Consider the following 230,686-nt stretch of genomic DNA (forward strand, 5'->3'; position numbering starts at 1 on the left):
CTGCTGCTGGTGCCGAAGGCACCGGCCTTGTCGGGCACACCGGCCGAGGTGCTCGCGGAGTCCGGCCCCGTCGCCGCGACCGCACGGGTCTGCGCCGCCGTGACCTGCGCCGTCGGCGCGCTGGCCCGGACCGGCGCAGGGCGCCGCGCCTACGTACTGACCCGCGGAGTGCTGCGTGTCGACCCGTCCGACCGGACCGCCCTGACCGGCCACGGGCCGCTGCACGGCCTCGCCCCGGTCCTCGGTCTGGAACTGGGCGCCGTGTGGGGAGGCACGGTCGACCTGCCGACCGACCCGGGCCCGCGGGATCTGCGCGCGGTCCTGAGCTTCACCGCGGCGCGGTCCCGGGCGGGCGCCGTCGCCGGGGCGGTCGTCGAGGACACGGCGGCGGTGCGTGCGGGCACGGTGCACGTGGCGCGGCTGCGCGCCGCACCCGGCCACCGTCCCCGGCTGCCGGTGCGCGGCGACGCCACCTACCTCGTCACGGGCGGGCTCGGCTCGGTCGGGCGGGAGTTGACGGCCGAGCTGGTCGCTCGCGGGGCACGGCACCTGGTGCTCGTCGGCAGGCGGGCCGAGGCGGACCTCCCGGCGGAGGCGACGGCGCTGCTGGCCGCACTGCGCGGTGCCGGGGTGGAGGTCGTCCACCGGGACGGCGGCTGTGACACGCCCGAGGCGGTCACGGCGCTCGACGCGGTGCTCGCCCCCCTGCCACCGGTGGCCGGGGTCGTCCACGCCGCCGGCACCCTGCGCAAGGGCCCGGCCGAGGACCTGACGGCCGAGGACTTCGCCGACGCGCTGCGGGCGAAGGCCGGAACCGCGTGGTGGCTGCACCTCGCGTTCGCGCAACGGGCGCTGGACTTCTTCGTCCTGGTCTCCTCGGTGTCAGCGGTGTGGGGCACCGAGCACTGCGCGGCCTACTCCGCGGCCAACGGTGCTCTCGACGCGCTCGCGGCCCACCGCGCCGGCCTCGGCCTGCCCGCGGTGAGCCTGGCCTACGGCCCCTGGGCGCTCGCCGGAGCGGGTATGGCCGACGACGCCTCGCTGGAGCGGTTCGCGCGCCTGGGGGTGGGCGCCCTCACTCCCGAGGCCGGCCGTTCCGCACTGACCGCGACGGCGTCGTCGCCCGCGGCGCACGTGGTGGCCTGCCCGCTCGACCTGCCCCGGCTGGCCGGTGTGCTGTCGGGGCTGCGGCCCCGCGGCCTGTTCGCCGAGAGCACCGACGCGGGCGGTGGCACCGACGCGGGCGCTCCGGGGAACGAGCCGTCCGTCGTGGCCGAGCTGGCGGAACTGGCCCCGAAGGCCCTGCCGGACGCCGTCCGCTCCCACGTGCTGCGGCTTCTCGCCGCGCAGCTGGGTCACGCCGATCCCGCCGCGATCCGCGCCGACGTCGGGTTCCTCGACCTCGGGCTGGACTCGATCATGGCCGTGGACCTCGGCGTCCGACTGTCGCTCGCCTTCGGTACGGAAGTGCAGGCGGCGGACGTCTTCGACCATCCGACGGCGGCCGAACTCGCTGCGTTCCTGTTGCGGCGGTTGCGGCCGGAAGGGACCGGCGCCCCCGCACCCTCCCCCGTGGCGCCGCCGCCGGACCCCGCCCCCGGACCCGTACGCGGCCCCGACGGGACACCCGCCGCCGTGACGCCGGTACCGACGCCGGCTCCCGCTCCCGTCCCCGCAGTCGGCGAGCCCGTCGCCGTCGTCGGCATGGCGGGCCGTTTCCCGCAGGCCGACTCCGTGGAGGAGCTGTGGGAGCTGCTGTGCGAGGGCCGCGACGGGGTGGGGCCGGTTCCGGAGGACCGCCGGGTCCACCACCGCGGTGACCCGACGGGCCGGGCGGACGGGGACGGTCCGCCGATCACCACCGACCAGGGCGGGTTCCTGCGCGACGTCGACCGGTTCGACGCCTCCTTCTTCGGCATCCCGGCCCGCGAGGCCGAGCACCTCGACCCGCAGCAACGGCTGCTGCTGGAGTCGGCCTGGCACGCCCTGGAGGACGCCCGCATCGATCCCCGCAGCCTCAAGGGCTCACGCACGGGTGTCTTCATCGGCGTCAGTTACGCGGACTACGCCCGGCTGCTGGCGCGGGGCGGTGCCGAACGGGTGGACGCGTACTACGGCACGGGCACCGCCCTCAACGCGACCGCGGGACGCCTCGCCTTCACGCTGGGACTGCGCGGCCCGGCGATGGCGGTGGACACCGCCTGCTCGTCGTCGCTGGTGACGCTGCACCTGGCGGTCCGGTCGCTGCGCGCCGGTGAGACCGACGCCGTGCTGGCCGGCGGCGTCAACCTCCTGCTCGATCCGGCCTCGTCGGTGGCGGTCAGCCGCGCCCACATGCTCTCGCCGGACGGGCGCTGCCGTACCTTCTCCGCCGGCGCCAACGGGTTCGTCCGCTCGGAGGCGTGCGGGGTCGTGGTGCTGAAGCGGCTGGCCGACGCCCGCCGTGACGGCGACCGCGTCCTGGCGCTGATCCGCGGCAGTGCCGTCAACCAGGACGGGGCGTCCTCGGGACTGACCGCGCCCAACGGCCGGGCCCAGGAGGAGATGCTGACCGCGGCCCTTGCCGACGCGGGCGTCGAGGGCGCCCAGGTGTCCTACCTGGAGGCCCACGGCACCGGGACGGCGCTGGGCGACCCGATCGAACTGCGCGCCGCCTGGAGGGCGCTGGGGCCGGGCCGCCGCCCCGGAGAGCCGCTGCACGTCGGCTCGGTCAAGTCCAACGTCGGTCACTGCGAGTCGGCCGCGGGCGTCGTCGGCGTCATCAAGACGGTGCTGGCGCTGCGGCACGGAACGATCCCGGCCAACCTGCACTTCGACACGCCGAATCCGCAGGTCCCGTGGGCCGACATGAACATCCGGGTGGCGGACGCCCCACTGGCCTGGCGTGCCGGCTCCGGCGCCGGACCGAGGATCGCCGGGGTTTCCGGCTTCGGTTTCACCGGCACCAATGCCCACGTGCTGCTCAGCGAAGCCCCGGACGACGCTCCGTCCGGCCTTCGGGAGCCCGCGGACCCGCGTCCCGAGCCGCTGCTGCTGCCGCTCTCGGCCCCGGACCCCGAGGGACTGCAACGCCTCGGCGGGGCCTGGGAGCGGTGGCTGGCCGGGGCGCCGCACGAGGCGCCGGCCCCGGCGGCGGCCACCGCGGCCACGGGGCGCGCCCACTTCCCGTACCGGCGGGCGCTGTTCGGACGCGACCGGGAGCAGCTGCTGACCGCGCTGCGCGGTGAACCGTCCCCGACCCGGCCGGTGCGCCCGCCCCGGGTCGCCTTCCTCTTCTCCGGCCAGGGCAGCCAGTACCACGGCATGGGCCGCGAACTGTACGAGACGGAACCGGTGTTCCGGGAGGTCTTCGACGCCTGCGACCGCGCGGTGGCCCCGGTGCTCGGCGCGTCGCTGACGGAGCTGGCGCTGTACGGCCCGGACCGCACGGCGGTCGACGAGACCCGGGTGACCCAGCCCGCCCTGGTCGCCCTCGAACTCGCCCTCGCCGCACTGTGGGAGTCGTGGGGCGTGACGCCGGCGCTGGTCATGGGGCACAGCGTCGGTGAGATAGCGGCGGCGGTGTGCGCCGGGGTGATGGACCGGACGGCCGGGCTCGAACTGATCGTCCACCGCGCCGGGCTGATGCAGGGCACCGAACGCGGGGCCATGCTCGCCGTGGCCGCACCCGAGGAGCGGGTGCGGGAGTGGGCCGACGCCCGGGGCCTGGACCTCGCCGCGGTCAACGGTCCCGAGGCGGCCGTGGTGTCCGGGCCCCCGGAACCGGTCTCGGCGCTCGCGGCCGACCTCAAGGAGCGGGGGGTCCGGGTGCGTGAGCTGACGGTGTCGCACGCTTTCCACTCCCGGCTGCTCGAACCGGCGCTGCCCGCGCTGGCGGAACGGGCGCGGACCCTCGAGTTCGGCCCGGCGCAGCTGCCGATCGTGTCGAACGTGACGGGCCGGCTCGCCGGGGCGGAAACGTACGACGCGGAGTACTGGTCGCGGCACGCCCGCAGCCCGGTGCGCTTCCACGACGGTGTGCGGGAGCTGGCCGGTCTCGGGGTGGACCTGTGCGTGGAGATCGGCCCGGACCGCACCCTGGTCAACCTCGTCCGGGCCGGCGGGCTGCTGCCCGGCGGGGGACTCGCGGCCTCGCTGCGGCGTGGCGCGGCCGACCGCGCCTCCCTGCTGACCGCCGCCAAGTCTCTGTACGAACACGGTCAGGACCTGGTGTGGGACCGGGTGTACCCGCCCGGTCGCCGACCGCGGGGCGAGGCACCGCGCTACCCCTTCGCCGCCACCCGTCACTGGACGCCGCCGGTCCCGTCCGCGCCCTCGCCCGCAGCGGTGGCCGCACCGGTGCCCGGCGTTCCCGCCTGGGGTACCGAACTGCGCTCCCCCGCGCTGCGGGGCCGGGTCTTCAGCACCGAGCGCAGCACGGTGTACCCGCCCCACCTGACCGACCACCGGCTGTTCGGCACGGTTTCGGTGCCCGGCGCGTCCCAGACCGCCACCGTCCTGTCCGCTCTGGGGGCCGGGGGCGTGCCGGTCACCCTGGAGGACCTGCACTTCCCGCGCGCGCTCGTGCTGCACGACGGGGAGCGCTACCCGCTCCAGGTCATCGAGACGCGAGAGCCGAAGGGCCCGCGCACGGTGAGCGTGCAGAGTCTGCTCGACCCCGTACAGGATCGCTGGCAGGAGCATCTGACGGCGCGGATCGTACCCGGCCGTCCGGACGCGGGCCGGCCGGTACCCGACCACGCCGCGTTCACCGCGGCCGCGGAGCGCCGGCTGAGCGGCTCGGGCTTCTACTCCCATCTGCGCTCCCTGGGCTACCACCTCGGCCCGTCCTTCCGGTGGATCGCGGAAGCCTGGATCCGGGGTGACGAGGCACTGGTGCGGTTCGCCGAGCCGCGGGAGATGAACGAGGACCCCACGGGCTACGAGATCCACCCGGGGCTGCTGGACTCGTGCCTGCAGAGCGCGGTGGTCTTCGCGGTCGACGGCGCCACCGCGGCGCAGGCCGAACAGCTGTCCATCCCGTTCGCCGCCGCGCGGCTGGCCTTCCCCGGCCGGCCCGGGCGGAGCGGGCCGCTGTGGGGCCACGTGCGGGCGGTACGCCGGGGCACCGGCACCGGATTCCAGCAGGTGGAGGCCGTGGACCTGCACCTGTACGACGGGGCCGGTTCGACCGTGCTGGCGGTGGAGGACTTCCGGTTCCGACCGGCGCCCCGCGCCCTCCTGGAACGTTCCCTGCGCCAAGGGGTGCGGCACGCCTACGCGCTCACCTGGGTCCCGGACGAGCGTGTCCCGGAGGGCGCCGCCCGCGCACTGACGGTGAGCGTGCTCGGGGCCGAGGGCGACACCGGGCGCCTGCTGTGCGACGCGTTCACCGCGCAGGGACACCGCGTGCTGGCGGCGGCCGGGAACGAACCCGCAGGGCCGGACACCGAACTCGTGGTCGACGCCCGCTTCTGCGCCCCGCCGGCCACGGACGACGGCGCCGGGTCGCTCGCGGACGCCGCCCTGACGGCGGTCGAGCGACTGGCGGCCTCGCTGCGTGCCGTACCGGCCGGCGTCCCCTACGCGGTGCTCGGCACGCAGACCCCTGCGTCAGACCGCGTCGCCGGCGGACCGGTGACCGCGCAGGACCGGGCGGTGGACGGCGCGCCGGTCCGCGACGCCCTGTTCGGGCTGGTCGCCTCGCTGGCGGCCGAGCAGCCCGGACGCCCGCTGGTGCGGGCGGTCCTCGCCGACGGCTGGACCGCCCCGGAGCTGGTCGGCGTGCTCGCCGGCCAGGTGGGTACGCCGGCGGCCGGGGCCCTGGTGCGGGTCGGTGGCGGTACGGTGCACCGCGCCCGGCTGACACCCTGTCCCGCCGACGCGGGACCCGTCGGGTCCGGCGGCGCGCCAAACGGCGCGGCGCTGATCACCGGTGGGCTGGGTGCGCTGGGTCTGAGCAGCGCCGTGTTCCTGGCCCGCCGGGGCGTTCGCGCCATCACCCTGATGGGCCGGTCGGCCCCGGACTCCGCCGCGCGGGCCGTCATCGACGAGCTGACCGCCCGGGGCACGCGGGTGGAGGTGGTCCGCGGCGACGTCACCGACCCCGGCGCCTGCCGGGCGGCGGTGACGGCCGCGACGCGGCACCTCCCGCTGCGTACGGTGCTGCATCTGGCGGGAACCAGCGAGGACCGCGCCTTCGAACGGCAGACCTCCGCCTCCTTCGAGGCGGTGTTCGCCGCGAAGGCGCGGGGCGCCGTGGAGCTGGCCCGGGCGCTGCGCGGCCACCGGCCGGACGCCTTCGTGCTCTTCTCGTCGGCCTCGGCGGTGCTGGGGTCGGCCGGCCAGACCAACTACGCGGCCGCCAACGGCTTCCTCGCCGGCCTGGCGGAGTGGCTCCGCGCCCGCGGGGTCCCCGCGACCAGCGTCGACTGGGGACCGTGGGCGCCGCGCGGCAAGGGTGGTCTGGCCGCGACCGAGGCCACCCGACGGGCCATCGGCCGGCTCGGCATCAGCCCGTTGTCCGACGAGGAGGCCGAGGAACTGCTGGGCCTCGCCCTGGGGGCGCGGCACGCACGGTTCGTCGCGGTGGCATGGGACGCGCAGGCCGGCGGCAGCGCTCCGGCCGGCCATCCGATGGCGGCGCTCCTCGCACCGCCGCCACGGCGACCCGCGGCCGACGGGGCCGTGCCCGAGCCGGGATGGCTCGGGTCGGCGCTCGACGCCCTGGACGGCGCCGGCCGCGAGGAGCTCCTGGTATGGACCCTCAGGTCGATGATCGGGGAGGTGCTCGGCGACGACGCGCCCGTCGACGACGAGCTGGGCCTCGGCGACATGGGCGTCGACTCCATCATGGCCATCGACCTGAGGGACCGGCTGGCCCGGGCGCTGGACCGCGCACTGCCCGCGACCGTCGCCTTCGACCACCCCAGCGTCTCCAAGCTCGCCGGGTACGCCTTGGGCCTGCTGTACCCGGGTGACCCGGACGCCCCGCCGTCGCACTCGCGGGCACGGCCCGCACCCGCCGGGCCCGGCGACACGCTGGAGGACCTGTCCTTCGACGAACTCCTGGACGCCGTCCGGGCGGACGTCGTGGCCGCGAAAGAGGACGACACCGGCGTCCGGACGGACCTGCCGGCGGACGCAGGAACGAAGAAATGAGGCCGGACACCGTGGATCCCGCACAGATACGCGCCCTGATGGAGGAACAGCTCCGTCTGTCCCGAAGGCTTCGCGCCCGGGTCGACGAGCTGGAGGAGGAACGGCACGCCCCCGTCGCCGTGGTCGGCATGGGGCTGCGGCTGCCCTCCGGGCGGGGCGACGGCGACCTCGACTCCCCCGAGGCCTACTGGGACTTCCTGCGCGCCGGCGGCACGGCGCTGTCCGGGCTGCCGGCGGAGCGGCCGGGGCTGCGCGCCGTGCACGACCCGACGCCGGGCAGGCCGGGCCGGTCGTACGTCGGCCGGGCCGGGTTCCTGTCGGACGTCGCCGGTTTCGACGCCGAGTTCTTCGGCATCTCCACCCGTGAGGCCCGCCTGCTGGACCCGCAGCAGCGGCTGCTGCTGGAGACGGCCTGGGAGGCGCTGGAACGCGCCGGCATCGCCGTACGGCGCGCCGACCGGTTGAACGTCGGCGTCTACCTCGGGATCATGGCGTCCGAGTACACCGAACGCCTGGAGGACCGGGCGGACGCCACACGCATCGACCCCTACTACACGACGGGCGGCGGTCTGTGCTTCGGGGCCGGCCGGATCGCGTACGCGATGGGCTTCTCGGGTCCGGTGGTCAGTGTGGACACCGCCTGCTCGTCCGCCCTGTCCGCACTCCACCTGGCGGTGCGCGCGCTGCGCGCCGGCGAGTGCCGCTACGCCCTGGCCTGCGGCGCCAACCTGCTGCTGTCGGCCAACTTGATGGTCTCCCTGTGCCAGACCCGGGCCCTGTCCCCCGAGGGCCGCTCCAAGTCCTTCCTGGCCTCCGCCGACGGCTACGGACGCGGTGAGGGCGTCGGCGCGCTGGCCCTGATGCGGCTGGACGAGGCGCTCCACGAGCGACGGCCGGTGCTGGCGGTGATCCGCGGCACCGCGGTCAACCACGACGGCGCGTCCTCCGGGCTGACCGCGCCCAACGGTGCCGCGCAGCAGGAGGTCGTCCGGGCCGCGCTGGACGACGCCCGGGTGGACCCGCGGGACCTGGGCTGGATCGAGGCGCACGGCACCGGGACCGTCCTGGGCGACCCGATCGAGATCGGGGCCCTGGCCGGCGTCCTCGGTGAGGCCGTGCGCGACCGGGCAGTCCCGCTGTCGCTGGGCAGCGTCAAGTCCCGTCTGGGGCATCTGGAGGCCGCCTCCGGGATCGCCGCGGTCGCCAAGACCGTGCTCATGCTGCTGCACGGGGAGATCCCGGCCGCGCGCGACGAGGCCGACGGCGAGCTGAACCCCCACATCCCGTGGCAGGACCTGCCGTTCCGGGTGCCGTCGCGCGGCGCGCCCTGGCCGGAGGAACTGCCCCGCAGGATCGCGGGGGTCAACTCGTTCGGCATGAGCGGCACCAACGTGCACGTGGTGCTGGAGGCGGAGCCCCGGGGGGCGGCCCGGGCGGCCGTCGACGTCCCGCCGGGCGCCGGGGCCGAGCTGCTGACGATGTCGGCCCGGGACGAGCACGCGCTGGCCACGCTGTCCGCGCGGGTGAGGGAACGCCTGCTGCGCCTGCCTGCGGCGGACCTGCCGTCGCTGTGCCACACCCTGCGCAGCGGACGTGCCCCCTTCGCCCGGCGCCTAGCGGTGGTCGGGGCGAGCGCCGACGAGCTGGCGGGGGCGCTGCTGCGGGCGGAGGGCGCGCCCCGGGCGGCGGGGCCGGCCGAGGTGATCCGGTCGGTCACCGTCCGGGTCGCGGCCGACGCCGACCACCTGGTCCCGGCGCTCGCCGGGCTGACCACCGCGTTCCCCGGGCTTGCCGACGAGGCGGGGGCCGCCGTCGCGGACCCCGCTGAGGAGCTCTGCCGGATGCTCGCCCGGCTGGGGCTGCGCGGCTCCCCGGAGGCCGGTCCGCCCACGGCCGGGGCCGGGGCCTCGGTGCACTGGGGCGCCGCGGACGAGGAGTCCCACCCGCTGCCGGCGGCCGACGGCGACGCACCCGCCCAATTCCTGCGGTTGCTGGCCGCCCTCTTCACGGCCGGCGCCGACCTCCGCTTCGACGCGCTGCGCGGTCCGTCGGCACGTGTCCTCGGCGATCTGCCGACCTACCCCTTCGCGCACCGGCGGTACTGGGTGGACGAACCGGTGACGGGTGTACGGGGCGAAGCGTCCGAGGAGGACACCGGGCCGCGGACCGCGCTGCCCGAGCCGCACGACCGGGCGGCCGTCCGCTCGTACCTGCGGGACCTGCTCACCGATGTGCTGCAGGCCCCGGATCCGCTGGACCCCGCGCAGTCGTTCCTGGACTCCGGCGGGGACTCGTTCACGGCCACGGTGTTCATCACCCGGGTCGAGGAGAACTACCCGGTGGGTCTGTCGCCCGCCGACCTGCCGCTCGATCTGCCGCTCGCCGAGCTGTGGGAACGCCTGGCCGACGACATCGCCGTGTCCACGGGCGAGTCGGCGCAGGTGGTCGGCGCATGACCGCGATCCTGCGGCCCCGCCGGCTGGACACCGCCGCCATGCGGCTGGCGGTGTGCCATCACGCCGGCGGATCGGCGACCGCGTACGTCCCGCTCGTCGGCGGGCTTCCGGCTGACTGGGACGCCCTGCTGGTCGATCTGCCCGAACGGGCCGCGGGGCGGGCCGATCCCCTGCCCTGGGACCTCGAAGGGGCCGTCAAGACGCTGACGCAGGAGTTGTCGACGTGGACGGACGGCACACCGCTCGCGCTGTTCGGGCACAGCCTGGGCGCGTTGGTGGCGTTCGAGACGGCCCGCGCCCTGGAGGAGTGCGGCGTCCCGGTCGCCTGGGTCGGCGTTTCGGGGCGACGCCCACCGGACGACGCCGTACCGGTGCCCCCGCTCGATCCGAGCGTTCCGGACGAGGAACTGGCCGCCGCCCTGACCCGGTTGGGCGGCCTGCCCGAGCGGCTGGACGCCTATCCCGAGATCCGCCACCGCTTCCTGAAACGGATCCGCAACGACCTGAGGGCACTCGAGGGCTACCGCCCGCAGGAGGGGGGACGGTCGCTGGCCGCACCGCTGACCGCCTTCGGCGCGGCCGACGACCCGCTCGCCCCGGCGGCGGCGCTGGCCGGCTGGGCACGGCACACCACGGGCAGCTTCGCGACGCGCGTGCTCGCCGGCGGCCACTTCGGTCTGTTCGCCGACGGGTTCGCGGATTTCGTCCCCGTCCTGATCGACGAGGTGTGCCGGCCGGCGCCGTGGGCCACGGCCTCCGCATCCGCATCCGTCGGCGCATACGAGAGGACATGACATGACGACCGAACCGGCCGGCCTCACCGCCCCCACCGGCCAGCCCGCCGACCTGCGCACGCTCATGGCGGCCTTCCCCACCGGGGTCTCCGTCGTGACCGCGGTGTCCCGCGACGGCGCGAACTGGGGCATGACCTGCACGTCGCTGTGCAGTGTCTCCCTCCACCCGCCGGTGCTGCTGGTCTGCCTCCGGTGCGGCAGTCCCACGCTGGAGGCCGTGGCCGGAAGCGGTCTGTTCGCCGTCAACCTGTTGCACGAACAGGCCCGGCCGACGGCCGAACTGTTCGCCTCCGGCGTCCCGGACCGCTTCGAGCGGGTCGTGTGGGAGGCAAAGGACGGGGCAGCCGGCCCCCATCTCACGTTCTCGTCCCACACGATCGCCGACTGCTCCGTGGTCAGTACGCAGGTGGTCGGGGACCACACCATGGTGCTCGGCAAGGTCGACGTGGTCACGCCGGTACGCGTTCAGCGCCCGCTGCTGTACGGGCTGCGCGGCTACAGCGCCTGGCCGGGGCCCCGTCCCGGCGCCGTCGAGAAATCCGCCAGAGCCTCCGGCGAAGCTGGACGCGGCCCCGACACCGAGGAAGCACCGTGATCACCGATCGGACGGTGGCCGACCGTACGTCCGACGTGACGGTCCGGCCGCGACCAGCCACCCTCCCGCCCAGGACCGCCCTGACCCTGGACGGCGTCTTCGCGACGGCGGCCCTGCGCCGCCCCGGTGCGATCGCCGTGCAGGACGACCAGGGACCCCTCACCTACGCGCGGGCCGAGGCGCAGTCCGCCCGGCTCGGCTCCCTGCTGGTGCGCGGCGGCGTACAGCTCGGGGATCCGGTCATCGTGCACTGCGACGACCACCGGCGTTCCCTGGTGGCGCAGTTGGCGGTGCTCAAGGCGGGAGGGGTGTGCGTGCCCGTACCGCCCGGCGCGCCCGAGGGCCGGCTCACGGCGGTGGCCGCGCTCACCGGTGCGCGGGTCGTCCTGTGCGGTGTCTCCACCGGCGACCGGTGGCCCCGCCGACGGGTACTGGTCCTCGACGACCCCCTGACCCTGAGGCTGTCGGCGGCCCATCACCGGGAGCACACCCTGCCCCGTTCCGCGCCGCACGAGGCCGCCCATCTCCTGGCGTCCGGCGCGGGCGGTCCGCTCACCGGCCAACTGGCCGACCACGCCGCCTGGCGCCTGGCGCTCACCGGCGCCACCCGCGCGGCCGGCCTGCCGGTGCGTCATGTGGTCGTGTGCGGCCCCCCGGGCACCCCGCACGCGCTGGCCGCCCTGTGGTGGGCGGTCTCGTTCGCCGGCACCCTGCACTGCCTGCCCCGTCCAGGCGCTCCGGCGCCGGCGGCCGCGCGGGCCGCCGTGGTGGTGTCGAGTCCCGAGGAGTACGCCGAGCGGCTGCCGGAACTGCGGACGCGCCCCCGACTGGTGCGGCTGCTCGGCGGCCCGGTCCCGCCGGAGCTGGCCGCCCGGCACTTCGCGGCGCTGCCGACGACGCCGCTGCGGGCGGAGTTCGCTCCCGGCGGCGGCGCGTTCCCCTGGGCCGTACGGGATCTCACCGCGGAGGACGGCACGCTGGACGAGAGAGTGATCGGCCTGCCGGCCCCCGGCGTCCGGGTTCGCGTGCTGGACCGGGACCAGCGCGCGGTGCCCGTCTGGTGCACGGGCGAACTGTGCGCGGAGGGACCGGCCCTCCCCTTCGACACGATCCACGGTCCCGGGCGGACCGCGCCTCCCGCCGCGCATCCCGCGCTGCTGCGGTCGGCGGTGGCGGCCCGGCGGCGGGCGGACGGCCTGCTGGAGCTGGCCGGTCCGGTCGCGGGGTCGCCCCCCGGACGGCACCGCCGACCTCCGGCTCCCTGACCCGGGGCCGCGTCCGAGCTCACCGCGAGCCACCACGCAGAGAGAGGAGACCGGCATGCCGACACGGCCCCGCCGGGGTTCACACACAGTCGGTCGGCACGGCCTCGTCCTCGGCGGCGGATTCGCCGGCATGCTGGCGGCGCACGTCCTGACCCCGTACGTGGATCGCGTCACCGTCGTGGAACGCGACGTCCCGCCCGACGGGCCCGGCCCCCGCAGGGGTGTGCCCCAGGCCCGCCATTCCCACCTGCTGATGGGAGCCGGCGCCCGGACCGTCGAGGAGCTGCTCCCCGGCACCCTGGCGGCCTGGTCCGAGGCCGGTGCCCACCTGCTGAGCGCCCCCGGTGAAGTGGCCTTCCTGACCAAGTGCGGCTGGCTGCCGCGCGTGCGGCACAAGGAGTACGTGGTGTCGTGCGGACGCGACCCGCTCGACTGGGTGGTACGCCGCCGCGTGCTGCGCGATCCTCGGGTCCGCCTGCTGGCGCACACCGAGGTGGAGGCGCTGCTCGGCGACTCCGCGCGGGTGTCCGGGGCCCGGGTGGTCGACCGCGGAACCGGCCGGACCACCGAGATCGAGGCGGACTTCGTGGTGACCGCCACGGGCCGCTCCTCGCGGCTGGAGTCGTGGTGGGAGGACCTGGGTCTGCCGGCCGTCCCCCACGAACTGGTCGATGCGGGCACGGCCTACGCCACCCGGCTGTTCCGGCCGGACCCGGCGACGCACCGCGCCACTCCGGGCATCGTCATGATCGCCAACGTCACCGGGCAAGCCACGGGCGGCGTGCTGCTGCCGATCCAGGACGGCCTGTGGACGGCGACGGTGATCGGGATGCGCGGCAGCGAACCGCCGACCGGCGAGGACGAGTTTTTCGACTTCGCCAAGCGCCTGCCCCATCCGGCGCTGGCGGAGCTGATCGCCGAAGCGGTCCCGCAGGGGCCGGTCCGCGGGTTCCGCCGCCTGGCCAACCGGCGGCTGCGGTTCGACCGCGTGCCCCGGCACCCGGAGGGGCTGGTGGTTCTCGGTGACGCCGCCTGCGTCCTGAACCCGTCGCACGCGCACGGCATGACGGTCGCCGCGTTCGGCGTGGCCGCGTTGCGCGACGGCCTGCGCCGGTACGGCAACGCCCCCGGTGTCGCCGGGCGGGTGCAGCGTGCGACCTCCCGCGCCGCCCGCACGGCCTGGGAGCTCTCGGTCAGCGACGACCTGCGCCATCCCACGGTGATCGGCCCCCGCCCCTCGGTGGCGACCCGGCTGCAGAACGCCTACGCCGACCGCGTGCTGCGCACCGCCGTCACCGACCCGGCCGTGGCGCGGTCGCTGGTGGACGTCATCGCACTGGCCCGTCCCACGACGTCCCTGGGCGCGCCCCGGGTCCTGGCGCCGGCGCTGCTCGGACGGGCCCGCCGTCCCGCTCCCGGGGGCACCGGCGACCCGCTGGTCCCGCGGGCCGACTGACACCGCATTCCTTCGAGAGGAGCACCGCATGCCACAGCACCGGACCGTCGAGGTCAACGGACTCCGACTGCACCTGGTGGAGGAGGGAGAAGGACCGCTCGTCCTGCTGCTGCACGGCTTCCCGGAGTTCTGGTACGCCTGGCGCCACCAGCTGCGGCCCCTGGCGGAGGCCGGATTCCGGGTGGTAGCGCCCGACCAGCGCGGCTACGGCGACAGTGACCGCCCGGCGGCACCGGAGGCGTACTCCGTGCTGCACCTGGCCGGGGACGTGGTCGGGCTGATCCGGGCGTTGGGTGAGGAACGGGCGGTCGTGGCCGGTCACGACTGGGGCGCCTTGGTCGCCTGGCAGAGCGCGCTGCTGCGGCCGGACGTGGTGCGCGCGGTGGCGGGACTGAGCATCCTGCCGATGTCCCGCGGCCCGGTACCCCCACTGCGCGCCATGCGCGAGCGAACCGGCGGCCGGTTCTACTGGAACTACTTCGAGGAACCCGGCGTCGCGGAGGCCGAGTTCGGCAAGGACCTGGACCGCACGTTCCGCCGTCTGCTCTACGGCGCCTCCGGTGACCGGCAGCAGCCGCCGGCCCCGCCGCTGGTGCCGCCGGGCGGTGGATTCCTCGACCTCGCGGCCGACCCGGAGACCCTGCCCGGCTGGCTGACCGAGGAGGACATCACCGCGTACGTGACCGCCTTCGAGCGCTCCGGCTTCACCGGAGGACTCAACTGGTACCGCAACCTCGACCGCAACTGGGAGCTCACCGCCGCCTGGCAGGACGCCCGCATCGAGGTGCCGGCGCTGTTCGTCGTGGGCGACCGCGACCGGGCCTTCCCCGGCGACGACAAGATCGTCCCCGCCCTGTCCGGCCCGGCCCCGCACCACCACGAGCCCGTGATCGTCCGGGGCGCCGGGCACTGGGTCCAGCAGGAACGCCCCGAGGCCGTCAACGCCGCCCTGGTCGGTTTCCTCCGCTCCCTCGGCTGACCTCCTGGCCCTCCGTACTTCCGTATCCCTGCACTGAGGAGACACCTTGGCCAGTGACAAGCCCCTCGATCTCGCCGCGCTGGGCGACGACTTCGCCAGGGATCCCTACCCGGTCTACGAACGGCTGCGGACGCAGGGCCCGGTACACCGGGTCTGGATGCCCGAGGGTGCCGAGGTCTGGCTCGTCGTGGGCCACGCCGAGTCCCGCGCCGCGCTCACCGACCCCCGGCTCTCCAAGCAGTGGAAGCACGCCGCGGAGTCCTTCCCCATCAAGAGTCCGTCGGGCAGTCACATGATGAACTCCGACCCGCCGCAGCACACCAGGCTGCGCAAGCTGGTGGCGCGGGAGTTCACCCCGCGGCGGATCGAGGCGCTGCGCCCCCGGGTCCAGGAGATCACCGACGAGCTGCTGGACAAGATGCTCGCCGAGCCCGGCGGCCGGGCGGACCTCGTGGACTCCTTCTCCTTCCCGCTGCCCATGTCGGTGATCTGCGAACTGCTGGGCGTGCCCTTCCTGGACCAGGCGGAGGTGCGCCGCTGGGCGGACGCGGCCGTCTCCGCCCAGGACCCCGCGGAGCGCCGGGCCGCCGCCGCCGACGCCGCGCGCTTCATCGCCGCGCTGGTGGACGAGAAGCGCCGCCGTCCCGGAGCCGACCTGCTGAGCGCGCTCACCGTCGACGAGGAGGGCGACCGGCTGACGACGGACGAGCTGATGGGCACCGTGTTCCTGCTGATCGTCGCCGGTCACGAGACCACCACCAACCTCATCGGCAACGGTGTCTGCGCGCTGCTGCGCCACCCCGACCAGCTCGCCGAGCTGCGCGCCGACTTCTCGTTGCTGGAAGGCGCCGTGGAGGAGATGCTGCGCTACGACGGAGCGGTCGAGAGCGCGACGTTCCGCTTCGCCACCGAACCGCTGGACATGGGCGGGCACCGCATCGCGCCCGGCGAGGCGGTGATGGTGGATCTCAACGCCGCCAACCGCGACGGGACACGCTTCGACGACCCGGACCGCTTCGACATCCGCCGGCCCACCGCGGGCCACGTCGCCTTCGGTCACGGCATCCACCACTGTCTGGGCGCGCCGCTGGCCCGGATGGAGGCCCGGATCGCGATCCGCAGCCTGCTGGAGCGCTGCCCCCGGCTGGAGCTGGACACGGATCCGCACCTGGTGCCGTGGCGGCACGGGATTCTCGTCCGGGGTCCGCACCGGCTGCCGGTCCGCTTCGCCTGACGCCGGGGACCGCGACCGCGCCGGCAGGCCCGACCTGCCGGCGCGGGACGGCCCGGGCCTCCGGGCCGCGGAGATGCGGAGTGCCAAGCCGCCCACTCCCCGGACACCGCGGCCACGCCGGGGCGCGTGCGCGCGGCCGCGGGAGCCCTCCCCCGCGGCCGGGACGACACGCGATCACAGGGGCACGGCACCCGCGCACGCCGCGTCGCGGCCGGCGACCGGAACCGCCCGCCGGCCCGGTAGCCGCTGCTCGGCCTGGAGCAGACGGGTCAGGGCCGCCTGCCGCAGCGGCAGCGGCTCCCGCTCGGCGCACTCGGCGGCGAAGATCCGGATCAGGTCGTGAAAGCGGAAGGTCTGCCGGCCCGCGTCGTCCAGTAAGTGGCTCTCGACCAGCAGGTCGAGCAAGGGGCGGGCGGTGTCCCAGCCGACGCCGGAGAGCGCCGCCGCGCTCCCCACCGTGATCACGTCCCCTCGGTGCAGGCCGAGGTAGCGGAACATCCGTGCCGCCTCGGCGGGCAGCGCGAGGTAGGACGACTCGAACACGGTACGCACGCTGGTGGCGGCGTCGTCCTCCACGGCGAGACGGTCGAGCCTGCCGCGCTCGGCGGAGTACTGCTCGGCCAGCGCGGCGGCTGACACGTTCGGTCTCGCCGCCAGTTGCTCGGCGGCGATGCGCAGCGCCAGCGGCAGCCCGCCGCACAGACGCACCAGCCGCAGGGCGACCGGGTCCTGCGCGTGCAGCCGTCCGCCCCCGAGGTCGGACAGCAGCCGTACCGACTCCGCCTCGTCCAGCGGTCCGAGCCGGACCAGTTGCGCGCCGTCGCGCACCGCCAGCCCGGTCAGCCGCTGCCTGCTGGTGGCCAGTACGCAGGACGGCCCACGGGGGATGAGCGGCCGCAGCTGGTCGGCGTTGACGGCGTCGTCCAGGACCACCAGCATGCGCCTGCCGTGCAGCAGGCTGCGGTACAGGGAGGCACGCCCGGCCAGGTCGGCCGGAATCCGGCTGTCCTCGGTGCCGAGACCGCGCAGCAGCTGTGCGAGGGCCTCGGCGGCGCTCAACGGCCTGGCGCACAGGCTCGTGCCGCACAGGTCGACATAGAGCTGACCGTCGGGAAAGCGGTCCAGCAGCCGGTGGGCCAGCCGCAGGACGAAAGCCGTCTTGCCCACACCGGCCGCCCCGTCCGCGACGACGACCGTCGTCGTGGCGCTCGGCTGGGCGCAGGATTCGTCCAGCAGCTTCTCCATGCGGGCCAGCTCGGTGGTCCGGCCGACGAAACCCCTCGCCAGCGCGGGGAGTTGCGCGGGCCGGACGCGTAGCGCGGCGGGCGTCCCGGTCCTCTCGGCCAGGTTCCCGGCGGCCGGCCGCCCCACCGGGGGCACGCTCCGTCCGGTGAGGATCTGCTGGTGCAGGCTCTGCAGCTCGGCGCCGGGTTCGATGCCCAGTTCCCGGCTGAGCAGCTGTCTGGTCTGCGCGTACACCGACAGGGCGTGCGCCTGGCGGTCGCTGCGGTACAGGGCGAGCATCAGCAGCCAGCGCAGCTTCTCCCGGAGGGGTTCCTCACTGACGGCCGCGGACAGCTCCGGCACGGCCTCCGCGTGCCGTCCGTCGGCCAGCATGACCTGGGCCCACTCCTCGATCGCGGTGAACCGGAGGTCCTGCAGGCGGGTGCGCTCCATGGCGGCGAAGGGCCCGGGAACACCGGAGTAGGCGGAGCCCCGCCACAGCGACAGCGCGTCCCCGTACAGGGTCAGGGCACGCGCCGTGTCCCCTTCGGCCGCGGCCCGGCGGGCGGTGGCGTGGCGGCGGGCGAAGAGCAGGGCGTCCACCTCGTCCGCCGTCACGCTCAGGCAGTAGCCACCGGCGGCCGAGGCGAGCACCGAACTGGTGCCCCTCCTGCCCCGGTCGGGGTCGAGCACGCGGCGCAGTCCCGCCACGTAGGTGTGTACGCCGCCCGCGGCGCTCTGCGGGGTGTCCGTGCCCCAGACGCCGTCGATGATGTGCTCCACGCAGACGACCTCGCCCCCGCGGCCGGCCAGCAGGCCGAGGACGGCGCGTTGTTTGGGCGGGCCGGTGCGCACTTCCTCGTCGTACTGCCAGGCCCTTACCGGTCCCAGCAGCTGGATCCGCAGGGTCTCCCCCGTAGTCGACACGATCAGTCGCCTCCCGAAGTTGCGCCGTGCCTGTCAGTGCTACCCAGATCGTTCAGCGGTGCGTCCTCGCGTCCGCGGCGCCCGCCGGACGGGCCGACCACGCTTGTCGGGCGGGCTCCTCACCGCGCGCGACGAGCGTCCGCGCCACGCATCGCAGCTTCTCCCTGGTCTCCTCCAGTTCTCGCTCCGGGCTCGACTGCTCGACGATCCCGGCCCCGGCCCGCAGCCAGGTACGGCCGTCCCGCTCGTAGACGCTGCGCAGGACCAGGGCCGCGTCCATGCCGCCGTCCCGCGTCACCCGCATCACGGTGCCCGCGTAGGGACCGCGCGGTTCGGTCTCGCAGCGCCGTATGACCTCGTAGGCGGGGCGCTTGGGAACTCCGGAGGCGGTCACGGCGGGGAAGACCGCGGCGAACGCGTCCCAGGGGTCGGCTCCCTCGTGCATGCGCCCCACCACCCGGGACCCCAGGTGCTGGACCGAGCCGCGTTCCTTCACCGTCATGTACTCCTCGACGACCACGGTGTCCGGTTTGCAGGGGCCGGTGAGTTCGTCCACCGCCACCTTCACGGAGATGGCGTGTTCGTGCAGTTCCTTGGGATCGGTGAGCAGGTCCTCGCGCAGGCGGCGGTCGGTGTCGGCGTCCCCCGTGAGCGCGCGGGTGCCCGCCAGCGGCTGGCTGGCGACGCGCCCCGTGGCGTCCACCTCCACCACCGTCTCCGGACTGAAGCCGAGGCACTGCAGACCGCCCATGCGCAGCAGGAAGGACCGGGCCGGGGTGTTGGCCCGCCGGCCGGCCGCGTAAGTCGCCGGGAAGTCGAGCTCGCCCTCGACCGGGACGATCCGGGAGACCACCGCCTTCTGCAGGGCGCCACCGCGGATGTCGGCCACGACGGAGGCCACGGCGTCGCGGTAGGCGTCGGCCGACGCGTCCAGGTCGACCGGGACGGCTCGCGCGACGGGGCCCGCCGGGGCGTCGGTGCGGGTGACGACGGACTCCACCGCGGACAGGGTGCCGTCGTGGGTACTGCGCACCACGGCGCGCTCGCCGTCCAGGACGACCTCGGTCTCGGGCACGACCAGGTGCAGCAGGACGCCGCCGTCCAGCGGCATCGCCGCCACGGCGTGGGCGAGTTCGAAGGCGGTCCAGCCGTACGCGGCCCAGTCGGCGAGGGGCAGGCCGGCCAGGAAGCGCCGCACCGGGGCGATCGGGTCGCCGTACCAGGGCTCCTCCGTGGTGCTCCCCTGCCAGGTACATCGAACGCTGTCGGCGGTGACGACGACCTCCGCCGCTGTCCCGCCGGCCACGCACCATCCGCGCGGGTCTTCGTAGACGACGTACGTTCCGAACAGTCCGGAACCGGCAAGGGCCACCGCGATGTCGAGTGGCTCCCGGTCGGTCTCCAGCACAACGGTCCGGTAATGGATCATGCTTCTCATCCCTCTGGGTCAGAGGCGACCGCGGGTGACGGAACCCACTGTTTTCGGCCGCCGCGCTTGTCAATGGGGCGCATGCCGGCCGAAGTGGAACGCCGTCGATGAACGCGCGGGGGCAGCACCGACCCGCGACCGGCAGGCGTGGAACCATGTGAGCTCGCTACAGGGAATGCGCGCATCGCATAAGGAGCAGACGATGCGCCACCCGATAAGCGACGCATGACGCAAAAAAGCCGCAGGAAACAACGCCCTGTTGGAACAGGCGGCAGCTAAAAACGCCGTCCTGGAATTGCCCGGAACGCATTATTCCGGTGCAGCATCCCTCGTGGTGCACTCTCTGGCAACATTGCAGACCTCGGAGTCAGTGGTGCACGGGCCGGCCTGGATTTCCAGAACCGGTCGACCGAGGTTCAATCTACTTAACGAAAGCTACACGAGCAACGATTAATAGTAAAACCTTCTCGGAGGAAGCCCTCACTGGCGACTCCCACTGCGATTTCTCGCCACTCACATTGCCTGACCGTAAATGTCACACAACCTTGTTGTGCAATTACCCGGAGACGTCCTGGCCGTCTCCGTCGCGACTGCCCCGTCAACGCTCAGCCATAAATCTCCCGGTGAATTCTTGGCCTGTTCCTGTCGTTCTGATCCGGTGTGACACACGGCGGCGGAGACCGACGGGGGATTCGAGCCTCCGCCACCGCGCCCACCGGTCCCGCGCCGCCGTCCGGCACCACGGAACCGAGTCCGGTCACGGCTTCCGGGTCACCTCCTGGCTCGGGGCGACGTCCGCAGCCGCTCCCGACGTCCCGTCGGCCTCGTCGCCGGCGCCCCGTACCGCCGAGGCTCCTTGCACGGCGGCCGGCCGGGGACGGCCCGGGAGCACGACGACCGCGACGAGGACGGCCAGCAGCAGGAACCCGCCCGCCAGGAAGAACCCCAGCGAATACCCGTCCACTGCGGCAGCATCGGGGGAAACGCCCGCGGCCAGGCGGTCGTCGGTACGCGTGGTCGCCGCGGTCACCAGCACCGCGAGCCCGAGCGCGCTGCCGACCTGTCGCGAGGCGTTCAGCAGCCCCGAGGCGGTGCCGGCTTCCTGCGGCGGAAGCCCGACGGTGGCCGCCGCCGTCAGCGGGACGAAGGCGATACCCACCCCGAGCCCGGCCAGCAGGGAGGGCAGCAGCACGTCGCCCAGGTAGCTGCCCGAGGGATCGGCCGTGCCGCACCAGGCGAACCCGACAGCGGCGATCAGACCGGCGGGCACCAGCAGGGTCTTGATGCCCGCCAGCTGCCGGCGCAGGATGCGGGTGGTGACCTGGATGGCGATCATCGCGGTCAGGCACAGCGGCAGGAAGGCGGCGCCCGCCTCGGCCGGACCCAGCTTCAGGATCCGCTGCAGATAGAGCGAGAGGAAGTAGAACACCGCGAGCTGTCCGGCCGCCAGCAGTGCCATGTAGAGGTTGGCGCCGGCGACGTTGCGCCGGGCCAGCAGGCCGAGCCGGATGAGCGGGTCCTCCATCGGGCCGTACTTCTCCCAGAGCACGAAGGCGACCAGCAGGGCGACGGCGGCGGACAGCGTGAGGATCGTGGTGGCCGACGTCCAGGACAGTTCCTCGGTACGCACCATGCCGAGGATCAGCAGACCCACACCGCCCGTGGCGAGAAGGGCGCCGAGCGTGTCGAGGCGTCCCCGGCGGCTGCCGAAGGTGCCGGCGGGGACACCGCGCAGGGTCAGCACGACGACCGCGAACGCCATCGGCAGATTCACCAGCATCACCCAGCGCCAGCCGGCGTACTCGGTGAGCAGGCCGCCGAGCAGTACACCGGCGCCGCCGCCGACCGCTGCCACGGCGGCGTAGACACCGAGGGCCCGGGTGCGCTCCTCGCCCTCGCGCTGCGTCAGGGTGAGGACCGCGAGCGCGGCCGGCGCCATCACGGCGGCCCCCACCCCCTGGACCGCCCGCGCGACGATCATGTGCCACGGCTCCTGGGCCAGGCCGCCGGCGAGCGAGGCGACGGCGAACGCCCAGGTGCCCCACAGCAGGATCCGCCGCTGTCCGTACAGGTCGGCCGCCCGGCCGCCGAGCAGCAGGAAGCCGCCGAAGAACAGGGCGTAGATGTTGACCACCCAAGGCAGCTGCGCGGTGTCGAAGCCCAGACCGGCTCCCATGTCCGGGAGCGCCACGTTCACCACCGTCATGTCGAGGGTCACCATGAACTGGGCGAGGGCGACCGCGATCAGCGCCTGCCCTCTGCTCAAGGCTGTGTCGGACATCCGCCCCTCCAGAATTTTCTTACCCGTATTACGTACGCGTACGATAACTCTAGCCGGGACGCGTTCGGTTGTCACTCGGTGCCCGTCGGAAGCCGCCGGACCGGCCTCCGAAACCCAGGTGGAAGGTGAGGACTCATGCGGCCGAACGAACCGGGAGCCACCGGTCGAAGGCGGATCGGACGGCCTTCCCGGCTGTCCCAGGAGGTGATCGTCGAGGCCGCCCAGCGGATCGTCGACACCGAGGGCGACGGCAGCCTGTCGATGAGGCGCCTCGCCCGGGAGCTGTCCATCACCCCGATGGCCCTCTACCACCACGTGCGCGACCGCGACCAGCTCCTGCGGCTGCTGCTGGAGACCAAGGCCCGCAGCCAGCCCCGCCCCGTGCTGCCCGAGGACCCCCGCGAGCGACTGACGGCCGCGGCGCTGCTGCTGCACGACGTGCTGGCCGGCTGCCCGTTCCTCAGCGAGATCCTCACCTCCGACGACCTGATGGACGCCTCCGCCCTGTGGGTCGTCGAGGCGGTCCTGGAGGCGGCGCTCGCCTGCGGGTTCACCGTGGAGGAGGCGAGCGGCCTCTACCAGGCCGTCGCCCACTACACCGTCGGCGAACTGCTGATCCGCCTGACCCGCGAACGCCACCTCGCCCGCCTCGACCGCCCGCCCTACCGCGCGGAAGCCCTGGGCACACTCCTGTCGCAGGACCACCCCCGGCTGTTCGCGCTGGCCGACCGCTGGTCCGAGCTCACCGCGCGGGACACGCACCGGGCGGGCCTGCAGGCCGTCCTGGGCGGTTTCCTGCGCACCCTCGACCAGGGCGGGTCGCAGGAGCCCGCGCCCGCCTGACGAAACCCGGCCGCCCCGGCAGGCATCCAGAAAAGGCCCAGATGGCCACCGGACAATGAACGGGGCCGGACGGGACGACCGCACGGCCGCCGCGCCGGCGCCGTGGCGGCCCTGGTACGAGGCGCACCCCCGGCCACCCGGACCGGGCCGTGACGGAAGATGGACGCATGCAGCACCGAACCCCACGCCCCGGCAGAACCGGCCGCCCGCCCCGATTGGCGCGTGAGGCGATCCTGTCGGCCGCCCAGCGCATCCTGGACGAGGAGGGCGCGGAGAGTCTCTCCATGCGCCGACTCGCCAAAGAGATGTCCAGCACGCCCATGGCCCTGTACCACTACGTGCGGGACAAGGACGAGTTGCTGGTGCTCCTCCTGGAGGAGCACGCCGCGGCCTTTCCCCGGCCCGAGCTGCCGTCCGAGCCGCGGGCCCGGCTGCTCGCCTCGGCGCAGGTGCTCCACGACATCCTCGTGGACTGCCCGTGGATCGTCGAGGTCCTCGCCTCCGACGACCTCTTCGCCGTCTCGGCGATGTGGATCGTGGAGAACATCCTGGACGCCTGCGTCGAGTGCGGGATGACCCCCGAGGAAGCCGTCTACGCCTACCGCGTCATCTGGTACTACACCGCCGGTGAGCTCACCGTCCGCTTCAACCGGGAGCGCCGCCTCGCGCGTCTGGACCGGCCGCCGCACCGCGATCAGATCGGTGCTCTCGCCGCCGAGGAGTTCCCGCTGCTCACCTCGCTCGGTCCCCGCTGGGTGGAGCTGACCACGGAGGTCGGCCACCGCCGGGGCCTGCAGGCGGTCGTGGACGGACTGTTGGCCCAGACGACCTGACCGAGCCGCCCGGCCGCCACTGGTGCCGGGCGTCCTGTCAGCCCTCCAGAATTTTCCGCAACTCCTTCTTGTCGATCTTGCCGACCCCGGTGAGGGGAAGCTTCGGGAGGACGACGAGACGGTCCGGAAGCTTGTACGCGGCCACCCCGGACTCCCGCATGAGCGCCTGTGTCTCACGCAGGGTGGGTTCGGGTTCCGTCTCACGGACCACCACGCAGGCGCAGGTCTGCTCACCCATCAGCGGATGCGGCAGTGCCAGTACCGCCGCCGCGACCACGCGCGGGTCGGCCAGGAGATGCTCCTCGACCTCCTGGCAGGGCACCTTCTCCCCGCCGCGGTTGACCACGTCGTTGTTCCGGCCCACCACCTCCAGGTCGCCGGAGGCCGAGCGGCGCACCAGGTCGCCGCTGCGGTAGAAGCCGTCCTCGGTGAACCGGGTCCGGTTGCGCTCGGGGGCCCGGTAGTAGCCGCGCAGCGTGTACGGGCCGCGCGTGTACAGCTCGCCCACCTCGCCCGGCCCGGCGTCCGTGCCGTCCTCGCGGACGACCCGGACCTCGTCGGCCGGGGACAGCGGACGCCCCTGGTAGTGCAGCACCACCTCCTGCGGGTCGTCGGGCCGGGTGAAGTTCAGCAGGCCCTCGGCCATGCCGTACACCTGCTGGAGCGTGCAGCCGAGCCGGCCCGGCACCTGGCCGGCGGTGGCCGGGTCGAGCCGGGAGCCGCCCACCTGAAGCAGCCGCAGCGAGGACAGGTCGTTGTCGGTCCACTCGGCGGCGTCCAGCCACAGCGGCACGAGGGGCGGCACCAGCGAGGTGACGGTCACCCCGGCCCGCTCGACGAGCGGGAAGCACTCCTCCGGGGTGGGGGCGGGCGCCGGCACCACCGTGCCGCCGGCCCGCAGGGTGCCGAGTACGCCGGGGCAGGCCAGCGCGAAGTTGTGTCCCATGGGCAGCGCGCACAGGTAGCGGCTGTCGGGCCCGACCCCGCACAGCGACGCGCTGGCGCGGAGCTGGTAGACGTAGTCGGCGTGGGTGCGCGGGATCAGCTTCGGCGGGCCCGAGGTGCCCCCGGACAGCAAGAACAGCGCCACGTCCGCCGGGTCGGGTGGCGCGAGCGGCACCGGGTCCGCATCGATGGCGGCGAGGGCGGTGTACGGGCCGGGGGCCCCGGCGACCAGCACGTGCCGGAGCGAGCCGGTGCGGGCCAGAACCTGCCGGGCCAGGTCCCGGTGGTCGCAGTCCAGCACGCGGTCCGCGCACACGTAGGCCACGGCCTCGGAGGTCTGCACGAGGTGGGTGATCTCCGCGGCGCGGTGGGCGGGCAGCGCGAACACCGGCAGGGCACCGAGCCTGAAGAGCGCCAGGCACACCACGATCATGTCCGTACCGTTGGGCAGTTGGACGACGACCCGGTCCCGGGACGCGATGCCCAGTGCCCTCAGCCCCGCCGCCGTCCGGTCGGCGGCCAGGTCGAGCTGACCGCGGGTCAGGAGGGTGTCCGGGGTGACGACCGCGGTTCGGTCGGCGTCGCCGTCCGTGACGCGGCCCAGCACTTCGTCGGTCCAGTACCCTTCGGCCCGGTACCGGGCCGCGTCGGGATCGGGCCAGGGCGTGCAACCGTCGAGCATGTGAGAACCCCGTTTCCGTGTCGATGAGGCGGGCCGTCCGCGGCACCGCTCAGGGCAGTGACGGCCATGCCGTGCCGGCGGCGGGCAGTACCGCGCGCACCCGGGCCACGACCCTGGCGAATACGGCCTCCCGCTGCTCCTCCAGGTAGAAGTGACCGCCGCGGAAGACCTCGGTGTCGCAGGGCCCGGCGGTGGTCTCGCGCCAGTCGTGCGCCTCGTCGGCGTCGACCTCGGGATCGTCGTGGGCGTACAGCACGGTCACGGGTGCGTCGAGGCGGCGGCCGGGCAGTGGCCGGTAGGTCTCGATGAGCCGGTAGTCGGCGCGGATGGCCGGCAGGAGCGCTCGCAGCAGCGCGTCGTGGTCCAGCACGCCGGACGCCGTGCCGCCCAGCCGGCGCACCTCCTCCAGCAGCCGGTCGTCGTCCGCGAGATGCAGGGCCGTCGCGCGGGTGCGGTGCGGGGCGGGCTGACCGGAGACCACGAGGGCGGCCGGCGGGCATCCGGCCGCGCTGAGCCGGCGGGCCGTCTCGTAGGCCACGGCCGCCCCCATGCTGTGTCCGAACAGGACGGTGGCCCGCTCGGGACGGGCAGGCGCCGCACGGACCAGTTCGGCCGCGATGCCGTCCACCAGCTCGCTCATGGAGGTCGCCGGCGGCTCCGCGAAACGGTCTTCCCGCCCCGGGTACTGGACAGCGGCGACCTCGACGTCCCAGGGTGCGTCGACGCCCCACAGCCGGTAGGCGCGGGCTCCGCCGCCGGCGTGCGGGAAGCACACCAGCCGTGCCCGGGACTGGGCCCGCACCGCCAGGGTCCGCAGGCCGGACCGCGGCACGGGACCGAGCGCGGTACTCACAGCGCCCCCTCCTCGTACGCGTCGTAGTCGTCGCGCTTGTCGCCGTCGTCGCGCTTGTCGTTCTCGTCGCGCTTGTCGTGCCCGTCGTGCGGCTCGTGCGCGACGGGGGCCGGAGCGCCGGTGCTGCCGGGTCCGGACACGCCGGGACTCGATCGCTCGATCAGGGCGGCCATGGCGGCCACCGTCGGGGCCCGCAGCACTTGCCGCATGGGCAGTTCCACGCCCAGGCGGCGTCGGATGCCGGTGACCAGGCGGGTGGCCAGGACGCTGTCCCCGCCCTGGGCGAAGAAGTCGGTGTCACGGCCGACGGCCGACCCGCCCAGCACGTCGGTCCACAGCTCGGCCACGATCTCCTCCACGGCACCGCGCGGCGGTTCGAAGCCGGCGCCGGGGCGCTCCGCGCCACCCTGGAGCAACTCCCCCACCCGGCGCCGGTCCACCTTGCCGTTGGCGCTCAACGGCAGTTGGGGCAGGGCCACCATGCGGGCCGGGATCATGTGGGCGGGGAGCCGGCCGGCGAGATGTTCCCGCAGCGCGCCCGGGTCCAGCCGGCAGGTGCGTGGGCCCGGCACCGTGGTGAGCAGCACGGCGCCGTCGGGTTCGCGGTGCGCGAGACGGATGTCGGTGAGGCCTTCACGGGCCAGCGCTTGTGCCCACTGCCCGGCGTCGAGGCGGGCGCCGGTGCGGCCGGCCGGCAGACCGAGCGGTGAGAGCGCGGCGCGGGCGACCAGGAAGAGGCGCCCGGCCGGTGCGAGCAGCAGCGGCAGCACGGCCGCGACGGCCGAGGGCTCGGACACCGCGTGCAGCGCGTCGTTGACGACCACCGCGTCGAAGCGGCCGAGGAGTTCCTCGGGCAGGTCGGGGGTGGCGCGCAGCACCGTACGGGCGGCGTGGCCCGTGGCGGACAACCGGGTCTCGGCGGCGGTGCGCCGTGGCTCCGTGTCCGTCAGCAGCAGGCAGTCGACGGTGCCGGGCTTGAGGTCGTCGAGCAGCCGCACGGCACCGCGTCCGCTGCCGGCGCCCCATTCGGCCAGGGCGAGCGGCTCGGGCGAGCCCTCGGCCCGTTCCCGCAGCGTCTGCGCGATCCGACCCAGGCAGGCCCGGGCTCCGGGCAGGCCGTCGGTCAGTGCCTCGGGGGACAGCTCCGGGTCGTCGAGCAGCACGGCCGGCGGCGCCTGGCCGCGCAACACCGACGTCAGTACCGGCATCGCCCGGCTCCAGGCGTCGGCCACGTGCGCGAGCCGGCCGCCCGCGACCCGAGCGCGCAGCGCGGCCGCGCGCCGCCCGTCCCGGATCTCGGCCCAGCGCGGACCGGGCGCGTACCTGCCGCCCGCACGTGTCAGGGCGTCGCGCTCGGTCATCTGGTCCAGGAACGCCTCCAGCACCCGCCGGTTGGCCTCGGGCAGGCCCGGCGTGTCCATGAGAGCGGGAAGCCGGACTTCCCCTGGGGCTCCGCCGGGTTCGCCCGGGTCCGGTGCGTCGAGGAGCGCGCCGAGCAGCGTCTCGGTGAGGGAACGTTCCAGCTCGACTTCGGCGGGCACCTCGGAGCGACTGCCGAGGGCTAGGGCGTCCGGCCCCTCGGTGGCCTCGGCGGCCGGCCGCGCCGGCACCACGGCCACGGCGAGTTCCCGGCGGGGCCCGCCCACCGCCGCGGCGACCGCGTGCGCCACGGCGGGGTGCCCGCGCAACGCCGCCTCGACCTCGCCCGGTTCCACCCGGAAACCATTGATCTTCACCTGGTGGTCGAGGCGCCCGAGGAACTCCAGGACCCCGTCCGGCCAGTAACGGCCCAGGTCGCCGGTGCGGTACCAGCGCTCGCCGGCCAGCACCGGAAAGCGCTCGGCGGTCAGCCCGGGATCGCCGCGGTAGCCGCGTGCCACCCCCGTCCCGCCGATCCACAGTTCGCCGGGGACCCAATCCGGGCAGTCACGGCCCCGGGCGTCGACGACCCGGAACTTCTGGTTGCCCAGCGGGGTGCCGTAGGGAATGGACCGCCAGTGCGGCGGTATCTCGCCGACCTCGTGGTAGTTCGACCAGACCGCGGCCTCGGTGGCGCCGCCGAGGCCGACGAGCCGGCACCGGCCGCCACCGGCCCGGGCCAGCCGGCCGGGCAGGTCGAGGCCGATCCAGTCGCCCGAAAGGAGGGCGAGGCGCAGGGAACCGGGGAGCGGCCCGCGGTCCGCGGCGGTCAGGAGCATGTCGAGCAGGGCGGGTACGGAGTTCCACACCGTCACCCCGTGACGTGCGCACAGGGCGAGCCAGCGGTGGGCGTCGCGCCGGTCCTCCTCCGCGACCAGGACGAGTGCGCCGCCCGCGCCGAGCATTCCGAAGATGTCCCAGACCGAGAGGTCGAAGTCCAGCGCGGACACCGCAAGGACACGGTCGGCGGGGCCGATGCCGAAGCGTTCACGGACGTCCTCGACGGTGTTGACCGCGGCCCGGTGGCTGATTTCCACGCCCTTGGGGGCGCCGGTGGAGCCCGAGGTGAAGATGACGTACGCGGGGTCGTCCGGCCCCACGTCCACCGGCGACGCCAGCGGGAGCGCCCGGACCGCCTCGGCCAGCGGCAGCACCCGGGCCGGGGAGCCGTCCGGGGCGGGCGAGCCGGTGCCGTCCAGGACGATCCGGGCCCCGCTCAGCTCGAGGATCCGCGCGCGCCGCTCCGCGGGCTGGTCGACTCCGACCGGGACGTAGGTGCCGCCTGCCGCCAGCACGCCGAGGACGCCGACGATCTGCTCCGGTCCCTTGGGTACCGTCACGACCACCGGGGTTCCGGCCCGTACTCCGTGACCGGCGAGGGCGGCGGCGACCCGCAGAGCCCGTCGGGCCAGTTCACCGTGGTCGAGGGCACCGTCCGTGCCCCACAGCAGAGCCGGCGCGTGCGCCCGTTCGGCGGCGCGGGCGAAGAACTCCTCGTGCAGGAGCCGCCCGCTCTCCTCGCGGTGGACGGTGTTCACCTCCCGGCGCCGCCTCAGTTGCGCCACCGGCAGGGCGAGATCGGGCGCGGCAGTCCAGTCGGCCGTGCCGAGGGCGTGCAGCAGGGTGACGCAGGCCGAGGTCAGGGCGTTCAGCAGGCCGTCGGGGAAGAGGTCCTCCACCGCGTCCCAGGCGAGCAGCAGGCCACCGTCGCGCGTCCGGTAGACCTGGTGGTCGAGCCAGACCTGCGGCGTCTGGGAGACCATCCAGGACAGTTCGCCGAAGCGTTCGGCGAACTGGCCGGGGATCAGCGGGGCGTCGATGTTGCAGGCGAAGACCACCGGCGCGGTGCGCGGGTTCTCCGCATCCGCGCGCGCGAAGTCCCGCAGGACGTCCACGCCGGTGTAGGCGGCGTGGCCGACGTCCTCGTGCAGGCGCTGCTGCACGGCTCTGGCGCGGCCGGCGAAGCCGGTGCCCCGGCGAAGATCGATCTCCAGCAGGACGAGACTGGTGAAGTCCGCGACGACGCGGCCGAGTTCGGGATGGGCGTCGGGATCGCGGTCGAAGAGGGGGACGTTGAGCAGGAAGTGCTGCTCACCGCTGTACCGGGCGAGCACCTCGGCGAAGACGGTGGCGAGCAGCACCGACGGGGTGACACCGTGCTCGCCGGCGCGGGCGCACAGCCGCTCCCAGGTGCTCGGGTCCAGTCTGCTGGTGCGGCGCACGAAGCGCGGCCGGCCGATGTCCTCGGGTTCGACGGCCAGGGGGAGCCGCGGCCCGCCCGGCAGATCCGGCAGGCGTCGCGTCCAGTACTCCCGAGCCCGCTCCCGCTCCGCCGCCCGGGCCGTCGCCCGGTCGGCGAGGTGGCTCGGGAAGTCGTACGCCGGTCCCCCCGCCGCGTCCGGGTCGTCGTAGAGCAGGGCGAGGTCGGCGAGGAGCAGCCGGATGCTGTGCACGTCGGCGACCAGCAGGTCGACGCCGACGTGGATGCGGTCGACGGAGCCCGGGCCGGCGGCGGCGGGCAGGCGGCTGAGCCGGACGTCGAAGACCTCGCCCTCGGCCACTCGCAGCCGTCGGTGGGACAGCCACTCGCGCAGCTCGGCGAGGTCCGCGTCCGCCTCGGCCCGGGGGCGGGCGGTGTGGTCGTGGACGGTGAGACCGGGCCAGGGCGAGACGTCGGCGATCGTCTGGGTGCCGTCGTCGCCGAAGCGGGCGCGCAGCATCGGATGCCGGCGCGTCAGGGCCCGTACCGCCCTCTCCAGCCGGTCGGCGTCGACCCCGGCCGTGTCGATCTCCAGGTAGGCGTGGCAGCCGACGCCGCCCAGCGGCCGGTCGTCACCCCGTCCGATCCAGTACGCCTGCTGGACCGGGGTGAGCGGGAACGGGCCACGTCCCGGCGCGCCGGCCGGTGCAGTGGCCGCGGGCGCAGCCTGGCCGGTGTCCGGGACGGCCGCCTCGGCCCGTCCGCTCAGCAGCCGGTGCCAGGAGGAGATCCGCGGGTCCCTGGCCAGCTCGGTGAAGCCGGTCCGCCCGCCCGCGCGGTTGAGGCGGTTGGTGAACTGCATCAGCTGGATCGACTGCAGCCCCAGGAGGAACAGGTCGGTGTCGTCGTCCTCGGCGGTCAGTTCGACGCCCATGAGCTCGGCGACCCCGGTGCGCAGAGCGTCCGGCGTCCACGCCGGAGCCGGCGCGTCCGTACAGCCGGAGGTGCCTGTCGACGTGCCTTTGCGTGCCATCCTTACCTCGGTTCCTCTCAGGCCGGCTGGTGCGTGGCGGTCTTCCAGAATTCGGCGTACTTCCCGACGTGTTCGAGGAGCTGTTCGTGGGTGCCGGACTCGACGACGCGGCCGTCCTCCAGGAAGGCGATCGTGTCGGCGTCCCGGACGGTGTGCAGCCGGTGCGCGACCATGACGACGGTGCGGCCCCGCATCAGCCGGTCGAGCCCTTCCCGGACGGCCTGTTCGTTCTCCGGGTCGAGCGCGGAGGTGGCTTCGTCCAGCAGCAGCACGGGGGCGTCCTTCAGCAGCGCGCGGGCGATGGAAACCCGCTGGCGCTCACCGCCGGACAGCGCCGCGCCGCCCTCGCCGACCTGGGTCTCCCAGCCCTGCGGCAGCCTCGCCACCACCTCGTCCAGCCGGGCAGCGGCGGCCGCCCGGCGGACGTCGGCGGGCGTGGCGCCGGGACGGCCGATGCGAACGTTGTCCTCGATGGTGCCCTCGAACAGGTAGACGTCCTGGAAGACGATGGACAGCCGGGACATCAGCTCGTCGCCGTCGATGTCGCGGACGTCGACCCCGCCGAGCCGTACCGCGCCGGCGTCCACGTCGTGGAAACGCGCGGCCAGCTGAAGCAGTGTCGTCTTGCCGGCCCCCGAGGAACCGACGATCGCCAGCCGGCCGCCGTCCGCGACCCTCACGCTCAGGCCGTCCAGCACCGCGCGGTCGCCGCGGCGGAAGGTGACGTCCTGCAGTTCGAGGCGGTTGTCCGCGGGGATCCGGGGCCGCTCGGGCTCCGGCAGCGGCGTCTGGCGGAGCACCTGGTCGATGCGCTCCAGTTCGCCGTACGAGGCTCGCATCTGGCCGCCGAGGTCCGCCAGGGACAGCAGCGGATCGACGCAGCGGGCGCACAGCACCAGCAGGGCGAGGACGGAGGCGGTGCCCAGGGAACCGTCGAGCGCGAGGTAGGTCCCCAGGGCGAGGACGAGGGTGAAGACCGTCTGCACACCGAGGCTCAGCCCCAGGAGGCCGGGCAGCCCCTTGAGGGCGGCCCGCCGTTCGCCGCGCCACTGCGCGTGCAGGGCCGCGTCCAGCAGCCGGAACCGCTCACCGGTGCGGCCGCCGGCCCGCAGCACCGGCTGGGCCCGGACGTACTCCACCACCCGGGCGGAAGCGTCGTCGCTGCGCCGTGCGCGTTCGGCGTCCTCGTGCGCGGCGGAGCGGGCGGTGGCGCGCCGCACCGCGGCGATCAGGGGTGCGGCGACCAGCGCCGCGGCAGCGAGCCGCCAGTCGAAGACGAACATCACCCCGACGGTCGTCAGGGGTACGAAGGTGGCGTCAACCAGGGGTCCGAGCCGGTGTGCGGGCACCGACATCACCTGCATCACGCTCCGGCTGGTCAGCCCGGAGACCTCCCCGATGCGGGAGGGTGTGAACCATCCCAGGGGCAGGCGGGCGAGCTGGTCGCCGAGACGGTGGTGCAGGGCGCGGGAGAGTTCCCCGCCGGTGCGGAAACCCGCGGCGACGCTGCGGTGGCCGAGCAGCGCGCACAGCACGAACGCGGCGGCGAAGCCGCCCAGCCACGGCCAGGCGTCGTCGGGGCGAGGCCCCAGCAGGGCGCGCAGCAGCGGGACGAGCAGCACGTACGACAGTCCCTCCGCGACGGCGCGCAGCGCCATCAGGGTGAGGGTGCGGCGTACGGAGCGGGCGGAGGATTCTTCCAGGACCCGCAGGAGCAGTCGGATCATCGCAGGGGACCTCCCTGAGGTGCGTTCCCGTCGCCCTGCCGGGCCTGCCACGTCTGCGCGAACCAGCCACCGGCGGCCAGGAGTTCCTGGTACGTCCCGCTCTCCGTGATGCGGCCGTCCGTCATGACGACGACCCGGTCGGCGCGGGTGACGGTCTCCAGCCGGTGTGCGACGACCAGCCGGGTCCGGCCCGCGCAGAGCACGTCGAGCGCGTGGCGGATCTCGGTCTCGGTCTTGACGTCGGCGAAGGACATGGCCTCGTCGAGGACGAGCACGGGGGCGTCGATGAGCAGCGCGCGGGCGATGCCCAGCCGTTGCGCCTCACCGCCGGACAGGCCGGTGTCTTCGCCGATCACGGAGTCGTAGCCCTTCGCGAGGGCCTGGACGCGCTCGTGCAGACCCGCCGCTCGGGCGGCGGCCTCGATGGCGGAGCGGTCGGCGTCGGGCACGGCCAGGGCGATGTTCTCGGCGATCGTGGCGCGCAGCAGGCGGACGTCCTGGAAGATGAACGCCACGCGCTGGTAGAGCTGTTCGTCGGGGATGTCGCGGATGTCGACGCCGCCGAGCAGCACCGCGCCGCGCGTCGGGTCGAAGAAGCGGGGCAGCAGCTGCGCCAGGGTGGATTTGCCGGCGCCGGAGGGGCCGACGAGGGCGGTGTGGGTACCGGGCTCCAGGACGAGGTCGACGCCGTGCAGGACCGGGTGGCCGGCGTCGTAGGCGAAGTCGACGCCGCGGTACTCGACGCGGTTGCCGCGTGGGGCGGCCGGACGTGCGGACCGGGGCAGCGGGCGGACACTGAGCATCCGCTGGATGCGTTCGGCGGCGTCCTCGGCGGCGTGGATGTTGTCCATGCCGTGGCCCAGCGCCGCGACCGGTGCCGTCAGCGCGACGGACAGCAGCAGGAAGGGCGGCAGGTCCGCGGCCGGCATGGCGTCCTGGGTGATGAGCGCCGTCCCTCCGGTCAGGACGAGCAGCAGTACGAACGGCGGTGACAGGACCAGGGCGGACAGCGCGGCGAGGCCGGCGCTGTCCGCGACGTACCCGAGGAAGAAGTCGGCGAAGTCGTCGGCGGCCCGGCGGTAGCGCTGGTGGACCCGGCCCGCTCCGCCGAAGGTCTTGACCACCGAGATGCCTTGGACGAACTCCACGGAGGAGGCCCCGATACGGCCCATGGCCCGGCCCACGGCCATGCCCTGGCGGCGCCGTTCCTCGGTGGACAGCAGACGGTGCACGGCCAGACCGAGCAGGACGGGGACCAGGGCGACGAGTGTCAGACGCCAGTCCACCCAGGCCAGGTACGCGAGTGAGGCGACGGGGACGACCACGGCAGTGGCGAACTCGCCGGGCGTGTGGGCGATCAGGTGGTGCAGGGTGTCGACGTCGCCCTGCACCACGCCGTTCACCTCCCCCGAGCTGCGGTGCGTGTACCAGCCCAGGGGCACCCGGCCCAGTCGCTCGGCCAGTGTCCTGCGCAGCGACAGGTGCAGTTCCGCGTCGACGAGGTGCCCGACGCCGCCGGCGGCGGCGGTGAACAGCACCCGTGCGAGCAGACCGGCCGCGCCGATCACGACCGCGGTCCACACGGCGCCGTGGTCGGCCGGTCCGGGGGCGAGGAGCTCCCGGCCGAGTTCGACGACGGCGAGCAGCGGCGCGAGGCCCGCGAGGGCGCCCACCGCCTGCAGCACCAGGACGCCGGCGAGCCGTCCGCGGTAGGGACGCAGCAGCCCCATGAGCAAGGCGCGTGGGGTCTGCCGTCCACTGTCTGCCTGTTCACCGCCGGTCGGTCCGCCCGCCGCGGTGGGGTCGTCGGCCGAGCGGCCGCCGGTCCTGTCGGTGGCTGCGCTCACCGGTTCTGTCGTGGCCATAGATAACTCCCGCCCTCCAAGGCCGGGTAGGCGGCCCGCGCGGCACACGCCCGCGTCGGCGTCCGCTCACAAGTCGGCTTCACCCCAAAACTATACGCGTACAAGAAGTGGGGTGGCAACCTGCCGCGACGGTCGCCGAGGAGGTCGCGGGGCCGGAGGGACGCCGGTCGTCACAGCGGGTCGAGGCAGAGTTCGCGCTCCTCGGGGGCCGGTGCGATGCCGTGCGAGCGCAGCCGTTCCAGCTGGGTCCGCATGGCGTGCGCCCCCTCCTCGGGGTCCGTGAAGTCGCGGGGCGCCATGGCGAGCAGCTCCAGGCTCTTCTCGACGGCCAGGTTGGTCCTGCGGTCGTGCTGGGGCAGCAGCCAGTGCTGGTAGTTGTGCTGCCAGAACTTCAGCACCGCCCGGTCGTTGGCCCGCCGGACCTTGTCCAGGGTCTCGGTGAGCAGCTCACCCGCCCGGTCGCTGTCCATGCCGATGTGCGACCACGGCGAACCCGGGTCGTTCGGGTCCTCGGCCTCGATCCGGAACTTCTCCCGGTCCTGCCACATGGGCATGTTCTCGTCGGTGATGGTGAAGCGGGCCATCGAGAAGTGACCGACGTGCTCCCGCATCAGGAAGTCCTGCGTGTCCTGGAACATCTCCGGTGTCTCACCCGGATATCCGACGATGAACAGGCCGTAGGTGTTGATCTCGCTGCGGCTGAGCAACTCGTGGGCCGTGCGGTTCTGTTTGACCGTCACCCGCTTGCTCATGTTCCTCAGGGTCTGGTCGTTCATGGACTCGAAGCCCACGTGTATCTGGAAGCAGTGCGCGGCCTCCAGACCGGCCACCACCGCCTCGGTGTTCAGCGTGTTGGCCCGGCTGAACCCCTCCCACACCGGGATTCCGGAGCCCGGCAGTATCTTCAGCAGTTCACGGAACCGGGTCGGTGGAATGGTGAACGTCGAGTCCATCGCGTACATCATCTCGGCGCCGTTGTCCTCGGCGTAGCCGACCCAGTCGTCCCGGACCTTCTGCGCCGTCTTGTACCGCCATTTCGGCGAGGCCGCGGGGAAGGAACAGAACTTGCAGTCGAACGGGCAGCCCCGCATCGACTCGTACGGCACCACCGTCGCCCGTCCGGAGACCCGCGGCGAGGGGAAGGCGTCCAGGTCCACGTACTCCACCGGGTTGATCCTGATCCGGTCCCCGTCCCGCCAGACGACGTTGGGGACCGCTTCCAGGTTCTTGCCGGCCGCCAGGGCGTCCAGCGTCATGGGCAGCGACAGCTCGCCGTCCCCGCGCACGACCGCGACGATCTCCGGGTGGTTGCGCAGCACCATCATGAACTTGAGGTTGGTGAACTGCCCGCCGGCCACGATGCCCACGCCGGGCAGGTTCTCCCGTACCCAGTCGACCGCGCGCCGCAGGATCGGCTCGTTCCATATGTACGTCGTGGACAGCAGCACCATGTCGAAGTCCCCGGCCGGAAGCCGGGTCCGCCCGGTCCACACGTCCGCCAGGTCGACCCGGGCGAAGTCGTAGGCACCGGTCTCCAGGATCGAGTGGAGCGTGACCGTGGTCAGATGCGGTCCCGCCGCCGCCCTGGGGCGCAGCAGACCGCGGGAACGGCCCGCCCATTCGAAGCCCAGCCGGTCGAGCCTCAGTCCCTCGTGTCCGGCGCGGCGGAGCATTTCCCGGCCGAGCTCGCTCGGGTTGTCCCCGAACAGCGTTCCGGCCATGTACGGGGAGTTGAAATGCGTCGGGCCGAGTTCTCCGGGACCGAGCCCGCTCAGAAGCAAGAAACGCATGAAGAGCCCATTCCTGTCAGGACATCGGATACGGAAACGGATACCGGCGTCGCCGGGATCCGCCCGCCGTGGACGAGCGTGTCAGACCGTTCTGCAGGAATTCTGGCCGTCGCGCCGTTCACCGGCCCGGGCGCTGTTCCACCACGGTTCCCTCGGCCCGCAGCACCACCACCATCTCGGTGGGCTCCTCCAGCTCCACCCGGTGCCAGGCGTCCGAGGGGACGACGAAGGCACCACCCGGCCCGATCCTCCCGCGCAACTCGCCGTCGGCGTCCTGCTCCCCGCCGGTGCGGTAGTAGATGCGCAGGGCGCCGGACAGCACGCACATCACCTCGTCACCGTCGGGGTGCCGCATCCAGTTCGCCGCGGACTTCAGGTCCGCGGTCTTCTCGGCGCGCATGGCCACGGCGGTCCAGCCGTCGAGATCGGGGCGCATGGAGAACTCCTCGGTGCCGACGGTGCCGTCGTGGCGGAGCCGGAACATGGAGGAGAACAGGTCGACGGACATGACGGATCCTCTCGCGGCGATGCGCAACGGCCCGGGCCGCCCGGGCTCGGCCGATCATGGCAGGCACGACTGGACGGAATCTGGACCCGCGCGGGCCCGCCCCGTCACAGGACGCCCTCCTCCTCCGCCCGGCCCGGGTGCCGCGCGCCGGATGCCGCGGGCTCCTCCCGTTCCGTGACAGTGAGGCCGGGGGCGATCGACCGCAGCCGTTCCACGATCCGCCGGGGCGAGAGGACCCCGGCCGCCCGGTGCGTCCCCACGGGCACCCGCCCGTCGCACATCTCGGTGACCGCGAACGCTCCCACCTCGCCGGTAAGCGCGGACCCGTCGGCGCCGCGGACCAGCACGCCGCGCCGCACCGGAACCCCGTCGTCCCCGATGCCGTCCAGGCTGCCCCAGAGCGCGTGGTACGGCGTGCGTCCGGCCGCGTCCAGCGTGCTCGCCCGCACCAGTTCGGTGACCTGGACGTCCAGGTCCCGGTCGTCGCCGAGGCGCACGCGGTTGAGCGCCTCGTAGAGGAAGTCGCCGTCGAAGGCGTTGTACCAGCGCGCCTCCTCCAGCCCGAGCGCGCGGGCCCGTTCGGTCACTTCGGAGGTGAGGAAGGGGACCGCCCGCACCGGCCGGGGCAGGCCCGGGACGCGGAGGCCGTCGTCGGTGCGCAGCGCCCCGGTCACCACCCGGCCGCGCCAGATCCCCATCGGCACACCGAAACCGCGCTCCAGACTCAGCAGGTAGTCGGCGGCGCCCGTACGGGTGAGGGTGCCGAGACCGGCGTAGCCGCCGGTGAACCGCAGCGGGCGGGACACGCGCTCGGCGAGCAGTCCGGGCAGCAGCCCGGACAGGCCGGGCACCAGTCCCGCGGACAGCACGGCGGTACGGTCCCCGGCGGGTGCGGTGACCGCGCCGTCGTCCATCACGTCCACGTAGTCCGCCCCGGCCGCGAACGCCGCCTGCCGGACCCGGTCCAGCAGGTGGTAGGCGGGGCCGGCGCAGTTGAGCACCGCGCGGCAGTCGGCGGTGAACGCGGCCAGGCTCCGCCGGTCCCGGGCGTCCACCGCATGTGCCCGCGCGGCCGGCCCGAGCCGATCGGCGAGCCGCTGGGCTCGCTCCGCGTCACGGCCGCCCAGACGCAACCGGAACCGTCCCGCGGCGGCCAGCCGTCGGGCGGCGGCCGTGCCCACCGCGCCGTAGGCGCCGAGGATGCCGATCAGCGGCGCGGCCATCAGTGTCCGCTCCCTGCGGCCCGCGGCTGTCCGGCCAGCAGGGCGGCCACGGCATGGGCGTGCGGCGGGCGCACGCAGCTGAAGTGGTCTCCCGGTACGTCGACGACGCCGAGCTCGCCGGTGCACACCTGCCGCCAGTACAGGCCCATGTCGCGGTGCATCCCGGGGAAGATCTCGGCCTCGCCGACCTGCCTGACCAGTGTCGCCCGCCCCGGGTACGGGGTCGCCTCGTGCAGGGCCACCGTCACCAGGCTGTGCCGGACGACGCGGTACAGGCGGGCGAGCCGTTCCGGCGAGCCGAGTTCCGCCTCCTCCCGGGGCATGTGGGCCCCGATGGCCGCCAGCCGTTCCTCCTGCGTCCGTTCGGCCAGTGTCCGCAGCGCGCGCAAGGCCGCCGCCGCGTCGGGGCCGAGCCCCTCGGGCGCGTGACCCGCGAGGCTGCCGCGCGGCACGCGGCCACCGTGCTCGGCGCAGACCGCCTCGACGAGCGCGCGGGTGGTGGCCTCGTCCTCGGGGTAGCCGAGCCGCACGGTGTCGGCGCGCATCATGCGGGCGAAGACGTACTCGGCGAGCAGGTCGTCCTCCACCAGGTAGGGCACCCGGTAACTGCTGATGACGGTGACGTCCGTCACCTCGGCGCCCGCCCGGCGCAGCCGGTCCGCCAGTTCGGTGACCAGCAGGCCGCCCATGCAGTAGCCGACGAGGTGGACCCTGGTGTGCCCCTCGGTGAGGAGCACCCGCGCGTACCGGTCGGCCAGGTCGGTGACCAGCGTTCCGGGGTCGGCGTCGAGGTAGGCGTCGAGATCGTCCACGACGAGGCCCAGCACCGGCAGCCGCCCGGACAGCTCCTGGATCAGCGCCCGGTAGGGGACCACGGTGCCTGTGCCGTCGTGCACCAGGACGAGGGCGGGCGCGTCGACCGCGTCGCGAGGACGCGGGGCCAGTTCGACCAAGGGGGAGGGCTGGGCGTCCCCCGGTCCCCGCTCTGTCCGCAGCCGCTCGGCGAGCGCCGCGACCGTAGGCCGGTTCAGCACCACCCGCAGCAGGTCGTCCCAGGCCATGGAGGCGAGCCGCGGCAGCTGTGTGCGCATCCGGCCGACGAGCTGGGCGACCAGCAGGGAGTCGCCGCCGAGGGAGAAGAAGTCGGTGTCGCGTCCCACGGAGGGGACGTTGAGCACCTCCGCCCACAGTCCGGCCAGCGTCCCTTCCAGCTCGTCCCGGGGTGCCGTGCCGCCGCCGGCGGTGGCCGTGCCGGGCACCGCCGGGCGGGCCAGGGCGGTGAGCCGTCCTCGGTCCACCTTGCCGTTGTCCGTCAGCGGGATGTCGTCGATCACCTGGATCTCGGCCGGGATCATGTACACGGGCAGGCGCTCGACGAGGTGGGCGTGGAGCTCCGCCGGGGTCACCCCTGCGCGGTCGGCCTTGAAGCGGGCCGCGAAGACCCGCTGTCCGATCTCGGCGAGCGCGCTGTCGTCGGCGGGCAGGCTCAGCACGTCGGTGGCGCCGGCGGACTCCAGCAGCTCCAGCCACTCCCGGTGGGTGAAGAACGTGGCCCCGGTGCGGGCGCGTTCGTCCGTGAAGCCGGTCAGCCCGTCGTTGAACTCCATCGACGTCATGCCGCGGTAGGTGTCGCGGGTGGCGTCGATGAAGACCAGCCAGCCGCCGGGCGCGACCAGCTCGCGCAGGTTCTCGAGCATCTCCCCGGCGTGGACGGCGTTGTGCAGCACGTTCGCGGCGACCACGACGTCCGCGCAGTTGGGCCGGAAACCCTGGGCGGCGGGGTCCGTGTTGAGGTCGAAGATCCCGTACCGCACCCAGGGACGGTCGCCGAACGCCTCCTGCGCCGCGTTGAGGAAGAAGTGCGACACGTCCGTGAAGTGGTAGTCGACCGGGAGGTCGGACAGGGCCGGGATCAGCTCGGCGCTGGTGCCGCCGACGCCGGCTCCGATCTCCAGCAGGCGCACCGGCCCCGGCCCGGGGTGGCCGGCCGCGATCGCGCGGACCGCGGCGACGACGGCCGCGTTGTTGTACCGGCTGATCAGGTTGTCCCGGTAGGCGGCCATCGCCGTGTCCAGGCGTCCTTGGGGGAAGAGCAGGTCGCGCAGCGGGAGCGCGCCGCTGAGCAGTTCACCCAACCGCCGTTCGCAGTCGCGGTGGAAGCCGACGAGGGCGGCGCCCCAGCCGACCTTCGGCTCCAGCTCGTCGATGCGCCGGTGCACGCCCCGGACGCTCTCCTCGTCGGCCGGCCCCAGGTCGTGCCACCTGTCCGTGGCCGCCTCGTGCGCGAGGCGGCCCTCGGCCGCCAGCGCGTCGAGCCAGCGTCGGACGAGGTAGGCGTGGTCCGCGGCGGCGCCGGTGGCCGTGACGATCTCGTCGGTGGTGTGGGCATCGCCGGGTGCGGTGAACAGTCCGCGGGAGCGCAGCAGCCGTGCCACGCTCAGCAGCGCGGACTCGTCGAGGGCCGCGCACATCGCGCGTACGTCGGCGTGCCGGGCGGCCCGCGCCCCGTTCGCGGCGAGCGCGGCCCGCTCGGCCCGCTCGGTCACCGAGGCCGGCCAGCCGGCGGGTGGCGGGCCGGGCTCGCGGCGGACGGTCTCCGCGAACGCGGTGAGCCTGCGGCTGCCGCCCTCGTCGGTGACGACGGCCGCGGCCCGGTGGATCGCCGGGTGCCCGTGGAGGGCCGCCTCCACCTCGGCCAGTTCGACGCGGTGCCCGTTCAGTTTGACCTGGCCGTCGACGCGGCCCAGGAACTCGATCTCGCCGTCGGCGAGGCGGCGGCCCATGTCGCCGGTGCGGTAGAGCCGTTCCCCGCTGTGCGGATGCTTGACGAACCGCTCGGCGGTGCGCCGCTCGTCGCCGAGGTAGCCCAGCGCCAGACCGGCGCCCCCGATGTACAGCTCGCCGGTGACGTGTTCGGGACAGTCCCGCATCAGCGGGTCCAGCACCCGGAAGCTCTGGTTGGCCAGCGGCCTGCCGTACGGGATGCTGCCCAGGTGGGGGGCGACGGCGCCGACCGGGTGGTGGATCGACCAGATCGCGGCCTCGGTGGCGCCGCCCAGGCTGACCACGCTCAGGCCCGGTACCCGCTTCCGCACGGCGTCGGGCAGGGTGACCGGGATCCAGTCCCCGGACAGCATGGCCAGCCGCAGTCGGCCGGTGCCGGCCCGGGGCTCGGCGCGCAGGTACTCGTGGAGCATCTGCATCTGTGCGGGGACGGAGTTCCACACACTGACGCCGTACTCCTGCACGAGTGCGGCCCAGTGTGCGGGGTCACCGCGGCGGGCCGCGTCGGGCAGGACGAGGGCGCCGCCGACCGCCAGTGGCCCGAAGATGTCGTACACCGACAGGTCGAAGCCGAGCTGGGCCAGTCCCAGCACCCGGTCGTCGAGGTCCACCCCGAAGCGGGAGTTGATGTCGTCCACGGTGTTGCGGGCGGCGCCGTGGCTGATCATGACGCCCTTCGGCACGCCCGTCGAGCCGGAGGTGTAGATGACGTAGGCGAGGTCGTCCGGGTCCGCTTCCGCCGCTCCGTCCGCCGGCGCCCCGGCCGGGGCCGGCGCCACGGTGTCCACCGCGAGAGCCGTGGTCCCCGGCGGCAGGCCGAGGGCCGGCTCCAGCCAGGACTGGGTGAGCACCCGGCGCACTCCGGCGTCCCGCAGGACCGTGTCGCGGCGCAGGGCCGGCTGGGTGGTGTCGACGGGCACATAGGCGCCCCGGGCGAGGAGCACCCCGAGGACCGCGACGACCTGCTCCCAGCCCTTGTCCATGACGACGGCCACCCGTTCCCCGCGGACACCGCCGGAGGCGGTCAGCGCGGCCGCGACGGCCCGCGCGCGGGCGGCGAGTTCGCCGTAGTCCAGGGTGCGGCGGGGCGTGATGACGGCGGGGCGGCCGGGGGTGCGCCGGGCCTGGGCCATGACCTCGGTCTGCAGGGACCCGGCGCGGCGGGGTGCCTCGGTGGCGTTGACCCGGGTCAGCCGCTCGCGTTGCGCGGCGGGCAGTTCCACCGCCTCGGAGCGCTGCCAGGTGCCGTCCCCTTCGGCCAGGGCCGCCACCAGGGCGGCGAACGCGGCGAACATGTCCTCGGCCACGCCGCCCGGGAAGAGTCCCTCGCGCACGTCCCAGTGCAGCAGCAGGCCGCCCGCGTCCTCCATGACCTGGCAGTCGATCCACACCTGGGGCGTCTGGGTGATGCCGTGAACCAGTTCGGCGCCGGGCAGCAGCGCCACCTGTTCCCGCTCCTCGGGGCCCCCGGCCCTCCGGGACCCGCTGACCGTGCTGGTGAAGGTGACCGGCATGAGGGCCTCGGTCCGGCCCCGGCGCCGCGCGACTTCACGCAGCACCTCCACCCCCGAGCACAGCCGGTGGTCCAGGTCGTCCCACAACCGGTCCTGGGTGGTGCGCATCCGGTCCAGCAGGGTGTCGCCGGACGTGAGGTCCACGGCGAGCAGGCTGGTGGAGCTGAAGTCGCCGATCAGCCGCTCGATCCCGGCGTGCAGCGGCAGCCGGTTCTGCAGGGTGAGGCTGAGGGTGAAGCGCGGCTTGCGGCTCCAGCGTCCCAGGGTCTCCGCGAACGCCTGCACCAGCGCGCCGGAGGCGGTCACCCCGGCCTCGGCGGCGCGCCGCTCCAGCGTCCGCCACTGCCGCGTCGTCAGCGTGACGCCGTGACGCCGGAACCTCGGCGGCGCGTTCGGGGCGTCGGTGCGCAGGGGCAGTTCCGGCGCCGGCGGCAAGTCGTCGAGGCGGCTGAACCAGTAGTCCCGGTCGCGCCGGTAGCGGCTGCCCTCGCGGGCGGCGCGGGCGGCCAGCACGTAGTCGCGGAACGTCGGTGCCACTTCCTCCCGCCCGTCGGCGCCCGCGGCGTCCGGGCCGCCGCCGTCGGCGCCCGGTCCGGGGCCGGTCCACAGCTCGTGCAGTTCGCCGAGGAGCATCCGGATACTGCCGTAGTCGCAGATGAGCAGGTCGACCGCGACGTGCAGCAGCAGTCCGCGGGCGGTGCGGGTGGTGCGCAGTTCGAACAACGGCCACTGGTCCGTCGGCCGCACCTGGTGGGACATCTCCGCACGGGTCTCCTCGACGATCCGCCGCGCCCCGTCCTCGTCGATGTGGCGGGTGTCGGCCCGCCGTACGGCGTAGTGCGGCACCTGGGGCAGCACCCGCTGGTGACCGTCGGCCGACACCACCGCCCGCAGCATGTCGTGCCGCCGGACCAGGGCGTTCCAGGCGTCCTCCAGGCGCTGTTCGTCCCCGTCGGGCAGCGCGAGTTCGAGGTAGCCGTGACAGGCCACGCCTCCGTACGCGAAGGCCGCGCTGCGCCCGAGCAGGTACGCCGACTGGACGTCGGTGAGCGGGAACGGCTCGTGGCGGGCCGCCGGGTCCACGACGAGCCCCGGTCCGAACTCGCGGGCCCGCAGGTGTGCCAGTACGGCGTCCTTGCGGTCCCGCAGTTCCCTCAGCCGCTCCTCGGTGAGGACTCCTCGCGGGGCCCGGTACCGCAGGCGGCCGTCCTCCTCGTAGAGCGTCACCCCCAGTGCGGTGAGCTCGTCCACGTACGCACCGGCGTCCATACCGTTGCCCCCTCGTGCGCCCTGGGTTACGGAACTGATGTACGGTCACCGCCAGCCTCACACCCGGCACCTGGCGAGATTCTGGATGCGGTCGATCCGTGGCCGTGGAGGGTGGAGCAGCGGCGTGCGGGGGCGGCGGGGCCGCGCCGCGGAGGCGGTCCGTCGGGCCGGCCCGGTCAGTCCGTCGCAGGGCGGCGCGAGAGGCGCAGAGTGGCGCACGGGCATGCCGTCGCTGAAGCCGGCGGGCACGGTGCGGCGACTTGGGGTGCACCCCCTTGCCGCAGCCCTGTGGGAGCGCATCGGCGATCGTCGCCGGTCTGCCGCGGGAGCGGGCGACGTCGAGGACGCGGTTCGGGAGGCCGATCGGTGAGGTGCCGTGGCTGCCGCCACCCAGCAGGTGGCCGCGGCGGCACGGCAGCCCCCGGGCGGGCCGCGGCCGGTCGGGCGGCGCGGTCCCGTCCGTCCGGTGCGACGGTCGGGGCCCGACAGGACGCTGCCGACATGCCCGCCGGCCGTGCCGCGTCTAGCGTGGGCCGCGCAGCCGCCGCCGCGGAGAGGAACCTTCCATGCCGGTCGCCCGAAGGCCGCTGAACGGTCGTGTCGCCGTCGTCACCGGGGCCGCACGCGGTCTCGGTGCTGCCCTGGCCCGGGAGCTGGCCGACCGGGGCGCCCGGGTGGCGCTGCTGGGCCGGGTGGAGCGAACGCTGGCCGTGGTCAGGGACTCGCTGCCTACGGGGTCTGCCGCGTGCTGGGAGGCCGACGTCACCGACGATCACGGCATGGGCCGGGTCGGTGCCGAGATCCGTGCCCGGCTCGGACCTCCTTCGGTGGTGATCGCGAACGCCGGGGTGGCGGAGGGCGGGCCGTTCGCCGAGTCGGATCCCGAGGTCTGGCGCCGGGTCGTCGAGGTGAATCTCGTCGGCAGCGCGATCACCGCGCGCTCGTTCCTGCCCGACCTGTTCGACACGCACGGCTACTTCCTTCAGGTGGCGTCACTCGCGTCCATCGGGGCGGCACCGATGATGAGCGCCTACTGCGCGTCGAAAGCGGGTGTGGAGTCCTTCGCCCACGCGCTGCGCGCCGAGGTCGCTCACCGGGGTGTGGGGGTGGGGCTCGCCTACATCAACTGGACGGACACCGACATGGTGCGTGACGCCGACGAGCACGCGGTACTGCGGGAGCTACGCGGACACATGCCGCCTCCGGCACGCCGGGTGTTCCCGGTCCCGTACGTGGCGGGCCGGCTGGTCACCGCCGTGGAGCGCCGTCGTCCGTCCGTGTACGTGCCTCGCTGGCTGCGCTCCGCCCAGCTCGTGCGCGCCGCGATGCCTCCCGTGGTCACCTGGCTCTCGAGGCGCGAACTGCCGCGGCTGGCGGCAGCGGAGCCCTTCTCGGCGACGGGACTGCTCGGCGTCGGCGGCCGGGCCGGCCAGGAATCCGACCCCGACCGTCCGCCCCGACGAGCCGGTCCCGACGGACCCCCCCGTTGAGCCACCGGTGCCGGGGCGACCGGGCAGCCGTCGTGGGCATGTGGGCACCGGAGCCGATTCCCGGTCTCGGCGGCGGCCGCCGCGTCGTTACGGGCGCATGGGCGTCGTGGGGCCCATGATCGGTCGACAGACGCGGCAGCCGACGGCCGGCCGCCCGACCGAGACCCGGTCCGCCGGCCGGCGGACGGGCGCCGGGCACCTCCCGGAGCTCTTCGGGCACCTCGGCCGCCCGCATCCGCTCATCCGACTCACCCACGGGCTCGTGCGCTCCCCGCACGCCCGCGGCCGCGCCTGAGGAGGCACCCGTCGTGCACTGGCTCTTCGGCGACCAGCTCGGCCCCCACTTCCTCACCCCGGGCGAAGAGGGACCCGGGCACGACACCCCCGTGCTCATGATCGAGGCGCGCTCCGTCTTCCGGCGGCGCCGCTTCCACCGCGCCAAGGCGCATCTCGTGCTGTCCGCGATGCGCCACCGCGCGGCCGAACTCGGCGACCGCGTCACGTACGTACGGGCGGACACCTACCGGGAGGGACTGGAGCGAGCGACGCGGGGGCGTCCGGTCGGCGTCCACCATCCGACCTCGCGCCCGGCGCTGCGCCTGGTGCGTTCCCTCGAGCAGGTCACCGTGGGCCCGGCGCGCGGGTTCCTGGTGCCCATGGACGACTTCGCCGCGTGGGCCGACGGGCACGGCGGCAAGCGCCTGCGGCAGGAGGACTTCTACCGCTGGGTCCGCCGCGGCCACGACCTGCTCATGGACGGCGGGCAGCCCGCCTCGGGCCGGTGGAACCTCGACCACGACAACCGGGAGCCGCCCCCTCGCGGCGCCGACGCCCTGCGGATCGGCCGTCCTTACCGGCCCCGTGAGGACGGCATCGACGACGAGGTCCGTCACGACCTCGACCGGTGGGAGCGCGACGGGGACGTCTCCTTCGTCGGGCGGGACGGGCCGCGCCTGTTCCCCGCCACCCGGGACGAGGCACGAAGGGCACTGCGGCGCTTCGTGGAGCACCGGCTGGTCACCTTCGGACCGTACGAGGACGCCATGCTCGCCGCCGACCCCGTGATGAGCCACAGCCTGCTCTCCTCGTCCCTGAACCTCGGTCTGCTCGACCCCGCCGAGTGCGTCGAGCGGGCCGAGCGGGCGTGGCGGGAGGGCCGGGCGCCGCTGAACAGCGTGGAGGGCTTCGTGCGCCAGGTCGCGGGCTGGCGCGAGTACGTCTGGCAGCTGTACTGGTACTTCGGCGAGGACTACCGGCGCTCCAACGGGCTCCGGCACACCGCGCCGCTGCCCGGCTGGTGGAACGACCTGGACGCGGACGCCGTCCGGGCGAACTGCCTGCGTACCGTCCTCGCGCAGGTGCGCGACACGGGCTGGACGCACCACATCCCCCGGCTGATGGTCCTCGGCAGTCACGCGCTCCAACGCGGCTGGGACCCCGCCGCCGTCACGGACTGGTTCCACCGCTGCTTCGTGGACGGCTACGACTGGGTGATGCTCCCCAACGTGGTCGGCATGTCCCAGTACGCCGACGGCGGCCGGATGACCACCAAGCCGTACACGTCGGGCGGCGCCTACGTGAACCGCATGAGCGACTTCTGCGGCCCGTGCGTCCACCGGCCCGGCGACCGCACCGGCGAGCACGCGTGCCCCTACACCGCCGGGTACTGGGCCTTCCTCGACCGTCACCGGGACCGGCTCGCCGGCAACCACCGCGTCGCCAGGGCGGTACGGCAGCTGGACCGGCTCACCGATCTCGCGGACGTACGCGCACAGGAGCGCGCCCGGGGTGACGCCCCGCCATGAGCCCGGTGGCGTCCGGCCGCCGAGGCGGCCGTGGCCCCAACGGTGCGGGTCCGGACGGGGATCTCGCATCCGATCCGGACGGGAACCTTGCATCCGTGGCGGGGCGCCCGGCGGAAGCACTGCCGTGCGGACGACCAAGAGTGAGAAGGGGTTGTGCATGCCTGGACTGCCGCCGATGGTGGCCCCACCGGCCGATCTCGTCGACGACCCTGTCACCGCGACCGGCGCGGCGAGCGCCGTGGACGTCGTCCTCGCGCGGGTTCTCGACGAACGACTGCGTGACGCCCGTGCCGTGGACCCGGTCTTCGCCCGGGAACTGGCCGGCCGCCTCGCCGCGCTCGCCGAGCGGGGAGGCAAACGCCTGCGCACCGCGTTCGCCCTCTGCGGCTGGCGCGCCGCGGGTGGCTCGGGAGACGCGACAGCCGTCCTGCGCACGGGAGCCGCCCTCGAACTGCTCCAGGCCTGCGCCCTCGTGCACGACGACGTGATGGACGGCTCGGTGCAGCGCCGCGGCGCACCGGCGCTGCACGTCGAACTCGCCCGGGGACACTGGGCCGCGGCCATGCACGGCTGTGCGGAGTCCTTCGGCACGTCGGCCGCGGTCCTCGCCGGTGACTTGGCTCTGGCCTGGGCGGACGACCTGCTGACCGAGACGGCGCTGGGTACGCCGCACGGCCGGCGCCTGCACGAGGAGTGGCGGGCGACGCGCACCGAGATGGTCGCCGGGCAGTACCGCGATCTGCACGCGCAGGCCACCCGGTCCTCGGGCGTCGACGAGGCCTTGAGCATCGCCACCCTGAAGAGCGCGCTGTACACCGTCGCCCGGCCCCTCGCGCTGGGAGCGTCGCTCGCCGGAGCCGACGAGCGGGTCCTGGAGGCGCTGCGGGAGGCCGGCCGGTGCGCCGGGCTGGCCTTCCAACTGCGCGACGACCTCCTGGGTGCCTTCGGCGACCCCGCTCGGACCGGCAAGCCGGCCGACGACGACCTGCGCTCACGCAAGCTCACCTACCTCCTCGCCGTCGCCGTCCGGCTCGCCGACACCGCCGGTGACCGCCACGCCGCCGCGGTGCTCGCCCCGGACGCGGACTCGGCGTCCGAGAAGGCGGTGCGGCGGATGCGGGCCGCGCTGCGGCGCACCGGCGCCCGGGACCTGGTGGAGTCGAAGATCGGGGAGCTGACGGACCTGAGCCGTACGCACTTCGAGCGCGCCGGTGCACCCCTCGCCGTGCGGCACGAGTTCGCGGCGCTGGTCGGCCGCGCGACAGGTGTGGCCCGGCACGGCGGGGAGGGGGCCGCGTGAAGAGGGTGCCGGGACGGACCGATCATGTCGTCGTGGTGGGTGCCGGGCTGTCCGGGCTGGCCTGTGCCCTGCACCTGCTGGGCGCGGGCCGCCGCGTCACCGTCGTCGAACGGGACGCCGGTCCCGGCGGCCGGGCAGGCCGGGTGCGGCTGGGCGGCTACGAGCTGGACACCGGGCCCACCGTGCTGACCATGCCGCACCTGGCCGACGAGGCTTTCGCCGCGGTCGGGGACAGCCTCCACCGCCGTGTCGAGCTGACGGCCCTGGACCCGGCCTACCGGGCCTGCTTCGCGGACGGTTCCTCGCTCGACGTGCACACCGACGGTGACGCGATGGAGGCGGAGGTGCGCCGCTTCGCCGGACCGGTGCAGGCGGCCGGCTACCGGGACCTGCGGCTGTGGCTGGAGCGTCTGTACCGGGTGCAGATGCGCCGTTTCATCGACACGAACTTCGACTCGCCCCTCCAGCTGCTGCATCCGGACCTGGCCCGGCTGGCGGCGCTGGGCGGTTTCGGGCGGCTGGACGGCCGTATCGGCCGCTTCCTGTCCGACGAACGCCTGCGCCGCGTCTTCTCCTTCCAGGCGCTGTACGCCGGGGTGGCCCCGGCCCGCGCGCTCGCGGCGTACGCGGTGATCGCGTACATGGACACCGTGGCCGGCGTCTGGTTCCCGAAGGGCGGCATGCACGCCCTGCCCCGCGCCATGGCCGACGCGGCGGCGGACGCCGGTGCCGAACTGCGCTGGGACGCCGAGGTGAGCACGCTGGAACGTTCGGCGGGCCGGGTGCGGGCGGTGCGGCTGTCCTCCGGCGAGCGCATCCCCTGCGACGCGGTGGTGCTCACGTGCGAGCTGCCCGCCGCCTACGGACTGCTGGGCCGGTCCCCCCGGCGGCCGGCCCGGCTGCGTCACTCGCCGTCCGCCGTGATCCTGCACGCGGGCACCGACCGTACCTGGCCGCACCTCGCCCACCACACCGTCTCCTTCGGTGCCGCGTGGGAGCGGACCTTCGACGAGCTGACCCGCACCGGCGAGCTGATGAGCGACCCCTCCCTCCTGATCACCCGTCCCACCACGCACGATCCCGCCCTGGCACCCCCGGGACGCCACCTCCACTACGTCCTCGCCCCGTGCCCCAACACCGCCGTCGGGCCCGGTGCCACCACGTGGCGGGAGCTGGGCCCGCGCTACCGCGACCGCCTGGTCGGCGAGCTGGAGCGGCGGGGCCTGGACGGCTTCGCCGACAGTGTCCGGGAGGAGCTGCTGGTGACGCCGCTCGACTGGGCGAGGCAGGGGCACGCGGCCGGCAGCCCCTTCTCGGTCTCCCACACCTTCGCCCAGACCGGACCGTTCCGCCCGCGCAACCTCGTGCGAGGGCTGGACAACGTGGTGCTCGCCGGGTGCGGGACCACTCCGGGTGTCGGTGTCCCGACCGTCCTCATCAGCGGCAAGCTGGCCGCCGCGCGCGTCACCGGCGCCGTCGGCCCCGGGCTCGGACGGCGTCACTTCACGGCGGTGCCCGGCACCTCTTCCCTCCCGGCCCCGGCGGGTGCCGATGACCCGTCGTGAACTGGACGCGGCCGGGATCACCGACCCCGCGCTGCGCGCCGCCTACGCCCGGTGCCGACAGCTCAACGCGCGCCACGGCAAGACCTACTTCCTGGCCACTCGCCTGCTGCCCCTGGAACGGCGCTCCGCCGTGCACGCCCTGTACGGCTTCGCCCGCTGGGCGGACGACATCGTGGACGACCACGACCGCCACCGCGAACCGGAGGAGCGCGAGAGGCTGCTGCGCCGTCTGGAGGGCGACCTGGCCGACGGGCTGCGCACCGGAGCGGGCGCCGAACCGGTGGTCCGGGCCGTCGCGGACACCGCCGCCCGTCACCGTATCGATCACGCCCTCTTCGGCGACTTCCTGTCCTCCATGCGTGCCGACCTGACCGTCACCCAGTACCCCACGTACGCCGATCTCCAGAGGTACGTGCACGGTTCGGCGGCGGTGATCGGCCTGCAGATGCTGCCCGTTCTCGGCACGGTCACGCCCCGCGAGGAGGCGGCCCCGCACGCCGCCGCTCTCGGCGTGGCGTTCCAGCTCACCAACTTCCTGCGCGACGTGGGCGAGGATCTCGACCGCGGCCGCGTCTACCTGCCCGGTGATCTGCTGGCCGCGCACGGTGTGGACCGGCCCCTGCTGGAGTGGAGCCGTCGCACCGGGCGGCGCGATCCCCGGATCCGCGCCGCTCTCGTCGCCGCGGAGGCCATGACACGGGACGTGTACCGGACGGCGGAGCCGGGCATCGCCATGCTCGATCCGCGGGTGCGGCCGTGCATCCGTGCCGCGTTCGTCCTGTACGGCGGGATTCTCGACGCGATCGCCGAGCAGGACTACACCGTGCTGCACCGACGCGCCGTGGTCCCGCGGCGTCGCCGGGCGGCGACGGCCGCGGCCGGTGTGCTGCGGGTGGCCGGTGCCCGGTGGCGTGCGCGCGCCCCGCTGCGAGGGGTACCGGCGGATGACCGGGGAGTCGAGTGGAAGGGATCGGTGCGGTGAGCGGTCGAAGGGGCGGCGAGCGGTGGTCGCCGCCGTTGCGGCGGCGGAGGCCCGGCCCGGACTGGGCGGCACAGACACCGACGTGGCGCCAGGCGCGCCCGGCGCTCATCGCCGACGCGCTGAAGCGGGCGTCCGCCCGTCCGTCCGGCAACTGGTTCGTCGTCGGTGCCTCCCGGGACGTGCGCGCGGGTGGCCGCCCGTTCGGCCGGACGGTCGGTGGCGTGGAGGTGGTGCTGTGGCGCTCGGCGGACGGAGGGCTCCGAGCCGGCCCGGGTATCTGTCCGCACCTGGGCGCCCCGCTGCGCGACAGCCGGGTGGTGTGCGGCACTCTGGTCTGCCACTGGCACGGCCTGGCCCTGGACGGTTCACCGTCCGCCGGCTGGCGGCCGTTCCCCGTGCACGACGACGGCGTACTGGTCTGGGTGCGGCTGGACGAGGTGGGGGGTGAGGAGCCGGGCGAGCGGCCTGCGGTGCCCGCCCGGCCTGCGACGGGCCGTGGCGTGGACGCGGTGTTCACGACGGTGGGGCGGTGCGAACCTCAGGACGTGGTGGCCAACCGGCTCGATCCGTGGCACGGCTCCTGGTTCCACCCGTACTCGTTCGTCGACCTGACGGTGGTGCGGGAGCCGACGGGCGGCGAGGACGACGCCTTCGTCGTCGACGTCTCGTTCCGGGTGGCGGGACGGCTCGTGGTTCCGGTGCGGGCCGAGTTCACGGCGCCGGGGCCGCGCACGGTCGTCATGCGCATCACCGACGGCGAGGGCGCCACGTCCGTCGTGGAGACGCACGCGACGCCGCTGACCGGGCGGGATCACGCGCGTCCGCGCACCGCCGTGGTCGAGGCGGTCGTCGCCTTCTCGGACCGCCCCGGCTTCGCACTGGCCCGGGCCGCCGCCCCCGTGCTGCGCCCGCTCATGCGCCGTACGGCCGGGCGCCTGTGGCACGACGACCTGGCCTACGCCGAACGGCGCTGGACGCTGCGCAGCACGGGCCGCTTCCCCGGCTGACGGGGCGCCTGCCGGCCCGCCCCCGGGTCCGTCCAGCACCGTCCGGGCCTGCCCCGGGTCCGTCCGGCGCCGTCCGGGCAGGCGCGTGGCGGCGGCAGAGGGGAGCGCGAACGCAGACCCTAGTGGCGCCGCGCGAAGGCTCCGAGCGCCCGGAGTACTGGTGAGCGGCCCGTCCTGGGGACCGTCCACAGAATCTGGCCGCGCACTCCCCGGTCGGCGAGCAGGGCGTTCGCGGCGAGGAAGCCGGTGGTGGCGGCCCGTTCCATGAGGGCGACGGGCAGGTCGCAGCGGATACCGTCGCCGGCCAGCGTCAGCCACGGGTGGGGAGTGCGCACGCCCGGGCGCCGGCGGTGGGAGCCGACCTCGAACAGGGGGCAGTCCGAGCGCCACTCGTGCCGGGCGTCGACGACGCTCGCCCCGCACGTCTCCGGGTACACCTGGTGCAGCCGGTCGACGAGTCCGTCCTGCACGGCCTTCGGTTCGGCCGCCGGGTCCACGGCGTAGGCGTGCAGTTCCACGACCGAGCCCCCGGTCCGCGCGGCCCAGCGGGCGGCCTCCCCCTCGTACCGCTCCAGGACGCTGACGTTGTCGAGCCCGCCGTAGCCGCTGGTGCCGAGGAAGCCGGGCCGGTCGGCGCGGACCGGGCGGTCCAGCCAGAGCCGGGAGACCAGGAACGGCGGCGCGGTGCGCAGGGCGGCGACGTCGTCGCGCCACGCGGACGTGCCCAGGCCCGGTGACGCGGCGACGGCCTGTCGCAGCGCCGCGGCGTCGAGGGCGAGCACCACCGCCTCGTGGCGGTCGGTACCGGTGTCGGTGTGCACGTCCGCTCCCCCGTCCACGTCCGCTCCCCCGCCCTCGCGGGGACGGACCGCGTGCACGGGCGTGCCGGTGCGCACGTCGGCTCCGAGGCGCTGGAGGTAGTCGTGCAGCGGGTCCCACAGCGCCTGGGGGAAGGGTTCGCCCGGTACGTCGAAGAGCAGGCCCTCGGCCGATCCGAGGAAGTAGATGTGGAACATCAGCAGGAGTTCCGCGGCGGACAGGCGGCGCGGGTCGGCGAAGAAGCTGCGGGAGAACACCTCGAAGGCCAGGTGGTGTGCGGCCTGGGGAAAGCGCACGCCCTCCAGGAACCCGGTGGCGGTGACGGTGTCGAAGCGTTCGTAGACCTCGGGCACGCGCACGTCGAGGAGCGGGAGTGCGGCCCGCGCGTCCATGGCGGCGAGGTCCCGCCATCCGAAGGTGGGGCTGAGGGCGACGAAGCCGAGCGCGCTGAAGGGCGGGGTCCTCGGGACGCGGGCGAAGCTGTCGGTCAGGCCGCCGCTGTGCCGCAGGGGGTAGTCGGGCAGCGGAGTGAGGCGTTCCAGGCCGGGATCCGTGCGGCGGAGCAGGCCTCGCAGGTTGTAGTACTGACGGAAGAAGGCGTGGAATCCGCGGGTCATGGTCACGGGGGTGCCGTCCAGCAGCGTGGTGCGCCGGCCGGAGAGCCTGCCGCCGAGGGAGTCGTCCTTCTCGTAGAGCGTGACGCGGGCACCGCGTTCGGCCAGCAGGGTGGCCGCGGCCAGACCGGCGATGCCACCGCCGATCACCGCGACGGACGGCTCGTCCCCGGCTCGGAATCGCGCCGCGCCGGGTGCGGGGAGGAGGATCTCGGCCTTGCGGTCGCGGCCCCGGCGGGCTGCGGTGGTGCGGCGGGCGGTCACTGGGCGCGCTCCCTTGTCGTGGTCGGTCCGCCGCTGCGGGCGGGGAAGGCGTGCACGACGCCCGTACGCCGTCCGGCGACGGCGACGGGGACGACACGCACCGGGGCCGGGCCCTCTCGCGCAAGGCGGGTGGCGAATGCCGGGCCGGTGCCGGAGGAGACGACGCGGGGCCGGAGACGACGGTGGACCCGAGCGCGGCGGTTCGGCGGTCCGGCGGTGACCGGACCTCCGGGTGCTCCGATGGGGCCGGCCGCCGGGATACGTGCGCCGGCCGCCGGGACACGCGGCCCCGTCAGTTCCACGCCTCTCCCCCGATCACGGTCGCGTCGTCCGCCGTTCGTCGTGTGTCCGGGACGACTCGTCGTGTGTTCGCGACGACTGCCGTCCCTGGATGCGGTCGGCACCGTCTCCGTCGCGGCGTCATCCTTCCGGTCCCAGGTCGGCCATGACCTCGCGCGCGGCGCGCGTCCCGGACGCCAGGGCGCCCTGGACGGAGCCGGTCGCGCGGTGGTCCCCGCAGACGTGTCTGCCGGGGCCGAGGCGTGTGGTGCGGCTCAGCGGCCAGGGCGGCGGCATCGCCGGCAGCGCGCCCTCGACCGTGCGGGCGGCGACCTGTCGCCAGTCGCTCGTGTCGGTGCCGTACAGCTCGGCCAGGCGCCGGAGCACCGCCTGTGCCCGGCCGGGCGGGTCCGTGCCCAGTACGGAGGTGGAGACCAGGGCGGTGCCGGGCGGTGCGTAGGAGGGGGCGACCTCGCTGATGACGCAGGTGTTGAGGACGGCCCCGGTGCTGTCCACCATCAGGGTCGGTTCGGCCATCGGTGACCGGTCGGTGGCGTGGTGGTAGGTGGTGACGGTGCGGGTGTCCGGCACGGTCAGGTCCGGCAGCAGCCGGGCGGCGGCCGCCGGGTCCGTCGCCACCACGACGGCCCGGGCCGGCACCTCGGTCCCGTCCCCGAGCAGCACCCCGGTGTCGGTGATCTCCGCGACGGGTGTGCCGAGGCGCAGGACGCCGTCCGGCAGGCCGTCGGCGAGCTGGGCGGGCACGGCGCCGATGCCTTCCGCGGGCAGGCACAGGGTCCCGCGGACCATGCTCCGCCAGACCAGGTGGAAGAACCGGGCGGAGGTCTCCAGCCGGTCCTCCAGGAACACACCGGACAGGAACGGCCGCAGGATGTCGGAGATCGCGGCGTCCGAGAGTCCCGCCCGGGACAGGGCTGCCGAGGTGGAGCCGTCGGGGCGGCGTCTGACCGCCGCCGCGGGCAGCAGGCCGTCCCGGGCGGTGAGCACCGCCAGGGCGGCCAGATCGCGGGCCGACAGCGCCCGGCCGGGCACCAGCGTCCCTGCCGCGCGGGGCTCCCTGGTCGGATCGGCGAGGCGGACGAGCCCGGCCGGGGTGTGCGAGAGCACCCCGGCGGTGAACGGACGCAGGCGCAGGCTCCTCAGCGCCAGACGCCTCTTCACCTGTGGATACGAGGTGTTGAACACCTGGAAGCCGCGGTCCAGGAGGAATCCGTCCCGCCGGTCCGTGCGCATCCGGCCGCCCACGCCGTCGGATGCCTCCAGCAGAGCCACCCGCCGTCCGGCGCGGCACAGGTCCAGGGCGCACGCCAGGCCGGCGAGTCCGGCACCGACGACGACGGCGTCCGGTGTCCGGTGGTGTTCGTCGCTCATGCTTCTCCTCGGTCGACGCCGTGTCCGTGGCGCCCGGTCCAGAGGCCGTCCGCTCGGCCTCTCCGCCCCGGCCGGTACCCGCGACCGGCCGGCGCGGACCGGTGCCGGGACCCGGTGCGGGCGCGGCGCCAGCCCGCCGGGGGCGACGCGGCCGCGGCCACCGGTTCAGCGGACCACGTCCCGCGGCCGATGCCCGCGCGCCACGACCAAGCGCTCTCGGACGACCACACGTCACGGCGACATCGCGGACTCCAGGGCGGTGAGCGCTTCGGCCAGTCCCGACGGACGCGCCAGGCCTGCCACCGCCTGCCCGGCCCAGCCGGGGCCCAGGGTCAGCACGGCCGGCCTGCGCCGAGCACCGCGCACCCCCCACTCCATCGCGGCCACGTGGCGGGCCAGCGGCCGGCTGGCGGTGGTGCGGGACTGCGCCCACAGGCCGACCGCGGCCGGCCCGGTCCTGCGCACCGCCGCGACGAGCGACTCGACGGGCAGGGCACCGCCGAACATCCGCACCGGGACCCCTCGTTCCGTCAGGGCCGCGGACAGGACCTCCAGCGGAAGGGTGTGGTTCTCCCCGGGCACACAGGCGAGCACCGTGGTCGCGCCGGGACGGTCCGCGACCGTGCGGGGGGTGGCGCGCCGGAGCGCCCCGGAGACGTGCCAGGACAGGAAGTGCTCGACCTCGACGTACTTCTCGCCCGACGTCTCCCATTTGCGGCCGACGGCCTGGAGCGTCGGTACGATCACCTCGGTCCAGGCGGTGACCAGTCCGTGTTCGGCGATCGCGGCGAGCAGCAGTTCGTCCAGGACGGCGGCGTCCAGCCGCAGTGCGGCTCTGGCGATTCCCCGGCACTCCTGACGTACGTCGCCGAGTCGCAGGCCGCTCCCCGCCCGGCTCCGGTGCGGGGTCGCCGGACGTGGTGGCCGGGCGGCGCCACGGGAGGGAACCGGCGCCGGCGACTGTTCGCTGCGCGCGAGCCGTGCCGCCTCGGCCGGTGGCAGCCCGGTCGCGGTCAGGGCGCACATCCGCTCGAGCCGCGCCACGTCCGTGGCCGTCCAGCGCCGGTGCCTGCCGCCCGTGTGCGCGGCCGGCCCGAGCCCGTACCGGCGGTCCCAGGTGCGGACCGTGGTGGGCGCCACCCCCAGCCGCCGCGCGACCTCGCCGGTGGTCAGCCCGCCTCCGCGCGGCCCGTTCTCGCCGGCCGGGTCCGCACCGTCTTCCGTCTGTGCGCTCACATCCCCACTGTACGACGCACAAACGACGCATGTTGCTTGCGTCGCTTAGGGCCTCCAACACTGGGACCGAGCGCACGGCAGCCGTTCGGGGCAGACCGGCGGACCTGCCGTTCGGCGGACGGCCCCTTCCGTCCCCGTACGGCGCACGGCAGGAGGAACGGCCATGAACACGTCCATCCGTCCGACCACCACCGCCGTCCCGCCCGTGGAGGAGACGCGGTACGAGGAGGAACTGGCCCGTGGCCTCGCCGGCGCCGACGAGGAGGCGTTCGCGGCCATCTACCGGCGCTGGGGCTCCCTCGTGCACACCATGGCGACCCGGTCGCTGGGCGACGCCCATGAGGCCGAGGACGTGACCCAGCAGGTCTTCGTCGGCGCCTGGCGCGGCAGGCACGGCTTCCGGCCCGAACGGGGCGCGCTCGGCGCCTGGCTCGTCGGCATCACGCGCCGTAAGATCGTGGACGCGCTGGCGGCCCGGACACGCCGGCTGTCGCTGATCGAGTCGGCCGCGCAGGACGCCGCACCCGCACGGCTCGTCCAGCAGGCACCGGACGAGATACTCGACCGCGTACTGCTCGTCGACGCGATGTCGCGGCTGCCGCGCGCTCAGCGAGAGGTGCTGTGCATGGCCTTCTACGAGGACCTGACACAGGTTCAGATCGCCGAGCGCACCGGTGTTCCGCTGGGCACGGTCAAGAGCCACGCCCGCCGTGGCCTGCATCGGCTGCGCACGGCCGTCGATCGGGGCGACCCGGGCGTTCCGAGCGACACGGGCGCCACGGGCATCTGACCGGGCCGAAGAAGTGGTGCCGAGAGCGCATCCACGGCACGGCCCACCCGCGAAACCCCGTTGAGACTCCGCAGCAGACAGCGAGAATCCCCCATGGAGGGGTGATCCACATGACCTCCAGGACCATCATCGCCACCGCCGCTTCGGCTGGGGCCTGCGCCCTGGCCCTCGGCGTGGCCGCACCCGCCGCCACGGCCGCTCCCGGACAGGCACAGGGGACGGGCACGGTCTCCGTCTTCCACGGCATCCCCGGCATGACCGTCGACGTGTACGCCAACGGCGACAAGCTGCTCAGCGACTTCAAGCCCGGCACGGTGACCGATGCCCGGTCCCTCGACGCGGGGACGTACGACATCGAGATCTTCCAAGCCGGTCAGGGACCCGACGGGACACCGGCGCTGGAGAAGCAGGTGAAGGTGACCGACGGCGGCAACGCCACCGTCGCCGCCCATCTCTCCGCCACCGGCAGGCCCGAGCTGACGGCGTTCACCAACGACGTCTCGAAGGTGGACGCCGGCAAGGCACGCCTGACGGTCCGCCATGTCGCGGCCGCGCCCGCCGTGGACGTACGGGCCGGCGGGCAGCCCCTCTTCAACGGCCTGACCAACCCCCACCAGGACGCCGCGTCCGTCGACGCCGGCACCGTGAACGCGGACGTCGTCCTCGCCGGTACGGACAAGGTGGCCATCGGGCCGGCCGACCTCGACCTCCAGGAGGGCACGAGCAACGTCGTCTACGCCTGGGGCAGCGCGGCCGACAAGAACCTGGCCCTGGCCACCCAGACCCTGAGCGGAACGGGGACGACGCCTCAGGCGGTGCACGCGGGCGCCGTCGGCGCCGCACCGAACTCCGCCGAGCAGTGGCTGGCCTGGGCCGCCGCGGCCGGAGCGGTCACGGTGACCGGCGCCCTGCTGGTCCACCGGGCCTCCGCCCGGCGTGGCTGACCCCGGCCGGCGGGTGACCGGAGCGGCGACGACGGCCGCCGCTCCGGCGCACGTCCGCGCAGTTCCGGGACCGGTCCCGCCGCGTTTTCGAGCACCGGACGACCGAGTCCGAGACACAGGAGGGCGCAGTGGGCCACGTGGACCCGTCGCACCTGATGGAGCTGGCACTCGGTCACACGGGCGGAGAGGACGACGACGGCGCCCTGCGGCACGTCGCGTCGTGTTCGCGCTGCCGCGGTGAACTGCTGCGCATGACCCGGGTGGTGACCGCCGCGCGCGGCGCGCAGGTGCCGGATCTGCCGGTGTCCCCGCCCGAGCGCGTATGGCAGCGCATCGCCCGGGAAGCGTTCCGGACCGACGACGGGCTGCCGCGCCCGCGCAAGCACTCCCCTCACTCGTACGTCGGCCGGCCGGCCGGCAGCGTCCGGCGCCGGCGGGCGACCGGCACCGGGAGGCGCGCGGGGCTCCTCGCCCTCGCTGCGGCCGTAGCCGTTCTGCTGCGCCGGTGGCTGCGGACAAGCACCGGCCGCGACCTCGCCTGACCGACGCCCCGACCGGCGACGCCGGCCTTCACGATGACGCCACGTGCCCCGAAAGCCTGCTCATCCCTTCTTCAGCAGCCTGGTCGGGAGCGGTGGCCGCCGCCGTACCGGCCGCAGGCGGCTCGGGGACCCTGATCCCACACCGACGGGGCGTCGGCGAAGATGGGGGCGTCCACCGTCCACGCCAGCGAGGAGTCTTCGCGCAGATGGCCACTTCCGCCCCTGGTCCGAGGCCGCCGACGATCGCCGACGTCGCGCGCGTCGCCGGTGTCTCGCGCACGACCGTGTCGCACGCCCTGAACGGACTGGGCAAGGTCGATCCGCGGACCCGGGAGCGTGTCCGGCAGGCCGCGGCGGAGCTGGGATACCGGCCCAACCTGCGGGCGCAGCGGCTGCGGCGAGGGGAGGCGAAGGCCATCGCGCTCGCCTCCTCGATGCCGTTCGCGGTGGCGGGCGGGCCCTCGCGGCTCGGCTTCTACATGGAGGTCGCGGCGGCCGCCGCGGAGAGCGCCCTGCTGCACGACTACGCCCTCGTACTGGTGCCGCCCGTGCAGTCGGGTTCGGCGCTGTACTCCGTGGACATCGACGGGGCCATCGTGGTCGAGCCGGAGGTGGACGACGCGGCCGCCGCCCAGTTGCGCGAGCGGGGACTGCCGTACGTGGCGCTGGGCCGGCCCGTGTCGCCCGACGAGGACGCCCCCTACGTCGATCTGCGCGGCGGCCCGGTGGCGGAGCTGCTGCTCGGTCACCTGCGTGAGCAGGGGGCGCGGCGCCCCGCGCTGATCGTCGGCGCCGGTTCCCGCCACTCGTCCGTCGACGCGCTCGCGGCCTACGAACGGGCCGCCGACCGGTACGGCTGGGAGCCGGTCGTGGCGCGCGTCGCGGAGTCGGGCGGTGAGCGGGCCGGGTACGACGCGTGTGCCGCCCTGCTCGCCGAGCACCCTCGGACCGACGCGGTCTGCGCGCTCGTCGATGCCTTCGCGGTCGGTGCGGTGCGCGCGGTCCGGGACAGCGGGCGGACCGTACCGGACGACGTCATGGTCGTCACCCGCTACGACGGGCTGCGCGCCCGCACCTGCGAGCCGCCGCTGACCGCGGTCGACCTGCACCTGGACCGTGCCGCGTCCGACGCGGTGGAGCTGCTCCTGGCCCGGCTCCGCGGGGACACGGCCACCGCGTCCGTGACGGCGCCCCCGCCGCGGGTGATCGTCCGCGCGTCGTCGGCACGGGTGACCGGCGCCTGAGGAGCGGCGGGGGCCGGACCACCCCTTCCGGGCAGGCTCCCGGAAGCGGGGACCTGCCCGGGGCGAGGCGCCGGGCCGCGGGGCCTCAGAGCCCCAGCATCAGCACCAGCCCCGACACCAGGGCGAAGACCAGGACGAACAGGCGCATCCTGCGGGCGTCCAGGCGGTGGTGGACCAGGCGGCTGAGCCAGGCGCCGACGGCGATGGCCGGGAGGAGCAGGGCCGCCCGGCCCAGTTCGACGGGGGCGGCCTTTCCCGTCGCGAACAGCAGGACCAGGGAGGCCACCTCGCCGACGAGGAAGCAGGCGGCGACCGTCGAGCGGAGTTCGGCGGGCGGCCGGTGCTGGTAGACCAGCGCGAGCGGCGGGCCGCCCACCCCGGTCGCGGTCTCGGTCAGTCCGGTGACCGCGCCCGCGCCGACGTACGCCGCCCGCCCGGGAGCGAACGTGGGGGCGGCGAGGCTGACGACGGCCGCGAGCACCGTGGAGACGCCCACGAAGAGACCGAGGTCGCGTTCCGGGATCAGCCAGAGCAGGGCCAGCCCGGCCGGCGTGGCGGCGAGTCTCGCCCCGGTGATCCAGCCGGCGCCGCGCAGGTCGAGCGACGCCCGTTCGCGCCAGGCGACGTACAGGTTGAGCGGGATCATCGACGCCAGGACGAACACCGGGACCAGGCCGGGATCGACGAACCCGGCGACGGGTGCGACGATCAGCGCGAAGCCGAGTCCGCTGCTGCCCTGCACGAAGGCGGCGACGGCCACCGCCACGGCGAGTACCGCCAGCATCTGTGCGCTCAACGCCGTGCACTCCCCTTCCGGCCCCGGTCGAGTGCCCGGGCCGCCGTGGACGTGGGGTGCACCCGGGTGACGCCGGCCCCGGCGACGGCGGCGCGGGCCAGTCCGGCCGCCCGCTCGACCAGTGCGGCCCCGTCCCAGCCGGTGGGCCGCCCCTGCCACATCCGCAGGCTCCCGGCGACGAACACGGCGGTGATCTGGTCCCGGTTGCCGCGCCGGACGAGTTCCCACGGCAGGTCCCACGACAGGGCCAGTTCCGGGGTGTCGACGTCGACGAGCAGGAAGTCCGCCGCCTTCCCCCGTTCCACGGTGCCGGTGACGGCGCCCAGGCCGACGGCGTCCGCTCCCCCGTGGGTGCCGCGCTCCAGCCAGGTCCACCCGGCGCCGCACGACGAGTCGCCGGTCGCCAGTCCGTACGCGAGCCGCTGGGCGAACTCCGCGGCGTCGGCGAGCCGGAAGCCGTCGCCGCGGGTGCCGTCGGTACCCGTACCGAAGCGCACGCCGCGCTCGGCCATGGCCGTGGCGGGCGCGACCGCGTTGCCCTTCCAGGCGCTCGCCACGGGGTTGTAGCTGACGGCGGTCCCCGTGTCGGCGAGCAGGGTCAGCTCGCGCGGGGTGAGGAGCGTGGCGTGCGCGGCGAGCAGCTGGGGGCCGAGCGCGCCGACCCGGTGCAGGTGCTCCAGGGGCCGCAACCCGTGCCGTACCAGGGAGCGTTCCACGCCGGCGAGGTGTTCGTTGACGTGGATCTGGACGACGGCTCCCGCTTCCGCCGCCATGCGGGCCGTGGCGCGCAGGGTGGGTTCGGTGGCCGCCTCGGGGATGGACACGGCCAGGGAGGGGTGTACGAGGGCGTCGCCGGTCCAGCGGGCGAGGTGCTTCTCCGCGCTCTCCAGGACGGCCGGATCCGCGGTGCCGTCCTGACCGTCCGGGCCGTCCGCGTCGTTGCAGACCAACCCGAGTACGCAGCGTATCCCGGCGTCTCGCGCGGCCGAGGCGACCACGTCCACGTCGACGTCGGCGCGGGTGCCGGCGTCGGCGACGGTGGTGAAGCCGCCGCGCAGGGCTTCGAGCGCCGCCAGTTTGGCCGCCGTGTAGGCCGACTCCTCGTCCAGCGCGCCCTCCAGCGGTACCCAGACCCTCCGGAAGATCTCGGAGGGCTCCCCGAAGGCGAGTGCGGCGCCGAAGCTCTGGGTGAGGTGGTGGTGGGCGTCGACGAAGCCGGGCATCAGCAGGTGGCCGGGCATGGGGACGGCGTCCAGATGCGGGTGGCTGCGGGCCAGTTCGTCCGCCGGGCCCACGGCGGCGAAGCGGCCGTCGTCGACCACGACCGCCCAGCCGTCGACGGGGCCTTCGGGCAGCAGCACCGAGCCCGGTACGAGCAGGATCGGGCCGGGGTGGGCGAGGGCGTCTCGGGCGGGTCGGTTCATCGGTCGCTTCCTGTGCGCGGTGTGGTCAGGCGGGCGACGACGCCGGGCCTGACGTGGTGGAAGAGGAGGTTGAGGACGACGGCCGTGAACGTGCCGACGGCGACGCCGCTTTCCAGGAGGATGCGGACGTTCGGCGGGAAGCCCCCGTACACGCCGGGGACGAGGATGGGCAGCAGCCCGAGGGCGAGGGCGACGGCGCAGACGAACGTGCTGGTGTGCCGGTCGAGGTCGGACCTGCCGAGCATCTGGACGCCGAGCACGGTGATGACGCCGAAGACGACCATGGCGGTGCCGCCGACGACCGGGGTGGGGATCACGCTGATCGCGCGGGTGACGGGGGCGAGGACGCCGATCGCGACGAGTACGGCGCCCGCGGCGGCGGTGACGAAGCGGCTGCGCACGCCGGTCACGCGGACGATGCCGATGTTCTCGCCGCTGGTGACCATGAGCGGCAGTCCGAAGAAGCCGCCGAAGAGCGAGGTGAGCGCGTCGCCGCGGACGGTTCTGGGCACGTCGGTCCGGGCGTCGATCCGCTTGCCCACGGCCTCGGCGTTGATGACGGTCTGGCCGGTGGCCTCGGCCATGGAGGCCAGGGTGTACAGCATCAGGGGCAGCGCGGCGACGAGGTTGAACTGGGGCGAGCCGAAGGGCATCAGGTGCGGCAGGTTCACCAGGCCGCCGCCCATCGCGTCGGCGCCCGTCCCGTCGACCGCGCCGGTCACGGCCGCGAGGACGGCACCGGCCAGCAGGCCGAGCATCACGGCGAGTTGGCGCAGGATGCCGGTGAAGAACAGGTAGAAGACGACGGTGAACCCGATCGTGGCCAGGCCGAGGCCCAGATCGCCGGGGTCGGCGAAGCCGGGCGAGCCGGGCTGGCCGGTGACGAGCACGGCACCGACCTTCACCAGGTTGACGCCGACGATGACGATCATGGTGCCGATGACGAGGGCGGGGAAGTACGCGAGGAGCCGGGAGAAGAGGGGCAGCACGACGAAGGTGAACACCGCCGTGAGGATCACCGCGCCGGTGGCGGTACGCAGGCCGTGCTGTTCGGCGATGGCGAGGAAGAGGATGAGCGGCGCCCCGCCCGGCAGCATCACGAACGGCAGGCGGGGCCCGAACTTCCAGAAGCCGAGCGACTGGACGAGGGAGCCGGCGCCGGAGAGCACGAACGCCGCCGAGAGCAGGTCGACGGTGAGGGCGGTGCCGAGACCGAGGGTGGCGCTCATCAGGAAGATCGCCGAGATGGGGGTCGCGGCCATGACGAGGACGTGCTGGACGCCGAAGAGCAGGATCCGGCCGAGCGGACGCGCCTCGTCCACGGGGTGCACCTTGTCCCGCGCCTCGTCCACGGGGTGCACCTTGACCCGGTCGTCGTCCTCACCGGCCGGGAACGGAGCTACGGCATCGGCCGGGGACGGGGGGCGGGGCTCGGGGTCGTGCGGGGCGGGGGCGGGCGTCGGTAGCGGGGCTGCCGGAGGGTGGTTCTGACGGGGAGTGGACACGTTTCGGGGCTCCGTTCGGGCATACGGGCACGTTCGGATTCTCAGCCGCGATCCGGCCCTGGACGGAGAGCCAAATCGATTTGGCCAAATCGATTTGGCCGCCAGTATGCGGAGCCTCGCACCCGGCGTCAAGGTCGAGGGCGGCCGCCCGTTCTCCACGGCGCCCGGGACGGACGCCGTACGACGGACGCCGTACGAGGGGGACCATACGGACGACCGGGACGGGCCGCAGGAACGGGTCGCGGCACGAGCGCCGTACGGGCGGGAGCCGGTGCTCGGCCCCCGCCCGCGGGTCGGTCCGGGAGACGCGGACCGGGAGGTCAGCGCTTCATGAGGGCGAAGACTCCCCAGCCGAGGTACTCACGTCCGTAGCGCGCGTAGCGGGCGGGCTCGGTGTTCAGCTCGTCCCGTACCTCGGCGGCGAGTTCGTCGTCACCGTTCCGATCGAGCCAGCGGCGCATGGTGAGCCACTGGGCGGCGACGTAGCGGTCCCAGTCGTCCTGGTCGGCGAGCGTCATCTCCACGACGTGGTACCCGAGTTCCCGGAACCGCTCGATCAGCCCGGGCAGGGGCAGGAAGTCGGCGGCGGAGGCGGCGTGGCAGGCCCGGGCGGTCGCCTCGTCCGGAGGGGTCCGCCGCCAGTAGGGCTCGCCGATCAGCGTCATGCCTCCGGGGCGGAGGCTGCGGTCGAGCAGTTCGGCCGTTCCGGCGACGCCGTCGCCGATCCACGTGGCGCCGACGCAGGCGGCCAGATCCACCGGCTCGTCCGCCACGTGACCGGCGGCGTCACCGTGCACGAACTCGACCCGGTCCGTGACGCCGAGTTCGGCGGCGCGGGCCCTGGCCCGCTCGGTGAACACCGTGCTGATGTCGACCCCGGTGCCGGTGATGCCCAGGTCACGCGCCCAGGTGCAGAGCAACTCGCCCGAGCCGCAGGCCAGGTCGAGCACCCGTGTCCCGGGGGCGAGGCGGAGGGATTCACCCAGGGCGGCGAGCTTGCCGGCGGTCAGTGGATTGTGGATCCGGTGACCGCTCTCGCGGATGGTGAAGATGCGGGGAAGGTCCATGATCTGATTCCTCACTGTCATGCCTCGGAGTGCGGGGACTGCCGGGAAGCGCGCACCGGGCACGCGAGGGGACGGCCGCGTCGGGCGGCCCGGACGCGGGCGGCCGGGGGGATGACGCGTCCGGGAGGAGGGGGAACGGACGGGTGTGGAGCGACTTGACGCGACAAGGTGGAGACCCTTGAACGGGGGCCCCGCCGGACGCAGGCGTGCCGTTGACACTCCTCGGCGGGAGGAAGGCAGGCGAGGGTCAGGACGAGGCCCGGGAGGTGAGGATGGTCCGGGCACCGCACACGGCGGGCGTCTCGGCGACAGTCATCGACACACCTCCTCGGATCTCCGTGAGCGAACGATCTTCACTCGGCCGCCCACGGTAGCACCGCCCGTGGAACGTCGGCGCGAACAGTCGTTGACAAGTGCGCCGCCCTACCCGAATCCTGGCATGCGCACGTTCACAGCAGGCGCCACGCACCACGCGGCGTGCACCCCGCACCACGCACCCCGCGCCCGCACCCCCCGACCGTCACACCGTCTTCAATCGGAAGGACACGGCATGGCGCAGAAGATCGAGATCCGTCCGCTGGACAAGAAGGAAACCACCGGCGACAGCAACAGTCAGGGCGCCTGAGGCGTAGGGCGTGGTCCGGCGCCGTCGCGGCGCCAGACCATGCTCTGCCCGGCCTCCGCCGGCGTCTGCGGCTCGTCCGGTTCGACGCGGAGCAACCGGTACCCCAGCCGGGGCGGGATCTCCGCGCTGCGGACGTTGGCCCGGTCGCAGTGGATCTCCATCGCCTCGATGCCGGGCAGCCGGAGGCCTTCCTCGGTCAGCGCGGCCGCCGCCCGGGTGGCGAGTCCGCGGCCGGTGGCCGGGGAGCAGACCCAGTAGCCGATCTCCAGGACGCCCGCCCCGCCGTTCGGGAACATCGCGCCCCCGCCGATCACCGCGTCGAGGCGGTCCGGCGGCGTGAGCACGTAGACGAACGACCGGCCCGCGTCCCAGTCCGCGTCCTGTTCGGCGCGGAACCTCTCCGTCTCCTCCCGGGTCGGCGGATGCCGGGCCCAGCGCAGCCACTTGCCCAGGTGCTCGACGTCGGCGGCGACCGCGTCGATGAACGCGGCGTCGGGCACCAGCGAGCGCCGTCGCAGTACGGAACCGTCCGGCAGGGTGATGTTCTCGCGCGGAAGCCTGGAATCGGAAAGGGTGCCCTCGGTCATGTCTGCATCCTGGCCCACCCGGCCCGGCACCTGAAGAGGGCCGTCGTGCCGAGGCCCCGGCGGTCCTCCGACGGGGCGCCCGCCTCGGGGAGCCACCCTCAGGCGGGCTGTCCCGGAGAGGAGCGGCCGGCCCGTCGGGTGAAGCGCCGCAGTCCGCGGCGGGTGGGCTTGAGGGGCTTGTCCTCGGGCGCGACCGGCGCCGCTTCCGGGGACGGCGCCGTGCCGGGGCCCGCGGTCAGGGCCGCGGGCGCCGACGACCGGGTGACCGGGCGGCCGCCCTGGGCGAGCCGGCTCCGTACGGCCTGGGCCATGGCCTGGTGGGCCGGCTCCCGCAGCAGGCCCGCCGAGGACAACCGCTCCCACATGTGCAGGAGTTCCTGTCCCCGGGTGGCCACCTGGCCCTCGTCCCACAGCCGTTGCCACGCCGCGGTGGCGCGGGCCACGTCGGGGGCGGCCCGGTTCAGGTCGGTGCGGCAGCGGATGCGGGCGACGGTCAGCGCCAGGACGGTGGAGAGCATGTGGTCGCCGCGCAGGTACGCGAGGTACGCCTCGATCGCCCTGGCCTCCAGGGAGAGTTCGTCCTCCGCGCCGCGCCGCAGCGTGAGGTGCTCCCGCAGGGCACTGGCGAGGACGAACGCGGCGTGCAGTTCCTCGCGCTGCGCGTGCTGGATGATGCGCTCGACGCGGGCGAGCGGGGGGAAGCCGGCCTCTTCCGCTGCGGTGCGTTCACGGCCGGGCGGCAGGTCGTCCTCGTCGGCGATGGTCCGGCTCGACCCGTCGGGGTGCACCCGCAGCCGCGCCACCTGCTGCACGGTGCGGTCGATGACGGTGGCAGCGACCGGCGCCCCCAGCGTGCGGGCGAACATGGCGACGGCGTCGAGGATGGCCTCGTTGGGCGGCCGCATGCCGCCCATCTCCAGCAGGTGACCGTTGACCACCGTCGATCCGTCCTCGGCCACGTAGGCGTCGAGGCGGATCAGCGGCTGGGCACCGAGCGCGGGCAGGTTCCCCTCGTCACGGGGGGTCAGCGAGTGGGTCATCGGCTCATACTCCGGGACGTACGACGCCGAGGACGGGCATGGAGGCGGCCGGCGCGGTGGTGATGCTGCGGCCGGGCCGCGGTGCGTGGACGATCTGTCCGCCTCCGATGTACATGCCCACGTGGGTGGCGTCGTTGAAGTAGATGATCAGGTCTCCGGGGCGGGCGGAGGAGAGGCTGACGCGGGTGAGGCCGGCCCACTGCGCCTGCGAGGTGCGCGGGACGGGGTGCCCGGCGGCGGCCCATGCCGCGGAGGTGAGTCCGGAGCAGTCGTACGAGGACGGACCCACCGCTCCCCACACGTACGGCTTGCCGATCTGCGCCATGGCGAAGCCGACCGCCTTGCCCGCGGCGCCGCTGACCTGCGTCCCGCCGCCCGGCGCCGCCCGCTTGCCCTTCCCCTTGCCCACCGAGCCGCCGGACGGGCCACCGGACTGCGTCCACCTGGCCTCGGCCTGCTTCGCCCGCTCCCTTTCCAACCGGGCCAGTCTGCGGGTCTGTTCCTCCTCGAGTCCCGCCTCGATCCGCTCGGCCGCGGAGATCTTCTTCTCGATCTTCTGCTTGGCCGATGCCTTGTCCGCGCGGCTGCGCTTCAGTTCCCGCAGTTCCTTCGCGGCGGCGTCGGTCTGCTCGCTCAGCTTCTCGCGGGCGGTCTTCTGTGTCTCGGAGACGTTGACGAGGCCGCGCATGGCCTGGCGGGCCTGGGAGGCCTCGTCGAGGGCTCCCTCCGGGTGGTCGCCGAGCAGCAGCTGGATGCCGGTGGCGGCGAGGTCGCCGCCGCGGTACTGGGTGCGGGCGGCCGCGCCGGCGAGGTCGCGCAGGTCCTTCACCCGCTGCTCGGCCCGGGTCAGGTCCTTGCGCAGGGTCGTCAGCCGCTTCTCCTGCCCGGCCGCCTTCTCGTTCGCCGCGTTGTACGCCTCGGTGGCCACCTCCGCCTCGCGGTAGAGGCCGTCCAGTTCGCTGCGGATGTCCTCGATCGACTTGTCGGTGTGCGGATCGGGTTCGCTCGGGGCCGCGTGACCGGGGCCGGGCGACAGGACGATCGCGCAGACGAGGGCTGCCGTGACACCCCGACTCCGTAACCGTCTGCCGCCGGTCGACACGTTCATGAACTCCACTCTCAGAGGTCGCGTGCGGGCGCGGCCCGGGCGGACGGCTGCCGCCGCGACTGTCACCGCGGTTCACACGGTGGGCCGTTCGAGCCTTGAACACACTACCTTCCCCCGAACGGCCCTCCACGGTGTCCCCGCGCGTGTCAGGTTGCTCACACGCACCCTGTTCACCGAGCGGTCGTCAGCTGCGCCAGGTGTCGTTGAGCGTGGTCTTCGCGGTGTTCACCGTCGCGGTGCGGTTGACGCCGCTTTCCCAGGTCACGTTGCCCGCCGCGTCCTTGCGGAGGTACTTGTACGCGAAGGACGTACCCGCGGGGAGGTCCACGTCCCGCTTCCACACCGGGTAGGCGGCCGGGTCGAGTTTCAGGGCGCTGCCCGGGTTCCAGTTGCCGAGCTCCGGCCGGTTGCCGGTCACGTAGATGTCCTGGCCCCAGGTGGTGGTGGCGTTGACCGCGAAGGACACGTTGGAGGCGACCGGGTCCGGGTCGGCGGGGCCGTTCGTGCCGTCGCAGGTACGGGCGCCCACGTGCAGGGCCACGGCCGTGCCCGCTCCCAGGGTCGCTGTGAACCGGCCTGCCCCGTCGACCGTCACACCTTTGCCCGTCTGGACATCGCAGTATTCACCTGCGGGCAGCGACGTCTGGAACGTGCGGGTCAACGAGGTGCCCTCGTGGTTGATGGCGACGTACGCCTTCGGGCCGCGTCCGAAGGCGATCTGGTCACCGCCGTTGTCCCACCAGTCGGTGACGGCCTGGCCGCGGGCGGTGTTGCGGAAGCCGACCATGGAGGAGATCTCGCGCCAGGCGTGCTGGCACTTCCAGCCGTCGTTGTAACACGCGTTCACCTGGCCGCCGTTCGGCGGGCCGGCGTCGTGGTCGGTGAACTCGTAGCCGGAGTGGACGTCGGGGCTGCCGTAGGGCCAGGCCAGCATGAACACGTGCGCCAGGGTGTAGGCGGCCCCGTCCTTGTAGGTGAGGGTCTCGCCGTTGCGCTCGGTGTCGTGGTTGGTGACGAAGACGGCCGACCCGCCGGAGGACATGTAGCCCCAGGATTCGCCGAAGTTCTTCAGGGACGCGAGGTTCTCACTGTTGAACATCCGCTTGAGGTCCCGTGCGTAGCGGAACTCCTGCACGTCGCCGCTGCCGAGGTACTCGGTCGGGGAGACGGCCTCGCCCGCGCCGTAGATCGCCTCGTGCTTCCAGTACACGTCCGGCTTGGTGAGCCGGGACTTGATGGCGGCCAGGTCGCCGGCGGCCATGTGTTTGGACGCGTCGATCCGGAAGCCGTCGACGCCGAGGGACAGCAGGTCGTTCAGGTATCCGGCGATCTTTCCCCGTACGTGGTCCTCGCCGGTGTCCAGGTCCGCGAGGCCGACCAGCTCGCACTCCTGGACGTTGCGGCGGTCGCCGTAGTTGCTGATCTGCGAGGTGCAGTTGTCGAGGTCGCTCGACGAGTACAGGCCGGGGTAGTCGTACTTGGTGTACGACGATCCGCCGGTGCCCGTGCCGCTGCCGGCCGACATGTGGTTGATGACCGAGTCGGCGATGACCTTCACCCCTGCCGCGTGGCAGGTGTCGACCATGCTCCCGAACTGGGCGCGGTCGCCGAGGCGGCCCGCGATCCGGTAGCTGACCGGCTGGTACGAGGTCCACCACTGGCCGCCCTGGATGTGCTCCTGGGGCGGTGAGACCTGGACGAAGCCGTAGCCGGCCGGGCCGAGGGTGTCGGTACAGGCCTTGGCGACGGAGCTGAACTTCCACTCGAACATCACCGCGGTGACGTCCTTGTCTCCGGGCGGGGTCGCCCGGGCCGGTGCCGCGGTGGCGACGAGGCTGCCGGCCAGACCGGCGGTGAGTGCGAGCGCGGTGGCGGTGACTCTTCGTGCCGCGCTGGTGTTCCCGTGCATGGAGTCTCCCGTGTGAGGGTGCGGGTGTCCCGGGGGTGCCGACGGATGCCTGGGGAGGAGTCGGCACATGCTTGCAATGTGTTGCAGCAATATTTCTGCAACCGCTTGCGCTGGTGACCGTAGATGCGGTGTTCAACCACGGTCAACCCTCTGTGCACGGTGGAAAGTTGAAGCGCGACCCCTTTACGGCTCCCCCGCACACGGGTAACTTCCGGCTGCCGTAAGGACTTTCTGCAATTTTCCGTTCCTCCTTTCAGCCGCTGGTCGTCCTTCCCTTCACCTGCCGGTCGTTCTCCCTCCCACCCGCTGGGCGTTCGCCGGCCGTGCCCGCCGCTCCGCCTCCCTGGAGACACGCATGAGACGCATGAGACACCTCCGCAAGCGGCTGCGACGGCCGTTGGCCGCGGCCGTCGCGACCGCCGCCATCCTCACGGTGCCGACCACCGCGCCGGACACCCCCACCGCGACGGCGGCGGCCGCGGCCGGCAACACGGCGACCGTCTTCTACTACACGGGGACGAAGGGCTGGGACCGGTACCACCTGCACTACGCCCCCGACGGCGGCTCCTGGACCGAGGTCCCCGGAGCGGCGATGGAGAGCGCGTGCACCGACTGGGTGAAGAAGACGGTCACCCTCGGGAGCGCGGCGGGCCTGCGGGCCACCTTCAACGACGGTGCGGGGACCTGGGACAACAACGGGGGCGAGAACTACGCCCTGGGGACCGGCGAGATCACGGTCAAGGACGGCGTGGTCGCGCACTCCGACCCCTGCGGCGCGGGCACGGACCCCGGCGGCCCCGCGCCGGGTGACGGCCACCGGACCACCGTCTACTACTCCACCCGGTCCCTCGGCTGGACCACCGTCAACATCCACTACCGGCCCGCGGGCGGCTCCTGGACCGCCGTTCCGGGAGTCGGCATGCGGGCGGCCTGCGCCGGCTGGTGGCGGACGGACCTCGACCTGGGCGCGGCCACCTCGTCGCAGGCCGCGTTCAACAACGGCAACGGCGTGTGGGACAACAACCGGGGCGCGGACTACGCCCTGCCCGCCGGCGTCACCACCGTCGCCGACAACACGGTCACCGCGAACGCCGAGAACCCCTGCGCCGAGGAGGTGCCCGACACACGGGCACCGACCGTTCCCGCCGGGGTGAGCGCGAAGGCCGACGGCGTGTCCGTCCTGCTCACCTGGGAGCCGTCCACCGACGCCACCGGGGTCGCCGGGTACCAGGTGACGCGCACCGGAGGCACCAGGGGCGGGGTCGTGAGCGACGTCGGCTCCACCGTCTTCCCGGACACGGGCTTGGAGGAGAACACGACCTACACCTACACCGTCAGGGCCGTGGACGCGGCGGGCAACGTCTCCGCGGCCTCGGCCGCCGCGATCGCCACCACCGGCACGACGCCTGCGTCGCCCACCGCGGGCAAGCCCCTGGCCACCGATCCCCGCAAGGACCCGATCTACTTCGTCCTCACCGCCCGTTTCGACGACGGCGACGCCTCCAACAACCGCGGGGGCGGCCAGCACGGGAAGTCCGGCAACGCGGCGAACGACGACCCCATGTTCCGGGGCGACTTCAGGGGGCTGGTCGACAAGCTCGACTACATCAAGGGACTCGGCTTCTCCGCCGTGTGGATCACACCCGTGGTCCTCAACCGATCGGACTACGACTACCACGGCTACCATGGCTACGACTTCTACCGGGTCGACCCGCGGCTCGAGTCCGCCGGCGCCTCCTACCAGGATCTCATCGACGCGGCCCACGCCAAGGGCATGAAGATCTACCAGGACGTCGTCTACAACCACTCCTCCCGCTGGGGAGCCAAGGGTCTGTTCACGCCGACCGTCTACGGGGTGCGCGACTCCCAGTGGAGCTGGTACTACGACGAGAGGCAGGCCGGCTTCGAGTACGACGGCCTGACCGTCGAGCCCAAGAGCGGCAAGTCGTACTACAACGGCGACCTGTGGTCCACGGCCGAGCCCAGTGGCAACACCTGCGTCGACTGGGGCAGACCCACCGGCGCCAGGAGTCCCGAGGGCTACACGATCTACAACTGCCAGTGGCCAGGACCGACGTCCGGCATGTTCCCCAAGGCGCTGTACCACAACTGCTGGATCGGCAACTGGGAGGGCGAGGACTCGCGTTCGTGCTGGCTGCACGAGGACCTCGCCGACTTCGACACCGAGAACCCGCAGGTGCAGAACTACCTCGTCGGCGCCTACGACAAGTACATCGACATGGGCGTCGACGGCTTCCGCGTCGACACGGCCGTGCACATCCCGCGTACCACCTGGAACCGCCGTTTCCTGCCCGCGATCCAGGAGCGCGTCGCCCGGCAGCACGGCACCGAGGCCGCGCGGAACTTCTTCGTCTTCGGCGAGGTGGCCGCCTTCGTCAACGACAAGTGGAACCGCGGCTCGGTCAACCACTCGGCGCAGTTCTACACGTGGAAGGAGCGCAAGGAGTACAGCGCCGACGACGAGAAGGCCGCGCTGGAGATGTACGAGTACGAGCAGCAGCAGGGCACCGGGAACCAGCCCACCTCCACCAACGCCTTCCTGGAGGGCAACAGCTACCACACCCCTGACCACAGCCGCTTCTCCGGCATGAACGTCATCGACATGCGCATGCACATGAACTTCGGTGACGCGAGCAACGCGTTCCACAACGGCAAGGACTCCGACGACAGCTACAACGACGCCACCTACAACGTCGTGTACGTCGACAGTCACGACTACGGCCCCAACAAGAGCAGCGAACGCTACGCGGGCGGCACCGACGCCTGGGCCGAGAACATGTCCCTGATGTGGACCTTCCGCGGCATCCCGACGCTGTACTACGGATCGGAGATCGAGTTCCAGAAGGGCAAGAAGATCGACTGCGGCCCCACCTGTCCCCTCGCGACGACGGGCCGCGCCTACTACGGCGGTCACCTGGCCGGCGACGTCACGGCCTCCGACTTCTCCACGGTGGACTCGGCCACCGGTGCCGTCGCCACGACGCTGGCACAACCCCTGGTCAAGCACGTGCAGCGGCTGAACCGGATCCGCCGGGCCGTACCCGCCCTGCAGATGGGCCAGTACTCCACGGACGGCATCACCGGTGACATGGCCTTCAAGCGGCGCTACACCGGGGGCGGCACGGACAGCTTCGCCCTCGTCACCGTCTCCGGCGGCGCCACGTACAGCGGCATCCCCAACGGCACGTACCGGGACGCGGTCACCGGAGACACCAGGACCGTCACGGACGGCCGGCTCACCGTCGCCGCGCCGGGCAAGGGCAACCTGCGGGTGTACGTCCTGTGCGGTACCGGAAAGATCGGGACGGACGGTCCCTACCTGAAGCCCTGAGGCAGGCCGCCGGAACCCCGGGGACCGCACCCCGGGGTTCCGGGACCGGAGCAAGCCGCTTGCGGTGTTTGCGTTAGCCTTTCGTCTGTGACGCGACGACTTGCTCAGGTGGCGAAGAAGGTTGGGGTCAGCGAGGCCACGGTCAGCCGGGTGCTCAACGGGAAGCCGGGGGTGTCCGAGTCGACCCGGCAGTCCGTGCTGAGCGCGCTGGACGTGCTGGGCTACGAGCGTCCCACCCAGCTGCGGGGCGAGCGGGCCCGCCTGGTCGGGCTGGTGCTGCCGGAGCTGCAGAACCCCATCTTCCCGGCGTTCGCCGAGGTCATCGGCGGTGCGCTGGCGCAGCAGGGACTGACTCCGGTGCTGTGCACCCAGACCAAGGGCGGCGTCTCCGAGGCCGACTACGTCGAGCTGCTCCTCCAGCAGCAGGTCTCCGGGGTCGTCTTCGCGGGCGGGCTGTTCGCGCAGGCCGACGCCCCGCACGACCACTACCGGCTGCTGGCCGAGCGGAACATCCCCGTGGTGCTCATCAACGCGTCGATCGAGAACCTCGACTTCCCGTGCATCGCGTGCGACGACGCCGTGGCCGTCGAGCAGTCCTGGCGGCATCTGGCGTCCCTGGGGCACGAGCGCATCGGCCTGGTCCTGGGCCCCTCCGACCACATCCCCTCTCGCCGGAAGCTGGCCGCCGCCAGGGACGCGGCCCGCGCCGCACACACGGAACTGCCCGAGGAGTACGTCGAGCGGGCCATGTTCTCCCTGGAAGGCGGCCAGGCAGCCGCCTCGCGTCTTCTCGACCGCGGCGTCACCGGCATCATCTGCGCCAGCGACCCCCTCGCCCTCGGCGCCGTCCGCGCCGCCCGCCGACGCGGCCTGCACGTCCCCCACGACGTCTCCGTCGTCGGCTACGACGACTCCGCCTTCATGACCTGCACCGAACCACCCCTCACCACCGTCCGCCAGCCCATCGAGTCCATGGGACGCGCCGCCGTCGACCTCCTCTGCGCCCAGATCCAGGGCACCGAAGTCCCGCACGGCGAGCTGCTCTTCGAACCCGAACTCGTCGTCCGCGGCTCCACGGCACAGGTTTCCGCCCGGTAACGGGATCTCGCCCCACCTCTGCCCGCAAGTTGTTTGCGGGAATTGACAGTGGCTTGCGGCTGCCGAACGTAGCGCCTGAAAGTCGCTGATCCGAGGCACAGGCCGGTGTGCGCTCGACTTTCTCCCTCCACGTCCCGCGCCGACGTGCGCCAATTTCCGGCTGCACGTTCTGTAGACGACTCGACACTTCTCTGCAACTCTCTGAGCGCTCAACGTAAATGTCGGAGAACATCGAGTGTCTACCTGATGTGGGGACAGATGAGAAACCGGAACTGGAGATCGCGTGCCCTGTGCTCCGTGGTCGCGGCCAGTCTCCTGGCGCTGGGAGGACCGCTGCTGTCTGCCACGGCAGCCGGTGGTCCCGACATCGCCGTGGGAGACGCCACGGCGGCGAGCAGCTCGCACGGTGAGTACGGCGCCGCCAACGTCACCGACGGCAACCAGGGTTCGTACTGGCAGAGCGCCGGCAGCAGCCTGCCCCAGTGGGTCCAGACCGATCTCGGCGCCACCGAGCGCATCGACGAGGTCGTCCTGCGACTGCCCGCGGGCTGGGAGAGCCGCCGGCAGACCCTCTCCGTCCAGGGGAGCACCGACGGCACGAGCTTCAGCACGCTGAAGACGTCGGCCACCTACGCGTTCGACCCGGGTTCGGGCAACACGGTCACCGTGTCCTTCCCCGCCACCCGAACCCGGTTCGTGCGGGTGGACATCACGGCGAACACCGGCTGGCAGGCGGCTCAGCTCTCCGAGCTGGAGGTGCACGCGGCCGGGGAGTCGTCCACGAACCTCGCCGCCGGCCGGCGTCTGACGGCGAGCGGTTCGACGGGCGCGTACACCCCGGGCAACGCCAACGACGGCAACAAGGGCACCTACTGGGAGAGCACCAACGACGCCCTGCCGCAGTGGCTCCAGGCCGACCTGGGCTCCTCGCGCCGCATCGACCGCGTGGTCCTGCGGCTGCCGGACGGCTGGCCGTCCCGCAGCCAGACCCTGAAGATCCAGGCCAGTGACAACGGCTCGGAGTTCACCGACCTGACCGCCGCCAAGGCGTACACCTTCGACCCGGCGGGCGGCCAGACGGCGACGATCACCTTCGACGCGGCCACCACGCGCTATGTGCGGGTGCTGGTGACGGCCAACACCGGCCGGCCCGCCGCCCAGATCTCCGAGCTGGAGGTCTACGGCCCGCAGACGGGTGACACGCAGGCGCCCACGGCCCCGGCGAACCTCGCGTTCACCGAACCGGCCACCGGACAGATCAGGCTGACCTGGAACGGGTCCTCGGACGACACGGCCGTCACGGGGTACGACGTCTACGCCGACGGCAAGCTGCTGACCTCGGTCGCGGGTGACGTCACGACGTACACGGACACCAGGCCGACCGGTACGACGGTCACCTACTACGTGCGCGCCAGGGACGCGGCCGGCAACCAGTCGGGCAACAGCAACTCCGTGACCCGCCGCGCCGACACCGGCGACACGCAGGCGCCCACCGCGCCCTCGAACCTCACCCTGACCGAGCCGGCCGGCGGACAGGTCAAGCTGACCTGGACCGCGTCGAGCGACGACAAGGGTGTCACCGGGTACGACGTCTACGCCGACAACCAGCTCCGCAAAAGCGTCGCCGGTGACGTCACGACCTTCACCGACACCCAGCCGGCGTCGGCCACCGTGACCTACTTCGTGCGGGCCAGGGACGCGGCGGGCAACGTGTCGGGCAACAGCAACCCGGTGATCCGCAACGGCACCGGCAGCGGGTCGAACCTGGCCGTCGGCAAGCCGATCAGCGCCTCGTCCTTCATCCACACCTACGTCGCCGGGAACGCCAACGACAACAACACGTCGACCTACTGGGAGGGAGCGGCGGGCAGTTACCCGAACACGCTGACCCTCAAGCTGGGCGCGAACGCGGACGTCGACCGCGTCGTGCTGAAGCTCAACCCCGACGCCGGCTGGTCGAAGCGCACCCAGAACATCCAGGTGCTGGGCCGCGCCCAGGACGCCTCGGGCTTCACCTCCCTCGTGGACGCCAAGGACTACGTCTTCGACCCGGCGAGCGGCGGCAACAGCGTCTCCGTACCCGTCGGCAAGCGGGCCGCGGACGTGCAGCTGCGGTTCACCGCCAACACGGGGGCGACGGCCGGACAGGTGGCCGAGTTCGAGGTCATCGGCACCCCGGCACCCAACCCGGACCTGGCGGTGACCGGGCTGACCACGTCTCCCGCCTCCCCCGTCGAGTCGGACGAGATCACGGTGTCCGCGACGGTCGCCAACAGCGGCGCGGCGGACGCCCCGGCCGGCAAAGTGGCCCTCAGGCTCGGTGACACCAGGGTCGCCACCGCCGCCGTCCCCGCTCTGAAGGCGGGCGCGCAGAGCACGGTCAGCGCGTCCGTCGGGACCCGCGACGCCGGTTCGTACACACTGAGCGCCGTCGCCGACGAGGCGAACGAGATCATCGAGCAGAACGAGACCAACAACACCTACACCCGGCCCGACCCGCTGGTGGTCAAGCCGGTGCAGAGCTCCGACCTGGTCGCCGCCGCCGTCACCACCTCGCCGTCCAGTCCGGCCGCCGGTGACGACGTGACCTTCAAGGTCGCCCTCAAGAACCAGGGCACCCGGGACTCCGCGGGCGGCAGCCACGCGGTGAGCGTCGCCCTGCTCGACGCCAAGGGCGCCACCGTCAAGACGCTGACCGGCGCGCACTCCGGTGTCGTCGCCGCGGGCTCGACCGCCCCGGCCGTGAGCCTCGGCACCTGGAAGGCGGCCAACGGCTCGTACTCCCTGAAGGTCACGGTCGCCGACGACGCGAACGAACTGCCGGTCAAGCGGGGGAACAACACGTCCACCCAGCCCCTGTTCGTCGGGCGCGGCGCGAACATGCCGTACGACATGTACGAGGCGGAGGACGGGACGGTCGGCGGCGGCGCCACGGTCGTCGGGCCCAACCGGACGATCGGTGACATCGCGGGCGAGGCGTCCGGCCGCAAGGCCGTCCACCTGGACAGGACCGGCGAGTACGTCGAGTTCACCACCAAGGCGGACACCAACACCCTGGTGACCCGCTTCTCGATCCCGGACGCGCCGGGCGGTGGCGGCACCGACGCCACACTGAACGTGTACGTGGACGGCGTCATGAAGAAGGCGCTGTCGCTGACGTCGAAGTACGCCTGGCTGTACGGTGCCGAGGCCTCACCGGGCAACTCCCCCGGTGCGGGGGCCCCGCGGCACATCTACGACGAGGCGCACCTCCTGCTGGGCGAGACGGTCCCGGCGGGCAGCACGATCCGGCTGCAGAAGGACGCGGCGAACACCTCCGACTACGCGGTCGACTTCGTCAACCTGGAGCAGGTCTCCGCCGTCCCGAACCCCGACCCCTCGGCGTACGCGGTGCCGGCCGGGTTCACGCACCAGGACGTGCAGAACGCGCTCGACAAGGTCCGCATGGACACCTCCGGCAAGCTGGTCGGGGTCTACCTGCCGGCCGGCGACTACCAGACGTCGAGCAAGTTCCAGGTGTACGGCAAGGCGGTGAAGGTCGTCGGCGCCGGTCCCTGGTTCACGAAGTTCCACGCGCCCTCGACGCAGGACAACACCGACGTCGGCTTCCGGGCGGAGGCGAGCGCGAGGGGCTCGACGTTCGCGAACTTCGCCTACTTCGGCAACTACACGAGCCGGATCGACGGGCCGGGCAAGGTGTTCGACTTCTCCAACACCTCGGACATCGTGATCGACAACATCTGGAACGAGCACATGGTGTGCCTGTACTGGGGCGCCAACACGGACCGGATGACGATCAAGAACTCCCGGATCCGCAACATGTTCGCCGACGGCATCAACATGACCAACGGCTCCACCGACAACCTGGTGTCCAACAACGACGCCCGGGCGACCGGTGACGACAGCTTCGCGCTCTTCTCGGCGATCGACGCGGGCGGCGCGGACATGAAGAACAACCTGTACGAGAACCTGACGACGACGCTGACCTGGCGTGCCGCGGGTCTGGCCGTCTACGGCGGCTACAGCAACACCTTCCGGAACATCCACATCGCCGACACCCTCGTCTACTCCGGCATCACCATCAGCTCGCTGGACTTCGGCTACCCGATGAACGGGTTCGGCACCGATCCGACGACCTTCGAGAACGTCTCGATCGTCCGGGCCGGCGGGCACTTCTGGGGCGGGCAGACCTTCCCCGGCATCTGGGTGTTCTCCGCGTCCAAGGTGTTCCAGGGGATCCGGGTCGCCGACGTCGACATCGTCGACCCGACCTACAGCGGCATCATGTTCCAGACGAACTACGTGGGAGGCCAGCCGCAGTTCCCCATCAAGGACACGGTCTTCACCGACGTGTCCGTGACGGGCGCGCGCAAGAGCGGCGACGAGTTCGACGCCAAGTCCGGTTTCGGCGTGTGGGCCAACGAGATGCCCGAAGCGGGGCAGGGGCCCGCGGTCGGTGAGGTCACCTTCAACGGGCTGAAGCTCGGCGACAACGCGGTGGACATCCGCAACACGACGTCCACGTTCAAGATCATCCGCAACCCGTAGACCCGGCCCGCAACGGAGCCGACAGCACCTCATGTCGGACGGGCCACCGACTGGCGCAAGTCTCTTGCGGAGACTTGCGCTAGTCTTGCGTTTGTGACGCGACGACTTGCTCAGGTGGCGAAGAAGGTCGGGGTCAGCGAGGCCACGGTCAGCCGGGTGCTCAACGGAAAGCCGGGGGTGTCCGAGTCGACCCGGCAGTCCGTGCTGAGCGCGCTGGACGTGCTGGGCTACGAGCGTCCCACCCAGCTGCGGGGCGAGCGGGCCCGCCTGGTCGGGCTGGTGCTGCCGGAGCTGCAGAACCCCATCTTCCCGGCGTTCGCCGAGGTCATCGGCGGTGCACTGGCGCAGCAGGGACTGACTCCGGTGCTGTGCACCCAGACCAAGGGCGGCGTCTCCGAGGCCGACTACGTCGAGCTGCTCCTCCAGCAGCAGGTCTCCGGCGTCGTCTTCGCGGGCGGTGGACTGTTCGCGCAGGCCGACGCCCCGCACGACCACTACCGGCTGCTGGCCGAGCGGAACATCCCCGTGGTGCTCGTCAACGCCTCCATAGCCGACCTCGGCTTCCCCTGCATCGCCTGCGACGACGCCGTGGCCGTGGGGCAGTCCTGGCGGCACCTCGCCTCACTGGGGCACGAGCGCATCGGTCTCGTGCTCGGCCCCTCCGACCACATCCCCTCCCGCCGGAAGCTGGCCGCCGCCAGGGACGCGGCCCACGCCGCACACACGGAACTGCCCGACGCCCACGTGGAACGGGCCATGTTCTCCCTGGAAGGCGGCCAGGCAGCCGCCTCGCGTCTTCTCGACCGCGGCGTCACCGGCATCATCTGCGCCAGCGACCCCCTCGCCCTCGGCGCCGTCCGCGCCGCCCGCCGGCGCGGCCTGCACGTCCCCCACGACGTCTCCGTCGTCGGCTACGACGACTCCGCCTTCATGACCTGCACCGAACCACCCCTCACCACCGTCCGCCAGCCCATCGAGTCCATGGGACGCGCCGCCGTCGACCTCCTCTGCGCCCAGATCCAGGGCACCGAAGTCCCGCACGGCGAGCTGCTCTTCGAACCCGAACTCGTCGTCCGCGGCTCCACGGCACAGGTTTCCGCCCGCTAGCGGAACCCGCCTTCTACGGTGGACTGTCAAGCAATTACGAAATCAGCGCGAGATATTGCGTTCACTTGTTCACGGTGGTTGAGTGAGCGGCGCCCCACAACGCATCGGCGGTGGGGCGCCTTCCACGTTCATGCCCGAAGGGGACCACCCATGAGAAGTGCTCGGTTCCGCCGTACTCGCCGTGCCGGCGCCATCACGCTCGTCTCCGCTCTCACCCTGACCGCTCTCGCCGCCTGCGGCACGAGCAGCAGCGACGACGGCGGCGGTTCCGAAGGCGGCAGCGGGTCCTCCGACCCGTCCGCCCCGCTGGACCCGAAGACCAAGGTGACGATCACCATCGACTGCATGCCGCCGAAGGCGAAGGCAGCCGAGTTGAAGGAGTGGCAGGAGGACGTCAAGGCCTTCAACGAGATCTACCCGAACGTCACCATCGAGGGCCGCTCCACCCCGGGCCAGTGTCTGGAGCCGCCGCGCTTCACCGCGATGCTCAAGGCCAAGTCGCAGCCCGACGTCTTCTACACCTACTTCACCGACCTGCCGCAGGTGCTGGACAACGACGGCGCCGAGGACATCACGGCCTACGTCAACGACAGGACCGTCCCGGCGCTGAAGGACATCGACCCGAACGTCCTGGGCTCGCTCAAGGACGAGAACAAGCTGTACGGCCTGCCCACGAGCAACTACACGATGGGCCTGCTGATCAACCGCAAGCTCTTCGAGCAGGCCGGACTCGACCCGGACACCCCTCCCCGCACCTGGGACGAGGTCCGCACCGCCGCCAAGAAGATCGCCGGTCTGGGCGACGGCATCGCCGGCTTCGGCGAGTACAGCGCGGGCAACACCGGCGGCTGGCACTTCACCGCCCAGATGTACAGCCGCGGGGCCGGGGTCGTGGACGAGAGCGGCAAGAAGGCGGCGTTCGACAACGCGACCGGCAAGGAGGTGGCCGAGAACCTCCACGCCATGCGCTGGGAGGACGGCAGCATGGGCAAGACCCAGCTCCTCAAGTGGGGCGACCTGCAGAAGCAGATCGCCACCGACAAGCTCGGCATGTTCCTCGCCGCGCCGGACGACATCACGTACATGGTGCAGCAACTGGGCGCCGACTACGAGAACTTCGGCATGGGCCCGATCCCGGGCGAGAAGAACACCCTGGCCGGCGGCAACAGCTACATGATCAAGAAGGGGATCTCCGCCGACAAGATCAAGGCGGCCGTCGCCTGGCTGAACTTCGAGAACCTCACCGTCGGCAAGGGCCAGTTCGACTGGGCCCGCAAGAAGGCCGACAAGCTGCCCGTCGGCCTCCCGCAGCCCAACTTCTGGCTGAACGACTCGAAGACGAAGGACGACGCGGCCCGGCTGGAGCACGCCACCATGCCGGTGGAGAACTTCAAGGCGTTCGTGGACAACCCGGTCCCGGGCATGGCCGAGCCTCCGAAGGCCCAGGAGGTCTACAAGGTCCTGGACAACGTGATGTCGGGTCTCCTCACCAACGAGGACGCCGACGTCGACAAGCTGCTCTCCACCGCGGAGCGGCAGGTCGACCAGGTTCTGGCCACGCAGTGACCGGCTCCCTCGGGGGGCGGGACGCACCGCCCCCCGGGGCCCATGAGACCAGCCCCAAGGAGCGACGATGTCGGCCCCCAGCCTGACCCCGAGCAAGGCGGCCAGAGTCCGCCCCGCGCAGCCGGCGGACGGCCCGCCCCGGCGCGGCGGATCGTTCGGCAGGAGCCTGAGGCGCAACCTCACCGCGCACGGCTTCCTGATCGGAGCGGTTCTCTGCTTCGCGTTCTTCTCCTGGTACCCCATGGTCCGGGAGTTCCTCCTCGCCTTCCAGAAGACGGACCGGGGCGAGGTCTCCTGGGTCGGCATGGACAACCTGTCCACGGTCTTCAACGACCCGGCCTTCTGGCAGGCGTGGCGCAACACCGCGCTGTTCACCGTGCTGGCCCTGGTCCTCGGCTTCGCCGTGCCGTTCGTCGTCGCCATCGTGATCAACGAACTGCGGCACGGCAAGGGGTACTTGAGGCTGCTCGTCTACCTGCCGGTGATGCTGCCCCCGGTCGCCTCCGTGCTGCTGTTCAAGTACCTGTACGACCCCGGTTACGGCCTGCTCAACGAGGTGCTGGGCTTCTTCGGACTGCCCGAGCAGCAGTGGCTTCAGGACCCCGGCCTTTCCATGCTGTCCGTGGTCATCGCGTCCACCTGGATGAACATGGGCGGCGCGGCACTCATCTACCTCGCCGCGCTCCAGGGCATTCCCGGCGAGCTGTACGAGGCGGCGGAGCTGGACGGTGCCGGACTGCTGCGCAAGATCTGGCACGTGACCATTCCCCAGACGCGGCTCATCCTCTCGCTGATGCTGCTGATGCAGGTCATCGCCACCATGCAGGTCTTCGTGGAGCCCTTCCTGCTCACCGGTGGTGCCGGCCCCGAGGGCTCGACGACCACGGTCGTCTACCTCATCTACCAGTACGCCTTCAACTTCAACGACTACGGTGCCGCGGCGGCCCTCGGCCTGCTGCTCCTCGTACTGCTGGCCGGTGTCTCGGCGGCGTACGTGAAGCTCAGCCGCGTCGAGGACGAGTAGAGCCCGGGGGAATCCGCAGATGTCCACACGCACACTCATTTCACCGGCCCAGCTCGCCCGGCCCCGTGGGAAGCGGCTGTACTGGGTGGTCGTCGGCCTCGTCGTCGCCCTGTTCACCGTGGTCTTCCTGGGCCCGATGTACTGGATGGTCTCCAGCGGTTTCAAGAACACCCAGGAAGCCGTGCAGACCCCGCCGACACTGGTCCCCGAGTCCTTCGAACCCGGCAACTACACGCAGGCCTGGGACGTGATGGACCTGGCGAGCCTGCTGGGGAACACCCTGTTCTACGCGTTCGGCGCGCTCGCCTTCCAACTGGTGTTCGACGTGGCGGCGGCCTACTCGCTGTCCAAGCTCCGGCCGGTCCTCGGCAAGGCGATCCTCGGCCTGATGCTGGCGACGCTGATGATCCCGGCCACCGTGCTGGTCGTGCCGCAGTACCTGACGGTGCTCGACGTGCCGATCTTCGAGCGCAATCTGCTGAACTCGCCGTGGGCGATCTGGCTGCCCTCGGTGACCAACGCCTTCAACATCTTCCTGCTGAAGCGGTTCTTCGACTCGGTCCCCCAGGAACTCCTCGACGCCGCCTCCATGGACGGCGCCTCGCCGATGCGCACCCTCCGGTCGATCGTGCTGCCGATCTCGCGGCCGATCCTCGGCGTGGTGTCCATCTTCGCGATCGTGGGCGTCTGGAAGGACTTCCTCTGGCCCATGCTGACCCTGCCCGACCCGGCCAAGCAGACCCTGAACGTCGGGATCTACTCCCTGTCCAACGGGGTGCCCATGAACGTGCTGATCGCCGCGCTCACCATGGCCTCGCTGCCGACGCTCCTCATCTTCCTGATCTTCCAGCGCAACATCATGAGCGGACTCACCGCGGGAGGACTCAAGGGCTGAGGATCCACCGGCCGAGGCGCTCGCCGCCCGCCGTCCTCCCCGCCTCCCGGCACGTCCCGTCAGACTTCGCCGCCGGCCCGTCCGACGCCCCGCACTGTCCGGGCCGGCGGCGAAGACCCACCCTGCCCGAAAGGACCGTCACGTGGCAGCCCCCACCTCGCACCGCACCGAAGACTGGTGGCGCGACGCCGTCATCTACCAGGTGTACCCCCGCAGTTTCGCCGACGGCGACGGCGACGGCACCGGTGACCTCGCGGGCGTCCGGGCGAGACTGCCCTATCTCGCCGAACTCGGTGTGGACGCCGTCTGGTTCACCCCCTGGTACGTCTCACCGCTCGTCGACGGCGGCTACGACGTCGCCGACTACCGCACCATCGACCCCGCCTTCGGCACCCTGGGCGAGGCCGAGAAGCTGATCGCCGAGGCGCGCGAGCTGGGCATCCGCACCATCGTCGACATCGTCCCCAACCACGTGTCCGACCAGCACGCCTGGTTCCGGGCGGCGCTGGAGGCCGGGCCGGGCAGCGCGGAGCGGGAGCGCTTCCACTTCCGCCCCGGCCGCGGTGAGCACGGCGAACTGCCGCCCAACGACTGGCCCTCCCAGTTCTCCGGCCGTACCTGGACCCGGGTCCCGGACGGCGAGTGGTACCTGCACCTGTTCACCCCGGAGCAGCCCGACCTCAACTGGGCCCATCCCGAGGTGCGCCGGGAGCACGAGGACGTGCTGCGCTTCTGGTTCGAGCGCGGGGTGGCCGGCGTGCGCATCGACTCCGCCGCCCTGCTCGCGAAGGACCCCGCGCTCGCGGACTTCGTGGAGGGCGTCGACCCGCACCCGTACATCGACCAGGACGAGCTGCACGACATCTACCGTTCCTGGCGCAAGGTCGCCGACGAGTACGGGGGCGTCTTCGTCGGTGAGGTGTGGCTGCCCGACGCCGAGCGCTTCGCCCGCTATCTGCGCCCCGACGAGCTGCACACCGCCTTCAACTTCAACTTCCTGTCCTGTCCCTGGGACGCGGCACGGCTGCGCCGCAGCATCGACGACACCCTGGCCGAGCACGCCCCCGTCGGCGCCCCGGCCACCTGGGTGCTCTGCAACCACGACGTCACCCGCACCGTGACCCGGTACGGCCGCGAGGACACCGGTTTCGACTTCGCGAAGAAGGCCTTCGGCACCCCGACCGACCTGGCCCTGGGCACCCGGCGCGCGCGGGCCGCCGCGCTGCTGACGCTGGCCCTGCCCGGATCCGTCTACGTGTACCAGGGAGAGGAACTCGGCCTGCCCGAGGCCGACATCCCGCGCGGGAGCATCCAGGACCCGATGCACTTCCGCTCGGGAGGCGTCGATCCGGGGCGGGACGGCTGCCGGGTGCCGCTCCCGTGGACCGGCGACGCGCCGCACTGCGGGTTCGGCGCCGAGGCGGAGCCCTGGCTGCCGCAGCCGGCGGGCTGGGCGGCGTACGCGGCGGACCGCCAGAGCGCCGATCCGCGGTCGATGCTCTCGCTGTACCGCGAGGCCCTGCGCCTGCGGCGCTCCACCGAGGGGTTCGGCGACGGTCCGCTGGACTGGCTGCCCGCGCCGGACGGCGTCCTCGCGTTCCGGCGCGCGGACGGTCCGGTGTGCGTCGTCAACCTGTCCGCCGCGCCGGTGGACCTGCCCGCGCACCGTGCCGTCCTGCTCGTCAGCGGACCGCTGGACGGGGCCGGGCGGCTGCCGTCGGACACGGCGGTGTGGCTGCGCGCCTGAGGTGTGACGGGGCGGCGGCCCCCCGCCGGCGCGGATGCCGGCCGGGTGCCGCCGTCGCCGGTCGTCCCGCGGCAGGGCAGAATCAGCACAGGAGGCCGCGGGAGGAGGCGACGCGTGCGGGAACGACCATGGCCGGGCGGACTGCGCCGCCCTCCGAATCCCCTGGTGAGCGGGCACCGGGCGGTGCGGGGCGCGCTGCGGTCGCTGTCGGAGTCGCTGGGGGCGCGCAGGCGGCTGGCCTGGCTGAACGCGGCGGACCTGAGCATCGGCACCACGCTGGACGTGCGGCGGACGGCGGAGGAGCTGGCCGACTTCACCGTGCCGGAGCTGGCCGACGGCGCCGCGGTGGACCTGCTGGACTCGGTACTGCGGTTCCAGGACGGCGACCGGACCCCCGTGGGAGGGGACGCGCCGCGGCTCAGGGCCATGGCGGTCTCGGAGGTCGACGGGCTGAACCTCGCGCCCGACCCGGTGGGCGAGCTGACGGTGCACACCGCCGACCGGCTGGGACAGCGCTGCCTCACCACCCGCCGGCCGGTGCTGGTGTCCCGGATGACCCGCTCGGACTTCGCCGTGATCGCCCCCTCGCGCGAGTCCTCGGACATCATGCGCCGGGCGGGCGTCCACTCCTATCTGGCGGTCCCGCTGATCGCCCGCGGGGTGCTGCTGGGCCTCGCCGACTTCGTCCGGGCCGGGCACCGGGCACCGTTCAACCGCACCGACGTGGCCCTGGCGATGGAGCTGGCGTCCAAGGCCGCCGTGTACATCGACAACGCCCGGCTCTACGGGCGCGAACGCGACCACGTGGTCACGCTGCAGCGGGCGCTGCTCCCCCGGTCCGCTCCGAGCACCCCGGGCCTGGACGTGTCCTCGTGCTACGACCCGGCGGCCGATCCGGCCGCCGTGGGCGGTGACTGGTTCGACGTGGTCGCGCTGCCCAGCGGCCGTACGGCCCTGATGGTGGGCGACGTGATGGGGCGCGGACTGGCCGCCGCCGCGACGATGGGCCGGCTGCGCACGGTGGCCCGGACCCTGATGGCGCTGGACATCGCTCCCGAGCGGCTGCTGGCCCGCCTCGACCTGGCCGCCCGTGACCTGGAGGAGGACCAGGTGGCCACCTGTCTGTGCGCGGTCTACGACCCGTGCGGCGGCACCTTCCGCATCGCCAGCGCCGGGCACCCGCCTCCGCTGCTGACCGGGCCCGACGGCACCGTCTCGTTCCTGGAGGTGCCGGCGGGGGCGCCGCTGGGCACGGGGGTGATCCCGTACGACCCGGTCGAGCGGCCGGTGCCCGAGCGGAGCCGGCTGACGCTGTACACGGACGGGCTGGTCAGGTCGCGCGCGACGGACCTGGGCACCCAGCTGGAGCGGCTGCGCGAGGCTCTGGGGGGCGGCGTCCCCGAGGACGGCACCGTGTGCCGGGCGGTCTCCGAGCGGGTCGGCGGCGACCGGTCGGACGACGCCATCGTCTTGGCCGCCCTCGCCCGGCCGCTGGGTCCGGACTGCGACGTGTACGTGCGGGAGCTGCCGCCGGACGGCAAGGCGGCCGGGCAGGCCCGTGCGGCGGTGCGCGAGCAGTTGCGGCGATGGGATCTGGAGGAACTGGTCGACACCACGGAACTGGTGGTGAGCGAGCTGGTCGGCAACGCGCTGCGGTACGGGAACGCCCCCGGGGAGCTGCGGCTGCTGCGGCACGAGCGGCTGTCGGTCGAGGTCTCCGACTCCGGTCCCGACCTGCCGCAGATCCAGCACGCGGACGTGAGCGACGAGAGCGGGCGCGGCCTGCAGCTCATCAACATGATGTGCCGGCGCTGGGGTTCGTGCCGCACCCCCGGGGGCAAGGTCGTCTGGGCCGAGCAGGACCTGCCGGTGCGGGCCGGGGCGCCCGGCCCGCGGTAGCGCGGTCCGCGCTACGCGGCCTTGTCCATCGCGGTCCGCTCGAACTGGGTGCGGTGCAGCTGGGCGTAGCGGCCGTCGGCCACCAGGAGTTCCTCGTGCGTGCCGCTCTCCACGATGCGGCCGCCCTCGACCACCAGGATCCGGTCGGCCGCCCGGACGGTGGACAGCCGGTGCGCGATCACCACGGCCGTCCTGCCCTGGAGGGCCTCGGCGAGGGCTTCCTGGACGGCCGCCTCGGAGGTGTTGTCGAGGTGGGCGGTGGCCTCGTCGAGGATGACGACGCGCTGGCGGGCCAGGAGCAGCCGGGCGATGGTCATGCGCTGGCGTTCGCCTCCGGAGAGCCGGTAACCGCGCTCGCCGACCACGGTGTCGAGCCCGTCCGGCAGGGACCGTACGAGGTCGGCCAGGCGGGCGCGGCGCAGCGCCTCCCACAGGTCGTCCTCGGTGGCGTCCGGCCGGGCGAGCAGCAGGTTGGCCCGGACGGTGTCGTGGAAGAGGTGGCCGTCCTGGGTGACCATGCCGACGGTGTCGCGCAGCGACCGGGCGCTCAGCTCGCGCACGTCGACGCCCCCGACGCGGACGGTGCCGGTGTCGGTGTCGTACAGGCGCGGCAGCAACTGGGCGATGGTGGACTTGCCGGCGCCGGACGAGCCGACGAGGGCGATGGTCTGGCCCGGTTCGGCGCGGAAGGAGAGGCCGTGCAGGACCTCCTCGCCGCCGCGGGTGTCCAGGGTGGCGACCTCTTCGAGGGAGGCGAGGGAGACCTTGTCGGCGGACGGGTAGCCGAAGCGGACGTCGTCGAACTCGACGGCGACCGGACCGTCGGGGACCGGACGGGCGTCGGGCTTCTCGTCGATCAGCGGGGTCAGGTCCAGCACCTCGAAGACGCGCTCGAAGCTGACGAGGGCGCTCATGACCTCCACCCGGGCCCCGGCGAGCGCGGTCAGCGGCGCGTACAGCCGGGTCAGCAGCAGGGCCAGCGCCACGACGGCGCCCGGGTCCAGGGTGCCGCGCAGGGCGAAGAAGCCGCCGAGGCCGTAGACGAGGGCGAGGGCGAGCGCGGAGACCAGGGTGAGCGCGGTGATGAAGGCCGCCTGGGCGGTGGCGGTGCGCACGCCGATGTCGGCGACGCGCCGGGCCCGGTCGGCGAACTCGGCCGACTCCTCCTCCGGGCGGCCGAACAGCTTGATCAGGGTGGCGCCGGGGGCCGAGAAGCGCTCGGTCATCCGGGTGCCCATGGCGGCGTTCAGCGCGGCGGCCTCGCGTTGCATGCGGGCCATGCGGCGGCCCATGCGCCGGGCCGGGAGCACGAACACCGGGAGCAGCACCAGGGCGAGCAGGGTGATCTGCCAGGACAGGGTCAGCATGACGGCGAGGGTGAGCACCAGGGTGACCGCGTTGCTGACCACGCCGGACAGGGTGTTGCTGAAGGCGCGCTGGGCGCCGATGACGTCGTTGTTGAGCCGGGAGACGAGCGCTCCCGTACGGGTACGTGTGAAGAACGCGACCGGCATGCGCTGCACATGATCGAACACGGCCGTCCGCAGATCGAGGATGAGTCCCTCCCCGAGCGTCGCCGAGAGCCGGCGCGAGAGGATGCCGAGCACCGCCTCGGCGAGGGCGATTGCCGCGATGAGCAGGGCGAGGCGCACGACCGTGCCCTCGTCGCCGTCCGACACGATCGCGTCGACGATCTTCCCGGCGAGGACGGGGGTGGCGACGGCGAGCAGGGCGGTCGCCATTCCGAGCAGCACGAACCGGACGATGCGGCGGCGGTGCGGGCGGGCGAACGCGCCGATGCGGCGCAGCGTGGCGCGGGCGAAGGGGCGGCGCTCGTCCTTGGCGTGCATGACGCTGTACAGCTGCGTCCACGCGGTGGTCTCCATACTCATGCGGGAGACGGTAGGACCTCGACCGGCCTTGAGGTCAAGAAGGCGCCGCCGGAGGTCCGTAAGCCCCTGTCCGCGCGTCGGCCACCCGTAGTTGGCGCGACTGGGGGAATGTCTTGTGGTGTGACGACAGCGGTTCGCATCTCCGAGAAGCCACTCCTGCACCGAGTCCCGGTCCGCCGGGTGCTGTGCGTGCTCCCGCTGCTCCTGGTGGGCGTGGTCGCGGTGCGGCACCGGGCCGTGCTGGCGGAGGGGTTGGGACATCTCGCCACGGCCCGCTGGCCCTGGCTGCTGGCCGCGGCCGGCGCGACCTGCCTGACCTGGGTGGCCGCCGCCTGCACCCGGCAGGGCGCGGTGGTGGAGCGGCTGCCCCGGCGGCGGCTGCTGGCCACGCAGTTCGCGGCCGGCGCGGCCAACCACCTGCTGCCGACGGGCCTGGGCGCGAGCGCGGTGAACCTGCGGTTCATGACGGTGTGCGGTCTGCCGCTCGCCCGTTCCTCGGCCGCCCTCGCGCTGTACCTGCTGGCGGAGAGCGTCGGCCGGCTCGCCCTGCTGGGCGCCCTGCTCCTCGCGTTCCCCGGCGCGCTGCGGGTCGGCGCCCTGGTGCCCGACGGGGCGGTGGGACCGCTCCTGGTTCTCGCGGGCGCGGTACCGGTCGTGGCGGTGATGGTGCTGTCGCTGCTGCCGCGGCTGCGCGGGGCGCTGGTCTCCTTCCTGCGGACGGCGTTGGGCGAGGCCCGCTCGGTGCACGCCCGCCCGGCGCGGGTGCTGGCCCTGTGGGGAGGCGCGCTGGCGTTCCCCGCCCTGCAGTGTGCCGCGCTGGTCCTGGTGGGGCGGTCGCTGGGTCTTGAGGTGCCGGCCGGACACATGGCGGTGGCGTACCTCGCGGCGACGGTCGCGGTGGCGCTGGTGCCCACGCCGGGCGGCCTCGGCTCGGTCGAGGCGGCACTGGTCGTGGCGCTGGTGGCGGCGGGCGGGCCGGCGGCCGTGGCCACGGCGGTGGTGCTGGCGTTCCGGCTGCTGACGGTGTGGCTGCCGCTGCTGCCGGGGGCGCTGACGCTGGCGGCGCTGGTGCGGATGCGGGTGATCTGAGGGGCCGGGGCGGACGGTCAGGTGACGGTGACGTGCACCGGGCCGCCGTCGGGATCGACCCGGTGCGTCCAGCGGGCCGACAGGGTCAGCGGGCGGTGCGGGACGGCGGTGGTGAGGCGGCACCGTTCGCGGTGCAGGAAGCGGCCGTCCTGGGTGACGTGCAGGACCGGGCGGGGCAGCGGGACCGCCGTGCGCAGGAGGTACGGGAGACGGTCGGCCGGCGTGACGCGGTTGGGTGCGACACGCAGCAGGGGCGGGGCGGTGACCAGGGGGACACCGGTGGGCCAGTGCGGGTCCGCCCCGCTCGCCCGCGGGCCGTCCTCCAGCCACGCGCGTACGGCGGTGGCGGCGTGCGCGCCCTCGCGGGCCGCCGTGGCGGCGCTCTCGACGGCGTGCAGCACGCTGCCGACCGCGAAGACGCCGGGCCGTGAGGTGCGCAGGGCTCCGTCCACGGCGGGGCCGCGGGTACCGGGGTCGAGGACCAGCCCGCCCCGCCGGGCGAGTTCGTGGTCGGGGACGAAGTCGCCGGTGAACACGACGGTGTCGCAGACCAGCGTGGCCGTACGGCCGTCGCGGTGGCGCACCCGCACGCCCGACAGGCGTCCGTGACCGAGGAGTTCGGTGACGGTGGTGCCGGTGAGGACGGGGGTGCGGTGGCGCAGGCGTGCCTGAAGGGTCCGGGCGCGTGCGGCGGGGGCCCGGGGCGGTTCCGTGACCAGCGCGACCACCTCGGCCCCCGCGGTCCGTACGGTGTCGGCTGCGGCGTGGGAGACGTCCTCGGCGCCGACGATCACCGCGCGGGTGCCGATGTGCTGGCCGTACAGGTGGACCGCCTGCTGGAGTTCGCCGGTGGTGTAGACGCCGGCGGGCCGGGTGCCGGGGACGAGGCGGGCGGCGCGGGGGCGTTCCCGGGCGCCGGTGGCGAGGACGACCGCGTCGGCGCCGGTCGTCCGGGCGCCCTGGGGGCCGACGGTGGTGAGGGCGCGGGGGCCGGCCCAGTCGAGTGCGGTGACGCCGGTGCGTACGTCGGCGCCCGCGCGGACGGCCTCGTCGGCGCGGAGGCGTGCGTAGGCCGGTCCGGTCAGGTCGTGCGGCCAGGTGCCGAAGCCCCGGTGCGCGCAGTGCCGGGGCACTCCCCCGGGTGTCCGCTCCCGCTCCAGGACCTCGACGCGGGCGCCGGTGGCCGCGAGCAGTGACGCGGCGGCGAGTCCGGCCGGGCCGGCTCCCACCACCAGGACGTCGACCCGATGGTGGCTCACCTCTGCGCCTCCTCGAACAGGGCCCGTACCGCCGCCCCGCAGTAGAAGCCCTGGCAACGGCCCGCCCTGGCCCGGGTGCGGCGGCGCAGTCCGTCCAGCGAGCGGGGCGGGATGGGGCCGGCCAGGGCGTCGCGGATCTCGCCGCGGGAGACCCGTTCGCAGTGGCAGACCAGGATGCCGTACTCCGGGTCGGCGGCGACCAGGTCGGGTCGCTGGTGGGGGCGGGGGAACGCCTCGCCGAGGTTGGGCATCCGGACGGGTTCGAGGGTGCGCCGGGGGCCGGGGTCCAGGCCGGTGCCGGCGAGCAGGCCGGTGACGTGCTCGGCGATGGCGAGGGAGGCGGTGAGGCCGGTGGAACGGATGCCGCCGACGGTGACGTAGCCCTGGTCGGGGTGGGCGGTGATCCGGTAGTCGTCGTGCTCGGTGGCGGCGCGCAGACCCGCGTAGACGGCGGTGACCTCCTCGTCCAGCAGGGCGGGCAGGATGCGGCGGCCCTGTGCGCGCAGGCGGCTCAGCCCTTCGGCGGTGGAGCCGGTGTCGCGCTTGTCGTCCATGTCCTCGGCGGTGGGGCCGAGCAGGACGTTGCCGTAGACGGTGGGGGCGACCAGGACGCCCTTGCCGAGTGCGGTGGGGACGGGCAGGAGGATGTGGCGGACGAGGGCGCGGGCGAACTTGTCGTGGACGACGAGCTGGCCCCGGCGCGGGGTGACCGTGAAGTCCTCGTGACCGAGCCGGCGGTCGAGGGTGTCGGCGTGCAGTCCGGCGGCGTTGACCAGCCGGCGGGCGCGCAGCGGGCCGCGCGGCGTGCTGAGCCGGTGGACGCCGTCCGCGTGAGCGGCGTGGGTGACCGGTGAGTCGAGGTGCAGGTCGACTCCGGCACGGACGGCCTGGGTGGCGTACGCCAGGGTCGTCGTCCACGGGCAGATGATGCTCTCGCCGGGGACGTGCAGGGCGCCGAGCGCGCCGGGGCCGAGGTGGGGTTCGCGGGCGTAGAGGTCGGCGGGGCCGAGGACGTCGGTGTCGTGATACTCGTTGCGCCGGGCCTTCTCGGCGAGCCGGGGCAGGGCGGCGAGCTGTTCCTCGTCCCAGGCCACGAGCAGGGCGCCGACGCGTTCGACGGGGATGCCCGACTCGGCGGCGTACTCGGCGAGTTCGCGGGCGCCCTCGCGGACCAGCCGGGCCTCCAGCGAGCCGGGCACGGCGTCGAACCCGGTGTGCAGGATGGCCGTGTTGGCCTTGGACGTGCCCTGCCCGACGTCGTCCCGCGCCTCCACGAGGGCCACCCTCAGCCCCGGGTGCTGCGCGAGCCGCCGGGCGATGGCGCACCCGACGACGCCCGCGCCGACGACGGCCACGTCGTACGGCTCGACGGGCGGGGTCCCCGACGCGGTGACGGTCATGCCCGCCTCCCTCGGCACGACGCGCCGTCCCGGGCACGGCGCTTCCCCTCGGCGGGGACCGGCCGGTGGACGGCCCCGGCGGCGCCGGGCACGGCCGCCGACGCCGGGACGGGCGCCGGAGACGGGCGGGCGGGTCGCCGCGAAGCCGGTCTGGACGGCCGGTCGGGGAGGTGCCCGGCGTCCGACGCGTCCCGGTCGGGCGGGCCGGATCCGGGCCCGGCCGTGCCGGGGCGGTGGACGCCCGTCATGCCGGGTCCCCGGCGAGCAGCGCGGTGACCGCCGTGCGGAAGCGGTCGCGGCGTTCGGCGGCCTCGTCGGCGGTGACTCGGGGCTCGTACACGGTGGTGGGGCCGGTGCCGGGGAGCGCGTCGGCGAGGGCGAGAGCCGGGTCGGCGCCGAGCCGGGCGAGCGCGCCGACGCCGAGCGCGGTGGCGTCGGGCAGCGCGGACACCTCGACCGGATGTTGCAGCAGGTCGGCCTGGGTCTGCATGAGGAGCGCCGAGCGAGTGAGGCCGCCGTCGACGCGCAGGACGGTCAGCGGGGCGCCGAGGTCGGCCGCGGCGGCGTCGGCGAGTTCGGCGACCTGGGCGGCCAGGCCCTCGCACAGGGCCCGCACCAGGTGCCCGGGGGCGGTGTCCAGGCCGAGTCCGGTGAGCGAGCCGCGCAGGTCCCCGCGCCACCAGGGGGCGGCGAGTCCGGCCAGCGCCGGGACGAAGGTGACACCGCCCGCGTCGGGCACCGTGGCACCCACCGGGTCGAGGTCGGCGGCGCCGGTGAGGACGCCGAGGTCGGTGAGCCAGCGTACGGCGGAGGCGGCCGTGTACACCTGCCCGTCCAGGCAGTGGTCGGTGCGTCCGCCGAGCCGCCAGGCGACGCAGGCCGCGAGGCCCGAGCCGCCCCGGTGCGGGGTGTCGCCGGTGTGGGCGAGGAGGAACGCGCCGGTGCCGTAGGTGCACTTGGCGGTGCCGGGTTCGGTGACGCGCTGGGCGAGCAGGGCGGCCTGCTGGTCGACGGCGAGGCCGGTGAGCGGGAGTTCGGGGCCGAAGGCCGTGGTCGTGCCGACGTGGGCGGCGTTGTCCACGATGTCCGGGAGCCGTTCGCCGGCCAGTCCGTACAGCTCCGCGGCGCGTCGCGACCACTCGGCCCGGTCGAGGTCGAGAAGGCCGGTGCGGGAGGCGGTCGCGGCGTCCGTGACGTGGGCGCCGGTGAGGCGGTGGACGAGCCAGGTGTCGGAGGTGGTGACGTGGCCGGCGCGGGTGAGGTGCCGTCGTGTCCAGGCCATCTTGGGCGCGGCGAAGTACGGGTCCACGGGCAGGCCGGTCAGGTGGCGCAATTCGGCCGCGTGGTCGGCGAGTTCGGCGCAGACGGGTTCGGCGCGGCGGTCCTGCCAGACCAGTGCGTCGGTGAGCGGGCGGCCGGTGGCCGGGTCCCAGGCGAGCACCGTCTCGCCCTGGTTGGCCAGACCCACCGCGGTGACCGGCTCACCGGCGTCGGCGAGTGCGCGGCGACCGGCGTCCACCACCGAGCCGTACAGCTCCCGCGGGTCCACCTCCACCAGACCGCCGGGCAGGTACCGGGGGCGCACGTGCGCGAACCCGGTGCCGACGACGCCGCGTTCGGGGCAGACGACCAGCGCCTTGGTACCGGACGTGCCCTGATCGACGGCGAGCACGCACTCCGGCACCGCCCACCTCCAGGCTCACGCGCCGACCGTCTCGGCGATCACTGCGCGCCAGCCTGCCCGTGCGGCCACAGCGCGTCAAGGGCGGCTGATCGTCGGTCGGTTGGCGCTGGTGGCGAAGGTTTTGTGCCGCTCGCTCAAAAGCGAACAGAGGCGGAACCTCCGCCTCTATAGTGTGCGCCGACCGATCGACCGCACCGCCGCCCCCGGGGAGGGCTGTTTGTTACGCCATGCTGCCGTCCGGATCGTTCCGCTCCCGTCAGCGGGCGCCTGATGGCCAGAGACGGAGCACAGCCCGCCTACGACCCCGCCGGCCACGACACCGCGCTGCGTTCCGCCCTCCAGGAGGTGCGGGCCGGACGCTGGATGTCGATGCGCACCCTGCTGGAACAGACCGGCACCTGGTCGCAGTGGACGCGACGCACCCAGGTGCTGGCCGCCTCGGCGGCCGGTACGGACGTGGTGCGGACCTGGCTCGAGGAGGAGCCGCACAGTGTGGCGGCCGCGGTGATGCACGCGCGGGTCGTCGTGGAGCGAGCGCTGCGCGCGCACCGCGAGGACCACCCCCGCACCCGCGAACTGTGGCTGCAGGCCTGGCACGCCTGCGACGCGGCGGCCCGGGCCGTGCCCCAGGACCCGGTGCCGTGGGTGTGCCTGCTGGCGCTGGCCCGGCTGGACGAGGGGCAGCGCTGGGAGGAGCACCGGATGGCCCCGCCGGAGCCGATGCTGCCGCCGGGGCCCTGGGGGCTGCTCGCCGAGGCCGCCAAGCGGGACCCGTACAACCGCGAGGCGCACCACCGCATGCTGCAGTTCCTGTATCCGCGCGGCGGTTCCGAACGGCTCGCCCAGGCGGCGGGGTTCGCGCACTGGGCGGCGGGTTCGGCGCCGCCGGGCTCGGCGCTGCACGTGCTGCCGCTGTACGTGCGGGTCGAGCGCTACCGCCGCTCGGCCGCGCGGGAGGCGGCGCTGGATCTGCACTGGGTGGCGGAGGACGCCACCCGTGAGGCACGGCAGGCGTTCGACTCCTGGTTCACCTTGTCCCAGCGGGACGAGCGCTCCCTGCCTGACCTGAACCACCTGGCCCACGCGCTGTGGGGCGCCCTCAAGTTCCGCGAGGCGAACCAGGTGTTCGACGCGCTCGGCCCCTACTGGACGCCGATGCCCTGGGCCTGCCGCACCCCGGGCGACGGCTCGGCCCGGCGGGCGGTGGAGGTCTTCCTCCAGGCCCGCACGCGCAGCCGCTCGGCCGCCCGCGGCCGGGGCGGTGACCGACGCCGCTCTTGACCCCCACCCCTTCCGTCCCTTCCACCCTTCCCCCCTTCCGTCCCCGGAGGTCTCCCTTGTCCCGCCCGTCTGAACCGACCGTCCACGACGAGGAACAGCGCCTGCGCGAACTCGGCTACCGGCCGGTGCTGGCCCGCCGCATGGGCGGCTTCGGCAACTTCGCGATCAGTTTCTCGGTGATCTCGATCCTGTCCGGCTGCATGACCCTGTACGGCTTCGGCCTGGGCACCGGCGGCCCCGCCGTGATGCTGTGGGGCTGGGCGGGAGTCGGCCTGTTCGTGCTGTGCGTCGGGATGGCACTGGCCGAGGTCACCAGCGCGTATCCGACCTCCGGCGCGCTGTACTACATGGCCGACCGGCTCGGGGGCCGGCGCTGGGGCTGGTACACCGGCTGGCTGAACCTGCTGGGGCTGCTCGGCGCGATCGCCGGGATCGACTACGGGGCGGCGCTGTTCACCGGCGCGTTCCTGAACCTGCAGTGGGGCTTCGAGCCGACGCCGGAGAAGACGATGCTGATCTTCGTCGTGATCCTGTTGCTGCACGCCACCCTCAACCTCTTCGGCGTGCGGCTGGTCAGCGTGCTCAACTCGGTGAGCGTGTGGTGGCACCTGGCCGGTGTGGCGCTGATCGTCGGCGCACTGGTGATCGTCCCCGACCACCACCAGTCGCCGTCCTTCGTCTTCACCGAGTTCGTCAACGACACCGGCTGGGAGAACCCGCTGTACGTGGCCGCGATCGGGCTGCTGCTCGCCCAGTACACCTTCTCCGGCTACGACGCCTCCGCCCACCTCTCCGAGGAGACCTCGAACGCCTCGGTGTCGGCGGCGCGCGGCATCGTGCGGGCCATCTGGGTGTCGTGGCTGGCGGGTTTCGTGCTGCTGGCCGGGCTGACCTTCGCCATCCAGGACTACGACGCCACGCGCGACACCGCGACCGGTGTGCCGCCCGCGCAGATCCTCCTCGACGGGCTGGGCACGGACGGCGCGAGCGCGCTGCTGCTCGTGGTGATCGTGGCGCAGCTGTTCTGCGGCAACGCGGAGGTGGCCGCCGCCAGCCGGATGGTGTTCGCGTTCAGCCGGGACGGCGCCCTGCCGGGCTCGTCGCTGTGGCGCAAGGTGTCCGCCCGCACCCAGACGCCGGTGGCCGCCGTGTGGCTGTCGGTGGCGGTGGCCTGTCTGCTCGCCTTGCCGTCCCTGTACTCGGCTACCGCGTACGGCGCGGTGACCGCCATCAACGTCATCGGCATCACCCCGGCGTACGCGATCCCGGTGCTGCTGCGGCTGCGGGCCGGCGACCGGTTCACGCCGGGCCCGTGGAGCCTGGGGCGGTGGAGCAGGCCGGTCGGGTGGGTCGCGGTGGTGTGGGTGGCGTTGGTCACCGTGCTGTTCTGCCTGCCCCAGTCGTCCCCGGTGACGGCCGACACGATGAACTACGCCGTCGTGGCGCTGGCCGTCGTACTGGTATTGGCCACGGTGTGGTGGTTCGTCGCCCGCCGTTCCTACGGCACGCCGACGACCGCGGCCTACGGCGACGACCGTGAGCAGGCGGAACTGGCCGAGGGCATCGTCTGAAGCACCCGCTCCGGCGCCTCGGCGCGGTGCGGAACACCGCTCGGGATGCGGCAGGATGACCTCGCACCGGTCGAACTGCCTTGCGGTTCGGCCGGGTCGCACATCCCCGACATCCCGTTATCGAGCAGGTGACGACGTGACGAGCAAGCACACGCGGCCGTCGGCGAAGGACTTCGCCGCGGTCGCGCCCCCTGGAGGCGGCCGGTGACCGAGGACCTGACCATGGACCGCCTGCTGCCCGCCGGCATCGCGCTGGTGGCGGGTCTGCTGGGCGCGTTCCTGCTGCGGCTGCTGCTGCGCTGGCTGGCGGGTCACGCCGGGCGCACCCGCTGGGGCGGCGACGACGTGATCGTGGCCGCGCTGCGCACGGTGGCGCCGTGGGCGGCGATCGCCGCCGGGGCGGCCGGCGCGGCGGCGGCGCTGCCGCTGAAGCGGGCGGTGCAGCACAGCGTCAACCAGGTGCTGACGGTGCTGCTGATCTTCGTGGTGACGCTGACCGCGGCCCGGGTGGTCGCGGGTCTGGTGCGGACGGTGACCAGCTCGCGCTCCGGGGTCGCCGGATCGGCCACCATCTTCGTCAACATCACCCGGATCCTGGTGCTGGCGATCGGCTTCCTGGTGATGCTGCAGACGCTGGGCGTCTCCATCGCGCCGATGCTCACCGCCCTGGGCGTCGGCGGTCTGGCCGTCGCGCTGGCCCTCCAGGACACGCTGGCCAACCTCTTCGCGGGCATCCACATCCTCGCCTCGAAGACCGTGCAGCCGGGTGACTACATCCAGCTCAGCAGCGGCGAGGAGGGGTACGTCGAGGACATCAACTGGCGGCAGACCACCGTCCGGGAGCTGTCCAACAACCTGGTCGTCATCCCGAACGGGCAGCTCGCGAAGTCCAACATGACCAACTTCATGCGGCCCGAGCAGCGGCTCACGATCCTGGTCCAGGTCGGGGTGTCCTACGACAGTGACCTGGACCACGTGGAGCGGGTGACGACCGAGGTGATCTCCGAGGTGATGACGGAGGTCGGCGGCGCCGTGCCCGACCACGAGCCGGCGATCCGGTTCCACACCTTCGGCGACTCGCGGATCGGCTTCACGGTGATCCTCGGCGTGGGCGAGTTCAGCGACCAGTACCGGATCAAGCACGAGTTCATCAAGCGCCTGCACAAGCGCTACCGCGCCGAGGGCATCCGGATCCCGGCGCCGGCCCGGACGGTCGCGCTCCAGCAGGGGGCCGTGGTGCTCCCGCAGCAGCGGGCGGGCGAGGACGCCCTTCCGCTCGTCTGACCGCAGGGTGGCCGGAATCTCCCGGCCACCCCTGTCGAGCCGAGGTCGATCAGGAGATATCTTGATGTCGAGCAATGTTGCAGACGTGGAGCGGAGCACCCGGTGACTGACTCGACCATCATCTATACACACACTGACGAGGCCCCGGCCCTGGCGACGTATTCGTTCCTGCCGGTGGTCCAGGCGTACGCCTCGCAGGCGGGTGTCGCGGTCGAGACCCGCGACATCTCGCTGGCCGGCCGCATCATCGCCCTGTTCCCGGAGTACCTCACCGAGGACCAGCGCATCCCGGACGCCCTCTCGGAGCTGGGCGAGCTGGCCAAGACGCCCGCCGCCAACATCATCAAGCTGCCGAACATCTCGGCGTCCATCCCGCAGCTCAAGGCCGCCGTCGCGGAGCTGCAGGACCAGGGCTACGCGCTGCCGGCCTACCCGGACGACCCGAAGACCGACGAGGAGCGCGACGTCCGCGCCCGCTACGACAAGGTCAAGGGCTCCGCGGTCAACCCGGTCCTGCGCGAGGGCAACTCCGACCGTCGTGCCCCGGCGTCGGTGAAGAACTACGCCAAGACCCACCCGCACCGCATGGGCGCCTGGACCGGCGACTCCAAGACCAACGTCGCGACCATGGGTGAGAACGACTTCCGTTCCACCGAGAAGTCCGTGGTGATCGCCGAGGACGGCACCCTGCGGATCGAGCTGGTCGGCGACGACGGCACCACGACCGTGCTGCGCGAGTCCGTACCGGTGAAGAAGGACGAGGTCGTCGACGCCTCCGTGCTGCGCGTCGCCGCGCTGCGCGAGTTCCTCACCGCGCAGGTCGCGCGTGCCAAGGCCGAGGGCATCCTCTACTCGGTGCACCTGAAGGCCACGATGATGAAGGTCTCCGACCCGATCATCTTCGGCCACGTGGTCCGCGCCTTCTTCCCGAAGACCTTCGCCCGGTACGGCGACGTGCTCGCCAAGGCCGGCCTCACGCCGAACGACGGTCTGGGCGGCATCTACAAGGGCCTGGAGTCCCTGCCCGAGGGCGCCGAGATCAAGGCGTCCTTCGACGCCGAGCTGGCCGAGGGCCCGGAGCTGGCCATGGTCGACTCCGACAAGGGCATCACCAACCTGCACGTGCCGTCCGACGTCATCATCGACGCCTCCATGCCGGCCATGATCCGCACCTCCGGTCACATGTGGGGCGCGGACGGCCAGGAGCACGACGCTCTCGCCGTGATCCCGGACTCCTCGTACGCCGGCGTGTACCAGGCCGTCATCGAGGACTGCCGCGCCAACGGCGCCTACGACCCCTCCACCATGGGTTCGGTCCCGAACGTCGGCCTGATGGCGCAGAAGGCCGAGGAGTACGGCAGCCACGACAAGACCTTCGAGATCCCCACCACGGGCACGGTCCGCCTGGTCGATGCCGCGGGCAACGCCGTGCTGGAGCAGACGGTCTCCGCCGGTGACATCTTCCGCGCCTGCCAGACCAAGGACGCCCCGATCCGCGACTGGGTGAAGCTCGCCGTCACCCGCGCCCGCGCCACCGGCGACCCGGCCGTGTTCTGGCTGGACGAGGGCCGCGCCCACGACGCCAACCTGATCGCCAAGGTGAAGGCGTACCTGCCGGAGCACGACACCGAGGGCCTGGACATCAAGATCCTCTCCCCGGTCGAGGCCACCAAGCTGTCGGTGGAGCGCATCCGCCGCGGCGAGAACACCATCTCGGTGACCGGCAACGTGCTGCGCGACTACCTGACCGACCTCTTCCCCATCCTGGAGCTGGGCACCAGCGCCAAGATGCTGTCGGTCGTCCCGCTGATGGCGGGCGGCGGCCTCTTCGAGACCGGCGCCGGCGGCTCCGCGCCCAAGCACGTCCAGCAGCTGGTCAAGGAGGACTACCTGCGCTGGGACTCCCTCGGTGAGTTCTTCGCCCTGGTGCCGTCCCTCGAGCAGTACGCCGAGGCCACCGGCAACACCCGTGCCAAGGTCCTCGCCGACACGCTCGACCGCGCCACGGCGACCTTCCTCAACGAGGACAAGTCCCCGACCCGTCGCGTCGGCGGCATCGACAACCGCGGCAGCCACTTCTACCTGTCCCTGTACTGGGCGCAGGAGCTGGCCGGGCAGACCGACGACGCGGACCTGGCCAAGGCCTTCGCCCCGCTCGCCGAGACGCTCACCGCCAGCGAGCAGAAGATCGTCGAGGAGCTGAACGCCGTCCAGGGCAAGCCGGCCGAGATCGGCGGCTACTACCAGCCCGACCCGGCCAAGGCCGCCAAGGTCATGCGCCCGTCGGCCACCTGGAACGAGGCGCTGGCGTCCTTCGCCTGATCCTCGGGAGCCCCGCGCGTCCCACGGGCACCCCGTCTCCGCTCGCCGGAGGCGGGGTGCCCGTCTGTCATCGCCCCTCAGAGCTCCGGAGCACTCCTCATGCCCGACGCCCCCGCCTCCTTCGCCCTCGTCCCGGGGGCCGCCGCCTCCCCCGTGATCCTGCACGTGCCGCACTCCTCCCGCGAGATCCCCGCCGACGTCCGTACCGGCATCGTGCTCACGGACGCGGAGCTGGAGCGGGAGCTGGACCACATGACCGACTCGCACACGGCCGAGATCGCCGAGCGGGCCGCGGCACTGGCCGCCCGCACGCCTTGGCGGTTCGTGAACCGTGCTTCGCGGCTGGTGACCGACCCGGAGCGGTTCCCGGACGAGCGGGAGGAGATGACGGCCGTCGGGATGGGCGCCGTGTACACGCGCACCTCGCACCGTGCGGCGCTGCGCCCGCGGGGCACGGACCCCGAGCCGCTGATCGAGCGCTACTTCCGGCCCTACGCGCGGGCGATGACCGAGGCGGTCGCCGACCGGCTCGCGGTCACCGGCCGGGCCGTGATCGTCGACGTGCACTCCTACCCGACCGAGCCGCTCCCCTACGAGCTGCACGGCGCGGGGCCGCGTCCGCCCGTCTGCCTGGGCACCGACGGCTTCCACACGCCGCCGGAGCTGCTCGCCGCGGCCCGCAGGGCGTTCGCCCCGTGCGGGGAGACCGCTCCGGACAGCCCGTTCACCGGGGCGTACGTGCCGCTGGACTTCTACGGCAGGCGCAGAGAGGTCACGGCGCTGATGGTGGAGATCCGCCGGGACACCTACATGACGGAGCCGGGCGGCCCGGCGGGACCCGGTCTGTCCCGGCTCGCCGCGTCGCTGGCGGCGCTCGTCGACGCCGTGTCGGGCTGAGGGTCCCGGACCACGGCGCGGACGTGGCACGGAACGACGACGTGCAGGCGGGCGCCGGCGGTCTCCGGGCCCGGCGCCGTCCCGCACGGGCCGACGCGCCGGAGCGCCGAAGCGCCGGATCACCGACCCGCAGCGCCCGCGTGCGGCCTGCCCGCGCGCCCGCTGCGGCCCGCGAGCCCGACGGCCTCCGCCTCCGAACGGGTGCCGGCGGCGGATCACGTTCCGGGCCCGCGTACGCCCTGTGCCGGCCCGCCGCACCCATGGGGCCGCGCGCTCAGGCCCGCAGCCACTCCGTCACGACCACCTCCCGGCCGGTGCGCAGCCGCAGCGCGAACGGTCCGGCGGGCGGGGCCGCGCCGGTGAACCGGCCCATGTCGTCCGCCGTCAGCCGGGCATGGGCCCGCGGGCCGCTCAGCACCTCGATCCCGGCCGGGCCCGGCGGCAGCAGCTGGCCGATCAGGCCGTCCGCGGTCACCTCGACGTCGACGGTGACCCCGTCCGCGCGGAAGGTGAGCATCCGCGGCGGGTCCGCCTCCCCCCTGACGGGGATGCCGTCCACCAGCGAGTCGAAGACCAGCTCGGCGACGCGGGCGTCCAGGTCGTGCAGGGCGAAGGCGTCGACCGCGATCCGCCGCAGCTCGGCCGGGACCGGGTCGAGGATCGCGGCGGCCTGCCGCAGCTCCTCCTCCAGCAGACCGTCGTGCAGCTCGGCGTCCGCGTCCCCGTCGGACTCACCGTGCGCGGCGTACTCGCCGTGCCCGTCGAACTCGTCGAACTCGTCGTGAAGGTCGCTCACTTCGTCCCCCGTGCGTCCAGCCGGGCCCGCAGCCGGCGCAGGCAGCGCTGGCGCATCGGCCCGATGCTGCCCACCGCGATCCCCAGCGCGGTGGACACCTCCTGATAACTGGGCGGCGGCGAGGAGATCAGCACCCGCAGCAACTGGCGGCACCGCTCGCCCAGTTCCTCGAACTCCTGCCACAGCAGCCGTACCCGCTCGGTCTGCGCGGCGGCCTCCTCGGAGTCGAGCACCGACTCCTCCGGCGTACGGTCCTCGCTCGGCCGGTCGAGCAGCTGCGGGTCGTCGGTCGGCGTCCACCGCCTGGATGCCTTGAGCAGTTTCAGGCACTCGTGCCGTGCCGTGCTCGCCAGCCAGGAACCGGTCTTCTCGGGTTCCCGGATCCGGCCCAGGTGCTGGGCGAAGCGGAACCAGGCGGTCTGGTACACCTCGTGCGCGTCGGCGTCGGACAGCCCGTGCGACCTGGCCACGGACCACACGAGCGGGCCGAGCCCGTCCACCAGTGACTTCCAGGCCGCCGCGTCCCCGTCGGCCGCCGACTGGACGAGCGCCCCGACCTCTGCACGGTCCACGGTCCCACCCCTCGTGTACGACGTGCCATCGTACGCCGTGGAGCGGATGGTTCCGACCGGCATCAGCCCGTTCACGACCCGCCGGCCGACGGGTCGACGGAGACCGGGTGCCAGGTGGGCGGCAGCAGCGCGGGCACGTGCGCCCCGCGCACCTCCGCGTACTCGGTGCCGGCCGCGAGCAACTGCCCGCCGGCCGCGCGCGGGTCGGTCTCCTCGTGCGCCGTCATGCGGGCGGCGACCAGGCCCGCGACCACGGGGGCGGCGAAGGAGGTTCCGCTCCACTGCGCGTGTCCCTCGAACATCACCTGGTCCGGCTTGGCGGGCGCCTCGCCCGGCTCGCTCAGCACCCCGTTGTGCCGGGGGTACTGGCAGGTGCAGGGGTAGGTGAAGCCGTAGCGGCAGGAGTCGTAGGTGGAGTGCTGGTAGACGTACGGCACCGGGGTGTCGAAGCCGGTGAGGGCGCTGGTGAGGCGCTCGCCGGGGGCGTAGGCCCGCACCCAGGCGCCGTGGTTGCTGAAGCAGGCGCCGAACTCGCCGTCGGAGCGCAGCGCGCCGATCGACAGCACCGAGTCCTCCCAGCCGGGGAGGGTGGCGTAGGCGGCCGGCCAGAAGGGGGTGGCGCTGGCGTTGTTGCCGGCGGCGGCGACCAGCAGGGTGCGCTGGTCGCGGAGTTCCTCCATGAAGGCGTGGACGCCGAGCAGGCCGTCGGTGCGTCCGTTGGAGGTGCCGGCGGACAGGCTGAGGATGTCGGGCCAGCCGCCGCGGTCGACGGCCTCGAAGAGCTTCTCGCCCAGCTCGGACTCCAGGATCGCGCCCGCGTCGTTGAGGGTGTTGCGGACGGTCACGTCGGTGTTGGGCGCCACCGCGGCGACGAGCCCGGCGATGAAGGTGCCGTGGCCGACGTACTGGCACAGGACGCCGTCGTCGCCGCACTCCCTGATCTGGGCGTCGCCCTCGGTGTGGGCCAGCAGCGGGTAGGACCGGTAGTCGTTCATGAGGCCGGTGTCGACGACGAGGACGCCGACGGCGGTCGCGGCGTCGTACGGCGTGCCGTCGGCGGCCGGGTTGGGCGGCTCGCTCAACGGGACGGGTACGGGCTCGTCGCCGGGGCAGGCGTTGACGGCGATGGAGACGACGTGGTTGCGGCTGATCAGCCGGCGGCCCGCGCGGCCCTCCACGGTCCGCAGGGAGCGCAGGGCGTGGGCGACCGTGGGGTCACCGCCGCCGTCGCCCTCGCCGGGGTCGGCGACCCGGATGCGGGTGATGCCGGTGCGGTTGGTCTCTGGGCTCGCCCGGCGCACGTGGTCCGGTGTCAGTCCGGCCATGGCGGTGAAGTGGTCGCGCACGGTGTCCTCGACGAGGCGGGCCTCCTCGCCGTCGCGGGCGAGGACGACGCCCTTCTCGTAGAAGAACTCGGCGGAGTCGTCCGGGCCCATGGCCAGCGGTACGTCCGGCATCGAGCGCTGGATCTGGTCGAACTGCTCGCGGAATCGCTGTGGTGCCATGGCTTCTCCCCCACTGAGCGGTGCCGGTCGTGGCCGCGGTCGTGACCACGGCGGTGGCGGCGGTCGTCAACCAGAGTCCCGAGGCCACCGATTGATACAGACTCGAACCTGTGGGGCGTGGTTGCGGAGCACTACCATCCGTGGGGTGACGGCGCGAAACGACTCGGTTCTCGAACTGCTGCCGATGGTGTTCGCCGCCCCGGGCGAAGCGCTGACGCGGGCGGAGGAGGTGCTCGGCGCCGACCCCTCGCCGTTGCACGCCTCGGTCGCCCATCAGGTGATCGGCATCTGGCAGCGGGACTTCGGCGACACCCGGCGGGCCCTGGCCCATCTGCGGCGCGCCCGCGATCTCGCCGCCCGCGCCGACTCGGCCGAGCGGGAGGCGGACGTCCTGGCCACGCTGGGGGTCGCGCTGGTGCACGCCGGGCGCACGCGGGAGGGGCTGGCCGCGTTCGAGCGGGGCGTGGCGCGCGGGAGCGGGCACACCCGCGCGCGCGTGCTGTTCCGGCGGGCGTACGTGTGGTGGGTGCTCGGCCGGCACGGCGAGGCGCTGGAGGACGTGCGGCGGGCGATCCCGGTGCTGCGGCAGGCGGACGACGTGATCTGGACGGCGCGGGCGCTGACGCTACGGGCGACCGTGCACCTGGCACAGGGCTCGGTGGAACGGGCCGACGCGGACTTCACGGCGGCCGAGGCGCTGTGGGACACCACGGGCCAGGAGCACGACAAGGCCGACGCGGTGGAGAGCCGGGGGCTCGCGGCGTTCCGCGCGGGCGACGTGCCGGCGGCGCTGCGGCTCCTCGACGAGGCCGAGGAGCGGTACGCGAAGCTGGGCACGCCGACGTTCATGCTCACCATCCGGCGCTGCGAGGTGCTGATGGCGGCGGGTCTGGCCACGGAGGCGCTGGCGGAGGCGGACGCGGCGCTCGCCACGCTGGACGGGATCGGCGGGCAGTCCACCCGCAGGGCGGAGCTGCTGCTGGTGGCCGCGCGGGCGGCCCGGCTCGCGGGAGAGCCGCAGACCTCGCTCGCGCGCGCGGCCGTCGCGGTGCGGCTGTTCGCCGGGCAGCGGCGCACCTGGTACGAGACGCACGCCCGGCTGGTGCTGATCGAGGCGCGGGTCGCCACAGGAGGCGGTTCCGGCCGGCTGGTCGCGGACGCGGCGGCGGTGGCGGAGCGGCTGGCGGCGTTCGGCGCGCCGGCCGCGCCGGAGGCCTCGCTGCTCGCGGGCCGGATCGCGCTTGGCCTCGGCTGGACGGCGGACGCGGAGCGGCATCTGGCGGTGGCCGCGCGCAGCCGGCACAGCGGACCGCCGTTGGCGCGGATGACGGGCTGGGCGGCGCAGGCGCTGCGGGCGCGTGCGGCGGGGTCGGCGCGGGGTGTGCTGGAGGCCGGCCGTCGCGGTCTCGACGTCCTCGACGACCACCGGATGACGCTCGGCGCCTCGGAGCTGCGGGCCCGGGCCACCGCGCAGGGAGCGGAGCTGGCGGCGCTGGCGCAGCGGGCGTCGCTGGTCTCGGGCGGACCTCGGCGGCTGTTGGACTGGAGCGAGCGCTGGCGGGCGACGGTGCTGTCGGCGCCGCCGACCCGGCCGCCGGCCGATCCGGTGCTGCTGACCGCCATGACGGCGTTCCGGGAGCTCGCCTCCCGTGCGGAGGAGGCCCGCACGGACGGTGGCCGGCCCGCTTTGGCCCTGGAGCGCGAACAGCGGCGCCTGGAGCGGGAGATCCGCTCCCGGACCCTGCACATGCGGGGCGAGGCGCCCGGCGGCGGCGACCGGTTCGACGTGGGGCGGCTGCTGCGGCGGCTGGGCGACGACGTACGGCTGGTGGAGCTGGCGGTGCTCGACGGACGCGTGCACGTGCTGCTGTGCGGGCAGGGCCGGGTGCGGCGGTTCGAGGCCGGGCTGCTGGCCGAGGCGGAGGTGGAGGCCGAGCACGTGCAGGCGGGGCTGCGGCGGCTGGCCCACCCGGGCGCCGAGGCGCGGCTGCCGCTGATGGAGGCGGCCGGCGCACGGCTGGAGCGCCTGCTTCTCGGACCGGCCGCGGCGCACCTGGGCCCGGGTCCGGTCGTCGTGGTCCCGCCGGGCCGGCTGCACCGGGTGCCGTGGGCCCTGCTGCCCGCGCTGCGCGAACGGGTCCTGAGCGTGTCACCGTCGGCGAACAGCTGGCTGCGCGCCCGGGACACCGCTCCCCCGCCCGGCGGCCGCCTGGTCCTGGTGCGCGGTCCGGGTCTGGCCAGCGGCGGCGCCGAGGTGCCGGAACTGGCCGACCGGTACGCCGGGCCGCGGACGGCGGCGGGCGACGGGGCGGGAACGCCGTCGCCCGGGGGTGCGACGGGGACGGGCGAACCGTCGGGCGCACCGCGTGTCTCCCCGCCCGTGGACGGCGCGGAGTCCGCTCGCCGGGGACCGGACGGCACGGGCCGGGGACCGGACGGCACGGGCCGGGGACCGGACGGCACGGGCCGGGGACCGGACGGCACGGGCCGGGGGCCTGACGGCACGGGCCGGGAGTGGCCGGGGGACGAGCGGCGCGGGCTTGCGGACGGGCCGGGGGCGGGCGCCGCTCCCCGGGGCGGGACGGTCGTGCTGGAAGGCGACGCGGCGCGGGTGCCGCGGGTCCTGCGGGAACTGGACGGCGCCGCGCTGGCGCACATCGCGGCGCACGGCACCTTCCGGGCGGACAGCCCCTTGTTCTCGTCGCTGCGGATGGCGGACGGGCCGCTCATCGTGCACGACTTCGAGCGGCTCGACCGCAGCCCGTACCGGATCATCCTGCCGTGCTGCGACACCGCGCGGTTCGCGTCGGTCGGCGCCGACGAGCTGCTCGGCCTCGTCACCGCGCTGCTGCCGCTGGGCACGGCCGGCGTGGTGGCGTGCACCGCGCCGGTGAACGACGCCGCCGCGGTGCCGTTGATGCTCGCGCTGCACAAGGGGCTGGAGGCGGGCCTGTCCCTGGCGGAGGCGCTGCGTGACGCACGGGCCTCGCTGCCGGACGACGCCGTGCACCAGGCGACGGGGTGGGCCTTCTCGGCGTTCGGGGCGGCCTGAGGCCCTCCCGGCCGGTGCCCCAGGCCCCTGACAGGTCGGGCCCCGGTCCCGGCCGCCCCGGTCAGGCGGGCTGGGGCTCGGGCAGTTCCACGAGGCAGGGCAGGGCGCCGCGGTCGCCCGCGCCGAGGCGGGTGTAGGCACCGTAGAGGTGGTTGCCGACGGTGCGGACGGAGAGGGTGAGCCGCTCGGCGATCTGCCGGTTGCTCAGGCCCGCGGCGGCGAGGGTGACGATCTGCCGCTGCCGGGCGGTGAGTTCACCGAGCACCAGACCCGACAGCGCGGGGGTGCGGGCTCCTTGGCAGCGCCGGGTGAGGGCGACGGCACGGGTACGGGCGGTGCGGGTGGCGGTCGGGTCGCGGTGGGCGCGTGCGGCCTGGGCGTTCGCCTCGGCGGCGAACAGCAGGAAGCCGCGCCGTTCCAGCTCCTCGGCGACCCGGTCGAGCGCCGGTCCGTCCTCCCGCGCCAGGGCGTGGGCGTGCGCGGCGAAGACACCGGTCAGCCGGCCACCCGCCCGCTGGGGCGCACCGAGCCGGACGGCGTCGTACGGGTCGCCCGCGGCTGCCGTCCCGACCGCCTCTTCGAGGTCGCCGCGTGCGGCGGCGGCCCAGGTGGCGCAGGCCGCGGCCGTGCCGCCGCTCCCGCCGGGTCCATCGCCCGACTGGGCGAGGGCCAGCGCGAGTTCGTCGAGGCAGGCCGGGTCGTCGTGACGGGTCCGCAGGCCCTCGCGGGCCCAGGCCGCGGCGTCGGACAGCCGGCCCCGCAGCCGTGCGAACCGGGCCCGCAGCGCCGCGTAGTCGGGCGGCAGTGCGGTCCCTTCGGCGGCCAGCCAGTCACCGACGGGGGTTTCGCTCTCCCGTACGTCGGCCTGCTCGATGCGCCGGGCGAGGGCGGCCCGCTCCGCCTCCAGGGCGGGGCCGGTGCGGTCGGGGGTGCGGGCCAGGCGCCGGGTCCGCAGCCGGCCGGCGGCGGCGCGCAGGACCGGGCCGTGCAGGGGGTGCGCGAGACGGGCGCCGCCGTCGTCATCGACGACCACCAGGCCCTCGGACTCCAACCGCTCCAGGGCCCGCAGGCCGAAGGCGTCGGCGCCCCCGTCCAGGAGCAGGGTCAGGGGCTCGGCGAAGGCGAGCCGGTCGAGCGTCTCCCGCTCGTCGGCGCGGGCGCGGTCCAGGACGCGGGCGGCGGGCTCGCGCACCGCGGGGGTGAGGGGCACCGGTCCCCGCCACGCCCGCTGGTCCGTGCCCGGCACCGGCACGAGCAGGCCCTCCTCCCGCACGGCCGAGAGCAGTTCGCGCAGCAGTCGCAGATCGCCCCGGCTCAGACGGTGCAGCCGGTCGAGGGTCAGGGGTTCCAGGCGGGTGCCGGCGCCGTCCGTGAGGAGTCGCGCGGTGTCCTCGTGGGGCATCGGCCGCAGGGTGAGGCGCGGCAGCAGCTCCCCGGTCCACAGCCGGGACACCGCGCCCGGTACGGGGGCTCCGTCGGTGGCGACGACCAGGAGGCGGGTGCGGCGGTGCACGGCGAGCTGGTGCACGAGGGCGGCGGAGGCGTCGTCGAGCAGGTGTGCGTCGTCGACCAGCAGCAGCCGTACGCCGGACAGGAGGTGTACCGCCCGGTGCAGGGTGACGGCCTCGGGCAGCAGGTGGGCGAAGGCGGCGAAGGGGGTGTCCCGGGTCTCGGGCGTCCCGGCGGCCCGGGCGCAGTCCGTGCCGCGTACGGCCTCCGTGACCAGCCGGGTCTTGCCCGCGCCCGCGGCTCCTGTCACCACCAGCCCGGCGTGCCCGGCCCCCACGGACCGGCGCACCAGCTCCAGTTCGTCCGACCGTCCGGTGAACGGCCAGGGGGTCTCCAGTGTCTTGGCATCCCGTTCAGAACTCGTCACGGGAACATGAGTCGGCCTACTCGGTCCTGATACAGGGTGGGTTGAGTATCCCTCGACTCAGGCGCCGTGGCGGCGCGCAGGGCACGCTGACGGGCATGACCGCACGCTACTGCTCGCTCGCGCGGCAGCCTGGCCCCGTGCTCGCTCCGGGGCTGGCCGCCGAGCGGGTCGCCGCGCTCGTGGGCGGGCAGCGGATGTGGGTCAACGGAACCGTGCTGCACTACTGCTTCCTGGGGGGCGACACCGACGCCTCGGTGGTCCCGATGCCGGGCACCGGACGGCCTCGGCGCGGGTCGTGGGCGGGGACCGAGGAGCAGCGGGACGTGGTGCGCGACTGCTTCCGGGAGTGGCGGGACCTCGGCATCGGGATCGGTCTCACCGAGGTCGGGGACCGGTCGGAGGCGGAGCTGCGGATCGGCTTCCAGCCCGGCGACGGGTCCTGGTCGGCGGTGGGCAAGGACGCGCTCCGGGTCGGTCTGAACGACCGTACGATGAACTTCGGCTGGGACCTGACCGCGCCGGGTGAGCGTGCGACGGCCCTGCACCAGATCGGGCACGCGCTCGGCATGCTGCACGAACACCAGAGCCCGTTCGCGGGCCTCCTCTGGGACGACGAGGCGGTCTACTCGGAGCTGGCCGGCCCGCCCAACCACTGGACCCGGGAGCGCACCTTCCACAACATCCTGCGCAAGCTCGACGGCGACGAGGCCAACGGCCCGGTCTGGGACCCCCAGTCGATCATGGAGTATCCCTTCCCCTCGGGACTGATCCTGGAGCCGGAGCACTACCGCTCCGGCCTGCACCCGCCCGGTACCCTCTCCGCCGCCGACAAGGAGTTCGCCCTGCGCTGGTACCCGCCCACCGTCCGCCCCGGTCCGCTGGTGCCGTTCCGCTCGGTGCCGCTGGGCCTCGGGCCCGACGAGCAGGCCGACTTCCGGGTGGACCCGCCGGAGACCCGCGAGTACACGGTGGGCACCTTCGGCGACAGCGACGCCGTCGTCGTCGTCTTCGAGGAGCGGGACGGCGTGCCCCGCTACTTCGCCGGACAGGACGACGGGGGAACACCCCGCAACGCCACGATCAAGGCCCGTCTCGTCAAGGGCCGCCGCTATGTCGTCAGGGTGCGCCTGTACTCCTCGTGGGGTGCGGGCGAGACGGCGGTCATGTACTGGTGACCGCGCGGCTCACCGACACCCGGTCGCCGCGGCCTCGGTCCGGCGCCGGGGGCCGGCCGCGGAACGTCTCCTTCGGGGGAGGGTGGACGTTCCGCGGCCCGTGCCGTGTCCGCCGCTGGGGGGCGGCGGACACGGCCATTGCTCCGGGGTGATCAGGCGGGGCGGCCCGTGAGGTGACGGCCGAAGGCCGGGAGGGCGGTCAGGCGCCGCACGTGGGACCAGAGGGCGGGGTGGTCGTCCGCGCCGTGCGGGGTGTCCCGGCGGACCAGGGCCGCCCACACCTCGACGTCGGCGGCGGTGAGCCGGTCGCCCAGGACGTAGGGGTGCGCGGACAGGCGGTTCTCCAGCGCGTCCAGCACGCCGGGCAGGGCCTCGGGGTCGGTGCTGCGGGCGCACAGTTCCTCGACCGCCTCGGTCTCCGCCTCGGTGCCGCGGGGGTAGAGCACGGGACCCGTGACGGAGGTGAAGTACCGGGCGAGGTCACGGGTGATGTGACGCGCGTGCGTGCTGACGATCCGGCCCGACCAGCCGTCGCTGAGCACCGGCACGACGGCCGGTCCCCGGTAGTGGTGGGCGCTGGCCTCGTACAGCGGCCGCAGGGCGGCGTACCCGCCGTCGGGACAGTCGGGGCGCGGGTCCAGCAGGGTCACCGGACAGATCTCGTCCAGACCGAGCAGGGCGTGCACGACGGCGATGCCCAGACAGTCGTCGTGGCCGGGCGACAGGTGGAGGCGATAGCGGCGCGGTACGGCGTAGTGGCCGCTGCGCGGATCGCGGCCGATGCGTCCGCGGAAGGCGGGGGCAGGGGCGAGCGGTGTGACGGACATGGTTCTCCCCGGGTGATTCCCTACCTGTTCACTAGGATTACTGGGGAAGTGTCGACCGGCACCCGGAGCGCGTCAAGAGGGTGTCCACCCCCCGAGAGGGGCTCGCGGCGTCACCGGGAGCGGGTGGGGAGGGGCCGGCCGCGACGCCGCTCCGCCCCGCGCATGGGGTAGGCTTGACCAGCGCGATCACGGAGAACACCGATCGCGGCACCGGGACGTGGCGCAGCTTGGTAGCGCACTTGACTGGGGGTCAAGGGGTCGCAGGTTCAAATCCTGTCGTCCCGACGGTGCGTGAAGGGTCCTCGCGGGCGGAAGCTCGCGGGGGCCCTTTTCCCATGGCCCGGTGGCTGATCACATCGCGAGACGGCGTTGCGCCGGGCCCCCCACCAGGCGTTGTCTCGCACGGTGCGTACCGAACGAACCGATCGACCCGAACGAACCGATCGAACCGAACGACCCGAACCCCCGGGTGACGACGTGGCCGGCGACCGCTCCGCGCGGCGCGCCGTGACCGTCTTCCCGGTCCTCGTCCTCCTGGCCGGCGCCGTCGGGCTGCTGCTCCCCGGGAGTTTCACCGGGTGGGGCGAGGCGGTGCCGTACCTGCTGGGCGTCGTGATGTTCTGCATGGGCATCACCATGACCCCGGAGGACTTCCGCGGGGTCGCGAAGCGCCCCTGGGCGGTGGCGCTCGGACTGGTCGCGCACTACGTCATCATGCCGGGGCTCGGCTGGGCGATCGCCCATCTGCTCGACCTGTCCCCGCAGCTCGCCGCCGGCGTCATCCTGGTGGGCTGCGCGCCCAGCGGCACCGCCTCCAACGTCGTGACCTACCTGGCGCGCGGCGACGTGGCCCTGTCGGTCTCCGTCGCCACCGTCTCCACCCTGGTCGCTCCGCTGGTCACCCCGCCGCTGACACTGCTGCTCGCCGGCGAGTACCTCCCGGTGGACGCCGGGTCCATGGTCACGGACATCTTGAAGACGGTGCTGCTGCCCGTCCTCGCGGGCGTCGTCGTGCGACTCCTGGCGGGACGGTACGTGCGGCGCGCGCTGCCGGCACTGCCCTGGCTGTCCGCGCTGACCATCGCCGTGATCGTGGCGGTCGTGGTGGCGGGCAGCGCGGACGCCATCAAGTCGGCCGCCGGGCTGGTCCTCGTCGCGGTCGTGCTCCACAACGGGCTCGGTCTGGCGCTCGGTTACGGTGCGGGGCGCCTCGGCCGGCTGGGTGAGCCGGGCAGCCGGGCCATGGCCTTCGAGGTGGGCATGCAGAACTCCGGCCTAGCCGCCTCGCTGGCCACCGCCCACTTCAGCCCCCTGGCGGCGCTGCCGGCCGCGGTGTTCTCCGTCTGGCACAACGTCTCCGGCGCGGTGGTCGCCGCGTGGTTGTCGCGCCGGGGGCGGTGACCTGACCTGCCGGCCGGGCAGGGGTCGAGTCCCGTTCTGCCTGGAGGCCCCGCGCCGGCCGGACAGAACTGTCAACCATCCTGTCTGCGTTCCATCGGGCCCTGTGCCGCCGCGACGAAGTGTCCGGGCCGGGGGCCGGATGCCCCACACCCTGTCTCCTCCGGCGCACCGCGGGGCACGGCTACCGTCGCGGCATGACCCACAGCCTCGTTGTCCACGTCCCCGACGCCGAGCTCGAACCCGAGCCGCTCTCCGCCGACCAGATCGTGTCCGGCACCCCCGAAGTGACCGGGAAGGTGGTCTGGGAGTCGCCGGACGGCCGCCGGGTGCGGGGCGTCTGGCAGATCACGCCGGGCGTCGTCACCGACACCGAGGCGGACGAGATGTTCGTCGTGCTCAGCGGCTCGGCCACCATCGAGGTGGCGGGCGGCCCCACCCTCACCGTCGGGCCGGGCGACCTGGCCGTCCTGCGCAAGGGCGACCGTACGACGTGGACGGTGCACGAGACGCTGCGCAAGGCCTACGCCATCGACCTCGGCCCGGCCTGAGACCCGGTCCGGACTTTGTCCTGTCAAAAGGTTGACATGATGCCGATGGCCGCCCAGGGTGGCCTGGACAGATCACGCTGGTGAGATCACGGACAGGTCCGAAGAGGGGCGCTCATGGTCCAGGCATTCGGTGTCGCCGTCGTCGGTTTCGGCTGGATGGGCCGGGTGCACACCCAGGCGTACGCCCGGGTCCGGCACCACTACCCGCACCTCGCGCTGCGCCCGGAGCTGGTGACCGTCGCCGAGGAGGTGCCCGGGCGGGCCGAGGAGGCCGCCGCGCAGTTCGGGTTCGCCTCGACGACCCGAGACTGGCGCGAGGTGGCCGCGGACCCGCGGGTCCACGCGGTCAGCATCACGGCGCCGAACTTCCTGCACCGTGAGATCGCCGTGGCGATGGCCGCGGCGGGCAAGCACATCTGGATCGAGAAGCCGGTGGGCCTGACCGCGCGGGACGCCCGCGCGGTGGCGGACGCGGTGGCCGAGGCGGGCGTGCAGGGGGCGGTGGGCTTCAACTACCGCAACGCGCCCGCCGTCGAGGCGGCCCGCCACCTGATCGCCGCCGGGGAGATCGGCGCGGTCACCCATGCCCGCATCCGGCTCTTCAGTGACTACGCCGCCCACCCCGAGGGCGCTCTGACGTGGCGGTTCGAGCGGGAGCGCGGCGGCAGCGGGGTGCTCGGCGACCTGGCCTCGCACGGCGCCGACCTGGCCCGCTTCCTGCTCGGCGAGATCGCGTCCCTGACCGCCGACACGGCCGTCTTCCTGCCCGAGCGGGCGCGCCCCACCGGAGCCACGGCGGGACACGCCCGGGCGGCGGGCGGTGAGCCGGGACCGGTCGAGAACGAGGACTACGTCAGCTGCCTGCTGCGCTTCGCCTCCGGGGCCCGCGGTGTGCTGGAGGCCTGCCGGGTCTCGGTCGGCGAACAGAACAACTACGGTTTCGAGGTGCACGGCACCACGGGCGCGGTGCACTGGGACTTCCGCCGCATGAACGAACTGGGCGTCAGCCGCGGCACGGCGTACCAGGACCAGCCCGTCAGCACGGTCTACGTCGGCCCGGGGCACGGCGAGTTCGCGGCCTTCCAGCCGGGTGCCGCCAACGCCATGGGCTACGACGACCTGAAGGTGGTCGAGGCCCACCGCTTCCTGCGCTCCGTCGCGGAAGGCACGCCGTACGGCGCCACCCTGACGGACGCGGTGCACAGCGCGGCCGTACTCGACGCGATGGCGCGGTCGGCGGAGCGCGGCACCTGGGTCAGTCCCGAGCCGCCCGGCTGACGGCGCCGCGGCGGGCCCGCGTCACCCACCGGCCGAGCAGGCCCTTGACCGGGACCAGCACGAGCCAGCTCCACATGGCCGCGGGACCGACCGCCAGGGCGAGCGGAACGCTCAGCGCGAAGACCACCACCGACGCCGCGATGTCCGCGCCGTAGAGCAGGAACCCTTCCTCGGGTGCGGTGTCGCCGCGCAGCCAGGGCCGGTGGGCCAGCACGACGACCAGGGCGAGGTGGGAGGCGCCCAGGGCGGCGACCGCGGCCGCGTAGACGGCGACGGACACCGGCTCCCGCCCGTACTCGGAGATGAGCTTGGTGGGGAAGGGAACGAGTGCCGCGACGCCGAGGCCGACCAGGGAGAGGGTGATCACTTGGCCGTCGACCCGCTCGACGAAGCCGAAGATCCGGCGGTGGTCGCGCCAGAAGAGTCCGAGCACCAGCAGGCTGAGCGCGTACGCCCCCAAGTTGGGTGCCAGGTCGCGCAGTTCGGCACGGTAGGCGGCGGCGTCCAGGTCACCGGGCACGGAGAAGTCCAGGACGAGCAGGGTGATGGCGATGGCGAAGACGCCGTCGGCCAGTGCCACCACCCGTTCCGGGCTGCCGGCCGGAGTCGATTTCCACATGGTCCCGACGGTAGGAGGGACCGCTCGGACGACCGCGTCACACGCCCGGGGCGGCGGCGCGCGTCACACGGTCGCGGTGCCGGCCGCCTGCTGGTCGTTCGACGCGTTCGTCAGGACAAGAACGACAGCCCCACCTCACCGCTGTCGGCGCACACAGTGGATGCGCCCCGCGTGCGGCCGCGGGCGGGCCCCGCGCGACGAGGGAGCCGATGAACCTGCCGACACCGGGCCCGCCCGAACCGCCCCGGCCCGGGCCTCCCACCCCGCACTCCCCCTCACACCACTCACACCCCTGACCCCAGACACAAGGAACAGGACAGCGCATGCGTATCGGAATCCTCGGCCTCGGCCGCATCGGCGCCTTCCACGCCGAGACCCTCGCCGGACTCGACGCCGTCGGGTCGCTGGTCGTCGCCGACCCCTTCGCGGCCGCCGCGAAGGCCGCCGCCGAGCGGTTCGGCGCCGAGGTCGCGGACTCGCCCGAGGCGGTACTCGGCGCGGGGGTGGACGGTGTGGTGGTCGCGGCGGCGACCGACGCCCACCCCGGTCTGATCCTGGCCGCCGTGGAGGCCGGTGTGCCGGTCTTCTGCGAGAAGCCCGTCGCCCGCACCATGACGGAGGGCGTCGAGGTGCTCAAGGCGCTCGCCGGCCGCGACGTACCGGTCCAGATCGGCTACAACCGGCGCTTCGACGCCGGCTTCGCCGCCGCGCGGGCCGCCGTGCGCGGCGGTGAGCTGGGCACGCTGCACACCGTACGGTCGACGACGCTGGACCCGGCGCCGCCGCCCGCCGCGTACGTCGCCGCCTCCGGGGGCATCTTCCGGGACTGCTCGGTGCACGACTTCGACATCATCCGCTGGGTGACCGGCCGGGAGGTGCGCGAGGTGTACGCCGTCGGGGGCAACCGCGGCGCGGACTTCATCCGGGAGGCGGGCGACGCGGACACCACCGGGGCGGTCCTCACGCTCGACGACGGCACCCTCGCGGTGGTCTCCAACAGCCGCCACAACGGGCGCGGTTACGACGTGCGCATGGAGATCCACGGCTTCGACGACTCGATCGCCGTCGGTCTGGAGGACAAGCTGCCGCTGCGTTCGGTGGAGCCCGGGGCGAGCTTCCCGGCCGGTACTCCGCACGACTTCTTCATGGACCGTTTCGCCGCCGCCTACCGCGCCGAGCTGACCGCGTTCACCGAGGTCGTCGCCGGTACCCGCACCTCGCCCTGCACGATCGAGGACGCGCTGGAGGCCGGCTGGATCGCCGAGGCGTGCACGCTGTCGCTGCACGAGCACCGTCCGGTGACGGTCGCGGAGGTGCGGCGGGGCTGAGCGGCACGCACCGGGCCGGGGCTGAGCGGCACGCACCGGGCCCACGGGCGAGCCGGCGGGCGGCGTGCGGCGGAGCGGTGCGGACGGCTCGCCCGGGGGTGTCAGCCCGTCGGCTCGCTGATGTTCACCATCCACGGGACGCCGAACCGGTCCGTGCACATGCCGAAGACGTCGCCCCACATCTGCTTCTCCAGGGGCACGGCGACGGTGCCGCCGGCGGACAGCTTCTCCCAGTAGCCGCGCAGCCGGTCCGCGTCGTCGCCGCTGAGACTCACCGAGAAGTTGCTCCCCGGCCGGTACTCCATCCCGGGCGGGGTGTCCGAGGCCATCAGGGTGAAGCCGTCGGGCGTCTCCAGCATGGCGTGCATGATCTGGTCGGTGTACTCGCCGTCCGGCATGCCGGACTCGCCGAAGGTGTTCAGCGACAGCGTGCCGCCGAAGACCTGCTCGTAGAACTCCATCGCCTGGCGGGCGTCGCCGTCGAAGCCGAGGTACGGGTTGAGACGCGCGGTCATGGGGTGCCTCCCGGAACGGGACTGGTGTGCTTGCCGGTGCTGCGCACGCTAGCGCGCGGCACCGGCGACGGCCCGCCGGGCGGCGCACTCGCGGGACGCCCGCACGCCGGCACGCCCGTCCGTCCGCCCGTCCGCTCACCCGTCCAAGCGTCCGCCGGCGCGGGACGGCTCAGGCGCCGCAGGAGCGCAGGAACTTCCGGGTGCGCACCGCGATGGGCAGCGGCTTGTCCGGCTCGCAGGGGTACATGTCCTGCTCGACGATGGCGAAGAGGTCCACGCCGAGTTCCTGGGCGGCCGTGAGCACCGGGCCGAGCTCCGGCACGCCGCCCGGCGGCTCGCACATCACGCCGCGCTGCACGGCCGGCCCGAAGGGCACGCCGCCCTCGCGGACCCCGGCGAGGATCTCCGGGTCGACCTGCTTGAGGTGGAGGTAGCCGATGCGCTCGCCGTAGGTCTCGATCAGCTTGACGCTGTCACCGCCGCAGTAGGCGTAGTGACCGGTGTCCAGGCAGAGGCTGACGAGGTCGGAGTCGGTGGCGTCGAGGAAGCGCTCGACGTGCTCCTCGGTGTCGATGTGGGTGTCGGCGTGCGGGTGGACGACGATGTCCAGGCCGTAGCTCTCCCGCACCTCGCGGCCGAGGCGTTCCATGCCGCCGGTGAGGTGGGTCCACTGCTCGCCCGTCAGCTCGGGCGGCTCCAGGATCTCGGCGGTCTTGTCGTCGCGCCAGAAGGACGGGATGACGACGAGGTGCTTCGCGTCCATGGCCTGCGTCAGGGCGGCGACGCGGCCGACCTGTTCCCAGGTGGCGTCCCACTCGGAGGGGCCTCGGTGCAGCCCGCAGAAGATGGTGCCCGCCGAGACCCTCAGGCCGCGCCGGGTCACCTCGTCGGTGAGCCGGGCCGGGTCGGTGGGGAGGTAGCCGTAGGGGCCCAGCTCGATCCACTCGTAGCCGGCCTCGGTGACCTCGTCCAGGAACCGTTCCCAGGGGACCTGCCGGGGGTCGTCGGGGAACCAGACGCCCCAGGAGTCGGGAGCCGAGCCGACGCGGATGCGGTCGAGGGCTGAGGGCATGCTCAGGCCTTCCCTTCGGCGGTACCGGTTGCGGTGCTGTCGGTCGTGTCGGTGCTGTCTGTGCTGTCTGTCCTGCCGGCCGTGTCGCTCCCGTCGGCCGTGTCGCTCCCGTCGGCCGTGTCGCTCCCGTCGGCCGTGTCGCTCCCGTCGGCCGTGTCGCTCCCGTCGGCCGTGTCGGTGCCGTGGGCGCCGTGGGTCCTGTGGGCACTGTCCGGCGCCGGGACGCGCGCCGCATCCGGAGCGCCGTCCGGGAGGGCGTCCACGTCGACCCCGCCGACCTGGGCCAGCTCGTGCTTGAGGGCGGCGAGTTCGGCGCCGCCCGCCATGTGGTTGGTGAGTTCCTCCAGCGTGATGTCGGGACGGGCGGCGCTGAGTTCCAGGGTGCCGAGCCGCAGCACGCTGAAGTGGTCGCCGACCATGTAGGCGTGGTGGGGGTTGTGGGTGATGAAGACGACGCCGAGGCCGCGTTCGCGGGCGGCCGCGATGTACTTGAGCACCACGCCGGACTGCTTGACGCCGAGGGCGGCGGTGGGCTCGTCGAGGATGAGGACGCGGGCCCCGAAGTAGACGGCGCGGGCGATGGCGACGGACTGGCGCTGGCCGCCGGAGAGGGTGCCGATGGGCTGTTCGAGGTCGTCCAGGACGATGCCCATGTTGCGCAGCTCCTCGTCGGCGGTCCGCTTCATGCGGGCGATGTCGAGGCGGCGCACGGGCCAGGGGCCCTTGGTCATCTCGGAGCCGAGGAAGAAGTTCCGCCACACCGGCATCAGCGGCACGGTGGCGAGGTCCTGGTAGACCGTGGCGATGCCGCGGGCGAGGGCGTCGCGCGGGGTGGCGAAGCGCACGGCCTCGCCGTCGACGAGGAACTCGCCCTCGGTGTGCTGGTGCAGCCCGGAGATGATCTTGATGAGGGTGGACTTGCCGGCACCGTTGTCACCGAGTACGCAGGTCACCCGGCCGGGGTGGACGGCGAGGTCGACGCCGTGCAGGGCGCGGATGTTGCCGTAGGCCTTGCCGGCGCGGCGCAGTTCCACGAGCGGGCGGCCCTGCTCGGGTGCGGGGTCGGCGAGGACGGCGCCGTGGGTGCCGGGGGCTGCGGGGGTCTTGCTGGTCATTTCCGATCACCTCCGGGTCGCGGCGCGGCGGACGTACAGGTTGATGAGGACGGCGCCGAGGAGCATCACGCCGAGGAAGGCCTTGAACCAGTCCGGGTTCCAGCCCGCGAAGACGATGCCCTGGTTCACCATGCCGAACATGAAGGCGCCGAAGACCGGACCGATGGCGGAGCCGTAGCCGCCGGTGAGCAGGCAGCCGCCGATGACGGCCGCGGCGATGTAGATCAGCTCCTGGCCGACGCCCTCGCCGGACTGCACGGTGTTGAAGGAGAACAGCTGGTGCATGCCGACGAACCAGGCGCCGAAGCCGACCAGCATGAACAGCGTGATCTTGGTGAAGGTGACCGGCACGCCGACCGCGCGGGCGGACTCCTGGCTGCCGCCGACGGCGAAGATCCAGTTGCCGTACTTGGTGCGCAGCAGCACCCAGGTGGCCAGGGCCGCGAAGACCAGCCACCACACCACGGTGATCTTCACCTGGACGCCGCCGACGTCGAAGGACGAGGCGAACAGGGCCTTGGCCTGGTCGAAGCCGTCCATGTCGCTGATGTCGTCGGTGGCGACGTTGCCGGTGACCAGCTTGGTCACGGCGAGGTTGACGCCCTGGAGGACCAGGAAGGTGGCGAGTGTGACCAGGAAGCTCGGCAGGCCGGTCTTCATCAGCACCCAGCCGTTGAAGGCGCCGACGGCGAGCGAGGCCACGAGGGCGACGATCACGCCCATCCAGACGTTCATGGTCAGCTGGTAGCTGAGCATGCCCGCGGTGAGCGCCGAGGTGACCACGGCGACACCGGCGGACAGGTCGAACTCGCCGCCGATCATGAGCAGGGCGACGGGCAGGGCCATGATGCCGATGGTGGACGACTGGTACAGCACCGTCGCCATGGAGGCGCCGTCACGGAGCGTGGGGGCGGCGACCAGGAAGAAGACGAAGACGGCGACGGCGCCGAGGAAGACCCCGACCTCGGGCCGGGCGAGCAGCCGCAGCGCCACGGGGCGTTCACGGGTCCGGCCGTCGGCTTCCTCGGGGCCGGGGGCCGGCGGTGCGGCCACCGCCGGCTCAGCCTGTGGGGCCACGCTCATCACCGGGTGCCCTTCGAGGCGAACTCGGCGACCGCCTTCACGTTGGACTTGTCGACGAAGGCCGGGCCGGTCAGCACCGGCTGCTCACCGCCGCCGCTGTAGTTGCCGTTGTTCTTGTAGAGCCACAGGCCGTCGACCGCGAGGTAGCCCTGGAGGTAGGGCTGCTGGTCCACGGCGAACTCGATGTCGTCCTTCTCGATGGCGCCGGTGAGCTCCTTGTTCAGGTCGAAGGTGGCGACCTTGGCCTTGCTGCCGGACTCGTCCACCGACTGCACGGCCGTCATGGCGAACGGAGCGCCCAGCGTGACGACGTGGTCGATGCCGGAGTCCTGCTGCAGCTTGGCCGTCACCGTCGACTTCACCGAGGGCTGGTCGGCGCCGTTGACGAAGAGGTTCTCCACCGAGCCCTCGAACGTCTTCTTCAGGCCGTCGCAGCGCTGGGTCAGGCCGACGTTGCCCTGTTCGTGGATCACGCAGAGGGCCTTCTTGGCACCCACCTCGTTCAGCTTCTTGCCGAACGCCTCGCCCGCCACGCTCTCGTCCTGCCCGAAGAACTCCATCAGGCCGAGCTTCTTCCAGTCCGCCAGACCGGAGTTGAGCCCGACCACGGGTATGCCGGCCTTCTCCGCCTTGGCGAGGACGCTGCGCAGGGCGTCCGGCTTGGCGAGCGTGACGGCGATGCCGTCGACCTTCTGGTCGATCGCGTTCTGCACCAGGTTGGCCTGGCTGCCCGCGTTCGGGTCGGCGGAGTAGACGAGCTTGACGTTGTCCTTGTCGGCGGCGGCCTGGGCACCCTTGCGGACGATGTCCCAGAAGGTGTCGCCGGGCGCCTGATGGGTGACCAGGGCGACGGTCATACGGGGGGTGTTCGCCTTGCCCGCGGAGGCACCCGAGTCGCCCTCCTCGTCGGCCTTCTTCCCCCCGGAACTGCTGGAACAGCCGGCGAGGGTCAGGGCCGCGGCGGCGGCGAGGGCCACGGCAGGGGCGAATCTGCGGGAGCGGGCGTGCGAAGAGCGGTCCATCTTTTCCTGCACCTCACTGTGCGACTGTGCGACGGGAGAGCCGTGTGCCAGACCCGAGTGCCAGACCCGAGAAGAATGGCTGTTGCTGCGCTGGGACCGGATACAAGTCCTTGAGGCGCCCACTGTCAATACTTTGTCAAGACATCCTTTCACTCGCAGGTCCGAATGTAAGTACAAAGTATTGACAGCGTCGTCCAGGAGTCATACACCTGGGAGGCGGCAGGCCCCCGCCCAGCCCGAGGAGCGTCGCACATGGCAGAGTCAGTCCCGCGTTTCGATCTGATCACGATGGGCCGCATCGGGGTCGATCTCTATCCTCTGCAGACGGGCGTACCCCTGGCGGAGGTTGAGACCTTCGGCAAGTTTCTCGGCGGTTCGGCCTCCAACGTGGCGGTCGCCGCCGCCCGGCTCGGCCGTGCCGTGGCCGTCATCACCCGCACCGGCGACGACCCGTTCGGCGGCTATCTGCACCGCGCGCTGAAGGAGTTCGGCGTCGACGACCGCTGGGTCACCCCGGTCGCCGCGTACCCGACCCCCGTGACGTTCTGCGAGGTCTTCCCGCCGGACGACTTCCCGTTGTACTTCTACCGCCGTCCCAAGGCACCGGACCTGGAGATCCATCCCGAGGAGCTGGACCTGGACGCGATCCGCGCGGCCTCCGTCTTCTGGATGACGGGCACCGGACTGAGCGAGGAGCCGAGCCGTACGGCGACGCTGACCGCCCTCGCCCACCGCGCGAAGTCCGGCACCACCGTCTTCGACCTGGACTGGCGCCCCATGTTCTGGACCGACCCGGACCGGGCCCGCCCGCACTACGCCGAGGCGCTCCGGCACGCCACCGTCGCGGTCGGCAACCTGGACGAGTGCGAGATCGCCACGGGCGTGCGCGAACCCCGGGCCTGCGCCGAGGCGCTGCTGGCGGCCGGGGTGGAACTGGCCGTCGTCAAGCAGGGGCCCGAGGGCGTCCTCGCCGTGCACCGCGACGGCCGGTCCGCCCAGGTGCCGCCGGTGCCGGTCGAGGTGGTCAACGGCCTCGGCGCGGGCGACGCGTTCGGCGGCTCCCTGGTCCACGGTCTGCTCTCCGGCTGGGAGCTGGAGCGGACCATGCGGTACGCCAACGCGGCCGGCGCCCTCGTCGCATCCCGCCTCGCCTGCTCCTCCGCGATGCCCACCGAGGCGGAGGTCGACGACCTCCTCGCGCGAGCCACACCCTGAACGGAGTCCCGTCTTGTCCCTGACCATCTCCAGCATCCCGGACCTCACCGCGGTCAGAGCCCGGCATCCGGAGGCGATCGCCGAGGCCGCGGCGCGCCGGGAGCGCCGCCCGCTGATCGGCGACTCCGGCCGTCTGATGATCGTCGCCGCCGACCATCCGGCGCGCGGCGCGCTCGGCGTGGGCGACCGCCGGCTCGCCATGGCCAACCGGGCCGACCTGCTGGAGCGCCTGTGCACCGCGCTGTCCCGGCCCGGCGTCGACGGGGTGCTCGCCACCGCCGACGTGCTGGAGGACCTGCTGCTGCTGGGGGTGCTGGAGAACAAGGTCGTCATGGGATCGATGAACCGGGGCGGTCTCGCGGGCGCCGCCTTCGAGATGGACGACCGCTTCACCGGTCACCGCGCCGAGGACATCGCCCGGCTGCGTTTCGACGCGGGCAAGCTGCTGCTGCGCATCGACTACGACGACCCGGGCTCGCTGGCCACCATGGAGGCCAGCGCCCGCGCGGTGGACGCCATGGCGTCGCGCGGACTGCCCCTGTTCGTAGAGCCGTTCATCTCCCGTCGGATCGAGGGGCGGGTCCGCAACGACCTGTCCGCCGAGGCCGTCACCCGCTCCGTCGCCATCGCCTCGGGTCTCGGCGGCACCTCGGCCTACACCTGGCTGAAACTGCCCGTCACCCACGACCCGGACGACATGGCCGAGGTCCTGGAGACGTCCACGCTCCCCGTGGTCCTGCTCGGCGGCGACATAGGGGGCTCCGCCGCGGACCAGGCCGCGGCCTACGAACGCTGGCGCAAGGCACTGAGGCTGCCCACCGTGCAGGGCATGGTCGTGGGCCGCTCGCTGCTCTACCCGGCCGAGGGCGGCGTGGAGCAGGCGGTGGACACGGCCGTCGGACTGCTGTGAACGAGGAGAGGCGGAGGAGCGGACGATGACGTATCACCTTCCCGCGGGCAAGGCGGCGGACGGCCCGTACGCCGTGGACGTGACGCCCGAGAGCGCCGGGTGGGGCCACAGCGCTCTGCGCGTGGTGAACCTGGCGCCCGGCGGCAGCCACACCTTCGACAGCGGCGGGAGCGAGTGGATCGTCCTGCCGCTGAGCGGCGGCTGCGCGGTCGAGGCCGCCGACGACTTCGGCGCGCAGACCTTCGAACTCATCGGCCGTGACAGCGTGTTCACCGGTGTGAGCGACTTCGTGTACGTCCCGCGCGGGGCCCGTGCGACGGTGACCTCCGCCGGCGGCGGCCGGTTCGCCCTGACCGGCGCCCGCTGCACCCGCCGCCTGCCCGCCCGGTACGTCCCGGCGTCCTCGGTGCCGGTCGAGCTGCGCGGCACCGGGAGCTGCTCGCGGCAGGTCAACAACTTCGGCGCGGCCGGGGTGTTCGAATGCGACCGGCTCATCGCGGTCGAGGTGCTCACCCCGGGCGGCAACTGGTCGTCCTTCCCCCCGCACAAGCACGACGAGCACCGCCCCGGCGAGGAATCGGTGCTGGAGGAGATCTACTACTTCGAGTTCGCACCCCACGACGGCACCCCGGGGCTTGGCTACCAGCGCGTCTCCCCCTCCGGACGGGGACGGGGCACGGACGTGCTCGCCGAGGTCCGCGACGGGGACGTGGTGCTGATCCCCGACGGCTGGCACGGGCCGTCGATGGCGGTCCCCGGACACCACATGTACTACCTCAACGTCATGGCCGGTCCGGAGCCCGAGCGCGCCTGGCTGATCCGCGACCACCCCGACCACGCCTGGGTCCGGGACACCTGGCCCGCGCAGCCGGTCGACCCCCGGCTCCCCCTCTACACCGCACCGGAGAGGTCCGCATGAGCGCCGCCGCCACCCGCCGACTGACCACCGCCCAGGCCCTGGTGCGCTTCCTGGCCGCCCAGTACACCGAACGCGACGGCGTGCGCCGCCGCCTGATCACCGGCACCTGGGGCATCTTCGGCCACGGCAACGTGGCCGGCCTCGGCCAGGCGCTGGTCGAGTACCGGGAGGCGATGCCCTACCACCAGGGCCGCAACGAACAGGCCATGGTGCACGCGGCCGTCGGCCACGCCCGCCAGCTCAACCGCCTGTCCGCGCAGGCCGTGACGACGTCCATCGGTCCCGGCGCCACCAACCTGGTCACCGGCGCCGCCCTGGCCACGATCAACCGCCTGCCGGTCCTGCTGCTGCCCGGCGACGGCTTCGCCTCGCACGCCGCCGACCCGCTGCTCCAGCAACTGGAGCACCCGGTGGAGGCCGACGTCTCCGTCAACGACGCCCTGCGGCCCGTGTCCCGGTACTTCGACCGCGTCACCCGGCCCGAGGCGCTCCTGGCGTCCGCGCTGCGGGCGGTACGCGTCCTGACCGACCCGGCGGAGACCGGCGCGGTCACCCTCGCGCTCCCGCAGGACGTGCAGGCCGAGGCGTACGACTGGCCGGAGGAGTTCTTCGCCGACCGGGTGTGGCGGGTACGGCGCCCCGCGCCCGACCCCGCGGAACTGGCCGAGGCGGTCCGGGCGGTCCGCGCCGCCGCGCGCCCGCTGATCGTCGCGGGCGGCGGCATCCACCACAGCGAGGCCGAGCAGGCCCTGAAAACCCTGGTGGACGCCACCGGCATCCCCGTCGCCTCCACCCAGGCCGGCAAGGGCGCCCTGCGCCACGACCACCCGGCCGACCTCGGCGGCATCGGCCACACCGGCACCGCGGTGAGCGACGCCCTCGCCCGCACCGCCGACCTGGTCATCGGCGTCGGCACCCGCTACTCGGACTTCACCACCGCGTCCGGGACCCTCTTCCAGCGCCCGGACGTGCGCTTCCTGAACCTCAACATCACCGCCTTCGACGCCCACAAGCTCGCCGCCGGCACCCTGGTGTGCGACGCGCGGGCCGGCCTCACCGCACTGGCCCGGGCGCTGTCGGGGCACCGCGTGGACCCGGCGTACGAGGCGGAGTACCGCACCGGCAAGGCCCGTTGGGACGAGGTGGTCGAGGGGGCGTTCGGCGCGGACGACGACAGCGCGGTGCCGACCCAGACGCAGGTGCTGGGCGCGCTGGACGCGGTCGTCGGCGACGAGGACGTGGTGATCAACGCGGCCGGTTCGCTCCCCGGCGACCTGCACAAGCTGTGGCGGGCCCGTTCCCCGCGCCAGTACCACCTGGAGTACGGCTACTCCTGCATGGGCTACGAGATCCCGGCCGCGATCGGCGTCCAGCAGGCCGCGCCCGGCGCCCCCGTGTGGGCCCTGGTCGGCGACGGCACGTACCTGATGAACCCGACCGAGATCGTCACTGCCGTCCAGGAGAACCTGCCGGTCAAGCTGGTCCTGGTGCAGAACCACGGGTACGCGTCCATCGGCGGCCTGTCCGAGTCGGTGGGCGCCGAGCGCTTCGGCACCGACTACCGCCACCGCGCCGCCGACGGCTCCTTCACCGGCGATCCGCTCCCCGTCGACCTCGCCGCCAACGCGGCCAGCCTCGGCATGCACGTCCTGCGCGCCAAGACGGTGCGGGAGCTGCGCGAGGCGCTGACCACCGCCCGCGCGGCGACCCGCCCGACGTGCGTGTACGTCGAGACGGCACCCGCGCGGGAGCCGGTGCCGGCCCAGGCGTGGTGGGACGTGCCGGTGGCCGAGGTGTCCGAGCGTGCGGCCGCGACCGAGGCGCGGGCGGCCTACGAGCGCGCGGTGGCCGACCGCCGCCACCACCTCTGACCCCGCGCTCCACCGCCCGACGGCCAGTCACCTACGCAGGGAGGCACGACCATGGCGAAGACCGGTGGCCCCGCACGTGCCGTGACCGCCCCCGCGACCGGCGCCCTGGACCTCACCCTGGACCGGAGGAGTCCGGTACCGCTCTACTACCAGCTCGCCCGGCAGCTGGAGGCGGCGATAGCACACGGTGCCCTCGCGCCGGGAGACCTGCTGGGCAACGAGGTCGACCTGTCGGTCCGCCTCGGCCTGTCCCGGCCGACCGTCCGGCAGGCCATCCAGTCGCTGGTCGACAAGGGACTCCTGGTCAGGCGGCGCGGGGTCGGCACCCAGGTGGTGCACAGCCAGGTCAGGCGCCCGCTGGAGCTGAGCAGTCTCTACGACGATCTGGAGGCCGCCGGGCAGGGTCCCGGCACCCGGGTGGTGCGCAACGAGGGTGTCCCGGCCACCGCCGAGGTCGCCGCGGCGCTCGGCGTCGCGGAGGGCACCGAGGTCACCGTCCTGGAGCGGCTGCGCCTCACCCACGGCCAGCCGGTGGCGGTGCTCTGCAACCACCTCCCGGCGGGCCTGCTGGACCTCGACGACGCCCGCCTGGAGTCGACCGGCCTCTACCGGATGATGCGCACGTCCGGCATCACCCTGCACAGCGCCCGCCAGACCGTCGGCGCCCGCATCGCCACCCGTGAGGAGGCCGGGCGCCTCGGCGAGCGGGAGGGCGCCGCGCTGCTGACGATGCGGCGCACCGCGTACGACGACACCGGCCGGCCGGTCGAGTTCGGGACGCACGTGTACCGCGCGTCCCGGTACGCCTTCGACTTCCAGCTCCTGGTCAGAGGCTGACCGCAGGGCGGACGGGGCTCAGTGGGCCGAGTCCAGGCGGACGCGCTGCTCCTCGGTCAGTTCCAGGTCCACGGCCGCCAGGTTCTCCTCCAGCTGCGCCACCGAGGAGGCGCCGGCCAGCGGCACGATCGGCAGTTCCGCGCCGATCTGCCAGGCGAGGACGACCTGGTTGACCGTGGCCCCGGTCTCCCCCGCGACGTCCCGCAGCACCGCGAGCCGGGCCGGGGTGCCCGGGTGGTCGTAGTCGGGGGGCAGCGGCTTGTCCGCGCGGACGTAGGCGCCGGCCAGCAGGGGCGAGTAGGCGACCAGCGTCAGGTCCGGCTCGGCCCGCAGGTAGCCGAGGAGTTCGGCGCCGGCGTGACCGACGCTGCCGTACCGGGAGAACTCGCTGGGCAGGTCGAAGCGGGGCCGCAGGTGGCTGTGCTGGTACTGCAGCACCTCGTAGCCGGGCAGGCCGGCCGCGGCGGCCAGGGCGCGGGCCCGCTCGACGCGCCACACCGCCTGGTTGCTGACGCCCAGCAGCCCGACCGTGCCCTCCGCGACCAGTGCGCCGAACCCCTCGACGGTCTCGCGCTGCTCCACGGTGAAGTCGTCGATGTGCGCGTAGAGCAGGTCCAGTTTCTCCACGCCGAGCCGTTCCCGGCTGCGGTCGGCGGCCTCGCGGATCACCTTGGCCGACAGACCCTCGGGGTTGTCGGTGTAGCCGGTGCCCGGCGCCAGCGGGCGCGCGCCGAGCTTGGTGGCGATGACGACCTCGTCGCCGATCCCGCGGCTGCGCCGCCAGCGGCCGAGGAGTTCCTCGCTCTGGCCGCCCTGGCCGCCGTCGGTCCAGAAGGCGTAGTTGTCGGACGTGTCGATGAAGTTCCCGCCGGCCTCCACATAGCGGTCGAGGACGGCGAACGAGGTCTTCTCGTCGGTCTGCGAGCCGAACAGCATCGCGCCGAGCGCCAGCACACTCACCTCGCGGCGGTGCGCCGGATCGGTGCCGATGGTGCGGTACTTCATGATGTTCCTCCCCATGCGCACCCGGTCGTCCGGGCACGGGAGGGAGTCTGCGAATTGAAGTGCGCTTCAAGTCAAGCCCTGCGTAGTCTCGGTGCGCGTGAACAGGCGAAAGCACAAGAAGCTGTCCCGGCGTCTCGTCGGCGCCGCACTCGTCGGCGACCTGCCGGCCGTCCGGGCCGCGCTGCGGGCCGGAGCCCCGGCCGAGACGGCCGACACGGCCGGCAGCACACCGCTGTACCTCGCGTCCGTGGGCGGAGCCGCCGACATCGCCCGCGTGCTGCTCGCGGCCGGTGCCCGGCCCGACACGGAGAGCGGGATCGGCTCGGAGGGCACACCGCTGTGCGGCGCGGCGTGCTGGGGGTACACCGAGACGGTGCGCGTACTCCTCGAACACGGAGCCGACCCGAACCTGCGCGAGGACCACGGCACCGGCTGGACGCCACTGGACTGGGCGGCGCACGGGGCGCACAGCGAGACGGTGGACGTACTCGTCGCCGCGGGGGCGCGGCCGCGGTCCCGCGCCCCGGGTGGCACACGGAGCGGCGAATGACCCGCGGCCACAAGCCGTTTCCCGACGCAGATTCTGACGACCACTCACTCGAAGGACGACTTCGGGGCTAAAGTCGCAATGTGCGCCTTGGGCCGATCAAATCGCGCGTGTCGCCCGGTAGTACCATTCGGGTGCGCATGCACGCGGGGGAATGCTTTGAAGGAATACTCGCGGAGATCGACGAGGACTGCCTCGTCATCCAAACCTCCGACGCGGAGATCCTCCTGGAGGCGGAAGCCATCCAGTTGGTCGAGCGCCGCTCACCCGGAGCCACCTCTGCCCGGGAGACCAGCGACAGCCCCGCGCAGGTGGGACCACGACCCGAGCCTCGGGCGACGCCACCGCCGGTCGAGCCGGTCGAGGTCGTCCTCCCCTCCGCCGCCCTGCGCTTCCTCGCGGAACTGGACGGGCGGGTCCGAACACTACCGCTGCGGATAGCCGATCCGGATTTCGACGTCTTCACGGACGACCTGGACGACGAAACCCGGATTCGACTGGACCGCGACCTGCTGAGCATCCGGAACAGCTACGGTTACGCGCTGAAGGTCAGGGACACGGCGAAGATCCTGCAGTGCGCCGGACGTCTCCGCCGCGTGGCGGACAGCTTCAACGCCGCCGACTGCCTGCAGACCGCCGGCCGGATGGTCTGGCTGCTCGGCCAGTACGACAAGGCTCTCGAGCTGTTCGCCGAGGCCGCCGACACCCTGAACGACAGCTCCTCCTGCTTCGATCTGGCAGTTGCCCAACGGCACACCGGCGAACTCCTCTACCCCGCCACCCTGCGAAACTGCCTCGATCAGGAGGCGCCCGCGGACGACCCCGCTCTGACGGCGCTGGCCGCCTGCGTACTCGTCGACGGCGTCGGCGCGGACGAACTCGCCGGGCTTGTGCAGGACGCCGCCGCCTGGCGGCCGGGGAACGCCCGTCTGTGCGTCCTCCACGCCGGCCTGCTCTGCGTCCCCCGGGAAGGGCTCACAGGTTTCCCGGCCGAGGCGTGGAACTCACCCGAGGCGCCCGCCCACGCCTTCACCGTGATCGCCGCGAAGCTGCATCCAAGCCCCGCTCCCGCCGCGCCGGTACGACCCGCCAGGCAACCGGCGATGCCGCCGCCTCCTCGTCCGGTGCCACGGCCGGCACCGGCCGTGCCGCGACCGGCCGTACCGGCGCCCGTGACGCCCGCCCGGACCACGGGGCTCGACGACGCACAGGTGCGCTCGCTGTCGGACGAGGTCCGTGCCCGCGTCGACAGGGGGGATCTGACCTCCGCCAGGGAGTCGTTGACGTCCTTGAAGTCCCTGGCCCCACGTCACTCACTGACCTGGGGCGCGGAGAAGTACCTGTCCCAGGCGGTCGCCGTCCAGGCGGGCACGCCCAGCAGGACGGCCGGGATCCACGCCCCGCAACAACCCAACGGCACCCAGCAGGACAAGGGCCCCTTCGCCCGCGCAGAGGCAGCGCAGCGCCGCAAGGACTACGTGGCAGCGAAACGCCACCTCCAGCAGGCCATCGACCAGGGAGACCAGCGCGCCCGGGCGGTGCGCAGACTCGTCAACCTGTTGTCGACCCGGCTGCAGAGCCGTGACGAGGCACTGAACCTCCTAGACGAACACAAACACCTCTTCGTGACCGACGCCGAGCGCCGGAACTGGTCCCAGCAGCGCAGCACCATCCTCGAGCACGCGGGAAAGTGGGCGGAGGCACTGGATGAACTGCGCGGCATGCTCAGCCGGGGGCCCACCGGTGACGAGCGAGTGCGGTTGGTGATCCGCACCACCATGGCACTGCTCAAGACGTTCCAACCGCAGGAGGCGAAGGAGTTGCTGGAGTCCGAGCTCCGGCGCGATCCGCAGCAGCAGTCCCTGCGCACGACCCTTGACCAGCTCATCCAGGCCATGGAGACGAACGTGTACTCCAAGGTGGACGCCGTGCTGCAACTCCAGTACGCCGCCACCTCCCAGCTCAGCCCCTTGCTGACCTTCCACCTCGACCGCTGCGAGTACCGGGGTGTGCGAGCGGAGAAGGTGGCGAAGCGGACCTTCACCGAAGACGACATCAAGCGTCTGGACGACCTGGTCTCGGGACGTGCCAAAGGGCGGCTCGGCAGCAACTTCCCCCGCGAACGCGCCGACTACAACCTCTCGGCCGCTCGCATCATGCGTGATCTGGGCATCACGGACGACCGGTTCCGCAGCAGACTGCGGTACTTCGCGGCCGCGATGGGAGATGCCTGCGCCATCGAGGCGAAGGGCAATCCGGACGTCATTCGCACGTACTACCTGGAGTCGGTGAGCGTCAAGAGCGACTGGGACGACCTGGTCGACGTCAAGCTCCGGCAACTCGTGATGTCGTTCACGCACAGCGGCGTACAGCTGCTCGACATGGGGCAGCTGCCGTCCCTGGAGAAGGCGCTGGCCCTGGTGATGTCCGAGCGGCATCTGACCCGGATGGTCCTGGTGACGCTGCTGTCCCTACCCACGGTCGGCGAGACGGTCACACGTCTGATCCGGCGGGTCTGGGCGGACCGGACGACACGGGAAATTTTCAAGAAGGCGCTGGCGGACCACCTCGAGAACGACGTCACGGTGACCGACGAGTCGAGCTTCACCCAGGCATGGCTCGCGGCGGCGCGGGAGGACGCCCAGCGCCGCGACGTCTACCACCAGATCAGCGTCCTTGCCGACACGACGCCGGTCCTGACCGTGCTGGACCGCCACACCATCGAGCTGGAACGGATCGCCGAGGACGTGATCGGTCTGGCCTCGGCAACGGACCGCGCGAGGATCGAGCACTGCCGGTCGGTCGTCACGGACCTGCGCCAGTACGTCCGGCAGAGCGTGTACGTCGAACGGGAGCGTCTCTTCGGAGGGACGAGCCGGACCATCCGCGCGCACGTCGAGGAGTACGAGAGTGCCCCGACTCCGCTGTCGCTGCAGATCTTGCATCCCTATCTGTGCACGCTCGACACCGAGCTCAGAAAGCACTTCGAGGACTACCAGAAGAGTGTGGAACCCGAGAATCTGAAGGTGGAACTGGTCGTCGACCGCTACCTGCCCAGCGGCGGCCGGGTCGACGTCCAGCTGGAGGTGTCCAACGAGCCGGGGGCCAGTCCCGTCAGCAACGTGGTGCTGAGCGTCCTGCCCAGTGCCGACTACACGGCCACGGAGGCCACGGTCGCGGTGGCGGAGTCCATCGGAGCCGGGGAGTCGAAGACCTGCCAGATCTCCCTGGTCGCCGGCAGACCCGCCATCGAACAGGAGCTCATCACCCTGGACAGCCGGATCAGTTTCACCCTGCGTTCGCAGCGGCGGGTCGAGGCGGAGGTGGAGCCGAAGTCGATCCGCCTGCACACCGACACCGAGTGGACCGAGATCCCCAATCCGTACAGTGCGGGTCTCCCCGTCGAGAACCCGGACATGTTCATGGGCCGTGATCCGCTCATCGCCCGTCTGGCGGAGACGGTGACAGGGCCTCACCGGGGCAGCGTGATCGTCTACGGCCAGAAGCGCGCGGGGAAGTCGTCGGTGCTGTACCACCTCGAGAAGAGGCTGACGCTGCCCAGCCTCGCGGTGAGCTTCAGCATCCAGGACCTGACCGGCGACATGTCCTTCGCCGACTTCCTCTACCGCATCGGGAGCGACTTCCACTGGCTGATCAGCAACCTGGCCATGGAGAAGGGCTGGGACACCCGTGCGCTTCCCGAGCCGAGCCTGCAGGAGATCAGGCTGGCGGCCCAGCAGAAGTTCATCGAATACATGCGCCGGCTTCTCACCTGGTTGCGGGCCACTCCGCCCCTGGCGGACAGTCACCTCGTATTGCTGATCGATGAGTTCAGCATGGTGCACAAGGAGATCCGCAGCCGGAACCTGCCCGAGAGTTTCATGAAGGGCTGGAAGGCCATGCTCGAGAAGGGCTTCTTCCGATGCGTCCTGGTGGGCAACGATCTGATGCCGCGCTTCATCCAGGAGTTCCCCAACGAGTTCCAGGTGGCCACCGAGGCACGCGTCTCCTATCTGGAGAGCGCCGACGCCAGGGAGCTCATCGAGAAGCCCATCCGGCTGCCGGACGGAGCCAGCCGCTACCGGGGCAACGCCGTCGACCGCATTCTCGAACTCACCGGCCAGAGCCCCTACTACATCCAGTTGTTCTGTCATGAGCTCGTGCTCTACATGAACAGCGAGGACGTGCGTGGACCGGCCATCGGCCCCGCCGACGTCGAGGCCGTCGCCGACCGGCTCATCGTGACGTTGGGGGAGAACGAGTTCGACAACCTGCTCACCCCCGGCGACAGCGAGGTCACGGACATCAGCGGCGACCTCGTCATGGAGGTCCTGCGGGCCACCCGGCGCGAGATCGGACGGGCCATGTACCACGAGGGCGGTGGCAACGCTCATCCCGAGGCGGAGCGGGTCATCCAGGACCTGGAGGGCAGGGAGGTGCTCCAGCGGCTCTCCGGCAACCGGTACCGCATCAGGGTCGGGCTCTTCAGCCTGTGGCTGCAGCACCGATGGGCATGACGGGGGTGGGGCCCCACGACGCGTGGATGCCGGTGGACCCTGAGGCCAACCCCTACGCCGGGTACGGGTCTCCCGTAGCGGGAGCGGAGTTCGTCGGCCGCACCGCGGCGATCAGCTCCATCCGCAACCGGACGTTCGCTTCACTGGAGACCGCGTCGGTGTCGATCGTCGGACCGCCCCGGGTCGGCAAGTCCAGCCTCGCCCGGCACGTCCATGAACAGTTCGCCACCGGCCGCAGTGCCCGGGGGCTGACCTTCATTCCGGTGTGGATCACCGTCAGCGGTTGCGACTCGGAGCAGTCCCTCTTCCGCGAGCTCGCGCACTCCGTCCAGACCTGGCTGTCCGAACACAGCCCGGACGCCGACCGGATGAAGGCACAGTACGAGTCACTGTCCACGACCGCGTCCTGGGACGACATGCGGATGCAACTACGTACCTACCTGCGTCGGCTGAGGTGGCTCAAGTACCAGGTCGTAGCCGTACTGGACGAGTTCGACGCCGCACGGAACATCTTCCGGCGTTCCGCGCCCTTCGAGCTCCTTCGTGCCCTCGCCTATGCGCCGGATGTGCGTGTCGCCCTCGTCACGGCCTCTCGACGGAGCCTGGCGGAGATCGTGGTGCGGTCGACACCCGAGCTGTCCACGTTCCCGCAGATCTTCGGACTGCCCATCACCCTGGGCTGTTTCGACACCCGCGAGCTCTCGGCGCTGGTGGCACGGTCGCCGTACGTCGACACGGAACTGGGCCCGCCGTTGCTGACATGGCTCGAGCGGGAAACCGGCGGTCAGCCGTTCCTTGCGTCCGCGCTCCTGTCGGTCGTGCACGACAGGTGGGCGGCACACGGCCTCCCCCCGGCCGCGCAACTGCCACGACATCTCGGCGAGGCCGTCGCCGCGTGCGGCGAACTGACCGTGCGGCACCACGAGCAGATGCTGGAACTGCTGCGTGACGAGGACCGGCTCAAGACGCTCCTGGAAGTGGTCTTCGGTCCTCAGGTCACCGCCCAGCCCCAGGATGCCGAGCGGCTGGCCAAGGAAGGCATCGTCCGTCCCACCGCTGACGGCTGGGCGGGTTTCTCGGAGAGCTTCCAGGAGTACCTGGGGCTGCTGGAGCGGAGATCGGACGACTGGTCGCTGTGGCAGCGCACCGAAACGAGACTGCGGGCCGCCCTCACCGTCGCTCTGCGGGCCGTATACGGCGAAGTCTGGCTGGACAGGCTCCGTGAGTGCCAGAAGCGGCTGATCGACAAGTGCGAGGAACGGCAGGAACGGGTGCGGCGGAGCTTCGGTCGACTCGCCCCGGACGAGAACCCGCTCGACTACGCCTACCCGCAGGACCTTCTGGCCGTCATCATGATGCACTGGGAGCAACTGAGACCGGCCCTGGGCCACTCCAAGGACGGCTGGCAGGAGCGATTGGAGCTGATCGCACGGATGCGTACGCCGATGGCGCACAACCGGCGTTCCGGCACCTCTCCGCTGCTCATGGAACAGTTCCGCGAGTACTGCAATGACGTGCTGCGCTGGCTGCCCGAGTCTCCGGTTCCGGGCACGGCTGCCGCCTCGTCAGACCGACCCCGCGTTCCGGCCGGTGACGTGGATACTGGGCCGGTCGATCAGAGCGGCGTAGACGCCGGGATCCAGCCGTAGTTCCTTCGTGCCGGGGATGGGCCGGTGCTCGTGGTCGGCACGCGTGCAGGTCGGAAACGCCGAGTACAGCGCGTAACGCCTGCCCTGTGACTGGTGGACCTTCTTGACCTCTTGGACCATGGGGCCGAAATCGGAGTCCTGCGACAGGATGATCAGCGAGGCGTAGTCCTGCTGCCAGGCCCCGCGGAGCGCCAAGGAGGCGAGCCTGATGTCGGCGCCCTTTTCCTTGCGCCGCCCAGCCATGGTGTTCGACGTGCCGCAGTTGCCGCACGTCACGCTGCGATCCAGCGACGTACTGCACTGAGCGCACGCCAAGGCTTGATAGCTGAAGCGGGCCCGCTCGTGCCGTACACCGTAGTTGGACAGCTTGCGCAGCCGCTTTCGCCAGGTGTGGAACTCCGGTGCCTCGCCGGGATGGTTGCGGTCCGGAAGGGCCATGACCACAGCAGCGTCGTTGACGCTGTCCGCACCCGTCTCGGCGGCCGCGTACCGGGCCAGCCGGTCGAGCGGAAACTTGGCGGCGGGGCCGTATCCGAAACACCGCAAGGCGGCGACGTAGTGGTTCCATCCGTCGACCAGCACCAGGCAACCCGATCCCACCCTCTGCCCCCCTAGAGAAGAAAGTGACCGAGAACAAAGCGACAAAGAAAAACCCCGCTGGGGGCCACAGGTCTGTTTCCAGAGGCGACGCTAGCAGCGGGGGCACTACGAACTGTAGTGAAAGGGACACGCGACTTCAAGGGAGAGTCACTCGGTGGGGGCGGGTCCCCGCCTTCCGGGGAACCCGCCCCCCGGTGTCAGCGTCGTCGCCGGGACGTCAAGCCGCGTCCTCCTCTCCGGGTTCCTCGATCTCCTCGGCCAGCCCACCCTTCTCGTTCGCCACGACCTTGAAGCTCAGCAGAGATCCGGCCGCGAAGCCCTGAACCGCCGAGCGGGGAGTGAAGACGTGGTGGCTGTTGCCGAGGCGGTCCTGAACGCGTAGCCAGCCGTGGGCCTTGCCCTCGGGCAGCTTCAGGGTGCCCTCCGCGTAGTCGTCGACGAGAAGGATGCCCACGGCATGGCGATTGCGCTCGCCGTCGACCCGCCCCGTACCCACGAACACGACCCGGCTGCCGACACGCAGGGACTGGCCGGCGTCCTCCGGATAGACCAGATGATCGGCACGGAAGTAGAAGTCCTCGCCGGACCGGGGATCACGGACGAATCCGAAGTTGGCACCGGGCTTCCAGCAGGTCACCTCTCCCGAGTGCCGGTCCTCCAGCGTTCCCTGCCGCTTGTCCTGGGCCGGTTGCCGCTTGCCCGCGGCGCGCTCGAGGGGAAGGCGGGTCGTGCCGGGCGGCGAGGACGGCGCCTGGCGCATGCGGTCGGTGTTGCGCGTCACCGCTTCGGACTTCAGGCCGTACAGCTGTTGGTCCCAGAGGATCTCGTAGTACTCCACGGGCTGGTCGAAGCCCTTCAGCGGGGCTCGCTGCACATCTCCCTGGTACTGCTCGGGGGCGCGGCCGAGGGCGATACCGAGCCGACTGGCGATCTTCATGACGTTGGCGGCGGACGCCGTGGCCCGGTCGACGAAGATGGCCTTCGGGGAGGCGGCGTCGCACAGGCGCTTCGCCTTGTCGACCACGGTGCCGACGTAGTCGTGGCCGCCCGTCGGCGTGGTGAAGGCGACGACCGACCCCGTGCCGACCCCGATGCTGACGTTGAAGTCGATGATTCCGCGCGCCCCCGTCCTGCCCTGGTTCGCGTCGTGGACCGCCTCCTGGACCGCCACGGCGACGTTCACCGCGTCGGTCGCCCGGTCACTGTCGAACGTGATCATGATGCCGTCCCCGAGGTACTTGATCTCCGCCTCGGGGTCCGCCTGCACGGCCAGCGCGGTGACCGCGTCGTACAGCCAGCCGAGCGCCGGCAGCCAACTGGCCTCCGGCTGCTGCTCCTTCATGGCCGTCGATCCGACCTGGTCGATGAACAGGACGGTACGTGCCTCCCGGGACTGGGGTTCGGCGAACGCCTCACGAAGCTGAGTGGCCATGTCTGTCACCCTTCTGTGCGGTGCGGTAGGAGAACGCGGCCCTGACGGGCTCGGCACCTACTAACGGACGGGGCCCCCGACCACCCGCCCTCGGGGGCGCCGTTGACACCTTCCGGCGGCGGCCGTCATAGTGACGGAGTCGCTCGGACGCGACTGAGCACTTCGCTCCTGCTGTGCTGTGCACAGGACACGTTGGCCCGCACGGGCCGGCCCCACATACGTGGGCCTCCTCATCTCCAGGGACGTGTCATGCCGCAGTCCGTTGCCTTCTGCACCGCTCCCGACACCTGTCTGCCCCGCAGCGCGAGCATCGTCTGGAGCATCACGCGCCGTGCCCGGCAGGCCCTCCACGACGCCCACGGTTCGGGCCCCTGTCATCGGCCGGCACCCTTCGGGGACGCCGACCGGAGCGCGCGTCGGCCCCGCGAGGTCTGCGAGGGCGTGGGTTGCGTCGACCTCTTCATGGAGGTCTGGACGTCGGCGCACGGGGCCATGCACATGCGTTTCCGGCCCGCCGGCCTCCTTCCCGAGGCCGCCTTCGCCTACCTCACCAGCAGCGCCCGGTCGCAGCTCGCGGAGCTGAACCGTCAGGGTCGCGTGGCCAGGGGCGGGGTGGCCCGGCCTCAGCGGCGGGACGGCACGGTAGGCCGGATCGCGGTCTCCTGCGAGGACCCCTGGCTGGCGGACGTGTTCCGCTTCCTGCTCGGCTACACGGCCTCGCCGGGGCCGCGGGCGGATGCCTGGCCACTGGACGCGCTCATCTGTCGCAAGAACGCGTGGGACGGCGGGGGCAGGGTGCCGGGCAGCGGAGCGGCACGGGACGAGCTGCGCGCCGACATCGACAGGTGCCTGCGGGTGGTCCGGGAGGTGGCGGGCGTCGGCTGGCTGCACGACTGCCTCCTGCTGCCGCTGGCCAATCGGGGAGGGTCCGTGTCCGTGCCGGCCGACGACACCCTGCGCCTGTCGCCGGCGATCGGGGAGAGCGACGACGCGCTCGCCGAGGGCGCCGACGCGGTGCTGCGGGACCTGCTGGACCGGACCGCAGCCGGCGCCGGGCCCGGCGCGGCACTGTACGCCGCGGTCGAGTCGTGGCTCGGTGACGCCCCCCGTCCAGCGGCGTGGGAGGCGACCCGTCGCGACGACATCGCCCTGCGGCGCCTGGCGAAGCGTCTGGTGTCGGACCTCGTGCAGGAGAAGGAGGCAGCATGAGCACCACGTCCCGCCCCCCGGTGGGGCCCGAGCCCGCGAGCCCGGCCGACGTCGATGCCCTGATCGAGGTGACCCGGCAGGAGAACGCCCGGGCCGACGCCAAGTCGGCCGCCCTCCTCACCGTGGTGGGCATCGGATTCACGGCGTTCTCGGTCGCGGGCGCGTCTGCCGTCGCGGCTCCTCTGCACGGCGGCGCACGATGGCTCTGCGTCGCGGCGCTGACCGGCGTGTGCGCGGTTGCGGAGCTGCTGCTGCTCGTCCTGCGCCCGGTAGTGGGGAGGGGCGGTGCGGGACAGCGCTACTTCGCGACCTGGCGCCGCTACGCCCCGGCACCCGAGCGACTGGCCAGAGAGCTGTCCGTCGACGAGGAGAGATGTCGCACCCTGGTCCGGCTGAGCGGCATCGTCTGGCGCAAGTACCGGCTGATCAGGTGGGCGGTCGACCTGATGATCGCGGTGCTGCCCCTCATGGCCGTCGCCCTCGCCGTGGCCCTGCTGTCCGGCAGCTGACCCCCGGCACGGTGCCCGCGCACACAGATCGGGTGGGTGGCGTCCGCCACCCACCCGATGATCCGATCTGCGGTCTCGCAGAGTCGGGACGACAGGATTTGAACCTGCGACCCCTTGACCCCCAGTCAAGTGCGCTACCAAGCTGCGCCACGTCCCGATGTGCTCACGCGCGGTGCACCGCGCGATCACGCGGACAGCACTTTACCCCACCCGCCGGGCCACGCCTAAGCGGGCACGGGCGAGGGACAATCGGTGCCATGGACAGCCCTGCCGACAGCCCCATGGACAGCACAGCACCCGGCCGCCCGGCGGACGCGCGGGACCGCGACGACGAGGGGCGGGCGCGCAACGCCCGGCCGCGGGACGGGCTCGGCCGCCCCCTGCCGTACGGGGCGGACGGTGTGCCGCGTCAGCCCGAGGGGGTCGTGAGGGCCCCGGACGAGACCGTCGCCGAGGCGCAGCGGCTGCTGGACGACGGCAAGCCGTTCCACGCGCACGAGGTGTTCGAGGACGCCTGGAAGTCGGGGCCCGACGAGGAGCGGGAGCTGTGGCGGGGGCTGGCCCAGCTGGCCGTCGGGCTCACCCACGCGGCACGCGGCAACGTCACCGGCGGGGCCAGGCTGCTGCGGCGCGGGGCGGGGGCCGTGACGGGGTGGGCGGCGTCCGACGGTCGCGCGCGGCCGTACGGGATGGACCTCGGGGCGGTCGCCGGGTGGGCCCGGGAGCTGGCAGGTGAGGTGGAGGACGGCGCAAGCGTGGACGCGGGGGCGCGGGCACCCCGGCTGCGGGGCTGACCCCCGAGGGGGCGGCCCCGCAGGTGCCGGGTCCGTGGCGTACGGCAGACTCGTGACGTGCGGAGCATTCATGTGATCGGTATCGGCGCGGGCGACCCGGACCAGCTGACCCTGCAGGCGGTGCGGGCGCTGCGGAGCACCGACGTGTTCTTCGTCCTGGACAAGGGCGAGGTCAAGGCCGACCTGGTGGGGCTGCGCCGGCACCTGCTGGAGACGCACGTGCCGGAGGGGACCTACCGCGTCGTCGAGGCACGCGACCCCGAGCGGGACCGGGGCGCGGGCGGCGCGGCGTACTCCTCGGCCGTCGGGGACTGGCGCAGCGCCCGCGCCCGCCTGTTCGAGCGGCTGATCGCCGAGGAGCTGGGCGAGGACGAGAGCGGCGCGTTCCTGGTCTGGGGCGACCCGGCGCTGTACGACAGCACGCTGGGCGTCCTGGAGGAGGTGCTGGAGCACGGGGCGGTGTCGTTCGCGTACGACGTCGTGCCCGGCATCAGCAGCGTCTCCTCGCTGGCGGCCCGGCACCGCACCGGGCTGAACCGGGTGGCGCGGCCGGTGCAGATCACCACGGGGCGACGGCTCGCCGAGGGCTTCCCGGCGGACGCGGACGACGTCGTCGTGATGCTGGACGCCCAGCAGGCCTTCCGGCGGTACGCGGACCAGGACATCGACATCTACTGGGGCGCCTACCTGGGCACTCCGGACGAGATCCTCGACTCCGGCCCGATCGCGGAGGCCGGACCCCGCATCGAGCGGCTGCGTGCCGAGGCGCGCGAGCGCAAGGGCTGGATCATGGACACGTATCTGCTGCGGCGCAATCCGGGAGAGCGCTGACCGGGCCCTCGGGCGCACCCGGGCGGACCGTCCCCGCATGCGTGGCCGGTGCACCGGTGTGATCGTGGCCGCGTGACAGTCGCCGAGGAAGCGCCGCGGACCGCAGCCGCCCAGCCGCCCGTGCTGGACCGGCGGCGCCGCAACGTCGTCTTCGTCACGATCATGCTCGGCATGCTGCTCGCGGCACTGGACCAGACGATCGTCGGCACCGCGCTGCCCACCATCGTGTCGGACCTGGGCGGCGCCGAGCACATGTCGTGGGTGGTGACCTCGTACCTGCTCGCGGAGACCGTGGCGACGGTCCTGGTGGGCAAGTTCGGCGACCTGTTCGGCCGCAAGGTCGTCTTCCAGGTGTCCGCGGTGGTGTTCATCACCGGCTCCTTCCTGTGCGGGCTGGCGACGAACATGCCGCTGCTGATCGTCTGGCGGGCGGTGCAGGGCGTCGGGGCGGGCGGCCTGATGGTGACGGCGATGGCGCTGATCGCTGACGTCATCCCGTTGCGGGAGCGGGGCAAGTACCAGGGCGCGATCGGCGCGGTGTTCGGTGTCGCGACGGTCGTCGGACCGCTGCTGGGCGGGCTGTTCACCGATCACCTGTCGTGGCGCTGGGCGTTCTACGTCAACGTGCCCATCGCGGTCGTCGTGGTGATCGCCGCCGCCCGCACCATCCCGGTGGTGAAGTCGGCCGCCCGTCCCGTCATCGACTACGCGGGCATCGCGCTGGTCGCGGCCGGTGCCGGCGCGCTGATCCTGGCGACGAGCTGGGGCGGCAACGAGTACGCGTGGGGTTCGGCGGTGATCGTCGGTCTGTTCGCGGGCGGCCTGGTCGCGCTGGGACTGTTCTGCCGGGTGGAGGCCCGCGCGGCCGAACCGATGCTGCCGATGCGGCTGTTCTCCAACCCGGTCTTCACGGTCTGCTCGGTCCTCAGCTTCATCGTCGGCTTCGCGATGCTGGGCGCGCTGACGTACCTGCCGACGTACCTGCAGTACGTCGACGGCGACTCGGCCACCGTCTCGGGCGTACGGACACTGCCGATGGTGGCGGGGCTGCTGATCGCCTCGGTGTTCAGCGGCAACGTGGTCAGCAAGACGGGGCGGTACCGGCTGTTCCCCATCGTGGGCACGCTGGTGATGGGCGTGGGCCTGTACCTGATGTCGCTGATGGGTCCGGCCACGGGCGCGGGGCCGGAGTCGCTGTACATGTTCGTCCTCGGCACGGGGATCGGCCTGTCCATGCAGGTGCTGACCATCGCCGTGCAGAACACGGTCGACTACGCCGACCTGGGCACCGCGACCTCCGGCGTCACCTTCTTCCGGACGCTGGGCAGTTCCTTCGGCACCGCCGTGTTCGGCACCATCTACTCCAACGCGCTCGGCCCCAACCTGCGGGACGGCGTGGCGGCGGCGACCCGCACCGGGGCCGCCGACCCGTCGGTGATCGCCCGGGCGTCGACGAGTCCCGAGGGCGTGCACCGGCTGCCGCCGCAGGCGTCGGCGCCGGTCGTCGGCGCGTACGCGGACACGATCCAGACGGTGTTCCTGTGGACGGTGCCGGTCGCGGTCCTGGGTTTCGTGGTCGCCCTGTTCCTCAAGCAGGTCCAGCTGCGCGACAGCGCCCGGGCGGGGTCCACGGACATGGGTGAGGGCTTCGGCTCGCCGCACGACGCCAGCAGCAGGCGGACGCTGGAGGCCTCCGTCGGTAAGATCATCGGCAGTACGGAGCTGGACACCGCGCGCCGGATCGTCGCGGACAGCGACACCCGGCTGGACGTCGCCGGTGCCTGGGCCGTGATGCAGGTCGAGGTGTTCACGCGGCTGGTCGGGCACGCCAGCCTGGGTCTGATCGCGGCCCGCCGCCGGATGCCGCCGGAGGTCCTGCTGCCGGTCTTCGACCGGATGGTGGCCGAGGGGTTCCTCACCCGCGAGGGCTCCCTGCTCTCGCACACCGAGGCCGGGGCACGTGAGGCCCTCGTCATCGGCCGGGCCTGGGCGACCTGGCTGGAGGACCGGGTGGAGCGGGACATCGGCCGCCCCTCGGACGCGGAGCTGCGGGCCGCCCTCGACGCGATCGCCAAGCGCCTGCTGGTGGAGGATCTGAGCCACGGGCTCCCGCAGCACGTCAGGCCAGCAGGAGCTGCAGGCCGCCCACGACCGTCGCCGCGATCACCAGGCGCTCGAACAGGAGTTGGTTGATCCGGCGCACGGCCCACTTGCCGAGGAACGCGCCGGGCACCACGAACACGACCAGCACCGCGTCGAGCAGCAGCGAGCGGCCGTCGATCAGGCCGAGGCCCGCGCTGAAGGGCAGCTTGGAGACGTTGACGATCAGGAAGAAGAACGCCGACGTGCCCAGGAAGCCGAGTTTCCTGAACCCCGCGGACAACAGGTACAGCGACATCACCGGGCCGCCCGCGTTGGCGACCATCGTGGTGAACCCGCCGAGGACGCCGTACGAGCGGGCCTTCACGCGCCCGGTGCGCGAGGCGGCCTCCTCCGGCTGCTCGGCGGAGTCGGCCTGCCGCCGGCGCCACATGGTCACCCCGGCCATGAACAGCAGGATCACGCCGATCGACGTGCGGACGGCGGCGTCGTCGGCCCACACCAGGAAGACGGTGCCGACGACGACGCCCACGCCGACCGCGGGGAACAGCCGCCACAGCGTGGGCCAGTGGGCGTGGCGCCGGTAGGTGAGGACGGCGAGGACGTCACCGGCGATCAGGACCGGCAGCAGGATGCCGGTGGAGGCGCGGGCCGGCAGGACCGCGGCGAAGATGGCGAGGCTGACCGTGTTGGCCCCGCTCACCGCGGTCTTGGAGAAGCCGACGAGCAGGGCCGCGAAGGCGAGGGCGGCGAATTCCCAGCCGGTGAGGTGCGAGAGCGAGATGGTGTCCATTGCGGGGACCGATGCTATGCGGGCCCGGCCGGTGCCGTGAGCGCCGTCTCGCCCCTTGATCCTCAGCGGTCCGTGTACGCGGCCCTCAGCTCCCGCTTGAGCACCTTCATGCTCGGCCCGAGCGGCAGCTCGTCGGCGAACTCGACCCGGCGCGGGTACTTGTGCCGCCCGAGGTGCTGCTTGGACCACTCGGTGATCGCGGCGGCGTCCGGCGTGGCGTCCGGTGTCGTACCGGGGGCGCGTACGACCACCGCGCAGACCTCCTCGCCGTGCAGTTCGTCCGGGAGTCCGATGACGGCGACCTGGGCGATGCCGGGGTGGCGCATCAGCACCTCCTCGACCTCCCGGGGGTAGACGTTGTAGCCGCCCCGGATGATGACGTCCTTCTTCCGGTCGACGATCCTGAGGAACCCGTCCTCGTCCTTGGTGCCCAGGTCCCCGGTGCGGAACCAGCCGTCGACCAGCGCCTGCGCGGTGGCCTCGGGGCGGCCGAGGTAGCCGGAGAAGACGTTGTGCCCGCGGACCACGACCTCGCCCAGCTCGCCGGCCGGCAGCAGCTCCACCGCGTGCTCGACCTCGGCGCGGGCGATCTCCACGTCCACGCCCCACAGCGGGTGGCCGATGGTGCCGGGCCTGGCGCCGAACACCGGCTGGTTCACGGACGCCGCCGGAGAGGTCTCCGACAGCCCGTACCCCTCGTAGATCCTGGCCCCGAACGCCTCCTCGAACCGTTCGAGGACGGCGACCGGCAGGGAGGCGCCGCCGGAGACGCACACCCGCAGCTCGGGCAGGGCTTCGGCGGCGGCCGCCGCGGCGGCGAGGGCGACGAACATGGTGGGCACCCCGTGGAAGGTGTTGACCTTCTCCCTCACCATCAGCTCGATGGCGCGCGCCGCGTCGAAGCGCGGCAGCAGCACGAGGGTCGCGCCCGCCCGCCAGGTGGAGTTCAGGGAGACGGTCTGGCCGAAGGCGTGGAAGAGCGGCAGCGCGCCGAGCGCCACGTCGTCGGGCCGGATGTCGTTGGCGTCGAAGGCGTTGACCGTCGCGTTCATCACCAGGTTGAAGTGGCTGAGCACGGCGCCCTTGGGGACGCCGGTCGTGCCGCTGGTGTAGAAGACGACGGCCGGGTCGTCGGCGTCGCGGGTGACGTAGGTGGGCAGGGGTTCGGCGTCCGCGGCGAGCTTGCCGAACTCGTCGCCGAGCGTGACCATCCGTACGCCGGTCTCCCGCGCCGCGGCCGCTCCGGTCTCCGCCTGCGCCGGATGGCACAGCAGCAGGGTGGCGCCGCTGTCGCGCAGGACGTGCTCGACCTCGGCGGCCGACAGCAGCAGGTGCACGGGTACGACGACGGCACCGGCCGCGGCGACGGCGTAGTACGCCTGCGGGAACTCGGCGGTGTTCGGCGCCATCAGCGCCACCCGGTCCCCCGGCCGGACGTCCAGGCCGACGAGGGCACCGGCCTGGGCGCGGGCCCGCCGCCACACCTCGGCGAAGGTCAGCCTCAGGTCGCCCTCGACCAGCGCCTCCTTGTCGGGGCGGCGCCGGGCGTTCTCGGCGAGGATGGCGGCGACGGAGAGGGTTGCCATGGGTGTTGCTCCGTTCCTTGCTGCGGCTCTGCAGAGGGTGGCTGGTGCGGGCGGGGTGGCTCGGGTACGTCCTAGTGGCGTTCGACGAGCACCGCGCTGCCCTGCCCCACGCCCACGCACATCGTGGCCAGCCCGCGGCCGGCTCCCGTACGGCGCATGCGGTGGAGCAGGGTGGTGAGGATGCGGGCGCCGGAGCAGCCGAGCGGGTGGCCCAGCGCGATGGCGCCGCCGGTGGGGTTGACCAGGCCGGGGTCGATGCCGAGCTGGTCGACGCAGGCGAGGGCCTGGGCGGCGAACGCCTCGTTGAACTCGGCCTCGGCGATGTCGCCGATGCTCCAGCCGGCCCGGGCGAGGACCTTGCGGGTGGCGGGGACCGGGCCGATGCCCATGACGTCCGGATGGACACCGGCCGAGCCGCCCGCGACGTAGCGGCCCAGCGACTCCAGACCGAGCTCGTTCAGTGCCTCCTCGCTGACCAGGAGGAGGCCGGCGGCCCCGTCGTTCATCGGGGAGGCGTTGCCCGCGGTGACCGTGCCGCCGGGGCGGAAGACGGGCTTGAGGCGGCCCAGCTTCTCCAGGGAGGTGTCCTCGCGGACGCACTCGTCGGTGTCGACGACCACGCCGTCGGGGCGCTCGACGGGGAGGATCTCGTCGTCGAAGTGGCCGTTCTTGCGGGCCTCGGCGGCCAGACGGTGGCTGCGCAGGGCGAACTCGTCCTGACGCTCGCGCGGGACGCCGTACCGCCCGGCGACCTCCTCGGCCGTCTCCCCCATGGCCAGCAGGCCGTGCAGGTCCTTCATCGCCGGGTTGACCAGGCGCCAGCCGAGCCGGGTGTCGGCGGTCTCGATGCGGTGCGGCAGCGCCTCGTCGGGGCGGGGCAGCACGAAGGGGGCGCGGCTCATGGACTCGGAGCCGCCCGCCAGCACGATGTCGGCCTCGCCCGCGGCGATGGTGCGGGCGGCGGTGGTGACGGCTTCGAGACCGGAGGCGCACAGCCGGTTCACGGTGGCGCCGGGCACGGTCTCGGGCAGGCCCGCGAGCAGGGCGGCCATGCGGGCGACGTTGCGGTTGTCCTCGCCTGCCTGGTTGGCGGCGCCCCAGTAGACGTCGTCGACGCGGGCCGGGTCGAGCGCGGGCACGTCGGCGACCAGGCCCCGGATCACCGCGGCGGCGAGGTCGTCGGGCCGCACGGTCGACAGGGAACCGCGCAGCTTGCCGATCGGGGTGCGGCGGGCGGCCGCGAAGTGGACGGGACGCACGGGGGACTCCTGACCGTCGTCGCGCGGTCCGCCGGGCGGCGCACCGCCGCCGCGCCGGCCCACCGCGCACCTTGATGAGCACTACCCTTAATTAGCACTGCTAGTTTTAGACTATAGACCGCGGGACGGTGTCCTGGGAAGATCCCCCCGGGACCGTCACCGACGCGCCGGAGGAGACATGGCCGAGGCCCGCGAGCACACGCTGACCGGAACGCGGGGGCGGATCAGCGTCCGCGAGTGGCCCGCGCGGCGTCCCCGCTACGTCGCCCTGCTGGTCCACGGCTACGGCGAGCACTCCGGCCGCTACGAGGAGGTCGCCGGCGTCCTGACCGGCCACGGCGGCGCCGTCTACGCCCCGGACCACGCCGGGCACGGGCGCTCGGACGGCGAGCGGGTGGTGATCGAGGACTTCGAGGACGTGGTCACCGATGTGCACGCCGTGGCCGCACTCGCCCGCACCGCCCGTCCGGGCCTGCCGGTCGTCATGGTCGGGCACTCCATGGGCGGGCTCGTCGCCTCCCGCTACGCCCAGCGCCACCCCGGCGAGCTGACGGCCCTGGTGCTGTCGGGGCCCGTCATCGGCGACTGGGAGCTGCCGCGCCGGCTGCTGGCCCTGGAGGAGATCCCCGACACCCCGATCAGCCCGGCCTCGCTCTCCCGCGACCCGGCGGTGGGAGCGGCGTACGCGGCGGATCCGCTGGTCTGGCACGGGCCGATGAAGCGGCCGACCCTGGAGGCGTTCGAGCGGACGCTGGAGACCGTGGCCCAGGGCGGCGACGTCGGCCGGCTGCCGCTGCTGTGGGTGCACGGGGAGGACGACCGGCTGGTGCCGCTGCCCGGCAGCCGCCCCGGTGTCGAGCGGCTCAGCGGCGGGGACCTGACGGAACGGATCTACCCGGGCGCCCGGCACGAGCTGTTCAACGAGACCCATCGGGAGGAGGTGTTCGCGGACGTCACCCGCTTCCTGGACGACGTGCTCGGCCGCTGACCGGCGCGGGCCGGGCCCGGGTCCGCGATGCCTCCGCCCGGGTTCCGGCGGGCGTTTGCCCCTGTGCCGCATGGGCACCCGCGCCCCCATGGAGTGGTTGCGCCGCGCCGCCTGCGCGAACGAGGATTCCGATCTCTTCTTCCCGGTGGGGACCGTCGGACCCGCCCAGCGCGACACGGCGGCCGCCAAGCGGGTCTGCGCCAGATGCCCGGTGGCCTCCGAGTGCCTGGCGTTCGCCCTGCAGTCGGGGCAGACGTCGGGCGTGTGGGGCGGCACCGACGAGGCGGAGCGCACCGCCCTGCTCCGGCCGACCACGCGGCACGCACGTACGCACGACGGAACAAGGGACACCCCATGGCCGACGCCCTCGAACTCGACGCGTTGTGGGAGGACTTCCACCGCGTCGTGAACATGACCTCCGCGGAACTCGCGGACTGGCTCCGGGTGCGCGACTCCGGTGAACTGACCGAGCCGCTGCCCGACGACGCCGGACCGCCGCTGGGCCGGCACGTCCTCGCGATCCTGCAGAAGCGGCGCACCGACCTCACGGAGGACGACCTGCGGGCGATGAGCGAGGTCGTGGAGACCGTCACCTCGCTGGCCGACCTGGAGAACGAACCCCGGGCCGACGACACCCGCCTGCGCCACCGGCTCATGACGGTCGGTCACGACCCGCTGAAGCCGCGGCCGTGACGGCCGGCCAGCGCGGGACCGTGCGCCGGCTCGTCGACGCGCACGGTCGGACGTACGCCGAGGAGGCGGGCATCCGGCTGAAGGACACCCCGCAGCCGCTGTACCGGCTGCTGGTCCTCGCGCACCTGCTCAGCGCCCGCATCAGCGCGTCCATCGCGGTCGCCACCGCCCGTGCCCTCGGCGAGGCGGGGCTGCGCGACCCGCGCCGCATGGCCGGCGCCGACTGGCAGGAGCGGGTGGACGCGCTCGGCCGGGGCGGTTACCGGCGTTACGACGAGCGCACCGCCACTCAGCTCGGCGACGCCGCCGAGCTGCTGACCGAGCGGTGGGGCGGCGATCTGCGCAGGCTGCGCGACGAGGCGGACGGTGACGTCGCCGAAGTACGGCGCCTGCTCCAGGAGTTCCCGGGGGTGGGGCCGACCGGCGCGGACATCTTCCTGCGGGAGGCCCAGCAGGTGTGGCCCGGGGTCTCCCCGTTCCTGGACCGCAAGGCCCTCCAGGGCGCCGGACGCCTCGGTCTGCCCGAAGACCCGGACCGGCTCCTGGCCCTGGCCGGAGACACCGACCCCGCCGTCCTCGCGGCCGCGCTGGTGCGCGCGGCGGTGGACAAGGCCGTGGCCGACGACACCCTCGACCACGCGGCCTGACCCGAACACCCCCGGCCGCCGTAACGGACCGTCCTGACCTCCTGGCCGGCCCGCCCCGGCCGGCGGCTGGGGCGGGCTCACCCGAACAGCCCCCTGCGCTGGTGCGCCCACGGCCCCGGTGATGCGCTGAGGACACCGTTTCCCGTCCCAGGAGGCATCCCGCGATGAGCCGTCGTCCGTCCCACCCCGTCCGTCTCCTGGCCTCCGCCCTGGCGGCGGGCGCGCTGCTGACCACAGCGGCCTGCTCGGACGGCGGCGGGTCGGAGAGCGCCGCGGACACCGCCGCCGAACAGGCCGCCGTCGCCGAGCGGAACGCGGCGGAGCAGACGCCGAGCGGCTCGCCCACCGGCTCACCCACCGGTTCGCCCAGCGCCTCCCCCGGCACCCTCACCGAGTCCGGCGCCAAGGCCGCCCTGCTCACCGAGGCCGACCTGGAGGGCGACTGGAACCAGGTCGGGGACGCGGACAAGTGGCGCGACCGGCTGCTCGTCGGCAAGGTCGACGTGTCCGACTTCCTCACCGCCAAGGCCGACGCCTCGGACTGCCAGCAGCTCCTCGACGGGCTCTACCGAAGTGGATGGCCTCCCTGCCGCAGAAGTGCGACGAGTTCACCGCGACCGACTCCGGCGACAAGCGCACGGTCCAGGTCACCGAGGCCTCGGTGCCCGACGTGGGCGACGCCCGCGAGGGCCTGCACGTGACCGTGCGGGGCGACACCGACGGCACCCCGGTCACGCTCACCCTGGACGTCGCCGCCGTACGCGTGGGCACCTCCGCCCTCACCGTCACGGGGGGCGGCCTGGACGGCGGCCAGAGCTCCTCCGTGCAGCAGGGCGTACGCCAGGGCACCGAACGCCTGCAGACCGTCCTGGCCGGCAAGACCCCGTCGCCGCAGCCCGCGAACCTGGACTGACCCGGCCGGGCTCCACCGCGTCGTGCGCACATCCGGCGAAACCCGGACAGCGTGATCACCGGACGGCACAATGGTCCGCGACGGACGGCGCACGCGAAGGAGCCGAGACGTGAGCGACAGCGACCCCGTGCCCGGCGGGCGTCCCGGCGAGGCCGAGCGGGCCACCGCGCTGAGCAGCGAGCTGACCGGGCAGGGCGTGCACGGCGTGGTGCTGGCGTACGTCGACACGGCCGGGATCACCCGGGTGAAGACCGTGCCCACCGCGAAGCTCGCCTCGGCAGCGGCCTGGGGCGTCGGCATGTCGCCGGTGTTCGACACCTTCCTGGCCGACGACTCGATCGTCGCCACCGACGTCCTCGGCTCTCCGGACGGCGACCTGCGCCTCTACCCCGACCTCGACCGGCTGACCGTGCTGGCGGCGCAGCCCGGCTGGGCGTGGGCCCCGGTCGACCGGCTCACGCAGGAGGGCGCGCCGCATCCGGCGTGCGGACGCACCGTCCTGCGGCGGACCGTGGCCGGGGCCGCCGAGCGGCACGGCATCTCCTTCAAGGCCGCCGTCGAGGTCGAGTGGTCCGTGGGCCGGGGCGACGCGGACGGCGACGCGTTCGTCCCGGCCGTGTCCGGACCGGCGTACGGGGCCGTCCGGCAGGTCGAGCTGAGCGACTGCGCCGCCGACCTGCTGGCGGCGCTCGCGGCGCAGGGCGTGGACGTCGAGCAGTTCCATCCCGAGTACGCGGCGGGGCAGTTCGAGATCTCGGTGGGCGCGCTCGACCCGGTGGCGGCGGCCGACCACAGCCTGCTGGTGCGGCAGACGATCCGGGCCGTGTCGATGCGGCACGGGCTGCGCGTCTCCTTCGCCCCTGCGGTCGCCGGGGAGGGCGTGGGCAACGGCGGGCACCTCCACCTCTCCGCCTGGCGCGACGGGACGAACCTCCACGCGGGCGGTGCGGGCAGGTACGGCATGACCGCCGAGGCCGAGTCCTTCGTGGCCGGGGTCCTCGGTCACCTGCCCGCGCTCACCGCGATGACCGCGCCGAGCCCCGCCAGTCGTCTGCGGCTGCGCCCCTCGCAGTGGGCGGGGGTGTTCACCGCCTGGGGCCGGGAGACGCGCGAGGCGGCGCTGCGGATCGTCACCGGCACCGCCGGGATCCGCGGCCGCGCGGCCAACCTGGAGGTCAAGCCGGTCGACCTCGCCGCCAACCCGTACCTCGCCCTCGCCTCGGTGATCGCCGCCGGCCTCGACGGGATCGTCTCGTCCACGCCCCTGCCCGAGGAGACCACCGGCGACCCGGCCCGGCTGGACCCGGCCGGCGCGGCGGCCCGGGGCGTGCGGCGGCTGCCGGTCGGCCTCGCGGAGTCGGTGGAGGCGTTCCGCGCCGACGACGTGCTGCGCGAGGCGCTGGGCGGGGTGCTGGCCGACGCGGTGATCGCCGTACGCCTGGGCGAGGCCGAGGCGGCCGAGGGGCTGGACGACGACGGTGTGGCGGCGGCCTACCGCTGGAAGTACTGAGATGGCCGCCGGGTCCGTGCACGAGGGGCTGGCCGCCCTGGAGCTGGTGGACCACCACTGCCACGGCGCGGTCACCGAGGACCTGGACCGTGCGGGCTTCGAGTCCCTGCTCACCGAGGGCGAGGCGTGGCCCGGCGTCTCCCCCTTCGACAGCCCCGTGGGCCTCGCCGTGCGCCGCCACTGCGCGCCCCTGCTGGACCTGCCGCGACACGCGCCCGCCGACGTGTACGTGGCCCGGCGGGCCGAGCTGGGCGCCGCGGAGGTCAACCGGCGGTTCCTGCGGGCCGCGGGCACCGGCGTGTTCTGCGTGGACACGGGATACGCCCCGCACTCCGTGACGGGCCCGGCCGAGCTGGCACGGGCGGCGGGCGCGCGGGCGTACGAGGTGGTCCGGTTGGAGGGCGTCGCGGAGGCGGTGGCGGCGGGCGGTGTGGAGCCGGACGCGTACGCGGAGGCGTTCCGCTCGGCCGCGTGGGAGGCGGTACGGCGGCCGGGCGTGGTGGGCGTCAAGTCGGTCGCCGCCTACCGCACCGGTTTCGACCTGGATCCGGCCCGTCCCTCGCCCGCCGAGGTCACGGAGGCGGCCCGGAAGTGGCTCGCGCGCGGCGGCGGCCGACTGGACGACCCGGTGCTCATGAGGCACCTGCTGTGGACCGCCGTGGGCCTCGGGCGGCCGCTCCAGCTGCACGCCGGATTCGGCGACGGAGACCTGCGCCTGCACCGCGCGGACCCCGCCCTGCTGACCGACTGGCTGCGGCTGACCGCCGGCACGGTCCCGGTGCTGCTGCTGCACTGCTGGCCCTACCAGCGCCAGGCGGCCTACCTGTCCGCGGTCTTCGAGCGCGTGTACGTCGACGTGGGGCTCACCCTGCACCACGTCGGCCCGGCACGGGCGGGCGCGATCCTCGCGGAGGCGCTGGAGATCACCCCGTTCCGCAAGCTGCTGTACAGCTCCGACGCCTACGGGGTGGCCGAGTTCCACCACCTGGGGGCGCTGGCCTTCCGCCACGGTCTGGCCGGGCTGCTGCAGGAGCGGCTGGACGCCGACGAACTGTCCCCGCCGGACGCGCTGCGGCTGGCCCGCTGGACGGGACGTGACAACGCCCGCCGGGTGTACGGGCTGCCCGGCGGTCCGATCGACGACGGCTGAGCGGCGTGGGACGGGTCACAGTCCCGGAGCGCCGCCCGGGAAGTTCGAACGGCTGAAAGTATGATCAAGCGATGTCTGACATGACCGAAACCACGCCGGGCTGGCTGACGACCGACGAGCTGGAGATGGCACGCGCCCGCATGCCGATCCTTTACGTCGAGGCGGTGCCCGTGCGCGTCGACGACAGCGGCGAAGTCACCAGCGTCGGCCTGCTCCTGCGCATCGGGCCCGACGGGACGGTCAGCCGGACACTGGTCTCCGGCCGGGTGCTGCACCACGAGCGGGTCCGGGACGCCCTGCTGCGCCACCTGGAGAAGGACCTCGGCCCGGTGGCGCTGCCCCGGGTGCCGTCCTCGCTCCAGCCGTTCACGGTGGCCGAGTACTTCCCGACGCACGGCGTCACGCCGTACCACGACCCCCGGCAGCACGCGGTGTCGCTCGCCTACGTGGTGCCGGTGAGCGGTGACTGCCGACCGCGCCAGGACGCCCTCGACCTGGTCTGGTTCGATCCGCGCGAGGCCCTGTCCGAGGCGGTGCAGAGCGAGATGCCGGGCGGGCACGGGGTGCTGCTGAAGCAGGCGCTGGCCCACGTGGGGTGCGTGGGCTGACCTCCGGGTGGGCGGTGGGCGGCGGGGGTCCGCGCGGGGTCACCGCTGCTCGCCGGTGTCCTCCGCGTCGCTCAGCTGCGGGTCCAGGTCGTCCCGCAGCAGGCCCCGGGACCCCGTCTGACCGGTGCGGTAGGCGGAGCGGGCCACCAGGTGGGAGGCGACCGGGCTGGTCAGGAACTGGAAGAAGGCGATGAGCGCGAGGGTGCCCACGTCGGTGCCGTGCCGCAGCCTGAGCGCCACCCCGGCGAGGACGAGCAGCATCCCGAGGGTCTGCGGCTTGGTGGCGGCGTGGCTGCGGGAGAGCACGTCGGGGAAGCGGAGCATCCCGATCACACCGAGCAGGCACTGCAGGCAGCCGAGGAACAGCAGGACCGTCCCGGCCAGGTCGGCGGCCTGCGCCCAGGCGCTCACCGGTGGTCCTGCCTGCCGTCCGCCCGCACGGAAGGACGGTCGCGTACGGCGATGAAGCGGGCGATGCCCACGGAGCCGGTGAACCCGAGGAAGGCGAGCACCAGCATCACGGGGAAGTAGAAGGAGTCGCGGTCGTGCGCGGCCTTGACGCCGATGCCGGCGATGATGAGCGCCGCGGCCACGTCCAGCGCGACGGCGCGGTCCAGCATCGAGGGGCCGTACCAGATCCGGTACAGCAGCAGTGCGCCGGCGACGAGGATCATCGCGAGCGCGGCGACGAGCAGGGCGTCTTCGAGGCGGTGCAGGGGGATCACGACGAGGGGTCACCTTCCGGTACGGGACGGGCGGCGTCGGCGATGTCCTCGGCGGTGCCGAAGGCACGGGCGACCAGTTCCTCCATGCGCCACACCTGTCGCTGGGCGCCCTCGATCTCGCCCGGGTTGGCGGCGTCGAGGACGTGCAGGAACAGCGTGGCCGTCGACCGGCGCACCTCGATCACGGAACCGCCGGGCACGTTCGAGACGGCCACGGCGGTGGCGGTGAGCATGAGGTCGCTGCGCACGCGCAGCGGGACGGCCACGACGGCGGCGTGGTAGGGGCCCTTGGCCATGATCTGCCGGGTGACCTCGACGCTGGAGGAGAACATGTCGTACAGCAGGTAGGCCGCGAGGCGCAGGATGCCCAGGGGGCGCAGCCGCAGGCCGATGTCCACGGCCGGCAGCGGGAAGGCCAGGCACAGGCAGATCGCGACGAGGACGCCGTTGACGAGGTTGGCCCAGGACGGGGTGCCCCACAGCAGGATCCAGATCACCGTGAGCCAGCCGACGAGCGGCAGGTCCAGCACGCGTCGGCCGCGGCCCACCCGGAAGGACCAGCTGTAGGGCGAACGGTCGCGGAAGAGGTTGCTCACCGGCCGAGCACCGCCTCGATGTAGGGGGTGCGGGCGAGGAGTTCGGTGGCGGCGGCCTGGGTGAAGGTGGTGAGCGGGCCGCCGAGCACCGTGTACGACAGGCCGAGGGCCACGGCTGCGCCGGTGGCCGCGAGCATCGGCCAGGGCAGCCGTTTGGTGGTGGTGATGGACTGCCCGAGGAAGCTCGCGGCCACCACGGCACCCGCCGGCTCCGGCAGCCCGCTCCCGGCACCGGCCGCGTCTCCCTCGTCGCTCACTCCCCCCTCGTTCTCTTCCTCCTCCTCGTCGTCCTCGTCGTCCTCGGCGGACTCCAGTACGACGCCCTCCTCCTCGGCCCCGGGTGGGGCGTCGCGCCAGAAGGCGAGGTTCCAGACCTTCGCCATGACGTAGAGGGTGAGCAGGCTGGTGGCGGCGGAGCCGGCGACGAGGGCCCAGGCCCAGGCGCCGCCGTCGGCGACACCCGCCCGCATCAGGCCGAGCTTGCCGATGAACCCGGACAGCGGGGGGATGCCCGCGAGGTTCATGGCCGGCACGAAGAACAGCACGGCGAGCAGCGGCGCGGCCTTCGCGAGGCCGCCGAGCCGGGTGAGTTCCGTGGTGCCGTCGCGCCGCTCGATGAGCCCGGCGACGAGGAACAGGGTGGTCTGCACGGTGATGTGGTGGGCGACGTACACGATGGCCCCGCTGATCGAGCCCCGTCCGGCCAGCGCGATACCGAAGACCATGTAGCCGATGTGGCTGATGAGGGTGAAGGACAGCACCCGCTTGAGATCGGTCTGCGCGACGGCGCCGAGGATGCCCACGGCCATGGAGGCGAGCGCGGCGAGCATCAGCAGGTCGCCCAGGCGGTGACCGGGGAAGAGCAGCGTCTGGGTGCGCAGCATCGAGTACACGCCGACCTTGGTCAGCAGGCCGGCGAAGACCGCGGTGACCGGGGCGGGCGCGGTCGGGTAGGAGTCGGGCAGCCAGGCGGCGAGCGGGAACACCGCCGCCTTGATCGCGAAGACCGTGCACAGCATGGCCTCCAGCAGGGTGCGCACGCCGAGCGGTACCTCCTGCAGCCGCTGGGCGAGCTGGGCGAAGTTCACCGTGCCCGCCACCGCGTAGGTCATGGCGATGGCGACCAGGAAGAGCACGGAGGAGAACAGCGAGATGATCACGTAAGTCGAACCGGCCCGGATGCGGGTGGCGGTGCCGCCGATGGTGAGCAGGACGAAGCTGGCGACGAGCATGATCTCGAAGCCGACGTAGAGGTTGACGAGGTCTCCGGCGAGGAAGGTGCAGGAGACGCCCGCCACCAGGATGAGGTAGGCGGGGTGGAAGACGCCGACCGGTGCGTGGTCGTCGCGGTCGGCCATGCCCTGGCCGAGGGAGTACACGAGGACCAGCAGGGTGACGGCGCTGGAGACGGTGAGCATCAGGCCCGCCAGCCGGTCGGCGACGAGGGTGATGCCGACCGGTGGCGCGAAGTCGCCGAGGTGCACGCTGAGCGGGCCGTGCCGGTCGGCGGCCACCATGAGGAGGACGGACAGCACCAGGACGGCGCCGAGCACGGCGAGGCTGATGAAGCGCTGGAACCGGTGCAGCCGGGGCCCGATGGCCAGCTTCAGGCCGGTGACGCACAGGGGCAGCAGGACGGGGAGCGGGACGAGCGCGTTCACCTGGTTCCTTCCGTGCCGGCGCCCTCGGGGTCGTCGGGCTGGTCGGGCGGCGCGTGGCAGGAGTCCTCGCCGGGGAGCGAGTCGGGTTCGCGGCCGGTCTCCTCGGGGTCGTTGGAGGGTCCGGCGACCCGGGCCGGCGCCGGGCCGGGGCGGCCGGCCGCGTCGGTGGAGCCCAGCTCCCGGCCTTCCCGGTAGTCCTCGGGGTCGGCGCCGAGGATGTCGTTCCAGAGGTTCCCGGAGACGTCGTTGGCGCGGGCCTGGTAGGCGCGTTCCTCCCGGACCCGCCGGCGCAGCCGTCTGCGTGCGGCGCGGTAGCGGGCGCGTTGCTCGGCGTCGGCGCCGCCGTCCTCGGCGCGGGCCTCGCGGTAGCGGTCGCGGAGTTCGCCGCGCCGGTCGAGGAACTCGGCGCGCAGGGCGACCAGGCGGTCCTCGGTGTCGTCGCTGATCTCGTCGGAGCCGGTGACCTGGTGGCTGCGGTAGGCCATGGCGAGCAGGAAGGCGGTGGTGGCGAGGGTGATGACGATGGCGGTCAGGGCGATGGCCTGCGGCAGCGGGTCGGTGACGCGGTTGCGGATGACGTGCGGGTAGAGCAGCGGCGCCTCGCCCGCGCTGCCGGTGGCGGCGAGGACCAGCAGGTTGACGCCGTTGCCGAGGACGACGGCACCGAGCAGGATCCGGGTCAGGGACCGGGTCAGCAGCAGGGTGGCGCCGACGGCGTTGAGGACGGCGGCGGCCACCAGCAGGGACAGGCTCACGGTCATGCGCGGCCCGTCTCCGGACGCGGGGCGGCCCGTTCGATCTGGCGGTCGATCCGGGCGCCGAGGGCCCGCACGATGTCCTGGACGACGCCGAGCACGAGGAGGTAGACCCCGCAGTCGAAGAGGACGGCGGTGGACAGGTGGGCGTCGCCCCACAGCAGCAGGTGCCCGTGCCAGGTCCAGCCGTGCAGCACGGTGCCCTCACCAAGACCGCCGAGCGCGATCCCGGTGGACAGGAACAGGCCGAGGCCGGTGAACAGGCCCGGTTTGAAGGGCACGGCCTCGGCGAGTTCGTGCCGCCCGCCGGCCAGGTAGCGGGCGATGAAGGCGACGCCGGCGGTCAGGCCCGCGACGAAGCCGCCGCCCGGCAGGTTCTCCGCGCACAGCAGCAGGTAGACGGAGAGGACGAGGACGGGGTGGAAGATGAGGCGAGCGACGACTTCCAGGACGAGGGAACGGCGCTCGGGGGCGAGGGTGGCGCTGGCGGCGAGCCAGGAACGCTCGGGGGCGCCCTCGTCGCCGGTGGGCAGCCCCGCCGACTCGTACCGGCTGGCCCGCCAGGCGGTGCGCAGCCCGGCGTGCGGGTGGTCGCCGGGCAGCGGCAGTACGGGCTGCTCGGCGCCGTCGGTGCGGCGGTGCAGGTAGATGAGGCTGGTGACACCGATCGCGGCGGCGGCGAGCACCGCGGACTCCCCCATCGTGTCCCAGGCCCGAAGGTCGACGAGGATCGTCGCGACGACGTCCTTCAGCCCGTGGTGCGAGGTCTCCTCGACCATCGCCGCTCCGGCGCTGTCGGCCGTGCGGTGCCCCGCCATGATCCACAGGACGACGGCGACGGCGGCACCGCCCGCGAGCGCCACCGGCATCCGCAGCAGACGCCGCCACCGGCTGAAGTTCTCCTCGAAGCGCACCGGCATCCGGCGCAGCACCAGCACGAAGACGATCATCGAGACGGTCTCCACGCAGAACTGGGTGAGCGCGAGGTCGGGTGCGCCCTGGGCGACGAAGAGCAGCGCGGTGCCGTATCCGGTGAGGCCGGCGAAGACGACGGCCTTCATACGGCGCCGCACGCCCAGGCAGAGCAGCGCCGCGGCACACGTCAGGAGGGCGACGGCGGCCTGGGCGGGGTGGTCCCACAGCCGGGGGGCGGGGACCTGGTCCCAGGGTTCGTCCGCGACCAGCACGGCGACCTGCCCGGCCAGGACCACGCTCATGGTCGTCACGAGGTACACCGACAGCGAGCCGCGCTGCACGAATCCGGTGCACTGCAGGGCGGTGCGCTCGAGGGCGAGCAGCATCCGCCCGAAGACGAGGTCCGCGGAGCGCCAGGCGAGCCTCTGGCCCGCCCGGGCGAGAGGGCTCCCGGCGAGGAACAGCAGGACGCCGCCCGCCCAGGCCGCGCCGGACAGGCCGAGGGCGAGGCCCGCTCCGTGCCACAGGGCCAGGTGAGCGGGGTGGGCGGGGGTGGGGAACTGCGCGGCGTAGGTGCCGAGGAGACCCTGGAGCCAAGACACGCCGGGGCCGAGGACGAGGCAGGCCAGGGCGAGCACGGCGGGCGGTGCGAGGAAGGCCGCGGAGACGGGGTGCGCGCCGGTGTCGGGAAGGCCCGGCTTGCGGGCGAAGGCGCCCCACAGGTAGCGCAGGGTGTAGGCGGTGGTCAGTGCCGAGCCGGCGACGGCCGCGGCCAGCGCCCAGCGGTCGCCGGTGCTCCCGTCGAGGAGCGCCTGGAAGGCGGCCTCCTTGGCGGTGAAGCCGAGCAGCGGCGGTACCGCGGCCATGGAGGCTCCGGCGATCACGGCGACGGCACACACGGCGGGCAGCCGGCGCCCGAGTCCGGAGAGTTTGCGCAGGTCACGGGTACCGGTGGCGTGGTCGATGATGCCGGTGACCAGGAAGAGCGGCGCTTTGAACAGGGCGTGCGCGAGGATCATGGCGGTGGCGGCGAGGCCGGTGTCGTGACCGCCCGCGCCGGTGAGGACGGCCAGGAAGCCGAGCTGGCTGACGGTGCCGTAGGCGAGGACGAGTTTCAGGTCGTGCAGTCTGAGCGCCCGCCAGCCGCCCAGCAGCATCGTCACCGAGCCGAGGACGAGCAGCAGCGGGCGCCAGGGCGTGACCTCGGCGAGGGCGGGGGCGAGCCGGGCGACGAGGTACACCCCCGCCTTGACCATGGCGGCGGCGTGCAGGTAGGCGCTGACCGGGGTGGGGGCGGCCATGGCGTTGGGCAGCCAGAGACTGAAGGGCCAGATCGCGGACTTGGACAGGGCGCCGACGAGGATCAGCACGACCGCCGTGGACAGCGCCGCCGACGGCGCCGGCGGGTCGGCGAGGATCGCGGAGATGCGGTAGGTCCCCGCCTCGTGTCCCAGCAGCAGGAAACCGACGAGCATGGTCAGTCCGCCGAGTGCGGTGACCGTGAGGGCCTGCAGGGCGCTGCGCCGGTTCCGTTTGTGGTCGCTGGTCTGGCCGATGAGCAGGTAGGAGAAGACGGTGGTCAGTTCCCAGAAGATGTACAGCAGGACGAGGTCGTCGGCGAGGACCAGCCCGAGCATGGCGCCGGCGAAGGCGAGGAGGTTCCCGGCGAATCTGCCGAGCTGCCGCGACCGGTCGTCGAAGTAGGAGGCGCAGTAGACCAGGACGAGGGTGCCCACTCCCGCGGCGAGCAGCACCATGAGTTCGGCGAGTGCGTCCAGGCGCAGTGCCCAGTCCACGTGGTAGGCCGGCAGCCAGCGCCACACGCAGGTGTCGGCGCCGCCCGCGGCCGCCGTGCTCCACCGGGTGGCGGCCCAGACGGCCGTCGCGGCGGGAGGCAGGGCGAGCAGCACGAAGGCACGGGTGCCGCACCGTCTCACCAGCGGCGCGGCGAACAGCGCGAGCGCGAAGTGGCAGAGGATGAGCACGGACACCCGACAGTGATATATCGGGCATCTCGCCCGGTCGCCCAGGCACGCCGCAGGGAGAACAATCGAGGGGCGGTCCGGATCTCTCCGGACCGCCCCTCGATCAACGACTGCTCTCAGTCGGGACGACAGGATTTGAACCTGCGACCCCTTGACCCCCAGTGAACGAAACACCGTCCACGGGGGGGGGTCTGTAAGTTCCCGAGTGTGCACAAACGTCCAGTTCAGGGCCAGATTCCGGCTCGTTCCACGGAGTACGTGAGATCTGTGTGAGACGACGAAGCCCCGGCTCGGTGGAAGTCACCGGCCGGGGCTTCGTCGTGCTTCGACTCTGTCGTGACTCCAGCACGGTCAGCCGCTCGGGGTGCTCCGAGGTCCACAACCCTGGTTCCGTCTCCGGCCGCGACACTTACACCGTGCCGCCGCACACGTCGGTGACGATCCCGCGCCGGTCGGCGTCCTCGTCATGGATCAGGTCGCCCACCCACGCACCCTGTCCCTGTTCGCCGCTCATCCCTCTTCCTTCCCTTGCAGCTCTGCCCAGACCCGCTTGCCCCACGGCAGCGGATCGGTTCCCCCATCCTCGGCCAGCGCCGTCACGAGCGCGAGTCCGCGCCCGTCCTCGTCCTCCGGTCCCGGCGTCTGGCGCATCGGCGGCACCTTCGAGAAGTCCACGACGCCTACGCGCACGCGCCCCGCCTCGGTGCGGTCGATGACGACCCGGATGGACTCCCGCCGGGCGTGCTGCACGGCGTTGGCCACCAGTTCCGTCACGACCAGGGCGCCGTCCTCGGCCAATGCGTCCAGCCCCCAGACAGCGCAGGCGGTGCGCTCCCTGTTGACATCATGGACCGCATCGCGGCGACCTCACTCGTTGCAGAGGCCATGTCCAACCCCTCAGTAAAAGCACCGGCAAATGCACTGCGCATCGTTCGGAATAACCTTGCGCACGGTACGCGAGGCTACGATGCGTTCGAACTTGATGAAGTGGTGCACATCCTCGAACTGGCAGTACGGGCTCATTCACTGAGAATCCTGGGGTGCCCAGATGACGTAGTGAAACGAGTCTTCGAAGAATCTGATTGATCAATCGGCTCGCCTGGGTTGGCGTTACACGCAGGAAGCCGCAGCGCTCACGGGCTACGGCTTCCTGGTGTTCAGGCGGCGGGGATTCGGCCGCCCCTCGGCGGCCATGCCCCGCAGGGGACCGGCCATCGCCTCCGGAACGCGGGCGCGCTGCGCGGCCGTCAGCTCCAGGGCGTCCAGCGCCCGGTTCATCGCCTCGAACATGATCTTCGTCTGGGCCTCGGCCAGCGTCACCGGGCGCTCTTCCACGCCCATGCGGGTCGCCAGGTCGCACATCTTCAGCAGCCGATCCCGTTCCTCCCGTACAGCCGCACCCAGCCGTTCACGGCCGCGCTGTACGTGGTGCCCACGCCGGGAAACTCTCTGGGTCCGGGCCGCGGTCAGATCGTGAACAGCTCCGGGCAGGCGTCAGAGGCCCGGATCAGACGGCCGGCTGGATGCGCGAGGACATGCACATTCGCCCCGTGATGCTTCTTCTTCCCCGAGTAGCACGGCTGGTCGGCAGCGATGCGGTCGATCGGCAGCACGGTGCCGTCGATGATCACGTACGCCTTCTTCCGCACGGTCGTCATGGCCTGTTCCAGAGTAGGCGCGAGTGCGGCCAACAGGTCGACGGCCTTAGACAAGCATGCGAGAGCTCCTGGCGGACTGGCGATCTTGGTCGTGAATCCGTCTACCAGGAGCTTCATTCATGCTCACCACTGGGGTCGCCCGCCGAACCACCCGTCAGGTTTGAAACAGCTCAGTGTCAGAGGAGGATGGTGAGGACCTCACTGGCGTTCTGCTCGTCGATGCTTGAGGTGAGACAGCCCAGAACGTCGAGGTCGAGGGTCACCTTTTCGCGTACCACGGCTGAGCCCTGCGCATAGCCGGCGGTGACAGTGCCCGTCGCAGTCACGATGGTCTGATTGGCGACGTGGACCACGGTGGTGAGGGTGTAGGTGATAGTGCTGTTCTGGCCGTTGCTCCAGTGATACGTAATCACGTCAGCCGGAGGGATCGTGCTTGCGAGCGGTGGAATCAGGCAGCTGGCCTGCTGACTGAAGGATGCGGCGGCGACGCCGGTAAGGAACGGGCCACCTAGACACGTCAGTTCTTCGGTGATGCCCACGTTGGTGGTCCGCGGCAGCGGGCCGAGCGGGGGCGAGTAGTGTGTGGAATCCCCACCGGTGCAGACCACCGTGGCGGCGGCCTTCGCCGGTGCGGCCTGGGCCGAACCGGCGGGAACGGCGACCGCTGCGGTGAGAGCGGCCAGGGAGAAGGCGAGGGTGAGAAGTCTTCGCATACGTAACATGCACTGGCCTTTCATCACGGTGTCCTCCTGGGGCACCTGACCGACTGCTGTGAGAAGTGGGCCGCTTGAGGCGGGACCTCGCAGGGGGATCAGAGCGTGGCCGGTCCGGTGCGCGCGGAATCGGCTCCTGGGGAGCTTTTGCGGCGCTTTTCACGTTGGCACACGGCAGCAGACGCGTATATGGCCCCTTTGGGGGGCGCTTACACCCCCCAAAGGGCGCGCCGACGAGACCATGATCGGATCCTGCCCTTGCGCGGAAGGCTCGCGGCGTCCCGTTGAGCTCGGCTCCCAAGTTGGCAAAGGCTCAGTGGTCTCCGCACGGGCCGGTCACTCGGATCTCGGGTTCACGAAGCGGACCTACGTGGGCCCCGACCCGCAGGCGCTCAGGGCGGCTTCGGAGAAGCCGGCCGAACTGCTCGGCTGACCTTGATCAACAGCGTCTGTGAGAAATTGTGAGACGGCGCCCCTGGAAACGATCAGGAGGGGCCCCGAAGGACCCCTCTGACCTTGTACTCAACCGTCGGGACGACAGGATTTGAACCTGCGACCCCTTGACCCCCAGTCAAGTGCGCTACCAAGCTGCGCCACGTCCCGTTGCCCGTCTGACCTGGGGTTTCCCTCGGCCGAACGCGCAGGAAAACCATACCGCACTCGGGCCGGTGGACGCGCATCGCTTTCCGGCGGGCCGTTCCGCGGGGTCAGCACCGCTGGGCCCGGGACGGCTCGTCCAGGGCCTTCGCCGGGCGGGCCGGCCCGGCTCCGGACGCGTCGGCCCGTACGAGGCCGCGCACCGCCGGTATCAGCAGCAGGGCCGCGCACACGGCGAAGCTCGTCGCGCCGGCGACCAGCAGCACGTGGTCGGCGCCGAGGGCGGAGGCGGCCGGCCCGGCCAGGGCTTGGCCGACGGGCATCATCGCCAGGGAACCCGCCACGTCGTAGGCGTGGATGCGGTTGAGGACGTCCGGCGGGACCTGGGTCTGCACGCTGGTCGCCCACATCACGCCCCAGAAGGACATGCCGGCCCCGGCGACGGCGGCTCCGGTGGCCATGGCGGGTACGCCGAGGCCGGCACCGACGCTCGCGGGGAAGGCGGCGAAGCCGACGAGGCCGAACGCGCCGGCCCGCAGCATACGGCGGGGCCGCAGCCGCAGCGCGAGCAGCCCGCCGACGACGGTCCCCGCACCGAGGGCGGAGTTGACCAGTCCGTAGACGCGCGGGCCGTGTTCGCGCACCACCTCGGAGGCCACCAGCGGAACGGTCGGGCCCCAGACGGCGATCATGTAGAGGCACCAGACGGCGATGACGCTCCACAGCCACGTGCGCGAACGGAACTCCCGCCACCCCTCGACCAGGTCGGAACGGAAGGCCCTGCCGTCGCGGCCGGACGCCGCGCGGCTCCCCGGCGCGAGCGGGGGCAGCCTGAGCAGCAGCAGGCACAGGGCGCTGATGGCGTACGTGGCGGCATGGGCGGCGAAGACCCCGCCGGGTGAGGCGAAGCCGACCAGGAGACCGGCCACGGCGGGGCCGGCGAGCTGGGCGGCGGACTCGGCGACGCGTATCGCGCCGTTGGCGCCCTGGACGTCGGAGGCGAGCCGGGGCACGGTGCTGGCGACACCGGGCTGGAAGACGGCGCCCGCGACGCCGCCTGCGAACCCGATGGCGCAGATCTGCCAGAGCACGACGTGCCCGGAGAAGAAGAGCGCGGCGGCCAGTGCCTGGGTGCCGAGCCGTACCAGGTCGGCGCCGATCATCAGTCTGCGGGTGCTGAAGCGGTCGGCGAGGACCCCGCCGAAGACGACCAGACCGGCGAAGGCGGCGGCCGTCGCGGCCATCGCCAGGCCGACCGCGCCCGCGCCGTACCCGTGCTGGAGCAGACCGGCGGCGAGCGCGACGGGCAGCATGGTGTCGCCGAGCCGGGCCACGGCCCGGGCGGTGAAGAACAGCGCGAAGTCCCGCGACCAGACGGCCCGCGCCGCTGCCGGCGCCTCGCGCGAGGGCGCGTCCTCGGGCACCCCGTGTGACGACGTACCGGCCATACCGCCTTCTCCCCTCCCCTGCCGCCCCCGCCGGCGAACCGCCCCGTGCCCGACCCCGGCCCCGCTCGTGCCGTGCGTCCGACAGCCGGGACCCCCCTCCGGTCCCGGCTGTCACGCACGTCTTCGGATCATGCCACGGGGCACTGACAACGCCTGAGGGGTTTTCAGCCGGCGGGCAGCCCCAGCCGGGGGTGGGCCTCCAGCAGCCGGGTCGGGGCGGCCTGGCGCCACGAGTCGGCGAGGATGTCCCGCAGCTCGTCCTCGCCCTCCAGGGCGGCCAGCCGGGCCCGTACCCAGGCGAACTGCGCCTCGTGCCCGGCGATCCAGAACTTCTCCGGCTCCGCCAGCACCAGTTCGTCGCGCTCCTCCTTCGGGCAGCGCACGGCGAGGGAGGTCTCCTCCTCGGGCAGTGTCGCGAACATCTTGCCCGCGACCCGGAAGGTCGGCATGCTCCAGGCGGTCTTCTCCGTCGTGTCCGGCAGGGACAGGGCGATACGTCGTACGTCTTCTGCGTCCGGCATGCCAGGCACGTTATCCGCCGCCACTGACACTCACCCGGCGACGGCGGAGGCACCGGCCTCCATGCCGTCCGGTGGGCCGGCTCCCGCATCTCCCGGCCTGCCGCCCGCCGGGCCGTCCCCCGCATCGACCGGTGCGCCGCCCGGTGTGCCGTCCGGTGTGCCGTCCGGTCTGCCGCCCGCCGGCCCCTGCGATGCGCCGGCCCTCGGACCGTCACCCGTGCCGCCCACCGGGCCGTGCGACGTGCCGCCCCTGGGACCGTCACCCGTGCCGTGCGACGTGCCACCCCCCGGACCGTCACCCGTCCCGTACGACGTGCCACCCGTCGGACCGCACCCCACACCACCCCTCGGGCCGCCCTCCGTACCGACCAGTACGCCGTCCGCCGCACCGCCCGGTGTGCCGGCGCGCCCGTCGAGCCGCTTGAAGTACAGCGTCGTCGGCCGCAGTCGGCCGCCCGGGTCCGCCGCGTAGTCGGGGATCGTGCCGGCCCTGGTCCACCCGGCGGACCGGTACAGGCGCTCGGCGGGGCTGCCGGTCTCGGTGTCCAGGTGCAGCAGGGTGATCGCGGCCGTGGCGGCCGCCTCCTCGGCGGTGGTCAGCAGCCGGCGGCCGAGGCCCCGGCCGCGGGCCTCCCGGGACACCATGAGCTTGACCAGCTCCGCGCGGTGGCGGCTGTTGGGCTTGTCCGGCAGCGCGAGGCTCACCGTCCCGGTCACCCGCTCCCCCTCCCGCGCCACCCAGACGGTCAGCTGCCCGGCGGCCACGGCGGCGGCCCGCCCCCGCCACCAGGCGACGGCCTCGTCGTGACCGAGCGGTGCGAGGAAGCCGACGGAGGCGCCGCCCGCGACGGTGTCGGCCAGCAGAGCGGCCAGGTCGTCCAGGAGCGCCGTCACCCCGTGCTCGTCGACGCGGTGCACGATCACGGCAGCACCACCGCCAGCGCGTAGCGCGCGCCCTCGGGTCCGGCGCACCGGAACCGCGTCGGCCCCCACACGCGCATCCGCAGGCAGTCCCCTGCGGCGAGCCGGTGCTCCACGTCCAGTGCCGTGATCTCCAGGGTCCCCTCCAGGAGCCAGACGTGCTGCTCCAGACCGGGCACGGGCGGCCGGTCGTAGGCGATGTCGGCGCCGGCGGCGAGCCGCCCCTCGACGAGTTCGCCCCTCAGTCCGGCGTGCGGCGGGGAGACCGAGCGGCGGACGAAGCCGGCCGGGCGGTCCTCCCACACGGGCTGCTCGGCGGCCCGTACCAGCAGCGCGGGCTCCGCCTCGACCTCGCTGAGCAGGCGGGACATGGTCCGTCCGTAGACCGCGCACAGGCGGTTCAGCACGGCGGCGGTGGGACTGGTCTCGGCGCGCTCGGCCCTGGACAGCGTGGACCGGCTCACCCCGCAGCGCTCCGCCAGCTCCCCCAGCGACCAGCCGTGTTCGGCCCGCAGTTCGGCCAGCCGGGCGGCGAGCCGGGCGTCCACCGCGTCCGTGCCGCGGTCGTCTTCTCTCATATACGGGACGATATCCCGCTCGTGAGACGTACCGGTTACGGAATCCTCACGTCCGTGCCGCCTCGCCCAGCGCGTCCAGCACCGGGCGGATCAGCGGGTGTCCCTCCGCTCCCCGGCGCACGGCCGCGAAGACGCGGCGGGTGGGCGCGACCCCGTCGACCGGGCGGACGACCACGCCGGTGAGGTCGGTGCCGTGCAGCGCCGAGCGCGGGACGAGCGCCACGCCGGCGTCGGCCGCCGCGAGGGACACCACGGCGCGGAAGTCGTCCGAGGAGTGTTCGAGGCGGGGCTGGAACCCGGCGCTCTCGCAGGCCAGCACGACCACGTCGTGGCACGGATTGCCCGGGTAGGGGCCGATCCAGGTGTCCTTGGCCAGCTCGGCGAGCGGCACCTCCTCGGCGTCGGCGAGGCGGTGGGCGACCGGCACGACCGCGTCGAAGGGCTCGGCGTACAGGGGGACATGGGTCAGCCGCGGGTCGTCGGCGGACGGCGCCCCGCGGTACTCGACGGCGACGGCGACGTCCACCTGCCGGTCCAGGACCATCGGCAGACTGGCGTCGCCCTCGGCGTCCTGGACGCGGATGCGGATGCCGGGCGCCGACGCGGCGAGGCGGGCCAGCGCGGGCGCGACGACGAGGGCGATGCCGGTCGCGAAGGAGGCGACCGTGACCGTGCCGGCCTCGCCCGAGCCGTACGCGGCCAGCTCGGCCTCGGCCCGCTCCAGCTGGGCGAGCACGGCGTTGGTGTGGCTGAGCAGGATCTCGCCGGCCGGGGTCAGCCGTACGCCCTTGGCGCCGCGCTCGACCAGGCGGTGCCCGGTCTCCTGCTCCAGGGCGGTCAGCTGCTGGGAGACCGCCGACGGGGTGAGGTACAGCGCGGCGGCAGCCGCCGTCACGGTGCGGTGGTCCGCCACCGCTCGCAGGATGTGCAGCCGCCGCGCCTCGATCATGGGACCGATTCTCTCAGGTCACCGGGGGTTTCAGGCGGCGAGCTGCTCCCGGGCGGCCACGAAGGCGTCCACCGCGCGGTCGACGTCGTCCGTGGAGTGGGCGGCGGACAGCTGCACGCGGATGCGGGCCTTGTCCTGCGGGACGACCGGGTAGGAGAAGCCGATCACGTACACGCCGCGCTCCAGGAGCAGCTCCGCCATGCGGCCCGCCTGCGACGCATCGCCGATCATGACGGGGGCGATGGGGTGGTCCCCGGGGAGGATGTCGAAGCCCTCCTCGGTCATCCGGCGGCGGAACAGCGCGGTGTTCTCGGCGAGCCGTACCCGCAGGTCGTCGGCCGACTCCAGCAGGTCGAGCACCTTCAGGGAGGCGGCGGCGATCACCGGGGCGAGGGTGTTGGAGAAGAGGTACGGCCTGGAGCGCTGGCGCAGCAGGGCGACGATCTCGGCGCGGGCGGCGACGTAGCCGCCGGAGGCACCGCCCAGCGCCTTGCCGAGGGTGCCGGTGATGATGTCGACGCGGTCCATGACGCCGTGCAGCTCGGGGGTGCCGCGGCCGCCGGGGCCAACGAAGCCCACGGCGTGCGAGTCGTCGACCATGACCATGGCGTCGTAGCGGTCGGCGAGGTCGCAGATCTCGGCGAGCGGGGCGACGTAGCCGTCCATGGAGAAGACGCCGTCGGTGACGATCAGCTTGCGGCGGGCCTCGCCCGCGGCCTTGAGCTGCGTCTCCAGGTCGGCCATGTCGCGGTTGGCGTAGCGCAGGCGCTTGGCCTTGCTGAGCCGGATGCCGTCGATGATCGAGGCGTGGTTCAGGGCGTCGGAGATGACCGCGTCCTCGGGGCCGAGGAGGGTCTCGAAGACGCCGCCGTTGGCGTCGAAGCAGGAGGAGTAGAGGATGGTGTCCTCCTGGCCGAGGAACGCGGAGAGCCGGGCCTCCAGTTCCTTGTGCACCTCCTGGGTGCCGCAGATGAAGCGGACGGACGCCATGCCGTAGCCCCAGCGGTCCAGCGCCTCGTGGGCGGCGGCGACGACCTCGGGGTGGTCGGCCAGGCCGAGGTAGTTGTTGGCGCAGAAGTTGAGGACCTCGCCGGGGCGGCCGCCGCCGGTGACCTCGACTGTCGCGGACTGCGGGGTGCCGATGACGCGCTCGGGCTTGTGCAGGCCGGCGGCGCGGATCTCGTCGAGGGTGGCGCGCAGGTCGTCGCGCACGGAGTCGAACATCTCAGAAGCTCCTAGGAAAGCAGATGACTTACGCGGTCCAGTCGAGGATGACCTTGCCGCCGCGGCCGCTCGCCGCGTCGGCGAACGCGGCCTCGAAGTCGCGGTGGGAGTACCGGCCGGTGATCACCGGGGCGAGGTCGAGCCCGCCTTCGAGCAGTACGGACATGGCGTACCAGGTCTCGAACATCTCGCGGCCGTAGATGCCCTTGACGGTGATCATGGAGGTCACGATGCGGGCCCAGTCGACCGGGAATTCCTCGGCGGGCAGGCCGAGCATGGCGATCCGGCCGCCGTGCGTCATGTTGGCGATCATGTCGCGCATCGCCTCGGGGCGGCCGGACATCTCCAGGCCGATGTCGAAGCCCTCCCGCAGGCCCAGTTCGCGCTGTCCGTCGGCGATGGTGGCGTCCGAGACGTTCAGGGCGAGGCTGGCGCCGACCTTGCGGGCGAGTTCCAGCCGCTCCTCGCTCACGTCGGTGATCACGACGTTGCGGGCGCCGGCGTGCCGGGCCACGGCGGCGGCCATCAGGCCGATGGGTCCCGCGCCGGTGATGAGGACGTCCTCGCCGACCAGCGGGAAGGACAGGGCGGTGTGCACGGCGTTGCCGAACGGGTCGAAGATCGCGGCGACGTCGAGGTCGACGGGGACGCGGTGCACCCACACGTTGGACGCGGGCAGGGCGACGTACTCGGCGAACGCCCCGTCCCGGCCGACGCCGAGGCCGACGGTGGCCCGGCACAGGTGGCGCCGGCCGGCCAGGCAGTTGCGGCACTTGCCGCAGACCAGGTGGCCCTCGCCGCTGACCCGGTCGCCGGTCTTGATGTCGGTGACGTCGCGCCCGGTGCCGACGACCTCGCCGACGAACTCGTGGCCGATCACGAGCGGGGTGCGGATGGCCTGCTGCGCCCAGCCGTCCCAGGCCCGGATGTGCAGGTCGGTGCCGCAGATACCCGTGCGCAGCACCTTGATGAGTACGTCACCGGGTCCGACGGCGGGCTCGGGCACGTCCGCGAGCCACAGGCCGGGCTCCGCCTTCTCCTTGACCAGCGCCTTCAACGCTACGGCTCCTGACGGGGTGAGGTCCCGGCGGTGGGCATGCCGAAGCGGCCCGCGTCCGGGAAGGGGAGGGGAATCGCACAGCAATCTGCCGTACGACACCGCCTCCGGTCCATCGAGCCTTTCTTAAGCCCGGCCGCAGCTTTCCTTCACGCGCCCTCCGCGGACGGCGGCCACGCGCCCCGCGAGCACCGGCCACGCGCCGCGCGGACGCCCGCGGCTCACAGCGGGAGCCCGTCCTGCGCGCTGCGCTCGATGCGCCGTACGAGGTCGGCCGCCGTCGACTTGATCGTCGCCAGGCCCGCGGTCCCCCAGGTCCGGGGCCGCACGTCGGCGGCGGACACGGTGCCGAGCACCGTCCCCGTGCTGTCGATGAGCGGGGCGCCGAGGTAGGAGCGGATGCCGAACGTGTCGACCACGGGGTTGCCGGCGAAGCGGGGGTAGTCGCGCACGTCCTCGAGGACCAGCGCCTTGCGCCGGACCACTACGTGCGGGCAGAAGCCGTGGTCCCGTGGCTGGACCCGGCCGAAGTCGGGACCGGTGCCGTCCACCCGGGTCACCGGAGGCACGTCCGGCACCCGCAGGCCCGCGTAGAACTGCCCGCCCTCCACCAGGAAGTTGACCATCGCGTACGGCGCCTCGGCGAGGCCCGCGAGGTGCGTGGCGAAGGCGTCCAGGGCCGGGTCGGCCCGTTCCGCGAGGCCGAGCCGGCGCAGCCGCCGTACCCGCTCGGGGGCCTCCCGGTCCTCGGGGGTGAGCAGCAGACGTCCGGCCGGGCGGGGCGGGTCGTAGCTCATGGGCGGGCTCCGGCACCGAACCCCGAGGCGGGGGCCGGAGTGTGAGCGATGAGGTGGCGTACCAGGGTGAGCAGCGTCTGTACGCCGGAACTGGAGATCCGGGCGTCGCAGCGCACGATCGGGATCCCGGGGTGGAGGTCCATGGCCGCGCGCACCTCCTCGGGGTCGTAGCGGTGGGAGCCGTCGAACTCGTTGATCGCGACGACGAAGCCCAGACCGCGCTCCTCGAAGAAGTCGACGGCGGCGAAGGACTCCTCCAGCCGGCGGGTGTCGGCGATGATCACTGCCCCGAGCGCGCCTTCGCAGAGCTCGTCCCACATGAACCAGAAGCGTTCCTGTCCCGGCGTCCCGAACAGGTACAGGACGTGTTCGGGGTCGAGGGTGAGGCGGCCGAAGTCCATGGCCACGGTCGTCTCGAGTTTGTTCTCGATTCCGTCGAGGTTGTCGGTCGCGGCGCTGACCGTGGTGAGCAGTTCCTCCGTGCTCAGCGGCGCGATCTCGCTGACCGCGCCGACGAAGGTCGTCTTGCCGACGCCGAACCCGCCCGCCACGAGGATCTTCAGGGCGGTGGGGAACGGGTCGGCGCCTTCGCCGTGTGCGTAGTCAGAGCTGTCGTCGTAGTCCATCGAGCACTGCCTCCAGAAGGGCCCGGTCCGTGGGGTTGTGGTGGAACGCGGCGGGGGGTTTGGTGGTCAGCGCGCCGCAGTCGACGAGGTCCGAGAGCAGCACCTTGGTGACCGCCACCGGGAGCCGCAGGCGGGCGGCGAGCTCGGCGACCGGGAGGGGTGCCCGGCACAGGTCGAGTGCCTGGGTGTGCTCGGGTCCGAGGTAGCCGAGGGGGGTGGCCCCCGTGGCCATGACCTGGGACATCAGGTCCAGCGCGACGGTGGGCCGGGTACGGCCGTTGCTGACGGTGAAGGGGCGCACCAGCCGTCCGGCCGCGTCGTCGAGCCAGGGCCCGTCGCCGGCCGCGGCCACCCTCAAGGCCTCATCGCCGGGGGTTCGACGGCGTACTGCCGGGGCGCGGTGACCAGGTAGGGGCGGACGCTCTTGACCAGCATCGCCATCTCGTAGCCGAGCACGGCCGCGTCGGCCTCGCGGCCGGCCAGTACGGCGAGGCAGGTGCCGGAGCCCGCGGTGGTCACGAAGAGCAGGGTCGTGTCGAGTTCGACGACGACCTGCCGTACGTCTCCGCCGTCGCCGAAGCGGACGCCGGCGCTGCGGCCGAGGGAGTACAGGCCGGAGGCCAGGGCCGCCATGTGGTCGGCGCTGTCGGCGTCTAGGCCGTGGACGGACTTCACCAGTCCGTCGGCGGACAGCAGCACGGCGCTGCTGGTGTGCGGCACACGCTGGACGAGGCCGCTCATCAGCCAGTCGAGGTCGGACACTTGGCCGGTCGGGGCGTCGCTCGCCATGGTGGATCGACTCCTTGGGGTACGAAGGTCTGCGGGAGCGCTGGTCGTGCGGGTGGGGGTGGTCGTGGAGGCGGGGCTCGACATGGGGGTGGGGGCGGTCGTGGGGGTGGGGGCGGTCATTCGGCGGGCGCACCCGGTTCGGCACGGGTGGGTGCGAGGGGCGCCGGTTCCGTGTGCTGGGCCTCCGCGAGGCCGATGCCGCGCTGGAAGGCCGCCATCAGACCCGGGTCGTGGCCGGTGTACTGCTCGGGTTCCTGGCGGGGCGCGGGGCCGCCGCGCAACTGGGGCGCGAGGTGCTCCTGGGCGCGACGGCGCGGCAGCCGGGGCTTGCCCATGGTGCCGCGCACCGCTCCGTGCCGCGGGACGGGCGGGGTGGACGCGTGTCCGGCGAGGACGTCCCGGCCGTCGGACCGCACCCCGGGCACGGCGGCGGCCGGGGTGGGGCGGTTCCGGTGCGTGCCGCGCACGGGCAGCGGAACGGGTTCGCCGTCGGCCCCGCCCCCCTGACCCGGCTCGGTCACCGCGGGAGCGGGCACTGGAGCAGGGGCGGAAGCGGGTGCGACGGGCATCGGCACCGCGGACGCGGTCGGCACGGCCCGCACGGACGGGTCGGGGACCGTCTCCGGCACCGCGGCGACCGCGGCCCGCGCCTGCTGCGGGAGCGGCGCCGCGGGCAACGGCTCGGTCCCGGCGACGTGCCCCGGCCTGACGGCACCCCCTGGCAGGGCTCCCTGCTCCGCGCCCAACAGCGCCTGCGGCACGACCAGTACGGCCTGGACGCCGCCGTAGATGTTGGACTGCAACCGCACGGTGATCCCGTGCCGCTTGGCGAGCTGGGAGACGACGTACAGCCCGATGCGCCCGTCCGCGAGCAGGCGGGCGACGTTGACCTGGTCGGGGTCGGCGAGCAGGGCGTTCATGCGTTCCTGTTCACCGACGGGCATGCCGAGCCCGCGGTCCTCCACCTCGACGGCGAGCCCCGAGGTGACGAGGCTGGCGCGCATCAGCACCTGGGTCTGCGGGGCGGAGAACAGGGTGGCGTTCTCGACGAGTTCGGCCAGCAGGTGGATCACGTCGGCCACGGCGTGGCCGCGCAGTGTGCCGTCGACCGGCGGTACCAGCCGGACCCGCGAATACTGTTCGACCTCGGCGATGGCCGAGCGCAGCACCTCGGTCATGTCGACGGGATTGCTCCACTGGCGGCGGGAGACGGCACCGCCGAGCACGGCGAGGTTCTCGGCGTGGCGGCGGATACGGGTGGCGAGGTGGTCGACGTGGAAGAGGCCCTTGAGGAGGTCGGGGTCCTCGATCTCGTTCTCCAGCTCGTCCAGGATGGAGATCTCCCGGTGCACGAGGGACTGCAGGCGCCGGGCGAGGTTGACGAAGACCTCCAGCTTCTGTTCACTGCCGGCCTGGCTGGAGAGCTGGGCCGCCCTGACCACGGCGGTGACGGCACCGTCGTGGGCGCGGGAGAGGTCGGCGGCGAGCAGCTCGAAGTCGTCGGCGTCGTCCGGCGGTCCGCCGCGCGGCTTGCGCGGGGCGGGGGACTCGCCGCGGCGCAACGCCTCGACGACGGCACGCAGATCGCCCTCCTGGCGCGCGGTGCTGCGGCGCAGCGCGCCGACGCGGTCGTGCACGGTCCGGGCGGCGCGGTCGGCGGCGACGGCGGCGATCACCACGGCCGCGACGGTGACCGAGACGGCCCCGGCGAGCACGCCCCACAGGACGGGCCCGGGCCGGACGCCGGTGGACCGGACGGTGACCAGAACGACCGCGCAGGCGCTGAGGGCGACCGCGACCGGCGGCAGCACCGCGAGCCTGACGAGCTGGGACCGTATGTGGGTCTCGGGCAGTGCGGCGGTGGTACGTGGGGCCGGCCGGCCGTGCCGCCCGCCCTCGCGGCGGTCTGCTCGCGCGGCCGGGGCGCGGAGGTGAGACATCGGTGTCCTCGTACTGGTCCGTGTACTGGTCCGTCGGCCCTACGTCGCCCGACGGACACTGACAGTAGTCGCCTGGCCCTCATGTGCGGTGGGCAGTTGCCAAAGTCCCTCGGGCAACGTCCCGCTCTGGTATGAGGCCTCGTACGACAGACCGATAAGTCGGATACCCAAGCGTTCCGCCTCGGCGGAAACTGGTCGGACTCGATCAGAAAGAGTCACTGTCGGTGACCGAAACCGAAACCGAAACCGTGACCGGGGCCCTTCAGTCCCTCGCCTCCGCCGCGGACCGGGCCCCTCGCGCGATCCGGGATCCACTCGACCACCGCCGAGTACGACGCCCGCGAGGGCAAGGTGCACGACGCCCTGGCCGGCGCCCGGACCGACTGGCTCGCGCACGTGGAGCGCACCGCCGTCGAGGCCCGGCAGGCCGGCGAGATCGCGGAGGGGACGGACGTCTCCCAACTCGCCTTCGAGCTGGTCGCGTTCCTGGAGATGGCGAACGCCGAGTCGATGTTGCACAACGAGTTCACCAGTTACGACAAGGCGGCCCGGGCCGTCCTGGGCCGGCTGCGGGCCGTGACCACCGACGCGTCGTCGCTGCCCGACAGCCCCTGAGGCCTTCCCCGTCCCCCGAGCCGCCTCACGGGGCGCCGTCGGAACGCCCCCGACCGGCCCCGGAACGACCGGATACAGTGCGCGGGACAGCAGCACAGTCGGGGAGGGAAGCGTGACCGACACCAGCGACACCCGGCCGGCCGAGGGCGGAGCGCGAGCACCGCGGCAGAGCCGACTGCACCGCCTGATGCGCTACATCCCCCTCACAGCTCCCGTGCTCCTGTGGGCCGTGCCCTGTTGGGTCCTCCTGCACAGCGGCCAGCACTGGCCGCTGCCCGTCACGTCGGCCGGCACCGCCCTGTTCGCCCTCGGTCTCGTCGGCATGCCGCTCGCGATGGTGCGCGGTCACGGACGGCGCGGGCAGGACCGGGCGGCGATCATCGGCGACACCCTGCTGGGGTGCAGTTGGGTCCTGTTCACCTGGTCCGTGGTGCTCGGTCTCCTCTTGCGGCTCGCCCTGACCGCGGCCGGCGTCGGGGAGAGCCAGGACCGTGCCCGGATCGTCACCTGGGCCGTCCTCGGCGTGTCCGCCGTACTGCTCGTCCGGGGCTACGCCGAAGCCCGGCGCGTGCCACGCGTGCGCCGACTCGACGTGCCACTCCCCCGGCTGGGCCCCGGGCTGGACGGCACCCGAGTCGTCCTCGTCACGGACACCCACTACGGCCCGCTCGACCGCGCCCGCTGGTCGGCTCGCGTGTGCGAGACGGTGAACGCCCTGGAGGCCGACCTGGTCTGCCACGCCGGCGACATCGCGGACGGCACGGCCGAGCAGCGCCGCACCCAGGCCGCCCCGCTCGGTACCGTGCGGGCCACCCGGGCCCGGGTCTACGTCACCGGCAACCACGAGTACTACAGCGAGGCCCAGGGCTGGGTCGACCTGATGGACGAGCTGGGCTGGGAGCCGCTGCGCAACCGGCACCTGCTGCTCGAACGCGGTGGCGACACCCTCGTGGTGGCCGGCGTGGACGACGTCACCGCCGAATCCTCCGGCCTGCCGGGCCACCGCGCGCACCTCGCCGGAGCCCTGAGCGGCGCCGACCCCGACCTGCCCGTCCTGCTCCTGGCGCACCAGCCCAAGTTCGTCGACCGGGCAGCCGCCGCCGGCGTCGACCTCCAGCTCTCCGGCCACACCCACGGCGGCCAGATCTGGCCCTTCCACCACCTGGTCCGCCTCGACCAGCCCGCCCTGGCGGGCCTCAGCCGGCACGGCGCCCGCACTCTCCTCTACACCAGCCGCGGCACCGGCTTCTGGGGCCCGCCGTTCCGCGTCTTCGCCCCCAGCGAGATCACCCTGCTGATCCTGCGCTCCCCGCACCCGGCCACCGCGCCGTAACGCCGAGCGGGCCGGCCCACTCGGGACGGTGTCCCGGCCCTCCCACCGCGCTCGCCCCGACCGACGTCATCGCCCGCCCGCGAGGTCGAGGTCCCCCTTGCTCGTCCCGGCCACGCCTTCGACGAGCCGCGGACGCCGCCAAGGATGCGCGATCGGCGACGACACCGCCCGCCACCACGCCTCCGCCGGCAGCTCCCCCGCCGGTTCGAAGGGCTCGCCCGGCTGCGGGAAGGCCACCGCCTGCCCGGCCTCCGCGGCCGCGTCCTTCGTCCACTCCCCCGGCTCGGCCCAGGCGTGCGGCGCCAGGTTGAACGTGCCCCAGTGGATCGGCAGCAGGGCGCCGTGCGGCGCGCCGCCCTGGAGGTCGAGGTGGGCGCGGACGCCCTCCTCGGGGGTCATGTGGATGTCCGGCCAGAACTCGGCGTACGCCCCGAGCTGGATCATCGTGGCGTCGAACGGGCCGTGCGCGGCGCCGATCTCGCGGAAACCGTCGAAGTAGCCGGTGTCACCGCTGTGGAAGACGCGGTGTTCCTCGCCGGCGACGACCCAGGACGCCCAGAGGGTGTGCTGGGTGTTGCGCAGCCCGCGTCCGCAGAAGTGGCGGGCCGGGGTGGCGGTGAGGGTGAGACCGCCGACGCGGGTCGACTCGTGCCAGTCCAGCTCGCGCAGCCGGCCGGCGGGCACGCCCCAGTGTTCGAGGTGGGCGCCGACGCCCAGCGGCACGGCGAACACGGTGTCCGTGCCGGCCAGTGCCTTGATCGTGGGCATGTCCAGGTGGTCGTAGTGGTCGTGGGAGATGACGACGACGTCGACGGGCCCGAGGGCGGCCAGGGGCAGCGGGACCGGGTGCAGGCGCCTGGGACCGGCGAAGGGGAACGGGGAGCAGCGCTCGCCCCACACGGGGTCGAAGAGCACCCGCTGCCCGTCGATCTCGGCGAGCACGCTGGAGTGGCCCATCCAGGTCAGCCGGAGCCCGGTGGCCGGCGGCCGGGCGAGGTCGGCGAGGGTGGTGGCGTGCACCGGGATCGAACCCTGCGGGGCCCGGCGCCGACGCGCCTCCTTGTCGAAGTAGATCTTGGCGAATCCGGCGGCCGAGCCGGAGGGCCGGATCCTGGCGGTACCGCCGGGGTTCTGGAAGACGCCGTCGCGGAAGTTCGGCGATCTGCGGATGCGCGCCATGCGCTCGCCGTCCGGGTCCACGCCGAAGGCGGCGGGCCGCGGCACGCTGAACCCGGGACTCGGGGAACGGAAAGCGGCCACGGTACCTCCAGGTGGGGTGGTGCGGGTTCTCATGACGGGCGACCCGTCCTACGTCAGCTCGAACGACGGACGTCACACCCGTGTTCCCGGCCCGGCCAGGACCGGACCACGAGGGCGTCGCCGCACTCCGGAGGGCCTGTATAGGGTGACGGGCGTGGGGAGAGTCCGGTTGAGCGTGGCGGAGCGGCGCGAGGAGCTGTTGCGCGCGGCCATCGAGCAGATTTCGGCGCGGGGCGTGGCGGCGTTGCGGATCGCCGACGTGGCCGCCGCGCTCGGGGTCAGCAACGCCCTGGTGCTCTACCACTTCTCCACGAAGGAGCGGCTGGTCGCCGCCGCGTTCACCCATGCCGCCGAGGCCGACCTCGCCCATCTGCACCGGCTGCTGGCCCGTCGTACGTCGCCGCTGCGCCGCCTGCGGGCGGCCGTGCGGTGGTACGCGCCCACCGGTCAGGCCAAGGGCTGGCGGCTGTGGATCGAGGGCTGGGCGGCGGCGCCGCGCGAACCCGCGCTGCGGGAGGTCACGCGCGAGCTGGACCGCCAGTGGAAGGCGGCGATCTCCGCGGTCATCGCCGAGGGCGTCGCCGCCGGCGAGTTCTCCTGCCCCGAGCCGGACGCCGCCGCCCTGCGCCTGACGGCGCTGCTGGACGGGCTTGCCGTCCAGCTCACGTCGTACACGGGCACGGTGTCGCGGGCCCGGGCGCAGGAGTGGGTGGACGAGGCGCTGGCCCGGGAGCTGGGCCTGGAGCGGGCGGTCCCGGCCTCCACGCGGCGTCAGGGGGCGCCGAGCGGACACCGGTGACCCGGTCCGCCCCGCCTCGGACCGGCCTCAGGCCGCCTCGGCCAGGTCTCAGGCCACCGAGGCGAGCCACGTCTTGATGTCGTGCGGCGACAGCGTTCCCTTGGCCGTCACGTGGTCGCCCGACGACTCGCCGCGCAGCCGGCGGCCGATCCACGGCACCAGGTACTCGCGCGCCCACTGCACGTCGTCGCGCCGCACGTTCAGCGTGCCGCGGGGCGGCAGCGGCGGCCAGGGCTGGTCCGGGTCGGCCGGAACGGGCAGGCCGAGCGCCTGGCCCGCGCGCAGCGCCACCCGGGTGTGGCCCTCCGGCGACAGGTGCAGCCGGTCGGCGTCCCACGCCCTGCGGTCCTGGACGCTGCGCAGCGACCACAGGTCGAGCACCGGGCATCCGTAGCGGTCGGCGATGGCGCGGACGTGTCCGTTGTACGTGGCGATCTTGCCGCGCAGATGCTTGAGGACGGGCACCCCGCGGGTGTCGAACCCGGTGGTCACCAGGACGCGGCCGGCCGCGGCGGTCAGCGCGGCCACCGCCAGTTCGAACCGCTCGGCGACCTCGTCGGGGTCGGTGCCGGGCCGGATGATGTCGTTGCCGCCCGCCGCGAACGAGACCAGGTCCGGCGCGAGGGCCACGACCTGCGGGACCTGTTCGGCCACGATCTGGTCGAGGAGCCTGCCGCGCACGGCGAGGTTCGTGTACGTGAAGCCGCCCTCGGGGCGCCGGTCCGCGAGCAGCACGGCGAGTCGGTCGGCCCAGCCGACGAACGCCCCGTCGGGACCGGGGTCGCCGACGCCCTCGGTGAAGCTGTCCCCCACCGCCACGTACGACCCGATCACTGCTCTGCTGTCACTCTTCGAATCGTCTGCCACGTCGGCCCATGATTCACCTTGGAATGTGACCTACGCGACCGTAGGGCGGGGTTGACGGGCGGTGAGAAAGGCCACGCCTAAAGTGTTCGTCAATTCCGGAATACGCCGAAGGCCGGACCCGGGGATCTGGGTCCGGCCTTCGGGGCGCGGGGCGCGCGGAAGCGGTCGTCAGACGGAGACGCCGTGCGAGCGCAGGAACGCGATCGGGTCGATGTCCGAGCCGTAGTCCGGCGTGGTGCGGATCTCGAAGTGCAGGTGCGGGCCGGTCACGTTGCCGGTGGCACCCGAGAGGCCGACCTGCTGACCCGCCGTCACCGACTGGCCGGCGGAGACGGAGAGCGAGGAGAGGTGGGCGTACTGGGCGTAGTGGCCGTCGGCGAGCTGGATGACGACCTGGTTGCCGTACGCGCCGCCCCAGCCGGCCGAGACGACGGTGCCCGCGCCGACGGCCTTGAGCGAGGTGCCGGTGGGGACGACGAAGTCGGTGCCGGTGTGGTAGCCGCTGGACCACATGCTGCCGGACTGGTGGTACGGCGTGCCGACGGTGCCGCCCGCGACCGGGGAGGTGTAACCGCTGGTGGTGGCCGCGGACTGGGTGCCGGTGGCGGTGGACTTGGACGAGTCGGAGGAGTCCGAGGAGTCCGAGGAGTCCGAGGAGGAGGTCTTCCCGGTGTCCGACGACTTCTGGGCCGGCTTCTCGGCGGGCTTCTCGGCGGGCTTGTGCGACGGCGCCGAGGACTTGGCGGCCTGGCCGCCGATCGACAGCTCGAGGCCCGGGTGGATCAGCGACGGGTCGGCGCCGACGGCCTCGCGGTTGTCCGCGTACAGCTTCTTCCAGCCGCCGTCGACGTCCTGCTCGTCGGCGATCTTCGACAGGTAGTCGCCGCTCTTCACGGTGTACGTCCGGGCATCCGAGTTCTTCTCGGAGCCGCTCGCGGCGGTCTTCTTCGCCGACGTCGCCACGGACTGCACGGCCTGCTCGGAGACCGGGTGCGCCGGAGCGGCGTCGGCGGAGGCGGCGCCCATCAGCGGGAGCGCGAGCGCGGCGCCACCGGTTCCGGCGATGGCGATGGTGCGGGTCAGGCGCATGGCCCTGGTACGGCGGTGCTTACCCTTCGCGGGCATGGTGAATTCCTCTCCGGCGCCTGCGAGGTGAGCTGTCGGGTGCGGGCTGGAGATGCCCGGCCGCGCCGAAACGCGGCTTTACCCCAAGCCGTTCCGGGAACCGGAACAGGCAGTTCTACCTGCGGGTCCCCCGCTCCTGCCGGGTACGGGTGGTCGATGAGTGCGGGCTCCGGTCGGCGGCAGGATTAGGCGTCCGTCCGGATCGGTGGTGAACGTAAGGGACCAGGACACGCACGGACAAGCGTGGGATTCCCTGGACGGGTGTTCCGATTGATCCTTTACGAGAACAAGCGGTAACCCTGCGTCGATTTCCGACACCCCGCTTTCCCTGAAAGTCCTTGAGAACCAACCGAATTACGTGAACATGACGGACAACGCACCGTCACGGATATGACGCTGCTCACGCGCCCGCTTTCCAGCCTTCGTCATTTCAGGGCCAGTTGTTATCAATCCACCAATTCGGACAGATGACTCTTATCTGCCCGCAATGGCCCGCACCGAACGGCTTTCCCGCACGGGTGATGCCGTATCGTCGAGGTGCCCGTCGGCGAGCAGCGGCGGCGGCGCCGAGTGGGAGGAGCCCCCCGTGACGCAGCAGGTCCCGTCGACCGAACCCGAGCTGACCGGAGTGCGTAACTTCCGGGACCTGGGCGGACTGCCGACCGTGGACGGTCGGCGGGTGCGACAGGGCGTGCTGTTCCGCAGCGGCCACCTCGCGCACGCCACCGGGGAGGACACCGCCTTCCTGGCCTCGCTGGGCCTGCACACGATCTTCGACTTCCGCAACGCGGCCGACCTGAAGCTCGAAGGGGCGGACGTCGAGCTGCCGGGCGTGCGCAATGTGAACCTGCCGCTGAGCGATCCGGCCGACGGCGCCGAGTTCTGGAAGATGGTCCGTGACGGAGACCTCGACCAGCTGCGCGAGCTGCTCGCCGACGACAAGGCGGCGAACCGGATGATCCACTCCTACCGCACGATCGTGACGGAGCGCACGGAGGAGCACTCCCGGGTCCTGCACGCACTCGCCGAGGACAGCGTCCCCGTGCTGATGCACTGCGCGGCGGGCAAGGACCGGGCGGGTCTGTCGATCGCGGTCACCCTGCTCGCCCTGGGCGTCGAGCGCGACGCCGTCGTCGAGGACTACCTGAAGTCGAACGCCACACACCGCCGCTACAAGGTGCGCCGCAGCGGCTCCGCCGCCTCCGCCTACTCCCCCGAGGTCATGGAGCTGCTCAGCCCCCTGTTCGACGCGCGCGCCGAGTACCTGGCGGCGGCCCTGGAGACGATCGAGGAGACCTGGGGCGACGTCGACGCCTACCTGGAGCGGGGGCTGCGGGTCACGGCCGGGACCAGGGAGCGGCTGCGCGAGCGGATGGTGGACTGAGCCACCCGCCGGCGCACGACGTCACCTGGCGCCCACCTCGAACAGCAGGTAGAGGAAGCCGCCGAAGACGTGCCCGAGGGCGATGTAGACGAGCAGCCGCACCCACAGGGCGCGCGGGAACTTGTCCTCCATGGTGCTCATGGCGTCTCTCCAGGGGTCGGGCCGAGGCACAGGGCGGCCGTCGGGCTCTGCAGCAGGGTGTGGACGAAGAGCAGCTCGACCCCGTCGGGGTCCCGCGCCGCGATCCGGTGCGGGGTCATGGAGTCGAAGTGGGCGCTGTCCCCCGTGGTGAGCCGGTGCTCGGTGTCCCCGAGGCGCAGCCGCAACCGGCCCCGCAGGACGTGCAGCCATTCCTCCCCGGGGTGCACCCGCACGACGTCGCCCTGCGAGCCGTACGGCACCTGGACGCGCAGGGCCTGCATGCCGCGGCCCGGCGCGCCGGCCTGCCGGTACGTCCAGCCGCCCGCCGTGGTGGGTTCCATGTCGGCACCCCGCACGACGGCGTCCCGGTCGGCGGCGCTCTCGCCCAGCAGCTCCGCCACGGTCGTACCGTAGACGCGGGCGAGGGCGAGCAGCATCGGCAGCGAGGGCTGGCGCTGCCCGGTCTCCAGGCGGGAGAGATGGGCGGGCGAGAGCCCCGCGGTGCGGGCCGCGGCCTCCAGGGTGAGGGCGGCCCGCCGCCGCAGCTCGCGGAGCCGGGGCGCGACGGCGGCGACCGCCCCTTCGGCGGGGCCGGTCTCGGAGGAACTCATACCTCCATTCAGCCCGCATCTTGCCCCGGAGGCAAATCTCTTGCCTCCGGGGCAAAACCCGCGTTCAGCGGTGGGACACCGCCTGCTTGACGAGCGTCTTGCCGAAGTCCCACATCAGGCCACCGCCGTTGTGGGCATCTTCCATCACGTCGGTGAAGGCGTCGACGAACCGGTCGGCGTCGTCGGTGTCGATGATCAGCGGCGGGATCAGTTTGATCACCTCCAGGTGGTCGCCGGACACCTGGGTCAGGATCCGGTGCCGCTGCAGCAGCGGCACGACCACCATCTGGGCGAACAGTCCCTTCCGCGCGGCCTGCAGCATCGTCCAGCGGCTGCGCAGCTTCAGGGAGGTGGGCCGGCCGAACTCGATGCCGATCATCAGCCCGCGGCCCCGGACGTCGGCCAGCAGCTCGTAGCGGTCCACCAGCGCCGCCAGCCGGGACTTCAGCCGCTCCCCCACCGCGGCGGCGTTCGCCACGATCTCCTCGTTCTCCATCACCGACAGCACCGCGAGCCCGGCGGCCATGGCCTGCGCGTTGGACCCGAAGCTCGCCGAGTGGACCTGTACGCGGTCCATCGAGGAGTACACCTTCTGGAAGATCCAGTCCTTGCCCAGGGTGGCCCCGACCGGCACGTAGCCGCCGGACAGCGCCTTGGCGACGCAGACCAGGTCGGGCTCGACGCCGTCCTCGTGCTGGTAGGCGTAGAACTTCCCGGTACGGCCGAGGCCCGTCTGCACCTCGTCGGCGATCAGCAGCGCCTTGTGCCGGTGCAGCAGCTGCTGTGCGGCGAGCAGATAGCCCGGCGGGGCCTCGTGGACGCCCTTGCCCTGGACCGGCTCCACGATCAGGGCGGCCACGTCGCCCTTCATCAGCTCCCTGGCCAGGGCGTCCAGGTCGCCCAGCGGGACGGCGGTGTCGGGCAGCAGCGGCGCGAAGCCCTTGCGGAACCCGTCCTCGCCGTTGACGGAGAGCGAGCCGGTGGTCAGGCCGTGGAAGGCGTGCGTGCAGTAGAGGATCCTCCTCCTGCCGGTCGCGTAGCGGGCGAACTTCAACGCGGTCTCGACCGCCTCGGTGCCGCTGTTGCCGAAGAAGACCCGGTCCAGGTGGGGGCTGTAGGAGAGCAGCTTCTCCGCCAGCAGTCCGGGCAGCGGCGGGCAGTCGAAACGGGTCAGGTCGGCGAGCGAGGCGTCGAGCACGTCGTGCAGCGCCTTGCGGACGACCGGGTGGTGGCGCCCCAGGCCCATCACCGCGAACCCGGCGAGCATGTCCAGGTAGTCGTTGCCCTCGGTGTCCCAGAAGTGCGCTCCCTCGGCCCGCTCGTAGACCTTGTCGAAGCCGATGGTGCGCAGCATGCGCGGCAGCTGGTGGTTGAGGTGCTTGGCGTGCAGCTCGTACCGCTCGGCCCCGCGCTCGGCCAGGAGCGCGGCGAGGTCGAACCCCTTGGTCATTCAGTTCTCTCCTTGCGCTGGCATGACGATCCGTCCGTCGCCGGACTGTTCCACTGCCGGTTCCCCGGGCTGCGCACCGGCCGGGCCGGCGAGGGCCAGGCTCGCGCTGATCCGGCCGGCCACGTCGACCGGGGTGAGGCCGATGTCCGCGAGCACCTCGGCGCGCTTGGCGTGCGCGAGGAACTGCTCGGGGATGCCGAAGCGGCGGACGGGGACGTCGACCTCGGCGTCGCCGAGCGCCAGGGCCACCGCGGAACCGACCCCGGCCGCGCGGCTGTTGTCCTCGACGACGGCCACCAGGCGGTGCCGGGCCGCGAGGGGCGCGAGCGCCGGGTCGACGGGTTTGACCCAGCGGGGGTCGACGACGGTGCAGCCGATGCCGCGGGCCTCCAGCAGCTCGGCGGCCCCCAGGCAGACGGACGCCATCACGCCGATGGCCACGAGCAGCACCTCGGGCCGGTCCGCGGCGTGCAGGACGTCCAGGCCGCCGATCCGGTCCACGGCGGGTACGACGGGTCCGGCCGACTCCTTGGGGAAGCGCAGCAGCGTCGGTGCGTCGTCGACGGCGACCGCCTCGCGCAGCTGGGCGCGCAACTGGTCGGCGTCGCGCGGGGCGGCGATGCGCAGGCCGGGGACGACCTGGAGGACGGACATGTCCCACATGCCGTTGTGCGAGGCCCCGTCGACGCCGGTGACGCCCGCCCGGTCCAGGACGAAGGTGACGCCGCAGCGGTGCAGCGCCACGTCCATGAGGAGCTGGTCGAAGGCGCGGTTGAGGAAGGTGGCGTAGACGGCGACGACGGGGTGCAGTCCGCCGGTGGCGAGACCGGCGGCGGAGACGGCGGCGTGCTGCTCGGCGATGCCCACGTCCCAGACCCGGTCGGGGAATCGTGCGGCGAAGGGGGCGAGGCCGACGGGGTGCAGCATGGCCGCGGTGATCGCCACCACGTCCTCGCGCTCCTCGCCGATCCTGACGATCTCCTCACCGAACACGGAGGTCCAGGACGGCCCCCCGGCGGGGCTCAGCGGCTCGCAGGTGAGCGGGTCCATCACGCCGACGGTGTGGAAGTGATCCTCCTCGTCGCGCAGGGCGGGCTCATAGCCGCGGCCCTTCTCGGTGAGGCAGTGCACCAGCACCGGACCGTGGAAGCGCTTGGCGCGGCGCAGCGCCGACTCGACGGCGCCGATGTCGTGCCCGTCGATCGGGCCGAGGTACTTCAGTCCCAGGTCCTCGAAGAGGCCCTGCGGGGCGAAGGCGTCCTTGAAGCCCTTCTTGGCGCCGTGCAGGGCCTCGTAGACGGTGTTGCCGACCACGGGCGTGCGCCGGAGGACGTCCTTGCCCCAGGCCAGGGCCCGCTCGTAGCCGTCGGTGGTGCGCAGGGTGGCCAGGTGGTTGGCGAGGCCGCCGATGGTCGGCGCGTAGGAGCGTTCGTTGTCGTTGACGACGACGATCAGTGGCCGGTCCCGGGCCGCCGCGATGTTGTTCAGCGCCTCCCAGGCCATGCCGCCGGTGAGCGCGCCGTCACCGATCACGGCGACGACGTGGCTGTTCTCCCCCCTGACCTGGCGGGCCTTGGCCAGACCGTCGGCCCAGCCGAGGACGGTGGAGGCGTGGCTGTTCTCGATGACGTCGTGCGCGGACTCCTCGCGCGAGGGATAGCCGGACAGGCCGCCCTTGCTGCGCAGCTTGGAGAAGTCCTGACGCCCGGTCAGGAGTTTGTGCACGTAGCTCTGATGGCCGGTGTCCCACAGGATGCGGTCGTCCGGCGACTCGAAGACCCGGTGCAGGGCGACGGTGAGCTCCACCACGCCGAGGTTGGGTCCGAGGTGACCGCCGGTGCGGGCGACCGCGTGCACCAGGAAGTCACGTATTTCGTCGGACAGTTCACCGAGTTCCGTCTCGGACAGCGCCTTCAGGTCGCGTGGTCCCCGGATGTTCTCCAGAATCGTCACGCTCGGGCCCCCTTCGGTCCGTGGTGTGTCAGCTCACGGTGACGGCCGGCTCCCCCGACGCGCCGTCCTTCTCCATCTGTTCGGCGATCTTCATGGCCTCCTCGATGAGGGTCTCCACGATCTTGGACTCGGGGACGGTCTTGATGACCTCGCCCTTGACGAAGATCTGGCCCTTGCCGTTGCCGGAGGCGACGCCGAGGTCGGCCTCGCGGGCCTCGCCGGGGCCGTTGACGACGCAGCCCATGACGGCGACCCGCAGCGGCACCTCCATGCCCTCCAGACCGGCGGTGACCTCCTCGGCCAGCTTGTACACGTCGACCTGGGCGCGGCCGCAGGACGGGCAGGAGACGATCTCCAGCCGGCGCTCCCTGAGTCCGAGCGACTGGAGGATCTGGATGCCGACCTTGATCTCCTCGACCGGCGGGGCGCTCAACGACACGCGGATGGTGTCGCCGATGCCCTGGGAGAGCAGCGCGCCGAAGGCGACGGCCGACTTGATCGTGCCCTGGAAGGCGGGGCCGGCCTCGGTGACACCGAGGTGGAGGGGGTAGTCGCACTGGGCGGCGAGCTGGCGGTAGGCCTCGACCATGACGACCGGGTCGTTGTGCTTGACCGAGATCTTGATGTCCCGGAAGTCGTGCTCCTCGAAGAGCGACGCCTCCCAGAGAGCCGACTCGGCCAGCGCCTCCGGCGTCGCCTTCCCGTACTTCTGGAGCAGGCGCCGGTCCAGGGAACCCGCGTTCACGCCGATGCGGATGGGCGTGCCGTGGTCCTTCGCCGCCTTGGCGATCTCCTTGACCTTGTCGTCGAACTGCTTGATGTTGCCCGGGTTGACCCGGACCGCCGCGCAGCCCGCCTCGATGGCGGCGAAGACGTACTTGGGCTGGAAGTGGATGTCCGCGATCACCGGGATCTGCGACTTCTCGGCGATCACCGCCAGCGCGTCGGCATCGTCCTGCGTGGGGCAGGCCACCCGGACGATCTGGCAGCCCGACGCCGTCAGCTCGGCGATCTGCTGGAGCGTCGCCCCGATGTCGGAGGTGCGGGTCGTCGTCATCGACTGCACCGACACCGGGGCGCCGCCCCCGACCGCCACCGGCCCGACGTGGATCCGCCGCGACACGCGTCGCTCGGCGATCGGCCGGACCGGTACCCCGGGGAGCCCCAAGGGAACGGCGGTCATGACGTCACTCCCGGTTCGAGGAGACGGTCTCGCGCATGGCGCGCAGGGACTCCTTGAGCGAGCCCATGGTGGCCAGGACCGCCGTGGGCTCGTAGCCGCAGTGCGCCATGCAATTGTCGCAGCGCGGGTCCTTGCCGCGGCCGTACTTGTCCCAGTCGGTCTCCTCGATCAGCTCCCGGTACGTCGGGACGTATCCGTCGCTCATCAGGTAGCAGGGGCGCTGCCAGCCGAAGAGCGAGTAGTTGGGGATCGCCCACGCGGTGCACGGGAAGTCGACCTTGCCCTCGAGGAAGTCGAGGAACAGCGGGGAGTGGTTGAGCCGCCAGCGGGCCCGGTTGCCGCCCGAGAACGCCTTCTTGAACAGCTCGCGGGTCTGCTCGACACCCAGGAAGTGCTCCTGGTCGGGCGCCTTCTCGTAGGCGTAGGCGGGCGAGATCATCATCTCGTCGACCTTGAGGTCGTCGTTGAGGAAGTTGAGCACCTCGACGATGGTCTGCGGGGTGTCGGTGTTGAAGAAGGTCGAGTTGGTGGTGACCCGGAAGCCGCGCCGCTTGGCCTCCTTGATGGCCTCCACGGCCTCGTCGAACACGCCCTCCTTGGCCACCGATTCGTCGTGCCGCTCGCGCAGCCCGTCGATGTGCACGGCGAAGGCGAAGTACGGCGAGGGCTTGAACTTGTCCATCTTCTTGCGCATGAGCATGGCGTTGGTGCACAGGAAGACGTACTTCCGCTTGGCCACCAACTGCCGCACGATCTCGTCGATCTGCGGGTGCATCAGGGGTTCGCCGCCGGCGATGGAGACCATCGGCGCCCCCGATTCGAGCACCGCTCCCACGGCCTGCGCGACCGGCATGCGCTGCTTGAGCACCCCGGCCGGGTGCTGGATCTTGCCGCATCCCTCGCACGCCAGGTTGCAGGCGAAGAGCGGCTCCAGCTCCACGATGAGCGGGAACTTGTCCCGTCGGCGAATCTTCTGTTCGGCCAGGTATGTAGCGACCTTGATGGACTGGCGCAGCGGCATGGCCATCTGGCTCACCTCCGGGGGAGCAACAAAGAACGGTGCCATTCGAAAAATGCGGGGAGAACGGATCGGAGAACACGGAAAGCCGATATTCCACCGCGCACGGTGCCGATCCGGACGAGTTCGTGTTCCGGGGCGTCCACGACCACCCGGACGGCCGCAACGGGGCGCGGGCCCGTGCGGACGGCGCTCAGGAGCGTGGCCGCGGATTCCATGTCCACGGCGATCGCGCCGGTCGCGAGCAGGTCGGCGCGTTCGGGGCCCCGGACGACGTGGTCCGAGCCGGTGAGCGGCCCGGTGTGGACGGTGCGCCCGGGGACGGCTCGCGCGAGTTCCTTCACGAGCCGGTCGGTCGCGACGCACGCGACGGTGGAGCGCGGGTCCCGGGTCTCCTCGGCGACGACCAGGTCGCCGGGGTGCATGCCGGGGGCGAGTCCCGCGCAGAAGCCGGTGGCGAGCACGGCGGCGCCGTCCAGGGCCGGGTCGGTGAGGACCCGGGCGACCGAGCGTGCGGCCGCCTTGGGGCCCATGCCGGTGCGCAGGACGGTGACCGGCCCGCCGGCGCCGGCGCGGTCGCCGGTGCGCAGGGCGAGGTGCTCGATGCCGAGCGCGCAGGCGATCAGCAGCGGGGACGGGCCGGTCCGCGAGGTCATCGGCTGCCCTTCACCTCGGTTGTGGCGGGCTCGGTCACGACGGACCTGGTCGCCTTCTTGGCGAAGGGCTCCCCGTGGAGGTACCGGCCGAGCGCGGTGAGCGGGAAGACCTGCCGGTAGAGGTGGTAGTTGATGGAGAAGTCCCACGGGAAGCCGGTGCCCGTGAAGTAGGGCTCGTCCCAGGAGCCGTCCTCCCGCTGGGTGGCCGCCAGCCACGCGACGCCGCGCTCCACGGCCTTGGACTCCCGCTCCCCCGCCGCCAGCAGGGCCATCAGCGCCCAGCCGGTCTGCGAGGCGGTCGAGGCGCCCCGGCCGCTCCACTCCCTGATGTAGCGGTACGAGCGCAGGTCCTCGCCCCAGCCGCCGTCCTCGTTCTGGACGGACTCCAGCCAGCGCACCGCGCGGCGGATGGCGGGGTGCGAGGTGGGCATCCCGGCGGCGGTAAGGGCGGGGATCACGGATCCGGTGCCGTAGACGTAGTTGACGCCCCAGCGGCCGAACCACGAGCCGTCGGCCTCCTGCGCGTCCAGCAGCCACTGGATGCCGCGGCGGGTGCGCGGGTCGTGGGCGAGGCCCTCGACGGCGAGCATCTCGACCACGTGCGCGGTGACGTCGGCGGACGGCGGGTCGATGACCTCGCCGAAGTCGCAGAACGGCAGCCGGTTGGGGAAGGCGCTGGTGTTGTCGACGTCGAAGGCGCCCCAGGCGCCGTTCTTGGACTGCATGCCGAGGTTCCAGCGCACCCCGCGGCCGATCGCCTTCTCCACCCGCTCCGGGTCGTGGTGCTTGACCCGGCGCAGGGCGAGGACCACCTCGGCGGTGTCGTCGATGTCGGGGTAGTTGTCGTTGTGGAACTCGAACGCCCAGCCGCCGGGCGGCAGTCCGGGGCGCTTGACGGACCAGTCGCCGGGGCGCACGATCTGCTCGCCGAGCATCCAGTCCGAGGCCTTCACCAGCTGCGGGTGGTCCTCGGGCACCCCTGCGTCGGCCAGCGCGATGGTGGCGAGGCAGGTGTCCCACACCGGGGACTGGCAGGCCTCGATCATCCGGGCCCCGTCCTCGCGCCACACGGCGAAACGGTCCAGCGACTCCAGCCCCGCGCGCATCACCGGGTGTTCGAGGTCGTAGCCGAGCAGGTAGAGCGCGATGACCGAGTAGACGGCGGGCGGCTGGATGCCGCCCCAGCAGCCGTCGTTCTCCTGCCGCTCGATGATCCAGCGGGCGGCGCTGTTCATCGCGGCCCGGCGCAGTCGGCGCGGGGCGACCTTGCGGTAGGCGTGCAGGGCCTTGTCGATGCGCTGGAAGGCGCCGTCCCAGCTGGCCACCGGGGCGAGCGGGCGCGGCGGGTTGGGGCGGGCGGGGTCGGTGTGCAGTTCGTCCAGCGGGAAGGGGGCGGGACGCACCGGCCGCTTCGCGGAGACGATGGTGAGCGGCACGATCGTCTGCCGGGCCCAGCAGCCGAAGTCATAGATGTTGAGCGGGACCCAGGTGGGGAAATAGATGAGTTCCGGCGGGAGTTCGGGCAGGTCGTCCCACTTCCACCAGCCGAACAGGGCCAGCCAGATCCGGGTGAAGACGCGGGCGGAGGCGATGCCGCCGCGGGACCTGATCCACTCCGAGGCCCGCGCCATGTGCGGGGCGTCGGGCGCGTCCCCGGCCAGGCGGAGGGCGACGTAGGCCTCGATGGTGGCGGACAGCTCGCCTGGGCCGCCGTAGAAGGTGGCCCAGGTGCCGTCCTCGCGCTGCTCGCCGCGGATGAACAGGGCGGCGGCGCGTGTGGTCTCCTCGTCCTGGATGCCCAGGAACTGACGCAGGAGCAGGTCCTCGGCGTCCATCGTGACGTTCGTCTCGAGGTCGCCCTTCCACCAGCCCTGGGCGTCCTGTTTGGAGAGCAGGAAGTCGGTGGCGCGCCGGGTGGCGCGTGCGGCGGCTTCGGGTACCCCGGCCGCCGCGTCGGGGATCGTGATGTCGGTGTCGCTGGCCGAGGCTGCCAGGGGCCGCAGGGAGGCTCCGGTGCTTCCGTCGGTCGTCGCTGTCATGGCTTCCCCTTCGTGCAGTGTGCATGTGGTGCGTCTGCTGGGTCCGCCGTCGGCCGGTGCTCGTGTCTCCACGACACCGGCCGGCGACTACGCGAGGGCTATTCGACCGATAATGATCATCTCTTTCGTACGACGACGAAGTCCGCGAGCGCCGTGAACCGGTCCCGTACCCGGTCGGGCATGTCGACGGCGTCGAGGGCTTCGATGGCGATGGTGTGCTGGCGACGCGCCTCGTCGGCGGTCCATTCCCGCCCGCCCGCTTCCTCGATGAGGGCGGCGCGGGCCGCGAACTCCTCCTCGGAGAAGTTCGCGAAGTCGCTGGCCTTGGCGTCGGCCGTGAGGATGTCGCCGAGCCGCTCGGAGGCCGGTCCGCCGGCCGCGAGGGCGGCGACGACCGGCAGCGACTTCTTGCGCTGGCGCAGGTCGCTCCAGGTCTGCTTGCCGGTGGCGTCCGGGTCGCCCCAGATGCCGAGCAGGTCGTCGACGGCCTGGAAGGCGAGGCCCAGGTGGTAGCCGTACCTCTCGAGGGTGTCGGCGGTGTGCTCGTCGGCGCCGCCGAGGACCGCGCCGATGGAGCTGGCGGAGGCGAGCAGGGCGCCGGTCTTGTTGCCCTCCATCTCCAGGCACTCCTCGACGCTGACGCGGTCGCGGTGCTCGTAGGAGATGTCCTGGGCCTGACCGTCGATGAGGGCGCGGCTGGCCTTGGTCAGCCGGCGGGTGGCGCGGCCGGCCTCGACGGTGCCCAGTTCGAGGAGCACCTCGTTGGCCAGCGCGAACAGGGCGTCGCCGACCAGGATGGCCTGGGCGGGGCCGTGCACCTTCCAGACGGTGTCGCGGTGGCGGCGCTGCTCGTCGCCGTCCATCAGGTCGTCGTGCAGGAGGGAGAAGTTGTGCACCAGTTCGACGGCCACCGCACCGGGCACGCCGACCTCGGGCGCGGCGCCGGTGACCTCGGCGGAGAGCACGGCGAGCGCGGGGCGCACGGCCTTGCCGCCGTCGCCGTCCGCGGGGTTGCCCTGGGCGTCGATCCAGCCGAAGTGGTAGGCGGCGACGGTGTCCATGGGAGGCGCCAGGCGGTCGACCGCCGCCCGCAGGACCGGCGTGGCCAGGGTCCGGCCGCGCTCCAGAAGCGCGGTCACGTCCACCGTGGTCCGTCGATCGGCCGTCGGGGCCGGGGGCACAGTGGGCACAGTCATTCCTCCAGTTGCGGTGCCGGGAGTGCGGGAGTCGGTCCCGCGCGGATCGGCTTTCACGCGGCCTCCTCGAAGAAATCGGGAAGGAGGCCGCGGGACCGGCCCAGGGCGCCGAGCGCGGCGGCCGCCGCCCCGACACCGCTGCGAACCGCACTCTCCATGGTCGCGGGCCACCCGGTGGCGGTCCACGCTCCGGCCAGGTACAGGCCGGGGGCCTTGGTGCGGGCGCCGGGCCTGAGGCGGCCGACGCCGGGGGCGGGGGCGAACGTGGCGGTGCGCTCCCGGGTCACGAAGAAGTCCTTCACCTCGGCACCCCGGGCACGGGGCAGCAGGCGCTCCAGTTCGGGCAGGTACCGCTCGCGCAGCACGGCCACGGGCTCGTCGATCTCGTTCTGCGCCGTCGACTGGGACAGTGCCAGGTACTGCCCCTCCTTCAGTCCGGAGGCCTCGGTGCGGTCGAACACCCACTGCACCGGGGTTCCGAGCGCCGTGAGGAACGGCGCGGCGAGCACCTTGCGGTCGTAGACCACGTGGACGTTGAGGATCGGCGCGGTGCCGATCTCCAGGAGGTTCTCCGGGGCGTCGAGCGCACCGTCCGGCAGCAGGTCGTGCGCCTCACGCTGGGGTACGGCGAGGACGACGGCGTCCGCTTCGAGCGTCTCGCCGGGAACCTGAACGCTCCAGCCGCCCCTCTCGTTCGCCGAGACGGAGGTGACGCGGGTGCGGACCTCGGTGCGGACGCCCGCGGAGTCGAGCGCCTCGCGGGCCAGCCGGTCGTGCAGTTCGCCCAGCGGGACCCGGGCCCAGCCGATGTCGGCCGCTCCCGGGTCGGACAGCAGACCGGTCTTGAACACCATCGCGGCGAGCCCGAGCGAGGCGTCGCCCGCGACCGCGTTGAGGGTGGCGACGCCGACCAGGTCCCACAGCGCCTCGACGGCACGCGCCGACTGGCCGTGCGCGGTCAGCCAGCTGCCGAAGTCCTGGGTGTCCAGGGCCGGATCGGCGAGGTCGAGCCCCTTGAGCGCGAGCGCGGCACGCCCCACCGAGGCGCGTTCGGCGAGGGAGAGGTGCGGATAGGTCGCCAGGCTGCGCCCCAGGTGCAGGGGCACGGGCAGCGCGTCGCGCCGCAGCCTGCCGAGCCGGTTGCCCTCGGCCCTGCCCAGGTCGACCACGGGTACGTCGAGGCGGTCCTGCACCGGTGCGAGCGCCGCTCCGCCGATCCGGTCGAGGAACCACCGGTAGGCGGTGCAGCAGCGCAGGTACACGTGCTGGCCGTTGTCGACGGTGAGGTCGCCGCGCTGGAAGGAGAAGGCGAGTCCGCCCAGCCGTGGGCGCCCTTCGAGCAGGGTGACGCGCAGGCCGGCGTCGGCGAGCGCGAGCGCGGTGGTGACCCCCGCGAGTCCGCCGCCGACCACGACGGCGTGCCCGCCGGGGCCGAGGGCCGAGACGTCCGCGAGCGGCCGGCCGTCGCGCGTGCCGTTGCCCTGCGTCATGGTGCGCCCTTCCCTGTCCGGTCGCCGTGGTGTTTGAACGGCGTACGGCCGACCGTCTCAGTCAGGGACGCCGACCGCCACCGGAGGGTTGCCCTGTGCCGTCCACCGGTCGTTCCGTACGGGCCCTGGGTGTCGAGTCTGCCCGGTGCGTCCATCAGGCGCGCCTCCTGACGGCCCGCCGGGTGACGCCGCGGGTGTCGAGGCCGGACAGACCGCGCACGGCGACGTACGCCTTCTCGTGTCCGGGCAGGGAGACCCGGCCGCGCAGCACCGCCTCCGGGTCGCGCTCGATGCGGTCCAGCAGGCGGCGGTAGATGCCGGCCATGGCTGCCACGCAGGCGCCGCTGCGCCGGTCGAGCATGGGCAGCAGCCGGTAGCCCTCGGCGAAGAGGGCGCGGGCCCGTCGCACCTCGAAGTGCACGAGACCCGCGAAGTCGGAGCCCTCAGGTGGTACGGGCCCGTCGAACCCGGCCGAGCAGCCGAACTTGGCGAGGTCGTCGGCGGGCAGGTAGGTGCGCCCGCCCTCGGCGTCCTCCCGGACGTCGCGCAGGATGTTGGTGAGCTGCAGCGCCAGCCCGAGCGTGTCGGCGTACTCGGGCGCGCGTTCGGCCCCGCGCGCCCCCCGTTCGGTGCCGAACACGCCGAGCGAGAGGCGTCCGATGGCGCCCGCCACGCAGCGGCAGTAGACCTTCAGGTCGTCCCAGGTCTCGTAGGTCTCGCCGCGCAGGTCCATCTGGACGCCGTCGATCAGCTCGTCCAGGCCGCCGAGCGGGATCGGGAACTGCCGGGCCGCGTGCGCGAGGGCGACGGCGACCGGGTCGGTGTCGTCCTCGTCGACCGCGCCGTCGTGGATCCGGGCGAGCACGGCCCGGGTCTCGTCCAGCCGGGCCACCTTGACGTCGTCCGCCAGCACACCGTCGCCGATGTCGTCGACGCGGCGCGAGAACGCGTACAGCGCGGACATCGCCCGCCGCTTGGGCGTGGGCAGCAGCCGGATGCCGTAGGCGAAGTTGCGTGCCTGCTGACCGGTAACGGTCTCGCAGTAGCTGTAGGCGGCGAGCACCGGTGCCGGCATGTCGGCTGACGACTCCACGGACCCGATCACCTCTCTCCTCGCAGGACCACGCCCGCCTCGCGCAGCAAGCGGACCTTGCCGGACTTGGGCGGGCCGGGAAGTACGTCGTGATCCGCCGCGGCGATGGCACGCAGCGCCGCCCTCCCGCCCGCCACGAATCCCGCCAGCAGCAGTCGCAGCCTGCCGTGGACGCTACCCACCAGGGGGGCTCCTTCATTCAGCAGGTCGTGGGCGCGCCCGGCCTCGAACGCGATCAGGGCGCGCACGGACGCGCCGGCGGTGGGCGCGGCCAGGTCGCTCTCCTGCACGTGGAAACGTTTCATGTCCTCGGCGGGCAGGTAGATCCGGTCCCGTGCGAGGTCCTCGGCGACGTCCTGGAGGTGCTCGACGATCTGCAGGGCGGTGCAGATCTCGTCGGAGCGGCGGATCCGTTCGGGGGTCGAGGTGCCGGTGACGGCCAGGACGAGCCTGCCGACCGGGTTGGCGGACAGCTCGCAGTAGGCGAGCAGGTCGTCGTAGGTCTCGTAGCGTGCGACGAGCTGGTCCTGGCGGTTGGCGGCGATCAGGCCGAGGAAGGGCTCGGGAGTCAGCGCGCGGCGCCGCACGGTGGGCACCAGACGGCGCAGCAGGGGGTGACGGGGCGGGCCGTCGGAGCCGGCGGAACCGGCGGAACCGGCGAAAACACGCAGCAGGTCCGTCTCGAAGGCGTCCAGCATCAGCAGCCGGTCGTCGGCGCGGTCCTCGGGGACGCCGAGGAGGCGCGCGTCGGCGCCGCCGGGCGCGAGGTCCCCGTCACCGATGTCGTCGACCAGTCGGGCGAAGCCGTACACGGCCATGAGGTCGGTGCGCCAGGCGCGGGGCAGGAAGAAGGGGGCGACGGGGAAGTTCTCGTCGGCGGCCTTGGCGAGGGTCCCGCGCTCCGGATCGACGGCGTCCGTCGTGTCGGTCGCCGTCATCGCGCGCTGCCCCGGGCGGGGACGGCGCACGCCTCGCGGAGCGGGGGAGTTTCCGTAGCCATTGCCGTCACATCTCCCGTTCTACACTGCCGACCCAATACACACTATTTCGGACACGCCGCCCTGCCACCCGCGCGGCTGGCCCGCTCCAGGGGTCGGGCATTATCGCCCCATGTGCCGCGTTTCGGGCCCGGTACAGCTTACGTTGTACAACTCAAGGGCGTGCGCCGGGGTGTACGGCGCATCACAACAACACACCGATCGGCTTCAAGATTCCTGAGAACGCCAGGAGTTGACGGTTCCTTTGCAGACGCGGGGCCTCGCCGGGACTGCTCCGGCGAGGCCCTCGGCGTGTCGGGCTACTTGCCCGTGAACTTCTCGTACTCCTTGAGCACCTCGGCGGTCGGGCCGTCCATGCGCAGCTCGCCGCGCTCCAGCCACAGGACCCGGTTGCAGGTGTCCCGGATGGACTTGTTGTTGTGGCTGACCAGGAAGACGGTGCCGGCTTCCTTCTTCAGCTCCCTGATGCGCTCCTCGGAGCGGGTCTGGAACTTGCGGTCGCCGGTGGCCAGCGCCTCGTCGATCATCAGGACGTCGTGGTCCTTGGCGGCGGCGATGGAGAAGCGCAGCCGGGCGGCCATGCCCGAGGAGTAGGTGCGCATCGGAAGGGTGATGAAGTCGCCCTTCTCGTTGATGCCGGAGAAGTCGACGATCTCCTGGTAGCGCTCCTTGATCTCCTCGCGGGTCATGCCCATGGCCAGGCCGCCGAGGATGACGTTCCGCTCGCCGGTCAGGTCGTTCATCAGGGCCGCGTTCACCCCGAGCAGGGAGGGCTGGCCGTCGGTGTAGACCTTGCCGCGCTCGGCGGGCAGCAGGCCGGCGATGGCCCGCAGCAGCGTCGACTTGCCGGAACCGTTGGACCCGATCAGGCCGATGGCCTCGCCCCGGTAGGCGGTGAAGGAGACGCCGCGCACGGCGTGCACCTTGCGCACGCCCCGCGCCGAGTCGTCGGAGCCCCGCCTGATCATGCGGCTCAGTGCCGCGGTGGCGCTGCCCTTGCCGGTCCGGGCGCCGTTGACGCGGTAGACGATGTGCAGCTCGTCCGCGATGACCGTCGGCACCCGCTGGTCCTGCTGCTGCTCAGCCACGGCCGTACCTCTCCTCCGCCTTCCAGAAGTACACGAAACCGCCGACGGCGAGGACCACGGCCCAGCCGAGCGCGACCGCCCACACGTGCGGCGGCAGGTTCTCGGAGCCGTATCCGTCGATCAGGGCGAAGCGGATCAGGTCCATGTAGACGGCGGCCGGGTTCCACTGGAGCAGGTCGGCGACCCAGCCCGGCTTGTCCTTCAGCATGATCGGGATGGAGAACATGACGCCCGAGGCGTACATCCAGGTCCGCATGATGAACGGCATCAGCTGGGCCAGGTCGGGCGTCTTGGCTCCCATGCGGGCCACGATCAGCGCCAGACCCACGTTGAACAGGAACTGCAGGAGGAGCGCCGGGACGATCAGCAGCCAGGACAGCGTGGGGTAGCTGCCGAAGCCGATGGCCACGGCGAACATGACGATCATCGAGGCCAGCAGCTGCTGGAGCTGCTGGAGCGCGAACGAGACGGGCAGCGAGGCGCGCGGGAAGTGCAGGGCCCGCACCAGTCCCAGGTTGCCGGAGATGGCCCGCACGCCTGCCATCGCCGAGGACTGGGTGAAGGTGAAGACGAACACACCCGTCACCAGGAACGGGATGTACACGTCCTTGGCCATGCCCTTGCCCGCGTCGAGGATCAGGCCGAAGATCGCGAAGTAGACGAACGCGTTCAGCAGCGGGGTGGCCACCTGCCACAACTGGCCGAGCTTGGCCTGGCTGTACTGGGCGGTCAGCTTCGCCTGCGAGAAGGCGAGGATGAAGTGCCGCCGCCCCCAGAGCTGACGGACGTACTCCATGAGGGAAGGCCTGGCGCCGCTCACGGACAGCCCGTACTTGGCGGCGAGCCGGGCCGGTGTGAGGCCCTCGTCGGGCGACACGGGCTTGGTCATGGCGACCGTGCCGTCGTGCGTTGTCTCACTCACTGGTGGATACTTTCGTCTTCGGAAATGCTCGGCCGTGCGGGCCTGGCATGGACCTGGGTGCCCCGCTGGGGGCCGGAACGCTCTCGGTACGAGCTTGTCAGATCACCGGAGGACGGCCCAGCCGGGTCAGGCGCCACACCGTACGCCACCGCATGGGCCGGCGGGGACCGCACGGGGTGGCCCAGCCCTCGCGGAAGCCGCCGAACCAGGCCTTCAGGGCGGGGCGCGAGGGCCGGCGCAGCAGGGTGAGCGCCATCCAGACCCCGAGGTAGACCGGGACCAGGAGCGCGGGGAGGTTGCGGCGGGCGAGCCAGACCCGGTTGCGGGCGACCATGCGGTGGTAGACCGCGTGCCGCGAGGGGGCGGTCGTGGGGTGGTTCAGCACCATGTCGGACCGGTAGTCGATCATCCAGCCCGCGTCGAGGGCCCGCCAGGCCAGGTCGGTCTCCTCGTGGGCGTAGAAGAACGCGTCCGGCAGCCCGCCGACCTGGGTGAGGACGCGGGTGCGCACCGCGTTGGCGCCGCCGAGGAAGGTGGTGACCCGGGAGGAGCGCATCGGGTCGGAGGCGCGCAGCCGCGGGACGTGCCGGCGCTGGGTCTCGCCGGTGTCCGGGTCGGCGATGCGGAAGCTGATGATGCCCAGCTCGTCGTCGGCCGCGAAGGCCCGGCGGCACAGCTCGGCGGTGTCGGTGCGGGCGAGAAGGCCGTCGTCGTCGAGGAAGAGCAGGACGTCGACGTCGCTGCCGCCGGGGCCGAAGGCCTCGATGCCGACGTTGCGGCCGCCGGGGATGCCCAGGTTCTCGGGCAGCTCGACGGTGCGCACACCGGCCGGCACCTCCGGGACGGGCGCGCCGTTGCCGACCACGACGACCTGGACCGGGTCGCCGTCCTGCTTGGCGACCGAGTCGAGCAGGGCGCGCAGTTCCTCGGGGCGGTTGCCCATCGTGATGACGACGGCGCCGACCTTCATGGGCGTGCTCACTTCAGCCTGCTGGAGGCGAGGATGGACACCAGGTGCAGCAGGGTCTGCAGCAGGGCGATGCCGGCGAGCACGGCGGTGCCGAGGCGGGTGAAGAACAGGTCGCCGCGCGCCTGGTCGACGACGGCGAGGACGAGGATCAGCAGGGACGCCTCGATGCCGAGGATCAGCCGGTGGAACTTGAGCGCCCCGGCGGCCCGGCGGGCCAGTGCCATGCCGGAGGAGCGGATCTCGGAGGCGGCCTCCTTGACCGGGGGCATCCCGTTCTGGTGCCGGGCGACGCCCACCAGGTCGGTCTCGGCCTTGATCAGGATGGCGCCGAGCGCGGCCAGGGTGCCGAGGAAGGCCCACAGCCAGTCGATCCGGCCGGTGCCCCAGAGGTCGGCGGCGCGCAGGCCGAGGCCGACCAGGACGGCGGCGTCGGTGAGGTAGGCGCCCACGCGGTCCAGGTAGACGCCGCCGAGCGAGTACTGCTTGCGCCAGCGGGCGATCTCGCCGTCGACGCAGTCCAGCAGCAGGTACAGCTGGACCGCGACCACGCCGAGCACGGCGCCCCAGATGCCCGGCACGAGCAGCGCCGGGGCCGCGAGCACGCCGCACACGGTCATCAGATACGTGAGCTGGTTGGGCGTGACCCTGGTGTTCACCAGGTAGCGGTCGATCCGCAGCGAGACCTCGCGCATGTAGAGGCGTCCCGCCCAGTGCTCACCGCTGCGCCGGTCCTTGACCCCCGCGGGATGGACGACCGGGCGTAGTTCAGCTACCGATGGCCTTGACATAGTCGGCGTACAGGTCCTTGATCTGGTCGGTTTTCAGGTCGAGGTGCTCGAGGATCGTGTAGCGGCCGGGCCGCGTCTGGGGGGCGTACTCCACGGCCTGGAAGAACTCCTCGGGCGTGAACCCGATCTCCTCGGGCAGCACCGGCAGCCCGTGCCGCCGCAGGACCGCCGCCATGTGGACGGACTCCTCGTGGGCCCCGCGCAGGTACATCGCGAAGGCCGCGCCCAGACCGCACTGCTCGCCGTGGGCGGCCGCGCGCTCGGGGAAGAGCAGGTCGAAGGCGTGGTTGATCTCGTGGCAGGCGCCCGAGGACGGCCGTGAGTCGCCGGAGACCGACATGGCGATGCCGCTGAGCACCAGCGCCTCGGCCAGCACCTGGAGGAACTCGTTGTCGCCGATGCCGCCGGGGTGCCGGAGCACGGCCTCACCGGCCTGGCGGGCCATCGCGGCGGCCAGACCGTCGATCCGCTCGCCCTTGACCCGGTTGGCCAGCTCCCAGTCCGCGATCGCGGAGACGTTGGAGACGGCGTCGCCGATGCCGGCCCGCACGAAACGGGCCGGGGCCGCGCGGATGACGTCCAGGTCGATGACGACGGCGATCGGGTTCGGCACACCGTAGGAGCCGCGGCCCGCGTCGTTGTCGAGGGTCGCGACCGGGGAGCACAGGCCGTCGTGCGCGAGGTTCGTCGGCACGGCGACCAGCGGGAGGCCGACGCGCGCCGCCGCGAACTTGGCGCAGTCGATGATCTTGCCGCCGCCGAGGCCGACGACCGCGTCGTAGTGGCCGCCCTTCATGGCACCGGCCAGTTTGATCGCGTCGTCCAGGGTGCCGCCGCCGACCTCGTACCAGTCGGCGCCGGGCAGGGACGGGGCGACACGGTCGCGCAGCCGGGCGCCCGAGCCGCCGCTGACGGCGACGGCGAGCTTGCCCGAGTGGGAGATGCGCTCGTCGGCGAGCACGCCCCCCAGGTCGTCGAGGGCACCCGCGCGGATGTCCACGACGACCGGCGACGGGATGAGCCTCGTCAGTACTGGCACGCGATCTCCCTGCCCTTGGCGAGGTCGTCGTGGTTGTCGATCTCGACCCACTTGACGTCGCCGATCGGCTCCACGTCGACCTTGAAGCCGCGGTTGACGAGCTCCTGGTAGCCGTCCTCGTAGTACAGCTGCGGGTCGCGCTCGAAGGTGGCCTTCAGCGCGTCGGCCAGGTCGGCGGCGGCCTCTCCCTCGATGAGGGTGACGCCGATGTACTCGCCGGTCGCCTCGGCCGGGTCCATCAGCTTGGTGATGCGCTGGACGCCCTTGTCGGGGTCGACGACGACCTTCATCTCCTCCTCGGCGAGGTTCTTCACCGTGTCGAGCGCGAGGATGATCTTCTTGCCGTCGCCGCGGGCGGCGAGCAGGGTCTTCTCGACGGAGACCGGGTGCACGGTGTCGCCGTTGGCGAGGATCACGCCGTCCTTGAGGGCGTCACGGCCGCACCACAGGGAGTAGGCGTTGTTCCACTCCTCGGCCTTGTCGTTGTCGATGAGGGTGAGCTTGACGCCGTACTTCTGCTCCAGCTCCTCCTTGCGGTCGTACACGGCTTCCTTGCGGTAGCCGACGATGATCCCGACCTCGGTCAGGCCGACCTCGGCGAAGTTCGCCAGGGTCAGGTCCAGCACCGTGATGCTGTCCTCCGCACCCTCGGGGCCGACCGGGACCAGCGCCTTCGGCAGGGTGTCGGTGTAGGGGCGCAGACGGCGTCCGGCGCCGGCCGCCAGCACGAGGCCGATCATGCGGGTTCTCCTTCGTCGTGTACGGCGGGTGCGCCGACCTTGTGGGCGGCGACCCAGAAGCGGATGCTCTCGACGAGCACCACGAGCGCCACGGCCACGGCGAGGACCGTGAGCGCGACCTTGAACTGTGTGGCGGTGAGCAGCACGGCCAGCACGCAGATCACCAGCGTGCGGCCCTCGTGCCCCCCGATCGTCCGCACCAGCCACTGCGGCGGCGCGCCCGCGTCGCCGCGGATGCGGTAGACCGTGTCGTAGTGATGGTAGGCGACCGCGGCCACCAGCCCGAAAGCCGCCGGAAGGGCCCCGTTCACGTCGGCCTTCGCGGCCAGGAACAGGACGGTGAGGTACTCGGCGGCCCGGAAGAACGGCGGGACCAGCCAGTCGAGGGCGCCCTTGAGAGGACGGGCGACGGCGACTGCGGAGGTCAGCACGTAGACGAGCGCGGCGACCAGCGGCCAGGGGCCGCCGAAGTCGGTGAGGGCGGCCGTCGCGACGACGGCGGCGCCGCCGAGCAGGGCGACGGCGGGAGCGGTGAACCCGGGCAGCCGGCGGGCGGCCGGGCGCAGGCCGCGGGCGGCGGCCTCGGCGAGCGGACCCGAGTCGGCGAGGTCGGCCAGCGCCTTCGCCGCCCGGTCGGTGCGCACGGCCTTGCGGGTCAGCGAGCGCAGGACGCGGCCGGCGGTGGTGTACGTCGCGGCGAACGCGCAGCCGATCAGCAGCGCGTAGAACGTGATCCGGGGCGTGGTGAGCGCGGTGAGGACGGCGATCATGGCCCAGCGTTCGCCGATGGGCAGCACGATCATGCGGCGCACCCAGACCGTCCAGCCGACGCTGTCGAGCTTGTCGGAGAGGGCGGCGGTGGGGCTGGTGTTGGCGGAGGCGTCGTGATTGGCCTCGTTGAAGGAGAAGTCGACGACGTGCCGGCAGGTCTGGAGGACCATCGCGCCGAGTGCGAGCGCCCATACGTCGTCGTGGCCGCCGCGGGCGGCTCCCAGGGCGAGGCCCGCGTAGTAGGCGTACTCCTTGGCGCGGTCGAAGGTGGCGTCGAGCCAGGCGCCGAGCGTGGAGTACTGCAGGGAGTAGCGGGCCAGCTGTCCGTCGGTGCAGTCGAGGACGAAGGAGGCGATGAGCAGGACGCCGGCGGCGACGAAGCCGCCGCGGGTCCCGGTGGCGGCGCAGCCGGCCGCTATGAGCGCGGTGACCAGCGAGGCGGTGGTGACCTGGTTGGGAGTCAGGCCGCGGCGCGCGCACCAGCGGGCGATGTAGCGGGAGTAGGGGCTGACGAGGTGGGTGGTGACGAAGCCGTCGCGGGCCTTGACCGCCGACTTCAGGCGTACGGCCTCGTCGTCCACGGCGGCGACGGCCTGCCGTGCCTCGTTGCGGGCCTGCGGGTCGGCGGGGACGGCGGCGACGAGGCTGCCGAGTTCGGGGCGGTGCACGTCGGCACCGTCGGCGTCGAGGGCGGCCGCGATCCGGTCGGCGAGGCTGTCGACGGCCACCGCGGTGCCGCCGCCCGCCGAGTTCTCGCGGGCCATCGCGCGGGTCATCGCCTGGCGGGCGGCCGGCTGGGCGGTCACCGCGCCCGGGATCGCGGCGAGCGGGAAGCGAGGGTCGGTGAGGCCGAGGCGCAGGGCGTGCGGGTGGCCCACGAAGCGGGCGTCGACCACGGCGACCCGCTCCTCGCCCGGGACCCGGGCCAGGAGGGTCTCGGCGTCGGCCGCGCCGGAGGCGAGGTGCACGTCGAAGCCCAGGGACCGCAGCTCGCCCTCGATCGACGAACCGGGGACCTGCTGACCGGTGAGGATGGCGGTCGGCAACCGAACTCACTCCCTGGTGCCGGCGCCTGGACGCCGGGCCTGTGCATGGTGGAGCGCCCGTGCCTGGGGCACCCGGGCGGCATGTCGGCAGAGGTTATCGGATGCCGGGAACGCCGTGTTCACCGCCCGTTTCACGGTCGGTCGACGCCGCTTGCTCCCGCCTTTGCCGCGATCATCATCGTGGATCCGGGGCCCGCCCCACAAACCGCGCTCCCAGACCGGGCATCGCGGACATCGCACAGTGTCCGCGCTCGTTCGCGCAGGGTCAGGCCACTCCTCGGCGGCCCGTGCGCCCGTTCGGCGGACGCGGCACCTCCCCTTACCCCGCACCGTCCTGACCTGCGGGGCGTTTCCCCAGGTCAGGGCAGATGACAACGGTGTTCAGTGCCGCGTTGCCGGATACCCCCTGCCCGTTGTTGACTGGCGTGCGGGCGCCGGATGCCGGGCGTCCTCGCGGACGAGGAGGCGGCTTTCTCATGGGGGCTGGGCACGATCACGGGCACGCGCACGGAGGGCACGCCGGCGGGACGGCGACCGCCGCGTACCGGGGCAGGCTGCGGGTGGCGCTGGCGATCACCCTGACCGTCATGGTCGTGGAGATCGTCGGCGGGCTGGTCGCCGACTCGCTCGCGCTGATCGCCGACGCCGCGCACATGGCGACGGACGCGCTGGGGCTCGGCATGGCCCTGCTGGCCGTCCACTTCGCGAGCCGCCCGCCGAGCGACCGGCGCACCTTCGGCTACGCCCGGGCCGAGATCCTCGCCGCCCTGGCGAACTGCCTGCTGCTGCTCGGGGTCGGCGGCTACGTGCTGTACGAGGCGATCGACCGGTTCCTCACGCCGGCCGACACCGCGGGCGGGACCACCGTGGTCTTCGGCGCGATCGGCCTGGTGGCGAACATGGTGTCGCTGACGCTGCTGATGCGCGGCCAGAAGGAGAGCCTGAACGTGCGGGGCGCCTTCCTGGAGGTGGCGGCGGACGCGCTCGGCTCCCTGGCGGTGATCGTCTCGGCGCTGGTGATCCTGGCCACGGGCTGGCAGCCCGCCGACCCGATCGCATCCCTGTTCATCGGTCTGATGATCGTGCCGCGCACCTGGCGGTTGCTGGGCGAGACCCTGGACGTGCTGCTCGAGGCGGCCCCCAAGGGTGTGGACATCGCCGAGGTGCGCGCGCACATACTGGCCCTGGACGACGTCGAGGACGTGCACGACCTGCACGCCTGGACGATCACCTCGGGCATGCCGGTGCTGTCGGCGCATGTGGTGGTGGACGGCGACGCGCTGAACGCGATCGGCCACGAGAAGATGCTCCACGAACTGCAGGGCTGCCTGGGCGACCACTTCGACGTGGAGCACTGCACCTTCCAGCTGGAGCCCAGCGGTCACGCGGAGCACGAGGCGCGGCTGTGCCGCTGAGCGGCAGCGGGGGCACGGCGCGGCCGGCGCGCGGGGCATGGCGCGTCGCGCGGGACTCGGCACGGCGCGGCCGGCGTGCGCCCCGGGGCGCGCAGGCATCGGACCGCGCCGCCGAACACCCCCGTACGCTCCCGCTCCACCGCGGTGACCTACCGCTTTCCGCTGCCCGGAGGTTCCCGGCGGGTCGCTCCCGGGAACGATCGTCCATCGGACCCCTGCTCGGTGTCCGACCGGTCGTCGCCGGTGCCCGCTCGGGCACCCGGGACATGCGGGTGTGCCGGGAAGTGCCGAGAGTGCCGGATTCGTACGGCACACTTGGGGCGCGAGGACCGATGTGAAGGATGGGTATGCCGATCACTCCTGCCACCGCGACGCCCAGCTCGTCGAACGGCACCGCAGACGCCATTTTGCTGGAACTGGTCGACGAGAACGGCGTGACGATCGGCACCGCGGAGAAGCTCTCCGCGCACCAGCCGCCCGGGCGGCTGCACCGCGCCTTCTCCGTGTTCCTCTTCGACGAGCGGGGGCGGCTGCTGATCCAGCAGCGGGCGCTCGGCAAGTACCACTCCCCCGGTGTGTGGTCCAACACCTGCTGCGGTCATCCCTACCCGGGTGAGGCGCCGTTCGCGGCGGCGGCGCGGCGGACGTACGAGGAGCTCGGGGTGTCGCCCTCCCTGCTCGCCGAGGCGGGCACCGTGCGCTACAACCACCCGGACCCCGACTCCGGGCTGGTCGAGCAGGAGTTCAACCATCTGTTCGTCGGTCTGGTGCAGGCCGAGCTGCGTCCGGACCCGGAGGAGGTGGCGGGGACGGTCTTCGTCTCCCCGGCGGAGCTGACCGAGCGGCACGCCCGGGACACCTTCTCGGCGTGGTTCATGACGGTGCTGGACGCCGCCCGGCCGGCGGTCCGCGAGCTGACGGGCCCGTCCGCGGGCTGGTGACCTACGGGGTGTGCTTGAGGGGCAGGGCGGCCCAGATCACCTTGCCTCCGCTCGCGGTGTGGGCCACGTCGCAGGCCCCGCCCGCCTCCCGGGTGACCTCGCGGACCAGGAGCAGACCGCGTCCTCCGGTGCGGCCGTGGTCGGTCTCCAGGGCGGTCGGCCGGTAGGGGTGGTCGTCCTCCACGGCCACCCGCACCCACTCGGGTCCGACGGCGACCTCCACGGCGAGCACCGGCGAGAGCACCGCCGCGTGCCGGACCGCGTTCGTGACCAGTTCCGAGACGATCAGCAGCAGGGCGTGCGCGACGTCGTCGGAGACCGGGACGCCCTGGCGGGTCAGCAGGTCGCGCACGGCATGCCGGGCCTGCGGTACCGCGGCGTCCACGGCGGGGGCGGTGAACCGCCAGACACCTTCGTACGGCAGCGGCGCGGCGGGCGCGGTTTCGTCCATGGTCCGGTCGCCACCCTTGGGCTCGATAGTCACCACACCCCTGAGTGTCGGTAACGCGCCGGGCCGCCCCCGAGGACTGAACGCAAGTCAGCGTGTATCGAGCGGTTTCTGATCGTTGGCGCCTGCCGCACGACCGTTCCTGTCCCGCCCGGCCGGTCGGCGCCGCCGGGCCGGTGGATAGCATCCGCTGCATGGAGCCGCAGCTGCTGCACCGGGTCGCCGACTCGGTCGCCACCGTCGTCGTCCACCACCCGGCCAAGCGCAACGCCATGACGGCCGCGATGTGGCGGGCGCTGCCCCGCGTCCTGGACGAGCTGGCCGCCGATCCGGCGGTGCGGGCGCTGGTGCTCACCGGTGAGGGCGCCACCTTCTGCGCCGGGGCCGACATCTCGACCCTGCGCGAGTCGGCCCAGGAGGCGCAGGGGCTCGCGGTACGGGCCGAGGAGGCCCTCGCCGCGTTCCCCAAGCCGACGCTCGCGGCGATCCGGGGGCACTGCGTGGGCGGCGGGGCGCAGCTGGCGGCCGCCTGCGACCTGCGGTTCGCCGAGGAGACGGCGCTGTTCGGTGTCACACCGGCCAAGCTGGGGATCGTGTACCCGGCGTCCGCGACCCGGCGGCTGGTGGCCCTGACGGGGCCCGCCACGGCGAAGTACCTGCTGTTCAGCGGGGAGTTGATCGACGCCGGGCGGGCGCTGCGCACCGGTCTGGTGGACGAGGTGCTGCCGGAGGGCGAACTAGGCAAGCGGGTGGCGGAGTTCACCCGGGTGCTGACGTCCCGCTCGCTGCTCACGCAGGCCGCGGCGAAGGAGTTCGCGAACGGCCGCACGGACCGGGACGCCCACTGGTCCGCGCAGGCACACGGCAGCGGCGACACCGCGGAGGGGGTCGCCGCCTTCCTGGAGCGCAGGCAGCCGCGGTTCGGCTGGAGCGGGCCCGACGCGTGTCGTGCGGATCAGTCCGGCCCCGCCTGAGGGGCCTTGCTCCGGGCGTCGGAACGATCCGGACGACAGGCCCTACGTCAGGACGAACCGGCTCCGGCCGCGGAACTCCTCGACGAGGTGCGCGGGTGCCTTGTCCGGGGACCCGGCGTCGTAGGGCGGCTGCGGGTCGTACTCGGTCAGCAGCTGGACCGCGCGGGCGTGTTCGTCGCCGGCGATCCGGCCGAGCAGGGTCAGTCCCATGTCGATGCCGGAGGAGACGCCGGCCGCGGTGACGTACTTGCCGTCGGTGACGACCCGCTGCCCGGTCGGCTCGGCGCCGTACCGGCGCAGGAAGTCCAGCGCCAGCCAGTGCGAGGTGGCGCGGCGTCCCTCCAGCAGGCCGGCCGCCGCGAGCAGCAGGGAGCCGGTGCACACGGAGGTGGTCCAGGTGCTGGTGATGTCGGCGGCGCGCAGCCAGGCCAGCAGGGTCTCGTTCTCCATCTGCGGGGTCTGGCCGGGACCGCCGGGCACGACGACGATGTCGGGGCTCGGCACGTCGGCCAGGGTCCGGTCGGCGGTGAGCGCGAGGTTCCCGGTGTCGGTGCGCACGGGACCGGTGCGCTCGGCGACGAAGACGGTCTCCGCGTCCGGGAGACGGCCGAGGGTCTCGTACGGGCCGACGGCGTCGAGGGCGGTGAAACGGTCGAAGAGGACGATGGCGATCTGCACGCGGTTCCTTCCGGGGTGGGTCGGTGACGGACGGTGCGGGTACGGGCTTCAGCGGGCCGGCGCGGGCCGGAACCGGCGGCGGTACTCCGCCGGTGAGGTGCCGAGGGTCTTGACGAAGGCGCGGCGCATGGTCTCCGGCGTGCCGTAGCCGCTGGCCCGGGAGACCTCCTCGACGCCGTCGCCGGTGTCCTCCAGGAGCCGGCGGGCGTGTTCCAGGCGGACCCGGTCGACGTAGCGGCCGGGCGGCATGCCGGTCTCCGCCTGGAAGGCGCGGGCGAAGTGGCGCGGCGAGAGACTGGCACGGGCGGCGAGGGACTCCACGCTCAGATCGGCACCGGGATGCTCGGTGATCCAGTGCTGCAGCTCCCGCAGCGGCTCCCGGCGCGCGGTCTGGGCGGCGAGCTGCGCGCTGAACTGCGCCTGGTTGCCGGGCCGCCGCAGGAACACCACCAGGTGCCGGGCGACGGTCAGGGCGACGTCCCGGCCCAGGTCCTCCTCCACCAGCGCGAGGGCGAGGTCGATCCCGGAGGTGACCCCGGCGGACGTGGCCACGTTCCCGTCGCGGACGTAGATGGGGTCGGGGTCGACGTCCACCGCCGGGTGGTCGCGGGCGAGCCGGTCGCTGTAGGCCCAGTGGGTGGTGGCGCGGCGGCCGTCCAGCAGACCCGCGCGGGCCAGCAGGATCGCCCCGGTGCACACCGAGACCAGGCGCCGGGCGCGCGGCCCGTGCTCGCGCAGCCACTCGGTCAGCCGCGGGTCGGGGTCGCGGGTGCCCCGGCCGCCGGGGACCACCAGCGTGTCCGGCTCCGGCGCGTCCGTGAGCGCCTGGTCCGGTACGACGGTCAGACCGCTGGAGGTGCGCACGGGAGCGCCGTCCAGCGAGGCCGTGCGGATGCGGTACGTCCCCGGTGTGTGCTGTTCGGCGCCCGCGAAGACCTCGACGGGGCCGGTGACGTCGAGACTCTGCACCCGGTCGAAGAGGAGGACGAGGACGGTTTGCGGGGTTCGCTGCGCCATGCCGTCGATTCTTCGCCCGCCTGCGGAGGTCCGCAATGACGAGAAACCCACCTTTCCTGCCGTGCACCGCACGGGCCCGCGGAACGTACTGAGCGGTTGGTAACGTGCGTGGCATGACAACTGCCGCCATCGACGCCCGCGCGGGGCGCCGCTGCCACAACGCGCTCAACTCGCTGCACTCGACGCACTACTTCTCGCCCGACCTGGGACGGGAACTGGGCGCTCTCGGGGTCACCGACGCCCGGGCCGTCAACTTCGCGGTGCGCGCCGCCGCGCTCGGCCCGGTGGGCGCCGGTGCCGTGACGGCGGCGTTCTACAACTACAAGCACGACCTCGTCGCCCGGCACGTCCCCGCCGTGTGGGAGAAGGTCACGCCCGAGCAGGCACTGGCGGCCCGGTTGCGTGCCGTGGACGCGACGCTGCGCCGTCTGCTGGGCGAGGAGGCGGTGACGTCGGCCGAGATGGCGGAGGCGGCCGGCCTGGCCCTGCGCGCCGCCGAGGGCTGTTCCCGCAGCGCCCGCCCGCTCTGCTCGGCCCACGCCGACCTGCCCGTGCCCGATGCCCCGCACCTGGCGCTCTGGCACGCGGCGACACTGTTGCGCGAGCACCGCGGCGACGGCCATCTCGCCGTCCTGATGACCGCGGGCCTCGACGGCCTGGAGGCACTGGTGACGCACACGGCGACCGGCAAGGGCATGGCACCGAAGTGGATCTTCACCACCCGGGGCTGGAGCCAGGAGGAGTGGGACGCGGCCGCGGGCCGGCTGCGCGAGCGCGGGCTGGTCGACGCGGCCGGCGAGCTGACCGAGGAGGGCGTCGCCCTGCGCGAGGGGATCGAGCGGGAGACGGACCGGCTGGACACGGCCCCGTACGCGCACCTGGGTGCCGAGGGCGTGGCCCGCCTGACGGAACTCGGCTCGGTCTTCGCGCGCGCTGCGCTCGGGGCGGGCGCCTTCCCGAAGGACCTGCTCGCCAAGCGCTGACGACACACCCGGCGCGGATGAAGTGTACGGACAGGCATGCGAGGCCGCTACCGAGGTACCCGTAAGTTCCCCGGCCGAGGCGGCCGGGGAACGAAAGGGGTTACTCGTGTTCCGTGCCATCGCAGACGTCCTGCGCCAGATCGGTGGAGCGATCGCCACCGTGGTGACGCTTCCCTTCCGGGCCGTGGCCCGGCTCTTCGGCGGGGCCTCGTCCTCCACCCGCAGCCGCAGGGTCTGATCCGGGACCCCTCCCGTCGGTCACGACCGGCCCGGACGGCGCCCTGATCCCCGATTGTCGGTGTCACCTGCCACAATTGCCGCGCAACCTCAGTGAGAAGGCGGTACGGGATCGTGACGACACCCGGGTCAGACGTGTCCAGGACGTCCAGCACGTCCAGCGGCGCAGGATCCATCGAGAGCAGGATCGCCGACGAGCTCGGTGTGCGGGAGCGGCAGGTGAAGGCCGCGGTCGAGCTGCTCGACGGCGGTTCGACGGTGCCCTTCATCGCCCGCTACCGCAAGGAAGCGACCGAGATGCTCGACGACGCGCAGTTGCGCACGCTCGAGGAACGGCTGCGCTATCTGCGGGAGCTGGAGGAGCGGCGTACCGCGATCCTCGACTCGGTGCGCGAGCAGGGCAAGCTCACCGAGGAGCTCGAAGGGCGCATCCGCGCGGCGGAGACCAAGGCGCGCTTGGAAGACATCTATCTGCCCTTCAAGCCGAAGCGGCGCACGAAGGCGCAGATCGCGCGGGAGGCGGGGCTGGAGCCGCTGGCCGAGGGCCTGCTCGCCGACGCGTCGGTCGATCCGCTGGCCGCGGCGGCCGCGTTCGTCGACGCCGGCAAGGGCGTGGCCGATCCGCAGGCCGCTCTGGACGGCGCGCGCTCGATCCTCACGGAGAAGTTCTCCGAGGACGCCGACCTGATCGGCGAGCTGCGTGAGCGGATGTGGACGCGCGGCCGGCTCGTCGCCAAGGTGAAGGACGGCAAGGAGGAGGCCGGCGCCAAGTTCGCCGACTACTTCGACTTCGCCGAGCCGTTCACCGAGCTTCCCTCGCACCGCGTCCTCGCGATGCTGCGCGGCGAGAAGGAGGACGTGCTCGACCTCGTCCTGGAGCCCGAGCAGCCCACCGAGGGGCCGTCGTCGTACGAGGCGATCGTCGCGAGCCGGTTCGGGATCGCGGACCGCGGGCGTCCCGCCGACAAGTGGCTGGCCGACACGGTCCGCTGGGCCTGGCGCACGCGCATCCTGGTGCACCTGGGCATCGACCTCAGGCTGCGTCTGCGCACCGCCGCCGAGGACGAGGCGGTCGACGTGTTCGCCGCCAACCTGCGCGACCTGCTGCTGGCCGCTCCGGCCGGCACCCGCGCCACCCTGGGCCTCGACCCCGGTTTCCGTACCGGTGTGAAGGTCGCCGTGGTCGACGCGACCGGCAAGGTGGTGGCCACGGACGTGATCCACCCGCACGTCCCCGCCAACCGGTGGGACGAGGCGATCGCCAAGCTGGCGCGTCTGGCGAAGGAGCACGCGGTCGACCTGATCGCCATCGGCAACGGCACGGCGTCGCGGGAGACCGACAAGCTCGCCGGTGAACTCATCACCAAGCACCCGGAGTTGCAGCTCACCAAGGTGATGGTGTCCGAGGCGGGCGCGTCGGTGTACTCCGCCTCCGCCTTCGCCTCCCAGGAGCTGCCGGACATGGACGTCTCGCTGCGCGGCGCGGTCTCGATCGCCCGGCGGCTGCAGGACCCGCTGGCCGAGCTGGTGAAGATCGACCCGAAGTCGATCGGTGTCGGCCAGTACCAGCACGACCTCTCCGAGGTGAAGCTGTCCCGCTCGCTGGACGCGGTCGTCGAGGACTGTGTGAACGGTGTGGGGGTGGACGTCAACACGGCCTCCGCGCCCCTGCTCGCCCGGGTCTCCGGCATCACCTCGGGACTCGCCGAGAACATCGTGGCGCACCGTGACGCGAACGGGCCGTTCACGTCGCGGACCGCGCTGAAGAAGGTGTCGCGGCTCGGCCCCAAGGCGTACGAGCAGTGCGCGGGCTTCCTGCGGATCCGGGGCGGCGACGACCCGCTGGACGCGTCCAGCGTGCACCCCGAGGCGTACCCCGTGGTGCGGCGAATGGTGAAGACCGCCGGGCAGGAGGTGACCGGGCTGATCGGCAACACGGCGGTGCTGCGGTCGCTGAAGCCGGACCTGTTCGTGGACGAGACGTTCGGTCTGCCGACGGTCACGGACATTCTGCGGGAGCTGGAGAAGCCGGGACGCGACCCGCGGCCCGCCTTCAGGACGGCCACCTTCAAGGAGGGCGTGGAGAAGATCTCCGACCTGTCGTCCGGGATGGTGCTGGAGGGTGTCGTCACGAACGTCGCCGCGTTCGGGGCGTTCGTGGACGTCGGTGTGCATCAGGACGGGCTCGTGCACGTCTCCGCGATGTCGAAGACGTTCGTGAAGGACCCGCGGGACGTGGTCAAGCCCGGGGACATCGTGAAGGTGAAGGTGATGGACGTCGACATCCCGCGGAAGCGGATCTCGTTGACGTTGCGGCTGGACGACGAGGCGGCCGCGCAGGGGGAGCCGAAGAAGGAGCGGGGTGGCAGGCCGCCGCGGCAGCGGCAGCAGCAGCGGGGTGCCTCCGGCGGTGGGGGGAAGGGGCGTCCGTCGTCGGCTCCCGCTCCGTCCGGCGGGGCGATGGCTGACGCGTTGCGGCGGGCCGGGCTGGCCTGACCGCTCGGGGCGGCGGGGCGGGCTGGGTGCGCTGCCCGGTGTCGCGGGGTGCCTCCCCCACTCCCGCCTCCGTTCGAGCGGGAGGTGCCCCCACCGCCCACCCGTGCCGCCCCGGTGTCTGGGGGAGGCACGGCTGCCCGCAGCTACGAGGCCGCCTCCGCCACCTTTCCGTTCGTCACCTCCAGGCGGCGGGTCACCCGGACCGCGTCGAGCATGCGGCGGTCGTGGGTGACCAGGAGGAGGGTGCCCTCGTAGGCGTCCAGGGCCGATTCGAGCTGTTCGATGGCCGGCAGGTCGAGGTGGTTGGTCGGCTCGTCCAAGACCAGCAGGTTGACGCCCCGGCCCTGGAGGAGGGCCAGGGCGGCCCGGGTGCGCTCGCCCGGCGAGAGGCTCGACGCCGGGCGCGTGACGTGGTCGGCCTTGAGGCCGAACTTGGCCAGCAGGGTGCGGATGTCTGCGGGCTCCGTGCCGGGGACCGCGGCCCGGAAGGCGTCGAGCAGCGGCTCGGGCCCGTGGAACAGCTCGCGGGCCTGGTCGACCTCGCCGAGCAGGACCCCGGAGCCGAGTGCCGCGTGCCCGGCGTCGAGCGGAAGGCGGCCCAGGAGCGCGCCGAGGAGCGTGGACTTGCCGGCACCGTTGGCTCCCGTCACCGCCACCCGGTCCGCCCAGTCGATCTGGAGGGAGACCGGACCGAGCGTGAACGCGCCGCGCCGGATCTCGGCGTCGCGCAGGGTGGCGACGACCGCGCCCGAGCGGGGCGCCGACGCGATCTCCATGCGCAGGTCCCATTCCTTGCGCGGTTCCTCGACGACCTCGAGGCGTTCGATCATGCGCTGGGTCTGGCGGGCCTTGGCGGCCTGCTTCTCGCTGGCCTCACTGCGGAACTTGCGGCCGATCTTGTCGTTGTCGTTGCCCGCCTTGCGCCGGGCGTTCTTGACGCCCTTCTCCATCCAGGCGCGCTGCGTCTGGGCCCGGTCCTGGAGGGACGCCCGCTTGTCGGCGTACTCCTCGTAGTCGTCGCGGGCGTGCCTGCGGGCCACCTCGCGTTCTTCCAGGTAGGCCTCGTAACCGCCGCCGTAGAGCCTGGTCTGCCGCTGGGCGAGGTCGAGTTCGAGGACCTTGGTGACGGTGCGGGTGAGGAACTCGCGGTCGTGGCTGACGACGACGGTGCCGGCGCGCAGTCCCGTCACGAAGCGTTCGAGGCGCTCCAGGCCGTCCAGGTCGAGGTCGTTGGTCGGCTCGTCGAGCAGGAAGACGTCGTAGCGCGACAGGAGCAGCGAGGCGAGACCGGCCCGGGCGGCCTGGCCGCCGGAGAGCGAGGTCATCGGCTGCTCCAGGTCGACGGTCAGGCCCAGGGCCTCGGCGGTCTCCTCCGCACGGTCGTCGAGGTCGGCGCCGCCCAGGGCCAGCCAGCGCTCCAGAGCGGTCGCGTAGGCGTCGTCGGCTCCGGGAGCGCCGTCGACCAGGGCCTGCGTGGCCTCGTCCATGGCCCGCTGGGCTTCGGTGACGCCGGTGCGGCGGGCCAGGAACTCCCGCACGCTCTCGCCGGGGCGGCGCTCCGGCTCCTGCGGGAGGTGGCCGACGGTGGCGGTGGGCGGGGAGAGGCGCAGCTCGCCCTGTTCCGGCGCGGTCAGGCCGGCCAGCAGCCGCAGGAGGGTGGACTTGCCCGCACCGTTCGCCCCGACGAGGCCGATGACGTCGCCGGGCGCGACGACGAGGTCGAGCCCGGTGAACAGGGAACGGTCGCCGTGGCCGGCGGCGAGGTCTTTGGCGACGAGGGTGGCAGTCATCAGACCGTAGATCCTAGTCGGGCCCGGGTGCTGGCTCAGCCGGGTTCCCCCGCCCCGGCCGCGGCGGAGCCGGCCCCTGCGGGGAGGGCGTTCGGTTAACGTCCTGGTGTGGATACCGAACTGGATGGCGAGGTCGTCGTGGTCGGCGGCGGGGTGATCGGGCTGACGACGGCCGTCGTCCTCGCCGAGCGGGGCAGGCCGGTGCGGCTGTGGACGCGGGACCCGGTGGAGCGGACCACCTCCGTGGTCGCGGGCGGGCTGTGGTGGCCGTACCGGATCGAGCCGGTGGCGCTGGCCCAGGCCTGGGCGCTGCGTTCCCTCGACGTGTACGAGGAGCTGGCGGCGCGTCCCGAGGAGACCGGCGTGCGCTTGCTGGAGGGGGTGCTCGGCGAGACCGGCCCGGACGAGGTGGGCGCGTGGGCCGCGGCCCGGCTGCCGGGACTGCGTGCGTCGACGGCCGCGGAGTACGCGGGGCAGGGGCTGTGGGCGCGGCTGCCGGTCATCGACATGTCGACTCATCTCCCCTGGCTGCGGGAGCGGCTGGTGAGGGCGGGCGGCGTCGTGGAGGAGCGTTCGGTGACGGACCTGGCCGAGGCCGACGCGCCGGTCGTGGTCAACTGCACGGGGCTGGGCGCCCGGGACCTGGTGCCGGATCCGGCCGTGCGGCCCGTGCGCGGCCAGCTGGTCGTGGTGGAGAACCCCGGCATCCGGAACTGGCTGGTGTCGGCCGACACGGACTCCGGGGAGACGACGTACTTCCTTCCGCAGCCCGGCCGGCTCCTGCTGGGCGGGACGGCCGAGGAGGACGCCTGGTCGGCCGAGCCGGACCCGGCGGTGGCGGAGGCGATCGTGCGGCGGTGCGCGGCCCTGCGCCCCGAGATAGCCGGGGCGCGGGTGCTCGCGCACCGGGTGGGGCTGCGGCCGGCGCGGGACGCGGTACGGCTGGAGCGCGGGACGCTGGCGGACGGGCGCCGGTTGGTGCACAACTACGGCCACGGCGGCGCGGGCGTCACCGTGGCCTGGGGCTGCGCGCAGGAGGCGGCCCGGCTCGCCTCCTGACGCCCGCGCCCGGCCGACGGGACCGCGTCGGGTTCACTGGCCGTGCCCGACCGGCGGACCGTGTGCGGGGATCACCGCCGTGCCCCACCCGCGGGACCGCGTCGGTTGCACTGCCCGTGCCCGACCGGCGGACCGTGTGCGGGGATCACCGCCGTGCCACACCCGCGGGACCGCGTCGGTTGCACTGCCCGTGCCCGACCGGCGGACCGTGTGCGGGGATCACCGCCGTGTCCCGGCCGGCGGGGCCGGCCGGGCTCACCGGCCGTGCCCGGCCGACGGGCCCGTGGGGGCCGGGGCCGGTTCGCCCGCCGGTGGGACCGCGGGTCAGTGCTCGTGGTGCTTGCCGATCGGGTCGCCCTCCACGTCCGTGCCGGGGCCGGGGCCGATGCGGATCTCGAAGTCGCCCTCGTACTGCTTGTGCCCCTCGACGACGGCGAGTTCGACGGCTTCGGAGGCCATCTCGCCGCGCACGATGAGGGGGTCGCGGCGCAGGTCGCGCATGAGGGCGACGCACATGAAGATCATCACGATGACGAAGGGCGCCGCCGCGAGGATCGTGAGGTTCTGCAGACCGGTGAGCGCGTCCGCCTCGCCGCTGCCGATCAGCAGCATGATGGCCGCGACCGCGCCGGTCACCACGCCCCAGACGACGACCACCCAGCGGCTGGGTTCGAGCGCGCCCTTCTGCGAGAGCGTGCCCATCACGATGGAGGCCGCGTCGGCGCCCGAGACGAAGAAGATGCCGACGAGGATCATCACCAGCAGGCTGGTGGCGGTGGCGACGGGGTACTCGTGCAGCACGGCGAAGAGCTGGCCCTCCGGGGTCGAGTCGTCGCCGAGCCGATGCTGCTCCTGCAGCCGCATCGCCGAACCGCCGAAGATCGCGAACCAGATCAGGCTGACCGTGCTGGGCACCAGGATGACGCCGCCGATGAACTGACGGATGGTCCGGCCCCGGCTGATGCGGGCGATGAACATGCCGACGAAGGGCGTCCAGGAGATCCACCACGCCCAGTAGAAGACCGTCCAGCTGCCCAGCCAGTCGGCGACCTCCTTGCCGCCGCTGATCTCGGTGCGGCCGCCCATCTGGGGCAGGTCGCCGAGGTAGGCGAAGACCGAGGTCGGCAGCAGGTCGAGGATGAGGATGGTCGGACCCGCGACGAACACGAACACGGCGAGGATCAGGGCCAGCACCATGTTGGTGTTGGACAGCCACTGGATGCCCTTTTCGACGCCGGAGATCGCGGAGGCCACGAAGGCCACCGTCAGCACGGCGATGATGCCGACGAGCAGCCCGGTGCTGACCTTGTCCATCCAGTCGAGCTTCTCCATGCCGGAGCCGATCTGCAGCGCGCCGAGACCCAGGGAGGCCGCGGAGCCGAAGATCGTGGCGATGATGGCCAGGATGTCGATGACCCGGCCGCCCGCGCCGTTGGCGTGCTTCTCGCCGATGAGCGGGGTGAACACCGCGCTTATGGTCTGCCTGCGGCGCCTGCGGAAGGTGCTGTAGGCGATGCCGAGACCGACCACCGCGTAGATCGCCCACGGGTGCAGCGTCCAGTGGAACAGGGTGGTGGCCATCGCCGTCGCCATCCGGTCGCCGGAGTCGGCCGGGCTGGTGCCGGGCGGGGGCGAGGTGTAGTGCGCCAGCGGCTCGCTCACGCCGTAGAACATCAGACCGATGCCCATGCCCGCGCTGAACATCATGGCGACCCAGGAGACGGTGCGGAACTCGGGTTCCTCGCCCTCGGCGCCCAGGTGGATGCGGCCGTAGCGGCTGGCCGCCAGCCACAGGGCGAAGACCACGAACCCGGACGCGGCCAGCGTGAACGCCCAGCCGCCGTTGTGCAGCAGGCCGCCGAGCATGCTGGTGGAGACGTCCTCCAGCGAGTCGGTGGCGGCGGCTCCCCAGACGACGAACGCCAGGGTCAGGACGGCCGTGACGCCGAAGACGACGCGGTCGGTCCGGGGCTTGTGCTCCTGCCCCGGGAGGCCCGCTTCCGCACCGGGAAGCGTGCCTCGTTCGTGCTCTTCCTTGTCGCTTGGTCGGTCCTGCGTCACAGGCGGCACCCTTCAAGTCGATGTGGCCGAAAATACCCGTCCGCTACGCCCCTTACCACGTATGGCGCGGAACTCACCTCTTCAGCAGCGGGTATCGGGTTCACCCACCGCCGGGCGGTACGTCGCGCGCACGTCCAGGGGCAGGGGCACCAGGGCGCGCTGCGACTGGCGCAGCGGTACGTAGGCGCCCTCCTCCCCGGTCCGGCGGGCCTGTACACCGTCCGGCGCGAATCCGGCGCCGAGGAGGGCGGCGAGGGTCGCGGTGGCCGCGGTGGCCGCGGTGAGGGGGGCGCGGCGGGCGGTCGCGTTCCGGCATGCGCGGGACGGTACAGCGGCCGGCACCGGCGCAGAGGGGTGCCACGGGTGGCTCATGACGGCCGGATGGCGATCGTGTGACGGCAGTGGCCGTGGACACGACAGTGCCCACAGGAGCTGAATAGGCTCCGAACAGACTCCGTGCCCCTACGACTTGGAGCTTTCGTGCACCGCAGAATCATCGTGCCGAGCGCGCTGGGCGCCGCCTCCCTCATGCTGGCGATCCCGGCGTCGGCGGCCGCCCACTCCCCCGGCGCGCCGGGCATCGGCGACCCCTATTACCCGGCCTACGGCAACGGCGGATACGACGTCTCGCACTACGACCTGCGCCTGAAGTACCAGCCGGCCACCGACCGGCTGGAGGGGACGGCGACCATCCTGGCGCGCACCACCGAGGACCTGTCGCGGTTCGACCTGGACTTCCTGCTGGACGTCGGCGAGGTGCGGGTGAACGGCGCCAGGGCGTCCTTCACGACCTCGGGCGAGCAGGAGCTGGAGATCACCCCGCAGAAGCCGCTGGACAAGGGGACGCCCTTCACCGTCGTCGTCCGCTACAGCGGCGTGCCGTCCTCGAAGGAGGCGTTCGGCTTCACCAGCTGGCACCGCACCCCGGACGGCGGCGTCGGCGCGAACGAGCCCGAGGCCGCGGCCTGGTGGTTCCCGGCCAACGACCACCCGCTCGACAAGGCCACCTACGACGTGTCGGTGCAGGTGCCCGACGGAACCCAGGCGATCTCCAACGGGACCCTGCAGTCGACGAGTTCGCGGCTCGGCTGGACCCGCTGGAACTGGCGCTCGGACAAGCCCCAGGCCACGTACCTCACCACGCTGGCCATCGGGAAGTTCGACGTCACCACCGGCACCACCGGGAGCGGCATCCCGGTCGTCAACGCCTACAGCCGGGACCTGGGCGCGAACGACGGCGCGGCGCGGGCCAGCGTGGAGCGCACCGGGGAGGTCGCCGACTGGCTCAGCGACTACTTCGGGCCGTATCCGTTCGACGCGCTCGGCGGCTACGTGCCGAACACCACCACCGGGTACGCGCTGGAGACGCAGACCCGGCCGTTCTACAGCCCGCGGCAGTTCGCCAACGGGGCGAACGTGTCCGTGGTCGTGCACGAGCTGGCCCACCAGTGGTACGGCGACCTGGTCTCCGTGCGGGGCTGGAAGGACATCTGGATCAACGAGGGCTTCGCGAGGTACGCCCAGTGGCTGTGGTCCGAGCACGAGGGCGAGGGCACGGCACAGGAACTGGCCGACTACACCTACGCCTCGCACCCGGCCGACGACGCGTTCTGGACGGTGAAGCCCGGTGACCCCGGTCCGGAGAACCAGTTCGACGCCGCGGTCTACGACCGGGGCGCGCTGGCACTCCAGGCGCTGCGGAACGAGATCGGGGACGAGGACTTCCTCGCGATCCTGAAGGGGTGGCCCGCGAAGCACGCCTACGGCAACGCGTCCGTGGCCGACTTCCGGCGCTACGCCGAGGAGGTGTCCGGCAAGCCGCTGGCCGCCCTGTTCGACACCTGGCTGTTCCAGCCGTCGAAGCCGGACACCGCGGCGGCCCACGCCCGGTCGCTCGCGAAGACGCCCGAGACGCCCGGAGCGCCTGCCCAGCCGCGCTCGTGGCAGAAGATCACCGCAACGAACGACGTGCACGAACACTGAGCCGCGAAGCGTCTCAGGCGGTGTCCCCGTAGTCGTACACGACCGCGGGGACACCGGTCGCTACTGCTTCGGCGTCGGCGATTCCTGCGCGGCTTGCTGGGCGACGCGGCGGCGGACGCCGAACCAGCCGGCCACCAGCATCACCGCGATCACGGGTACCAGCAGCACGGTCTTGCGGCCGACCTCCTCGTCGTTCCACATCAGACCGATGACCGCCAGCAGGAAGGCGATCGTGACGATCTCCGTGACGGGGCTGCCGGGCAGCCGGAAGCGCGGCCGTTCGACCAGGCCCGCGCGGGCCCGGCGGACGAACACGAGGTGGCAGATCATGATGATCACCCACGTGCTGATGATGCCCAGGGAGGCGACGTTCAGCACGATCTCGAAGGCCTTGCTCGGCACCAGGTAGTTCAGGCCGACACCGAGGACGCAGATCGCGCAGGTCAGCAGGATGCCCCCGTAGGGGACCTGGCTGCGGCTCATCACGCCGGTGAACCTGGGCGCGGAGCCCGCCATGGCCATGGAGCGCAGGATGCGGCCGGTCGAGTACAGGCCGGAGTTCAGCGACGACATCGCGGCGGTGAGGACGACGAGGTTCATCACGTCGCCGGCGGCCGGCACACCGATCCCCGACAGGACCGTGACGAAGGGGCTCTCGTCGCCCGAGTACAGCGAACTCGGCAGCAGCAGGGCCAGGAGGACGACCGAGCCGACGTAGAACACGGCCACCCGCCACATGATCGAGTTCACCGCGCGGGGAACGATCTTGTGCGGTTCCGCGGTCTCGCCGGCGGCGACGCCGACCAGTTCCAGGGCCGCGTAGGAGAAGATCACGCCCTGCATGACGAGGACCACGGGCATCACTCCGTGCGGGAGGACGCCGCCGTGGTCGGTGATCATGCCCATGCCCGGCGTCTGACCGCTCACCTCGTGCTGGGTGGCGAGCAGGAAGATGCCGATCAGCATGAAGCCGACGAGGGTGGCGACCTTGACGATCGCGAACCAGAACTCCATCTCGCCGAAGATCTTCACCGAGATCAGGTTCACGGCCAGGACCACCGCGAGGGCGACCAGGGCGAGCACCCATTGGGGGATGCTCGTGAACATGCTCCAGTAGTGGGTGTACAGCGCGATCGCGGTGATGTCGGCGATACCGGTCGTGGACCAGTTCAGGAAGTACATCCAGCCGGCGACGTAGGCGCCCTTCTCACCGAGGAACTCGCGCGCGTACGACACGAAGGATCCGGAGGAGGGCCGGTAGAGCACCAGCTCACCGAGCGCCTTGACGACGAAGAAGGCGAAGACGCCCGCGACGAGGTAGGCGATCGCGAGCGCCGGTCCGGCGTCGCGCAGGCGCCCGCCGGCGCCGAGGAAGAGGCCGGTGCCGATCGCGCCGCCGATGGCGATCATGTTGACGTGGCGGGGCTTGAGGTCCTTGCTGTAGCCGGCGTCGCCCGCGTCCGCGGGTCGTTCGGCCGCCTGGGGATGGGCGGCGGCCTGTGCCGTGGCGACGGCGTCCTTGCTCACGGGTGGTTCCACTCTCTGGTGCGCCCGGGCGGGATGTGCCCAGGTCGTCCGTACAGTGACAAGGCCCGCACCACCCTCGCGGCACAGACCAAGGCAGCACCTTCCCACGACGCTGCGTGGACATGCGGTGGTCCGTGTCACACAGCGTGACTTCTCACATGATCCGCCGCCGGTCTCCACCTGCCGCACAAGAGGTGTGACAGCGTTGGTGGGACAGCGATACTGCTGCACATGACGACGAGCGAAACCGACGCGTCCGGCGCCGGGGGGCAGACCCTCACGATCGACGAGCTGGCCGCGCGGGCCGGCCTCACGGTGCGCACGGTCCGCTTCTACGGCACCAGGGGACTGCTGCCCCCTCCGGTGCTCGGTCCGCGCCGGGTCGGGCGCTACGACGGTGAGCACCTGGCCCGGCTGGCGCTGATCGAGGAGTTGCAGCACCAGGGCATGACGCTGGCCGCGATCGAGCGGTACCTGAGCCGCCTGCCGTCGGACCTGAGCGCCCACGACCTGGCGCTGCACCGTGCGGTGGTGGCCTCCTGGGCGCCGGAGACGGTGGAGCGGGTCACGCGTGAGGAGCTGGGCAGGCGGGCGGGGCGGCCGCTCACCGACGAGGAGGTGGACCGGCTGGGGGCGATGGACGTCGTGGTGCCCGACGGCGACGGGTACCGGCTCGACGCCGGGCTGCTCCGGCTCGGCGTCGAGCTGCTCGACGTGCCCTTCTCCACCGAGACGGTGCTCGCCGCCCGTACCGCGCTGCTGGAGCACTCCCGCGCCGCCGCGCGCGACCTGTCGCGGCTGCTGCGCGACGCGGTGGCCGAACGCAACGCGCCGGACGTGAGGTCCCTGTCGGCGCACATGCACCCGCTGGTGGTGCAGGCGCTGCTGACCACGTTCCAGCGGTCGCTGCGCGAGGAGCTGCGGGAGTGGCTCGACCGGGACGGCCAGGCCGGCGCGGACGGCGAGGACGGCGAGGACGGCGAGGACTGAGGCGGCGCCCCGGTCCCCGCCGCGGCCGGCTCAGCGACCGTCCGAGAAGACCTCGCCCCTCTCCGCCTTCTCCACCAGCAGCGCGGGCGGGGCGAAACGCTCGCCGTAGCGGTCGGCCAGCTCGCGGGCGCGGGCCACGAAGCCGGGCAGGCCTCCCTCGTAGCCGTTGACGTACTGCAGGACACCGCCGGTCCAGCCGGGGAAGCCGATGCCGAAGATCGAGCCGATGTTGGCGTCGGCGACGGAGGTCAGCACGCCCTCCTCCAGGAGCCTGACGGTGTCGAGCGCCTCCGAGAAGAGCATCCGCTCCTGCATGTCCCGGAACGGGATCTCGTACCCGGCCTTGGTGAAGTGCTCGCGCAGTCCCGGCCAGAGTCCCGCCCGCCTGCCGTCCTCGCCGTACTCGTAGAAGCCCGCGGCGCCCGAGCGTCCCGGACGGCCGAACTCGTCGACCATGCGGTCGATGACCGCCTCGGCGGGATGCGCGGTCCAGGTGCCGCCGGCCTCCTCCACGGCCCGTTTCGTCTCGTTGCGGATCTTCCTCGGGAGGGTGAGGGTCAGCTCGTCCATCAGGGACAGGACCTTGGCCGGGTAGCCGGCCTGCGCCGCCGCCTGCTCCACCGACGCGGGCTCGATGCCCTCTCCGACCATGGCGACGCCCTCGTTGATGAAGTGGCCGATGACCCGGGAGGTGAAGAAGCCGCGCGAGTCGTTGACCACGATCGGCGTCTTGTTGATCTGCCGGACCAGGTCGAAGGCGCGGGCCAGCGCCTCGTCCCCGGTCCGCTCCGCCTTGATGATCTCCACCAGCGGCATCTTGTCCACCGGCGAGAAGAAGTGCAGCCCGATGAAGTCGCCCTGCCGCTCCACGCCCTCGGCCAGCGCCGTGATGGGGAGGGTGGAGGTGTTGGAGCACAGCAGCGCGTCGGGCGCGACGACGTGCTCGATCTCCTGGAAGACCTTGTGCTTGAGCGAGGTGTCCTCGAACACCGCCTCGATCACCGCGTCGCAGCCCGCCAGGTCGGCCGCCTCGGCCGTCGGCGTGATCCGGGCCAGCAGCGCGTCCGCCTTCTCCTGACCGGTACGGCCCTTCGCCACCGCCTTCGCGCACAGCTTCTCCGAGTACGCCTTGCCCTTGAGCGCCGCTTCCAGGGAGACGTCCTTCAGCACCACGTCGATACCGGCGCGGGCGCACGAGTAGGCGATACCCGCGCCCATCATCCCCGCGCCCAGCACCGCCACCCGGGTCACCTGCCGCGGCTCGACGCCCTTGGGGCGGTTCGCGCCCGAGTTCACCGCCTGGAGGTCGAAGAAGAACGCCTGGATCATGTTCTTCGAGGTCTGCCCGGCGGCCAGCTCGACGAAGTAGCGGGCCTCGATCACCTGCGCGGTCTCGAAGTCGACCTGGGCGCCCTCGACGGCGGCGGCCATGATGTTGCGCGGCGCCGGGTAAGGGGCGCCGCCCGTCTGCTTGCGCAGGTTGGCGGGGAAGGCGGGCAGGTTGGCCGCGAACTTCGGGTGGGAGGGCGTGCCGCCGGGGATGCGGTAGCCGGGCCTGTCCCAGGGCTGGGCGGACTCCGGGTGGGCGTCGATGAAGGCGCGGGCCCTGGCGAGCATGTCCTCGCGGCTGTCGGCGACCTCGTCGACCAGACCGTTCTCCTGGGCGCGGCGCGGGTTGTACTGGGTGCCCTGGAGGAGGACCTTCAGGAGGGCGTCGGTGATGCCGAGCATCCGGACGGTGCGGACGACTCCGCCGCCCCCGGGGAGCAGGCCGAGGGTGACCTCGGGGCAGCCGATCTTGGAGCCGGCCGCGTCCAGGGCGACGCGGTGGTGGCAGGCCAGCGCGATCTCGTAGCCGCCGCCGAGGGCCGCGCCGTTCAGGGCGGCGACGACGGGCTTGCCGAGGGTCTCGATGCGGCGCAGGTTCCGCTTGATGGCCATGCCGCCGTCGAAGAGGTCCTGGGCGGTCTCGGGGGTGACGCGGATCAGGTCGCGCAGGTCGCCGCCGGCGAAGAAGGTCTTCTTGGCGGAGGTGACGATGACGCCGCGGACGGAGTCCTTCTCGGCCTCCAGGCGGTCGGTGACGGCCGCGAGGGAGTCGCGGAACGCCTGGTTCATGGTGTTCGCGGACTGGTCGGGGTCGTCGAGGACGAGGGTGACGACGCCGGTGTCGTCCTGCTCCCAGCGGATGGTGGTGGGCTCGGTGCTCATGAGGGTGTGCTCCAGGTGATCCGTCGAGGCCGTCGCGGCCGTCGTATCCGTCGGGAGGGGGTCAGATGCGCTCGACGATCGTGGCGATGCCCATGCCGCCGCCCACGCACAGGGTGGCCAGACCGTAGCGCTTGTCCTGGCGCTCCAGTTCGTCGACGAGGGTGCCGAGGATCATCGCGCCGGTGGCGCCCAGCGGGTGGCCCAGCGCGATCGCGCCGCCGTTGACGTTGACCTTGTCCAGGGACAGGCCCATGTCCTTGACGAAGCGCAGGACGACCGCCGCGAAGGCCTCGTTGATCTCGACCAGGTCGATGTCGTCGATGGTCAGCCCGGCCTTGGCGAGGGCCTTGCGGGTGGCCGGGGCGGGGCCGGTGAGCATGATGGTGGGCTCGGAGCCGGAGACGGCGGCGGAGACGATCCGGGCGCGCGGGGCGAGGCCGTGGCGCTCGCCGACCTCCTTGGAGCCGATGGCGACCAGGGAGGCGCCGTCGACGATGCCGGAGGAGTTCCCGGCGTGGTGGACGTGGTCGATCTTCTCCACCCAGTGGTACTTCTGCAGCGCGACGGCGTCGAAGCCGCCCAGCTCGCCGATGTCCGCGAAGGACGGCTTGAGCTTCCCCAGCGAGTCGGCGGTCGTGCCGGGCCGCGGGTGCTCGTCGTGGTCGAGGACCGTGAGACCGGCGCGGTCCCGCACGGGCACGACGGAGCGCTCGAAACGGCCCTCCTTCCATGCGGTGGCCGCGCGCTCCTGGGACAGGGCCGCGTACTCGTCCACGTCGCGGCGGGAGAAGCCCTCGATGGTGGCGATGAGGTCGGCGCCGATGCCCTGCGGGACGAAGTTGGTGGCGAGGTTGGTCATCGGGTCGTTGAACCAGGCGCCGCCGTCCGAGGCCATCGGGACGCGGGACATGGACTCGACACCGCCCGCCAGGACCAGGTCCTCCCAGCCGGAGCGCACCTTCATGGCCGCCATGTTGACGGCCTCGAGGCCCGAGGCGCAGAAGCGGTTCTCCTGGACACCGGCCACCGTGTCCGGCAGTCCCGCCGCGATCGCGGCGATACGGGCGATGTCGGAGCCCTGGTCGCCGACCGGACCGACGACGCCGAGCACGATGTCGTCGACGGCGGCCGGGTCCAGGCCGGGGAAGCGGGCGCGGATCTCGTGGATGAGGCCGACGACCAGGTCGACGGGCTTGGTGCCGTGCAGGGCGCCGTTCGCCTTGCCGCGTCCGCGCGGGGTGCGGATCGCGTCGTACACGTACGCTTCGGTGCTCACTGGCAGGCCTTTCACTGAGGGTGGTGCGCTGAGGGATTCGGGCGGGGTGACGCCGGGGAGGGGCCCGGGTCGCGGGGCAGGTCCCAGTCGCGGGCCACGGACGCGCCGTCGGCGCCGGGCAGGGCGGGCCCGGTGCGTACGGCGGTGGGGGTCGCGGAGAAGCGGGGCGCGGGGGCCGGCTGGGTGATGCCGTCGTGGTCGGTGAAGGTGGAGCGGGCGGCGAGGTGCGGGTGGCGCGGGGCCTCGCGCAGCGACAGGACGGGGGCCGCGCAGGCGTCGGAGCCCTCGAAGACCGCCGTCCATTCGTCGCGGGTACGGGACCTGAACCGGGCGGCGACGGCCGCGCGCAGTTCGGGCCAGCGGGCCGGGTCGTCGCGGGCCGGTGCCTGGTCGGGCAGGCCGAGGAGACGCGTGAACTCGGCGTAGAACCGCGGCTCCAGCGCGCCGACCGCCATGTACCGGCCGTCGGCGGTCTCGTAGGTGCCGTAGAAGGGACAGCCGCCGTCGAGGAGGTTGGCGCCCCGCCGGTCCTGCCAGCCGCCGGCGGCGAGCATGCCGTGGATCATCGAGGAGAGGTGGGCGGTGCCGTCGACGATCGCGGCGTCCACGACCTGCCCGGTGCCGGTCGCCCGTGCGTGGTGCAGGGCGGCGAGGACGCCGACGACCAAGTACAGGGAGCCGCCCGCGTAGTCGCCGAGGAGGTTGGCGGGGACGGCCGGCGGCTCGTCGGGGGCGCCGATCATGCCGAGGGTCCCGGTGAGCGCGATGTACCCGATGTCGTGCCCGGCACGCTGGGCGAGCGGGCCTTCCTGGCCCCAGCCGGTCATGCGGCCGTAGACCAGGCGCGGGTTGCGGGCGTGGCAGTCGGCGGGGCCGACGCCGAGCCGTTCGGAGACGCCGGGGCGGTAGCCCTCGATCAGGACGTCGGCGCGTTCGGCGAGGTCGAGGACGCGGGCCGGTCCGTCGGGTGCCTTGAGGTCGACGACCACGGAGCGCTTGTTGCGGTTGGTGACGTCGTGGCCGGGGTCGATCCCGAGACCGGGTCCGCCCGGGCGGTCGACGCGGACGACGTCGGCGCCCAGGTCGGCCAGGAGCATGGCGGCGAACGGGCCGGGGCCGATGCCGGCCAGCTCGACCACGCGCACACCGGCGAGCGGGCCCTCGGCGCCCGGCGTCCGCGTCGGCGTCCTCGCTTCCGACATCCAGCCCCCAGCTCTGTGACACAACCGATGTAACACCGATGATGCTAAGAACGTGTTCCACTGGGCACAAGCCCCGAGCGAGCAAGCGCTTAGCCAATTATGGTGCAGGCTCCTCTTCGGGCCGCTCGATCCTCACGCTAGCCTCAGCCACCGGCGACGGCGCGTGCTGCGGGCCCGGGAACCGCCGACGGGTGACGAAGGGATGTCATGAGCAGGCTGAACGCGGCCGACCGGCCGTACGACATCGTGCTGTTCGGGGCGACGGGGTTCGTCGGCGAACTCACGGCGCGGTACCTCGCCGAGCACACGCCGAAGGGGCTGCGCTGGGCGATCGCGGGCCGCAGCGAGGAGAAGCTGCGCCGGCTGCGCGAGCGGCTGCCCGGCGGGGCGGAGATCGGCGTGCTCCGCGCGGACGTCTCCGATCCGGCCTCGCTGCGGGAACTCGCCGAGCACGCGCGCGTGGTGGCCACGACGGTCGGTCCCTACGTCCGGTACGGCGACGCGCTGGTCGCCGCCTGCGCGGAGGCCGGCACGGACTACCTGGATCTCACCGGTGAGCCCGAGTTCGTGGACCTGACCTACGTCCGGCACGACGCCCGCGCGCGGGAGACCGGCGCCCGGCTGGTGCACGCCTGCGGCTTCGACTCCGTCCCGCACGACCTCGGCGTGTACTTCACCGTGCGGCAACTGCCGGAGGGCGTGCCGCTGAGCGTGGACGGCTACGTGCGGGTCGGCGCCACGTTCTCCGGCGGTACGTTCGCCTCCGCGCTGGGCCAGTTCGCGCGGGGCCGCCGGTTGCGGGCCGCCGCGCTGGAACGCCGCCGGCACGAACCCCGCCTGGTCGGGCGCCGCGTGGTGACGCCGACGGGGGCGCCGCGGTTCGCCGGGGAGGTGGGGGCGTGGGCGCTGCCGCTGCCCACCGTCGACGCGCAGATCGTGCGCCGGTCGGCGAAGTCCCTGGAGCGCTACGGCCCCGACTTCCGCTACCGCCACTACGCGGCCGTACGGCACCTGCCCGTCGCGGTGGGCGGGGTGGCGGCCGTGGGCGCCCTGCTGGCGGCGGCCCAGGTGCCGCCCGCGCGGCGCTGGCTGTCCGGCCGGCTGGCGCCGGGTGACGGACCGAGCGCCGAGCGGCGGGCGAGGAGCTGGTTCTCGGTCCGCTTCGTGGGCGAGGGCGGTGGCCGGAAGGTGTTCACCGAGGTCGCGGGCGGCGACCCCGGGTACGACGAGACCGCCAAGATGCTGGCCGAGGCGGCGCTCTGTCTCGCCCTGGACACCCTGCCGCCCACGGCCGGACAGGTCACCACGGCCGTGGCGATGGGCGACGCGCTGACCGAACGGCTGCGGGCGGCGGGCATCGGCTTCCGGGTGGCCGCGACCCGCTGAGCCCCGCGACGGGTCCGGCCGGGACGACGGGCCGGGTCCGGCGGGCGCGGGCTCAGGTTCGGCAGGGCGCGGAACGCGGTCCCCGGCCTGGCCGGCGGGCCGGGTCCAGGTCCGGCAGGGCGCGGCCCGGATCCGGCGGGCCCGGCTCCCACGGCCGAAGCGCCGTGGGTCGGGTTCCGGCCGGCCGGGCTCCCTGGTCGGGATCCGGTCGGCCGGGCTCCCTGGTCGGGTTCCGGTCGGCCGGGCTCGCTGGTCGGCCGCGCGCCGGTGGGGCCGGGTCGGCCGGCAAGAGCCCCGGTCGGCCGGGCCCCGTAGGCCGGGGTCCGGTGGGCCCCGGTTTCGGTGGGCCCGGGTCGGTGGGTAAGGGGCCGGAAGGGCTCGGTGAGGGCTAGCCGGACCACCCGGCGATCGTGTAGATCATCCCGCCGAGCCAGGCCAGTCCCGCGATCACCGCCAGCGCGAGGCCCGCGGCCACGGCCCGATCGGCGGGTCTGCCGGGCTGGGCCGAGTACTTGGGTGCGCGGGGTGCCGTCATGCCGTCCACCCTGCCGGGGCGGCCGGCGGTGGCACATCCGTACGGATACTCAGGCTCGTCTGAGCCCCCCGTCCACCGACGCAGCCCTATCGCGCCACCCGGCTCCCGGAGAGCGGGCGGTGCGCCCGGCACCGTGCCGGCGAGCGGTCAACGGGTCTGTTGCAGGCGCCGCAGGGCAGCGCGGCACAGGGCGTCGGCCCTGCGGGTGGTCTCCGGCAGCCGGTAGGCGGGTGCCAGGGCGAGCGTGTGCGCGCAGGCGTTGCCGAGGCTCACCCGGTGCCCGACGGAGACGAAGACCGGCTTCACCCCGGCGCGGGTGCGCACCGCACGCCCGACCTCCTCGGCGCCGTCGAACAGCGGGGACGTGCTGCCGCGCGGGGCGTCCGGGTCGTCGTGGGTGAAGGCGAACGGGTTCTTGGCCACGCCGATCGTGGGCAGGTCCGTGAGGACGCCCAGGTGGCTCGCGAGGCCGAAGCGGCGCGGGTGGGCCAGGCCGTAGCCGTCGCACACGACGAGGCCGGGCGGGCAGGGCAGCGCCGCCAGGGCGGCCAGGACGGTCGGGACCTCCCGGAAGGCGAGCAGACCGGGCACGTAGGGGAAGGAGACGCGCCCGACGGCCGTGGCCTCGGCGACGACGGCGAGGGTCGCGGCGTCCAGCACGACGGCGGCGGCCGCGACGGCGTCGCGTGCGTCGTCGTAGGCGACGTCCACGCCGGTCACCAGGCCGGTGCCGGGCGGCGGGCCGTCTTCGTCGAGCACCACGCGTGCGCGCAGTTCGTCCTGCACGGCGCGGGCCTGTTCCTCGGTCGCGGGCCAGTCGTCGGGGATCTGCACGGGCACGGTCGTCATGGTGGCCGCCACCCTACGGGAGCCCGGAGTAGTCTCGCGATCATGTTCGTACTGGAGCTGTCCCACACCGCCCCGCTCGAAGCCGTCGACGCCGTACTGGCGGACCATGTGGCCTGGCTGGACGGACTGTACGAGCAGGGTGTGTTCCTGGCGTCCGGCCCCAAGGAGCCCCGCGACGGCGGGGTGATCCTCGCCGTCGCGGAGGACCGCGCGCGGATCGAGGAGATCACCGCGGGCGACCCGTTCGTCAGGGCCGGCGTGTGCGCGTACCGCGTCACCGAGTTCGCCGCCTCGAAGACGGCACCCGAACTGGAGCGGTACCGGGAGACGCGCGGCTAGGGGGTGTCGTTTGGATCAGACCGGCTCCGGGCGACAGTGCCCTGTTGCCGACCCGAGCGGGTTCTGGTGCGTGCAGCTGCAGGGCGGAGGAGGGCGACAGGCGGAGCCCTGGCAACCGACGACAACGCCGCAGATGTGCGTGCCGGACCCCGCGACCCACGGCAAGATCCAAACGACACCCCCTAGGGGGCGCCGCTCACTTGCCGAGGGCCTGGCGCAGCTCGCCCTTGTTCATGCTCGACCGGCCGTGGACGCCTCGGCGCCTGGCCTCCTCGTAGAGCTGGTCGTAGGTGGGGCCCTGGGGCCCCTGGCGGTTCCCGGAGCGCTGCCCACCCCGCTTGCTCGGCGACTTGTCCTGCGTCGAGGTACGGCTGGCGGTCTTCGACTCACCGGACTGCGCGCGCTCCTTGTTCACCGTACGGGCCGCGATCTCCTCGGCCCGGCCGGTGCTCTCGCCGCGGTCCTTCGCGCTCTTCTTGATGTGCTCGTACTGCCGTTCCCGTTTGGCGTTCGAACCGCTCGGCATGTCCGCTCACTTCCTCTCACGTTCAGCGAACGGTTACCCACGTTACGGACACTCACCCCGCCCCGCCCGGCGTCAGCGCTCCAGCCGGGCCACCCGGCCCTGCTCGCCCGCGGCCCAACAGCCCAGGTCCGGGGTGCAGTCCACGGTGTCGTACGACCCGGTGCCGACCGTCCGCCAGGTGCGTCCGCCGTCCGTGGTGAGGTCGGTGCCCGAGGGGCCGACGGCGAGGGCGGCGGTGCGGCTGTGCGGGAGCCAGGCGACGCCGGAGCGGTAGGCGGGCGGGGGCCGGTCGGCGGGGCGCCAGGTGCGGCCGGCGTCCCCGGTCCGGGCGGCGGCCCGCGGGGAGTCCTGCTCGGGGCGGAAGTCGCCGCCGACGGCGAGTCCGTGGGCGCGGTCGCGGAAGGCGAGGGCGAAGACGCCTCGGGCGGGGTCTCCGGCCGGGATCGGCGCGTCGGTGGCCGTCCACGTGCGCCCGCGGTCGGCGGAGTGCAGGACACGCGCGCGTGCCGCACCGCCGGTGGCCAGCCACGCGTCCTTCGGCCCGGCCGAGACCAGGCACTGGCCACTGGCCGCGAACCCGGCCTCGCCGTCCTGCGCGGCGGGCATCCCCCGGTTCGGGAGCACCGTCCAGGAGCGGCCGCCGTCGCTGGTCGACAGGACGCGGAACCTGCCGTCCACCGGGTCGCTCACGGCCAGGCCGTGGCGCCGGTCGAAGAAGGTGAGGCAGTCGTAGAAGGCGCGCGCGTCGGTGTTGCGGAAGGACTCGGTCCAGGTCGCCCCGCCGTCGTCGGTGCGGTAGACCCGGGACGCCTCGCCCTCTCCGATGGACAGGGCCACGGCCCGGCGGGCGTCGAAGGCCTCGATGTCCCGGAACTCCAGTGCGCCCGCGCCCGCCGGGGAGACGTCGCGCCAGGTGCCGCCGCCGTCGGTGGTGCGCAGGACGGTGCCCCGGGTGCCGGCCACCCAGGCGGTGTGCCGGCTCACGGCGGCGAGCCCACGGAACCGGATGTCGGAGACCCCGGTGTCCCGCACGTCCCAGTGCGGCCGTTGGTGCGCCTGGGCGGGTACGGCGGTCAGCGCGGCCACCGCCGCCGCGCAGACGGCCCCCACGAGCACCGCCCGCCCCGTACGCCTCCCGCCGGTCCGAACCGGCCGTGCCGTGCGTCGCATGTTTCCCGAGCGCCTCATGGCGGGCGAAGCTAGCCCACGTCCCCCGCGCCGTCCAGAGGGCCCCGGCCGCCACGCGCGCGTGGTGCACGAGTGCCGCACGTGCCGCTGCGGAGCACGCGAGGAGAGCCCGGTCACTCCCGGAACCCTCCTGGCATGAACGCGGTGACAGAGGTCACTCGCTCGTCGTGTGCACGGATGGACTGATTCCGACGTCTCTCTCCATGCCCGGCCCGCACCATCCCCCAAGCCCGTCCAGCCGTCACGAGGGAGCAAGGCGTTGTCCACCGTCATCGAGCAGCCCGTCGAGGCGCGTCTCGTCGCCGCCGCACCGCGCATGCCGAGCATTCCCGCCACCCTGCACTACGACCGGGACGACCCGTTCGCCGTCCGCATGACGTTCCCCGCGCCGGCCACCCTCGAAGGCGTGGAGGTCTGCTGGACCTTCTCCCGCGAGCTGCTCATCGCCGGGATGCAGGAGCCGAACGGCCACGGCGACGTCCGGGTGCGCCCGTACGGATACGACCGCACCGTCCTGGAGTTCCACGCGCCCGAGGGCACCGCCGTGATCCACGTGCGCTCGGGCGAGTTGCGCCGCTTCCTGCAGGCCGCCGGCGAGCTGGTGCCGGTGGGTCTCGAACACCTCCAGCTGGACCTCGACCACGACTTGGCCGAGCTCATGCGGGGGAGCTGCTGACCGCCCCCTGAGGGCCGGTCAGGAGGACCGGTCACTCCCCCGGGCTCCGCCGGTCCGGGTTCCGCGGCTGCCGGCCGCCGCTCACCCGTGCGCCGACGCCGGTGTCCGGGCGGTCTCGTCGCTCACCGCGCCCCACACCTCGCCCATGATCCTCCGCATGCCGGGCTCCGCCCTCCCGCACCGTCCGGTCAGCTCGGTGATCCGTGCCCGGCCGCGCGTCCCGCTCGCGGCGTCCGCCGGGACGCCCAGCCCGGCGGCGGCCGCCAGCACGGCCAGGGCCGCGTCCCGCTCGGAGATCTCCGCGGCCGGCAGCGGCCCCTCCAGCACGCGGCGCACCTCGTCGCGGAGCGCCCCCGGTACGGCCGTACGCGCGAGCACGTGCTCCACCGACGGGAACACGCCGAGCACGCGCTTCTTCTCGGCCCTCAGGTGACCCTCGGCCACCAACTGCTCCCGCACGGCGTCGTAGGTGACCC

At 73.0% G+C, this 230,686-nt stretch carries 179 protein-coding genes, 3 tRNA genes, 4 pseudogenes and 1 riboswitch (2 of these 187 only partly in view); of the genes and pseudogenes, 80 read left to right on the forward strand and 106 right to left on the reverse strand.

Annotated elements, in window-relative coordinates; genetic code table 11:
* The 8 genes in view from EV562_RS03395 to EV562_RS03430 are tightly spaced (at most 55 nt apart) and all read left to right on the forward strand, a layout consistent with a single transcriptional unit that may run on beyond the window.
* Positions 1 to 7,140, forward strand: partial view of a type I polyketide synthase gene (locus EV562_RS03395; protein WP_133885111.1) — the 3' portion only. It extends 2,136 nt beyond the left edge of the window; 7,140 of the gene's 9,276 nt are visible here — the last part of the coding sequence; its start codon lies beyond the left edge, outside the window; it ends in the stop codon at positions 7,138 to 7,140.
* On the forward strand, positions 7,137 to 9,596 hold the full coding sequence (locus EV562_RS03400; RefSeq protein ID WP_208298275.1) for a type I polyketide synthase: 2,460 nt from the start codon (positions 7,137 to 7,139) through the stop codon (positions 9,594 to 9,596). The genes EV562_RS03395 and EV562_RS03400 overlap by 4 nt, the downstream gene beginning before the upstream one ends.
* Positions 9,593 to 10,390, forward strand: coding sequence for an alpha/beta fold hydrolase (locus EV562_RS03405; RefSeq protein ID WP_133885112.1), 798 nt, complete (start codon positions 9,593 to 9,595; stop codon positions 10,388 to 10,390). The genes EV562_RS03400 and EV562_RS03405 overlap by 4 nt, the downstream gene beginning before the upstream one ends.
* A gap of 1 nt (position 10,391) precedes the next feature.
* Positions 10,392 to 10,985 carry a flavin reductase family protein gene (locus EV562_RS03410; RefSeq protein ID WP_133885113.1) on the forward strand — a complete coding sequence of 198 codons (594 nt, stop codon included), beginning with the start codon at positions 10,392 to 10,394 and terminating at the stop codon, positions 10,983 to 10,985.
* Positions 10,982 to 12,250, forward strand: coding sequence for an AMP-binding protein (locus EV562_RS03415; protein ID WP_166661539.1), 1,269 nt, complete (start codon positions 10,982 to 10,984; stop codon positions 12,248 to 12,250). The genes EV562_RS03410 and EV562_RS03415 overlap by 4 nt, the downstream gene beginning before the upstream one ends.
* 55 nt (positions 12,251 to 12,305) lie before the next feature.
* Positions 12,306 to 13,706 carry an FAD-dependent monooxygenase gene (locus tag EV562_RS03420; protein ID WP_133885115.1) on the forward strand — a complete coding sequence of 467 codons (1,401 nt, stop codon included), beginning with the start codon at positions 12,306 to 12,308 and terminating at the stop codon, positions 13,704 to 13,706.
* Positions 13,707 to 13,734: 28 nt separating this feature from the next.
* The gene (locus tag EV562_RS03425; protein ID WP_133885116.1) at positions 13,735 to 14,685 is read left to right on the forward strand and encodes an alpha/beta hydrolase; all 951 of its coding nucleotides are present in this window, start codon (positions 13,735 to 13,737) and stop codon (positions 14,683 to 14,685) included.
* Between the two features lie 46 nt (positions 14,686 to 14,731).
* Positions 14,732 to 15,919 (forward strand): cytochrome P450, encoded by a 1,188-nt coding sequence (locus EV562_RS03430; protein WP_133885117.1) that lies wholly within the window; start codon positions 14,732 to 14,734, stop codon positions 15,917 to 15,919.
* 174 nt (positions 15,920 to 16,093) lie between these two features.
* Here the strand turns inward: EV562_RS03430 and EV562_RS03435 are convergent, their stop codons facing one another.
* From EV562_RS03435 to EV562_RS03445, 3 genes are all read right to left on the reverse strand, one after another.
* Positions 16,094 to 18,070: an AfsR/SARP family transcriptional regulator gene (locus EV562_RS03435; RefSeq protein WP_243859955.1), complete on the reverse strand. Its 1,977-nt coding sequence runs from the start codon at positions 18,068 to 18,070 to the stop codon at positions 16,094 to 16,096.
* 52 nt (positions 18,071 to 18,122) lie between these two features.
* Positions 18,123 to 19,499, reverse strand: a complete 1,377-nt coding sequence (locus EV562_RS03440; protein ID WP_133885119.1) for a salicylate synthase — start codon at positions 19,497 to 19,499, stop codon at positions 18,123 to 18,125.
* Positions 19,500 to 20,256: 757 nt separating this feature from the next.
* A complete protein-coding gene (locus EV562_RS03445; RefSeq protein ID WP_133885120.1) occupies positions 20,257 to 21,780 on the reverse strand; it encodes a DHA2 family efflux MFS transporter permease subunit in 1,524 nt (507 codons plus the stop codon).
* Between the two features lie 135 nt (positions 21,781 to 21,915).
* Between EV562_RS03445 and EV562_RS03450 the strand changes: the two genes are divergently transcribed.
* Both EV562_RS03450 and EV562_RS03455 read left to right on the forward strand, forming a co-directional pair.
* Positions 21,916 to 22,623, forward strand: coding sequence for a TetR/AcrR family transcriptional regulator C-terminal domain-containing protein (locus tag EV562_RS03450; protein ID WP_133885121.1), 708 nt, complete (start codon positions 21,916 to 21,918; stop codon positions 22,621 to 22,623).
* A gap of 167 nt (positions 22,624 to 22,790) precedes the next feature.
* Complete coding sequence (locus EV562_RS03455) at positions 22,791 to 23,456, forward strand: TetR/AcrR family transcriptional regulator C-terminal domain-containing protein (protein WP_133885122.1); 666 nt, start codon at positions 22,791 to 22,793, stop codon at positions 23,454 to 23,456.
* A 37-nt stretch (positions 23,457 to 23,493) separates the two neighbouring features.
* On the opposite strand, the gene EV562_RS03460 is transcribed toward EV562_RS03455, so the two are convergent.
* From EV562_RS03460 to EV562_RS03500, 9 genes are all read right to left on the reverse strand, one after another.
* A complete protein-coding gene (locus tag EV562_RS03460; RefSeq protein WP_133885123.1) occupies positions 23,494 to 25,083 on the reverse strand; it encodes an AMP-binding protein in 1,590 nt (529 codons plus the stop codon).
* Between the two features lie 49 nt (positions 25,084 to 25,132).
* A complete protein-coding gene (locus EV562_RS03465) occupies positions 25,133 to 25,936 on the reverse strand; it encodes an alpha/beta fold hydrolase (RefSeq protein ID WP_279588468.1) in 804 nt (267 codons plus the stop codon).
* Positions 25,933 to 30,588 (reverse strand): non-ribosomal peptide synthetase, encoded by a 4,656-nt coding sequence (locus EV562_RS03470; protein ID WP_166661540.1) that lies wholly within the window; start codon positions 30,586 to 30,588, stop codon positions 25,933 to 25,935. Before EV562_RS03470 ends, EV562_RS03465 begins: the two co-directional genes overlap by 4 nt.
* 17 nt (positions 30,589 to 30,605) lie before the next feature.
* Entirely contained in the window at positions 30,606 to 32,315 is a 1,710-nt protein-coding gene (locus EV562_RS03475) for an ABC transporter ATP-binding protein (protein WP_133885124.1), read from the reverse strand.
* Complete coding sequence (locus EV562_RS03480; protein WP_133885125.1) at positions 32,312 to 34,180, reverse strand: ABC transporter ATP-binding protein; 1,869 nt, start codon at positions 34,178 to 34,180, stop codon at positions 32,312 to 32,314. Before EV562_RS03480 ends, EV562_RS03475 begins: the two co-directional genes overlap by 4 nt.
* 170 nt (positions 34,181 to 34,350) lie before the next feature.
* Complete coding sequence (locus EV562_RS03485; protein ID WP_133885126.1) at positions 34,351 to 35,970, reverse strand: B12-binding domain-containing radical SAM protein; 1,620 nt, start codon at positions 35,968 to 35,970, stop codon at positions 34,351 to 34,353.
* Between the two features lie 118 nt (positions 35,971 to 36,088).
* Positions 36,089 to 36,478: a cupin domain-containing protein gene (locus EV562_RS03490; protein WP_133885127.1), complete on the reverse strand. Its 390-nt coding sequence runs from the start codon at positions 36,476 to 36,478 to the stop codon at positions 36,089 to 36,091.
* Between the two features lie 104 nt (positions 36,479 to 36,582).
* A complete protein-coding gene (locus EV562_RS03495; protein WP_133885128.1) occupies positions 36,583 to 37,701 on the reverse strand; it encodes a saccharopine dehydrogenase NADP-binding domain-containing protein in 1,119 nt (372 codons plus the stop codon).
* On the reverse strand, positions 37,701 to 43,268 hold the full coding sequence (locus EV562_RS03500) for a non-ribosomal peptide synthetase (RefSeq protein ID WP_133885129.1): 5,568 nt from the start codon (positions 43,266 to 43,268) through the stop codon (positions 37,701 to 37,703). The genes EV562_RS03495 and EV562_RS03500 overlap by 1 nt, the downstream gene beginning before the upstream one ends.
* 566 nt (positions 43,269 to 43,834) lie before the next feature.
* Between EV562_RS03500 and EV562_RS03505 the strand changes: the two genes are divergently transcribed.
* The 6 genes from EV562_RS03505 to EV562_RS03530 all read left to right on the forward strand — a co-directional run bounded on the left by EV562_RS03505 (position 43,835) and on the right by EV562_RS03530 (position 51,417).
* On the forward strand, positions 43,835 to 44,758 hold the full coding sequence (locus tag EV562_RS03505; RefSeq protein ID WP_133885130.1) for an SDR family oxidoreductase: 924 nt from the start codon (positions 43,835 to 43,837) through the stop codon (positions 44,756 to 44,758).
* Between the two features lie 308 nt (positions 44,759 to 45,066).
* Complete coding sequence (locus EV562_RS03510; protein WP_133885131.1) at positions 45,067 to 46,563, forward strand: cryptochrome/photolyase family protein; 1,497 nt, start codon at positions 45,067 to 45,069, stop codon at positions 46,561 to 46,563.
* 157 nt (positions 46,564 to 46,720) lie between these two features.
* Positions 46,721 to 47,863, forward strand: coding sequence for a polyprenyl synthetase family protein (locus tag EV562_RS03515; RefSeq protein ID WP_166661541.1), 1,143 nt, complete (start codon positions 46,721 to 46,723; stop codon positions 47,861 to 47,863).
* Positions 47,860 to 49,428, forward strand: a complete 1,569-nt coding sequence (locus EV562_RS03520) for a phytoene desaturase (RefSeq protein WP_133885133.1) — start codon at positions 47,860 to 47,862, stop codon at positions 49,426 to 49,428. Before EV562_RS03515 ends, EV562_RS03520 begins: the two co-directional genes overlap by 4 nt.
* Positions 49,415 to 50,410, forward strand: coding sequence for a phytoene/squalene synthase family protein (locus tag EV562_RS03525; protein ID WP_133885134.1), 996 nt, complete (start codon positions 49,415 to 49,417; stop codon positions 50,408 to 50,410). The genes EV562_RS03520 and EV562_RS03525 overlap by 14 nt, the downstream gene beginning before the upstream one ends.
* Positions 50,407 to 51,417, forward strand: coding sequence for a DUF5914 domain-containing protein (locus EV562_RS03530; protein ID WP_133885135.1), 1,011 nt, complete (start codon positions 50,407 to 50,409; stop codon positions 51,415 to 51,417). The genes EV562_RS03525 and EV562_RS03530 overlap by 4 nt, the downstream gene beginning before the upstream one ends.
* A gap of 119 nt (positions 51,418 to 51,536) precedes the next feature.
* Here EV562_RS03530 and EV562_RS03535 read toward each other — a convergent pair whose 3' ends face one another.
* The 3 genes from EV562_RS03535 to EV562_RS03545 all read right to left on the reverse strand — a co-directional run bounded on the left by EV562_RS03535 (position 51,537) and on the right by EV562_RS03545 (position 56,021).
* A complete protein-coding gene (locus tag EV562_RS03535; RefSeq protein WP_133885136.1) occupies positions 51,537 to 53,114 on the reverse strand; it encodes an FAD-dependent oxidoreductase in 1,578 nt (525 codons plus the stop codon).
* 420 nt (positions 53,115 to 53,534) lie between these two features.
* Positions 53,535 to 54,785, reverse strand: a complete 1,251-nt coding sequence (locus tag EV562_RS03540; protein WP_133885137.1) for an NAD(P)/FAD-dependent oxidoreductase — start codon at positions 54,783 to 54,785, stop codon at positions 53,535 to 53,537.
* Positions 54,786 to 55,016: 231 nt separating this feature from the next.
* Positions 55,017 to 56,021, reverse strand: coding sequence for a MerR family transcriptional regulator (locus EV562_RS03545; RefSeq protein WP_133885138.1), 1,005 nt, complete (start codon positions 56,019 to 56,021; stop codon positions 55,017 to 55,019).
* Positions 56,022 to 56,184: 163 nt separating this feature from the next.
* Between EV562_RS03545 and EV562_RS03550 the strand changes: the two genes are divergently transcribed.
* The 4 genes from EV562_RS03550 to EV562_RS03565 all read left to right on the forward strand — a co-directional run bounded on the left by EV562_RS03550 (position 56,185) and on the right by EV562_RS03565 (position 59,541).
* Positions 56,185 to 56,811 carry a sigma-70 family RNA polymerase sigma factor gene (locus EV562_RS03550; RefSeq protein WP_133885139.1) on the forward strand — a complete coding sequence of 209 codons (627 nt, stop codon included), beginning with the start codon at positions 56,185 to 56,187 and terminating at the stop codon, positions 56,809 to 56,811.
* 110 nt (positions 56,812 to 56,921) lie between these two features.
* A complete protein-coding gene (locus EV562_RS03555) occupies positions 56,922 to 57,755 on the forward strand; it encodes a DUF4397 domain-containing protein (protein WP_133885140.1) in 834 nt (277 codons plus the stop codon).
* A 128-nt stretch (positions 57,756 to 57,883) separates the two neighbouring features.
* Positions 57,884 to 58,297 (forward strand): hypothetical protein, encoded by a 414-nt coding sequence (locus EV562_RS03560; RefSeq protein ID WP_133885141.1) that lies wholly within the window; start codon positions 57,884 to 57,886, stop codon positions 58,295 to 58,297.
* Positions 58,298 to 58,503: 206 nt separating this feature from the next.
* On the forward strand, positions 58,504 to 59,541 hold the full coding sequence (locus tag EV562_RS03565) for a substrate-binding domain-containing protein (RefSeq protein ID WP_133885142.1): 1,038 nt from the start codon (positions 58,504 to 58,506) through the stop codon (positions 59,539 to 59,541).
* Between the two features lie 85 nt (positions 59,542 to 59,626).
* Here EV562_RS03565 and EV562_RS03570 read toward each other — a convergent pair whose 3' ends face one another.
* From EV562_RS03570 to EV562_RS03605, 8 genes are all read right to left on the reverse strand, one after another.
* Positions 59,627 to 60,337 carry a sulfite exporter TauE/SafE family protein gene (locus EV562_RS03570; RefSeq protein WP_133885143.1) on the reverse strand — a complete coding sequence of 237 codons (711 nt, stop codon included), beginning with the start codon at positions 60,335 to 60,337 and terminating at the stop codon, positions 59,627 to 59,629.
* Positions 60,334 to 61,761: an amidohydrolase family protein gene (locus tag EV562_RS03575; RefSeq protein WP_133885144.1), complete on the reverse strand. Its 1,428-nt coding sequence runs from the start codon at positions 61,759 to 61,761 to the stop codon at positions 60,334 to 60,336. The genes EV562_RS03570 and EV562_RS03575 overlap by 4 nt, the downstream gene beginning before the upstream one ends.
* Positions 61,758 to 63,113: a uracil-xanthine permease family protein gene (locus EV562_RS03580; protein ID WP_243859956.1), complete on the reverse strand. Its 1,356-nt coding sequence runs from the start codon at positions 63,111 to 63,113 to the stop codon at positions 61,758 to 61,760. The genes EV562_RS03575 and EV562_RS03580 overlap by 4 nt, the downstream gene beginning before the upstream one ends.
* 473 nt (positions 63,114 to 63,586) lie before the next feature.
* Positions 63,587 to 64,333 carry a class I SAM-dependent methyltransferase gene (locus EV562_RS03585; protein ID WP_133885145.1) on the reverse strand — a complete coding sequence of 249 codons (747 nt, stop codon included), beginning with the start codon at positions 64,331 to 64,333 and terminating at the stop codon, positions 63,587 to 63,589.
* A 612-nt stretch (positions 64,334 to 64,945) separates the two neighbouring features.
* Positions 64,946 to 65,545: a GNAT family N-acetyltransferase gene (locus tag EV562_RS03590; protein ID WP_133885146.1), complete on the reverse strand. Its 600-nt coding sequence runs from the start codon at positions 65,543 to 65,545 to the stop codon at positions 64,946 to 64,948.
* Positions 65,546 to 65,643: 98 nt separating this feature from the next.
* Entirely contained in the window at positions 65,644 to 66,585 is a 942-nt protein-coding gene (locus EV562_RS03595; protein ID WP_133885147.1) for a hypothetical protein, read from the reverse strand.
* 4 nt (positions 66,586 to 66,589) lie between these two features.
* Entirely contained in the window at positions 66,590 to 67,693 is a 1,104-nt protein-coding gene (locus tag EV562_RS03600) for a C40 family peptidase (RefSeq protein ID WP_133885148.1), read from the reverse strand.
* A gap of 184 nt (positions 67,694 to 67,877) precedes the next feature.
* On the reverse strand, positions 67,878 to 69,602 hold the full coding sequence (locus EV562_RS03605; RefSeq protein ID WP_133885149.1) for a carbohydrate-binding module family 20 domain-containing protein: 1,725 nt from the start codon (positions 69,600 to 69,602) through the stop codon (positions 67,878 to 67,880).
* A 355-nt stretch (positions 69,603 to 69,957) separates the two neighbouring features.
* On the opposite strand from EV562_RS03605, the gene EV562_RS03610 reads away from it, so the two are divergent.
* The 9 genes from EV562_RS03610 (at position 69,958) to EV562_RS03650 (ending at position 86,838) form a co-directional block, all read left to right on the forward strand.
* Complete coding sequence (locus EV562_RS03610; protein WP_133885150.1) at positions 69,958 to 72,954, forward strand: carbohydrate binding domain-containing protein; 2,997 nt, start codon at positions 69,958 to 69,960, stop codon at positions 72,952 to 72,954.
* A gap of 87 nt (positions 72,955 to 73,041) precedes the next feature.
* Positions 73,042 to 74,052, forward strand: coding sequence for a LacI family DNA-binding transcriptional regulator (locus tag EV562_RS03615; RefSeq protein ID WP_133885151.1), 1,011 nt, complete (start codon positions 73,042 to 73,044; stop codon positions 74,050 to 74,052).
* 258 nt (positions 74,053 to 74,310) lie between these two features.
* On the forward strand, positions 74,311 to 78,600 hold the full coding sequence (locus tag EV562_RS03620) for a discoidin domain-containing protein (protein ID WP_166661542.1): 4,290 nt from the start codon (positions 74,311 to 74,313) through the stop codon (positions 78,598 to 78,600).
* A 93-nt stretch (positions 78,601 to 78,693) separates the two neighbouring features.
* Complete coding sequence (locus tag EV562_RS03625; RefSeq protein ID WP_133885153.1) at positions 78,694 to 79,707, forward strand: LacI family DNA-binding transcriptional regulator; 1,014 nt, start codon at positions 78,694 to 78,696, stop codon at positions 79,705 to 79,707.
* Between the two features lie 150 nt (positions 79,708 to 79,857).
* Positions 79,858 to 81,273, forward strand: coding sequence for an extracellular solute-binding protein (locus EV562_RS03630; protein ID WP_133885154.1), 1,416 nt, complete (start codon positions 79,858 to 79,860; stop codon positions 81,271 to 81,273).
* Positions 81,274 to 81,340: 67 nt separating this feature from the next.
* Entirely contained in the window at positions 81,341 to 82,297 is a 957-nt protein-coding gene (locus EV562_RS03635) for a sugar ABC transporter permease (protein WP_133885155.1), read from the forward strand.
* 19 nt (positions 82,298 to 82,316) lie between these two features.
* Positions 82,317 to 83,192, forward strand: a complete 876-nt coding sequence (locus EV562_RS03640) for a carbohydrate ABC transporter permease (RefSeq protein WP_133885156.1) — start codon at positions 82,317 to 82,319, stop codon at positions 83,190 to 83,192.
* 142 nt (positions 83,193 to 83,334) lie between these two features.
* On the forward strand, positions 83,335 to 84,939 hold the full coding sequence (locus EV562_RS03645; RefSeq protein WP_133885157.1) for a glycoside hydrolase family 13 protein: 1,605 nt from the start codon (positions 83,335 to 83,337) through the stop codon (positions 84,937 to 84,939).
* A gap of 114 nt (positions 84,940 to 85,053) precedes the next feature.
* Positions 85,054 to 86,838, forward strand: coding sequence for a SpoIIE family protein phosphatase (locus EV562_RS03650; RefSeq protein ID WP_133885158.1), 1,785 nt, complete (start codon positions 85,054 to 85,056; stop codon positions 86,836 to 86,838).
* Between the two features lie 11 nt (positions 86,839 to 86,849).
* Here the strand turns inward: EV562_RS03650 and EV562_RS03655 are convergent, their stop codons facing one another.
* Positions 86,850 to 88,724 carry an ABC transporter ATP-binding protein gene (locus EV562_RS03655; protein ID WP_133885374.1) on the reverse strand — a complete coding sequence of 625 codons (1,875 nt, stop codon included), beginning with the start codon at positions 88,722 to 88,724 and terminating at the stop codon, positions 86,850 to 86,852.
* Positions 88,725 to 88,919: 195 nt separating this feature from the next.
* Here EV562_RS03655 and EV562_RS03660 point away from each other — a divergent pair, with 195 nt between their 5' ends.
* Positions 88,920 to 89,819 (forward strand): lysylphosphatidylglycerol synthase domain-containing protein, encoded by a 900-nt coding sequence (locus EV562_RS03660; RefSeq protein ID WP_133885375.1) that lies wholly within the window; start codon positions 88,920 to 88,922, stop codon positions 89,817 to 89,819.
* A 17-nt stretch (positions 89,820 to 89,836) separates the two neighbouring features.
* Here EV562_RS03660 and EV562_RS03665 read toward each other — a convergent pair whose 3' ends face one another.
* The 3 genes from EV562_RS03665 to EV562_RS03675 form a co-directional block, all read right to left on the reverse strand.
* The gene (locus EV562_RS03665) at positions 89,837 to 91,078 is read right to left on the reverse strand and encodes an FAD-dependent oxidoreductase (RefSeq protein WP_133885159.1); all 1,242 of its coding nucleotides are present in this window, start codon (positions 91,076 to 91,078) and stop codon (positions 89,837 to 89,839) included.
* Entirely contained in the window at positions 91,075 to 92,478 is a 1,404-nt protein-coding gene (locus tag EV562_RS03670; protein ID WP_133885160.1) for an FAD-dependent oxidoreductase, read from the reverse strand. The genes EV562_RS03665 and EV562_RS03670 overlap by 4 nt, the downstream gene beginning before the upstream one ends.
* Before the next feature lie 244 nt (positions 92,479 to 92,722).
* Positions 92,723 to 94,162, reverse strand: coding sequence for an FGGY family carbohydrate kinase (locus tag EV562_RS03675; RefSeq protein WP_133885161.1), 1,440 nt, complete (start codon positions 94,160 to 94,162; stop codon positions 92,723 to 92,725).
* Between the two features lie 270 nt (positions 94,163 to 94,432).
* Between EV562_RS03675 and EV562_RS03680 the strand changes: the two genes are divergently transcribed.
* The 5 genes from EV562_RS03680 (at position 94,433) to EV562_RS03700 (ending at position 101,517) form a co-directional block, all read left to right on the forward strand.
* Positions 94,433 to 95,443 carry a hypothetical protein gene (locus tag EV562_RS03680; RefSeq protein ID WP_133885162.1) on the forward strand — a complete coding sequence of 337 codons (1,011 nt, stop codon included), beginning with the start codon at positions 94,433 to 94,435 and terminating at the stop codon, positions 95,441 to 95,443.
* Between the two features lie 56 nt (positions 95,444 to 95,499).
* On the forward strand, positions 95,500 to 97,014 hold the full coding sequence (locus EV562_RS03685) for an amino acid permease (protein WP_133885163.1): 1,515 nt from the start codon (positions 95,500 to 95,502) through the stop codon (positions 97,012 to 97,014).
* A gap of 204 nt (positions 97,015 to 97,218) precedes the next feature.
* Positions 97,219 to 98,298: a mechanosensitive ion channel family protein gene (locus tag EV562_RS03690; RefSeq protein ID WP_166661543.1), complete on the forward strand. Its 1,080-nt coding sequence runs from the start codon at positions 97,219 to 97,221 to the stop codon at positions 98,296 to 98,298.
* Positions 98,299 to 98,400: 102 nt separating this feature from the next.
* Complete coding sequence (locus EV562_RS03695; RefSeq protein ID WP_133885164.1) at positions 98,401 to 100,620, forward strand: NADP-dependent isocitrate dehydrogenase; 2,220 nt, start codon at positions 98,401 to 98,403, stop codon at positions 100,618 to 100,620.
* A gap of 99 nt (positions 100,621 to 100,719) precedes the next feature.
* On the forward strand, positions 100,720 to 101,517 hold the full coding sequence (locus EV562_RS03700; protein WP_133885165.1) for an N-formylglutamate amidohydrolase: 798 nt from the start codon (positions 100,720 to 100,722) through the stop codon (positions 101,515 to 101,517).
* Between the two features lie 274 nt (positions 101,518 to 101,791).
* On the opposite strand, the gene EV562_RS03705 is transcribed toward EV562_RS03700, so the two are convergent.
* From EV562_RS03705 to EV562_RS03715, 3 genes are all read right to left on the reverse strand, one after another.
* Positions 101,792 to 102,223, reverse strand: a complete 432-nt coding sequence (locus EV562_RS03705; RefSeq protein ID WP_133885377.1) for a hypothetical protein — start codon at positions 102,221 to 102,223, stop codon at positions 101,792 to 101,794.
* Between the two features lie 86 nt (positions 102,224 to 102,309).
* Positions 102,310 to 102,948: a sigma-70 family RNA polymerase sigma factor gene (locus tag EV562_RS03710; RefSeq protein ID WP_208298276.1), complete on the reverse strand. Its 639-nt coding sequence runs from the start codon at positions 102,946 to 102,948 to the stop codon at positions 102,310 to 102,312.
* A gap of 8 nt (positions 102,949 to 102,956) precedes the next feature.
* A complete protein-coding gene (locus EV562_RS03715; protein WP_133885167.1) occupies positions 102,957 to 104,390 on the reverse strand; it encodes a S8/S53 family peptidase in 1,434 nt (477 codons plus the stop codon).
* Positions 104,391 to 104,535: 145 nt separating this feature from the next.
* Here EV562_RS03715 and EV562_RS03720 point away from each other — a divergent pair, with 145 nt between their 5' ends.
* A complete protein-coding gene (locus EV562_RS03720; protein WP_133885168.1) occupies positions 104,536 to 107,442 on the forward strand; it encodes a CHAT domain-containing protein in 2,907 nt (968 codons plus the stop codon).
* 61 nt (positions 107,443 to 107,503) lie between these two features.
* Here EV562_RS03720 and EV562_RS03725 read toward each other — a convergent pair whose 3' ends face one another.
* A complete protein-coding gene (locus tag EV562_RS03725) occupies positions 107,504 to 109,318 on the reverse strand; it encodes a LuxR family transcriptional regulator (protein ID WP_133885169.1) in 1,815 nt (604 codons plus the stop codon).
* Between the two features lie 95 nt (positions 109,319 to 109,413).
* Between EV562_RS03725 and EV562_RS03730 the strand changes: the two genes are divergently transcribed.
* Positions 109,414 to 110,493 (forward strand): hypothetical protein, encoded by a 1,080-nt coding sequence (locus EV562_RS03730; RefSeq protein WP_133885170.1) that lies wholly within the window; start codon positions 109,414 to 109,416, stop codon positions 110,491 to 110,493.
* A 152-nt stretch (positions 110,494 to 110,645) separates the two neighbouring features.
* Here the strand turns inward: EV562_RS03730 and EV562_RS03735 are convergent, their stop codons facing one another.
* Entirely contained in the window at positions 110,646 to 111,320 is a 675-nt protein-coding gene (locus EV562_RS03735; RefSeq protein ID WP_133885171.1) for a glutathione S-transferase C-terminal domain-containing protein, read from the reverse strand.
* A gap of 211 nt (positions 111,321 to 111,531) precedes the next feature.
* Here EV562_RS03735 and EV562_RS03740 point away from each other — a divergent pair.
* The 4 genes from EV562_RS03740 to EV562_RS03755 all read left to right on the forward strand — a co-directional run bounded on the left by EV562_RS03740 (position 111,532) and on the right by EV562_RS03755 (position 114,547).
* Positions 111,532 to 111,605: transfer RNA gene (locus EV562_RS03740), tRNA-Pro, on the forward strand.
* Positions 111,606 to 111,797: 192 nt separating this feature from the next.
* Positions 111,798 to 112,721: a bile acid:sodium symporter family protein gene (locus tag EV562_RS03745; protein ID WP_133885172.1), complete on the forward strand. Its 924-nt coding sequence runs from the start codon at positions 111,798 to 111,800 to the stop codon at positions 112,719 to 112,721.
* Positions 112,722 to 112,915: 194 nt separating this feature from the next.
* Entirely contained in the window at positions 112,916 to 113,269 is a 354-nt protein-coding gene (locus EV562_RS03750) for a cupin domain-containing protein (protein WP_133885173.1), read from the forward strand.
* A gap of 114 nt (positions 113,270 to 113,383) precedes the next feature.
* Positions 113,384 to 114,547: a Gfo/Idh/MocA family oxidoreductase gene (locus EV562_RS03755; protein ID WP_133885174.1), complete on the forward strand. Its 1,164-nt coding sequence runs from the start codon at positions 113,384 to 113,386 to the stop codon at positions 114,545 to 114,547.
* Here EV562_RS03755 and EV562_RS03760 read toward each other — a convergent pair.
* Positions 114,525 to 115,166 (reverse strand): TMEM175 family protein, encoded by a 642-nt coding sequence (locus EV562_RS03760; protein ID WP_208298278.1) that lies wholly within the window; start codon positions 115,164 to 115,166, stop codon positions 114,525 to 114,527. The two genes, EV562_RS03755 and EV562_RS03760, sit on opposite strands and share 23 nt — an antisense overlap.
* Before the next feature lie 323 nt (positions 115,167 to 115,489).
* Between EV562_RS03760 and EV562_RS03765 the strand changes: the two genes are divergently transcribed.
* A complete protein-coding gene (locus EV562_RS03765) occupies positions 115,490 to 116,494 on the forward strand; it encodes a Gfo/Idh/MocA family oxidoreductase (RefSeq protein ID WP_133885175.1) in 1,005 nt (334 codons plus the stop codon).
* A gap of 101 nt (positions 116,495 to 116,595) precedes the next feature.
* Here EV562_RS03765 and EV562_RS03770 read toward each other — a convergent pair whose 3' ends face one another.
* From EV562_RS03770 to EV562_RS03790, 5 genes are all read right to left on the reverse strand, one after another.
* Positions 116,596 to 117,009: a VOC family protein gene (locus tag EV562_RS03770; RefSeq protein ID WP_133885176.1), complete on the reverse strand. Its 414-nt coding sequence runs from the start codon at positions 117,007 to 117,009 to the stop codon at positions 116,596 to 116,598.
* A 169-nt stretch (positions 117,010 to 117,178) separates the two neighbouring features.
* On the reverse strand, positions 117,179 to 118,081 hold the full coding sequence (locus EV562_RS03775) for a sugar phosphate isomerase/epimerase (protein ID WP_133885177.1): 903 nt from the start codon (positions 118,079 to 118,081) through the stop codon (positions 117,179 to 117,181).
* 2 nt (positions 118,082 to 118,083) lie between these two features.
* Positions 118,084 to 119,196, reverse strand: a complete 1,113-nt coding sequence (locus EV562_RS03780) for an ATP-binding cassette domain-containing protein (RefSeq protein ID WP_243859957.1) — start codon at positions 119,194 to 119,196, stop codon at positions 118,084 to 118,086.
* A gap of 6 nt (positions 119,197 to 119,202) precedes the next feature.
* Complete coding sequence (locus EV562_RS03785) at positions 119,203 to 120,279, reverse strand: ABC transporter permease (protein ID WP_166661544.1); 1,077 nt, start codon at positions 120,277 to 120,279, stop codon at positions 119,203 to 119,205.
* Positions 120,279 to 121,301, reverse strand: coding sequence for a sugar ABC transporter substrate-binding protein (locus EV562_RS03790; RefSeq protein ID WP_133885179.1), 1,023 nt, complete (start codon positions 121,299 to 121,301; stop codon positions 120,279 to 120,281). Before EV562_RS03790 ends, EV562_RS03785 begins: the two co-directional genes overlap by 1 nt.
* A 252-nt stretch (positions 121,302 to 121,553) precedes the next feature.
* On the opposite strand from EV562_RS03790, the gene iolC reads away from it, so the two are divergent.
* The 5 genes from iolC to EV562_RS03815 are packed head-to-tail and all read left to right on the forward strand — an operon-like array spanning position 121,554 to position 127,053.
* On the forward strand, positions 121,554 to 122,516 hold the full coding sequence (gene iolC, locus EV562_RS03795) for a 5-dehydro-2-deoxygluconokinase (RefSeq protein WP_133885180.1): 963 nt from the start codon (positions 121,554 to 121,556) through the stop codon (positions 122,514 to 122,516).
* A gap of 13 nt (positions 122,517 to 122,529) precedes the next feature.
* Positions 122,530 to 123,426 carry a deoxyribose-phosphate aldolase gene (locus tag EV562_RS03800; protein ID WP_133885181.1) on the forward strand — a complete coding sequence of 299 codons (897 nt, stop codon included), beginning with the start codon at positions 122,530 to 122,532 and terminating at the stop codon, positions 123,424 to 123,426.
* A gap of 25 nt (positions 123,427 to 123,451) precedes the next feature.
* Positions 123,452 to 124,345 carry a 5-deoxy-glucuronate isomerase gene (gene iolB / locus EV562_RS03805; protein WP_133885182.1) on the forward strand — a complete coding sequence of 298 codons (894 nt, stop codon included), beginning with the start codon at positions 123,452 to 123,454 and terminating at the stop codon, positions 124,343 to 124,345.
* A complete protein-coding gene (iolD, locus tag EV562_RS03810; RefSeq protein WP_133885183.1) occupies positions 124,342 to 126,216 on the forward strand; it encodes a 3D-(3,5/4)-trihydroxycyclohexane-1,2-dione acylhydrolase (decyclizing) in 1,875 nt (624 codons plus the stop codon). Before iolB ends, iolD begins: the two co-directional genes overlap by 4 nt.
* 51 nt (positions 126,217 to 126,267) lie before the next feature.
* Positions 126,268 to 127,053 (forward strand): GntR family transcriptional regulator, encoded by a 786-nt coding sequence (locus EV562_RS03815; protein WP_133885184.1) that lies wholly within the window; start codon positions 126,268 to 126,270, stop codon positions 127,051 to 127,053.
* An 18-nt stretch (positions 127,054 to 127,071) separates the two neighbouring features.
* On the opposite strand, the gene EV562_RS03820 is transcribed toward EV562_RS03815, so the two are convergent.
* The gene (locus EV562_RS03820) at positions 127,072 to 128,058 is read right to left on the reverse strand and encodes an aldo/keto reductase (RefSeq protein WP_133885185.1); all 987 of its coding nucleotides are present in this window, start codon (positions 128,056 to 128,058) and stop codon (positions 127,072 to 127,074) included.
* A gap of 97 nt (positions 128,059 to 128,155) precedes the next feature.
* On the opposite strand from EV562_RS03820, the gene EV562_RS03825 reads away from it, so the two are divergent.
* The 3 genes from EV562_RS03825 to EV562_RS03835 all read left to right on the forward strand — a co-directional run bounded on the left by EV562_RS03825 (position 128,156) and on the right by EV562_RS03835 (position 134,771).
* Positions 128,156 to 128,608, forward strand: a complete 453-nt coding sequence (locus EV562_RS03825; RefSeq protein ID WP_133885186.1) for an ankyrin repeat domain-containing protein — start codon at positions 128,156 to 128,158, stop codon at positions 128,606 to 128,608.
* Between the two features lie 137 nt (positions 128,609 to 128,745).
* Entirely contained in the window at positions 128,746 to 133,122 is a 4,377-nt protein-coding gene (locus tag EV562_RS03830; protein ID WP_133885187.1) for a hypothetical protein, read from the forward strand.
* 26 nt (positions 133,123 to 133,148) lie between these two features.
* On the forward strand, positions 133,149 to 134,771 hold the full coding sequence (locus tag EV562_RS03835; protein ID WP_166661545.1) for an ATP-binding protein: 1,623 nt from the start codon (positions 133,149 to 133,151) through the stop codon (positions 134,769 to 134,771).
* Here the strand turns inward: EV562_RS03835 and EV562_RS03840 are convergent.
* A complete protein-coding gene (locus EV562_RS03840; protein WP_133885189.1) occupies positions 134,688 to 135,353 on the reverse strand; it encodes an NYN domain-containing protein in 666 nt (221 codons plus the stop codon). The two genes, EV562_RS03835 and EV562_RS03840, sit on opposite strands and share 84 nt — an antisense overlap.
* A 235-nt stretch (positions 135,354 to 135,588) precedes the next feature.
* Entirely contained in the window at positions 135,589 to 136,803 is a 1,215-nt protein-coding gene (locus tag EV562_RS03845; protein WP_133885190.1) for an adenylate/guanylate cyclase domain-containing protein, read from the reverse strand.
* 249 nt (positions 136,804 to 137,052) lie between these two features.
* Here EV562_RS03845 and EV562_RS03850 point away from each other — a divergent pair, with 249 nt between their 5' ends.
* Together EV562_RS03850 and EV562_RS03855 are read left to right on the forward strand one after the other, a co-directional pair.
* A complete protein-coding gene (locus EV562_RS03850) occupies positions 137,053 to 138,012 on the forward strand; it encodes a hypothetical protein (RefSeq protein WP_133885191.1) in 960 nt (319 codons plus the stop codon).
* On the forward strand, positions 138,009 to 138,521 hold the full coding sequence (locus EV562_RS03855) for a Pycsar system effector family protein (protein ID WP_133885192.1): 513 nt from the start codon (positions 138,009 to 138,011) through the stop codon (positions 138,519 to 138,521). The genes EV562_RS03850 and EV562_RS03855 overlap by 4 nt, the downstream gene beginning before the upstream one ends.
* Positions 138,522 to 138,604: 83 nt before the next feature.
* Here the strand turns inward: EV562_RS03855 and EV562_RS03860 are convergent.
* Positions 138,605 to 138,678 (reverse strand) — tRNA-Pro (locus tag EV562_RS03860).
* Between the two features lie 100 nt (positions 138,679 to 138,778).
* Here EV562_RS03860 and EV562_RS03865 point away from each other — a divergent pair.
* From EV562_RS03865 to EV562_RS03875, 3 genes are all read left to right on the forward strand, one after another.
* On the forward strand, positions 138,779 to 139,315 hold the full coding sequence (locus EV562_RS03865; protein ID WP_133885193.1) for a DUF309 domain-containing protein: 537 nt from the start codon (positions 138,779 to 138,781) through the stop codon (positions 139,313 to 139,315).
* Between the two features lie 57 nt (positions 139,316 to 139,372).
* Positions 139,373 to 140,146: a precorrin-6A synthase (deacetylating) gene (cobF, locus tag EV562_RS03870; RefSeq protein WP_133885194.1), complete on the forward strand. Its 774-nt coding sequence runs from the start codon at positions 139,373 to 139,375 to the stop codon at positions 140,144 to 140,146.
* 72 nt (positions 140,147 to 140,218) lie between these two features.
* Positions 140,219 to 142,339 carry an MDR family MFS transporter gene (locus EV562_RS03875; RefSeq protein ID WP_166661546.1) on the forward strand — a complete coding sequence of 707 codons (2,121 nt, stop codon included), beginning with the start codon at positions 140,219 to 140,221 and terminating at the stop codon, positions 142,337 to 142,339.
* On the opposite strand, the gene EV562_RS03880 is transcribed toward EV562_RS03875, so the two are convergent.
* From EV562_RS03880 to EV562_RS03890, 3 genes are all read right to left on the reverse strand, one after another.
* Positions 142,266 to 143,039, reverse strand: coding sequence for a sulfite exporter TauE/SafE family protein (locus EV562_RS03880; RefSeq protein ID WP_133885196.1), 774 nt, complete (start codon positions 143,037 to 143,039; stop codon positions 142,266 to 142,268). The two genes, EV562_RS03875 and EV562_RS03880, sit on opposite strands and share 74 nt — an antisense overlap.
* A 62-nt stretch (positions 143,040 to 143,101) precedes the next feature.
* The gene (locus EV562_RS03885) at positions 143,102 to 144,625 is read right to left on the reverse strand and encodes a long-chain fatty acid--CoA ligase (protein WP_133885197.1); all 1,524 of its coding nucleotides are present in this window, start codon (positions 144,623 to 144,625) and stop codon (positions 143,102 to 143,104) included.
* 71 nt (positions 144,626 to 144,696) lie between these two features.
* Entirely contained in the window at positions 144,697 to 145,884 is a 1,188-nt protein-coding gene (locus tag EV562_RS03890) for a thiolase family protein (protein ID WP_133885198.1), read from the reverse strand.
* Positions 145,885 to 146,062: 178 nt separating this feature from the next.
* Between EV562_RS03890 and EV562_RS03895 the strand changes: the two genes are divergently transcribed.
* The 8 genes and pseudogenes from EV562_RS03895 to EV562_RS03930 all read left to right on the forward strand — a co-directional run bounded on the left by EV562_RS03895 (position 146,063) and on the right by EV562_RS03930 (position 152,393).
* Complete coding sequence (locus EV562_RS03895; protein ID WP_133885199.1) at positions 146,063 to 146,872, forward strand: alpha/beta hydrolase; 810 nt, start codon at positions 146,063 to 146,065, stop codon at positions 146,870 to 146,872.
* A gap of 88 nt (positions 146,873 to 146,960) precedes the next feature.
* Positions 146,961 to 147,281, forward strand: a complete 321-nt coding sequence (locus EV562_RS03900) for a WhiB family transcriptional regulator (RefSeq protein ID WP_166661576.1) — start codon at positions 146,961 to 146,963, stop codon at positions 147,279 to 147,281.
* The gene (locus EV562_RS03905) at positions 147,227 to 147,565 is read left to right on the forward strand and encodes a DUF3140 domain-containing protein (RefSeq protein WP_133885200.1); all 339 of its coding nucleotides are present in this window, start codon (positions 147,227 to 147,229) and stop codon (positions 147,563 to 147,565) included. The genes EV562_RS03900 and EV562_RS03905 overlap by 55 nt, the downstream gene beginning before the upstream one ends.
* Positions 147,562 to 148,212, forward strand: coding sequence for an endonuclease (locus tag EV562_RS03910; protein ID WP_133885201.1), 651 nt, complete (start codon positions 147,562 to 147,564; stop codon positions 148,210 to 148,212). The genes EV562_RS03905 and EV562_RS03910 overlap by 4 nt, the downstream gene beginning before the upstream one ends.
* A 164-nt stretch (positions 148,213 to 148,376) precedes the next feature.
* Positions 148,377 to 149,125 (forward strand): annotated as a pseudogene (locus EV562_RS03915) (hypothetical protein).
* A 109-nt stretch (positions 149,126 to 149,234) separates the two neighbouring features.
* Positions 149,235 to 150,635 carry a glutamine synthetase family protein gene (locus tag EV562_RS03920; protein ID WP_133885202.1) on the forward strand — a complete coding sequence of 467 codons (1,401 nt, stop codon included), beginning with the start codon at positions 149,235 to 149,237 and terminating at the stop codon, positions 150,633 to 150,635.
* Between the two features lies 1 nt (position 150,636).
* Positions 150,637 to 151,785: an amidohydrolase family protein gene (locus EV562_RS03925; RefSeq protein ID WP_133885203.1), complete on the forward strand. Its 1,149-nt coding sequence runs from the start codon at positions 150,637 to 150,639 to the stop codon at positions 151,783 to 151,785.
* A gap of 80 nt (positions 151,786 to 151,865) precedes the next feature.
* Positions 151,866 to 152,393 (forward strand): NUDIX hydrolase family protein, encoded by a 528-nt coding sequence (locus EV562_RS03930; RefSeq protein WP_166661577.1) that lies wholly within the window; start codon positions 151,866 to 151,868, stop codon positions 152,391 to 152,393.
* A 39-nt stretch (positions 152,394 to 152,432) separates the two neighbouring features.
* Here EV562_RS03930 and mnhG read toward each other — a convergent pair whose 3' ends face one another.
* The 7 genes from mnhG to EV562_RS03965 all read right to left on the reverse strand — a co-directional run bounded on the left by mnhG (position 152,433) and on the right by EV562_RS03965 (position 159,828).
* The gene (mnhG, locus tag EV562_RS03935; RefSeq protein WP_133885205.1) at positions 152,433 to 152,804 is read right to left on the reverse strand and encodes a monovalent cation/H(+) antiporter subunit G; all 372 of its coding nucleotides are present in this window, start codon (positions 152,802 to 152,804) and stop codon (positions 152,433 to 152,435) included.
* Positions 152,801 to 153,118: a monovalent cation/H+ antiporter complex subunit F gene (locus tag EV562_RS03940; protein WP_133885206.1), complete on the reverse strand. Its 318-nt coding sequence runs from the start codon at positions 153,116 to 153,118 to the stop codon at positions 152,801 to 152,803. Before EV562_RS03940 ends, mnhG begins: the two co-directional genes overlap by 4 nt.
* Positions 153,115 to 153,714, reverse strand: coding sequence for a Na+/H+ antiporter subunit E (locus EV562_RS03945; RefSeq protein ID WP_133885207.1), 600 nt, complete (start codon positions 153,712 to 153,714; stop codon positions 153,115 to 153,117). The genes EV562_RS03940 and EV562_RS03945 overlap by 4 nt, the downstream gene beginning before the upstream one ends.
* Positions 153,711 to 155,375 (reverse strand): Na+/H+ antiporter subunit D, encoded by a 1,665-nt coding sequence (locus EV562_RS03950; RefSeq protein WP_133885208.1) that lies wholly within the window; start codon positions 155,373 to 155,375, stop codon positions 153,711 to 153,713. The genes EV562_RS03945 and EV562_RS03950 overlap by 4 nt, the downstream gene beginning before the upstream one ends.
* Positions 155,372 to 156,136: a Na(+)/H(+) antiporter subunit C gene (locus tag EV562_RS03955; RefSeq protein WP_133885209.1), complete on the reverse strand. Its 765-nt coding sequence runs from the start codon at positions 156,134 to 156,136 to the stop codon at positions 155,372 to 155,374. The genes EV562_RS03950 and EV562_RS03955 overlap by 4 nt, the downstream gene beginning before the upstream one ends.
* Positions 156,133 to 159,036: a Na+/H+ antiporter subunit A gene (locus EV562_RS03960; protein ID WP_133885210.1), complete on the reverse strand. Its 2,904-nt coding sequence runs from the start codon at positions 159,034 to 159,036 to the stop codon at positions 156,133 to 156,135. The genes EV562_RS03955 and EV562_RS03960 overlap by 4 nt, the downstream gene beginning before the upstream one ends.
* A gap of 504 nt (positions 159,037 to 159,540) precedes the next feature.
* A complete protein-coding gene (locus EV562_RS03965; RefSeq protein ID WP_347877065.1) occupies positions 159,541 to 159,828 on the reverse strand; it encodes an ATP-binding protein in 288 nt (95 codons plus the stop codon).
* Between the two features lie 48 nt (positions 159,829 to 159,876).
* On the opposite strand from EV562_RS03965, the gene EV562_RS03970 reads away from it, so the two are divergent.
* Entirely contained in the window at positions 159,877 to 160,116 is a 240-nt protein-coding gene (locus EV562_RS03970) for a hypothetical protein (RefSeq protein WP_133885212.1), read from the forward strand.
* 54 nt (positions 160,117 to 160,170) lie between these two features.
* Here EV562_RS03970 and EV562_RS34985 read toward each other — a convergent pair whose 3' ends face one another.
* From EV562_RS34985 to EV562_RS04050, 16 genes and pseudogenes are all read right to left on the reverse strand, one after another.
* Positions 160,171 to 160,392 carry a hypothetical protein gene (locus EV562_RS34985; protein WP_166661500.1) on the reverse strand — a complete coding sequence of 74 codons (222 nt, stop codon included), beginning with the start codon at positions 160,390 to 160,392 and terminating at the stop codon, positions 160,171 to 160,173.
* A 93-nt stretch (positions 160,393 to 160,485) separates the two neighbouring features.
* Positions 160,486 to 160,742 (reverse strand): annotated as a pseudogene (locus EV562_RS03975) (transposase family protein); the annotation flags it as partial.
* Between the two features lie 122 nt (positions 160,743 to 160,864).
* The gene (locus EV562_RS03980) at positions 160,865 to 161,428 is read right to left on the reverse strand and encodes a hypothetical protein (RefSeq protein ID WP_133885213.1); all 564 of its coding nucleotides are present in this window, start codon (positions 161,426 to 161,428) and stop codon (positions 160,865 to 160,867) included.
* 502 nt (positions 161,429 to 161,930) lie between these two features.
* A tRNA-Pro gene (locus EV562_RS03990) sits at positions 161,931 to 162,004 on the reverse strand.
* A gap of 104 nt (positions 162,005 to 162,108) precedes the next feature.
* Positions 162,109 to 163,446 carry an MFS transporter gene (locus EV562_RS03995; RefSeq protein WP_133885215.1) on the reverse strand — a complete coding sequence of 446 codons (1,338 nt, stop codon included), beginning with the start codon at positions 163,444 to 163,446 and terminating at the stop codon, positions 162,109 to 162,111.
* 164 nt (positions 163,447 to 163,610) lie between these two features.
* Positions 163,611 to 163,967, reverse strand: a complete 357-nt coding sequence (locus tag EV562_RS04000; protein ID WP_166661548.1) for an MmcQ/YjbR family DNA-binding protein — start codon at positions 163,965 to 163,967, stop codon at positions 163,611 to 163,613.
* A 414-nt stretch (positions 163,968 to 164,381) separates the two neighbouring features.
* Positions 164,382 to 164,891 (reverse strand): annotated as a pseudogene (locus EV562_RS04005) (GNAT family N-acetyltransferase); the annotation flags it as partial.
* Positions 164,888 to 165,466, reverse strand: a complete 579-nt coding sequence (locus EV562_RS04010) for an XRE family transcriptional regulator (RefSeq protein WP_133885217.1) — start codon at positions 165,464 to 165,466, stop codon at positions 164,888 to 164,890. The pseudogene EV562_RS04005 and the gene EV562_RS04010, both read right to left, overlap by 4 nt.
* 46 nt (positions 165,467 to 165,512) lie before the next feature.
* A complete protein-coding gene (locus EV562_RS04015; RefSeq protein ID WP_133885218.1) occupies positions 165,513 to 166,415 on the reverse strand; it encodes a LysR family transcriptional regulator in 903 nt (300 codons plus the stop codon).
* Between the two features lie 30 nt (positions 166,416 to 166,445).
* Positions 166,446 to 167,639: a glycine C-acetyltransferase gene (locus EV562_RS04020; protein ID WP_133885219.1), complete on the reverse strand. Its 1,194-nt coding sequence runs from the start codon at positions 167,637 to 167,639 to the stop codon at positions 166,446 to 166,448.
* Between the two features lie 28 nt (positions 167,640 to 167,667).
* Positions 167,668 to 168,696 (reverse strand): L-threonine 3-dehydrogenase, encoded by a 1,029-nt coding sequence (gene tdh, locus EV562_RS04025; RefSeq protein WP_133885220.1) that lies wholly within the window; start codon positions 168,694 to 168,696, stop codon positions 167,668 to 167,670.
* Positions 168,697 to 168,917: 221 nt separating this feature from the next.
* Complete coding sequence (locus EV562_RS04030) at positions 168,918 to 169,493, reverse strand: GAF domain-containing protein (RefSeq protein ID WP_133885221.1); 576 nt, start codon at positions 169,491 to 169,493, stop codon at positions 168,918 to 168,920.
* On the reverse strand, positions 169,490 to 170,119 hold the full coding sequence (locus EV562_RS04035) for an ATP/GTP-binding protein (RefSeq protein ID WP_166661549.1): 630 nt from the start codon (positions 170,117 to 170,119) through the stop codon (positions 169,490 to 169,492). Before EV562_RS04035 ends, EV562_RS04030 begins: the two co-directional genes overlap by 4 nt.
* Entirely contained in the window at positions 170,097 to 170,471 is a 375-nt protein-coding gene (locus EV562_RS04040) for a DUF742 domain-containing protein (protein WP_133885222.1), read from the reverse strand. The genes EV562_RS04035 and EV562_RS04040 overlap by 23 nt, the downstream gene beginning before the upstream one ends.
* Before the next feature lie 2 nt (positions 170,472 to 170,473).
* A complete protein-coding gene (locus EV562_RS04045) occupies positions 170,474 to 170,908 on the reverse strand; it encodes a roadblock/LC7 domain-containing protein (protein WP_133885223.1) in 435 nt (144 codons plus the stop codon).
* A gap of 116 nt (positions 170,909 to 171,024) precedes the next feature.
* A complete protein-coding gene (locus tag EV562_RS04050; RefSeq protein ID WP_133885224.1) occupies positions 171,025 to 172,848 on the reverse strand; it encodes an ATP-binding protein in 1,824 nt (607 codons plus the stop codon).
* Between the two features lie 351 nt (positions 172,849 to 173,199).
* Here EV562_RS04050 and EV562_RS04055 point away from each other — a divergent pair, with 351 nt between their 5' ends.
* The gene (locus EV562_RS04055) at positions 173,200 to 173,463 is read left to right on the forward strand and encodes a hypothetical protein (RefSeq protein ID WP_208298280.1); all 264 of its coding nucleotides are present in this window, start codon (positions 173,200 to 173,202) and stop codon (positions 173,461 to 173,463) included.
* A gap of 112 nt (positions 173,464 to 173,575) precedes the next feature.
* A complete protein-coding gene (locus EV562_RS04060; protein WP_133885225.1) occupies positions 173,576 to 174,796 on the forward strand; it encodes a metallophosphoesterase in 1,221 nt (406 codons plus the stop codon).
* A gap of 66 nt (positions 174,797 to 174,862) precedes the next feature.
* On the opposite strand, the gene EV562_RS04065 is transcribed toward EV562_RS04060, so the two are convergent.
* Positions 174,863 to 176,056, reverse strand: coding sequence for an MBL fold metallo-hydrolase (locus EV562_RS04065; protein WP_133885226.1), 1,194 nt, complete (start codon positions 176,054 to 176,056; stop codon positions 174,863 to 174,865).
* Between the two features lie 154 nt (positions 176,057 to 176,210).
* On the opposite strand from EV562_RS04065, the gene EV562_RS04070 reads away from it, so the two are divergent.
* Positions 176,211 to 176,855, forward strand: a complete 645-nt coding sequence (locus EV562_RS04070; RefSeq protein WP_133885227.1) for a TetR/AcrR family transcriptional regulator — start codon at positions 176,211 to 176,213, stop codon at positions 176,853 to 176,855.
* A 48-nt stretch (positions 176,856 to 176,903) separates the two neighbouring features.
* On the opposite strand, the gene EV562_RS04075 is transcribed toward EV562_RS04070, so the two are convergent.
* Both EV562_RS04075 and EV562_RS04080 read right to left on the reverse strand, forming a co-directional pair.
* Positions 176,904 to 177,689 carry an SGNH/GDSL hydrolase family protein gene (locus EV562_RS04075; protein ID WP_133885380.1) on the reverse strand — a complete coding sequence of 262 codons (786 nt, stop codon included), beginning with the start codon at positions 177,687 to 177,689 and terminating at the stop codon, positions 176,904 to 176,906.
* Between the two features lie 201 nt (positions 177,690 to 177,890).
* Positions 177,891 to 178,847: a M23 family metallopeptidase gene (locus tag EV562_RS04080; RefSeq protein ID WP_133885228.1), complete on the reverse strand. Its 957-nt coding sequence runs from the start codon at positions 178,845 to 178,847 to the stop codon at positions 177,891 to 177,893.
* 4 nt (positions 178,848 to 178,851) lie between these two features.
* Positions 178,852 to 179,009, reverse strand: a riboswitch (cyclic di-AMP (ydaO/yuaA leader).
* 424 nt (positions 179,010 to 179,433) lie between these two features.
* On the opposite strand from EV562_RS04080, the gene EV562_RS04085 reads away from it, so the two are divergent.
* Positions 179,434 to 180,231: a tyrosine-protein phosphatase gene (locus EV562_RS04085; RefSeq protein ID WP_133885229.1), complete on the forward strand. Its 798-nt coding sequence runs from the start codon at positions 179,434 to 179,436 to the stop codon at positions 180,229 to 180,231.
* A gap of 21 nt (positions 180,232 to 180,252) precedes the next feature.
* Here EV562_RS04085 and EV562_RS04090 read toward each other — a convergent pair whose 3' ends face one another.
* From EV562_RS04090 to EV562_RS04185, 20 genes are all read right to left on the reverse strand, one after another.
* Positions 180,253 to 180,372, reverse strand: coding sequence for a DUF6126 family protein (locus EV562_RS04090; RefSeq protein ID WP_133885230.1), 120 nt, complete (start codon positions 180,370 to 180,372; stop codon positions 180,253 to 180,255).
* On the reverse strand, positions 180,369 to 180,983 hold the full coding sequence (locus tag EV562_RS04095) for an XRE family transcriptional regulator (protein WP_133885231.1): 615 nt from the start codon (positions 180,981 to 180,983) through the stop codon (positions 180,369 to 180,371). Before EV562_RS04095 ends, EV562_RS04090 begins: the two co-directional genes overlap by 4 nt.
* A gap of 64 nt (positions 180,984 to 181,047) precedes the next feature.
* Positions 181,048 to 182,433 carry an aspartate aminotransferase family protein gene (locus EV562_RS04100; protein WP_133885232.1) on the reverse strand — a complete coding sequence of 462 codons (1,386 nt, stop codon included), beginning with the start codon at positions 182,431 to 182,433 and terminating at the stop codon, positions 181,048 to 181,050.
* The gene (dxs, locus tag EV562_RS04105; RefSeq protein ID WP_133885233.1) at positions 182,434 to 184,386 is read right to left on the reverse strand and encodes a 1-deoxy-D-xylulose-5-phosphate synthase; all 1,953 of its coding nucleotides are present in this window, start codon (positions 184,384 to 184,386) and stop codon (positions 182,434 to 182,436) included.
* A 28-nt stretch (positions 184,387 to 184,414) separates the two neighbouring features.
* A complete protein-coding gene (ispG, locus tag EV562_RS04110) occupies positions 184,415 to 185,569 on the reverse strand; it encodes a flavodoxin-dependent (E)-4-hydroxy-3-methylbut-2-enyl-diphosphate synthase (protein WP_133885234.1) in 1,155 nt (384 codons plus the stop codon).
* Between the two features lie 4 nt (positions 185,570 to 185,573).
* On the reverse strand, positions 185,574 to 186,596 hold the full coding sequence (gene hpnH, locus EV562_RS04115) for an adenosyl-hopene transferase HpnH (protein ID WP_087788700.1): 1,023 nt from the start codon (positions 186,594 to 186,596) through the stop codon (positions 185,574 to 185,576).
* Positions 186,597 to 186,601: 5 nt separating this feature from the next.
* Entirely contained in the window at positions 186,602 to 187,243 is a 642-nt protein-coding gene (locus tag EV562_RS04120; protein ID WP_133885235.1) for a 1-hydroxy-2-methyl-2-butenyl 4-diphosphate reductase, read from the reverse strand.
* The gene (shc, locus tag EV562_RS04125; protein ID WP_133885236.1) at positions 187,240 to 189,282 is read right to left on the reverse strand and encodes a squalene--hopene cyclase; all 2,043 of its coding nucleotides are present in this window, start codon (positions 189,280 to 189,282) and stop codon (positions 187,240 to 187,242) included. The genes EV562_RS04120 and shc overlap by 4 nt, the downstream gene beginning before the upstream one ends.
* 116 nt (positions 189,283 to 189,398) lie before the next feature.
* Positions 189,399 to 190,463, reverse strand: a complete 1,065-nt coding sequence (locus EV562_RS04130) for a polyprenyl synthetase family protein (RefSeq protein ID WP_166661579.1) — start codon at positions 190,461 to 190,463, stop codon at positions 189,399 to 189,401.
* A 68-nt stretch (positions 190,464 to 190,531) separates the two neighbouring features.
* Entirely contained in the window at positions 190,532 to 191,968 is a 1,437-nt protein-coding gene (gene hpnE / locus EV562_RS04135; protein WP_133885238.1) for a hydroxysqualene dehydroxylase HpnE, read from the reverse strand.
* Positions 191,965 to 192,123 (reverse strand): DUF6380 family protein, encoded by a 159-nt coding sequence (locus tag EV562_RS35420; protein WP_133885239.1) that lies wholly within the window; start codon positions 192,121 to 192,123, stop codon positions 191,965 to 191,967. The genes hpnE and EV562_RS35420 overlap by 4 nt, the downstream gene beginning before the upstream one ends.
* Positions 192,123 to 193,043 carry a presqualene diphosphate synthase HpnD gene (hpnD, locus tag EV562_RS04145; protein ID WP_166661580.1) on the reverse strand — a complete coding sequence of 307 codons (921 nt, stop codon included), beginning with the start codon at positions 193,041 to 193,043 and terminating at the stop codon, positions 192,123 to 192,125. Before hpnD ends, EV562_RS35420 begins: the two co-directional genes overlap by 1 nt.
* A gap of 26 nt (positions 193,044 to 193,069) precedes the next feature.
* Positions 193,070 to 193,999, reverse strand: a complete 930-nt coding sequence (hpnC, locus tag EV562_RS04150; RefSeq protein ID WP_133885241.1) for a squalene synthase HpnC — start codon at positions 193,997 to 193,999, stop codon at positions 193,070 to 193,072.
* 359 nt (positions 194,000 to 194,358) lie between these two features.
* Positions 194,359 to 195,147: an ABC transporter ATP-binding protein gene (locus EV562_RS04155; protein ID WP_166661550.1), complete on the reverse strand. Its 789-nt coding sequence runs from the start codon at positions 195,145 to 195,147 to the stop codon at positions 194,359 to 194,361.
* Positions 195,140 to 196,069: an ABC transporter permease gene (locus tag EV562_RS04160; protein WP_133885242.1), complete on the reverse strand. Its 930-nt coding sequence runs from the start codon at positions 196,067 to 196,069 to the stop codon at positions 195,140 to 195,142. The genes EV562_RS04155 and EV562_RS04160 overlap by 8 nt, the downstream gene beginning before the upstream one ends.
* Positions 196,070 to 196,166: 97 nt before the next feature.
* The gene (locus tag EV562_RS04165) at positions 196,167 to 197,039 is read right to left on the reverse strand and encodes a glycosyltransferase (RefSeq protein ID WP_133885382.1); all 873 of its coding nucleotides are present in this window, start codon (positions 197,037 to 197,039) and stop codon (positions 196,167 to 196,169) included.
* An 8-nt stretch (positions 197,040 to 197,047) separates the two neighbouring features.
* The gene (locus EV562_RS04170) at positions 197,048 to 197,827 is read right to left on the reverse strand and encodes a CDP-alcohol phosphatidyltransferase family protein (RefSeq protein WP_166661551.1); all 780 of its coding nucleotides are present in this window, start codon (positions 197,825 to 197,827) and stop codon (positions 197,048 to 197,050) included.
* Positions 197,805 to 198,866, reverse strand: coding sequence for an iron-containing alcohol dehydrogenase family protein (locus EV562_RS04175; protein ID WP_133885243.1), 1,062 nt, complete (start codon positions 198,864 to 198,866; stop codon positions 197,805 to 197,807). The genes EV562_RS04170 and EV562_RS04175 overlap by 23 nt, the downstream gene beginning before the upstream one ends.
* Entirely contained in the window at positions 198,854 to 199,606 is a 753-nt protein-coding gene (locus tag EV562_RS04180; RefSeq protein ID WP_133885244.1) for a phosphocholine cytidylyltransferase family protein, read from the reverse strand. The genes EV562_RS04175 and EV562_RS04180 overlap by 13 nt, the downstream gene beginning before the upstream one ends.
* Positions 199,603 to 201,423 (reverse strand): DUF5941 domain-containing protein, encoded by a 1,821-nt coding sequence (locus tag EV562_RS04185; RefSeq protein WP_133885245.1) that lies wholly within the window; start codon positions 201,421 to 201,423, stop codon positions 199,603 to 199,605. Before EV562_RS04185 ends, EV562_RS04180 begins: the two co-directional genes overlap by 4 nt.
* A gap of 476 nt (positions 201,424 to 201,899) precedes the next feature.
* Here EV562_RS04185 and EV562_RS04195 point away from each other — a divergent pair, with 476 nt between their 5' ends.
* Both EV562_RS04195 and idi read left to right on the forward strand, forming a co-directional pair.
* Positions 201,900 to 202,838 (forward strand): cation diffusion facilitator family transporter, encoded by a 939-nt coding sequence (locus EV562_RS04195; protein ID WP_133885247.1) that lies wholly within the window; start codon positions 201,900 to 201,902, stop codon positions 202,836 to 202,838.
* A 347-nt stretch (positions 202,839 to 203,185) separates the two neighbouring features.
* On the forward strand, positions 203,186 to 203,779 hold the full coding sequence (gene idi / locus EV562_RS04200; RefSeq protein WP_133885248.1) for an isopentenyl-diphosphate Delta-isomerase: 594 nt from the start codon (positions 203,186 to 203,188) through the stop codon (positions 203,777 to 203,779).
* A 1-nt stretch (position 203,780) separates the two neighbouring features.
* Here idi and EV562_RS04205 read toward each other — a convergent pair whose 3' ends face one another.
* Positions 203,781 to 204,230 carry an ATP-binding protein gene (locus EV562_RS04205; protein ID WP_166661581.1) on the reverse strand — a complete coding sequence of 150 codons (450 nt, stop codon included), beginning with the start codon at positions 204,228 to 204,230 and terminating at the stop codon, positions 203,781 to 203,783.
* A 191-nt stretch (positions 204,231 to 204,421) separates the two neighbouring features.
* On the opposite strand from EV562_RS04205, the gene EV562_RS04210 reads away from it, so the two are divergent.
* Positions 204,422 to 205,201, forward strand: a complete 780-nt coding sequence (locus EV562_RS04210; protein ID WP_166661552.1) for an enoyl-CoA hydratase/isomerase family protein — start codon at positions 204,422 to 204,424, stop codon at positions 205,199 to 205,201.
* A 42-nt stretch (positions 205,202 to 205,243) separates the two neighbouring features.
* Here the strand turns inward: EV562_RS04210 and EV562_RS04215 are convergent, their stop codons facing one another.
* Together EV562_RS04215 and EV562_RS04220 are read right to left on the reverse strand one after the other, a co-directional pair.
* Positions 205,244 to 205,879, reverse strand: coding sequence for a DJ-1/PfpI family protein (locus EV562_RS04215; RefSeq protein WP_133885250.1), 636 nt, complete (start codon positions 205,877 to 205,879; stop codon positions 205,244 to 205,246).
* Positions 205,880 to 205,927: 48 nt separating this feature from the next.
* The gene (locus tag EV562_RS04220; RefSeq protein ID WP_133885251.1) at positions 205,928 to 206,896 is read right to left on the reverse strand and encodes a GlxA family transcriptional regulator; all 969 of its coding nucleotides are present in this window, start codon (positions 206,894 to 206,896) and stop codon (positions 205,928 to 205,930) included.
* Positions 206,897 to 207,009: 113 nt separating this feature from the next.
* On the opposite strand from EV562_RS04220, the gene EV562_RS04225 reads away from it, so the two are divergent.
* The 3 genes from EV562_RS04225 to EV562_RS04235 all read left to right on the forward strand — a co-directional run bounded on the left by EV562_RS04225 (position 207,010) and on the right by EV562_RS04235 (position 210,612).
* Positions 207,010 to 207,879 carry a hypothetical protein gene (locus EV562_RS04225; protein ID WP_166661553.1) on the forward strand — a complete coding sequence of 290 codons (870 nt, stop codon included), beginning with the start codon at positions 207,010 to 207,012 and terminating at the stop codon, positions 207,877 to 207,879.
* A 106-nt stretch (positions 207,880 to 207,985) separates the two neighbouring features.
* On the forward strand, positions 207,986 to 208,117 hold the full coding sequence (locus EV562_RS35845) for an LPFR motif small protein (RefSeq protein ID WP_279588469.1): 132 nt from the start codon (positions 207,986 to 207,988) through the stop codon (positions 208,115 to 208,117).
* A 134-nt stretch (positions 208,118 to 208,251) separates the two neighbouring features.
* Positions 208,252 to 210,612, forward strand: coding sequence for a Tex family protein (locus EV562_RS04235; RefSeq protein ID WP_133885253.1), 2,361 nt, complete (start codon positions 208,252 to 208,254; stop codon positions 210,610 to 210,612).
* Positions 210,613 to 210,755: 143 nt separating this feature from the next.
* On the opposite strand, the gene EV562_RS04240 is transcribed toward EV562_RS04235, so the two are convergent.
* Positions 210,756 to 212,402, reverse strand: coding sequence for an ABC-F family ATP-binding cassette domain-containing protein (locus EV562_RS04240; RefSeq protein WP_133885254.1), 1,647 nt, complete (start codon positions 212,400 to 212,402; stop codon positions 210,756 to 210,758).
* Between the two features lie 108 nt (positions 212,403 to 212,510).
* On the opposite strand from EV562_RS04240, the gene EV562_RS04245 reads away from it, so the two are divergent.
* Positions 212,511 to 213,461: an FAD-dependent oxidoreductase gene (locus tag EV562_RS04245; protein ID WP_133885255.1), complete on the forward strand. Its 951-nt coding sequence runs from the start codon at positions 212,511 to 212,513 to the stop codon at positions 213,459 to 213,461.
* A 324-nt stretch (positions 213,462 to 213,785) separates the two neighbouring features.
* Here the strand turns inward: EV562_RS04245 and EV562_RS04250 are convergent, their stop codons facing one another.
* Both EV562_RS04250 and EV562_RS04255 read right to left on the reverse strand, forming a co-directional pair.
* A complete protein-coding gene (locus EV562_RS04250; protein WP_133885256.1) occupies positions 213,786 to 215,522 on the reverse strand; it encodes a BCCT family transporter in 1,737 nt (578 codons plus the stop codon).
* Between the two features lie 81 nt (positions 215,523 to 215,603).
* Positions 215,604 to 215,741 (reverse strand): annotated as a pseudogene (locus EV562_RS04255) (carboxypeptidase); the annotation flags it as partial.
* Positions 215,742 to 216,002: 261 nt separating this feature from the next.
* On the opposite strand from EV562_RS04255, the gene EV562_RS04260 reads away from it, so the two are divergent.
* Complete coding sequence (locus tag EV562_RS04260; RefSeq protein WP_208298282.1) at positions 216,003 to 217,505, forward strand: M1 family metallopeptidase; 1,503 nt, start codon at positions 216,003 to 216,005, stop codon at positions 217,503 to 217,505.
* A gap of 60 nt (positions 217,506 to 217,565) precedes the next feature.
* On the opposite strand, the gene EV562_RS04265 is transcribed toward EV562_RS04260, so the two are convergent.
* Entirely contained in the window at positions 217,566 to 219,032 is a 1,467-nt protein-coding gene (locus EV562_RS04265; RefSeq protein WP_133885258.1) for an amino acid permease, read from the reverse strand.
* 231 nt (positions 219,033 to 219,263) lie between these two features.
* Here EV562_RS04265 and EV562_RS04275 point away from each other — a divergent pair, with 231 nt between their 5' ends.
* A complete protein-coding gene (locus tag EV562_RS04275; RefSeq protein ID WP_133885260.1) occupies positions 219,264 to 220,022 on the forward strand; it encodes a MerR family transcriptional regulator in 759 nt (252 codons plus the stop codon).
* Positions 220,023 to 220,052: 30 nt separating this feature from the next.
* On the opposite strand, the gene EV562_RS04280 is transcribed toward EV562_RS04275, so the two are convergent.
* The 3 genes from EV562_RS04280 to EV562_RS04290 form a co-directional block, all read right to left on the reverse strand.
* Positions 220,053 to 222,233, reverse strand: coding sequence for a 3-hydroxyacyl-CoA dehydrogenase NAD-binding domain-containing protein (locus EV562_RS04280; protein WP_133885261.1), 2,181 nt, complete (start codon positions 222,231 to 222,233; stop codon positions 220,053 to 220,055).
* Positions 222,234 to 222,294: 61 nt separating this feature from the next.
* Entirely contained in the window at positions 222,295 to 223,509 is a 1,215-nt protein-coding gene (locus EV562_RS04285) for an acetyl-CoA C-acetyltransferase (protein WP_133885262.1), read from the reverse strand.
* A gap of 11 nt (positions 223,510 to 223,520) precedes the next feature.
* Positions 223,521 to 224,711: a CaiB/BaiF CoA-transferase family protein gene (locus EV562_RS04290; protein WP_133885263.1), complete on the reverse strand. Its 1,191-nt coding sequence runs from the start codon at positions 224,709 to 224,711 to the stop codon at positions 223,521 to 223,523.
* Between the two features lie 207 nt (positions 224,712 to 224,918).
* Between EV562_RS04290 and EV562_RS04295 the strand changes: the two genes are divergently transcribed.
* Positions 224,919 to 226,097, forward strand: coding sequence for a saccharopine dehydrogenase NADP-binding domain-containing protein (locus EV562_RS04295; RefSeq protein ID WP_133885264.1), 1,179 nt, complete (start codon positions 224,919 to 224,921; stop codon positions 226,095 to 226,097).
* 388 nt (positions 226,098 to 226,485) lie between these two features.
* On the opposite strand, the gene EV562_RS04300 is transcribed toward EV562_RS04295, so the two are convergent.
* Positions 226,486 to 226,632 (reverse strand): hypothetical protein, encoded by a 147-nt coding sequence (locus tag EV562_RS04300; RefSeq protein ID WP_133885265.1) that lies wholly within the window; start codon positions 226,630 to 226,632, stop codon positions 226,486 to 226,488.
* A 147-nt stretch (positions 226,633 to 226,779) separates the two neighbouring features.
* Positions 226,780 to 227,481, reverse strand: coding sequence for an endonuclease V (locus tag EV562_RS04305; RefSeq protein WP_133885266.1), 702 nt, complete (start codon positions 227,479 to 227,481; stop codon positions 226,780 to 226,782).
* 42 nt (positions 227,482 to 227,523) lie between these two features.
* Between EV562_RS04305 and EV562_RS04310 the strand changes: the two genes are divergently transcribed.
* Positions 227,524 to 227,820, forward strand: a complete 297-nt coding sequence (locus tag EV562_RS04310; protein ID WP_133885267.1) for a YciI family protein — start codon at positions 227,524 to 227,526, stop codon at positions 227,818 to 227,820.
* 196 nt (positions 227,821 to 228,016) lie between these two features.
* On the opposite strand, the gene EV562_RS04315 is transcribed toward EV562_RS04310, so the two are convergent.
* Both EV562_RS04315 and EV562_RS04320 read right to left on the reverse strand, forming a co-directional pair.
* Positions 228,017 to 228,346 carry a plasmid stabilization protein gene (locus EV562_RS04315; protein ID WP_133885268.1) on the reverse strand — a complete coding sequence of 110 codons (330 nt, stop codon included), beginning with the start codon at positions 228,344 to 228,346 and terminating at the stop codon, positions 228,017 to 228,019.
* A 72-nt stretch (positions 228,347 to 228,418) separates the two neighbouring features.
* Positions 228,419 to 229,516 (reverse strand): oxidoreductase, encoded by a 1,098-nt coding sequence (locus tag EV562_RS04320; protein WP_243859958.1) that lies wholly within the window; start codon positions 229,514 to 229,516, stop codon positions 228,419 to 228,421.
* A 277-nt stretch (positions 229,517 to 229,793) separates the two neighbouring features.
* Here EV562_RS04320 and EV562_RS04325 point away from each other — a divergent pair, with 277 nt between their 5' ends.
* A complete protein-coding gene (locus EV562_RS04325; protein ID WP_133885270.1) occupies positions 229,794 to 230,210 on the forward strand; it encodes an SsgA family sporulation/cell division regulator in 417 nt (138 codons plus the stop codon).
* A gap of 81 nt (positions 230,211 to 230,291) precedes the next feature.
* Here the strand turns inward: EV562_RS04325 and EV562_RS04330 are convergent, their stop codons facing one another.
* A protein-coding gene (locus EV562_RS04330) for a GPP34 family phosphoprotein (RefSeq protein WP_133885271.1) crosses the window boundary here: on the reverse strand, positions 230,292 to 230,686 show its 3' portion. The gene runs 277 nt beyond the window's last position; 395 of the gene's 672 nt are visible here — the last part of the coding sequence; its start codon lies off the right edge, out of view; the stop codon is at positions 230,292 to 230,294.

This window comes from Streptomyces sp. BK208, from assembly GCF_004364245.1.
Lineage (GTDB): Bacteria > Actinomycetota > Actinomycetes > Streptomycetales > Streptomycetaceae > Streptomyces.

Coding starts and splice junctions, on each gene's coding strand:
- EV562_RS03750 (WP_133885173.1), top strand. CDS start 112,916: ATGACCCACAGCCTCGTTGTCCACGTCCCCGACGCCGAGCTCGAACCC.
- EV562_RS03485 (WP_133885126.1), bottom strand. CDS start 35,970: ATGCGTTTCTTGCTTCTGAGCGGGCTCGGTCCCGGAGAACTCGGCCCG.
- EV562_RS03575 (WP_133885144.1), bottom strand. CDS start 61,761: ATGAACCGACCCGCCCGAGACGCCCTCGCCCACCCCGGCCCGATCCTG.
- EV562_RS03790 (WP_133885179.1), bottom strand. CDS start 121,301: ATGGACCGCTCTTCGCACGCCCGCTCCCGCAGATTCGCCCCTGCCGTG.
- EV562_RS03555 (WP_133885140.1), top strand. CDS start 56,922: ATGACCTCCAGGACCATCATCGCCACCGCCGCTTCGGCTGGGGCCTGC.
- EV562_RS03455 (WP_133885122.1), top strand. CDS start 22,791: ATGCAGCACCGAACCCCACGCCCCGGCAGAACCGGCCGCCCGCCCCGA.
- EV562_RS03765 (WP_133885175.1), top strand. CDS start 115,490: ATGCGTATCGGAATCCTCGGCCTCGGCCGCATCGGCGCCTTCCACGCC.
- EV562_RS04210 (WP_166661552.1), top strand. CDS start 204,422: ATGGAGCCGCAGCTGCTGCACCGGGTCGCCGACTCGGTCGCCACCGTC.
- EV562_RS03505 (WP_133885130.1), top strand. CDS start 43,835: ATGCCGGTCGCCCGAAGGCCGCTGAACGGTCGTGTCGCCGTCGTCACC.
- shc (WP_133885236.1), bottom strand. CDS start 189,282: ATGACAGCGACGACCGACGGAAGCACCGGAGCCTCCCTGCGGCCCCTG.
- EV562_RS04010 (WP_133885217.1), bottom strand. CDS start 165,466: ATGAGAGAAGACGACCGCGGCACGGACGCGGTGGACGCCCGGCTCGCC.
- EV562_RS03480 (WP_133885125.1), bottom strand. CDS start 34,180: ATGGCCACGACAGAACCGGTGAGCGCAGCCACCGACAGGACCGGCGGC.
- EV562_RS03885 (WP_133885197.1), bottom strand. CDS start 144,625: ATGGCAACCCTCTCCGTCGCCGCCATCCTCGCCGAGAACGCCCGGCGC.
- EV562_RS04035 (WP_166661549.1), bottom strand. CDS start 170,119: ATGGACTACGACGACAGCTCTGACTACGCACACGGCGAAGGCGCCGAC.
- EV562_RS04120 (WP_133885235.1), bottom strand. CDS start 187,243: ATGACCTCGCGGACCGGCCCGTCCCCGCTGCTGATCGCCTGCGCGCTC.
- EV562_RS04305 (WP_133885266.1), bottom strand. CDS start 227,481: ATGACGACCGTGCCCGTGCAGATCCCCGACGACTGGCCCGCGACCGAG.
- hpnE (WP_133885238.1), bottom strand. CDS start 191,968: ATGACGCAGGGCAACGGCACGCGCGACGGCCGGCCGCTCGCGGACGTC.
- EV562_RS03855 (WP_133885192.1), top strand. CDS start 138,009: ATGAGCACCACGTCCCGCCCCCCGGTGGGGCCCGAGCCCGCGAGCCCG.
- EV562_RS04020 (WP_133885219.1), bottom strand. CDS start 167,639: ATGTTCGACTCCGTGCGCGACGACCTGCGCGCCACCCTCGACGAGATC.
- EV562_RS04045 (WP_133885223.1), bottom strand. CDS start 170,908: ATGGCGAGCGACGCCCCGACCGGCCAAGTGTCCGACCTCGACTGGCTG.
- ispG (WP_133885234.1), bottom strand. CDS start 185,569: ATGACCGCCGTTCCCTTGGGGCTCCCCGGGGTACCGGTCCGGCCGATC.
- EV562_RS35420 (WP_133885239.1), bottom strand. CDS start 192,123: ATGGACGCACCGGGCAGACTCGACACCCAGGGCCCGTACGGAACGACC.
- hpnD (WP_166661580.1), bottom strand. CDS start 193,043: ATGCCGGCACCGGTGCTCGCCGCCTACAGCTACTGCGAGACCGTTACC.
- hpnH (WP_087788700.1), bottom strand. CDS start 186,596: ATGGCCATGCCGCTGCGCCAGTCCATCAAGGTCGCTACATACCTGGCC.
- EV562_RS03400 (WP_208298275.1), top strand. CDS start 7,137: ATGAGGCCGGACACCGTGGATCCCGCACAGATACGCGCCCTGATGGAG.
- iolD (WP_133885183.1), top strand. CDS start 124,342: ATGAGCGCCGCCGCCACCCGCCGACTGACCACCGCCCAGGCCCTGGTG.
- EV562_RS03630 (WP_133885154.1), top strand. CDS start 79,858: ATGAGAAGTGCTCGGTTCCGCCGTACTCGCCGTGCCGGCGCCATCACG.
- EV562_RS03550 (WP_133885139.1), top strand. CDS start 56,185: ATGAACACGTCCATCCGTCCGACCACCACCGCCGTCCCGCCCGTGGAG.
- EV562_RS04165 (WP_133885382.1), bottom strand. CDS start 197,039: ATGAAGGTCGGCGCCGTCGTCATCACGATGGGCAACCGCCCCGAGGAA.
- EV562_RS34985 (WP_166661500.1), bottom strand. CDS start 160,392: ATGTGCGACCTGGCGACCCGCATGGGCGTGGAAGAGCGCCCGGTGACG.
- EV562_RS03830 (WP_133885187.1), top strand. CDS start 128,746: ATGCACGCGGGGGAATGCTTTGAAGGAATACTCGCGGAGATCGACGAG.
- EV562_RS04220 (WP_133885251.1), bottom strand. CDS start 206,896: ATGGCGCAGCGAACCCCGCAAACCGTCCTCGTCCTCCTCTTCGACCGG.
- EV562_RS03785 (WP_166661544.1), bottom strand. CDS start 120,279: ATGAGCGTGGCCCCACAGGCTGAGCCGGCGGTGGCCGCACCGCCGGCC.
- EV562_RS03760 (WP_208298278.1), bottom strand. CDS start 115,166: ATGTGGAAATCGACTCCGGCCGGCAGCCCGGAACGGGTGGTGGCACTG.
- iolB (WP_133885182.1), top strand. CDS start 123,452: ATGACGTATCACCTTCCCGCGGGCAAGGCGGCGGACGGCCCGTACGCC.
- EV562_RS03815 (WP_133885184.1), top strand. CDS start 126,268: ATGGCGAAGACCGGTGGCCCCGCACGTGCCGTGACCGCCCCCGCGACC.
- EV562_RS03600 (WP_133885148.1), bottom strand. CDS start 67,693: ATGAACGTGTCGACCGGCGGCAGACGGTTACGGAGTCGGGGTGTCACG.
- EV562_RS04320 (WP_243859958.1), bottom strand. CDS start 229,516: ATGCGACGCACGGCACGGCCGGTTCGGACCGGCGGGAGGCGTACGGGG.
- EV562_RS03775 (WP_133885177.1), bottom strand. CDS start 118,081: ATGCCCTCAGCCCTCGACCGCATCCGCGTCGGCTCGGCTCCCGACTCC.
- EV562_RS03680 (WP_133885162.1), top strand. CDS start 94,433: ATGGCCAGAGACGGAGCACAGCCCGCCTACGACCCCGCCGGCCACGAC.
- EV562_RS03925 (WP_133885203.1), top strand. CDS start 150,637: ATGGCCGCCGGGTCCGTGCACGAGGGGCTGGCCGCCCTGGAGCTGGTG.
- EV562_RS03540 (WP_133885137.1), bottom strand. CDS start 54,785: ATGAGCGACGAACACCACCGGACACCGGACGCCGTCGTCGTCGGTGCC.
- EV562_RS03425 (WP_133885116.1), top strand. CDS start 13,735: ATGCCACAGCACCGGACCGTCGAGGTCAACGGACTCCGACTGCACCTG.
- EV562_RS04180 (WP_133885244.1), bottom strand. CDS start 199,606: ATGATCGGCCTCGTGCTGGCGGCCGGCGCCGGACGCCGTCTGCGCCCC.
- EV562_RS03865 (WP_133885193.1), top strand. CDS start 138,779: ATGGACAGCCCTGCCGACAGCCCCATGGACAGCACAGCACCCGGCCGC.
- EV562_RS04225 (WP_166661553.1), top strand. CDS start 207,010: ATGACAACTGCCGCCATCGACGCCCGCGCGGGGCGCCGCTGCCACAAC.
- EV562_RS04205 (WP_166661581.1), bottom strand. CDS start 204,230: ATGGACGAAACCGCGCCCGCCGCGCCGCTGCCGTACGAAGGTGTCTGG.
- EV562_RS04030 (WP_133885221.1), bottom strand. CDS start 169,493: ATGAGCTACGACCCGCCCCGCCCGGCCGGACGTCTGCTGCTCACCCCC.
- EV562_RS04015 (WP_133885218.1), bottom strand. CDS start 166,415: ATGATCGAGGCGCGGCGGCTGCACATCCTGCGAGCGGTGGCGGACCAC.
- EV562_RS03610 (WP_133885150.1), top strand. CDS start 69,958: ATGAGACGCATGAGACACCTCCGCAAGCGGCTGCGACGGCCGTTGGCC.
- EV562_RS03495 (WP_133885128.1), bottom strand. CDS start 37,701: ATGGCCGCGCCGCTGATCGGCATCCTCGGCGCCTACGGCGCGGTGGGC.
- EV562_RS04090 (WP_133885230.1), bottom strand. CDS start 180,372: ATGAGCACCATGGAGGACAAGTTCCCGCGCGCCCTGTGGGTGCGGCTG.
- EV562_RS03930 (WP_166661577.1), top strand. CDS start 151,866: ATGACCGAAACCACGCCGGGCTGGCTGACGACCGACGAGCTGGAGATG.
- EV562_RS03515 (WP_166661541.1), top strand. CDS start 46,721: ATGCCTGGACTGCCGCCGATGGTGGCCCCACCGGCCGATCTCGTCGAC.
- EV562_RS03500 (WP_133885129.1), bottom strand. CDS start 43,268: ATGGACGCCGGTGCGTACGTGGACGAGCTCACCGCACTGGGGGTGACG.
- iolC (WP_133885180.1), top strand. CDS start 121,554: ATGGCAGAGTCAGTCCCGCGTTTCGATCTGATCACGATGGGCCGCATC.
- EV562_RS03995 (WP_133885215.1), bottom strand. CDS start 163,446: ATGGCCGGTACGTCGTCACACGGGGTGCCCGAGGACGCGCCCTCGCGC.
- hpnC (WP_133885241.1), bottom strand. CDS start 193,999: ATGACGGCGACCGACACGACGGACGCCGTCGATCCGGAGCGCGGGACC.
- EV562_RS03900 (WP_166661576.1), top strand. CDS start 146,961: ATGGAGTGGTTGCGCCGCGCCGCCTGCGCGAACGAGGATTCCGATCTC.
- EV562_RS04290 (WP_133885263.1), bottom strand. CDS start 224,711: ATGTCGGAAGCGAGGACGCCGACGCGGACGCCGGGCGCCGAGGGCCCG.
- EV562_RS04000 (WP_166661548.1), bottom strand. CDS start 163,967: ATGCCGGACGCAGAAGACGTACGACGTATCGCCCTGTCCCTGCCGGAC.
- EV562_RS03845 (WP_133885190.1), bottom strand. CDS start 136,803: ATGGCCACTCAGCTTCGTGAGGCGTTCGCCGAACCCCAGTCCCGGGAG.
- EV562_RS03700 (WP_133885165.1), top strand. CDS start 100,720: ATGCCCGACGCCCCCGCCTCCTTCGCCCTCGTCCCGGGGGCCGCCGCC.
- EV562_RS04280 (WP_133885261.1), bottom strand. CDS start 222,233: ATGAGCACCGAGCCCACCACCATCCGCTGGGAGCAGGACGACACCGGC.
- EV562_RS03410 (WP_133885113.1), top strand. CDS start 10,392: ATGACGACCGAACCGGCCGGCCTCACCGCCCCCACCGGCCAGCCCGCC.
- idi (WP_133885248.1), top strand. CDS start 203,186: ATGCCGATCACTCCTGCCACCGCGACGCCCAGCTCGTCGAACGGCACC.
- EV562_RS03895 (WP_133885199.1), top strand. CDS start 146,063: ATGGCCGAGGCCCGCGAGCACACGCTGACCGGAACGCGGGGGCGGATC.
- EV562_RS03640 (WP_133885156.1), top strand. CDS start 82,317: ATGTCCACACGCACACTCATTTCACCGGCCCAGCTCGCCCGGCCCCGT.
- EV562_RS03585 (WP_133885145.1), bottom strand. CDS start 64,333: ATGGACCTTCCCCGCATCTTCACCATCCGCGAGAGCGGTCACCGGATC.
- EV562_RS03835 (WP_166661545.1), top strand. CDS start 133,149: ATGCCGGTGGACCCTGAGGCCAACCCCTACGCCGGGTACGGGTCTCCC.
- EV562_RS03670 (WP_133885160.1), bottom strand. CDS start 92,478: ATGACCGTCACCGCGTCGGGGACCCCGCCCGTCGAGCCGTACGACGTG.
- EV562_RS03970 (WP_133885212.1), top strand. CDS start 159,877: ATGGACCGCATCGCGGCGACCTCACTCGTTGCAGAGGCCATGTCCAAC.
- EV562_RS04315 (WP_133885268.1), bottom strand. CDS start 228,346: ATGCCGAGCGGTTCGAACGCCAAACGGGAACGGCAGTACGAGCACATC.
- EV562_RS04100 (WP_133885232.1), bottom strand. CDS start 182,433: ATGACCAAGGGGTTCGACCTCGCCGCGCTCCTGGCCGAGCGCGGGGCC.
- EV562_RS04195 (WP_133885247.1), top strand. CDS start 201,900: ATGGGGGCTGGGCACGATCACGGGCACGCGCACGGAGGGCACGCCGGC.
- EV562_RS03475 (WP_133885124.1), bottom strand. CDS start 32,315: ATGATCCGACTGCTCCTGCGGGTCCTGGAAGAATCCTCCGCCCGCTCC.
- EV562_RS03620 (WP_166661542.1), top strand. CDS start 74,311: ATGAGAAACCGGAACTGGAGATCGCGTGCCCTGTGCTCCGTGGTCGCG.
- EV562_RS04095 (WP_133885231.1), bottom strand. CDS start 180,983: ATGAGTTCCTCCGAGACCGGCCCCGCCGAAGGGGCGGTCGCCGCCGTC.
- EV562_RS04050 (WP_133885224.1), bottom strand. CDS start 172,848: ATGTCTCACCTCCGCGCCCCGGCCGCGCGAGCAGACCGCCGCGAGGGC.
- EV562_RS03715 (WP_133885167.1), bottom strand. CDS start 104,390: ATGGCACCACAGCGATTCCGCGAGCAGTTCGACCAGATCCAGCGCTCG.
- EV562_RS03460 (WP_133885123.1), bottom strand. CDS start 25,083: ATGCTCGACGGTTGCACGCCCTGGCCCGATCCCGACGCGGCCCGGTAC.
- EV562_RS03595 (WP_133885147.1), bottom strand. CDS start 66,585: ATGACCCACTCGCTGACCCCCCGTGACGAGGGGAACCTGCCCGCGCTC.
- EV562_RS04240 (WP_133885254.1), bottom strand. CDS start 212,402: ATGACTGCCACCCTCGTCGCCAAAGACCTCGCCGCCGGCCACGGCGAC.
- EV562_RS03420 (WP_133885115.1), top strand. CDS start 12,306: ATGCCGACACGGCCCCGCCGGGGTTCACACACAGTCGGTCGGCACGGC.
- EV562_RS03880 (WP_133885196.1), bottom strand. CDS start 143,039: ATGGACACCATCTCGCTCTCGCACCTCACCGGCTGGGAATTCGCCGCC.
- EV562_RS04170 (WP_166661551.1), bottom strand. CDS start 197,827: ATGTCAAGGCCATCGGTAGCTGAACTACGCCCGGTCGTCCATCCCGCG.
- EV562_RS03770 (WP_133885176.1), bottom strand. CDS start 117,009: ATGACCGCGCGTCTCAACCCGTACCTCGGCTTCGACGGCGACGCCCGC.
- EV562_RS04295 (WP_133885264.1), top strand. CDS start 224,919: ATGAGCAGGCTGAACGCGGCCGACCGGCCGTACGACATCGTGCTGTTC.
- EV562_RS03955 (WP_133885209.1), bottom strand. CDS start 156,136: ATGACCGTGAGCCTGTCCCTGCTGGTGGCCGCCGCCGTCCTCAACGCC.
- EV562_RS03710 (WP_208298276.1), bottom strand. CDS start 102,948: ATGCCGGTCGGAACCATCCGCTCCACGGCGTACGATGGCACGTCGTAC.
- EV562_RS03780 (WP_243859957.1), bottom strand. CDS start 119,196: ATGACCAGCAAGACCCCCGCAGCCCCCGGCACCCACGGCGCCGTCCTC.
- EV562_RS04080 (WP_133885228.1), bottom strand. CDS start 178,847: ATGCCCGCGAAGGGTAAGCACCGCCGTACCAGGGCCATGCGCCTGACC.
- EV562_RS04300 (WP_133885265.1), bottom strand. CDS start 226,632: ATGACGGCACCCCGCGCACCCAAGTACTCGGCCCAGCCCGGCAGACCC.
- EV562_RS03490 (WP_133885127.1), bottom strand. CDS start 36,478: ATGTCCGTCGACCTGTTCTCCTCCATGTTCCGGCTCCGCCACGACGGC.
- EV562_RS03440 (WP_133885119.1), bottom strand. CDS start 19,499: ATGATCCATTACCGGACCGTTGTGCTGGAGACCGACCGGGAGCCACTC.
- EV562_RS03635 (WP_133885155.1), top strand. CDS start 81,341: ATGTCGGCCCCCAGCCTGACCCCGAGCAAGGCGGCCAGAGTCCGCCCC.
- EV562_RS03730 (WP_133885170.1), top strand. CDS start 109,414: ATGACCGCACGCTACTGCTCGCTCGCGCGGCAGCCTGGCCCCGTGCTC.
- EV562_RS03735 (WP_133885171.1), bottom strand. CDS start 111,320: ATGTCCGTCACACCGCTCGCCCCTGCCCCCGCCTTCCGCGGACGCATC.
- EV562_RS03850 (WP_133885191.1), top strand. CDS start 137,053: ATGCCGCAGTCCGTTGCCTTCTGCACCGCTCCCGACACCTGTCTGCCC.
- EV562_RS03605 (WP_133885149.1), bottom strand. CDS start 69,602: ATGCACGGGAACACCAGCGCGGCACGAAGAGTCACCGCCACCGCGCTC.
- EV562_RS04310 (WP_133885267.1), top strand. CDS start 227,524: ATGTTCGTACTGGAGCTGTCCCACACCGCCCCGCTCGAAGCCGTCGAC.
- EV562_RS03590 (WP_133885146.1), bottom strand. CDS start 65,545: ATGACCGAGGGCACCCTTTCCGATTCCAGGCTTCCGCGCGAGAACATC.
- EV562_RS03405 (WP_133885112.1), top strand. CDS start 9,593: ATGACCGCGATCCTGCGGCCCCGCCGGCTGGACACCGCCGCCATGCGG.
- EV562_RS03905 (WP_133885200.1), top strand. CDS start 147,227: ATGGCCGACGCCCTCGAACTCGACGCGTTGTGGGAGGACTTCCACCGC.
- EV562_RS04275 (WP_133885260.1), top strand. CDS start 219,264: ATGACGACGAGCGAAACCGACGCGTCCGGCGCCGGGGGGCAGACCCTC.
- EV562_RS03655 (WP_133885374.1), bottom strand. CDS start 88,724: ATGGAGACCACCGCGTGGACGCAGCTGTACAGCGTCATGCACGCCAAG.
- EV562_RS03450 (WP_133885121.1), top strand. CDS start 21,916: ATGCGGCCGAACGAACCGGGAGCCACCGGTCGAAGGCGGATCGGACGG.
- EV562_RS03470 (WP_166661540.1), bottom strand. CDS start 30,588: ATGGCACGCAAAGGCACGTCGACAGGCACCTCCGGCTGTACGGACGCG.
- EV562_RS03820 (WP_133885185.1), bottom strand. CDS start 128,058: ATGAAGTACCGCACCATCGGCACCGATCCGGCGCACCGCCGCGAGGTG.
- EV562_RS03525 (WP_133885134.1), top strand. CDS start 49,415: ATGACCCGTCGTGAACTGGACGCGGCCGGGATCACCGACCCCGCGCTG.
- EV562_RS03445 (WP_133885120.1), bottom strand. CDS start 21,780: ATGTCCGACACAGCCTTGAGCAGAGGGCAGGCGCTGATCGCGGTCGCC.
- EV562_RS03755 (WP_133885174.1), top strand. CDS start 113,384: ATGGTCCAGGCATTCGGTGTCGCCGTCGTCGGTTTCGGCTGGATGGGC.
- EV562_RS03565 (WP_133885142.1), top strand. CDS start 58,504: ATGGCCACTTCCGCCCCTGGTCCGAGGCCGCCGACGATCGCCGACGTC.